At 70.2% G+C, this 230,067-nt stretch carries 199 protein-coding genes, 5 tRNA genes, 5 pseudogenes and 2 riboswitches (2 of these 211 cut by a window edge); of the genes and pseudogenes, 133 read left to right on the top strand and 76 right to left on the bottom strand.

The window, feature by feature from the left end; genetic code table 11:
• Positions 1–1,446, bottom strand: partial view of a phosphate acetyltransferase gene (gene pta / locus OOK07_RS30150; protein WP_266799586.1) — the 5' portion only. 645 nt of this gene lie to the left of the window's left edge; 1,446 of the gene's 2,091 nt are visible here — the first part of the coding sequence; its start codon is at positions 1,444–1,446; the stop codon falls past the left edge of the window.
• Positions 1,447–1,703: 257 nt separating this feature from the next.
• Between pta and OOK07_RS30155 the strand changes: the two genes are divergently transcribed.
• Positions 1,704–2,729 carry an ATP-dependent 6-phosphofructokinase gene (locus tag OOK07_RS30155; RefSeq protein ID WP_266684919.1) on the top strand — a complete coding sequence of 342 codons (1,026 nt, stop codon included), beginning with the start codon at positions 1,704–1,706 and terminating at the stop codon, positions 2,727–2,729.
• 50 nt (positions 2,730–2,779) lie between these two features.
• Here the strand turns inward: OOK07_RS30155 and OOK07_RS30160 are convergent, their stop codons facing one another.
• Positions 2,780–3,502: a helix-turn-helix domain-containing protein gene (locus OOK07_RS30160; RefSeq protein ID WP_266684921.1), complete on the bottom strand. Its 723-nt coding sequence runs from the start codon at positions 3,500–3,502 to the stop codon at positions 2,780–2,782.
• Between the two features lie 177 nt (positions 3,503–3,679).
• Here OOK07_RS30160 and OOK07_RS30165 point away from each other — a divergent pair, with 177 nt between their 5' ends.
• Positions 3,680–4,135 (top strand): PPOX class F420-dependent oxidoreductase, encoded by a 456-nt coding sequence (locus OOK07_RS30165; RefSeq protein WP_266799587.1) that lies wholly within the window; start codon positions 3,680–3,682, stop codon positions 4,133–4,135.
• Between the two features lie 6 nt (positions 4,136–4,141).
• Here the strand turns inward: OOK07_RS30165 and OOK07_RS30170 are convergent.
• The 3 genes and pseudogenes from OOK07_RS30170 to OOK07_RS30180 form a co-directional block, all read right to left on the bottom strand.
• Positions 4,142–4,258: pseudogene (locus OOK07_RS30170) on the bottom strand (carbohydrate ABC transporter permease); the annotation flags it as partial.
• A gap of 5 nt (positions 4,259–4,263) precedes the next feature.
• Positions 4,264–4,956, bottom strand: coding sequence for a response regulator (locus OOK07_RS30175; protein WP_266799589.1), 693 nt, complete (start codon positions 4,954–4,956; stop codon positions 4,264–4,266).
• Entirely contained in the window at positions 4,953–6,602 is a 1,650-nt protein-coding gene (locus OOK07_RS30180) for an ATP-binding protein (RefSeq protein ID WP_266799591.1), read from the bottom strand. The genes OOK07_RS30175 and OOK07_RS30180 overlap by 4 nt, the downstream gene beginning before the upstream one ends.
• Positions 6,603–6,721: 119 nt before the next feature.
• On the opposite strand from OOK07_RS30180, the gene OOK07_RS30185 reads away from it, so the two are divergent.
• The 5 genes from OOK07_RS30185 to OOK07_RS30205 all read left to right on the top strand — a co-directional run bounded on the left by OOK07_RS30185 (position 6,722) and on the right by OOK07_RS30205 (position 12,353).
• Positions 6,722–8,134: a cation:dicarboxylate symporter family transporter gene (locus OOK07_RS30185; protein WP_405670695.1), complete on the top strand. Its 1,413-nt coding sequence runs from the start codon at positions 6,722–6,724 to the stop codon at positions 8,132–8,134.
• A gap of 189 nt (positions 8,135–8,323) precedes the next feature.
• Positions 8,324–9,100, top strand: a complete 777-nt coding sequence (locus OOK07_RS30190; RefSeq protein WP_266799593.1) for a DUF2127 domain-containing protein — start codon at positions 8,324–8,326, stop codon at positions 9,098–9,100.
• Between the two features lie 159 nt (positions 9,101–9,259).
• A complete protein-coding gene (locus OOK07_RS30195; RefSeq protein WP_266684930.1) occupies positions 9,260–9,646 on the top strand; it encodes a MerR family transcriptional regulator in 387 nt (128 codons plus the stop codon).
• 14 nt (positions 9,647–9,660) lie between these two features.
• A complete protein-coding gene (locus tag OOK07_RS30200) occupies positions 9,661–9,975 on the top strand; it encodes a thioredoxin family protein (protein ID WP_266684932.1) in 315 nt (104 codons plus the stop codon).
• Positions 9,976–10,130: 155 nt separating this feature from the next.
• Positions 10,131–12,353 carry a HelD family protein gene (locus OOK07_RS30205; protein ID WP_266802076.1) on the top strand — a complete coding sequence of 741 codons (2,223 nt, stop codon included), beginning with the start codon at positions 10,131–10,133 and terminating at the stop codon, positions 12,351–12,353.
• A 194-nt stretch (positions 12,354–12,547) separates the two neighbouring features.
• On the opposite strand, the gene glgB is transcribed toward OOK07_RS30205, so the two are convergent.
• From glgB to OOK07_RS30230, 5 genes are all read right to left on the bottom strand, one after another.
• Positions 12,548–15,148: a 1,4-alpha-glucan branching enzyme gene (gene glgB / locus OOK07_RS30210; protein WP_266799595.1), complete on the bottom strand. Its 2,601-nt coding sequence runs from the start codon at positions 15,146–15,148 to the stop codon at positions 12,548–12,550.
• Positions 15,149–15,171: 23 nt separating this feature from the next.
• Entirely contained in the window at positions 15,172–16,560 is a 1,389-nt protein-coding gene (locus tag OOK07_RS30215) for a maltokinase N-terminal cap-like domain-containing protein (RefSeq protein WP_266799596.1), read from the bottom strand.
• A 95-nt stretch (positions 16,561–16,655) separates the two neighbouring features.
• Entirely contained in the window at positions 16,656–18,356 is a 1,701-nt protein-coding gene (gene treS / locus OOK07_RS30220; protein ID WP_266684939.1) for a maltose alpha-D-glucosyltransferase, read from the bottom strand.
• Complete coding sequence (locus OOK07_RS30225; RefSeq protein WP_266684941.1) at positions 18,353–20,491, bottom strand: alpha-1,4-glucan--maltose-1-phosphate maltosyltransferase; 2,139 nt, start codon at positions 20,489–20,491, stop codon at positions 18,353–18,355. The genes treS and OOK07_RS30225 overlap by 4 nt, the downstream gene beginning before the upstream one ends.
• A gap of 239 nt (positions 20,492–20,730) precedes the next feature.
• Positions 20,731–21,933, bottom strand: a complete 1,203-nt coding sequence (locus OOK07_RS30230) for a S8 family peptidase (protein WP_266799598.1) — start codon at positions 21,931–21,933, stop codon at positions 20,731–20,733.
• Between the two features lie 314 nt (positions 21,934–22,247).
• On the opposite strand from OOK07_RS30230, the gene OOK07_RS30235 reads away from it, so the two are divergent.
• Positions 22,248–24,875 (top strand): glycosyltransferase family 1 protein, encoded by a 2,628-nt coding sequence (locus OOK07_RS30235; RefSeq protein WP_266799600.1) that lies wholly within the window; start codon positions 22,248–22,250, stop codon positions 24,873–24,875.
• A 7-nt stretch (positions 24,876–24,882) separates the two neighbouring features.
• On the opposite strand, the gene OOK07_RS30240 is transcribed toward OOK07_RS30235, so the two are convergent.
• The 7 genes from OOK07_RS30240 to OOK07_RS30270 form a co-directional block, all read right to left on the bottom strand.
• Positions 24,883–25,401 (bottom strand): DUF1990 domain-containing protein, encoded by a 519-nt coding sequence (locus OOK07_RS30240; protein ID WP_266684946.1) that lies wholly within the window; start codon positions 25,399–25,401, stop codon positions 24,883–24,885.
• Between the two features lie 69 nt (positions 25,402–25,470).
• Entirely contained in the window at positions 25,471–27,138 is a 1,668-nt protein-coding gene (locus OOK07_RS30245; protein WP_266684948.1) for a M4 family metallopeptidase, read from the bottom strand.
• A 293-nt stretch (positions 27,139–27,431) separates the two neighbouring features.
• Positions 27,432–29,444, bottom strand: coding sequence for a M4 family metallopeptidase (locus OOK07_RS30250; RefSeq protein ID WP_266684949.1), 2,013 nt, complete (start codon positions 29,442–29,444; stop codon positions 27,432–27,434).
• 271 nt (positions 29,445–29,715) lie between these two features.
• Positions 29,716–31,353: an ABC transporter ATP-binding protein gene (locus OOK07_RS30255; RefSeq protein ID WP_406312586.1), complete on the bottom strand. Its 1,638-nt coding sequence runs from the start codon at positions 31,351–31,353 to the stop codon at positions 29,716–29,718.
• Between the two features lie 115 nt (positions 31,354–31,468).
• On the bottom strand, positions 31,469–33,286 hold the full coding sequence (locus tag OOK07_RS30260; RefSeq protein ID WP_266799603.1) for an ABC transporter ATP-binding protein: 1,818 nt from the start codon (positions 33,284–33,286) through the stop codon (positions 31,469–31,471).
• A gap of 81 nt (positions 33,287–33,367) precedes the next feature.
• A complete protein-coding gene (locus OOK07_RS30265; protein ID WP_266799605.1) occupies positions 33,368–35,227 on the bottom strand; it encodes an ABC transporter ATP-binding protein in 1,860 nt (619 codons plus the stop codon).
• Positions 35,224–37,083 (bottom strand): ABC transporter ATP-binding protein, encoded by a 1,860-nt coding sequence (locus OOK07_RS30270; RefSeq protein WP_266799607.1) that lies wholly within the window; start codon positions 37,081–37,083, stop codon positions 35,224–35,226. The genes OOK07_RS30265 and OOK07_RS30270 overlap by 4 nt, the downstream gene beginning before the upstream one ends.
• A gap of 183 nt (positions 37,084–37,266) precedes the next feature.
• Between OOK07_RS30270 and OOK07_RS30275 the strand changes: the two genes are divergently transcribed.
• From OOK07_RS30275 to OOK07_RS30290, 4 genes are read left to right on the top strand one after another with little or no spacing between them, the layout of a single operon-like run.
• Positions 37,267–38,172, top strand: a complete 906-nt coding sequence (locus OOK07_RS30275) for an ABC transporter ATP-binding protein (protein ID WP_266684955.1) — start codon at positions 37,267–37,269, stop codon at positions 38,170–38,172.
• 26 nt (positions 38,173–38,198) lie between these two features.
• Entirely contained in the window at positions 38,199–38,933 is a 735-nt protein-coding gene (locus OOK07_RS30280) for an ABC transporter permease (RefSeq protein WP_266802077.1), read from the top strand.
• A gap of 25 nt (positions 38,934–38,958) precedes the next feature.
• Positions 38,959–40,224, top strand: coding sequence for a sensor histidine kinase (locus OOK07_RS30285; protein ID WP_266684956.1), 1,266 nt, complete (start codon positions 38,959–38,961; stop codon positions 40,222–40,224).
• A complete protein-coding gene (locus tag OOK07_RS30290; RefSeq protein WP_323178136.1) occupies positions 40,214–40,870 on the top strand; it encodes a response regulator in 657 nt (218 codons plus the stop codon). Before OOK07_RS30285 ends, OOK07_RS30290 begins: the two co-directional genes overlap by 11 nt.
• A gap of 30 nt (positions 40,871–40,900) precedes the next feature.
• Here OOK07_RS30290 and glgX read toward each other — a convergent pair whose 3' ends face one another.
• Positions 40,901–43,147 (bottom strand): glycogen debranching protein GlgX, encoded by a 2,247-nt coding sequence (gene glgX / locus OOK07_RS30295; protein ID WP_266684957.1) that lies wholly within the window; start codon positions 43,145–43,147, stop codon positions 40,901–40,903.
• 251 nt (positions 43,148–43,398) lie between these two features.
• Between glgX and OOK07_RS30300 the strand changes: the two genes are divergently transcribed.
• From OOK07_RS30300 to OOK07_RS30330, 7 genes are all read left to right on the top strand, one after another.
• Entirely contained in the window at positions 43,399–44,646 is a 1,248-nt protein-coding gene (locus OOK07_RS30300) for a L,D-transpeptidase (protein WP_266799608.1), read from the top strand.
• A gap of 164 nt (positions 44,647–44,810) precedes the next feature.
• Positions 44,811–46,073 (top strand): L,D-transpeptidase, encoded by a 1,263-nt coding sequence (locus OOK07_RS30305; RefSeq protein WP_266799610.1) that lies wholly within the window; start codon positions 44,811–44,813, stop codon positions 46,071–46,073.
• Positions 46,074–46,395: 322 nt separating this feature from the next.
• Entirely contained in the window at positions 46,396–47,163 is a 768-nt protein-coding gene (locus OOK07_RS30310; protein WP_266799612.1) for an enoyl-CoA hydratase/isomerase family protein, read from the top strand.
• 176 nt (positions 47,164–47,339) lie between these two features.
• On the top strand, positions 47,340–47,948 hold the full coding sequence (locus tag OOK07_RS30315) for an ATP-binding protein (protein WP_266802079.1): 609 nt from the start codon (positions 47,340–47,342) through the stop codon (positions 47,946–47,948).
• A gap of 79 nt (positions 47,949–48,027) precedes the next feature.
• On the top strand, positions 48,028–48,804 hold the full coding sequence (locus tag OOK07_RS30320) for a polysaccharide deacetylase family protein (RefSeq protein ID WP_266684961.1): 777 nt from the start codon (positions 48,028–48,030) through the stop codon (positions 48,802–48,804).
• On the top strand, positions 48,804–49,988 hold the full coding sequence (locus tag OOK07_RS30325; protein ID WP_266684962.1) for a YVTN family beta-propeller repeat protein: 1,185 nt from the start codon (positions 48,804–48,806) through the stop codon (positions 49,986–49,988). Before OOK07_RS30320 ends, OOK07_RS30325 begins: the two co-directional genes overlap by 1 nt.
• 99 nt (positions 49,989–50,087) lie before the next feature.
• On the top strand, positions 50,088–50,687 hold the full coding sequence (locus tag OOK07_RS30330; protein WP_266521806.1) for an ADP-ribosyltransferase: 600 nt from the start codon (positions 50,088–50,090) through the stop codon (positions 50,685–50,687).
• Here OOK07_RS30330 and OOK07_RS30335 read toward each other — a convergent pair.
• Positions 50,641–51,333 carry a GNAT family N-acetyltransferase gene (locus OOK07_RS30335; RefSeq protein ID WP_266799613.1) on the bottom strand — a complete coding sequence of 231 codons (693 nt, stop codon included), beginning with the start codon at positions 51,331–51,333 and terminating at the stop codon, positions 50,641–50,643. The genes OOK07_RS30330 and OOK07_RS30335 overlap by 47 nt on opposite strands.
• Positions 51,334–51,642: 309 nt before the next feature.
• Between OOK07_RS30335 and OOK07_RS30340 the strand changes: the two genes are divergently transcribed.
• A complete protein-coding gene (locus OOK07_RS30340) occupies positions 51,643–51,855 on the top strand; it encodes an EF-hand domain-containing protein (RefSeq protein ID WP_266684964.1) in 213 nt (70 codons plus the stop codon).
• A 289-nt stretch (positions 51,856–52,144) separates the two neighbouring features.
• A complete protein-coding gene (locus OOK07_RS30345) occupies positions 52,145–52,822 on the top strand; it encodes an NADPH-dependent F420 reductase (protein WP_266684965.1) in 678 nt (225 codons plus the stop codon).
• 69 nt (positions 52,823–52,891) lie between these two features.
• Here the strand turns inward: OOK07_RS30345 and OOK07_RS30350 are convergent, their stop codons facing one another.
• Together OOK07_RS30350 and OOK07_RS30355 are read right to left on the bottom strand one after the other, a co-directional pair.
• Positions 52,892–53,434, bottom strand: coding sequence for an MOSC domain-containing protein (locus OOK07_RS30350; protein WP_266799615.1), 543 nt, complete (start codon positions 53,432–53,434; stop codon positions 52,892–52,894).
• A gap of 295 nt (positions 53,435–53,729) precedes the next feature.
• Positions 53,730–54,287 (bottom strand): glycoside hydrolase family 25 protein, encoded by a 558-nt coding sequence (locus OOK07_RS30355; RefSeq protein ID WP_266799616.1) that lies wholly within the window; start codon positions 54,285–54,287, stop codon positions 53,730–53,732.
• Between the two features lie 209 nt (positions 54,288–54,496).
• Here OOK07_RS30355 and OOK07_RS30360 point away from each other — a divergent pair, with 209 nt between their 5' ends.
• A complete protein-coding gene (locus tag OOK07_RS30360) occupies positions 54,497–54,886 on the top strand; it encodes a glycosyl hydrolase 53 family protein (RefSeq protein WP_266799618.1) in 390 nt (129 codons plus the stop codon).
• Positions 54,887–55,200: 314 nt separating this feature from the next.
• Here the strand turns inward: OOK07_RS30360 and OOK07_RS30365 are convergent, their stop codons facing one another.
• The 7 genes from OOK07_RS30365 to OOK07_RS30395 form a co-directional block, all read right to left on the bottom strand.
• Positions 55,201–55,455 (bottom strand): hypothetical protein, encoded by a 255-nt coding sequence (locus OOK07_RS30365; RefSeq protein WP_266799619.1) that lies wholly within the window; start codon positions 55,453–55,455, stop codon positions 55,201–55,203.
• A gap of 523 nt (positions 55,456–55,978) precedes the next feature.
• Positions 55,979–56,278: a hypothetical protein gene (locus OOK07_RS30370; protein ID WP_266799621.1), complete on the bottom strand. Its 300-nt coding sequence runs from the start codon at positions 56,276–56,278 to the stop codon at positions 55,979–55,981.
• Positions 56,278–56,928 (bottom strand): vWA domain-containing protein, encoded by a 651-nt coding sequence (locus OOK07_RS30375; RefSeq protein WP_266799622.1) that lies wholly within the window; start codon positions 56,926–56,928, stop codon positions 56,278–56,280. Before OOK07_RS30375 ends, OOK07_RS30370 begins: the two co-directional genes overlap by 1 nt.
• 14 nt (positions 56,929–56,942) lie before the next feature.
• Positions 56,943–58,079 carry a hypothetical protein gene (locus OOK07_RS30380; RefSeq protein WP_266799624.1) on the bottom strand — a complete coding sequence of 379 codons (1,137 nt, stop codon included), beginning with the start codon at positions 58,077–58,079 and terminating at the stop codon, positions 56,943–56,945.
• Positions 58,076–59,248, bottom strand: coding sequence for a protein phosphatase 2C domain-containing protein (locus OOK07_RS30385; RefSeq protein ID WP_266799625.1), 1,173 nt, complete (start codon positions 59,246–59,248; stop codon positions 58,076–58,078). The genes OOK07_RS30380 and OOK07_RS30385 overlap by 4 nt, the downstream gene beginning before the upstream one ends.
• Before the next feature lie 29 nt (positions 59,249–59,277).
• A complete protein-coding gene (locus tag OOK07_RS30390) occupies positions 59,278–59,700 on the bottom strand; it encodes a hypothetical protein (RefSeq protein ID WP_266799626.1) in 423 nt (140 codons plus the stop codon).
• Between the two features lie 3 nt (positions 59,701–59,703).
• Positions 59,704–60,471, bottom strand: coding sequence for a hypothetical protein (locus OOK07_RS30395; RefSeq protein WP_266799628.1), 768 nt, complete (start codon positions 60,469–60,471; stop codon positions 59,704–59,706).
• A 173-nt stretch (positions 60,472–60,644) separates the two neighbouring features.
• Between OOK07_RS30395 and OOK07_RS30400 the strand changes: the two genes are divergently transcribed.
• The 3 genes from OOK07_RS30400 (at position 60,645) to OOK07_RS30410 (ending at position 64,134) form a co-directional block, all read left to right on the top strand.
• Positions 60,645–61,379 carry a Crp/Fnr family transcriptional regulator gene (locus OOK07_RS30400; protein ID WP_266799630.1) on the top strand — a complete coding sequence of 245 codons (735 nt, stop codon included), beginning with the start codon at positions 60,645–60,647 and terminating at the stop codon, positions 61,377–61,379.
• Positions 61,380–61,459: 80 nt separating this feature from the next.
• Positions 61,460–63,865 (top strand): ATP-binding protein, encoded by a 2,406-nt coding sequence (locus OOK07_RS30405; RefSeq protein ID WP_266799631.1) that lies wholly within the window; start codon positions 61,460–61,462, stop codon positions 63,863–63,865.
• A gap of 35 nt (positions 63,866–63,900) precedes the next feature.
• On the top strand, positions 63,901–64,134 hold the full coding sequence (locus OOK07_RS30410) for a hypothetical protein (RefSeq protein ID WP_266799633.1): 234 nt from the start codon (positions 63,901–63,903) through the stop codon (positions 64,132–64,134).
• Positions 64,135–64,189: 55 nt separating this feature from the next.
• Here the strand turns inward: OOK07_RS30410 and OOK07_RS30415 are convergent, their stop codons facing one another.
• Positions 64,190–64,984 (bottom strand): FHA domain-containing protein, encoded by a 795-nt coding sequence (locus OOK07_RS30415; protein WP_266799635.1) that lies wholly within the window; start codon positions 64,982–64,984, stop codon positions 64,190–64,192.
• A gap of 171 nt (positions 64,985–65,155) precedes the next feature.
• Here OOK07_RS30415 and OOK07_RS30420 point away from each other — a divergent pair, with 171 nt between their 5' ends.
• Positions 65,156–66,781, top strand: coding sequence for a serine/threonine protein kinase (locus OOK07_RS30420; RefSeq protein WP_266799637.1), 1,626 nt, complete (start codon positions 65,156–65,158; stop codon positions 66,779–66,781).
• 275 nt (positions 66,782–67,056) lie between these two features.
• Here the strand turns inward: OOK07_RS30420 and OOK07_RS30425 are convergent, their stop codons facing one another.
• From OOK07_RS30425 to gcvT, 6 genes are all read right to left on the bottom strand, one after another.
• Entirely contained in the window at positions 67,057–67,479 is a 423-nt protein-coding gene (locus OOK07_RS30425; protein WP_266799638.1) for a type II toxin-antitoxin system VapC family toxin, read from the bottom strand.
• Positions 67,476–67,706 (bottom strand): FitA-like ribbon-helix-helix domain-containing protein, encoded by a 231-nt coding sequence (locus OOK07_RS30430; RefSeq protein WP_266799640.1) that lies wholly within the window; start codon positions 67,704–67,706, stop codon positions 67,476–67,478. The genes OOK07_RS30425 and OOK07_RS30430 overlap by 4 nt, the downstream gene beginning before the upstream one ends.
• A 200-nt stretch (positions 67,707–67,906) precedes the next feature.
• Positions 67,907–69,274 carry an L-serine ammonia-lyase gene (locus tag OOK07_RS30435; protein ID WP_266799642.1) on the bottom strand — a complete coding sequence of 456 codons (1,368 nt, stop codon included), beginning with the start codon at positions 69,272–69,274 and terminating at the stop codon, positions 67,907–67,909.
• Positions 69,275–69,331: 57 nt separating this feature from the next.
• Positions 69,332–70,609, bottom strand: coding sequence for a serine hydroxymethyltransferase (gene glyA / locus OOK07_RS30440; protein ID WP_266799644.1), 1,278 nt, complete (start codon positions 70,607–70,609; stop codon positions 69,332–69,334).
• A gap of 14 nt (positions 70,610–70,623) precedes the next feature.
• Positions 70,624–71,001 (bottom strand): glycine cleavage system protein GcvH, encoded by a 378-nt coding sequence (gcvH, locus tag OOK07_RS30445; protein WP_266684972.1) that lies wholly within the window; start codon positions 70,999–71,001, stop codon positions 70,624–70,626.
• Between the two features lie 120 nt (positions 71,002–71,121).
• Entirely contained in the window at positions 71,122–72,240 is a 1,119-nt protein-coding gene (gene gcvT, locus OOK07_RS30450) for a glycine cleavage system aminomethyltransferase GcvT (RefSeq protein WP_266799646.1), read from the bottom strand.
• Positions 72,241–72,283: 43 nt separating this feature from the next.
• Positions 72,284–72,391, bottom strand: a riboswitch (glycine riboswitch).
• A riboswitch (glycine riboswitch) is annotated at positions 72,392–72,490 on the bottom strand.
• 173 nt (positions 72,491–72,663) lie between these two features.
• Between gcvT and OOK07_RS30455 the strand changes: the two genes are divergently transcribed.
• The 10 genes from OOK07_RS30455 to OOK07_RS30500 all read left to right on the top strand — a co-directional run bounded on the left by OOK07_RS30455 (position 72,664) and on the right by OOK07_RS30500 (position 83,983).
• The gene (locus OOK07_RS30455; protein WP_266802080.1) at positions 72,664–73,338 is read left to right on the top strand and encodes an AAA family ATPase; all 675 of its coding nucleotides are present in this window, start codon (positions 72,664–72,666) and stop codon (positions 73,336–73,338) included.
• Positions 73,339–73,425: 87 nt separating this feature from the next.
• A complete protein-coding gene (locus OOK07_RS30460) occupies positions 73,426–74,220 on the top strand; it encodes an enhanced serine sensitivity protein SseB (protein WP_266684974.1) in 795 nt (264 codons plus the stop codon).
• 92 nt (positions 74,221–74,312) lie between these two features.
• Positions 74,313–75,110: an enhanced serine sensitivity protein SseB C-terminal domain-containing protein gene (locus OOK07_RS30465; RefSeq protein ID WP_266684975.1), complete on the top strand. Its 798-nt coding sequence runs from the start codon at positions 74,313–74,315 to the stop codon at positions 75,108–75,110.
• A gap of 308 nt (positions 75,111–75,418) precedes the next feature.
• Entirely contained in the window at positions 75,419–76,426 is a 1,008-nt protein-coding gene (locus OOK07_RS30470; RefSeq protein ID WP_266684976.1) for an ABC transporter permease, read from the top strand.
• 70 nt (positions 76,427–76,496) lie between these two features.
• Positions 76,497–78,293 carry an ABC transporter substrate-binding protein gene (locus OOK07_RS30475; RefSeq protein ID WP_266684977.1) on the top strand — a complete coding sequence of 599 codons (1,797 nt, stop codon included), beginning with the start codon at positions 76,497–76,499 and terminating at the stop codon, positions 78,291–78,293.
• Between the two features lie 110 nt (positions 78,294–78,403).
• Positions 78,404–79,402 carry an ABC transporter permease gene (locus OOK07_RS30480; protein ID WP_266684978.1) on the top strand — a complete coding sequence of 333 codons (999 nt, stop codon included), beginning with the start codon at positions 78,404–78,406 and terminating at the stop codon, positions 79,400–79,402.
• Positions 79,399–80,496, top strand: a complete 1,098-nt coding sequence (locus tag OOK07_RS30485) for an ABC transporter ATP-binding protein (RefSeq protein ID WP_266684979.1) — start codon at positions 79,399–79,401, stop codon at positions 80,494–80,496. Before OOK07_RS30480 ends, OOK07_RS30485 begins: the two co-directional genes overlap by 4 nt.
• Positions 80,493–81,815 (top strand): ABC transporter ATP-binding protein, encoded by a 1,323-nt coding sequence (locus OOK07_RS30490; protein ID WP_266799650.1) that lies wholly within the window; start codon positions 80,493–80,495, stop codon positions 81,813–81,815. Before OOK07_RS30485 ends, OOK07_RS30490 begins: the two co-directional genes overlap by 4 nt.
• 97 nt (positions 81,816–81,912) lie before the next feature.
• The gene (locus OOK07_RS30495) at positions 81,913–83,304 is read left to right on the top strand and encodes a M1 family metallopeptidase (protein WP_266684981.1); all 1,392 of its coding nucleotides are present in this window, start codon (positions 81,913–81,915) and stop codon (positions 83,302–83,304) included.
• A gap of 22 nt (positions 83,305–83,326) precedes the next feature.
• Positions 83,327–83,983 carry a trimeric intracellular cation channel family protein gene (locus OOK07_RS30500; RefSeq protein ID WP_266799651.1) on the top strand — a complete coding sequence of 219 codons (657 nt, stop codon included), beginning with the start codon at positions 83,327–83,329 and terminating at the stop codon, positions 83,981–83,983.
• Here OOK07_RS30500 and OOK07_RS30505 read toward each other — a convergent pair.
• Positions 83,892–85,115, bottom strand: a complete 1,224-nt coding sequence (locus tag OOK07_RS30505; protein ID WP_266684983.1) for an alpha/beta hydrolase — start codon at positions 85,113–85,115, stop codon at positions 83,892–83,894. The genes OOK07_RS30500 and OOK07_RS30505 overlap by 92 nt on opposite strands.
• A gap of 164 nt (positions 85,116–85,279) precedes the next feature.
• On the opposite strand from OOK07_RS30505, the gene OOK07_RS30510 reads away from it, so the two are divergent.
• Positions 85,280–86,140 (top strand): thioesterase family protein, encoded by an 861-nt coding sequence (locus OOK07_RS30510; RefSeq protein ID WP_266684984.1) that lies wholly within the window; start codon positions 85,280–85,282, stop codon positions 86,138–86,140.
• A gap of 64 nt (positions 86,141–86,204) precedes the next feature.
• Here OOK07_RS30510 and OOK07_RS30515 read toward each other — a convergent pair.
• Positions 86,205–86,585: pseudogene (locus OOK07_RS30515) on the bottom strand (RNA-guided endonuclease TnpB family protein); the annotation flags it as partial.
• 59 nt (positions 86,586–86,644) lie between these two features.
• Here OOK07_RS30515 and OOK07_RS30520 point away from each other — a divergent pair.
• A complete protein-coding gene (locus OOK07_RS30520) occupies positions 86,645–86,842 on the top strand; it encodes a WCX domain-containing protein (protein WP_406312602.1) in 198 nt (65 codons plus the stop codon).
• A 171-nt stretch (positions 86,843–87,013) separates the two neighbouring features.
• Positions 87,014–87,415, top strand: coding sequence for a hypothetical protein (locus OOK07_RS30525; RefSeq protein WP_266799653.1), 402 nt, complete (start codon positions 87,014–87,016; stop codon positions 87,413–87,415).
• Positions 87,416–87,498: 83 nt separating this feature from the next.
• Here OOK07_RS30525 and OOK07_RS30530 read toward each other — a convergent pair whose 3' ends face one another.
• A complete protein-coding gene (locus tag OOK07_RS30530) occupies positions 87,499–88,125 on the bottom strand; it encodes a TetR family transcriptional regulator (protein ID WP_266684986.1) in 627 nt (208 codons plus the stop codon).
• 145 nt (positions 88,126–88,270) lie between these two features.
• Here OOK07_RS30530 and OOK07_RS30535 point away from each other — a divergent pair, with 145 nt between their 5' ends.
• The 3 genes from OOK07_RS30535 to OOK07_RS30545 all read left to right on the top strand — a co-directional run bounded on the left by OOK07_RS30535 (position 88,271) and on the right by OOK07_RS30545 (position 90,050).
• Positions 88,271–88,432, top strand: coding sequence for a hypothetical protein (locus OOK07_RS30535; RefSeq protein ID WP_266799655.1), 162 nt, complete (start codon positions 88,271–88,273; stop codon positions 88,430–88,432).
• Between the two features lie 53 nt (positions 88,433–88,485).
• Complete coding sequence (locus OOK07_RS30540) at positions 88,486–88,767, top strand: DUF4190 domain-containing protein (RefSeq protein ID WP_266684987.1); 282 nt, start codon at positions 88,486–88,488, stop codon at positions 88,765–88,767.
• Positions 88,768–88,886: 119 nt separating this feature from the next.
• Entirely contained in the window at positions 88,887–90,050 is a 1,164-nt protein-coding gene (locus OOK07_RS30545) for a cysteine desulfurase family protein (protein ID WP_266684988.1), read from the top strand.
• An 88-nt stretch (positions 90,051–90,138) separates the two neighbouring features.
• Here OOK07_RS30545 and OOK07_RS30550 read toward each other — a convergent pair whose 3' ends face one another.
• Positions 90,139–90,798, bottom strand: coding sequence for an N-acetylmuramoyl-L-alanine amidase (locus OOK07_RS30550; RefSeq protein ID WP_266799657.1), 660 nt, complete (start codon positions 90,796–90,798; stop codon positions 90,139–90,141).
• Between the two features lie 60 nt (positions 90,799–90,858).
• On the opposite strand from OOK07_RS30550, the gene mnmA reads away from it, so the two are divergent.
• Complete coding sequence (gene mnmA / locus OOK07_RS30555) at positions 90,859–91,989, top strand: tRNA 2-thiouridine(34) synthase MnmA (protein WP_266684990.1); 1,131 nt, start codon at positions 90,859–90,861, stop codon at positions 91,987–91,989.
• On the opposite strand, the gene OOK07_RS30560 is transcribed toward mnmA, so the two are convergent.
• Both OOK07_RS30560 and OOK07_RS30565 read right to left on the bottom strand, forming a co-directional pair.
• Positions 91,986–92,771 carry an alpha/beta fold hydrolase gene (locus OOK07_RS30560; protein WP_266799659.1) on the bottom strand — a complete coding sequence of 262 codons (786 nt, stop codon included), beginning with the start codon at positions 92,769–92,771 and terminating at the stop codon, positions 91,986–91,988. The genes mnmA and OOK07_RS30560 overlap by 4 nt on opposite strands.
• Before the next feature lie 47 nt (positions 92,772–92,818).
• On the bottom strand, positions 92,819–93,142 hold the full coding sequence (locus OOK07_RS30565) for a DUF427 domain-containing protein (protein ID WP_266684992.1): 324 nt from the start codon (positions 93,140–93,142) through the stop codon (positions 92,819–92,821).
• A gap of 50 nt (positions 93,143–93,192) precedes the next feature.
• Here OOK07_RS30565 and OOK07_RS30570 point away from each other — a divergent pair, with 50 nt between their 5' ends.
• The 5 genes from OOK07_RS30570 (at position 93,193) to OOK07_RS30590 (ending at position 100,149) form a co-directional block, all read left to right on the top strand.
• A complete protein-coding gene (locus OOK07_RS30570) occupies positions 93,193–93,732 on the top strand; it encodes an LOG family protein (RefSeq protein WP_266684993.1) in 540 nt (179 codons plus the stop codon).
• Between the two features lie 18 nt (positions 93,733–93,750).
• Positions 93,751–94,449 (top strand): SDR family oxidoreductase, encoded by a 699-nt coding sequence (locus tag OOK07_RS30575; RefSeq protein WP_266684994.1) that lies wholly within the window; start codon positions 93,751–93,753, stop codon positions 94,447–94,449.
• On the top strand, positions 94,446–95,444 hold the full coding sequence (locus tag OOK07_RS30580; protein ID WP_266684995.1) for a methionine synthase: 999 nt from the start codon (positions 94,446–94,448) through the stop codon (positions 95,442–95,444). The genes OOK07_RS30575 and OOK07_RS30580 overlap by 4 nt, the downstream gene beginning before the upstream one ends.
• A gap of 15 nt (positions 95,445–95,459) precedes the next feature.
• A complete protein-coding gene (gene ligA, locus OOK07_RS30585; RefSeq protein ID WP_266799661.1) occupies positions 95,460–97,652 on the top strand; it encodes an NAD-dependent DNA ligase LigA in 2,193 nt (730 codons plus the stop codon).
• Positions 97,653–97,911: 259 nt separating this feature from the next.
• The gene (locus OOK07_RS30590; protein WP_266799662.1) at positions 97,912–100,149 is read left to right on the top strand and encodes a putative bifunctional diguanylate cyclase/phosphodiesterase; all 2,238 of its coding nucleotides are present in this window, start codon (positions 97,912–97,914) and stop codon (positions 100,147–100,149) included.
• A 39-nt stretch (positions 100,150–100,188) separates the two neighbouring features.
• Here the strand turns inward: OOK07_RS30590 and OOK07_RS30595 are convergent, their stop codons facing one another.
• Entirely contained in the window at positions 100,189–100,773 is a 585-nt protein-coding gene (locus OOK07_RS30595) for a TetR/AcrR family transcriptional regulator (RefSeq protein ID WP_266799664.1), read from the bottom strand.
• A 97-nt stretch (positions 100,774–100,870) separates the two neighbouring features.
• On the opposite strand from OOK07_RS30595, the gene OOK07_RS30600 reads away from it, so the two are divergent.
• The 12 genes from OOK07_RS30600 to OOK07_RS30655 all read left to right on the top strand — a co-directional run bounded on the left by OOK07_RS30600 (position 100,871) and on the right by OOK07_RS30655 (position 113,259).
• The gene (locus OOK07_RS30600) at positions 100,871–101,242 is read left to right on the top strand and encodes a DUF4267 domain-containing protein (RefSeq protein ID WP_266799665.1); all 372 of its coding nucleotides are present in this window, start codon (positions 100,871–100,873) and stop codon (positions 101,240–101,242) included.
• Between the two features lie 31 nt (positions 101,243–101,273).
• The gene (locus OOK07_RS30605) at positions 101,274–101,768 is read left to right on the top strand and encodes a cupin domain-containing protein (RefSeq protein ID WP_266799667.1); all 495 of its coding nucleotides are present in this window, start codon (positions 101,274–101,276) and stop codon (positions 101,766–101,768) included.
• Between the two features lie 94 nt (positions 101,769–101,862).
• On the top strand, positions 101,863–102,159 hold the full coding sequence (gatC, locus tag OOK07_RS30610) for an Asp-tRNA(Asn)/Glu-tRNA(Gln) amidotransferase subunit GatC (protein WP_030231941.1): 297 nt from the start codon (positions 101,863–101,865) through the stop codon (positions 102,157–102,159).
• A gap of 5 nt (positions 102,160–102,164) precedes the next feature.
• Entirely contained in the window at positions 102,165–103,676 is a 1,512-nt protein-coding gene (gene gatA, locus OOK07_RS30615) for an Asp-tRNA(Asn)/Glu-tRNA(Gln) amidotransferase subunit GatA (protein WP_266685001.1), read from the top strand.
• Positions 103,677–103,723: 47 nt separating this feature from the next.
• On the top strand, positions 103,724–103,915 hold the full coding sequence (locus tag OOK07_RS30620; RefSeq protein ID WP_405673761.1) for a hypothetical protein: 192 nt from the start codon (positions 103,724–103,726) through the stop codon (positions 103,913–103,915).
• Between the two features lie 15 nt (positions 103,916–103,930).
• Complete coding sequence (gene gatB, locus OOK07_RS30625) at positions 103,931–105,445, top strand: Asp-tRNA(Asn)/Glu-tRNA(Gln) amidotransferase subunit GatB (protein WP_266685003.1); 1,515 nt, start codon at positions 103,931–103,933, stop codon at positions 105,443–105,445.
• Positions 105,446–105,997: 552 nt separating this feature from the next.
• Positions 105,998–108,241, top strand: a complete 2,244-nt coding sequence (locus OOK07_RS30630) for an MMPL family transporter (RefSeq protein WP_266799670.1) — start codon at positions 105,998–106,000, stop codon at positions 108,239–108,241.
• Complete coding sequence (locus OOK07_RS30635) at positions 108,219–108,791, top strand: GNAT family N-acetyltransferase (protein ID WP_266799671.1); 573 nt, start codon at positions 108,219–108,221, stop codon at positions 108,789–108,791. The genes OOK07_RS30630 and OOK07_RS30635 overlap by 23 nt, the downstream gene beginning before the upstream one ends.
• Positions 108,792–108,826: 35 nt before the next feature.
• Entirely contained in the window at positions 108,827–109,405 is a 579-nt protein-coding gene (locus tag OOK07_RS30640) for a hypothetical protein (RefSeq protein WP_266685006.1), read from the top strand.
• A 131-nt stretch (positions 109,406–109,536) separates the two neighbouring features.
• On the top strand, positions 109,537–109,788 hold the full coding sequence (locus tag OOK07_RS30645) for a hypothetical protein (RefSeq protein WP_406312610.1): 252 nt from the start codon (positions 109,537–109,539) through the stop codon (positions 109,786–109,788).
• Positions 109,789–109,976: 188 nt separating this feature from the next.
• Complete coding sequence (locus OOK07_RS30650; protein WP_266802082.1) at positions 109,977–113,015, top strand: helix-turn-helix transcriptional regulator; 3,039 nt, start codon at positions 109,977–109,979, stop codon at positions 113,013–113,015.
• 13 nt (positions 113,016–113,028) lie between these two features.
• Positions 113,029–113,259, top strand: a complete 231-nt coding sequence (locus OOK07_RS30655; RefSeq protein ID WP_266799673.1) for a DUF6191 domain-containing protein — start codon at positions 113,029–113,031, stop codon at positions 113,257–113,259.
• 28 nt (positions 113,260–113,287) lie between these two features.
• Here OOK07_RS30655 and OOK07_RS30660 read toward each other — a convergent pair whose 3' ends face one another.
• Together OOK07_RS30660 and OOK07_RS30665 are read right to left on the bottom strand one after the other, a co-directional pair.
• Positions 113,288–114,451, bottom strand: coding sequence for a PQQ-dependent sugar dehydrogenase (locus OOK07_RS30660; protein ID WP_266802083.1), 1,164 nt, complete (start codon positions 114,449–114,451; stop codon positions 113,288–113,290).
• 242 nt (positions 114,452–114,693) lie between these two features.
• The gene (locus OOK07_RS30665; protein WP_266685009.1) at positions 114,694–115,692 is read right to left on the bottom strand and encodes an aldo/keto reductase; all 999 of its coding nucleotides are present in this window, start codon (positions 115,690–115,692) and stop codon (positions 114,694–114,696) included.
• An 87-nt stretch (positions 115,693–115,779) separates the two neighbouring features.
• On the opposite strand from OOK07_RS30665, the gene OOK07_RS30670 reads away from it, so the two are divergent.
• The 6 genes from OOK07_RS30670 (at position 115,780) to serA (ending at position 125,788) form a co-directional block, all read left to right on the top strand.
• Positions 115,780–116,730: a 2-hydroxyacid dehydrogenase gene (locus OOK07_RS30670; RefSeq protein ID WP_266802084.1), complete on the top strand. Its 951-nt coding sequence runs from the start codon at positions 115,780–115,782 to the stop codon at positions 116,728–116,730.
• A 441-nt stretch (positions 116,731–117,171) separates the two neighbouring features.
• Positions 117,172–120,183, top strand: coding sequence for a putative bifunctional diguanylate cyclase/phosphodiesterase (locus OOK07_RS30675; RefSeq protein ID WP_266799676.1), 3,012 nt, complete (start codon positions 117,172–117,174; stop codon positions 120,181–120,183).
• Between the two features lie 236 nt (positions 120,184–120,419).
• On the top strand, positions 120,420–122,285 hold the full coding sequence (locus OOK07_RS30680) for an acetolactate synthase large subunit (RefSeq protein WP_266802085.1): 1,866 nt from the start codon (positions 120,420–120,422) through the stop codon (positions 122,283–122,285).
• A gap of 20 nt (positions 122,286–122,305) precedes the next feature.
• The gene (gene ilvN, locus OOK07_RS30685) at positions 122,306–122,830 is read left to right on the top strand and encodes an acetolactate synthase small subunit (RefSeq protein ID WP_171152553.1); all 525 of its coding nucleotides are present in this window, start codon (positions 122,306–122,308) and stop codon (positions 122,828–122,830) included.
• A 117-nt stretch (positions 122,831–122,947) separates the two neighbouring features.
• Positions 122,948–123,946 carry a ketol-acid reductoisomerase gene (gene ilvC, locus OOK07_RS30690; RefSeq protein ID WP_266799678.1) on the top strand — a complete coding sequence of 333 codons (999 nt, stop codon included), beginning with the start codon at positions 122,948–122,950 and terminating at the stop codon, positions 123,944–123,946.
• Between the two features lie 252 nt (positions 123,947–124,198).
• Positions 124,199–125,788, top strand: a complete 1,590-nt coding sequence (gene serA / locus OOK07_RS30695) for a phosphoglycerate dehydrogenase (RefSeq protein ID WP_266685012.1) — start codon at positions 124,199–124,201, stop codon at positions 125,786–125,788.
• A gap of 159 nt (positions 125,789–125,947) precedes the next feature.
• Here serA and OOK07_RS30700 read toward each other — a convergent pair whose 3' ends face one another.
• Positions 125,948–127,462: an MFS transporter gene (locus OOK07_RS30700; RefSeq protein ID WP_266799680.1), complete on the bottom strand. Its 1,515-nt coding sequence runs from the start codon at positions 127,460–127,462 to the stop codon at positions 125,948–125,950.
• 97 nt (positions 127,463–127,559) lie between these two features.
• On the opposite strand from OOK07_RS30700, the gene OOK07_RS30705 reads away from it, so the two are divergent.
• Complete coding sequence (locus OOK07_RS30705) at positions 127,560–128,147, top strand: TetR/AcrR family transcriptional regulator (RefSeq protein WP_266799681.1); 588 nt, start codon at positions 127,560–127,562, stop codon at positions 128,145–128,147.
• Positions 128,148–128,306: 159 nt separating this feature from the next.
• Here OOK07_RS30705 and OOK07_RS30710 read toward each other — a convergent pair whose 3' ends face one another.
• The gene (locus OOK07_RS30710; protein ID WP_266685013.1) at positions 128,307–129,524 is read right to left on the bottom strand and encodes a PucR family transcriptional regulator; all 1,218 of its coding nucleotides are present in this window, start codon (positions 129,522–129,524) and stop codon (positions 128,307–128,309) included.
• Positions 129,525–129,644: 120 nt separating this feature from the next.
• Here OOK07_RS30710 and OOK07_RS30715 point away from each other — a divergent pair, with 120 nt between their 5' ends.
• The 4 genes from OOK07_RS30715 to OOK07_RS30730 all read left to right on the top strand — a co-directional run bounded on the left by OOK07_RS30715 (position 129,645) and on the right by OOK07_RS30730 (position 133,660).
• Entirely contained in the window at positions 129,645–130,571 is a 927-nt protein-coding gene (locus OOK07_RS30715; protein ID WP_266799683.1) for a proline dehydrogenase family protein, read from the top strand.
• A gap of 39 nt (positions 130,572–130,610) precedes the next feature.
• A complete protein-coding gene (gene pruA, locus OOK07_RS30720) occupies positions 130,611–132,242 on the top strand; it encodes an L-glutamate gamma-semialdehyde dehydrogenase (protein WP_266799685.1) in 1,632 nt (543 codons plus the stop codon).
• Between the two features lie 94 nt (positions 132,243–132,336).
• The gene (locus OOK07_RS30725; protein ID WP_266799687.1) at positions 132,337–133,218 is read left to right on the top strand and encodes an alpha/beta fold hydrolase; all 882 of its coding nucleotides are present in this window, start codon (positions 132,337–132,339) and stop codon (positions 133,216–133,218) included.
• A 310-nt stretch (positions 133,219–133,528) separates the two neighbouring features.
• Positions 133,529–133,660: a hypothetical protein gene (locus OOK07_RS30730; RefSeq protein ID WP_107056436.1), complete on the top strand. Its 132-nt coding sequence runs from the start codon at positions 133,529–133,531 to the stop codon at positions 133,658–133,660.
• Between the two features lie 69 nt (positions 133,661–133,729).
• On the opposite strand, the gene OOK07_RS30735 is transcribed toward OOK07_RS30730, so the two are convergent.
• Positions 133,730–135,292, bottom strand: a complete 1,563-nt coding sequence (locus OOK07_RS30735; protein WP_266799689.1) for a purple acid phosphatase family protein — start codon at positions 135,290–135,292, stop codon at positions 133,730–133,732.
• 143 nt (positions 135,293–135,435) lie between these two features.
• Here OOK07_RS30735 and OOK07_RS30740 point away from each other — a divergent pair, with 143 nt between their 5' ends.
• The 11 genes from OOK07_RS30740 to cimA all read left to right on the top strand — a co-directional run bounded on the left by OOK07_RS30740 (position 135,436) and on the right by cimA (position 147,129).
• A complete protein-coding gene (locus OOK07_RS30740) occupies positions 135,436–136,488 on the top strand; it encodes a 3-isopropylmalate dehydrogenase (RefSeq protein ID WP_266685018.1) in 1,053 nt (350 codons plus the stop codon).
• A 253-nt stretch (positions 136,489–136,741) separates the two neighbouring features.
• Positions 136,742–137,848: a branched-chain amino acid aminotransferase gene (locus tag OOK07_RS30745; protein ID WP_266799690.1), complete on the top strand. Its 1,107-nt coding sequence runs from the start codon at positions 136,742–136,744 to the stop codon at positions 137,846–137,848.
• Between the two features lie 154 nt (positions 137,849–138,002).
• Positions 138,003–138,560 carry a hypothetical protein gene (locus tag OOK07_RS30750; RefSeq protein ID WP_266799692.1) on the top strand — a complete coding sequence of 186 codons (558 nt, stop codon included), beginning with the start codon at positions 138,003–138,005 and terminating at the stop codon, positions 138,558–138,560.
• 28 nt (positions 138,561–138,588) lie between these two features.
• The gene (ureA, locus tag OOK07_RS30755) at positions 138,589–139,269 is read left to right on the top strand and encodes an urease subunit gamma (protein ID WP_266799693.1); all 681 of its coding nucleotides are present in this window, start codon (positions 138,589–138,591) and stop codon (positions 139,267–139,269) included.
• Complete coding sequence (locus OOK07_RS30760; protein ID WP_266799695.1) at positions 139,266–140,960, top strand: urease subunit alpha; 1,695 nt, start codon at positions 139,266–139,268, stop codon at positions 140,958–140,960. Before ureA ends, OOK07_RS30760 begins: the two co-directional genes overlap by 4 nt.
• Before the next feature lie 9 nt (positions 140,961–140,969).
• Entirely contained in the window at positions 140,970–142,046 is a 1,077-nt protein-coding gene (locus tag OOK07_RS30765) for an agmatine deiminase family protein (RefSeq protein ID WP_266799696.1), read from the top strand.
• A 9-nt stretch (positions 142,047–142,055) separates the two neighbouring features.
• A complete protein-coding gene (locus OOK07_RS30770; protein WP_266799698.1) occupies positions 142,056–142,553 on the top strand; it encodes a hypothetical protein in 498 nt (165 codons plus the stop codon).
• On the top strand, positions 142,550–143,167 hold the full coding sequence (locus OOK07_RS30775; protein WP_266799700.1) for a TetR/AcrR family transcriptional regulator: 618 nt from the start codon (positions 142,550–142,552) through the stop codon (positions 143,165–143,167). Before OOK07_RS30770 ends, OOK07_RS30775 begins: the two co-directional genes overlap by 4 nt.
• A gap of 239 nt (positions 143,168–143,406) precedes the next feature.
• Positions 143,407–144,633 (top strand): IS110 family RNA-guided transposase, encoded by a 1,227-nt coding sequence (locus tag OOK07_RS30780; protein WP_266802086.1) that lies wholly within the window; start codon positions 143,407–143,409, stop codon positions 144,631–144,633.
• A 300-nt stretch (positions 144,634–144,933) separates the two neighbouring features.
• Entirely contained in the window at positions 144,934–145,209 is a 276-nt protein-coding gene (locus OOK07_RS30785; protein WP_266799702.1) for a hypothetical protein, read from the top strand.
• Between the two features lie 315 nt (positions 145,210–145,524).
• Positions 145,525–147,129, top strand: coding sequence for a citramalate synthase (gene cimA, locus OOK07_RS30790; protein WP_266799704.1), 1,605 nt, complete (start codon positions 145,525–145,527; stop codon positions 147,127–147,129).
• Positions 147,130–147,209: 80 nt separating this feature from the next.
• On the opposite strand, the gene OOK07_RS30795 is transcribed toward cimA, so the two are convergent.
• The 3 genes from OOK07_RS30795 to OOK07_RS30805 are packed head-to-tail and all read right to left on the bottom strand — an operon-like array spanning position 147,210 to position 148,835.
• The gene (locus OOK07_RS30795) at positions 147,210–147,782 is read right to left on the bottom strand and encodes a hypothetical protein (protein ID WP_266799706.1); all 573 of its coding nucleotides are present in this window, start codon (positions 147,780–147,782) and stop codon (positions 147,210–147,212) included.
• On the bottom strand, positions 147,754–148,017 hold the full coding sequence (locus OOK07_RS30800) for a DUF397 domain-containing protein (protein ID WP_266685029.1): 264 nt from the start codon (positions 148,015–148,017) through the stop codon (positions 147,754–147,756). Before OOK07_RS30800 ends, OOK07_RS30795 begins: the two co-directional genes overlap by 29 nt.
• The gene (locus OOK07_RS30805; protein WP_266685030.1) at positions 148,014–148,835 is read right to left on the bottom strand and encodes a helix-turn-helix domain-containing protein; all 822 of its coding nucleotides are present in this window, start codon (positions 148,833–148,835) and stop codon (positions 148,014–148,016) included. Before OOK07_RS30805 ends, OOK07_RS30800 begins: the two co-directional genes overlap by 4 nt.
• Before the next feature lie 112 nt (positions 148,836–148,947).
• On the opposite strand from OOK07_RS30805, the gene OOK07_RS30810 reads away from it, so the two are divergent.
• From OOK07_RS30810 to OOK07_RS30820, 3 genes are all read left to right on the top strand, one after another.
• Positions 148,948–149,361 (top strand): ATP-binding protein, encoded by a 414-nt coding sequence (locus OOK07_RS30810; RefSeq protein ID WP_266799708.1) that lies wholly within the window; start codon positions 148,948–148,950, stop codon positions 149,359–149,361.
• 74 nt (positions 149,362–149,435) lie between these two features.
• Positions 149,436–152,444 (top strand): glycoside hydrolase family 3 protein, encoded by a 3,009-nt coding sequence (locus OOK07_RS30815; protein ID WP_266799710.1) that lies wholly within the window; start codon positions 149,436–149,438, stop codon positions 152,442–152,444.
• 60 nt (positions 152,445–152,504) lie between these two features.
• Positions 152,505–153,860, top strand: a complete 1,356-nt coding sequence (locus OOK07_RS30820) for a hypothetical protein (protein WP_266685033.1) — start codon at positions 152,505–152,507, stop codon at positions 153,858–153,860.
• Between the two features lie 182 nt (positions 153,861–154,042).
• On the opposite strand, the gene OOK07_RS30825 is transcribed toward OOK07_RS30820, so the two are convergent.
• On the bottom strand, positions 154,043–154,597 hold the full coding sequence (locus tag OOK07_RS30825; protein ID WP_266685034.1) for a YceI family protein: 555 nt from the start codon (positions 154,595–154,597) through the stop codon (positions 154,043–154,045).
• A 156-nt stretch (positions 154,598–154,753) separates the two neighbouring features.
• Here OOK07_RS30825 and OOK07_RS30830 point away from each other — a divergent pair, with 156 nt between their 5' ends.
• The 3 genes from OOK07_RS30830 (at position 154,754) to OOK07_RS30840 (ending at position 159,110) form a co-directional block, all read left to right on the top strand.
• Positions 154,754–157,114 carry a polysaccharide lyase 8 family protein gene (locus tag OOK07_RS30830; protein WP_266799712.1) on the top strand — a complete coding sequence of 787 codons (2,361 nt, stop codon included), beginning with the start codon at positions 154,754–154,756 and terminating at the stop codon, positions 157,112–157,114.
• A gap of 154 nt (positions 157,115–157,268) precedes the next feature.
• On the top strand, positions 157,269–158,861 hold the full coding sequence (locus OOK07_RS30835) for an acyl-CoA carboxylase subunit beta (RefSeq protein WP_266685036.1): 1,593 nt from the start codon (positions 157,269–157,271) through the stop codon (positions 158,859–158,861).
• Positions 158,862–158,918: 57 nt separating this feature from the next.
• Entirely contained in the window at positions 158,919–159,110 is a 192-nt protein-coding gene (locus OOK07_RS30840; RefSeq protein ID WP_266799715.1) for an acyl-CoA carboxylase subunit epsilon, read from the top strand.
• 144 nt (positions 159,111–159,254) lie between these two features.
• Here the strand turns inward: OOK07_RS30840 and OOK07_RS30845 are convergent, their stop codons facing one another.
• From OOK07_RS30845 to OOK07_RS30880, 8 genes are all read right to left on the bottom strand, one after another.
• Positions 159,255–159,836 carry a GTP-binding protein gene (locus OOK07_RS30845; RefSeq protein ID WP_026248371.1) on the bottom strand — a complete coding sequence of 194 codons (582 nt, stop codon included), beginning with the start codon at positions 159,834–159,836 and terminating at the stop codon, positions 159,255–159,257.
• Positions 159,817–160,410: a DUF742 domain-containing protein gene (locus OOK07_RS30850; RefSeq protein WP_266685038.1), complete on the bottom strand. Its 594-nt coding sequence runs from the start codon at positions 160,408–160,410 to the stop codon at positions 159,817–159,819. The genes OOK07_RS30845 and OOK07_RS30850 overlap by 20 nt, the downstream gene beginning before the upstream one ends.
• Before the next feature lie 96 nt (positions 160,411–160,506).
• A complete protein-coding gene (locus tag OOK07_RS30855) occupies positions 160,507–160,920 on the bottom strand; it encodes a roadblock/LC7 domain-containing protein (RefSeq protein WP_037781109.1) in 414 nt (137 codons plus the stop codon).
• A gap of 10 nt (positions 160,921–160,930) precedes the next feature.
• Positions 160,931–164,269 carry a sensor histidine kinase gene (locus OOK07_RS30860; protein WP_266685039.1) on the bottom strand — a complete coding sequence of 1,113 codons (3,339 nt, stop codon included), beginning with the start codon at positions 164,267–164,269 and terminating at the stop codon, positions 160,931–160,933.
• Between the two features lie 391 nt (positions 164,270–164,660).
• Positions 164,661–165,236 carry a GTP-binding protein gene (locus OOK07_RS30865; RefSeq protein WP_266522034.1) on the bottom strand — a complete coding sequence of 192 codons (576 nt, stop codon included), beginning with the start codon at positions 165,234–165,236 and terminating at the stop codon, positions 164,661–164,663.
• Positions 165,217–165,612 (bottom strand): DUF742 domain-containing protein, encoded by a 396-nt coding sequence (locus OOK07_RS30870; protein WP_016432454.1) that lies wholly within the window; start codon positions 165,610–165,612, stop codon positions 165,217–165,219. Before OOK07_RS30870 ends, OOK07_RS30865 begins: the two co-directional genes overlap by 20 nt.
• A 109-nt stretch (positions 165,613–165,721) precedes the next feature.
• Positions 165,722–166,135: a roadblock/LC7 domain-containing protein gene (locus OOK07_RS30875; RefSeq protein WP_003993189.1), complete on the bottom strand. Its 414-nt coding sequence runs from the start codon at positions 166,133–166,135 to the stop codon at positions 165,722–165,724.
• 9 nt (positions 166,136–166,144) lie between these two features.
• Positions 166,145–170,068 (bottom strand): sensor histidine kinase, encoded by a 3,924-nt coding sequence (locus OOK07_RS30880; protein WP_266799718.1) that lies wholly within the window; start codon positions 170,066–170,068, stop codon positions 166,145–166,147.
• Positions 170,069–170,672: 604 nt separating this feature from the next.
• On the opposite strand from OOK07_RS30880, the gene OOK07_RS30885 reads away from it, so the two are divergent.
• Positions 170,673–170,870, top strand: a complete 198-nt coding sequence (locus OOK07_RS30885; protein WP_266685041.1) for a hypothetical protein — start codon at positions 170,673–170,675, stop codon at positions 170,868–170,870.
• Between the two features lie 14 nt (positions 170,871–170,884).
• Here OOK07_RS30885 and OOK07_RS30890 read toward each other — a convergent pair whose 3' ends face one another.
• Together OOK07_RS30890 and OOK07_RS30895 are read right to left on the bottom strand one after the other, a co-directional pair.
• A complete protein-coding gene (locus OOK07_RS30890) occupies positions 170,885–171,808 on the bottom strand; it encodes a hypothetical protein (RefSeq protein ID WP_266799719.1) in 924 nt (307 codons plus the stop codon).
• A 114-nt stretch (positions 171,809–171,922) separates the two neighbouring features.
• Positions 171,923–172,363, bottom strand: a complete 441-nt coding sequence (locus OOK07_RS30895; RefSeq protein ID WP_266685043.1) for a hypothetical protein — start codon at positions 172,361–172,363, stop codon at positions 171,923–171,925.
• A 291-nt stretch (positions 172,364–172,654) separates the two neighbouring features.
• Between OOK07_RS30895 and OOK07_RS30900 the strand changes: the two genes are divergently transcribed.
• The 8 genes from OOK07_RS30900 (at position 172,655) to OOK07_RS30935 (ending at position 176,256) form a co-directional block, all read left to right on the top strand.
• Positions 172,655–173,440, top strand: a complete 786-nt coding sequence (locus OOK07_RS30900; RefSeq protein WP_266685044.1) for a fumarylacetoacetate hydrolase family protein — start codon at positions 172,655–172,657, stop codon at positions 173,438–173,440.
• The gene (gltX, locus tag OOK07_RS30905) at positions 173,433–174,917 is read left to right on the top strand and encodes a glutamate--tRNA ligase (protein WP_266799720.1); all 1,485 of its coding nucleotides are present in this window, start codon (positions 173,433–173,435) and stop codon (positions 174,915–174,917) included. Before OOK07_RS30900 ends, gltX begins: the two co-directional genes overlap by 8 nt.
• Positions 174,918–174,933: 16 nt before the next feature.
• Positions 174,934–175,683: an HAD family hydrolase gene (locus OOK07_RS30910; protein WP_266799722.1), complete on the top strand. Its 750-nt coding sequence runs from the start codon at positions 174,934–174,936 to the stop codon at positions 175,681–175,683.
• Positions 175,684–175,774: 91 nt separating this feature from the next.
• A tRNA-Gln gene (locus OOK07_RS30915) sits at positions 175,775–175,846 on the top strand.
• Positions 175,847–175,888: 42 nt separating this feature from the next.
• A tRNA-Glu gene (locus tag OOK07_RS30920) sits at positions 175,889–175,961 on the top strand.
• A 29-nt stretch (positions 175,962–175,990) separates the two neighbouring features.
• A tRNA-Glu gene (locus tag OOK07_RS30925) sits at positions 175,991–176,063 on the top strand.
• A 20-nt stretch (positions 176,064–176,083) separates the two neighbouring features.
• Positions 176,084–176,155: transfer RNA gene (locus OOK07_RS30930), tRNA-Gln, on the top strand.
• Between the two features lie 28 nt (positions 176,156–176,183).
• Positions 176,184–176,256 (top strand) — tRNA-Glu (locus tag OOK07_RS30935).
• 53 nt (positions 176,257–176,309) lie between these two features.
• On the opposite strand, the pseudogene OOK07_RS30940 reads toward OOK07_RS30935, so the two are convergent.
• A pseudogene (locus tag OOK07_RS30940) lies at positions 176,310–176,582 on the bottom strand (MerR family transcriptional regulator); the annotation flags it as partial.
• A 77-nt stretch (positions 176,583–176,659) separates the two neighbouring features.
• On the opposite strand from OOK07_RS30940, the pseudogene OOK07_RS30945 reads away from it, so the two are divergent.
• Positions 176,660–177,163: pseudogene (locus OOK07_RS30945) on the top strand (monooxygenase family protein); the annotation flags it as partial.
• 93 nt (positions 177,164–177,256) lie between these two features.
• Here OOK07_RS30945 and ndgR read toward each other — a convergent pair.
• Complete coding sequence (gene ndgR / locus OOK07_RS30950; protein ID WP_028806673.1) at positions 177,257–177,973, bottom strand: IclR family transcriptional regulator NdgR; 717 nt, start codon at positions 177,971–177,973, stop codon at positions 177,257–177,259.
• Between the two features lie 188 nt (positions 177,974–178,161).
• Here ndgR and leuC point away from each other — a divergent pair, with 188 nt between their 5' ends.
• The 4 genes from leuC (at position 178,162) to OOK07_RS30970 (ending at position 181,489) form a co-directional block, all read left to right on the top strand.
• On the top strand, positions 178,162–179,592 hold the full coding sequence (gene leuC / locus OOK07_RS30955) for a 3-isopropylmalate dehydratase large subunit (RefSeq protein ID WP_266799723.1): 1,431 nt from the start codon (positions 178,162–178,164) through the stop codon (positions 179,590–179,592).
• Positions 179,593–179,597: 5 nt separating this feature from the next.
• A complete protein-coding gene (leuD, locus tag OOK07_RS30960; protein WP_266685048.1) occupies positions 179,598–180,191 on the top strand; it encodes a 3-isopropylmalate dehydratase small subunit in 594 nt (197 codons plus the stop codon).
• Between the two features lie 276 nt (positions 180,192–180,467).
• Positions 180,468–180,698, top strand: coding sequence for an SCO5555 family protein (locus OOK07_RS30965; protein WP_266522065.1), 231 nt, complete (start codon positions 180,468–180,470; stop codon positions 180,696–180,698).
• A 137-nt stretch (positions 180,699–180,835) separates the two neighbouring features.
• Positions 180,836–181,489, top strand: a complete 654-nt coding sequence (locus OOK07_RS30970) for an HU family DNA-binding protein (RefSeq protein ID WP_266685049.1) — start codon at positions 180,836–180,838, stop codon at positions 181,487–181,489.
• An 84-nt stretch (positions 181,490–181,573) separates the two neighbouring features.
• On the opposite strand, the gene OOK07_RS30975 is transcribed toward OOK07_RS30970, so the two are convergent.
• Positions 181,574–181,777 (bottom strand): hypothetical protein, encoded by a 204-nt coding sequence (locus tag OOK07_RS30975; protein WP_266685050.1) that lies wholly within the window; start codon positions 181,775–181,777, stop codon positions 181,574–181,576.
• A 9-nt stretch (positions 181,778–181,786) separates the two neighbouring features.
• Positions 181,787–182,422 carry a 2-phospho-L-lactate guanylyltransferase gene (cofC, locus tag OOK07_RS30980; RefSeq protein ID WP_266799726.1) on the bottom strand — a complete coding sequence of 212 codons (636 nt, stop codon included), beginning with the start codon at positions 182,420–182,422 and terminating at the stop codon, positions 181,787–181,789.
• Positions 182,423–182,579: 157 nt separating this feature from the next.
• Here cofC and OOK07_RS30985 point away from each other — a divergent pair, with 157 nt between their 5' ends.
• The 3 genes from OOK07_RS30985 to OOK07_RS30995 are packed head-to-tail and all read left to right on the top strand — an operon-like array spanning position 182,580 to position 185,604.
• Positions 182,580–183,362 (top strand): lysophospholipid acyltransferase family protein, encoded by a 783-nt coding sequence (locus OOK07_RS30985; protein ID WP_266799727.1) that lies wholly within the window; start codon positions 182,580–182,582, stop codon positions 183,360–183,362.
• Positions 183,359–184,369, top strand: a complete 1,011-nt coding sequence (locus OOK07_RS30990; RefSeq protein WP_266685053.1) for an NAD(P)H-dependent glycerol-3-phosphate dehydrogenase — start codon at positions 183,359–183,361, stop codon at positions 184,367–184,369. The genes OOK07_RS30985 and OOK07_RS30990 overlap by 4 nt, the downstream gene beginning before the upstream one ends.
• 59 nt (positions 184,370–184,428) lie before the next feature.
• On the top strand, positions 184,429–185,604 hold the full coding sequence (locus tag OOK07_RS30995; protein WP_266799729.1) for a D-alanine--D-alanine ligase family protein: 1,176 nt from the start codon (positions 184,429–184,431) through the stop codon (positions 185,602–185,604).
• A gap of 34 nt (positions 185,605–185,638) precedes the next feature.
• Here OOK07_RS30995 and OOK07_RS31000 read toward each other — a convergent pair whose 3' ends face one another.
• Positions 185,639–186,133: a DUF3515 domain-containing protein gene (locus tag OOK07_RS31000; RefSeq protein WP_266685055.1), complete on the bottom strand. Its 495-nt coding sequence runs from the start codon at positions 186,131–186,133 to the stop codon at positions 185,639–185,641.
• Between the two features lie 20 nt (positions 186,134–186,153).
• Positions 186,154–186,387, bottom strand: a complete 234-nt coding sequence (locus tag OOK07_RS31005; RefSeq protein WP_020121007.1) for an Lrp/AsnC family transcriptional regulator — start codon at positions 186,385–186,387, stop codon at positions 186,154–186,156.
• Positions 186,388–186,593: 206 nt separating this feature from the next.
• Between OOK07_RS31005 and OOK07_RS31010 the strand changes: the two genes are divergently transcribed.
• Positions 186,594–187,559: a thiamine-phosphate kinase gene (locus OOK07_RS31010; protein WP_266522089.1), complete on the top strand. Its 966-nt coding sequence runs from the start codon at positions 186,594–186,596 to the stop codon at positions 187,557–187,559.
• Positions 187,556–188,374, top strand: a complete 819-nt coding sequence (gene thiD, locus OOK07_RS31015; protein ID WP_266799732.1) for a bifunctional hydroxymethylpyrimidine kinase/phosphomethylpyrimidine kinase — start codon at positions 187,556–187,558, stop codon at positions 188,372–188,374. The genes OOK07_RS31010 and thiD overlap by 4 nt, the downstream gene beginning before the upstream one ends.
• On the opposite strand, the pseudogene OOK07_RS31020 reads toward thiD, so the two are convergent.
• Both OOK07_RS31020 and rpmB read right to left on the bottom strand, forming a co-directional pair.
• Positions 188,337–188,570 (bottom strand): annotated as a pseudogene (locus OOK07_RS31020) (FAD-dependent oxidoreductase); the annotation flags it as partial. The gene thiD and the pseudogene OOK07_RS31020 overlap by 38 nt on opposite strands.
• A gap of 117 nt (positions 188,571–188,687) precedes the next feature.
• Complete coding sequence (rpmB, locus tag OOK07_RS31025) at positions 188,688–188,873, bottom strand: 50S ribosomal protein L28 (RefSeq protein ID WP_266685057.1); 186 nt, start codon at positions 188,871–188,873, stop codon at positions 188,688–188,690.
• Between the two features lie 254 nt (positions 188,874–189,127).
• Here rpmB and fakA point away from each other — a divergent pair, with 254 nt between their 5' ends.
• Positions 189,128–190,882 (top strand): fatty acid kinase ATP-binding subunit FakA, encoded by a 1,755-nt coding sequence (gene fakA, locus OOK07_RS31030; protein WP_266799734.1) that lies wholly within the window; start codon positions 189,128–189,130, stop codon positions 190,880–190,882.
• Positions 190,883–191,188: 306 nt separating this feature from the next.
• Here the strand turns inward: fakA and OOK07_RS31035 are convergent, their stop codons facing one another.
• Together OOK07_RS31035 and OOK07_RS31040 are read right to left on the bottom strand one after the other, a co-directional pair.
• Complete coding sequence (locus OOK07_RS31035) at positions 191,189–194,143, bottom strand: tetratricopeptide repeat protein (protein ID WP_266799736.1); 2,955 nt, start codon at positions 194,141–194,143, stop codon at positions 191,189–191,191.
• Positions 194,143–196,023 carry an HSP90 family protein gene (locus OOK07_RS31040; RefSeq protein ID WP_266799737.1) on the bottom strand — a complete coding sequence of 627 codons (1,881 nt, stop codon included), beginning with the start codon at positions 196,021–196,023 and terminating at the stop codon, positions 194,143–194,145. The genes OOK07_RS31035 and OOK07_RS31040 overlap by 1 nt, the downstream gene beginning before the upstream one ends.
• 166 nt (positions 196,024–196,189) lie before the next feature.
• On the opposite strand from OOK07_RS31040, the gene OOK07_RS31045 reads away from it, so the two are divergent.
• The 8 genes from OOK07_RS31045 to mutM all read left to right on the top strand — a co-directional run bounded on the left by OOK07_RS31045 (position 196,190) and on the right by mutM (position 204,420).
• Positions 196,190–199,222: a helicase-related protein gene (locus OOK07_RS31045; protein ID WP_266799739.1), complete on the top strand. Its 3,033-nt coding sequence runs from the start codon at positions 196,190–196,192 to the stop codon at positions 199,220–199,222.
• 172 nt (positions 199,223–199,394) lie between these two features.
• Complete coding sequence (gene rsmD, locus OOK07_RS31050) at positions 199,395–199,982, top strand: 16S rRNA (guanine(966)-N(2))-methyltransferase RsmD (protein ID WP_266685062.1); 588 nt, start codon at positions 199,395–199,397, stop codon at positions 199,980–199,982.
• A 26-nt stretch (positions 199,983–200,008) separates the two neighbouring features.
• Positions 200,009–200,488 carry a pantetheine-phosphate adenylyltransferase gene (gene coaD / locus OOK07_RS31055; protein ID WP_266802087.1) on the top strand — a complete coding sequence of 160 codons (480 nt, stop codon included), beginning with the start codon at positions 200,009–200,011 and terminating at the stop codon, positions 200,486–200,488.
• A 75-nt stretch (positions 200,489–200,563) separates the two neighbouring features.
• Positions 200,564–201,637, top strand: a complete 1,074-nt coding sequence (locus OOK07_RS31060; protein ID WP_266799741.1) for a DivIVA domain-containing protein — start codon at positions 200,564–200,566, stop codon at positions 201,635–201,637.
• Between the two features lie 131 nt (positions 201,638–201,768).
• Positions 201,769–202,428, top strand: a complete 660-nt coding sequence (locus tag OOK07_RS31065) for a YceD family protein (protein ID WP_266685064.1) — start codon at positions 201,769–201,771, stop codon at positions 202,426–202,428.
• Positions 202,429–202,430: 2 nt separating this feature from the next.
• Positions 202,431–202,604, top strand: a complete 174-nt coding sequence (gene rpmF / locus OOK07_RS31070) for a 50S ribosomal protein L32 (RefSeq protein WP_007493396.1) — start codon at positions 202,431–202,433, stop codon at positions 202,602–202,604.
• Between the two features lie 7 nt (positions 202,605–202,611).
• The gene (rnc, locus tag OOK07_RS31075) at positions 202,612–203,451 is read left to right on the top strand and encodes a ribonuclease III (RefSeq protein ID WP_266522110.1); all 840 of its coding nucleotides are present in this window, start codon (positions 202,612–202,614) and stop codon (positions 203,449–203,451) included.
• An 84-nt stretch (positions 203,452–203,535) separates the two neighbouring features.
• Entirely contained in the window at positions 203,536–204,420 is an 885-nt protein-coding gene (gene mutM / locus OOK07_RS31080; protein WP_266685065.1) for a bifunctional DNA-formamidopyrimidine glycosylase/DNA-(apurinic or apyrimidinic site) lyase, read from the top strand.
• Here mutM and OOK07_RS31085 read toward each other — a convergent pair.
• A complete protein-coding gene (locus OOK07_RS31085) occupies positions 204,393–204,794 on the bottom strand; it encodes a winged helix-turn-helix transcriptional regulator (protein WP_266802088.1) in 402 nt (133 codons plus the stop codon). The genes mutM and OOK07_RS31085 overlap by 28 nt on opposite strands.
• Before the next feature lie 120 nt (positions 204,795–204,914).
• Between OOK07_RS31085 and OOK07_RS31090 the strand changes: the two genes are divergently transcribed.
• Complete coding sequence (locus OOK07_RS31090; RefSeq protein ID WP_266799743.1) at positions 204,915–205,496, top strand: flavodoxin family protein; 582 nt, start codon at positions 204,915–204,917, stop codon at positions 205,494–205,496.
• A gap of 123 nt (positions 205,497–205,619) precedes the next feature.
• Here OOK07_RS31090 and OOK07_RS31095 read toward each other — a convergent pair whose 3' ends face one another.
• Positions 205,620–206,732, bottom strand: a complete 1,113-nt coding sequence (locus OOK07_RS31095) for a CAP domain-containing protein (protein WP_266799744.1) — start codon at positions 206,730–206,732, stop codon at positions 205,620–205,622.
• Positions 206,733–206,901: 169 nt separating this feature from the next.
• On the opposite strand from OOK07_RS31095, the gene OOK07_RS31100 reads away from it, so the two are divergent.
• The 4 genes from OOK07_RS31100 to OOK07_RS31115 all read left to right on the top strand — a co-directional run bounded on the left by OOK07_RS31100 (position 206,902) and on the right by OOK07_RS31115 (position 213,237).
• Entirely contained in the window at positions 206,902–207,183 is a 282-nt protein-coding gene (locus tag OOK07_RS31100) for an acylphosphatase (protein ID WP_266522118.1), read from the top strand.
• A gap of 382 nt (positions 207,184–207,565) precedes the next feature.
• Positions 207,566–207,775, top strand: coding sequence for a hypothetical protein (locus OOK07_RS31105; protein WP_266522119.1), 210 nt, complete (start codon positions 207,566–207,568; stop codon positions 207,773–207,775).
• A gap of 232 nt (positions 207,776–208,007) precedes the next feature.
• Positions 208,008–211,631 (top strand): chromosome segregation protein SMC, encoded by a 3,624-nt coding sequence (smc, locus tag OOK07_RS31110; RefSeq protein ID WP_266799746.1) that lies wholly within the window; start codon positions 208,008–208,010, stop codon positions 211,629–211,631.
• Positions 211,632–211,818: 187 nt separating this feature from the next.
• On the top strand, positions 211,819–213,237 hold the full coding sequence (locus OOK07_RS31115; RefSeq protein WP_266685069.1) for a sugar porter family MFS transporter: 1,419 nt from the start codon (positions 211,819–211,821) through the stop codon (positions 213,235–213,237).
• A gap of 75 nt (positions 213,238–213,312) precedes the next feature.
• Here OOK07_RS31115 and OOK07_RS31120 read toward each other — a convergent pair whose 3' ends face one another.
• Positions 213,313–214,341 (bottom strand): LLM class flavin-dependent oxidoreductase, encoded by a 1,029-nt coding sequence (locus tag OOK07_RS31120; RefSeq protein ID WP_266799748.1) that lies wholly within the window; start codon positions 214,339–214,341, stop codon positions 213,313–213,315.
• Positions 214,342–214,439: 98 nt separating this feature from the next.
• Between OOK07_RS31120 and OOK07_RS31125 the strand changes: the two genes are divergently transcribed.
• Both OOK07_RS31125 and ftsY read left to right on the top strand, forming a co-directional pair.
• Positions 214,440–214,634 (top strand): hypothetical protein, encoded by a 195-nt coding sequence (locus OOK07_RS31125; RefSeq protein ID WP_266799749.1) that lies wholly within the window; start codon positions 214,440–214,442, stop codon positions 214,632–214,634.
• 129 nt (positions 214,635–214,763) lie between these two features.
• Positions 214,764–215,966, top strand: coding sequence for a signal recognition particle-docking protein FtsY (gene ftsY / locus OOK07_RS31130; protein ID WP_266799751.1), 1,203 nt, complete (start codon positions 214,764–214,766; stop codon positions 215,964–215,966).
• A 91-nt stretch (positions 215,967–216,057) separates the two neighbouring features.
• Here ftsY and OOK07_RS31135 read toward each other — a convergent pair whose 3' ends face one another.
• On the bottom strand, positions 216,058–216,714 hold the full coding sequence (locus tag OOK07_RS31135; RefSeq protein ID WP_266799753.1) for a bifunctional DNA primase/polymerase: 657 nt from the start codon (positions 216,712–216,714) through the stop codon (positions 216,058–216,060).
• 446 nt (positions 216,715–217,160) lie between these two features.
• On the opposite strand from OOK07_RS31135, the gene nsdA reads away from it, so the two are divergent.
• The 6 genes from nsdA (at position 217,161) to ftsH (ending at position 226,759) form a co-directional block, all read left to right on the top strand.
• On the top strand, positions 217,161–218,645 hold the full coding sequence (gene nsdA, locus OOK07_RS31140) for a transcriptional repressor NsdA (protein WP_266799755.1): 1,485 nt from the start codon (positions 217,161–217,163) through the stop codon (positions 218,643–218,645).
• A gap of 326 nt (positions 218,646–218,971) precedes the next feature.
• Positions 218,972–220,312 carry an ammonium transporter gene (locus tag OOK07_RS31145; protein WP_266685075.1) on the top strand — a complete coding sequence of 447 codons (1,341 nt, stop codon included), beginning with the start codon at positions 218,972–218,974 and terminating at the stop codon, positions 220,310–220,312.
• A complete protein-coding gene (locus OOK07_RS31150) occupies positions 220,309–220,647 on the top strand; it encodes a P-II family nitrogen regulator (protein WP_266685076.1) in 339 nt (112 codons plus the stop codon). Before OOK07_RS31145 ends, OOK07_RS31150 begins: the two co-directional genes overlap by 4 nt.
• Before the next feature lie 26 nt (positions 220,648–220,673).
• Positions 220,674–223,121 (top strand): [protein-PII] uridylyltransferase, encoded by a 2,448-nt coding sequence (locus OOK07_RS31155; RefSeq protein WP_266799757.1) that lies wholly within the window; start codon positions 220,674–220,676, stop codon positions 223,119–223,121.
• 93 nt (positions 223,122–223,214) lie between these two features.
• Entirely contained in the window at positions 223,215–224,768 is a 1,554-nt protein-coding gene (gene ffh / locus OOK07_RS31160; protein WP_266799759.1) for a signal recognition particle protein, read from the top strand.
• 50 nt (positions 224,769–224,818) lie between these two features.
• Positions 224,819–226,759, top strand: a complete 1,941-nt coding sequence (gene ftsH, locus OOK07_RS31165; RefSeq protein ID WP_266685079.1) for an ATP-dependent zinc metalloprotease FtsH — start codon at positions 224,819–224,821, stop codon at positions 226,757–226,759.
• On the opposite strand, the gene OOK07_RS31170 is transcribed toward ftsH, so the two are convergent.
• Positions 226,756–227,622, bottom strand: a complete 867-nt coding sequence (locus tag OOK07_RS31170; RefSeq protein WP_266799761.1) for a class I SAM-dependent methyltransferase — start codon at positions 227,620–227,622, stop codon at positions 226,756–226,758. The two genes, ftsH and OOK07_RS31170, sit on opposite strands and share 4 nt — an antisense overlap.
• A gap of 572 nt (positions 227,623–228,194) precedes the next feature.
• Here OOK07_RS31170 and OOK07_RS31175 point away from each other — a divergent pair.
• From OOK07_RS31175 to rimM, 4 genes are all read left to right on the top strand, one after another.
• Entirely contained in the window at positions 228,195–228,797 is a 603-nt protein-coding gene (locus OOK07_RS31175) for a hypothetical protein (RefSeq protein WP_266522148.1), read from the top strand.
• A 275-nt stretch (positions 228,798–229,072) separates the two neighbouring features.
• Complete coding sequence (rpsP, locus tag OOK07_RS31180; protein WP_266685081.1) at positions 229,073–229,501, top strand: 30S ribosomal protein S16; 429 nt, start codon at positions 229,073–229,075, stop codon at positions 229,499–229,501.
• Between the two features lie 2 nt (positions 229,502–229,503).
• Positions 229,504–229,743, top strand: coding sequence for an RNA-binding protein (locus OOK07_RS31185; RefSeq protein WP_005479813.1), 240 nt, complete (start codon positions 229,504–229,506; stop codon positions 229,741–229,743).
• Positions 229,744–229,838: 95 nt separating this feature from the next.
• Positions 229,839–230,067, top strand: partial view of a ribosome maturation factor RimM gene (gene rimM / locus OOK07_RS31190; RefSeq protein WP_266799763.1) — the start only. The gene runs 338 nt beyond the window's last position; 229 of the gene's 567 nt are visible here — the first part of the coding sequence; it begins with the start codon at positions 229,839–229,841; its stop codon lies off the right edge, out of view.

Consider the following 230,067-nt stretch of genomic DNA (forward strand, 5'->3'; position numbering starts at 1 on the left):
GGCCAGCCCCTCCTCGACCATCAGCGTGCCGAAGTAGTTCACGTCCGAGACGACGTCGTACGCCAGCTCGACGGTGACGCCCTTGTGGGCGCGCAGGACGGCGTACTTCTCGGCGAAGGAGTCGCGCAGCTCGCTGGTGGCGGGGTCGATGAGCTGGCAGCCCTCCAGGTCGATGCCCAGGTCGGCGGCCTTCTTGCGGATCTGGTCGACCGGCCCGAGGAGGGTGAGATCGCAGACGCCGCGGCGCAGCAGGACCTCGGCGGCGTGCAGGACGCGGGGTTCGGTGCCCTCGGGCAGGACGACGCGGCGCCGGTCGGAGCGGGCCTGTTCGAGCAGCTTGTGCTCGAACATCATCGGGGTGAGGCGATCGCTGCTGGGGGCCGAGACCCGCCGGGTGAGGTCGCCGGTGTCGACGTACCGCTCGAAGAGCCCGAGTGCGGTCTCCGCCTTCCTCGGGGTGGCCGCGTTCAACTTCCCTTCCAGGGAGAAGAGTTCGGCTGCGGTGGGGAAGCTGGTGGTGGCCACCGAGAGCACCGGGGTGCCGGGGGCGAGGCGGGCGGCGAGGGTGAGGATCCCGTCGCTGGGCACCTCGTTCAGGGTGAGAAGCACGCCGGCTATCGGCGGGGTGCCGGCGCTGTGCGCGGCCAGCGAGCCGACGACCAGGTCGGCGCGGTCGCCGGGGGTGACGACCAGGCATCCGGGGGTGAGAGCGGCGAGGAAGTTCGGCAGCATCGCACCGCCGAACACGAAGTCGAGCGCGTCCCGGGCGAGTCCCGAGTCGTCGCCCAGCAGCACCCTGGCGCCGAGGGCCTGGGAGATCTGGGCCACCGTGGGTGCGGCGAGCGCGGGCTCGTCGGGCACGATGTAACAGGGCACGGGCAGGCGGGAGTCGAGCCTGCGCGCAATGTCCTCCCGGTCCTCCCGGGCCACCCGGTTGGTCACCATCGCCAGCACGTCGCAGCCCAGCGACTCGTACGCCCGGTAGGCGTTGCGGGTCTCGGCGAGCACCGACTCCGCGAGCTGCCCCCGACCGCCCACCACCGGGATCACGGACGCGCCGAACTCGTTGGCGAGGCGGGCGTTGAGGGACAGCTCGTCGGGGAGCTGGGTGTCGGCGAAGTCGGTGCCGAGGACCAGCACCACTTCGTAGTCGCGCGCGACCACGTGGAAGCGTTCGACGAGGGTCGACACCAACTCGTCCGTGCCCTGCTCGGCCTGGAGGGCGGACGCCTCGTGGTAGTCCATGCCGTAGACCGTGGCCGGGTCCTGGGAGAGCCGGTAGCGGGCGCGCAGCAGCTCGAACAGGCGGTCGGGGCTGTGGTGGACGAGCGGCCGGAACACGCCGACCCGGTCGACCTGCCGGGTCAGGAGCTCCATGACCCCCAGCTCGACGACCTGCCGGCCGTCGCCGCGGTCGATACCCGTCACGTACACGCTGCGCGTCACGCGTGCTCTCCGTTTCGTCTGTCGCTGCTTCGTCTGTCGCTGGGGCGTCGCCGGTGCAAAAATCGCCCACCGGGGTGAGCAGAACCCTCTTGACAATACCCTCGCCGGTGGTTAAGGCGCCCGCCAGGATCGAGGGCCGGCCCGATGGTCCGACAGGGTGAACCAGGCCAAAGGAGACAGAGGGGACATCGTCCTCCGGGCCGTGAAACAATCGGATCGGCTCACCGGTACCGACAGCGAGCAGGAGACACAGCACGATGCGCATCGGAGTTCTCACCGCCGGCGGCGACTGCCCTGGTCTGAACGCAGTGATCCGGTCGGTCGTGCACCGAGCGGTCGACCACTACGGCGATGAGGTCATCGGCTTCGAGGACGGCTACGCCGGCCTGCTGACCAGCCGCTACCGCAGCCTCGACCTGAACGCGGTCAGCGGCATCCTGGCCCGCGGCGGCACCATCCTCGGCTCCTCCCGCCTGGAGCGCGACCGGCTGCGCGAGGCCTGCGAGCGGGCCGAGGACATGGTCGAGGCGTTCGGTATCGACGCACTGATCCCCATCGGCGGCGAGGGCACGCTGACGGCGGCACGCATGCTGTCCGACGCCGGACTGCCGGTGGTCGGCGTCCCCAAGACGATCGACAACGACATCTCCTCCACGGACCGCACCTTCGGCTTCGACACCGCGGTCGGTGTCGCCACGGAGGCGATGGACCGCCTCAAGACCACCGCCGAGTCCCATCAGCGCGTGATGGTCGTCGAGGTGATGGGCCGGCACGCGGGCTGGATCGCCCTGGAGTCCGGCATGGCCGCCGGCGCCCACGGCATCTGCCTGCCCGAGCGGCCCTTCGACCCGGCCGACCTCGTCAAGATGGTCGAGGAGCGCTTCGCCCGCGGCAAGAAGTTCGCCGTCGTGTGCGTGGCGGAGGGCGCCCACCCCGCCGAGGGCAGCATGGACTACGGCCACGGCGAGATCGACCAGTTCGGTCACGAGCGTTTCCAGGGCATCGGCACGGCCCTGGCCTACGAGCTGGAGCGCCGGCTCGGCAAGGAGGCCAAGCCGGTCATTCTCGGCCATGTCCAGCGCGGTGGTGTCCCGACGGCGTACGACCGCGTCCTCGCCACCCGCTTCGGCTGGCACGCGGTGGAGGCGGCGCACCGGGGCGGGTTCGGCAGGATGACCGCGCTCAAGGGCACCGACATCGTGATGGTGCCGCTCGCGCAGGCGGTGACCGAGCTGAAGACGGTGCCGAAGGACCGGATGGACGAGGCGGAGTCGGTCTTCTAGTTCCGGGGCACTAGCGGGGCACCAGTACCGGTCGGGGTACTGGCAGAGCCTCACTCGGTGTTGTCCTGGACCGCGGCCCAGAAGTGGTCGACGATCCGGTCCAGGAAGTCCCGCCCCAGGTCGCTCGAGTTGTTGGCGGCCATCCCGTCGCCCCAGCTCAGCGAGGCGACCATCTGCCCCTGGTAGTCCTGGTGCAGCTGCTGGAGGGTGTCCTCCAGCAGCCGCCGGTCCAGGGGCACCACTTTGCCGACCGGGCGGACGTAGGCCTGCCAGCGCGTACTCGCGGCACTGCGGAGCAGTTCGGTGAGCTTTTCCTCGCGCCCGGTGACGGTGATGAAGTCGGGGAGCGAGAGCTGGAGCAGCTCGGCGAGCGCGGCCGACTGGCGTTCGTTGCCGTGCCAGCTGTTGTGCTCCTCCATGTGGAGATAGGCGAGGAGTTCGAGGCCGGCGGTACGGGCGATGTCCTCGGGGGCCAGCCCGCGGGCGATGCGGTGTTCGCGCAGGGTGCGCGGCTTTCCGATGAGTTCACCGGGGGAGCACCACAACACGCCCGCGAGGGCGGCGAGTTCGGAGTCGGAGGGGCTGAGCTGCTCCCGCTCCCAGGCGACGACGAGGTCGGGGGTGATGTAGGGGAGTCCGTAGGAGACGCGCAGGCCGTAGGCGACGTGTTCGGGTCCCATGCCGAGGGCCGTACGCAGGCGGCGGGCGGACAGGGCGTTGAAGGGCGGCGGTGGCTGGGCGGGCTGATTCGGGCGGGTAGGACGTTGGCGCACGGGCCACAAGTTAGGCGCACCGTGACGCACTGACTACGGTCTGTTCGGCCAGGATCGCGGATTGTAGGAACGTACGGCTGGGGCGGTGCGGAGCGGCTGGCCGGAGATCGTCTGTCGAACAGGCCGGGACGATCGCGAGGATGGGCGCGGGCCGCCCGGGCGGGCGGCGGAGAGGACGTGATCTTCGTGTACGAAGTGAAGGGCAAGGTGGAGGGGCATATTCGCGAGCGCCTGCTGGCGCCGAACTTCTGGCACCTCGCGACGGTCGGCGCCGACGGTGCGCCGCAGGTCTCGCCCATGTGGGCGGACCTCGAAGGTGAGTACGTCATGGTCAACACGGCGATGGGACGGGTGAAGGAGCAGAACCTGCGGCTCAATCCCAACGTTTCGCTGTCCCACCACGACCCCGGCAATCCCTACGACCGGGTGGAGATCCGGGGCCGGGTCGTGCGGTTCGTGGAGGGGGAGGAGGCGGAGCGCTCGATGGACCGGCTGACGAAGAAGTACATCGGCGAGGACAGGTATCCGTGGCTGCTGCCCGGGGAGCGGCGGGTGATGCTGCTGATCGAGCCGGTGCGGGTGCGCAGGGTGGTGGGCGTGGAGCCGTTCCGCCCGGGAGTGCTCAACCCCTGACCGCCCCGCCCCGCCCGGCGCGAAGCCACCCAGCCGCCGGGCGATCAGCAGGTACAGCGGGACCGCCGGCGTCGAGTGGGCGACCGAGAACGCGGCCGGCTGCCCGTACGCCACCATCCCCCTCCCTGTCAGCCCCGCTCCCCACGAACCCACCGGTACTGCAGCTCCGGGCGCCCCACGGTCCCGTACTGCGGATTGCGGGCCGCGCGTCCCGCGTCCACCAGATGCTCCAGATACCGCCGGGCCGTGATCCTGGAGATTCCCACCGCCTCCGCCAGCGCCGCGGCCGTCAAGCCCGCCCCGCAGTCCCGCAGCGCCACGGTCACCCGTTCCAGCGTCGGCGAACTCAGTCCCTTGGGCAGCGCCGCGGGCGACGGCGCCCGCAGTGAGGCGAGCGCCCGGTCCACCTCGTCCTGCCCGCTCGCCTCACCCACCGCCGCGTGGAACTGCGCGTACCGCACCAGCCGGTCCCGCAGCGTCGCGAAGGTGAACGGCTTCAGCACGTACTGCACCACCCCCAGCGACACCCCCTCCCGGACCACGGTCAGATCCCGCGCCGACGTCACCGCGATCACGTCCGCGTGATGCCCGGCCGCCCTCAGCGAGCGCGCGAACTGCAGCCCGTGCACATCCGGCAGATGCAGGTCCAGCAACAGCAGATCCACCGGCGTACGGTCCAGCAGGCGCCGCGCCTCCGCCCCCGTGTGCGCCTTGCCCACGGCCACGAACCCCGGCACCCGGCCGACGTACATGAGATGCGCGTCCGCGGCCACCGGATCGTCCTCCACCACCAGGACGCGAATGGGCTGCTCGGTCGTCATACGTCACCTCTCACCGTGGTACGCGCGGTCGGCCCGGCCGGGACGGTGGCCGCACTCAGGGGCAGCCGGGCCTCGAAGACCGCGCCGCCCTCCTGTCCCTCCGCCACGGTCAGCGTGCCCTCCTGCCGGGCCACCGCCTGTCGTACCAGGGCCAGGCCCAGACCGCGCCCGCCGGGGCCGGCCGGCTTCGTCGAGAACCCCCGCTGGAACACCAGTTCCGCATGGGCGGGATCCACCCCCGCGCCGCTGTCCGCGACCCGCATCACCAGCTCGGCGTCCTCCGCGTACGCCGTCACCGTCACCCGCGCGCCGACGCTGCCCTGGGCCGCGTCCACCGCATTGTCGATCAGGTTGCCGAGGATCGTCACCAGGTCGCGGGCCGGCAGGGTCGGCGGGAGCAGGCCGTCGTCGAGGCGGCTGTCCTCCGACACCACCAGCTCCACGCCCCGCTCGTTGGCCTGCGCGGTCTTGCCGAGCAGCAACGCCGCCAGCACCGGTTCGCTCACCGCCGCCACCACCTGGTCGGTCAGCGCCTGGGCGAGCTCCAGCTCGGCCGTCGCGAAGTCCACGGCCTCCTCCGCCCGGCCGAGCTCGATCAGGGACACCACCGTGTGCAGCCGGTTCGCCGCCTCGTGCGCCTGCGAGCGCAGAGCCTGCGTGAAGCCCCGCTCGGAGTCCAACTCACCCATCAGCGACTGGAGTTCGGTGACATCGCGCAGCGTCACCACCGTCCCGCGCCGCTCCCCGCCGGACACCGGCGACGTGTTCACCACCAGCACCCGGTCCGCCGTCAGATGCACCTCGTCCACCCGCGGCTCCGAGGCCAGCAGGGCACCCGTCAGCGGGCCGGGCAGACCGAGTTCCGCGACCGACCTGCCCACCACGTCCTCCTCGGACGGCACACCCAGCAGCTCCTGCGCCCCGTCGTTGACCAACGCCACCCGGAACTGTCCGTCGAGCATCAGCAGCCCCTCGCGCACGGCGTGCAGTGCGGCCTCGTGGTAGTCGTGCATGTGGCTGAGCTCGGCCGCGTTCATGCCGTGGGTGTGCCGGCGCAGGCGGGCGTTGACCACGTACGTGCCGACCGCGCCCAGCGCGAGGGCGCCGACCGCCACCCCGAGCAGCGCCGACACCTGGCCCTGCGCCTGCTTGCTGATCGCCTGCACCTTGATGCCGGCGCTGACGAGGCCGACGATCCGCGTGCCGTCGTAGACGGGCGTGACCGCCCGGACCGACGCCCCGAGCGTGCCGGTGTAGGTCTCGGTGAAGGACCTGCCGTGCAGCGCCGGCCCGATGGTGCCGACGAAGTGCTTGCCGATCTCGTCCTTGTTCGGGTGGGTCCAGCGGATGCCCTTCGGGTTCATGATCGTCACGAAGTCGACGTCCGCGTCGCGCATCACCTTCAGCGCGTACGGCTGGAGCTGCGCCGTGGGGTCCGGGGTCTTGATCGCCGCCACCACGGACGGGGCGTCCGCGATCGAGCGGGACACCGCCATGGCCTGGCGGGCGGCCGCGTCCTCGGCCTGCTCCCGGTCGCTGAAGTAGCTGAACAGTGCGTATCCGGCCACGAGCACCGCTATCAGCACGGCCTGCATGGCGAAGAGCTGGCCTGCCAGGCTGCGGGGTCTCGGGACGGGGATGCGCATGTCGTCAGTGTGCCTCTCAGGCCAAGTGTGAACTAAATGAACGGAAGGGTGACCGCCCTCACAGGGCGGGAGATAGTCACGGCATTCCCCTATATCCCCGGACGTGAGCCGCACGCCGGATGATGCCGACGACGTCGTCAAGGAGGGCAGCCGTGGCCAGCACCCGCGCTACCGCACCTGCCGCACCCGCCAAGCGGGACCGCACCCACTACCTCTACATCGCGGTGATCATCGCGGTGGTTCTCGGCATCGGCGTCGGGTTCGCCGCGCCCGATTTCGCCAAGGAGCTCAAGCCGATCGGCGCGGGCTTCGTGAACCTGATCAAGATGATGATCTCGCCGATCATCTTCTGCACGATCGTGCTCGGTGTCGGTTCCGTACGCAAGGCCGCCAAGGTCGGCAAGGTCGGCGGGCTCGCCCTCGGCTACTTCATCGCCATGTCCTTCGTGGCGCTGGCCATCGGCCTCGTCGTCGGCAACATCATCCACCCGGGCAGCGGGATGCACCTGACCGAGGCCGTGAAGGGCGTCGGGCACGAGCAGGCGAAGGCCGCCGCCGAGGGGCCCGTCGACTTCCTGCTCGGGATCATTCCCGGTACGTTCGCCTCCGCCTTCACCGAGGGCGTGGTGCTGCAGACCCTCCTGGTGGCGCTGCTCACCGGGTTCGCCCTGCAGGCCATGGGGCGCTCCGGTGAGCCGATCCTGCGCGGGGTCGAGCACATCCAGAAGCTGGTCTTCCGCATCCTCGGCATGATCATGTGGGCCGCGCCCGTCGGTGCCTTCGGTGCGATGGCCGCCGTGGTCGGCGAGACCGGAGTGGACGCGCTCAAGGCGCTGGGCACGATCATGGCCGGCTTCTACATCACCTGTCTGCTGTTCGTCGTCATCGTGCTCGGCACGCTGACGAAGCTCGTGGCGAAGGTGAACCTCTTCCACCTGCTGAGGTACCTCGGCCGGGAGTTCCTGCTGATCGTCTCCACCTCGTCGTCCGAGTCCGCGCTACCGCGGCTCATCGCGAAGATGGAGCACCTGGGTGTCGGCCGTCCGGTCGTCGGTATCACCGTGCCGACCGGCTACTCCTTCAACCTCGACGGCACGATGATCTACCTGACCATGGCCTCGCTGTTCATCGCGGACGCCATGGACCAGCCGATGAGCATCGGCCAGCAGATCGGTCTGCTGCTGTTCATGATGGTCGCCTCGAAGGGCGCGGCCGGTGTCTCCGGTTCCGGTATCGCGGTCCTCGCCAGCGGTCTGCAGTCGCACAAGCCCGCCCTCGTCGACGGCGTCGGCCTGATCATCGGTATCGACCGCTTCATGAGCGAGGCCCGCGCCGTCACCAACTTCGCCGGCAACGCCGTCGCGACCCTGCTCATCGGTACCTGGACCGGCGAGGTCGACAAGGAGCGGGTGGACCGCGTCCTGGCCGGCGAGCTGCCCTTCGACGAGAAGACGCTGCTGGACGACGCCGAGCCGGACGTCCCGGTGCAGGTGCCCGAGCAGGGCGGCGAGAAGGAACTCGCCAAAGCCTGAACCCCGAGTCTCCCGGGCGGCTGACACTCCCCCCGTCGATCGGTCGCCCGGTCGAGTACGCCGAGCGGCCGGGTCCCTCCCCGTGGACCCGGCCGCTCGGCGGCGTTGATCCTCACCAACCTCTTACCCGCGTCCACTAGCGTGCCGCGCCGATCGTCATGCGCAGCAAGCTGGTTGGAGGCACGGGGGATGAAGATCGACTGGGACCGGCGCACATGTGCCCGAAAGGGGCATGTCACTTACGCGCCGGACGACCCCCGGCTGCGGGTGCGGCTGCACGCGGAGACCGCTCTCGGGGACGTGTGGCGCTGTCTGCGCTGCGGCGACTTCGCGCTGGGTGAGCCGCACGGGTCGGGACCGGCGAGCGAGGCGCCTCTCGTGCCGCGCGGGAAGGTGCTGCGCGACCTGTTCATCCTGCGCTTCCTGGCGATCGAGCGGGCCGTGCGCGGCGTGTTCATCGTGCTGGTGGCGGCGGCGGTGTGGAAGTTCAGCAACAGTCAGGACGCGGTACGCAGCCTCTTCGACGAGTACCTGAACGTCTTGAGGCCCGTCTTCAGGCACTTCCACTACGACCTCGACCACTCACCGGTCGTCGGCAGCATCCAGAAGACCTTCGGCTACAAGCACTCCACGCTGCTTCTGGTGGCCGTACTGCTCCTCGCCTACGCCCTGATCGAACTCGTCGAGGCCGTGGGCCTCTGGTACGCCAAACGCTGGGCGGAGTACCTCACGGTGGTCGCCACCGCCGCCTTCCTCCCGCTGGAGATCTACGAACTCACCGAGCACATCAGCTGGTTGAAGATCGGCACCCTGGTCCTCAACGTCCTCGCCGTCCTCTACATCGCCCTCGCCAAGCGGCTGTTCGGGCTCAGGGGCGGCCGCCGGGCCTTCGACGAGGAGCGGCAGAGCGCGTCCCTGCTGGAGGTCGAGGAGTCGGCCGGAATACCCGCCGCCCAGGGCGCCTAGACCCCGGGGTGGCGGCCCGCCCTCGGGGGAGTGGCTGCTGGGCCCGCGTCCCGGCCGTGCGCCCCGCTGACGTTCGCGCCGGCCCTGACGCAGATCCTGGTCCGTCTGTCGTCGAGCACGGTTGCCTTGACGTCGGCGTCAAGGATTACGTTCGTAGGTATGCGAATCGGCGAGCTGGCCGCACGGGCCGGGACCACGACGCGGACGCTGCGTTACTACGAGTCGCGCGGGCTGCTGCCCGCGCGGCGGGGCGACAACGGCTACCGGACCTATGACGAGAGCGACCTGAAGCTGCTCCTGCAGGTCAGGACGCTCCAGGACTTCGGGTTCGACCTGGAGGAGACGCGGCCGTTCGTGGAGTGTCTGCGTGCCGGGCACCCGGAAGGCGACTCCTGCCCCGCGTCGCTCGCGGTCTACCGCCGCAAGCTGGACGAACTCGACGCACTGATCGGGGAGTTGCAGGCGGTGCGGGCGAAGATCGGCGTGCGGCTGGCCACGGCCGCGGGAGAGTCGCCGTTGTGTGAACTGGGAGGACGGGAACTGTGATCAGAGCAGCGGGTGTGGCAGCAGTGACGGACGCGGACTTCGAGGCGGAGGTGATGCACAGTGATCTGCCGGTGCTCGTGGAGTTCACGGCCGACTGGTGTCCGCCGTGCCGGCAGATGGGACCGGTGCTCAGCGCCCTCGCCGCGGAGGAGGGGGAGCGGCTGAAGGTGGTCCAGCTCGATGTGGACACCAACCCGGAGACCACCAACGCGTACAGGGTCCTGTCGATGCCGACCTTCATGGTCTTCCGTGGTGGCCGGCCGGTGAAGTCGATGGTGGGCGCCAGGCCCAAACGGCGGCTGCTGGAGGAGCTGGCGGACGTAGTGTGACCTGACGCAATACAAAGAAATCCCCCGAGCAATTGCGCTCCGGGGATTTCTTTGCGTATATTCAATGGTTCGCGACTTCACGGAAATTGAGTCACGAAGAAGTTCAGTGAGCACATTCTATATGCGCGGGAGTGGAATTGTCAAACAGCGATGAAATTCGTGGTGAGCAGGAATTCATCGACCGGCTGTACGCGCGCGTGGACGCCCTGCGCGGGGACACCGAGGCCGGCGTCACGGACGCGCTGGCCCAGGGCAACACGCCCATGCAGGCCCGGCTGGAGCGGGATATCCTGGTCGCCGAGCGCTCGGGACTGCTCGCGGCACTGAACGCCGTGGACGGCTCGCTCTGCTTCGGCCGTATCGACCTCACCTCGGGCACGAGCCATCACATCGGCCGTATCGGACTGCGCACGGACGACGAAGAGCGCACACCGATCCTGATCGACTGGCGTGCCGAGGTCGCCCGCCCCTTCTACCTGGCCACCGGGCACACCCCGATGGGACTGCGCCGGCGCCGGCACCTCACCACCAGCGACCGTACGGTCACCGCCCTGCACGACGAGATCCTCGACCTGGGGGACCAGGAGAGGACCGGTCACGAGGACCCGACCGGCGACGCCGTGCTGCTGGCCGCGCTGGGCTCCGCGCGCACCGGCCGCATGAGCGACATCGTGCAGACCATCCAGGCCGAGCAGGACGAGATCATCCGGGCACCGCACCGCGGGGTGCTCGTGGTCGAGGGCGGCCCCGGCACGGGCAAGACGGCCGTGGCACTGCACCGGGCCGCGTATCTGCTGTACGAACACCGGGAGCTGCTCGCCAAGCGGGCCGTCCTCATCGTCGGCCCCAACCCCGCGTTCCTCGGCTACATCGCCGAGGTGCTGCCCTCGCTCGGCGAGACGGGCGTGCTGCTCGCGACGGTCGGGGAGCTGTTCCCCGGCGTGAAGGCGAGGGCGAGCGACACCCGTGCGGCGGCCGCGGTGAAGGGCCGTGCCGACATGGCTGACGCGCTCGCCGAGGCCGTACGCGGCTGGCAGGCCCTGCCCGACCCGGTGATCGCGATCGAGCACGACCGCGAGATCCTGATGCTCGACGACGGCCTGGTGAAGATGGCCCGCGAGCGCACCCGCGCCGCGGACCTGCCGCACAACGTGGCCCGCGAGCACTTCGAGGGCCACATCCTCAACACGCTCACCGACATGGTCGCCGAACGCATCGGCACGGACCCCTTCGACGGTACGAACCTGCTGGACCCGAGCGACATCACGCAGATCCGCGACGAGCTCGCCGAGAACCCCGAGGTGTGGGCGGCCATCGACCAGTTGTGGCCGCGGCTGACCCCGCAGCGGCTGGTCGCGGACTTCCTCGCCGATCCCGTCGGCTACCTCCCCGACGAGGACGCGGCCGCCATCCGCCGCCCGGTGACACGGGCCTGGACGGTGGCGGACGTACCGCTGCTGGACGAGGCCGCCGAACTGCTCGGTGTCGACGACCGGGTGCGGCGGGCGCGGGTGGAGCGCGAGCGGGAGACGCAGGTCGCCTATGCGCAGGGCGTGCTCGACGTCTCGTACGCCTCGCGCACCTACGAGTTCGAGGACATCGACCAGGAGGACTCTGAGGTCCTGTCCGCGCACGACATCATCGACGCCGAGCGGTTCGCCGAACGCCAGGAGCAGGACGACCACCGCAGTGCCGCCGAGCGCGCGGCGGCCGACCGGACCTGGGCGTTCGGGCACATCATCGTCGACGAGGCGCAGGAGCTGTCGCCGATGGCGTGGCGGCTGCTCATGCGGCGCAGCCCGACCCGCTCCATGACCCTGGTCGGCGATCCCGCGCAGACCGCGGAGGCGGCGGGTGTCGGCTCCTGGGCGCGGATCCTCCAGCCGTACGTCGAGGACCGCTGGGAGCACACCCGGCTCGGCGTCAACTACCGCACCCCGGCCGAGATCATGGAGGTCGCTGCGGCGGTGGTGCGGGCCGAGCAGCCCGACTTCGAGCCGCCGAGTTCGGTGCGGTCCACCGGGGTCCGGCCATGGGCGCGTGCGACCGACGATCTGGCCGGCGCGGTCGCCAAGGCGGTGGAGGAGCTGACGCCCGCGGAGGGGCGGCTCGCGGTCATCGCGCCACGGCATCTGCACCGGCGGCTGGCCGCGCGCCTGGACGGGGTGACGGCGGGGGCCGAACCCGATCTGACGCGTACCGTCGTGCTTCTCGATCCGCGTCAGTCGAAGGGGCTGGAGTTCGACTCGGTGCTGGTCGTGGAGCCGGGGCTGTACGCGACGAGTGATCTGTACGTGGCGCTGACCCGGGCCACTCAGCGGTTGGGGGTGTTGCACAGTCGGGCGTTGCCTGCGGCGCTGGCGGCTGCTTTTGCGTGACCGGGGGCCCGCGGGCGCGGACCCCCGCTCCGCCAACGCCGGAGGGGCTGGACACCAGCCCCGGGTGCGGGCCCTTGTACTGGACGTACTTGGGTCTGTGCCAGGTGCGGCGAGTGGGGGCACCTCCCACGCCCTTGAGGCAGTGGGGGAGCGTGCCGGGCGTCGCGACGGGGCGAACGTGGCTTGTCGGGGCACTAGGCCGGGCGTAGCCAGAGCGTCGTGAGCGGTGGCAGCGTCAGCCTGATGCTGGCCGGGCGGCCGTGCCAGCCCTGGGGTTCGGGCTTGATGACGTCCGGGTTGGTGACGTCGCTGCCGCCGTACTTGGCGAGGTCGGTGTTGAGGGTCTCGTGCCAGGCCGGGACGTCGTCGGGGGCGCCGAGGCGGTAGTCCGGGCGGACGACGGGGGAGAGGTTGGAGACGGCCAGGAGCGGGGTGCCGTCGGCGGCCAGTCGCAGGAACGCGAAGACGTTGTCGTCGGCCGCGTCGCCGACGATCCACTGGAAGCCGGCCGGGTCGATGTCCCGCTGCCACAGCGCCGGCGTGTGGCGGTAGACGACGTTGAGGTCGCGGACCAGGTCGCGCACCCCGCGGTGGTCGGCCTCGGCGCCGTAGGCCGGGTCGAGGAGCCACCAGTCCGGGCCGTGGGCCTCCGACCACTCCGCACCCTGCGCGAACTCCTGGCCCATGAACAGGAGTTGCTTGCCCGGGTGGGCCCACATGAAGGCAAGATAGGCGCGCAGGTTGGCCCGCTGCTGCCACCAGTCCCCCGGCATCTTCGACACCAGTGACCGTTTGCCGTGGACCACTTCGTCGTGCGAGATGGGCAGGACGTAGTTCTCGCTGTAGGCGTACACCATCGAGAACGTCATCTCGTTGTGGTGGTACTTGCGGTGCACCGGCTCGTGGCTCATGTAGTCGAGGGAGTCGTGCATCCAGCCCATGTTCCACTTCAGGCCGAAGCCGAGGCCTCCGAAGCCGCCCGGCCCCCGGTGGTGGGTGGCCCGGGTGACGCCGTCCCAGGCCGTCGACTCCTCCGCGATCGTCACGACACCCGGCACCTGCCGGTACACCGTCGCGTTCATCTCCTGGAGGAACGCCACCGCGTCCAGGTTCTCCCGGCCGCCGTGCTCGTTCGGCACCCACTGACCCGGTTCGCGCGAGTAGTCGAGATAGAGCATGGAGGCGACCGCGTCGACCCGCAGGCCGTCGATGTGGAACTCCCTGCACCAGTACACGGCGTTGGCGACAAGGAAGTTGCGCACTTCGCGGCGGCCGTAGTCGAACTCCAGCGTTCCCCAGTCGGGGTGCGCGGAGCGCAGCGGGTCCTCGTGCTCGTACAGGGGGCGGCCGTCGAACTCCGCCAGCGCCCAGTCGTCGCGCGGGAAGTGCGCCGGCACCCAGTCCATCAGGACGCCGACGCCCGCCTGGTGCAGCGCGTCGACCAGGCACTTGAAGTCGTCGGGGGTGCCGAGCCGGGCCGTGGGGGCGTAGAAGCCGGTGACCTGGTAGCCCCAGGAGCCGCCGAAGGGGTGTTCCGCGACGGGCATCAGCTCGACGTGGGTGAAGCCCAGGTCCTTGACGTACGCGGGTAGCTGGTCAGCGAGTTGACGGTACGTCAGACCCGGGCGCCAGGACGGCAGATGGATCTCGTAGACGGAGAACGGCGCCTCGTGCGCGGGCAGGTCCGCCCGCCGCTCCAGCCACTGCGCGTCGTGCCACTCGTGGTGGGAGGCGGTGATCACGGACGACGTCTTCGGCGGGGTCTCCGTGCGCCGGGCCAGCGGGTCGGCGCGCAGGGTCTTCGAGCCGTCGGGCCGGGTGATCTCGAACTTGTACAGCTCGCCCTCGCCGATCCCGGGCACGAACAGCTCCCAGACACCGGAGGAGCCGAGCGAGCGCATGGGGTGACCGGCGCCGTCCCAGAAGTTGAAGGTGCCGGCCACATGGACGCCGCGTGCGTTCGGCGCCCACACGGAGAAGCGGGTGCCGGTCACGCCCTGGTGCGTCATCGGGTGCGCGCCGAGCACCGTCCACAGTTCCTCGTGCCGGCCCTCGCCGATCAGGTGCAGATCGAGGTCGCCCAGCGTGGGCAGGAAGCCGTACGCGTCCTCGGTGTCCTGGACCGAGCCCTCGTACGCCACCAGGATCCTGTACCCGGGGACCTCGGACAGCGGCAGCAGGCCGGAGAAGAACCCGTCCCCGTCGTCGTGCAGCTCCGCCCGCAGGTCCCCGGCGACTACGGTCACGGACAGCGCGTACGGCCTGAAGACCCGGAAGGCGACCCCGCCGGGCACCTGGTGGGCGCCCAGCACCGTGTGCGGATCGTGGTGCGTACCGGCGAGCAGCCGCCCACGGTCACCGGCGTCGACGGCGGGGGAGACCGGCGCGTCCCCGACGGGCGCCGCGCTGGGCGTGAGCCGCTCCGGAACGGGTGCCTTCACCGTGGCCCTGGTGACGGGCTTCTTCGCCGCTGACTTCGCGGGGGCCTTCTTCGCGATGGCCGTCTTCTTCGTGGCGGCCTTGGTCGTCACCGCCTTCTTGGCGACGGCCTTCTCAGCAGTGGTCTTCTCTGCCGCCGTCTTCTTCACCGCGGTCTTCTCCGGCGGCGTCTTCTTCGCGGCCGCCTTCTTGACCGTGGGCTTCCCGGCCGGCGTCTTCTTCGCCGCCTTCGCGGGCGCGGTCGTCTTCTCCGCGGCCTTCTTCACCGCCTTCTTCACACTCTGCGCGGCTTTGGCGGCCTTCTCCTCGGCCTTCTTCTTCGGATCCGAACCGCTGGGCGTGGGGCGGGGGGTCACGGGCGGCGCCTCCTCGGCAAAGATCAGGTCAGGTCGGACACGGCGTAACGCTCTATCGCCGCCATCGGGACGGGGAGCCAGTCGGGGCGGTGGCGGGCCTCGTAGACGACCTCGTAGATCGCCTTGTCGGTCTCGTAGGCGCGCATCAGAACCGGGTCGGTGCGCGGATCGCGGCCGCTGACCTCCGCGTACCCGGAACAGTAAGCGGCCCGGCACGCATCGGCCCAGCCCTGTGCGTGCGATCCCGCCGAGTGGGCCGCGTAGTCGAAGGACCTGAGCATCCCCGCGACGTCCCGCACCGGCGGATGGGGCATCCGTCGCTCGGCGAGTGGCCTGGACGGCTCGCCCTCGAAGTCGATCAGCCACCACTGCCCGGCCGGCGAGCGCAGACACTGCCCGAGGTGCAGGTCGCCGTGGATGCGCTGCGCGGTCCAGGTACGGCCCGTTGCGGCCAGGTCGGCCAGCGCCGTGAACGCGGAGTGCAGCGCGGGCGCGTGCGGCCGCAGCGCGGGCACCGCCTGAGCGGCCACTTCAAGGCGTTCGATCATGCCGTCGGCCAGCATCTGCACCTGGGTGTGGCCCATGGTCACGGTCGGCAGCGCGCGGGCGAGTGTGGTGTGCACCTCGGCCGTGGCGCGCCCCAGCGCCCGCGCCTCGGCGCCGAAGTCCTCGCCCTTGGCCAGCTCGCGCAGCGCCAGCTCCCAGCCGTCCGAGGCGCCCTGCAGGAACGGCTGGAGCACGCCGAGCATACACGACTCCCCGGCCGGCTCCGCGGTGATCCACGCCGTCGGCGCGGGCACCCGTGGACAGCCCTCGCGGGCCAGCGCCAGCGGCAGTTCCAGGTCCGGGTTGACGCCGGGCACGATCCGGCGCAGCAGCTTCAGGATGAACGTATCTCCGTAGACGACCGACGAATTCGACTGCTCGGCGGTCACCACCCGCGGCACCAGTCCGGCGCGGATCTCCTGGCCGGGCTCCCGCTCGAAGCGCAGCCCGCCGATGCGGGCCTGGGAGCGCAGCGCCTCCAGGAGCATCTCGGCGGGCCGGGGGTCGTACAGGGCGTCGTACACCGTGCGTCCGGCGAGCGGGCCCTCTTCCACATGTCCGATCAGCGCGGGCGCCAGCCGGGGCGGCAGGGCCTCGCGCGCGCCTATCAACAGCTGGTAGCAGTCGCCGGGGTGGGTCTCGGCACCGAGCGTGAGCGGCTGATGGGCGCGCACCAGCAGATGGTGGAACCCCAGCCTGGCGTCGGCCGGCAGCAGCTCGGTGGCCATGACCAGCGAGAACCCGGTGACCGGGCGCCCCTTGCCCGCGAACCAGCGCTGCCGTGGCAGCCACTCGCGCAGAAGTGGATCCAGGGAAGCGAGCAGGCCAGGACTTGTCGTACCGGAAAGTGTGACAGTTTCCGCCATGGTGTCACATTCCTTTCCCCGGGTGGGCGGGGTGTTACTGATGCGTGCCCCGGGTGGGGCGGGGGAAACCGCCCCACCCCGGGTTCTGCGAGGTCCTACGAGGGGTCCTTGCGCAGCCGGAACCAGTAGAAGCCGTGGCCCGCCAGGGTCAGCAGGTACGGCAGCTCACCGACGGCCGGAAAGCGCACCCCGCCGAACAGCTCGACCGGATGCCGTCCGTGGAAGGCGCTCAGGTCCAGCTCCGTCGGCTGCGCGAACCGCGAGAAGTTGTGCACGCACAGCACGAGATCGTCCTCGTACTCCCGCAGGAACGCGATCACCGCCGGATTCGACGACGGGAGTTCCGTGTAGGACCCGAGTCCGAACGCCGGGTTCTGCTTGCGGATCTCGATCATCCGGCGGGTCCAGTGCAGCAGCGACGAGGGCGACGACATCGACGCCTCGACGTTGGTGACCTGGTACCCGTAGACCGGGTCCATGATGGTCGGCAGGAACAGCCGCCCGGGGTCACAGGACGAAAAACCTGCGTTGCGGTCCGGTGTCCACTGCATCGGGGTGCGTACGGCGTCGCGGTCGCCGAGCCAGATGTTGTCGCCCATGCCGATCTCGTCGCCGTAGTAGAGGATCGGCGAGCCGGGCAGGGACAGCAGCAGGGCGGTGAACAGCTCGATCTGGTTGCGGTCGTTGTCGAGCAGGGTGGCGAGCCGCCGCCTGATCCCGATGTTGGCGCGCATACGCGGGTCCTTCGCGTACTCCGCCCACATGTAGTCGCGTTCCTCGTCGGTGACCATTTCGAGGGTCAGCTCGTCGTGGTTGCGCAGGAAGATGCCCCACTGGCAGCCCGAGGGAATCGCCGGGGTCTTGGCGAGGATCTCCGAGACGGGGTAGCGGGATTCCCGTCGTACGGCCATGAAGATGCGCGGCATGACCGGGAAGTGGAACGCCATATGGCACTCGTCTCCGCCGCTCTCGTAGTCGCCGAAGTAGTCGACGACGTCCTCCGGCCACTGGTTCGCCTCCGCCAGCACCACCGTGTCCGGGTAGGAGGCGTCGATCTCCTTCCGCACCCGCTTCAGGAACTCGTGGGTGGCGGGCAGGTTCTCGCAGTTGGTGCCCTCCTCCTGGTAGAGGTACGGCACGGCGTCCAGGCGGAATCCGTCGATGCCCAGGTCCAGCCAGAAGCGCAGGGCGGAGATCATCTCGTCCTGGACGGCCGGGTTCTCGTAGTTGAGGTCCGGCTGGTGGGAGAAGAAGCGGTGCCAGTAGTACTGCTTGCGGACCGGGTCGAAGGTCCAGTTGGAGGCCTCGGTGTCGACGAAGATGATCCGCGCGTCCGGGAACTGCTTGTCGTCGTCCGCCCACACGTAATAGTCGCCGTAGGGCCCGTCGGGGTCCTTCCTCGACTCCTGGAACCACGGGTGCTGGTCGCTGGTGTGGTTCATGACGAAGTCGATGATGACGCGCATGCCGCGCTGGTGGGCGGCGTCGACGAACTCCACGAAGTCGGCGAGGTCGCCGAACTCCGGCAGGACGGCCGTGTAGTCCGAGACGTCGTAACCGCCGTCCCTGAGGGGCGACTTGAAGAAGGGAGGCAGCCACAGGCAGTCGACGCCCAGCCACTGCAGGTAGTCGAGCTTGGCGGTGATGCCCTTGAGGTCGCCGACGCCGTCGCCGTTGCTGTCCTGGAAGGAACGGACCAGGACCTCGTAGAAGACCGCACGCTTGAACCAATCCGGGTCCCGGTCCCTGGCGGGAGTGTCCTCGAAGGTGTCCGGAACGGGTTCGTTGACGATCATATTGTGGGTGACCCTCCGATCTGCGGGGTGGACGGTCGCAGGACGGTGCTGTGCTCATCCGGGGGGTAATCCCCGGTCCCCCAGCCGACAACGAGTACGTGTGCCCCGCCGGGCTGAAGGCGAACGTAATTCGCCCTGCCCCAGTGATAGGTCTCGCCGGTGAGCTCGTCGCGCACCGGCACCGACTCGTGCCATTCCAGGCCGAGTTGCGGCATGTCCAACGAGACCGTGGCCTCCTGGGTGTGGTGAGGGTCGAGGTTGGCGACCACCAGAACCGTGTTCGAGCCGCTCCGCTTCGAGTACGCGATCACCGCGTCCTGGTCCGCGTGGTGGAAGTGGAGGTCGCGCAGCTGCTGCAGGGCGGGGTTCGAGCGCCGGACGGTGTTGAGTTTGGTGATCAGGGGGGTGATGGTGCGGCCCTCGCGTTCGGCCGTCTCCCAGTCGCGGGGTTTGAGCTGGTACTTCTCGGAGTCGAGGTATTCCTCGCTGCCCTCGCGCAGGGGGGTGTTCTCGCACAGTTCGTAGCCGGAGTAGATGCCCCAGGTGGGGGAGAGGGTGGCGGCCAGCACGGCGCGCAGTTCGAAGGCGGGCCGGCCGCCGTGCTGCAGGAACTCGTGCAGGATGTCGGGGGTGTTGACGAAGAAGTTGGGCCGCATGTAGGCGGCCGTCTCGCCGGACAGCTCGGTCAGGTAGTCGGTCAGTTCCTGCTTGCCGGTGCGCCAGGTGTAGTAGGTGTAGGACTGCTGGAAGCCGGTCTGGGCCAGGGTGCGCATCATGGCGGGGCGGGTGAACGCCTCGGCCAGGAAGATCACGTCGGGGTCGGTGGCGTTGATCTGCGCGATCACCCGCTGCCAGAAGACGACCGGTTTGGTGTGGGGGTTGTCGACCCGGAAGATCCGCACGCCGAGGTCCATCCACAGCCGCAGGATGCGCAGGGTTTCGGTGATCAGCCCGTCGAGGTCGGCGTCGAAGGCGATCGGGTAGATGTCCTGGTACTTCTTGGGCGGGTTCTCGGCGTAGGCGATGGTGCCGTCGGGGCGGTGGTGGAACCACTCGGGGTGTTTGGCCACCCAGGGGTGGTCCGGGGAGCACTGCAGGGCGAAGTCGAGGGCGATCTCCAGGCCGTGTCCGGCGGCCTGGCGCACGAACCAGGCGAAGTCGTCGAGGGTGCCCAGCTGGGGGTGGACGCTGTCGTGGCCGCCCTCGGGGGAGCCGATGGCCCAGGGCACGCCGACGTCGTCGGGGCCGGCGGACAGGGTGTTGTTGCGGCCCTTGCGGAAGGTGGTGCCGATGGGGTGGACGGGGGGCAGGTAGAGCACGTCGAAGCCCATCGCGGCGATGGCCGGCAGCCGGCGGGCGGCGGTGCGGAAGGTGCCGTGCGGTGTCTGGGGGGTGCCCTCGGAGCGGGGGAAGAACTCGTACCAGGCGCCGTACAGGGCGCGCTCGCGTTCCACCAGCAGCGGCAGGGTCTGCGAGGCGGTGACGAACTCGCGCAGCGGGTGCCGGGCCAGCACCGCGTCCACCTCCGGCGTCAACGCCGCCGCCAGACGCGAGGCGGCGGGACGGCTCTCGTCCCGCAGGGAGCGGACGGCGGCGAGGAGCACCTCACGGCTGCCGCCGCCGGCCGGAACCCCGGAGGCCGCACGCTCGTACAGCCGCGCCCCCTCCTCCAGCACCAGATCCGTGTCCATCCCCGCCGGGATCTTGATCTGCGCGTGGTGCCGCCAGGTGGTGACCGGGTCGCCCCAGGCCTCCACGGTGTAGGTCCAGTGGCCGGGCGCGCCCGCGGTGACGGTGGCGCCCCAGCGGTCGGTGCCCGGGGCCAGCTCCCGCATCGGGGTCCAGGGGCCGGGGCGGCCTTCCGGGTCCTTCAGGACGACGTTGGCGGCGACCGCGTCGTGCCCCTCACGGAACACGGTGGCCGAGATCTCGAACGACTCGCCGGTCACGGCCTTGGCGGGCCGGCGCCCGTGCTGGACGACCGGGCCGACGTCGAGGACGGGTATGCGCCCGATGTCGGCCTCGTCGCCCGCGGAGACCGGCTCCGGGGCCGGCGGTCCGGCGTCGGCGGGGCGCACGGGACGTGCTTCGGGCCCCCGGGTCGGGGGTGCTGACGAGTGGTGCGTGGCGGGCATGACCGCTCCTGTCCGCGTCAACGTGGGTGGGCGGATGGCTGTGGGGAGGTGGGTCCTGCGGGGAGTTCCTGTGGAGTACCTGAGGGGTGTACCGAGGGGGAGCCTTCCCACCCTATTCGGGTGGGCAATCCGGCACTTTGTTAACTACTCACGCGTATGTCTACACACAAGACCGGCCCCGTTCGTGAACGAACGGGGCCGGTGGCCGGATTCCTCGATGACGAGCCCGGGCCTCGCGGCTACGAGGGCGGCACCTGCAGAAGCTCGTCGGGCGAGCCGAGACCCCGTCCGGAGACCTTCCCGGACGCCGCAAGTTTGACCAGGGCTTTGGAAACCTGGGCCGGCGTCGCCTTCGGATGGTCGGCCAGATACAGCGCCGCCGCCCCCGCCGCATGCGGCGAAGCCATCGACGTACCGGAGAAGGTCGCCCTGCCGGTGTTGCTCGCGTAGGACGCCGAGGTGATCGACACGCCCGGGGCGAACAGATCGACGGCCGGGCCGAAGTTGGAGAAGCCCGCCCGCGCGTCGTTCCTGTCGGTCGCGCCGACCGTGATGGCCTCCTTCACGTCCGCCGGTGAGTAGAGCGCGGCCGGCAGGCCGTCGTTGCCCGCGGCAACGGCGTAGGTGACGCCCGACGCGATCGAGTTGCGTACGGCGGCGTCCAGCTGGGCGTTGTGGTAGCCGCCCAGGCTGAGGTTGGCGACCGCGGGCTTCCTCGCGTGCTTGGTCACCCAGTCGATGCCCGCGATGACCTGCGCCGTCGTACCGGAGCCGTCGTCGCCGAGGACGCGCACGGCGACGACCCTGGCCTGCTTGGCGACGCCGTACGTCGTACCGGCGATGGTGCCGGCGACGTGGGTGCCGTGGCCGTTGCCGTCGGATGCGGTCCTGTCGTTTCCGGCGAAGTCCCATCCGTAGCTCGCCCGGCCGCCGAAGTCCTTGTGCGTGATGCGGATGCCGGTGTCGATCACGTACGCCGTCACCCCGCGGCCCGCGGACTCTGGCCAGGTGTAGCTCCTGTCCAGCGGCAGGCTCGGCTGGTCGATCCGGTCCAGGCCCCAGGACGGCGGGTTGTGCTGGGTGTGGTCGAGCGCCACCCGCGTGTCCTGGACGACCGAGGCGACCCGGGAGTCGGCCGCGAGCCGCTTGGCCTGTCTCTCGTTCGCCCTGATCGCGTAGCCGTTGAGGACCGTGCCGTAGGTGTGGCTTATTTTCGCCCCGTACTTCTCGGCGACGCCTTTTCCGGCCGCCGACGGAGCCTTCGTTCCCCCCGCAAGTGTCACCAGGTAACTTCCGCTGACGGAGCCGGGCTCGCCGGCGCCCAGTATCCGCCCCTCCGGTGCGGCGTGCGCGGGCAGGGTGATGGCCGAAAGTGCCGCGGTACAGGTCACCGCGGTCAGGCCCCCCGCCCAGCGCAGACGCCGTGTTCGCGTCCGTGCCATCGTCCGAGTTCCCCTCCTCGACTCGGCGTACGGCAGCCTCAGGTCCCCGGGTGCACCCGGCGGTCGGCCGGTACGCCACATGCAGCCTCTCGTGCGGCGCAGAAGACCCACAAGAGGGCCTACAGGGGCGGAATCGGCCATGTCGGCCATGGCGGATGCGTGAAGGTTGCGCTGTTTTCCGGACTGTGTACGAGTGTGTGCTGCTCTTGGACGTGCCGTGGTTGCGGAGCCCTCGGCACCGATACCGTCGAGGGTGACGACGAGGCGCACAGCGTTGTGCGTCCGCACAGCGACACGCGTCGAGGTGGAAAGTGATGAAGGCGATCCGTCGATTCACCGTCCGACCCGTTCTCCCCGAACCCCTCCGGCCGCTCAGTGACCTGGCCCGCAATCTGCGCTGGTCCTGGCATACGGAGACCCGCGACCTGTTCCAGTCCGTCGACCCCGAGCGCTGGGCCGCCTCGGAAGGCGATCCCGTACGGCTCCTGGGGAGCGTGTCGCCCGCGCGGCTCGCGGAGCTGGCCGGGGACCATCGGTTCCTGCGCCGTCTGGCGGCGGTCACCGACGACCTGGCCGACTATGTGACCGGCGACCGCTGGTACCAGACCCACACCGGCGAACTGCCCGCCGCCATCGCCTACTTCTCGCCCGAGTTCGGCATCACGGCCGCCCTGCCGCAGTACTCCGGCGGCCTCGGCATCCTCGCCGGCGACCATCTGAAGGCGGCCAGTGACCTCGGCGTACCCCTGATCGGCGTAGGCCTCCTGTACCGGCACGGCTACTTCCGCCAGTCCCTGTCCCGGGACGGCTGGCAGCAGGAGCACTATCCGGTCCTCGACCCCAACGAGCTGCCTGTCACCCTCCTGGAGGAACCGGACGGCGCGCCCGGCACCCCCGCCCACGTATCCCTCGCCCTGCCCGGCGGCAAGCAGCTGCACGCCCGCATCTGGCTCGCCCAGGTCGGCCGCGTCCCGCTGCTGATGCTCGACTCGGACGTCGAGGAGAACGACCTCGGCGAACGCGGGGTCACCGACCGGCTCTACGGCGGCGGCAGCGAGCACCGGCTGCTGCAGGAGATGCTGCTCGGGATCGGCGGGGTCCGTGCGGTGCGGACGTACTGCCGGCTGACCGGCCATCCCGCGCCCGAGGTGTTCCACACCAACGAGGGCCACGCCGGCTTCCTGGGCCTGGAGCGCATCGCCGAGCTGTGCGACGGCGGGCTGGACTTCGACTCCGCGCTGGAGGCGGTCCGCGCCGGGACCGTCTTCACCACCCACACACCCGTACCGGCCGGCATCGACCGCTTCGACCGCGAGCTGGTCGCCCGCCACTTCGGCTCCGACGCCGAACTCCCGCGCATCGACGTCGAGCGCATCCTGCGGCTGGGCATGGAGACCTATCCCGGCGGCGAACCGAACCTCTTCAACATGGCCGTGATGGGCCTGCGCCTCGGGCAGCGCGCCAACGGCGTCTCCCTGCTGCACGGCCATGTCAGCCGCGAGATGTTCTCCGGCCTGTGGCCGGGATTCGACCCCGACGAGGTGCCGATCACGTCCGTGACCAACGGGGTGCACGCGCCCACCTGGGTGGCGCCCGAGGTCTTCCGGCTCGGCGCCCGGCAGATCGGCGCCCAGCGCACCGAGGACGCGCTGACCGTGGGCGGCTCGGACCGCTGGGACGCGGTGGGGGACATCCCCGACCAGGACATCTGGGAGCTGAGGCGGGTCCTGCGCGAGCAACTGGTGGACGAGGTGCGCCGGCGGCTGCGGGCGTCCTGGCGCGGGCGCGGGGCCGGGACGGCCGAGCTGGGCTGGATCGACGGAGTGCTCGACCCGGACGTCCTCACCATCGGCTTCGCACGGCGCGTCCCCTCGTACAAGCGCCTGACGCTGATGCTGCGCGACCGCGACCGGCTGATGGACCTCCTGCTGCACCCCGAACACCCGGTCCAGATCGTCGTCGCGGGCAAGGCGCACCCGGCGGACGACGGCGGGAAGCGGCTGGTGCAGGAGCTGGTGCGGTTCGCCGACGACCCGCGCGTGCGCCACCGCATCGTCTTCCTGCCCGACTACGGCATGGCGATGGCGCAGAAGCTGTACCCGGGCTGCGACATCTGGCTCAACAACCCCCTGCGCCCACTGGAGGCCTGCGGCACCTCCGGCATGAAGGCCGCCCTCAACGGCTGCCTCAACCTCTCCGTCCTGGACGGCTGGTGGGACGAGTGGTTCCAGCCCGACTTCGGCTGGGCGATCCCCACGGCGGACGGCACCGGAACCGATCCCGAGCGCCGCGACGACGTAGAGGCCGAAGCCCTCTACGACCTGCTGGAACAGCGCGTCGCCCCGCGTTTCTACGAGCGCGGGCAGCAGGGACTGCCCGACCGGTGGATCGAGATGGTGCGCCAGACCCTCACCCTGCTCGGGCCGAAGGTGCTGGCCGGCCGCATGGTCCGCGAGTACGTCGAGCGTCTCTACGCGCCGGCCGCCCATGCCCATCGCTCGATGGACCCCGGCTCCGCGCGCGAACTCGCCGCCTGGAAGGCACGGGTGCGGGCCGCCTGGCACGGGGTCACCGTCGACCACGTGGAGACGTCCGCCGCCACCGCCACCGCGGAACTCGGCACGACGCTCGCCCTGCGGGTGCGGGTGGGCCTCGGCGAGCTGGGGCCTGACGACGTGGAGGTGCAGGCCGTCTCCGGGCGCGTCGACCCGGAGGACCGCATCGCGGACGCGGCGACGGTCCCGCTGAAACCGGCGGGCGGCCCAGACCCGGAGGGCCGATGGGTGTACGAGGGCCCGCTCTCCCTGGACCGCACCGGGCCCTACGGCTACACGGTCCGCATCCTGCCCGCACACCGGCTGCTGGCGTCCGGGGCGGAGTTGGGGCTGGTGGCGGTGCCCTCGGAGGAGACGGGGGAGGGCGCCGGGGTGCTGATGAGGTGAGGCGGTCTCACGCCTCCGAGTAGGGGGCGCACATACGCTTCAGGGTGTTCCCGCACTTTCGTGCGTAGGCGTGCTGAAGGCCGCGCGTCGCAGGTCCGCCCGCCCGGGCGTACCACTTCGCCGCGCGGCTGAACGCGTGCACGGTCAGCCACACCGTGCCGTCACCGGTACGGTCCACGACGAACGACTCCTCGCCGCACTCCGGGTGGCCGGCCAGCGTGCCGTACGCCCAGCCCGTGCGGCGGGGCTCCTCGACCGTGTAGACGATGCGGCACGGAGCCTTGATCATCCCGGCGAGGGTGATGGTGACGTCGACGCCCTCGGTCGCCCGGTCCGCGCTCGCCTCGACCCCCACACCGAGTTCGCGGTGCATCTCCCAGGTCAGGACCGCCTCGGAGGCCCTTTGGAAGGCTTTCTCGCCCTCGCCGATGCGCGTGCGCACCTGCATCGGGTGGAAACCCGGCGGGCAGAAACCGCCGCGGCGGGTGCCGCCGACGTCGTCGTAGGTGAAGTCCTCCAGGCGCATGGGACACAAGAGTAGGGCGGTACCCGGGACAGCCTTCGTCCCGGGTACCGCCCGCCGACCCCCCTCGGGTCAGCTCACGTTGACAGCGGCCCAGGCCGCGGCCACCGTCTTGTACTCCGTGCTGCTGGAGCCGTACAGGGCGGAGGCCGCCGACAGCGTGCCCGCACGGGCCGACTTGTAGTTCGTCGTCGACGTGAAGTACGTGGTCAGCGCCTTGTACCAGATCTGCAGCGCCTTGTCGCGGCCGATGCCGGTGACCGTGGAGCCGTTGGACGTCGGCGAGTTGTAGCTCACGCCGTTGATCGTCTTCGCGCCGCTGCCCTCGGACAGCAGGTAGAAGAAGTGGTTGGCGACACCGGACGAGTAGTGGACGTCCTTGTTGCCGACGGACGAGGACCAGGAGTCGGCGGAGCCGCCGTCCTTGCTGGGCTTGTCCATGTAGCGCAGCGGGGTGCCGTCGCCGTTGATGTCGATCTTCTCGCCGATGAGGTAGTCACCCTTGTCGGACGAGTTGTTGGCGAAGAACTCGACACCGGTGCCGAAGATGTCCGAGGTGGCCTCGTTGAGGCCGCCGGACTCACCGCTGTAGTCGAGCCCTGCCGTGTTCGCGGTGACGCCGTGGCTCATCTCGTGGCCGGCCACGTCCAGCGAGGTCAGCGGATCCGTGTTGCCCTCGCCGTCGCCGTACGTCATGCAGAAGCAGCCGTCGTCCCAGAACGCGTTCACGTACGAGCTGCCGTAGTGGACGCGGGAGTAGGCGCCGACGCCGTTGTTCTTGATGCCGCTGCGGCCGAAGACGGACTTGTAGAAGTCCCAGGTCTCCTGCGCGCCGTAGGCGGCGTCCGCGGCGGCGGTCTGGTCCGTGCTGGAGCTGGAGGCGGTGCCGGTGCCCCAGACGTTGTCCGCGTCGGTGAACAGGGTGCCGGTGCCCGAGCTCGTGCCGTGCTTCAGGTTGTACGTCTTGTGGCCGCCGCGGGAGGCGTCGGTCAGCGAGTACGAGGAGCCCGACCCGCTCGTGGTGAGGCTGACCGTGCCCGAGTACAGCGTCTTGCCGGTGCCGGTCGCGTTCTCGATGCCCTGGTACTCGAAGAGCTTCTTGCCGGTGGCCGCGTCGGTGATGACGTGCAGCTGGTTCGGGGTGCCGTCGTCCTGGAGGCCGCCGACGACGGTCTCGTAGGCGAGGACGGGCTTGCCGGAGCCGGCCCAGACGACCTTGCGGGCGCCGTCGGCCGCGGTCTTGGCGGAGCCGAGCGTCTTGGCGGCGCTCACCGCCTGCTTCTCGGCCTTGGCCGGGGTGACCTGCGCCTTGAGCGAGGCGACCTTGATGGTGGCCTTCGTCGCTCTGGTGACGCCCTCCGCCTTGCCGGACTTGGCGGTGTGCACGACGAGGTCGCCGCCGAGGACCGGCAGGCCCGCGTAGGTGCGCTCGTAGCGGGTGTGGACGGTGCCGTCGGCGTCCTTGACGACGTCCTTGACGACGAGCTTCTCCTTGGCGCCGAGGCCTATCTGCTGGGCGGTCTCGGCGACGTCGGTCTGTGCCTTGTGGATCAGCGTGGTGCGGGCCGCGTTCGACAGCGCGGCGGGCGCGGCGGCGAGCGTGGCCTTGGCCGGGGTGTCCGCCGGGGTCTGGGCGGCGGCCGAACCGGTGGTCAGACCGGTGGTGAGCAGGGCTCCGGCCGCGACTGCGGTGGCTATGGCCAGAGTCGAGCGCTTGTGACGCGCGTAGAGGGGGGTCACACAAGCTCCTTGTGGTGGGGGAGTCCGGCACGGCGTGGGGCGCCTCACCGGAGTTGCTGTGAAGTTGTGCGGCGGTTGTGAGGAAGAGTGACACCGGGGGCGCGTACATGTCAGGACCCCCCTGTGATGTTGGCCGAAAATTGACCTTCGGGTGAACATTGCAGGCATGTAAACGGAGTTGACCGCGGCAAAGGCCCAACCGGTGATGGGTAAGGGCGTGGCAAAAGGAGGGCGCCGCCCCGGGGAGTCGAACCACCGGGGCGGCGCCCTGAACCGAGGGCCTCAGGGCCGGTCTACGGGAAGGTGAGCTTCCAGCTGTTGATGTAGCCCGTGTCCTGGGCTGCCTGGTCCTGGACCTTCAACTTCCAGGTGCCGTTGGCGACTTCGGAGGAGGCGTTGACCGTGTAGGTGGTCTGGACGTTGTCCGCCGAGTCGGAGGAGCTGAAGTTCTTCAGGCGGTACGTCGAGCCGTCCGGGGCCACCAGGTCGATCACCAGGTCGCCGCGCCACGTGTGGACGATGTCGACCGAAACCTGAAGGTTCGAGGGGGCGTTGCCCGTCCGGCCGGACACGGTGACGGACGACGTCACGGCCGGCCCGTTGTCCGGAATCGACACGTCGGTCGTGTTCTCGAAGGACGTGCCGCCACCGCCGCCGCCACCGGAGCGCGAGCCGACCGCGACGCCCGCCCAGGCGTCCTGCACGGCCTTGTACTCGGTGGACGTGGTGCCGTACAGCTCACCCGCCGCCGCGAGCGTGCCCGTGCGCGCGGAGGCGTAGTTGGTGGTGGACGTGAACTTCGTGGTCAGCGCCCGGTACCAGATCTGCAGCGCCTTGTCCCGGCCGATGCCGGTGACCGGAAGCCCGTCCGAGGTCGGCGAGTTGTAGCTGACGCCGTTGATGACCTTGGCGCCGCTGCCCTCGCTCAGCAGGTAGAAGAAGTGGTTGGCGACGCCCGAGGAGTAGTGGACGTCGAGGTTGCCCACGCCCGAGTACCAGGAGTCGGCGGAGCCGCCGTCCTTGCTGGGCTTGTCCATGTAGCGCAGCGGGGTGCCGTCGCCGTTGATGTCGATCTTCTCGCCGATGAGGTAGTCACCCACGTCGGTCGAGTTGGCTGCGTAGAACTCGACACCGGTGCCGAAGATGTCGGAGGTGGCCTCGTTGAGGCCGCCGGACTCGCCGCTGTAGTTGAGCCCTGCCGTGTTCGAGGTGACGCCGTGGCTCATCTCGTGGCCGGCCACGTCGAGGGCGGTCAGCGGGTCGGCGTTGCCGGAGCCGTCGCCGTACGTCATGCAGAAGCAGCCGTCGTCCCAGAACGCGTTCACGTACGAGTTGCCGTAGTGGACGCGGGAGTAGGCGCCGACGCCGTTGTTCTTGATGCCGCTGCGCCCGAAGGTGTTCTTGTAGAAGTCCCAGGTCTCCGCGGCGCCGTAGTGTGCGTCGGCGCCCGCGGTGGCGGCGTTCGACGTGGTGCTGTTGCCCCAGGTGTTGCTGGTCTGCGAGAACAGCGTGCCGGTGCCCGAGGTGCCGTGGTTGAGGTTGTACGTCTTGTGCCCGCCGCGGTCGCCGTCGGTCAGTGTGTAGTTCGAGCCCGACTGGGTCGTCGTCAGCGGGACCGAACCGCTGTACTGGGTGTTGCCGGTGCCGGTCGCGTTCTCGATGCCCTGGTACTCGTAGAGCTTCTTGCCGGTGGTCGCGTCCGTGATGACGTGCAGCTGGTTCGGGGTGCCGTCGTCCTGGAGGCCGCCGACGACCGTCTCGTACGCCAGGACCGGCTTGCCGCTCGCCGCCCAGATCACCTTGCGCGGGGCCACGTCGGCGCCGGCCCTGGTCGAGCCGAGGGCCTTCGCACGCTTGACGGCCTGCTGCTCGGCGGCCGCCCTGGTGATGTCCGGGGTGACGTCGGAGACCTTGATGGCGGCGTTCGTCGCCTTGATGACGCGCTGGGTGGCGCCGGACTTGGCGGTGTCGACGATCAGGTCGCCGCCGAGGACCGGGAGACCGTCGTAGGTGCGCTCGTAGCGGGTGTGGAGAGTGCCGTCCGCGTCCTTGACGACGTCACGGGCGACGAGCTTCTCCTTGGCGGCGAGGCCGATGTCCTTGGCGGTCTGCGCGCGGGCCGTGTCGGCGTCGCGTATCAGTTCGGCGCGCTGGGAGGGGCTGAGCTTGACGGCGGCGTGGGCCTTGCCCGCCTGGGCCGGGGCGGCGGACGCGGCGCCCGACTGGACGGCCGCGGCGAGCAGGGCGGTGACACCGGCGACGGCGACGATGTGGGAGGTGCGTCTGCGAGAGGAATTGCTTCTCAACACTGACTCCTTCTGCGCGGCCGCGGGTCGCGCGGCCAGGGGGAGATCCGGACGATGGGTCGACCGTCCGGGGCAGAACTGGCAGAGCTGCGAAACCAGGTGCGGGTGGCCTTGTGACGACACAGCGGTGTATCTGTGGGGTTGCTGTGAAGCGGCCGTGGGAAGCCTGGCACCGGATGGCGCTTTCTGTCAGGGGCGCGTCAGGAAGTTGGCCGGAATTGGTTCGTTGTCCGGATGTTCATGTCCGGTATGCGGAGAGGGGGGCGGATGGTCACGCGGGGTCCCCGTGCCACGTCCGCCACAGCGCCGCGTACGCGCCGCCGGCGGCCACCAGCTCCTCGTGCGTGCCGAGTTCGGTCAGGCGGCCGCCCTCCATCACGGCCACCCGGTCCGCGTCGTGGGCGGTGTGCAGACGGTGCGCGATGGCGATGACCGTACGGCCTTGGAGGACGGCGGCCAGGGCGCGCTCGGTGTGGCGGGCCGTCGCCGGGTCCAGCAACGCCGTGGCCTCGTCGAGGATCAGCGTGTGCGGGTCGGCCAGGACGACGCGGGCCAGGGCGAGCTGCTGGGCCTGGGAACCGTCCGTAGGGCAACCCCCCTCGCCGAGCCGGGTGCCGAGACCGTCCGGCAGCTCCCGAATCCAGTCCTCGGCGCCGACCGCGGTGAGGGCGGCCCACAGCTGCTCGTCCGTGGCGGCCGGCTCGGCGATCAGCAGGTTGTCGCGGACCGTGCCGAGGAACACGTGGTGTTCCTGGGTGACCAGGACGACCTGACGGCGCAGTTGGTCGGGGCCGAGGTCGACGACGGGCACACCGCCGACGGTCACCGTGCCCTCCCCCGGGGCGTCGACACCGGCGAGAAGCCGGCTGAGCGTCGTCTTTCCGGCGCCGGAGGGGCCGACGACCGCCAGCCGTTCGCCCGGCCGCACGGTCAGGTCGACGCCGCGTAGCACCTCGCCGCCGCGGTCGTAGGCGTAGCGCACACCGGTGACGTCGATGCGGTCGTCGGCGGGGGCGGGGGAGCCGGCCGGCACGGTCTGCGGGGCCCGGGCGAGGCCCTCGACGCGGGCGAAGGAGGCGCCGCTGCTCTGCAGTTGCTCGATCCGCATCAGGATCTCGTCGAGCGGCCCGTTCAGCCGCTGCAGATAGAGGGCCGCCGAGACGACCGCACCCAGGCTCAGCGTGCCGTGGTCGAGCAGGACTCCGCCGACCAGGAGGACGGCGGCCACCGGCACGAGGTAGGAGACCTCCACCGCCGGAAAGAACACGGTCCGCAGGAACAGCGTGTACAGCCGGGTCCGCCGCGACGTCTCCAGCGCGTCCCGGCTCGCCGTGACGCGGCGCCGCTGCAGCCGCAGCGCCTCGACGGTCCGGGCGCCGGACGCGGTCGCCGCGAGGATCTCCGCGACGTCCGAGGTGGCGGCGCCCTCGGCGAGATAGCCGTCGCGGGCCCGCTTCAGATACCAGCGCAGCGCGCACCAGATGCCGGTCAGCCCGACCAGACCGCACGCGCCGAGCAGCGGGTTCAGGGCGAAGACGGCGCCGAGCAGGAACAGCGCCTGCACGCTGTTGACGAGCAGGTCGGGTCCGACATCGCGCAGGGTGGTGCCGACCAGGGCGACGTCGGCCGTGCCGCGCGCCGTCAGATCACCGGTGCCGGCCCGCTCCAGGACCCCCGCGGGCAGGGCCAGCGCCCGCTCGACGAACTCCTCCCGCACTCGGGCGAGCGTCCGCTCCCCGAACCGGTGCCCCACATACCGGGCCCACCGGGCCAGCAGCAACTGCGCGAGCGAACACACCAGGATCCACAGCGCCAGGCGGTCGACGGCCCCGACACCGCCCCCGCCCCGCACCTCGTCGATGATCCGCCCGACCAGCCAGGGCCCGGCCAGACCGGCTCCGGCGGCCATCCCGTTCAGCGCCAGCCGGCGGCGAAGGCCCGCGCGTCGGCCCGCAGCAGCCGCAGCATCGCCCGCCGCACGTCGGCCGGTTCGGCGACGGGGAGCCGGCCCGAGGAGACCGCCGTCATCTGATCGCCTCCTCGGCCGCGGACTCTTCGGCGTCCCGTGCCACCAGGGCGCGGTACGCCGGTTCGCTCTCCAGCAGTTCGCGATGGCTTCCCACGGCCGCGGCCCTGCCCTCCTGCAGGAAGTACACGGTGTCCGCCCGGTCCAGCACGAGCGGTGACGTGGTCGTGACGACGGTGGTACGGCCCTGGCGTGCCGTGCGCAGCCGCTGGGCGATGCGTGCCTCGGTGTGGGCGTCCAGGGCGGAGGTCGGTTCGACGGCGAGCAGTACCTCGGGGTCGGCCAGCAGGGCGCGCACCAGCCGTATCCGTTGTCGTTGGCCGCCGGAGAGGTTGCGGGCCTGGGCGTCGATCGGTGAGTCGAGGCCGTCCGGCAGGCCCTGGACGATGTCGTCCGCGACGGCCGCGTGCAGCGCCTCGGACAGGGGCGCCTTCGCGGATGCCCCGGTGCGCGGTCCGGCGTCCGCGGGTGTGTTGTGGCTGGTCGCGCCCCGCGACGGAGCCGCGTCCTGACGCAGTCCGGCGCCCCCCGGCGGCGTTACGGAGCCGTCCACCACCTCGTGCAGGGTGCCTGCGAAGAGGTCCGCCTCGTGGTCCGCCACCAGGATGCGCTCCCGGATCTGCGGCAGCGTGATCTCGTCGAGGGGTATGCCGCCCCAGGTCGCGTTCGACGGCACATACCGCCCGAGCCGGTCGACGACCGCCGCCGCGTCGGCCGGGTGGCCGCAGGCCAGCGCGGTCAGCTGTCCCGGCCGCACCCGCACTCCGGACTCCGGGTCGTGCAGCACCGCCGGCTGTGCGGGCGCGTCCCGGGTGCCGATGTCGGCCGGCGGCTCCAGCCGCAGGAACCGTACGAGCCGCCGTGCCGACACCAGCCCGCGGCTGATCTGGTAGCCGCACTCGACCCAGAACGCCACCGGTCCCACCAGCACGGCCACATAGCCGTACACCGACACCAACTCGCCGATGCTGATGGCCCCTTGGGCGGCGAGCCGGGCCGCCATCCAGGTGACCACCGCGAGGAACAGGGTCGGCAGTCCGACGCCGAGCGCCTGGACCCAGCTGGTCACCGCCCCGACCCGGTAGCCCTGCCGGCGCAGCCGCTGCGAGTCACGGTGGAAGGCGTCGGCGAACAGCCCTTTGCCGCCGAGGCCGTTGAGGACCCGCAGGCCGCCGGCGAGGTCGGCGATGCGGGCGGTGAGCACGCCCTGCCGCTCCCGGTACTCGGTCTCCGTGCCCTGCAGCCGGGCGAGGAGAGGCCCGACGAGGACGACGATCAGCGGCATCCCGAGGAGGACGACGGCGGCGATGAGCGGCGAGATGGCCACCAGCAGCCCGGCGACCGCCAGATAGGCGACGACCGTGCCGACCCCGGGCCCGACGACCGTCAGCGACTGGCTGATCGTCTGCACATCGCCCACCCCGATGGTGACGACCTCCCCGGCCCCGACCCGGCGCGGCAGCGCGGCGCCCAGCCGGACCGCCTGTCCCACGACGACCTTGACCGTGCGGAAGTTGGCGTCCATCCGCACCCGGGTCATCGTGCGGTGCCGCATGATGCTCAGCCAGGCGTTGAACGCTCCCACCGCGAACAGCGCGGCGGTCCAGCCCGCCAGCGCCGGATAGTCACCGGGCTCCAGCCCGTCGTCGATCGCCCGGGACAGCAGATACGGCGTCGCCGCGAGCAGCGCCATCCACACACTGCCCAGCACCGCTCCGGCGAGTGACCTGCCGGGCTGGCAGCGGACCAGCCACCACAGGTAACGCCCGCCGCCGCGACAGTCCGGCGTCCCGGGATCCCCGTACGCGTCGATCATCCGTCCCCCGATCCCTGCGCCCGGCCGACGTCCACACCCACCGGTGTCCACGTCGGACCGATGTCCACCTCAGACCGGCGTCTACGCCAGGCTGTCCCGCCATGCCCGGTGCAGATCCGCGAACCGCCCGGTGCCCGCCACGAGTTCGGCCGGACTGCCGTCCTCCACGATCTTCCCGTGCTCCATGACCAGTACCCGGTCCGCGATCTCGACGGTCGACAGCCGGTGCGCGATGACGACCGCCGTGCGCCCGTGCAGCACCGTCGACATCGCCCGCTGCACGGCCCGTTCACCCGGGATGTCGAGCGAGCTGGTCGCCTCGTCGAGGATGAGTACCGCGGGGTCTGCGAGCAACGCCCGCGCGAAGGCCACGAGCTGGCGCTGGCCGGCCGAGATACGGCCGCCCCGCTTGCGTACGTCCGTGTCGTACCCGTCGGGCAGCGCCTCGATGAAGTCGTGCGCGCCGATCGACTTCGCGGCGCGCTCGATCTGCTCGCGGGTCGCGTCCGGGCGGCCGATGGCGATGTTCTCGGCGACCGTCCCGGAGAACAGGAACGCCTCCTGCGTCACCATCACCACCCCGCGCCGCAGTTCGGGCACGGACAGCTCGCGCAGGTCCACGCCGTCCAGCAGGACCCGGCCCTCGGAGGGGTCGTAGAAGCGGGCGAGCAGCTTGGCCAGGGTCGACTTGCCGGCGCCGGTCGAGCCGACGACCGCGACCGTCTGCCCGGCCGGGACGGTGAGGCCGAAGCGGGGCAGGACCTCGCCGCCGGTGCGGTAGCCGAAGGCGACCTCGTCGAAGACGACCTCGCGACCGGGGTGCTCGCTCTTGAGTGCGGGCAGTTCCACGGGACTCGACGGCTCCGGGACGGTCGGTGTCTGCGCCAGCAGTCCGGCGATCTTCTCCAGGGAGGCCGCCGCCGACTGGTACGAGTTCAGGAACATGCCGAGCCGGTCGATGGGGTCGTACAGGCGGCGGAGGTAGAGCACGGCGGCGGCCAGGACGCCCAGCTCCAGCGAGCCGCCCGCCACCCGGTAGGCGCCCCACAGCACGATGCCCGCGACGGCCGTGTTGGCGACCAGCCGGGAGCCGACGACATAGCGGGCCATCTCCAGCAACGCGTCGCCGTTGACCCGCTCGTGCCGCCGGTTCAGCGTCCGGAAGGCGGCGTCGTTGGCGGCCTCGCGGCGGAAGGCGCGCACCGGGCGGATGCCGTTCATCGTCTCGACGAACTTGACGATCACGGCGGCGATGGCGGTGGAGCGCAGGCGGTACACCCGGACCGCGCGCCGCTGGTAGATCCGTACGAGGAGGTACAGCGGCACGAAGGACGCCACCGCGACCGCCCCGAGGGCGAGATCCAGCCAGAGCAGCATCGCCGAGATGTAGACGAAGGAGAGGATGACCATGACGAGTTCCTGCAGGCCCTCGCTGAGCAGTTCGCGCAGGGACTCGACATCGGTCGTCGACCGGGAGATGAGCCGGCCCGAGGTGTAGCGCTCGTGGAAGTCGAGGCTGAGTGCCTGCGCGTGGCGGAAGATACGGCCGCGCAGGTCGAGCAGCACGTCCTGGTTGACGCGGGCGGCGGCGATGACGAACGCGTACTGGAGCCCGCCGGAGACCAGCGCGCACAGCAGATAGACCCCGGCCACCGCGATCAGCGGGCCGTGACGCCGGTCCCGGAAGGCCGGGACGGCGGTGTCGATCGCGTAGGCCACCAGCAGCGGGCCCGCCTGGACGGCCGCCTGCTGGAGCAGCAGCAGGAGGGTGGTGAAGGCGACGCGGGCCTTCATCGGGGCGAGCAGGGTTCGCAGCAGGGCGGCGGTGGCGCCCGGGGGAGTGGGCAGCACATCCCGGTCGAAGGGGTCGGTGGCGTCCTTGGGGCGGGGGAGGTCCGGCTCGTCGTCCGCCGTGGGGACAGACGTGCTGGTGGCCGTCATCGGTGGTCCTCCGCTTCTCCGGTCCCGGACATGAGATGGGCGTATTCGGCGTTCGTGCGCAGCAGTTCGTGATGCGTGCCGACGGCGGTGATCCGGCCGCCGGAGAGCAGGGCGACCCGGTCGGCGAGCAGGACCGTGGACGGGCGGTGCGCCACGATGAGGGCGGTGGTGTCGGCGAGCACGTCCCGCAGGGCGGCCTCCACGGCGGCCTCGGTGTGCACGTCGAGGGCGGACAGGGGGTCGTCGAGGACGAGGAACCGCGGTCTGCCCACGACCGCTCGCGCCAGCGCCAGCCGCTGCCGCTGGCCGCCGGAGAGGCTGAGCCCCTGCTCGCCGACCCGGGTGTTGGTCCCCTGGGGCAGCGCGTGCGCGAAGCCGGCCTGGGCGACGGACAGCGCCCGGTCCAACTCGGCTGTCCCCGCGCCGGCTTCGGCCCCCATGAGGACGTTGTCCCCGACGCTCGCCGAGAAGAGGGTCGGCTCCTCGAAGGCGACCGCGACCATGGAGCGCAGCTCCTCGCGGGAGAGGGCGGCGATGTCCTCGCCGTCCAGCGTGATCCGCCCGGACGTCACCTCGTGCAGACGCGGGACGAGGGCGGTCAGGGTCGTCTTGCCGCTGCCGGTGGCGCCCACCAGGGCCAAGGACTCGCCGGGGCGGACATGGAGGTCGATGCGGTCGAGGACGGGCGGGGAGTCCTCGGGGGCGTCGGGATAGCGGAACCGCACGTCGAGGAAGCGCAGGCCGTCCCTGCCGGCTGCCGGCCGGTGGGAGCCGTCCGCGTCCCCCGGCCCGGTCTCGCCCCCTTGCCCGGCCGCGCGATGACCCGGCCCGGCGACCGTTTCCGTCTCCGGCGGTTCGTCCATCACCTCGAAGTACCGCTCCGTGGCCGTCGCCGCCTCCTGGCTCATCGCGAGCAGGAAGCCGATGGAGTCCACCGGCCACCGCAGGGCGAGGGCCGTCGACAGGAACGCCACCAGCGTCCCCGCGGACAGGTTCCCGTCGGCCACCTGCACCGTGCCGAGCACCAGCGCCGCCCCGATCGCGACCTCCGGCAGCGTGACGATGACACCCCAGATCGTGGCGAGCAGCCCCGCCTTGCGCAGTTCCGTCCCCCGCAGGGTCCGCGACAGCTCCCGGAACGCGCGCGCCTGGCTGCGGTGCCGCCCGAACCCCTTGATGATCCGGATGCCGAGCACGCTCTCCTCGACGACCGTCGTCAGATCGCCGACCTGGTCCTGGGAGAGCCGCGCCACCTCGGCGTACCGCTGCTCGAAGACCAGGCATGTGACCATCACGGGGACGGCCGGCCCCAGGATGACCAGCCCGAGCGTCCAGTCCTGCAGCAGCATGATCACCACGCCGACGAGGATCGTCACGCCGTTGACCAGAAGGAACGTCAGGGGAAAGGCGAGGAACTGGCGCAGCAGCATCAGGTCCGTGGTGCCGCGCGACAGCAGCTGCCCCGAGGACCACCGGTCGTGGAAGGAGACCGGCAGCCGCTGCAGATGCCCGTACAGATCTGCCCGCATCCCCGCCTCGACGCTCGACAGCGGCCGCGCCACCAGCCACCGGCGCAGCCCGAACAGCACCGCCTCCGTGAGCCCGAGCAGCAGCAGGTACAGCGCCCCGAGCCAGACGCCCGCCGGATCTCGGTCGGCGACCGGCCCGTCGACCATCCACTTCAGTACGAGCGGGATCACGAGCCCCGTGCAGGAGGCGACGACGGCGACGGACGCGGCGCTGAAGAGCCGCGCCCGCACGGGCCGCACGTACGGCCACAGGCGCAGCAGCGTCCGCACGGCGGATCGGTCGGTGGTCTTCCCCGGTTCCTCGGTGGTTGCACGTGTCGTCGCCATCAGCAGTGAGCCTACGGATCGGCACTGACAACGCCCACCGGGTTTTGGCCGGATCCGGGTCGGCCATCGGACCTACGACCTGCGCGTTCGAGGGGTCGTACGCGCGCATCAACCGATCGGTTGATGCGCCTTCGAGCGCGACGGCCGATGTGGCGGGCACCCGCTTCCCGCGACGCTGATGCCATGCCTGTCATCGAAGTCACCGACCTGCGCAAGTCCTACGGCGGCCGACCCGTCGTCGACGGTGTCTCCTTCGCCGTCGAGGAGGGCGAGATCTTCGGGATCCTCGGCCCGAACGGCGCCGGCAAGACCACCACCGTCGAGTGTGTCGAGGGACTGCGCGTCCCCGACGCGGGCCGTGTCCGCGTCACCGGCCTCGACCCCGTCGCCGACCACGCACGCGTGGCCGGCGTCCTGGGCGCGCAGCTCCAGCAGAGCGAGCTGCAGCCCAAGCTGACCGTCCGCGAGGCACTGGAGCTGTACGCCTCCTTCTACCCGGCGCCGCTCGACTGGGCGCCGCTCGCCGAGCGCCTCGGACTGACCTCCAAGCTGACCACCCGGTTCGGCAAGCTGTCCGGCGGCCAGAAACAGCGCCTGTTCATCGCGCTCGCACTGATCGGCAACCCGCGGATCGTCGTACTGGACGAGCTGACCACCGGCCTGGACCCGCGGGCCCGCCGGGACACCTGGCAGCTCATCGAGGACGTGCGGGCAGGCGGTGTGACGGTCCTGCTGGTCACCCACTTCATGGAGGAGGCCCAGCGGTTGTGCGACCGGATCGCGGTGATCGACAAGGGCCGGGTGGCCGCCCTGGACACCCCGGCGGGTCTCATCCAGCGCTCCGCGGGCGCCACCGTCATCAGCTTCACCCCGTCCGCGCCACTGGACGACCGTGACCTGAACGCGCTCCCGGCGCTCGCGTCCATCGGGCACAAGGACGGCCGTATCACGCTCGCCGGCACGGACGAGACCGTCAACGCCGTCATCACCCTCCTCGCCCGCCACCGCATCACGGCCCATCAGCTCCGCGTCGTGGACGCCACGCTCGACGACGCCTTCCTCGACCTGACGAAGGAGGCAGCGGTATGAGCACCGCCGCCGCAGTGAAGACCGGTATGAGCACCGCCGTCCTGAAGACCGAGGTCCGCCTCTTCCGCCGGGAACCGGGCGCCCTCTTCTGGATCCTGCTGTTCCCGACCCTGCTACTGGTGATCCTCGGTTCCATCCCGTCCTTCCGGACGCACAACGCCGACCTCGGCGGCCTGCGCACCATCGACGTCTACGTCCCGGTGGCCGTGCTGCTCGGCATGATCGTCGGCGGCCTGCAGTCGATGCCGCAGACCCTCACCGGCTACCGCGAGCGCGGCATCCTGCGCCGCATGGCCACCACACCGGTCCGCCCGAGCGCCCTGCTGTCCGCGCAGATGCTGGTGTACGGCGGGGCCGCCCTCGCATCGGCCCTGCTCTCCCTCGCGGTCGGACGGCTCGGCTTCGGCGTACGACTGCCGAAGCAGCCCTTCGGATACGTCCTCGCCCTGCTCCTGGCCGTTCTGGTCGCGCTCGCTCTCGGATCGGTGGTGTCGGCGCTGTCCCGTACGACGAAGATCGCCGGTGCGATCGGTTCCGCGGTGTTCTTCCCGGCGATGTTCTGCGCGGGCGTGTGGCTGCCGGTGCAGGCCATGCCCGACACCCTCGCCCGGATCGTCGGCTACACCCCCTTCGGGGCGGCGGCGCAGGCGCTCAACCAGGCGGCGGCGGGGCACTGGCCGGGCTGGACCCACCTGGGCGTGCTGGCGGTGTGGATCCTGTTGCTGACGGGTGCCGCGTCCCGCTGGTTCCGCTGGGAGTAGGCGAGGGGCCGTGCAGACTGGGGACATGACCGCGCTGGACACACAGATCGAGCGGCGCTGGGAGCAGTTCCACACCTGGGGGCCCTACGGGCTGCTCGGCGTCAGCGTCGTCCTCGCCATCGCCGCCGCCGACCCGCACGCCGGCCCGGGCAAGTGGTACGCCGCCCTGGGCCTGGTCGGCGCCGCGCTCGCGCTCCAGCTGTGGTGGCACGGCACCCGTCCCCGGCCCGTCCGCAGCCGTACGCCCTCCCGGGCCGGGACGGCGTACTACGCCGTCCGCTGGGCCCTCGCATTCGCCCTCACCTGGCTCAGCCCGTTCTTCGCGTTCTACGCCGCCGCCGGCTACATGGACGCCGACGAGACGATCCGGGGCACCGGATGGCAGCGGCTCGGAATGTTCGCGAGCGCGGTCACCGTGGCCGCCTCCCAGGCCGGCGGGCTGCCGTTCGGCAGCCCGGTCCAGTGGCTCGTCTTCGCCGGGCTCCTGGCCGCCAACTCCGGCCTGCAGCTGGTCGTCGCGCACCTCACCCAGCAGGAGGCGATGCGGGCCCGCGAGCGCACCGAGACCATCACCGAACTCGAACGCACCAACGCGGCGCTGCAGCAGGCCCTGGACGAGAACGCCGCCCTGCACGCCCAACTCCTCGTCCAGGCGCGGGAAGCCGGTGTCGCCGACGAGCGCCGGCGCCTGGCCGCCGAGATCCACGACACCATCGCCCAGGGCCTGACCGGCATCATCGCCCAGCTCCAGGTCGTCGCGAACGCCCCCGACCTCGACATCGCCCGCACCCACCTGGGGCGCGCCTCCGACCTGGCCCGCCACAGCCTCGGCGAGGCCCGCCGCTCCGTGCACAACCTGGCCCCGGTGGCGCTGGAGAACGACGGACTGCCCGAAGCGCTGAAGAAGACGGTCGCCGAATGGGGCGAACGGACCGGTGTACGCGCCGAGTTCACGGTCACCGGCACCACGGAACAGCTCCACGAGGAGGTCGCCGCCACCCTCCTGCGCATCGTCCAGGAGGCCCTGTCGAACGCGGCCCGGCACGCCCGGGCCGCCCGCCTGGGCGTCACCCTCTCCTTCCTGGGCGACGAGGTGATCCTCGACATCCGCGACGACGGCACCGGCTTCGACCCCCTCGCGCTGCCCGCCCGCACCCACGCGGGCGGCTTCGGCCTCGACGGCATGCGGGCCCGCGCCGAACGCATCGCGGGCTCACTGACCGTGGAGTCCGAGCCCGGGCACGGCACGGCCCTGTCGGCTCGCGTACCGTTGGTCCGCCATGACAGCTGATGTGACCGGAGACGCCCTGATCTCCCTGCTGATCGTCGACGACCATCCCGTCGTACGCGACGGCCTGCGCGGCATGTTCGAGTCGGCCCCCGGATTCACGGTCCTCGGCGAGGCCTCGGGCGGCATCGAGGCGCTCGAACGGGCCGCCGCCCTCGACCCCGACGTGATCCTCATGGACCTGCGCATGCCGGGCGGCGGCGGAGTCGACGCGATCGCCGAGCTGACCCGCCGCGGCGCCCGCGCCAAGGTCCTCGTCCTCACCACGTACGACACCGACACGGACACGCTGCCCGCGATCGAGGCGGGCGCGACGGGCTACCTCCTCAAGGACGCGCCACGCGACGAGCTGTTCATGGCCGTCCGCGCCGCCGCCGAGGGCCGCACCGTCCTCTCCCCGGCCGTCGCCTCCCGCCTGGTCTCCGCGGTCCGCACCCCCCGGACGCCCGCCAACGAACCCCTCTCCGCACGCGAACGCGAGGTGCTGGCCCTGGTCGCCAAGGGCACCTCCAACCGTGAGATCGCCCGCGAGCTGTTCATCAGCGAGGCGACGGTGAAGACCCATCTCACCCATCTGTACGGCAAGTTGGGCGTCAAAGACCGCGCGGCGGCGGTCGCGACGGCGTACGAGCGAGGGATCCTCGGCTAGCCGGGCAGGGGCGGCGACGGTGGGTCCGCCTCACTCCGCGACGCGCAGCAGCAGCACCGCACGGGCCGGAACCGTGATCACCGCCCCCGCCCGGTGCTCCACCCCCGGCTCCTCCGCCTGCGTCTCCCTCGACGTGTCGACGACCACCTCGTAGCGCTCCGCCCAGGGCGGCCCCGGCAGCACGAAGCCGGCCGGACGGTCCCCGGCGTGCAGGACGGCGAGAAAGCTGTCGTCGAGGATCGGGTCGCCGTGCTCGTCGCGGCCCGGTATGTCCCGCCCGGACAGATACATGCCGAGCGTGGCGGCGGGCGCGTACCAGTCCCGTTCCGTCATCTCCGCGCCGCGCGCGGTGAACCAGGCCAGGTCGCGCAGACCGTCGGCGGAGTGCGCACGCCCCGAGAAGAAGGCCCGGCGACGCAGCACGGGGTGGCGGTGCCGCAGCTCGATGAGCCGGGCCGTGAGGTCGAACAGGGCCTTCCAGCCGGGCTCCTGAAGCAGCCCCCAGTCCAGCCAGCTGATCTCGTTGTCCTGGCAGTACGCGTTGTTGCTGCCGCGCTGGGTGCGCCCCAGTTCGTCGCCCGCGACCAGCATCGGTACGCCCGTCGACAGCAGGAGCGTGGTCACCAGGTTCCTGAGCTGCCGCCGCCGCAGACCCCGTACGCGCTCGTCGGCCGTCTCGCCCTCGGCGCCGCAGTTCCACGACCGGTTGTCGTTCGTGCCGTCGCGGTTGCCCTCGCCGTTGGCCTCGTTGTGCTTGCGTTCGTACGACACCAGGTCGCGCAGGGTGAAACCGTCGTGCGCGGTGATGAAGTTGACGGACGCGTAGGGCCTGCGGCCTCCCCACGCGTACAGGTCGCTCGACCCCGACAGCCGGTACCCGAGATCCCGTACGTCCGGCAGCGCTCCCCGCCAGAAGTCCCGTACGGCATTGCGGTAGCGGTCGTTCCACTCCGTCCACAGGGGTGGGAAGGACCCCACCTGATAGCCGCCGGAGCCCACGTCCCAGGGCTCGGCGATCAGCTTCACCCGGCGCAGCACCGGGTCCTGCGCGATGACCGCGAGAAACGGCGACAGCATGTCCACGTCGTGCATGGAGCGGGCGAGGGCGGCGGCCAGGTCGAAGCGGAAGCCGTCCACGCCCATCTCCGTCACCCAGTAGCGCAGCGAGTCGGTGATGAGGCGCAGCACGTGCGGCTGGACCACGTGCAGGGTGTTGCCGCAGCCCGTGTAGTCGGCGTATCGACGCGCGTCCGACTGCAGCCGGTAGTAGCCCCGGTTGTCGATGCCCTTCAACGACAGCGTCGGGCCCAGCTCGCCCGCCTCCGCCGTGTGGTTGTAGACCACGTCGAGGATGACCTCGATGCCGGCCGCGTGCAGCGCGCGCACCATGCGCTTGAACTCGCCGACCTGCTGGCCCGTCGTACCGGACGCGGCGTACGGGGCGTGCGGGGCGAAGTAGCCGATGGAGTTGTAGCCCCAGTAGTTCTTCAGGCCCCGGCGCAGCAGGTGGTCCTCGTGCGCGAACTGGTGGACCGGCAGCAGCTCCACGGCCGTGACGCCCAGCTTGACGAGGTGCTCGATCGCCGCCGGGTGCGCCAGTCCCGCGTAGGTGCCCCGGAGCTCCTCCGGGATCCCCGGGTGCAGCCGGGTGAAGCCGCGCACATGCAGCTCGTAGATGACCGAGTCCGCCCACGGTGTCTTCGGCCGGCGGTCGTCCGCCCAGTCGTCGTCATCGTGGACCACGACGCCCTTGGGGACGTACGGCGCCGAGTCCCGGTCGTCGCGCACGGTGTCCGCGACCTGCTGCTGCGGCCAGTCCCGCACATGCCCGTACACCTCGGGCGGCAGGCTGAAGTCGCCGTCCACCGCGCGCGCGTACGGGTCGAGGAGCAGCTTCGCCGGGTTCCAGCGGCCGCCGGTCCACGGATCCCAGCGGCCGTGCACCCGGTAGCCGTAGCGCTGCCCCGGCATCACACCCGGCACGAAGCCGTGCCAGATCTCGTGCGTCAGCTCGGTGAGCCGCCCCCGCGTCTCCTTGCCGTCCTGGTCGAACAGGCACAGCTCCACCGACTCCGCCCCGCCCGCCCACAACGCGAAGTTGGTGCCCGCCACGCCGTCCGGGCCGACCCGGAACCTGGCTCCGAGCGGCGTCGGCGCACCCGGCCGCACGGGCACGCCCGGCACCTTGCGGGGCGCGCCGTTGACCACGGCGGCCGGGCGTTCGCCCTCGTCGGCGCGCTCCTCGGCGACCGCCTCCTGCTCGGCTGCGCTGGACACCTGTCAGCCTCCCACGGCTCATGCAACGACCTTGAAGGAGCGCATGGCGTCCCGGCCGAGGCTCCTCGTCGCGTCGTCCTCCCCACTGTTCTGCCCAGCACGTGGCCGAACGATCCCGGACGCCGGGCAGGTCGGCCGAAGCCTCCTCCCGTCCGGCGCCGCCCGGTTGCGCAGGGCTCCTCCGTCATAGCGCTCCGCACTCACGTTTCCCCAGGGCGTACCGCGGGGCGTACCGCGTCGTTGGGCAGGCCGTGAGGCATGCACAAGGGCGCGCACGGCGCGCGGGGGCCGCGCTGGCCGCCGTACTGACATGGGCAGGGCTCCTGGGCGGAGCCGCCGGCTGCACTTCCAACGCCACGGACAGGAGCGACATCGGCGAGGCACTCGGCAAGGCCCCGGCACCCGAGGACGTCATCCGGATCTCCCCGGACGACCAGAGCAAGGGCGTCAGACCCGACAGGACGCTGCGGGTACGGGTGCCCAGCGGGCGCCTGGAGAAGGTGAAGGTGGTGAAGTCCCAGGACGCACAGGAGTCCGAGGTGCGCGGCCGCATCTCCGAGGACGGCCTGCGCTGGGAACCCGACGAGCCCAGGCTGGCCCTCTCGGCCAAGTACACGGTCGACGTGGTCGCTCTGGACGGCCACGGACGGAGGTCCGCCCGGCACACGACGTTCACCACCTACGTCCCCGACGAGCGCTTCATCGGATACGTCACCCCCGAGAACCGCTCCACGGTCGGCACCGGGATGATCGTCTCCCTGGAGTTCAACCGGGAGATCGAGCACCGTGCCGCCGTCGAGCGCGCCATCCGCGTCACGGCGAAACCGGCGGTCGAGGTCCGCCCGCACTGGTTCGGCAAGGACCGCCTCGACTTCCGTCCCGAGCAGTACTGGAAGCCCGGCACCCAGGTCACCGTCTCCCTCAGGCTCCGCGACGTCGAGGGGGCGCACGGCGTCTACGGGCTGCAGTACAAGACGTTCTCCTTCACCGTCGGCCGCAGCCAGGTCTCCCTGGTCGACGCGGCCGCGCACACCATGCAGGTACGGCGCGACGGCGCGCTCCTCGCCACCGTGCCGATCACGGCCGGCGCACCCAAGCACACCACCTACAACGGGAAGATGGTGGTGATGGAGATGCTCGAACTGACCCGGATGAACGGCGCCACGGTCGGCTTCAAGAAGCAGAGCGGCAAGGGCGAGTACGACATCCCGGACGTCCCGCACGCGCTCCGCCTGACCGATTCCGGCACCTTCCTGCACGGCAACTACTGGGCGCCGGACGCCCCCGGGCATGTCAACGTCAGCCACGGATGCGTGGGACTGACGGACGTCAAGGGCGGCAGCTCCGACACCCCGGCCGGCTGGTTCTTCGACCGCAGCCTCGTCGGGGACGTCGTCCAGGTCGTGCACAGCAATGACAAAAAGGTCGCTCCCGACAATGGCCTCGGAGGGTGGAACATGGGTTGGAAGGAGTGGAAGGCGGGCGGCGCGGTCAAGTAACCGGAGGGGAGGCGGGGATTGAGTCAGGCACGTGATCGATGTTGCGACTGAACAGTGACATTCACCTGACACGATCCCCGAAACCTTCTGGTTAATATGCGCCAATGCGCGCGTGGGACGCGCGCCGGGGCGGGCCTGGCCAGGCCCGGCGAGGGGAGAACAACTTGAACGTGCGGCCGATATCGGGGGCGTCGGTTGACGCACGAACGACCCGGGCGGAACGTCGTGGGGGCCGGGGACTGCTGGCACTGATACTCGGGGTGCTGGTGCTCGCCGTCACCGCGTGCGGCGGGGGCGGTTCGGGTTCCGGGTCATCCGGTTCCGGGGACGGCAAGGGCAAGGGTTCGGGCGCGGCGCAGAGCAAGCAGTCGGAGGCCGTCGTCACGATCGCCCCGAAGAACGGCGCGAAGTCCGTCGACACCACCGGCGCCCTCAAGGTCAGCGCCGCCAAGGGCAGGCTGACGGCGGTCGTGGTGAAGGACTCCAAAGGTGCGGAGGTCGCCGGGAGGATCACCGGCGGCGGCACCGGCTGGGCGCCGGCCACACATCTCGCGGCGTCCACCACGTACACGGTGCACGCGGTCGCGAAGGACACCGAGGGGCGTGAGGCGGCGGAGGACTCCCGTTTCACCACCCTCACCCCGCAGAACACCTTCGTCGGCAACTTCACGCCCGAGGACGGCACCACGGTCGGCGTCGGAATGCCGTTCTCCGTCCGCTTCACCCGGGGTATCACGCACCCGGAGGACGTCGAGAAGGCCATCAGCATCAAGACCGAGCCGGCCGTCGACGTCGAGGGCCACTGGTTCGGCAACGACCGCCTCGACTTCCGTCCGGAGAAGTACTGGAAGTCCGGCACCAAGGTCACGGTCAAGCTGAACCTCGACGGCGTCGAGGGCCGGCAGGGCGTCTACGGCAAGCAGACCAAGACGATGGAGTTCACCATCGGCCGCAACCAGGTCTCCGTGGTCGACGCCAAGAAGCACACCATGAAGGTCATGCACGACGGCAAGGTCGTCAAGACCCTGCCCGTCACCACCGGCAAGCCCGGCTACGACACCTGGAACGGCCAGATGGTCATCAGCGAGCGGCTCCGGGTAACCCGTATGAACGGCGAAACGGTCGGCTACGGCGGCGAGTACGACATCAAGGACGTCCCGGACGCCATGCGCCTGACCGACTCCGGCACCTTCATCCACGGCAACTACTGGGGCGGCGGCGCCTTCGGCAACTACAACGCCAGCCACGGCTGCATAGGCCTGCAGGACACCCGCGGCGGCTACGACCGGGGGCTGCCGGGCGGCTGGTTCTTCGACCACTCGATCATCGGCGACGTCGTCGTCGTGAAGCACTCCAACGACCGCACCGTCGACCCCGACAACGGCCTCAACGGCTGGAACATGCCGTGGGAGAAGTGGAAGTCGTAGAGGTCTGAGTCGAGCGGGCCCGGTGCTGTGACCGACAGCACCGGGCCCGTCCCGTTGGTCCCCGTGCTGTGCCAGCCTGGGGGCACCCCCCAGACCCCCGGCCGAGTGTGAGCGACCGCACCCGGCCCACACCCGTTAGTCCCCGTGCTGTGCCAGCCTGGGGGGCACCCCCCAGACCCCCGGCCGGGTGTGAGCGACCGCACCCGGCCCACACCCGTTGGTCCCCGTGCTGTGTCTGCCTGGGGGGCACCCCCCAGACCCCCGGCCGGGTGTGAGCGACCGCACCCGGCCCACACCCGTTAGTCCCCGTTAACCTGCCTGCATGACCGTGAATCTCGAAGTCGCCGAAGGCGTCGGCACCATCCGTCTCGACCGTCCGCCGATGAACGCGCTGGACGTCGCCACGCAGGACCGGCTGAAGGAACTCGCCGAGGAGGCGACCCGTCGTGACGACGTACGGGCCGTGATCGTGTACGGCGGGGAAAAGGTGTTCGCGGCGGGAGCGGACATCAAGGAGATGCAGAACATGGACCACGCGGCGATGATCCTGCGGGCCCGCGCCCTGCAGGACTCGTTCACGGCGGTGGCCCGCATCCCCAAGCCGGTGGTCGCGGCGATCACCGGCTACGCGCTCGGCGGCGGCTGCGAGTTGGCGCTGTGCGCCGACTACCGGATCGCGGCCGAGAACGCCAAGCTGGGCCAGCCGGAGATCCTGCTGGGCCTGATCCCGGGCGCGGGCGGCACGCAGCGGCTGTCCCGTCTGGTCGGCCCGTCCAAGGCGAAGGACCTGATCTTCACGGGCCGCATGGTCAAGGCGGACGAGGCGCTGACCCTGGGGCTGGTGGACCGCGTGGTGCCGGCCGAGGACGTCTACACCGCAGCGCACGGGTGGGCGGCGAAGCTGGCGCAGGGACCTGCGATCGCCCTCCGGGCCGCGAAGGAGTCGATCGACACGGGTCTGGAGACGGACATCGAGACGGGCCTCGCGGTCGAACGGAACTGGTTCGCGGGCCTGTTCGCCACGGAGGACCGCGAGCGCGGGATGCGGAGCTTCGTGGACGAGGGCCCGGGCAAGGCCAAGTTCCTCTGAAGTGCTGAAGTACTGCTGCACCCCTTGCAATTGACGCGATGTCTGATCTCGTTCCCTCGATGGGGCGGTTTATGGGAGCCTTAACTCATCCTTAAGTCTGCCTTGTCGAGGGAGACCGTCGATTGCCCCCAGCAGAGCCTTCACCACAGGTCAGCCACCCTGTTGACGCCGTCGAACTGCCTTTGGCATATGCCGATCGGCCTATTCGGAACGACGTATTCCGGGGGGCGTATTCCTCCGGAACGGCCACGGAGCGCGCTCGTGGCGGCCATGATGGGGGCATGGCGGGGCTGGAGGGCATCGAACAGCCGCGGGGACAGGGCCGTGCGACCGCGGCGCGCTGGTCGCCCGCGGTCGAGGATGAACAGGCGCTCAAGGCGCTTGAGTTGTTCGGAAATCCGACCGAGGCGGAAGTCCCGCTGCCGTCCCGCCCGGAGTCCGCCGCCACCGCCCGCCGTCTCACCCAGGTCGTGGTCCTGCGTCATTGGGGCCTCACGCCCAAGATGACGGAGGACGCAGTCCTGCTCGTCTCCGAACTCGTCGGCAACGCGGTCCGCCACACCGGTGCCCGCGTCTTCGGTCTCCGCATGCGCCGCCGCCGGGGCTGGATCCGTATCGAGGTCCGCGATCCCTCCCGGGGGCTGCCCTGCATGATGCCGGTCCAGGAGACGGACATCAGCGGGCGGGGCCTGTTCCTCGTCGACAAGCTCTCCGACCGCTGGGGAGTCGATCTCCTGCCGCGCGGCAAGACCACCTGGTTCGAGATGAGGGTGGCCGACCGCTAGCGGCTGACCGCGACCCGCACCATGTCCCCCGATCGGGGCAATCGGCGGTTTTCTCCCCCATCACCCCTTAAATGGTGCGGTGACCTCGACCGACCGCCGGACGGCGCTGCGCACGGGCGCCGGCCTTCTCACCGCAGGCGCCCTCGCCGCAGGGTGCGCCACCAACGGTGCCGTCGCCCACTCCACCACCTCGGCGCACCCTCCCACCGATCCCCCCACCGCATCGGCCGCACCCACCCCGCGCGACTACCCCGGCCGGCCCGCCCAGCTCACCCACGGCCCCCGCACCCACCCCCGGGTGGCCCTCACCTTCCACGGACAGGGCGACCCCGCTGTCGCCCACTCCCTGCTCACCGCGGCGGAGAAGCGCGACGCCCGCCTCACCGTCCTGGCCGTCGGCACCTGGCTCGACGAGCACCCGGACGTCGCCCGCCGCATCCTCGACGGCGGCCACGACCTCGGCAACCACACCCAGCGCCACCTGGCCGTCAACACCATGTCCGAGGCCGACGCCCGTACCGAGATCACCGCCTGCGCCGACCGGCTCCGACGGCTCACCGGCTCGATCGGCACCTGGTTCCGCCCCTCCCGCGCCCCCCTCGCGTCCCCGTTGGTCGTACGTCTGGCCCGCAGCGCCGGCTATCCGCACGTCCTCTCGTACGACGTCGACTCCCTCGACTACACCAGGCCCGGTGCCGACGCCGTCGTACGCACGGTCCTCGGTGAGGTCCGGGCCGGGTCCGTGGTGAGCCTGCACTTCGGCTACCCGGACACGGTCGCCGCCCTCCCCGTCGTACTGGAAGAACTCGCCCACCGCGGCCTGGCCGCCGTGACCACCACGGAGCTGTTCAGCTGATGACCCCCACCCGGCTCACCCGCGCCCTGATCGCGACCGCCGCCCTCGCCGCGCTCGCTCCCCTCGCCGCCTGCACCGGTGCCCACAACCACCAGGACGAGGCCCTCAGCAGCAAGGCGGCCCTCGCACCGGTGAAGAGGAAGACGGCCGTGCAGCGCCTGCCCGGCATGCCGCCGCTCCTCGACCCGAACGACGTGTACGCGGCCGACCGCCCGGGGCGACTCTCCCCGGTGGTGAAGGACTTCCCGTCCCGGGTCTACGTGCCCAACACCAACTCCAACACCGTCTCGGTCATCGACCCGAAGACGTACCGGGTCATCGACACGATCCCGGTCGGCGCCCAGCCCCAGCACGTCGTCCCCTCCTGGGACCTGAAGACGCTGTGGGTCAACAACGACAAGGGGAACACCCTCACCCCCATCGACCCCAGGACGGGCAAGGCCGGCAAGACCGTCGACGTGCACGACCCGTACAACCTCTACTTCACGCCCAACGGCAAGTACGCGATCGTCATGGCCTCCCTCGACCGCGAACTCGTCTTCCGCGACGCGCACACCATGAAGCGCGAGAAGACCGTCCCGGTCAGCTGCTACGGCGTCAACCACGCCGACTTCTCGCCGGACGGCCGCTACTTCATCGTCTCCTGCGAGTTCAGCGGCGAACTGCTGAAGGTCGACACGGAGAAGATGAAGGTGATCGGCCAGGAGAAGCTGCCGTTCGACGGGGCGATGCCGCAGGACGTCAAGATCTCGCCCGACGGCAGGAAGTACTACATCGCCGACATGGTGGCCGACGGCGTGTGGATCCTGGACGGCGACAAGTTCACCAAGCCCACCCTCCTGCCCACCGGCAAGGGCGCTCACGGCCTCTACGTCAGCCGTGACTCGCGCGTCATGTACATCTCCAACCGCGGCGAAGGCACCGTCTCGCTCTTCGACTTCGCCAAGAACAGGCTCACCGCGAAGTGGCACCTGCCCGACGGCGGCAGTCCCGACATGGGCGGCGTCTCGGCCGACGGCAAGGTGCTGTGGCTGTCGGGACGCTACAACTCCGAGGTCTACGCCATCGACACCCGCACCGGCACCCAGCTGGCCCGCATCAAGGTCGGCAGCGGCCCCCACGGCCTCGCGGTGTACCCGCAGCCCGGTCGCTACTCGCTCGGTCACACGGGCATCTTCCGCTGAATCACCCTTGAAACACCGTGAGTTGAGAAAGGACGGGACACGCCGACGAACGAGTGATGATCCGCAGTCCGCCGCCGCGGAACCGGAATCGTGCCGCACATGATCACAACTCGCCTGCGGCGGCGGGCCGCTGCCGCCGTCCTGTCCCTCGCGGCCGTCCTCGCCACGACGGCCGCGACCGTCCCCACCGTCACCCCCGCGAAGGCCGCCGCGCCTGCCTGTCCCCAGTTCGCCGACCCGGTCGAGGCGGCGGCCGACCACCGCGTCGACGTCGACCGCATCACCCCCGAACCGGTCTGGCGCAAGACCTGCGGCACGCTCTACCGCAGCGACAACCGCGGCCCGGGAGTCGTCTTCGAGCAGGGTTTCCAGCCCAAGGACGTCATCGGCGGCCAGTACGACATCGAGCAGTACGTCCTCGTCAACCAGCCCTCGCCGTACGTCTCGACGACGTACGACCACGACCTGTACAAGACCTGGTACAAGTCGGGCTACAACTACTACATCGACGCTCCCGGCGGCGTCGACGTCAACAAGACCATCGGAGACACCCACAAGTGGGCCGACCAGGTCGAGGTCGCCTTCCCCGGCGGCATCGCGCGGCAGTACATCATCGGCGTCTGCCCGGTCGACAAGAAGACCAAGACCGAGATCATGAACGACTGCGAGAGCAATCCGTACTACGCGCCCTGGCACTGAGTCCCGACACGGCCCGGCGGGCGAGGAGCAGCGCCTCCGCGCCCACCGGCCGATAGCCGGCCGCCTGGAACGTCCGCATGCTGCGGGCGTTCCCCGGCGCGACCTGCGCCCACAGCGGCTCGGTGACGAGGTGCCGGGCGGCGGTCACGAGCAGCCGGCCCAGCCCCCGGTGCCGTACGGGCCCGTCCACCTCCACCGAGACCTCAAGCCGCCCGCCGATCCCGCGCCCCGTCACGAGCACACCGCCCTTGGCCGTCCACGCGCGCACCTCGTCGCGCCGACCGCGCGCGTAGACGACGCGGGAATGGCCGGCGTCCTCGATCTCCCGCAGCGCGAGCGGCGGTTCACCCGGCAGCGGGGAGCCGACCAGCATGGCGTCGACGGTCTCGGCCCCGCGTCCCGTCCGCTCCATGAACGCCGCCAGGAACCGCGGATGCAGGGGCGCCGCGAGCTCGTCGCAGTCCACGGCGCGCAGCGTCTCGTGGATCCACCGCGGATCCTCGTCCGTGAACACGACGGCGTGCGCGGTGAACGCGAGGACACCCGCGTCCCGGTCGCAGGCCTGCGGGACCACTGTCGTACGGCCGTCCTCCGGCGGGAAGACACCGCGGGCGGCCGCGTCGAGAATGTCCCGCAGAGTCTCCATCGGCCGCGCTCCTTGAGTCTCCACCCACTGGAGGGTCCAGACTCCCAGACGTGATCGACGACGGTACCGGCCTCTTCAGCACCGGCGAGCCGGCCCCGGGCCACCGGGCTGACGGGCCGTCAGGTCGCGGCGGCCCCTGTGGTGGCGCCGGACGCGCAGATCCGCTCGCTGCGGGTGACCCGTGCGGTGCAGGAGGAGTTCGCCCGGGTGGTCGCCGCACGGGTGGCTCGCACGGCCAGCTAATCTGACCTGCGTCAGCAAGACGGCAAGACGGCAAGACACGCGGTTGCGGAGAAAAGGGGCGGATCGGTGGCGGACATCGAAGAGGCGCGCAAGGATTTCCAGCGGATCGACACTGACGGTGACGGATTCATCACCGCCGCCGAGTTCAAGAGCGCCCTCGCCCAGGGGGGCGACTGGAACGTCACCGAGTCGGTCGCCGAGGCGATCATCAAGTCGCGTGACCTGAACGGCGACAAGGTGCTGTCGTTCGACGAGTTCTGGGCGTACCTGAACAAGTAGTACGCACAGGAGGGGGTGCCCGTCCGTGAGCCGGACGGGCACCCCCTTCCGGCATGCCGGGCGCCGGTTCCGAGCCGGTCGCCGGTGAGGACGTCGGCCACCGGCCCCGGGCGAGGTCCTCGACGGGCTCGACCGCATCCGGGACGCCCGTCGCCTGATGGAGTCCAACGGGCACACGGGCGAGATCGTCGTACCGATCTGAGCGCGGTCACCCGTTCGCCGCGGCCGGCGGAATAGTCCGGGAACTTCCAGGGTTGACGCCGCCCAGACGCATGCGTGTGCATCGACCTTGGAAGGGTCTGTCATGAAGATCGGCATCATCGGCGCGGGCAACATCGGCGGCAACCTCACCAGGCGGCTCACCGCCCTCGGCCACGACGTCTCCGTCGCCAACTCCCGCGGGCCCGAGACGCTCAGCGCGCTGGCCGAGGAGACCGGCGCGAGGGCGGTACGGGTGGAGGAGGCGGCGCGCGGTGCGGAGGTCGTGGTGATCACGATCCCCGTCAAGGCGATCCCGGACCTGCCGAAGGGCGTCCTCGACGGCGCCGCGGAGAACGCCGTGGTGATCGACACCGGTAACTACTACCCGCAGCAGCGCGACGGCAGGATCGCGGCGATCGAGGACGAGGGCCTCACGGAGAGCGCCTGGACGGCGGACCGCATCGGCCACACCGTGATCAAGGCGTTCAACGGCACCTACGCCCAGGACCTCCTGGAACGCCCGCGTCCGGCCGGCGACCCCGACCGCATGGCGCTCCCGGTCGCGGGCGACGACGAGGCGGCCAAGCGAACCGTACGGGCCCTGATCGACGATCTCGGCTTCGACACCGTAGACGCCGGCGGCCTCCAGGACTCCTGGCGCCAGCAGCCCGGCACACCGGTGTACGGGCTGCGCGCGGGTGTCGACGGGGTCACCAGGGCCCTGGCGGAGGCGCCACAGGAGCGTCCGGCGGACTTCCGGGGGTAAGGGCCGGGCCGGCTGTACGCCATCCAGTCGCGTGGCCGTGTGGCTGTGCGACCGGAATGGCCGTGTCGCTCAGACGATCTCCAGTGGCCGGTGCGGTCCGTCCGGCAGCTCGATCTTCACCGGATCCCCGGGGCGCACCGTCCCACCGCTGACCACGACGCTCATGATCCCGGCCTTGAGCCGGGGCGTGCCGTCGCTGTCCCGCCCGACGACCCGCTTCAGCAGCCCGTGCTGGAACCCGTCGATCTGCAGACAGGGGTTGCGCAGCCCCGTGACCTCGACGACGGCCTCCGTCCCCAGCCGCAGCAGCGTTCCGACGGGCAGGGCGAGGAGATCGATCCCGCGCGTGGTGACGTTCTCCCCGAGCTGCCCGGCCAGTACCTCGAACCCGGCCTCCCGCACCTCCTCGAACAACTCCTCGTGCATGAGGTGCACCTGCCGAAGGTTCGGCTGCGAGGGGTCTCTCGCCACCCGGGACCGGTGCTTCACCGTCGTACCGGCGTGCACGTCCCCCTCCACCCCGAGTCCCGCGAGCAAATTGATGCTCTGCCGGTTCGGCTTGGTGAACGAGTACACGCCGTTGCTGCTGACCGCACTGACCGCCCCACCCATCGCGAGCAGCTCCCCTCTTCCGTGTTGCCCCCACCGTACGGCGACTGCTGCGCCGCAGGTCGGGACTCATACGGCCGCCCGCCGCGCCGGCACGAGCCCTTGTGCGTCCCCGGCCGTCATGGTGACGTGCGCTGCCCCGAGAGCGAAGGCACCCGGCGCCGAGCGGCTCCACCAGCAGCCGCGTCTCGGCGACCCCGGGATACAGCTCCGACAGCACCTTGACGACGCCGTCCCGCTGCAGTCGGGCAGCAGTGGGCTCCTCCACGGGCCCCACCCCCTCGGCCGAGGACAGCCGTCACGCGTTGCCGGCCCACTCCTTCAGCGCGGGCTTGTCGGCGAAGTCCGCGACGTTCTTGTCGTGCGGCTCGCTGGTGTACTGGTGGAAGCGCCATTTGGCCTTGATGCGGGGCTTGCCCGCCGTGACGTAGTCGGCGATCCAGAGGCCGTCGCCGGCGTATGACGTGGTGTCGATGTTCAGCCAGAAGTCCCGGTTCGCATAGAGGACCACCCGGTTGTTCGGCCGCAGTTCCTTCACCTTGCGGATGAACAGGTCCTTCTCCGCGTTGCTCGCGTGCGTGCCGGCGCTGTTGCGCTCCCAGTCGACGGCGAGGATGTCGCCCGCCTTCTCGGGGGCGTGTCTGACGAAGTACTCCGCCTGGGCCTGCAGGTTGCCCGGCCACAGGAAGTGGTAGAAGCCGACGACGAGACCGGCGTCGCGGCCGTGCTTCGTCTGGGCGGTGAGTCTCGGGTTGACGTACGAACGGCCCTCCGTCGCCTTGATGAAGACGAAGGAGAGACCGTCCGTGCCGTACGAGGAGGACTGGTATGCGCTTACGTCGATGCCGCGCAGCATGGAGGGACTCCCTGAATGGCCGGTGGGGGGACAGGGGTTGATGTGTCTCCACCTTGACACGGGTGATCCGTTCCGGATGTGGAAACCAGGTGGAAACGTCAACTCCTGGCGTCACCGAGGCGCTTCACACGTAGGGCGGCAACCTGGTCGGCGCGGCCGGCGACCTAGAGGCGAACATCCGGATGGCGGAACCCTGAAGGGAACCCACGATGACCGACAACGGACAGACCGGGCCTGCCGGATTACGGCGACGCAGCGTGCTGCTGGGCGCGGACGCCGGCGCAGGTGCGAAAGCGCTCGGGGCCGGCCCCCTCGCGACCCCGGCGCAGGCGGCGTCCTTCGTCAAGGGCGCGGACGTCAGCCGGCTGCCGCAGACGGAGGCGAAGGGCTACTACTGGAACAACGGCTCCGGGGTACGGCAGGACCTGTTCACCGTCCTCAAGGGGTACGGCATCACCGCGGTCAGCCTGCGGACCTGGGTGAACCCGTCCAGTGATCCGGCCAACGGCCACTGCGGCATCGAGGAGACCGCCCCAGCTGGCGCAGCGGGCCAAGAACGCCGGTGGACTCGAAGGGCGCCTCGCCGAGATCGGGCTTGATCCGGCCGGGAGTGACACGGTGACGTCGGGGCAGGAAGTGCGGGACGAGGCCCTGACGGTCGGCGACCGGCTGCTGGTGGTCAACAGCTGGCCGAGCGTGCGCCGTTCGGTGAGGACGACCTGTCGCTTTCGCGGACCGTGGCCCGCTCCGCGTCCGTCATGTCGGTCGGATACCTCGGATACCAGTGCCCGCCGCTAGACACCCTCCTGTGCTACTGGGAGGGCCCTGCCCTCATGCCCCGGCAGGGCCGCAATCACCTGAACAGCACACCCGTACGGCCCCCCAGCCCCGCGCCCGGTTTCGGGAAGCCCTTTCAGCCCGCTCGGACGAACTCCATATTGATCGAGTACATGAACTGGCCGACGCCCACGCACTCCCAGCCGACGGCTTCCACGGATCGCACGACCAGATCGATCTCCTTGCGGATCTTCTTCATGGGGTTTCTGACCCGGGCCATGCCCCGGGGGTCGATGTCGATGGACGCTTCGAAGGTGCTGTCCCCTTGCGCGTGTGCGCTCCTGGCATCTGCGACGAGCTTCTGCATCCGGATCGCGTGCAGTATTCCCACGTGAGCCTCCCGCTCTGGGCTGCCGCGGGCCCGTTTGACTTCCCAATTGCCCTACGAGCCCGTGTAATTTATGACTGAATGTGCCATTTGTATGGTTGCATGACGGAATCGCCGAGCAGTGTGCGTGCTCCGCAAACGTCAGCTGCCCGTGCCGCGCGCTCGATGCCACCGCGTGCAAGGGCGCGGGCCAGGTTCGGTGCAGCCGCCGGACCAGCGATATCCTGCTCAACGGCTCGAACTCGTCGGCCACTCTCCCCGAATGCGCAGTAGCTTCATCAGGAGGGTCCCGCGCCCTATGGCTCCGGCCGGCAGGCCGGAAATGATCAGTTCACAGGTAGATACGTGATCAGTGACGGTCAGCTCCAGGAGGCGCCGGGCCGACCGTCACAGGATTGACGTCGGGTTGATGCCTGTCGTCCTTCCCTCCCAGGCGTACACCGGGGCGAGCCCGGACGGACAAGGACCCGACCTTCGAGCTCCATGCCCTGCTCGACGCGGTCACCACTGGACGCGGTCTTGACCTCTACCGCCCGTTTGACGAACTCCCGGTGGCCGTGGCCGTGGGTCTGGGCAGGTGGGCGGGTGAGGTCGGGGGCGGGTGGTCCGGCGACGGCGCCTCGGTGGCGCGGGAGCGGGGGTGGGACGGCTGCACAGTCGGCGCCGGGTGCGAGCCGCTTCCGCCCCCATTCGCCGAGGAGCCGACGAGATTGCCCGTCACCTGGACCGCGGCGCCGCAGACGAGCAGCACTGCAGCCAGCCTGGTCAGTCCGACGGAGGCGCGCAGTGGCCTGGAGGCCGTGGAACGTGGGTCGACGTCCATCATCAGTCCACGTACTCCTGGGCGACCTCGACGTACTTGAAGCCCTTGACGTCGGTGGCGATCTGCATCTGACCGGTCTTCGACGAGGCGATCAGGGTGTTGAGCAGACCGGTGATCGCTGCGCTCAGCGCCGACTCGGTGTCCGAACCGTCGGCGATGAACAGCGCCTTGGTCGCCACCTGTTCCAGCACGTCGCGCCTCGCGCCGCCGAAGCCGTACGCGATCACGTGAGGGTACCGCGGCCAGTCCCTGTCCACGAGCCTGCGGAAGGGGTCCTGCCAGTGCGCGTCGGTCGGAGCGCCGTCGGTCAGGAAGAAGATCGTCGGCCGTAGTACGTCGAGGTTCTGTGTCCGCAGGTTGCTGACATCCTGTTCGATGCACTCCCGCACCCGGTCGAAGGTCTTGCCGTACTCCGTGCGCCCGCCGCAGATCACCTCCGGCATGGCCGGCACCTGTTCCATGTCCGACATCGGGATCACCACGTGCACATCGGTGGAGAAGGCGACCACGGAGACCCGGGCGAACTCCGAGACGCGGGGATTTGTCGCCAGGTTGTAGTGCAGACGGGAGAGGGTCGCGTTGAGCACTGCCTCGTGCGGCTTCATCGACGAGGACGCGTCGATCACCACGTAGGTGGGCAAGCAGAGTGACATGGTGCACCTCTGAGCTAGTGGTTGGCGGCGATGACGAACAGCAGGATCACGGCTAAGGCGAGTACGAGAATCCAGCCGGTCTGCGGGTCGGACTTGGGCGGTACGGGGGGCGTCGGTTCGGGTTTCTTCCCGGGCTGAGGGACGCCGGCGGTGGACTGCGAGGTCGGCTGCGGCTGAGGGATCGGCTGCGGGGGCAACGGGGGCAGCGCGGTGCGTGCCGGACGTGGTGTGGTCCTGAGATAGGGACCGCCGTCCAGCGCCAGATTCAACTGAGCGGCCGAGGGCCGTCGTTCGCGGTCGGCCGCGAGCAGCATGTCCAGCAGGACTTCGGATACGGCGGGCTGGTTCGGCCAGGGTGATTCGGCGACGGCGTGGAAGGTGTCCGCGTCGCGCCGGCCCGTCATGCATTTGGCGACGAGCAGCCCGAGCCGGTAGCGGTCGGTGTACTCGTCCGCGTCGGTGCCCGGCGGTGTGAGCGGGTCGGCCCAGTTCGGCTGGTGGATGTCAGGCATCTTCTGCGGCTGACAGCCGTCGACGTCGATGAGGTAGACGGAGCGCTGATCCGGGCTCCAGAAGGCGTTGGAGAACGACCAGTCCGAGTAGACCAGGCCCAGACTCTCCAAGATCGTGGCGAGCTCCGTCAGTTGGAGACAGGCGGCCAGCCTTCCCGCAAAGCCGGGGGGCGGCAGTCCGACGCCCCGGATCGACTCCTCGGACTTCGCCAGCCAGTCGATCTCCACGAAGCGGCGGTCGCTGAACGCGCCGCGCCGCAGCTCGGCACGGTACTGCTCGGGCGCCATCGGGATCACACAGCCGACGGCCGGGTTGCCGGGCTCGTGGATCCGGGCTGCGGGCCAGCATGTGCCGGCGTACAGGAGCGCACGATCCGCGTCCGGCAGCGTGCCCGGAGCCGAGATCAGCAGGTCGATCCTGTCGGCGTCCTCCGGGTGCTGGTCCGGCCGGTAGAGCTTGGCCAGCCAGCCCGGATGGTTCGTCAGCGGCTGTACGGCGACGGCCTGGCCGTTGTGTTCGGAGATCGGCGCGGCCAATGGTCCGAGATCGCTGACGCTCACGGTCCGTGGCAACACCCAGCCCCGCGGATCGGCCGCCGGGACGGCGCCGGCGCCGTCGACGAGATGGGGTTCTGTCATGCCCGGCCACCGTTCCACATCACGACAGCGGTGCGGTCGTCGAGGCACTGCGGTGCGTCGAAGCCGACGTCGGCGGTGAACCGCGTGGCCGGGACCGGCGAGCGCCAGGCGTTCGCGAAGTACTCGTTGACGTTGCCTGCCGGGTCAGCCCACGCGTCGCCGATCCCGTCCGTGACCAGGGCGAGCGCGGCGCCGGGAGCCAGCGTGACGTACTGGCCCATGGCCAGTTGCGGTGTGTCCGGCAGCCGCCCGGCGACCTCGTTCGAGACCACCGCGGCCGTACGGTCCTTCGCCTCGCCGGCGGAGCACTGCCACAGCGGGGCGTGCGGGTCGAGCGTCCAGGCCGTACTGTCGCCGAGCCACGTGATCCAGGCCCTGGCAACGCCGTTCGTGTCCGGCTCGGCGAGCACCGCTGTGATCAGTACGGTGGCCACGTCCGAGGTGTCGACGCGGCGTCCGGCCGCGTGCGCGGCGACCGATTCCGCGATCCGCCCGTACAGATCTTTGAAATCCAGCCGGTTGAAGCCCACGGTCTCGATCTGCTCGCGCAGCAGGGTGACGGCCTGGCTGGAGGCAGTGGTGGCCCCGGCGTCGGACCAGGCCGCGCTGGACAGGCCGTCGGCCACGGCCATGATCGCGTACCGGCTGTCCCGGCTTCGCCCGATCCGGTACGAGTCCTGCCGCGGCTGTGCGGGTTGGCTGCAGCGGTGGCCGGGCCCGATGACGGAGGCTGCGCGGACGGTGAAGGCACCGACCGTGGCCTCGTCGGCAGCGATCCCGTTCTGGACCGTGCGCTCGGGCAGCTGCCAGGGGTAGCCCTGGGCACGGGCGCCGTCGCCGAAGAGGGGAACGCTCAGGTCGGTCGGCCGCTCGCGCAGGAACGGCCGGGGTCCCGGGGGCCGGGGCTGGGGCGCTGCCGCCGGTCCGGTGACGTAGCGGCAGACCGGGACAGTCGGGCTGAGCCGGGGTTCCGGTTCGCGCCGATCCTGCTGCCGGGCGGGCGTCGCGGCGGACTCCGACCTCAGCACGGCCGCCGCGCCGACGACACCCACGGCCGCGAGGGCGAACCCGTCGACGAGCAGGCCGTACCGCCGATGTTCCGTGCCGACCTCGATGAAGGCCCCGATGACGACGGCCACGAGCAGCACTGCCCGCGCACGTCCGTTCATGAGGCCGCCTCGGTGGCTGGTGTACTCGCTCACGGCCGTTCCCCGGAATTGCGGGAATTCGGCCCGGAGGCAAAGTGCTGATTGCCGTGTTGCACCGCGAATACCTCACCTGAATGGTTGGCGGAATTGACCTGGATCACGATTTCCGGCCTTTCTGGAGTCCGCAGCGAAGCCAGGGGCATGACGTCCTGGGCGAGATCCGGGTTCCGGGTGAGCAGCTGGGACAGGGCCTCGGTCCAGTAGTCCACTGCCCCGGCGTCGACCGCTCCCCTCGCGGCGGTCGACTGCCGGTTCAGCGCGGCGGACAGCTCGTTGTGGCGACCGCCGTGAACGTGTGCGAGGACGCTGCTCATCAGCCTCTTCGCCTCCTGCCAGAGATCGGTGCCCATTGCGGAGACCAGAGCGGTGGCGCCGCTCGCGGCCAGCCCGGCGAGTTCCTCGTTCATCGGCACGTATCAACCCCGGTCGTTGAGGCGGATGTACTGATCGCCCCGGTGTACGGCGAAGGCCGTACCGTTTCCCGTGGCCTGGACGAGTTGCTCCACGGTCCGCGGCTCGGGCTCGGGCTTGGGCTCGGGATCGGGCTGCACAGGCTGCTCGCCGGAGCCGGAAGCCCGGCCGGAACCGAGGCGTGGACCGACGGGGCTGCCCGGGTACCAGAGCCAGGCCCGCGCTGCGTACTCCTTGACCCGGACGGGGGCTTCGGTGAAGGCGTCGGCTTCGAGCCCCTCGTAGCCGTGCCCGACCGTTTCGTCGTAGAAGTGGTGCGAAAGGATCGCGGCCACCGGGGTGCCGTCGGTGCCGGCCAGGGTCGCGTCCCGGAGCGGGGCCGAGTCGAGCAGCCGGGCCAGCGCCTCGAACGGGGCGCCGGAGACGGTGCCGTCCCGATCGAGCCGGATCTCCCCGGCGTGCAGTGCGGCCCGTACCCGCAGCCTGGTGTCCGCGCCGGCGTGCTCGTTGTGTTCGCGGATCCGTGAGCTCAGCTCCGGGAGCAGCGGGAACAGCAGTCCGGCCTTGGGCAGCGCGGCCGGGGCGACGAGTTGGCAGCCGTCGCCGGTGTCGACGTACAAGAGGTCCTGCGCGTTCAGATTCGCGATGCCCAGGGCGTCGAACAGCGTGGAACGCAGAACCCTTCGGATTTCTTGCAGCCGTTGTTCGCCGCGTCCCGCGGAGCCCGCGATGTCGCACGCCAGCAGGGCTCGGTATTCGTACCTCGGATTCACAATCCCTCCGCAATTACGACGGGGGCCGGCAATTCGAAGATCGAATTGCTGTCGTCCCTGTTGTCCGGTGCAGACAAGATGATTGACGGGATCGTAGAGGAGGGGTCCCCGGGTAGAACGGCTACTAATACGGCTTGTGCGGCTTCGGCCGTACGACGAGAGGGGTGTGGCCGATGAGCAACACACGTGTTCGCGGGGCAGCGGCCTACTGGCCGCCGGCCGGGCTGCTCGGCCGGGTCGACGAGGCCGACCGCGCCATCCTGCTGAGACTCGGCCACAGCGTGACCTACCCGGCCGGTCAGATCGCCATCCGCGAGGCCGACACCTCGGACTTCGCGCTGCTCCTGCTCGGCGGCATGATGAAAGTCACCGCGCTCGCGCAGGACGGCCGCGAGGCGCTGGTGGCCGTACGGATGGCCGGGGACCTGGTCGGGGAGTTCGCCGGGATCGACGGCCAGCTGCGCACGGGCACCGTGACCGCCTGCGGCAGGGTGCTGGCCCGCTACATACTCCGCTCCGAACTGCTGGAGTGCACAAAACAGCACCCCTCCATAGGACTTGCACTCAGCGCGAGCGTGGTGGCCAAGCTGCGCACGGCGACCGGCCGGATCGTCGACTTCACCGGATGCGACGTGCTCGGGCGGCTGGCCAGGATCCTCCACCACCTGGCCGTCATCTACGGGCCTCCCGACCGCAACGAAGCTCAACTCCCGCTGTCGCAGCCGGAGATGGCCACCCTGGCCGGCGCGGCGGAGTCGTCGATCCACAAGGCCCTGCGGGCGTTGCGGGAGTCGGGCGCGGTCGTGACCGGCTACCGGAGGATCACGATCCTCGATCTGGACCACCTCGCCCGGATCGCCGCCGCGGCCGGGCCCGACGGATCGCCGGCGATCTCGCCGAACACGTAAAAGCACCGGGTTCGCACGAAAGGTCGGCGTCAGCCTGACCGAGTGCCGGGACCCGGCGTTGGAGAGGACGGGGGAAGCAGATGTCAGAGAACAACGGTGCGCCGGACGATTCCAGGCGGATCCGGGCAGGCGACGTGTCCGGAACGGTGGTCATAGGCAGCGGCAACACCGTGAGCAACCTGAGGATCACCGCCGAGTCCGGTTCGACCGTCACCGTGCACGGGGGACCGCTGCCGGATCCGGTCCAACGCCCGTCGATCTCCCAGCTGCCGCGATCCGCCGCCGAGCCGCTGTTCGGACGAGCGCGGGACCTGCGCGTACTGCGAGAGGCGATCGAGACACGTCAGTTGGTGCAGGTCTGGGGCGCGCCCGGGGTCGGCAAGAGTGCGTTGCTGCGCCACCTCGCGTGCACGATGGCGCGCGGGCCCGAAGGCGCGGCCTACATCGAAGCCGGCGGACGTACGGCTGATGACATCGCGCAGGCGATATTCGACATCGGTTTCGACGCGCCGAACTACAAGCCGTCGCTGGAGGTGCTGAAGGAGCATCTGAAGACCCTGCGGCTGCGGATCTACCTGGACGACGCGGGACTCGGCGAGAAGGACCTGCGCCGACTCTTCGACATGGCCGGGCAGTCCACGTTCGTCTTCACCTCGCAGCAGCGGTCCGCGGTCGACGGTGTGCACGCGATCCGACTCGAAGGGCTGACGGCCTCGGCGGCGGCGGAACTGGTGGAGACGCTGCTCTCCCGCGAACTGCGGCCCGACGAGGTGCCGATCGTGGACGCGCTGTGCGACGCGGTGGACGGCAACCCGCTCCGGCTGCGGCGCATCGCCTTGTCGGCCGCGACCGGCAAGGGCCTGCCGGGCATCGCCGATCTTCCCGAACTCCTTCCCGCACTGCTGAACAGGCTCCTGCCGCAGGAGCGCGACCTGCTGTACCTGCTCGGCTCGCTGTCCGGCGCCGAGTTGGCCGCCCGGCATCTCAATGATCTGCTCGGCCGGCCGGACACCGATGCGCTCGCCGACGGTCTGGCGCGACACGGCCTGCTGTTCGCCTCGGAGACCGGCTACAGCTGTCCGCCGGACGTCGCCGAGTGCGTGCTGAACAGTCGGAAGACGGGGTTTCCCGTCGATCGGCTCTGCCGGGCGCTCACCGCGTGGGTCGAGGCGAGGGACACCACCCCCGACGACGTCGCGGCCCACTTTCAGGCCCTGGATGTCGCGGTGCTGCGAGCGGAGCAGAGCGGACACGCACAGCTCGGAGCGGCGCTGGCCCGTGCCGCCTCGCCGAAACTGGCGCTGTCCCGGCAGTTCGACGCGTGGGGCAGCCTGCTCGGAGTCGGCTGGGCAGCGGCGAAGAGTGCGGGGGACAAGGAGGGCGAGGAGTTCTTCCTGCACGAGGCTCGCACCCGACGGAGGGCGCTCGGCCGGGGTGCGCTGACGGCAGCCCTGGTGCTCGAGGCGGACGTGCTGTGGCGGGAACTCACCGCCCTGCACACGCATTCGGCGGCCCACCAGGTCGCCAACGCGGCGTCGACCAGCACACCGCTGACCAGCACACCGACGGTCCACCCGGGCACCCCGGCGCACGGCGCGGGCAGCACACACGCCGTCACCCACTCGACCGTCCACACATCCGCGGCTTCGGCTCCCGCGCACACAGCCTTGACCGCCCACGGGGCGAGGCCGGTTGTCGACCTGTCCCATGCCTCCGCGCAGCCGCACGTCGCGGTCCACGCGGCTGGTGCACACTCAGCGGTACCGATACCTCCGCGGATCGACCTCTCGGCGGCGCACTCTTCCGTCACCCCGTCGAGGCACGCCGTGAGCACCACGACGACTGCGGCGAATGCAGGCCAAACGGGGGTCGCCGCCGGCGGTGCGGCGGGTGCCACGGGCGGAATATCGGCACTCGCCCTCGCCTGCGTGATCGGCGCCGTAGCCGTGCTGGGCGTGGGTGCCACGGTCTACGCGAACGACCAGGCGGACCAGTCTCCGGTCGTCTCGTCGAGTTCCGTCAGTACGCCGGACCTGAGCGATGACACCTTGCCCACCGACGACACCACGTCCAGCGTCGACCCCGTGTGCGCGACCGTGATTACCGAACTGTCGTCAGCGACCCAGCAGTTCAACACCGACGCCGCCATCGCGTCCGACGCGGTCGACTCGTACAACAGCGACATGAACGCCTACAACTCGGGCGAGTCGTCCACCGCTCCCGACGACAGCACGTTGCTCTCGCAGGTCAGTACCGTCATCAGCGACCTGAACTCCGTCGAGTCCACGTTGCGGGGGGCGATCTCGCAAGCCCAGGACAGCTCCGTGGAATCAGACCTCGACGACATGCTGACCGCCACTCAGCAGATCCAGAGCCTGTACCAGTCGTACGAGAACGATCCGGGAGCTTCCGGCGTCGACACGTCGAGTCAGACCTCGGCGATGAACTCGGCGTCAGACAGCCTGCAGACCGACTGCGGCGAGTGACCTTCCTCTCCGAGACCCACCAAGAAAGGCCGGCCATGCCCGCAGAATCCACACACGGAGACATCCACACCGGGGACGTCTCAGGCACTGTCGTCGTAGGGGACAACAACCGGGTGACGAACACGACGAGTCCCCCCGAGCAGCCGGAGCCCGATCCGCAGCCTCAGCAGCAGAGTTCGGCGGAGGATCAGGCAGCCGTCTTCGCAGTCCAGCACGGCCCCATGTACGTCACGTACAACGCCGCAGCCGAGCGCGAGGCGGAAGGCTGAGAAACGCCGCGTGCCCCGGCCGACGATCGGCCGGGGCACGCGGCGTGCGGTCCGCTCAGTTCTTGTCGGCCAGCAACTCCAGGTCCTGAGCACTCAGCGTCGCCGTCTTCAGCAGTTCCCTGATCAGGTTGACACTGAGTGTCGAGCCGACCGGCTCGCCGACCTCGTCGCGCAGCAGTCCGCGCACGCCCCGGCGGTGCAGCCGTTCGCGCACGTCCTCGACCGTGTTCGCGACCGACTTGTGGGTCCAGGACTTGGTCACGTAGGGGGAGGCGTTGACCTGACGGGCCGTGTCCTCCCAGGCCAGCGGGAGCGGGAAGGCGTCGTGGCCCTCCAGGTAGCGCCGGGCGAGTGCGGTGAGCACCAGCCGCTCCTGCGGGGAGAGTTCGTAGACCGTCTCGGGATCCACGGTCTCCGCACCGCTCGTGGAGCGGGGGTTCCGGTCGTCCTCGTCCACGACGCGGACCTCCACCAGGTGGGAACGCCGCTTGGACGAATTGATCACCAGCGGGGTGTACCCGGACTCGATGACGCGCTTGTGGCCGGCGAGCATGAGCACGCCGTCGGGCAGTTCGATCGGCAGATTGCCGGTGTTGACCAGCCACCAGTCGCCGTCCGCGGCCGTGCAGGTGAACACGCCGTGCCGACGGCTGACGCTCGGGTCGTCGACACCGACCGGCACATGCACGTCCTCGCGGTCGCGCCCGAACAGCAGCGTGTACCGGCGCGGCGGCACGGCGTACCCGCCCTCCGGACCCAGTACGAAGATCGTCCCCGGCGGCGCCGAGGGCACCCTGTCGGAGGGACTGCCCGGCGGCAGCATCTGGGGTGGGAAGTTTCCGTACTCCATATCACATACCTCCGGCTCAGCTCGCGTCAGTGTATGAGCGCACTGCGAGGACCGGTCCTCCCACCAGATGCGTACGCTGGGCAAGGCGCGTTCGCCGCCAACTTGTTTTGCCTTGCCCTGAGTTGCTCGATAGCCTGCCCGCCGTGAGCGCGAGCGGCCGGGGAACTGCTGATGATGGATAGCACGATCGCCGAACCACTCGGCGCGGACGATCCACAGGAGATCGGCAGCTTCAACATCATCGGTCTGCTCGGCGTCGGCGGTATGGGTGAGGTCTACCTCGGGGTGTCCGACAAGGGCTACGCCGCCGTCAAGCGCGTCCGGTCACGGTTGGTCTCCAGCGAGCGCTTCGAACGTGAGGTCGGCATCCTCTACCGTGTGCCGGCCGGGGTCGGGCCGCGGGTGCTGGCGAGCGACGGCACCGCGGAACGTCCCTGGTTCGCCACCGAGTACGTGCCCGGACTCACCGTGGACGAGGCGGTCCGGCTGCGCGGCCCGCTGCCTGCCGAGGCGCTGTGGCTGCTGTTGGCCGAGGCGGCCACTCACCTGTCGGCCGTGCACGCGCTCGAGATCGTGCACCGTGACGTCAAGCCCGGCAACGTCATGCTGGTGCGGGACGGCGTGAAGCTGATCGACTTCGGCATCGCGCGCGCCGCGGACCAGGCGAGGCTCACCAAGAGCGGTGGCAGCTACGGCACTCAGGGATTCTCGGCACCGGAACAGCAGGCCGGGGGCGGGGGCGAGGACGTGGACGCGCCCGCGGACGTCTACTCGCTCGGGGCGCTCGTGCTCTACGCGGCTTCGGGCCGTACGCCCGGTGTCGTCGCCGACGTCGAGCCGCTGCGTGCCGTGGATGCCGACCTCGCCGCCGTCATCGGGTCCTGTCTCGCGACCGGACCCGGAGCACGCCCCACCGCCCGGGAGTTGGTGGAGGCGGCCCGCGCACACCTGTCCGTTCCTCCTCCCTCCTGGCCTTCCGAGGTCATGTCACGCATCGCCTCGCGACGTGCCTTCGCCGCGACGCCGGTCGGCAAGCTGGAGACCGTCCCGCCGCCGGACCTGGATGCGGATCCGACGCCTGAGACCGCGCCCCCGTCCGCCGCGTCACCTCGCCATCCACGCAAACGCCTGCTCCTGCTCCCGAGCGCCGCAGTGATCGCCCTCGGCGCCGTCGCAGCGTTCCTACTCGTCCCGTCCGCCTCCCGGCACAACGGCGCTGCGCATACGTCCGACAGCGCGTCGGTCAGCGTCGAGCCCGTGGCCGGGACGACACGGACGTCCTCCGCGAGCCCAAGCCGTTCGACCCCGCCCACCGCGGGGTCGGGGCTCCCGACCCCGGCCGGCACGGACACGACCGTCCCGCCGAGTGCGTCCAGCGCGCGTTCGCCCTCTGGCCCCGCCGCGACTGCCGCGTCCTCAGCAGCCGCCACCCGCGTCACCTCGTCGTCGATCAGTGGTATCAACGGCAGCGACGACCCGGCACAGGTCAAGGGCTCCGAGGCGGACACCTCCTGGGTCGGCAACGACGCCGCCTGCTCCGCCTGGCTGGACGACAACGGCTCCGGCGAACTCGCAGGCGTGCTCAACACCTCCCTGCGCCAAAGCTGTGGCGCCGAACTCCACCGAAGCGACGGCATCGCGTACACGTTCCAGGCCGACTGGGGCGCCGCGAAAACAAACTTCATCTCAGACGTCGGCCGCACGATGTGGATCTGCGTCTGGAATGCGAGCGACCGATCCGACGAACAGTGCTCCGCCCGCTTCGCCATGAACGGCGACACCCCGGTCAAGGAGTGAAACAAACGGCACGACCCGTGGGCCTCCCGAGCCGGAAGGGAGGCCGGCGCGGCTCACGTGCGCGGGCCGTTTGAGCACGCGGTCGAGCGTGTGGGACCACTGCCACGGGGCTTGACCCCCCGGAGGATCCGCTCCGCTCCGGCTCACGGCAAGGGGAGCGCCCGAATCTGATCGGGGCGCGGCGGAAGCCAAGGCCAGACCCAGTGCGGCGACAACTATGGAACCCGACAGGCCGTGCATGGGTTGTGGAGCCGCGCGCGGTGGTGCCGCTGGGGTCAGGTGCTGGGTGCCTCGAAGATCTCGATCGTGCAGCGTGCTGCCCCGCTGCGCTCGATCCTGGCGTCGCTGGTGATCAGCGGAACGCCGAAGCTCTCGGCGAGGGCCACGTAATGCGCGTCGTAGACGGAGAGGTTGTTCGACAGCTCGCGTACGCGCTGCCAGAGGACCAGCGTCGGGTGCAGGTCGAGAGCGAGGGTCTGGTAGTCGGTGATCGCCTTCAGTGCCTCCTTTTCCGTGATCTTGGGCTTGTCCCCTCGCCGGCCGCGGGCCAGCCCGAAGACGGCCGAGGTGATCTCGTAGTCCAGCAGTCCCGGCGCTGCGAGAGCATCGGCGCGGCCCACCCGCTCACGGATCGCGGTTCCGGTTGTGCCGTGGTCGAGGAGGAAGTGGACGAGGCTGGAGCAGTCAATGACGATCAACGTCGGTCTCGCCCGTCCTCGATGGCGTCGAGGATGTCGGTCGTGCCGAGCTCGGTGCGGGTTTCACGCTCCAGGCGTGTGGCCATCTCCGCGAGGGTGGGCTTGGCGGCTTCACGGGAGAGAAGGTCCAGGGCGTACGCCTGGAGCGACTTGCCCGCCTGTGCGGCGCGGACCTTCAGGGCGTTGACTGTGTCGTCCGGGACATCTCGGATCGTGATCGCGGTCATGCCTTCATTTTAGTGGCAATGCAGGCATTATGAAGGTGCTGAGTGCCCGCAGGTCAGATGCCCGACCCGTGAGGTTTCCCGGGGACCCTTCGGGGACTTTCCTGCCTGTCCCAGGGACATTCCGGGGACTTCCCGCCACGTGAGCAGGGAAGGCCCGACAGCGCTGAAAGACACGAATGCGCAGGTCAGGACCCGTCCCCTCAGCACTCGATGATGTTCACCGCGAGCCCGCCCCGAGCCGTCTCCTTGTACTTGACGCTCATGTCCGCGCCCGTGTCCTTCATCGTCTTGATGACCTTGTCCAGGGACACCTTGTGCGAGCCGTCGCCGCGCATCGCCATCCGGGCGGCCGTGACCGCCTTCACCGCGGCCATGCCGTTGCGTTCGATGCACGGGATCTGGACCAGTCCGCCGACCGGGTCGCAGGTCAGGCCGAGGTTGTGCTCCATGCCGATCTCGGCCGCGTTCTCGACCTGTTCGGGAGATCCGCCGAGCACCTCCGCGAGCGCGCCCGCCGCCATCGAGCAGGCGGAGCCGACCTCGCCCTGGCAGCCGACCTCGGCGCCGGAGATGGAGGCGTTCTCCTTGAAGAGCATGCCGATCGCGCCGGCCGCGAGCATGAAGCGGACCACGCCCTCCTCGTCGGCACCCGGGACGAAGTTGATGTAGTAGTGCAGGACGGCCGGGATGATGCCCGCGGCGCCGTTCGTCGGGGCGGTGACCACGCGGCCGCCCGCGGCGTTCTCCTCGTTCACCGCCATCGCGTAGAGCGTGATCCACTCCATCGCGTGCGCCAACGGGTCACCCTCGGCGCGGAGTTGGCGGGCGGTCACGGCGGCCCGGCGGCGTACCTTCAGACCGCCGGGGAGGATGCCCTCGCGGGACATGCCGCGCGCCACGCACGCCTGCATGACCTGCCAGATCTCCAGCAGCCCGGTGCGGATCTCGTCCTCGGTGCGCCAGGCCCGCTCGTTCTCCAGCATCAGGGCGGAGATCGACAGGCCCGTCTCCTTGGTCTGGCGCAGCAGTTCGTCGCCGGTGCGGAAGGGGTACTTCAGCACGGTGTCGTCCAGCTTGATGCGGTCCGCGCCGACCGCGTCCTCGTCGACGACGAAGCCGCCGCCCACCGAGTAGTACGTCTTCGACATCAGCTCCGTACCGGCCGCGTCGTGCGCCCACAGCGTCATGCCGTTCGCGTGGTACGGGAGGGTCTTGCGGCGGTGCAGCTTCAGGTCGTCGTCGAAGGAGAACGGGATCTCGTGCTCGCCCAGCAGCCGGATCCGGCCCGCCTGCTTGATCTGCTCCACCCGCTCGTCTGCACCCTCCACGTCGACCGTCCGCGGGGAGGCGCCCTCCAGGCCGAGCAGCACCGCCTTGGGCGTTCCGTGGCCGTGCCCCGTCGCGCCGAGCGAGCCGTACAGCTCGGCCCGTACCGACGCGACGGAGTCCAGCACCTCCTCGTTGCGCAGCCGGCGGGCGAACATACGGGCCGCGCGCATCGGGCCGACCGTGTGGGAGCTGGACGGGCCGATGCCGATCGAGAACAGGTCGAAGACCGAGATGGCCACGGGGACTCCTCAACTATGGGGTGGCGGGGGTGCCCCGAGAGGCACCCCCGCCGGGAACTACTTGGTCAGGCCGGGGTACAGCGGGTGCTTGTCGGCAAGGGCCTTGACCCGCGCCTTCAGCGATTCCACGTCGGCCTCCCCGAAGGGGGAAGCCGCCTTGAGCGTCTCGGCGATCACGTCCGCGACCTCGGCGAAGTCCTCGGCCGTGAAGCCGCGGGTGGCCAGGGCGGGCGTGCCCACCCGCAGCCCCGACGTCACCATCGGCGGGCGCGGGTCGTTCGGGACGGCGTTGCGGTTGACCGTGATGCCGACCTCGTGGAGACGGTCCTCGGCCTGCTGCCCGTCCAGTTCGGACTCGCGCAGGTCGACGAGGATGAGGTGGACGTCGGTGCCGCCGGAGAGCACGTTGATCCCGGCCTCCCGGGCGTCGTCGGCCGTCAGACGGTCGGCGAGGATGCGCGCACCCTCCACCGTACGCCGCTGGCGCTCCTTGAACTCCTCGCCGGCGGCGACCTTGAAGGAGACCGCCTTCGCCGCGATCACGTGCTCCAGGGGACCGCCCTGGAAGCCCGGGAAGACGGAGGAGTTCAGCTTCTTCGCGAACTCCTTCCTCGCGAGGATGATCCCGCCGCGCGGACCGCCCAGCGTCTTGTGGGTGGTGGAGGTGACCACGTCCGCGTACTCGACGGGGTTCGGGTGCAGGCCCGCGGCCACCAGGCCCGCGAAGTGCGCCATGTCGACCCACAGGTACGCCTCGACCTCGTCGGCGATCCGGCGGAACTCCGCGAAGTCCAGCTGCCGCGGGTACGCCGACCACCCGGCGATGATCACCTTGGGGCGGTGCTCCTTGGCCAGCCGCTCAAGCTCCGCCATGTCGACGAGACCGGCGTCGTCGACGTGGTAGGCGACGACGTTGAACTGCTTGCCGGAGAAGTTCAGCCGCATCCCGTGGGTCAGATGCCCGCCGTGCGCCAGGTCCAGGCCGAGGATCGTGTCGCCGGGCTGGGCCAGCGCGAACAGGGCCGCCTGGTTGGCGGAGGCGCCGGAGTGGGGCTGGACGTTGGCGTACTCGGCGCCGAACAGGTCCTTGACCCGGTCGATGGCGATCTGCTCGGCGACGTCGACGTGCTCGCAGCCGCCGTAGTAGCGGCGGCCGGGGTAGCCCTCGGCGTACTTGTTGGTGAGGACCGAGCCCTGGGCCTCCATGACCGCGACCGGGGCGAAGTTCTCCGAGGCGATCATCTCGAGGGTGGACTGCTGCCGGTGCAGCTCGGCGTCGACCGCGGCGGCGATCTCCGGGTCGAGCTCGTGCAGGGGAGTGTTCAGTGCGGACATGCGTCTACGGCTCCTCAGCCGGCGTTCTGGGCGGTGTACTCGTCGGCGGAGAGCAGGTCGCCCGGCTCGTCCGTGACGCGGATCTTGAAAAGCCAACCGCCCTCGAAGGGGGCCGAGTTCACCAGGGACGGGTCGTTCACCACGTCCTCGTTGATCTCGGTGATCTCACCGGTGACGGGGGAGTACAGGTCGCTGACCGACTTGGTCGACTCCAGTTCGCCGCAGGTCTCGCCCGCGGTCACGGCGGAGCCCACCTCGGGAAGCTGGGCGTAGACGACATCGCCGAGCGCGTTGGCCGCGAACTCCGTGATGCCGACCGTCGAGACGCCGTCCTCGGCGGCCGACAGCCACTCGTGCTCCTTGCTGTAGCGCAGCTGCTGGGGGTTGCTCATGGCCTGAATTCTCCTGTACGCGAGGGAGTGCTGATGAATGGGTGACTGCTGGATACGCGTGTGAGCAGGGAAGATGTGCGCGGGGTCACGTCCGTGGACGGGCCGCCCGCCGCCCAGTTTCTACTTCTGGCGCTTGTAGAACGGCAACGCCACGACCTCGTACGGTTCGTGACTGCCCCGGATGTCCACGCCCACGCCGGGCGCCCCAGGGGCCGCGTGCGCCGCGTCGACGTACGCCATCGCGATCGGCCTGCCCAGCGTGGGGGAGGGCGCACCGGAGGTGACCTCGCCGATCACCTCACCGCCGGCCACGACCGGGTAACCGGCGCGCGGGACCCGGCGGCCCTCGGCGACCAGGCCGACCAGGACGCGCGGCGGGTTCGACTCGGCGCGCGCGGCGGCCTCCCGCAGGGCCTCGCGGCCCACGAAGTCGCCCTCCTTGTCGAACTTCACCACCCGTCCGAGCCCGGCGTCGAAGGGCGTGAGCGAGGTGGACAGCTCGTGCCCGTACAGCGGCATGCCCGCCTCCAGGCGCAGGGTGTCCCGGCAGGACAGTCCGCAGGGGACCAGCCCGGCGGACGCGCCGGCCTCGGTCAGCGCCTGCCACAGCTTCTCCGCGTCGCCGGGGGCGACGAACAGCTCGAAGCCGTCCTCGCCGGTGTAGCCGGTGCGCGCGACGAGGGCCGGGACGCCGGCGACGGTGCCGGGCAGGCCGGCGTAGTACTTCAGGGCGTCGAGGCCGGCGTCGGTGAGGGAGGCGAGGATGCCCGCGGCCTCCGGGCCCTGCACGGCGATGAGCGCGTACGCGTCCCGGTCATCGCGCACCTCGGCGTCGAAGCCGGCGGCCCGCTCGGTGAGCGCGTCCAGCACCACCTGGGCGTTGGAGGCGTTGGCGACGACCAGGTACTCGCTCTCGCCGAGCCGGTAGACGATCAGGTCGTCGAGGATGCCGCCGTCGGCCCGGCAGATCATGGTGTAGCGGGCGCGGCCGACGCCGACGGAGGCGATGTTGCCGACCAGGGCGAAGTTCAGGAGCTGGGCGGCCTGCGGGCCGGTCACGGCGATCTCGCCCATGTGGGAGAGATCGAAGAGTCCGGCCTTCGTCCGTACGGCGAGATGCTCGTCGCGCTCGGAGCCGTAGCGCAGGGGCATGTCCCAGCCGGCGAAGTCGGTCATCGTCGCACCGAGGGAACGATGCAGGGCGTCGAGCGCGGTACGACGGATGTGGGTACTGCTCATCGGACGGTCGTCTCCCAGGGCATAGCGGGACAGGCGAGGGCATTCCTCCCCATCTGTCATCGGAACCTGAGAGGTTCGCCATGACCGCTCGCGGCATGGCTTGCACCGTGGGTGGGACCACCGGGAACGGCGGCCCGCTTTTCAGATGTGCCTCGCCCGCGCGGTAACGGGGCCTGAGAGATTCAAGGGAGGGACTTGCTCCTTCGGCGCCCCAGCGATCTGGTGCTGGGGACTCTCCCGCGCGGATTCAAACGGCCGGTATGCAGTTGGCGCGCACATCATCGCACGCCGGGTCCGAGGGTGGCAGGCCCGGTCTGTAACCGGCTTGTGGCAAGGCGATCACGAAAACACGAGACACCGCGCATTACCTTCTCTTTACACTCGGAGGGCAGGGGACTCCGAACCCGGCCCCAGGGGAGGACGATCACGGTGGACAGGACCACGGCGTACGCCACGAGCCCGGCCGTCGCGCTGCCCGAGCAGCCCGCGGCCCCGGCCCAGGAGGCGTGTGGCGTCCGGCCGGAACCCGTGGTCCGCGATCTGCGCGACCGTTCGGGGCGCAGCCCGCACGCCCTGCTCTTCGGCCCCCGCGATCTCGTGGTGGTCACCGGCCTGCCCGGCAGCGGCAAGTCCACGCTGATGGAGCGCGCGGTGCGTGGCGTCCGTATCGACTCGCAGGACGCCCGCGACCGGTGGGACGCCCGCGCGTCCCGCTTCCTGCCGTACGCGGTCTACCGCCCCCTCGTCCGGCTCGCCCACTACGCCGGGCTGCATCGCGCCCTGCGCGGCGGCGAGGGCGTCGTCGTGCACGACTGCGGCACCCAGGCCTGGGTGCGGGGCTGGCTGGCCCGCGAGGCCCGGCGCCGCGGCGGCACCCTGCACCTCGTGCTGCTCGACGTCCCGCCCGGCGCGGCGCTTCTGGGCCAGCGCGAGCGCGGCCGCGGCGTCTCCCGCTACGCGTTCCTGCGTCACCGCACGGCGGCCGGCCGGCTGATCCGTGCGGTGGAGCGGGGCGATCTGCCCGAGGGGGTCGGCTCGGCGGTGCTGCTGGACCGGGACGCGGCGGACGTACTGCGCAGGATCGGCTTCACGGGCTGACCCCTTTGTCCGTCCCACCCGTTAGCCTTTCCGGGCACAGCAGTGGTTCTCAGCAGGCAGTGGTTCTCAGCAGGCGGTCGGACACAGATGGACTTCCCAGCGGATCTTCCCGCGGACTTTCCCGTACAGGCACACCCCCATCCGCACGGCGGATGGCCAGGCAACGAACTGGAGGAGGTGCTGTCGGCCTCCCTCGGCATGCCCTCGGCGGGCGGCCGGATCATCGAGGTGCTCGGACGCAGCTTCGTCTGGGTCCCGCTGCCCAGCGGCGGCGGCCCGAACAGCGGCCCGCTCGACCTGCCGACGCTGGAGATCGAGGGCCAGGCCTATGTCCCGGTCTTCAGCTCCGAGGAGCAGTTCCGCCAGGTCGTCGGCTCGCACATGTCGTACACGATCGCCCCGGCCGTCGAGTTCGCCCGCGGGCTGCCCCCGCAGGTGGGTCTCGCGCTCAACCCCGACGGCGTGGTCGGCGTCCCCCTTCCGCCGGCCGCGGTCGCCGAGCTGTGCCGGGTGGGCCGCACCCCGCTGGACGGCCCGGCCGCCGGCGCCCGCGTCAAGCTCTTCGAACCGGACTGGCAGGACGACCCGGTCGACTTCCTGGCCGCGGCCTGTGCCGAGTTCGCGCAGACGGGCGTGGTCGTCACGGCCCGCCGCTGCCTCGCCCTCGTCGAGACGGCGGCCCCGGTGATGTTCGTGGGCGTCGAACTCTCCCAGCGGGAGGGCGACCTGCGGGCGCTTCCCCTGGCCGCCCTGGAGCGGGCGGCGACCGCGGTTCCCACCCCGTGGCCGGTCAACCTGGTCCTCCTGGACGTGACGGACGACCCGGTGGCGAACTGGATGCGAGAACAGGTGCGCCCGTTCTATACGGGTGATCACGTGTGAGCGCCGCCAGGGGCGAAGGCACAACAAGTCCGGCACTCCCGGGCGCTTAAGCTGTTGGCAGAAGTGGGCAACTTCCAGAAGGGGCGGTACACGTGAGCGCCAGCGGCACCACGACCGGGACGGTCGAGCACATGCTGCGCCAGGTGACGCCGGGGCGCTACGACGCCTACGAGGCACTCCTCCGCGCACTGGCGGCCCCCGGCGCCGGCCAGATCTGGATGCTCCTGTGGCACGGCCAGGCGGGCTCCCCGGACGCCCAGTACGGAAACATGGAGGTCGAGGGCTACGGCTACGCGCCGTGCGTCACCTCCGCCCAGGAACTCTCGGCCAGCGGCTGGAACAGGTCCTACGAGGTGGTCGACGGCCTGGACGTGGCCCGGACCCTGTACCCCGACCACTTCGGCCTCTGGCTCAACCCGCACGCCCCGGGCGGCGGCCTGGGCATCCCCTGGCTCGACCTGCGCCGTATCGCCACCGGCCTGGAGCGCCAGGCCGCCGGCCCGCTGCGCCTGTCGGATCCCGCGATCGAGATCCCGCAGTTCTACGCCCTGCTCACGCAGAACGCCCACCGCACCCCGTCCGTCCGCTCGCTGCGCCGGGCCTGGGTGCAGCCGGCGCTCGGGGCGCCGTATCTCGCCATCGGCCTGGACGTGTACGACACGAGCCCGCCCGCGGTGGACTCGGTGCGGGCGATGATGCAGCAGTCCATCGGCGCCGTCCCGGACGGACTGCCGGTGTCGACGGTGGCGATGTCCGACGAGTACGACCCCGTCGCCCTGTGGATGCGCGCGAGCGCCCGCCCCTTCTACGACCGCGAGGCCCACGCGGCGGCCCCGGCGCAGGCTCCGGTATCCGGGTACGGCTACCCGCCGGTGCACGGCGGATACTGAGACGGTCGGCTTGGTCCGTACCGGGTCAGGGCTGATCTGCGCGCGTAGATAGCGCCAGAAGATCCTTCTATGTTCTGGATGTCCGCAATGAACCCCGTCCGACCGCCGTTACCCGCTGTCCGGATAACGGAACACACCAGCCTGCATCACGTTTACGCATCCTTTCCCCGTCAAGTCTGGCAACAGATCGCCAAAGCGTTGAAGACTCCCGCTCCAGGGGGGTTCGCCCCCGTGTATTACGGACTGATCACGCCGCTACAGCGGCAAGTGCGGGCCGGCTACCGCCGGTTGAGAGGGGTCCCTGCCAGATGACGGCACCATTGCACGAGCCGACCGCGGAAGCGGCCCCGAGCGCGGCCGAAGAAGCGGCGGTCGCCACTGCCGGTGAAAAGGCAGTTCAGGGGCGTTCCCTGGGCCGGATCGCCTGGGAGCGCCTCAAGCGGGACAAGCTCGCCCTCACGGGCGGCATCGTCGTGCTCGTCCTCATCCTGGTCGCCCTGCTCGCTCCACTGCTCACGGACCTGATCGGACAGGACCCCGACGCCTACCACGAGAGCCTGATCGACCCGCTCTTCGGTACGCCCAAGGGATCCCTGGGCGGCATCAGCGGTGATCACCTGCTGGGCGTCGAGCCCGTCAACGGCCGCGACATCTTCGCCCGTGTCCTCTACGGTGCCCGGATCTCGCTGCTGGTCGGCTTCCTGTCCGCGATCGTCGCCGTCGTGCTCGGTACGGTCCTGGGCGTTCTGGCCGGTTTCTTCGGCGGCTGGGTCGACTCGGCCATCAGCCGTGTCATGGACGGTCTGCTCGCCTTCCCGCAGCTGCTCTTCATCATCGCCCTGGTCTCCGTGATGCCGAACGAGATGCTCGGTCTGACCGGATCCAGCGTGCGTGTGTTCGTGATGATCCTGGTCATCGGCTTCTTCGGCTGGCCCTACATCGGACGCGTGGTTCGCGGCCAGACGCTCTCGCTGCGTGAGCGCGAGTACGTCGAGGCCGCCCGGTCGCTGGGCGGCGGGCGCTTCTACATCCTGTTCAAGGAACTGCTGCCCAACCTCGTCGCCCCCATCATCGTGTACACGACGATGATGATCCCCACCAACATCCTGACCGAGGCGGCACTCAGCTTCCTGGGCGTCGGCGTCAAGCCGCCCACGTCCTCGTGGGGGCAGATGCTCTCGACCGCGATCGACTACTACGACTCGGACCCCATGTTCATGGTGGTGCCCGGCGTGGCGATCTTCATCACCGTTCTGGCCTTCAACCTCTTCGGCGACGGCGTGCGGGACGCGCTCGACCCGAAGGGTTCCCGCTGAACTGCCGTACCCCAAGCGTCCCGTGAGCACCTCCACGGGGTCTCTCATCAAATCCGGAGGATCCGAGATCGTGACTACCCAACGCACCTCAGGGCGGCGTAAGCAGGCTTTGGCCGCTGCTGCCGCGGTCGCCGGCATGCTGACCATGGCAGCGTGCGGCGGCGGCAACGACAACGGCGGTTCGAAGAACGGAGCGGCCGGCTTCGACGCGGCGAACAACAAGGTCGCCCAGGCCTCGCAGGTCAAGAAGGGCGGCGAGCTGAAGTTCGTCACCACCCAGGACGCCGACTCGTGGGACACCACGCGCGGTTACTACGGCTTCATGTGGGACTTCTCCCGCTACTACAGCCGTCAGCTGCTCACCTACAAGACCGAGCCGGGCGCCAAGGGCGCCGAGGTCACGCCGGACCTCGCCGCGGACGAGGGCCAGGTCTCGGCCGACGGCAAGACGTACACGTTCCACCTGCGTGACGGAATCACGTGGGAGGACGGCAAGGCGATCACGTCCCAGGACATCAAGTACGGCATCGAGCGCTCCTGGGCGCAGGACGTCCTGTCCGGCGGTCCGGTCTACCTGCAGCAGATGCTCGACCCCAAGAAGACCTACAAGGGGCCGTACAAGGACACGTCCAAGGACCACCTCGGCCTGAAGGCGATCGACACGCCCGACGCCAAGACGATCGTCTTCCACCTGCCGTCGGCGAACTCCGACTTCAAGCAGGTGCTGGCGATGACCTCGGCCTCGCCGGTCCGCCAGGACAAGGACACCAAGTCCAAGTACGGTCTGAAGCCGTTCTCCTCCGGCCCGTACAAGTTCCAGTCGTACAGCCCGGGCAAGTCGCTGATCCTGGTCCGCAACACCAGCTGGAAGGCGTCCTCGGACCCGGTCCGCAAGGCCTACCCGGACAAGATCTCGCTCACCATCTCGTCCAACCAGAGCGACTCCGACCAGCGTCTGATCAACGGCGACTACGACATCGACGCCAGCCAGACGGGTCTTGGCCCGCAGGGCCGCACCATCGCCCTGAAGCAGCACAAGGCCAACCTGGACAACCCGGTCTCCGGCTTCATCCGCTACGCGGTCTTCCCGCAGACGGTCAAGCCGTTCGACAACATCGAGTGCCGCAAGGCCGTGATCTACGCCGCCGACCACGTCTCCCTGCAGACGGCGCGCGGTGGCCCCGTCGCCGGTGGCCTCATCGGCACCAACATGCTCCCGCCGTCGGTCCCGGGCGCCGAGGGTCAGAAGTACGACCCGTACAAGATCGCCGGTGCCAACAAGAACGGCAACACCTCCCTGGCCAAGCAGGCGCTGAAGGCCTGCGGTCAGCCGAACGGCTTCAAGACCACCATCGCGGTCCGCAACAACAAGCAGCAGGAGGTGGCCACGGCCACGTCCCTGCAGGCGGCGCTGAAGAAGGTCGGCATCCAGGCCGACATCTACCAGTACGACGGCTCGCAGAGCGCCGGCATCATCGGTGCCCCGGCCAACGTCGAGAAGAAGAAGCTCGGCATCATCATCATGGGCTGGGGTCCGGACTTCCCGTCGGTCCAGGGCTATGGCATCCCGCTGTGGAGCAGCAAGTACATCCTCCAGAGCGGTAACAACAACTTCGCCATGATCAAGGACAAGACGATCGACGGCCTCTTCGACCAGTACAACGCGACGAAGGCCACGGACGACGCGAAGAAGACCGAGATCGCCATGCAGATCAACCACAAGGTCAGTGAGGGCGCGTACTACCTGCCCTTCACCTTCGAGCGGCTGCTCAACTTCCGCGGCTCGAACCTGGCCAACGTGTACACGACGAACGCGTACAGCGGTTACTACGACTTCGTCAACCTCGGCCTGAAGTCCACGAAGTAAACCCGGCACACCCGCCGTACGGCACGAAAGGCAGGTGAAGGCCGGCGCGGCGTGACCGCGGGCCACCGGACAACCTCCGGAGGCCCGCGGTCCGCAGCGGGCCGTAAGCTGTGCTCGCTTACCTCCTCAGGCGGCTGTTCGCCGCCGCAGTGATGCTCGTGGTCATCATCCTGGTGGTCTTCAGCATCTTCTTCCTCGTCCCCAAGTGGGCGGGCGTGGACATCGCCACGAGCTTCGTGGGCAAGCAGGCCGACCCCGCGGCGGTCGAAGCCGTGCGGACGAAGCTGGGTCTGAGCGACCCGATCTTCATCCAGGTCTGGCACTTCTTCAAGGGCATCTTCGTCGGCCGTACCTACGCGGCCGGCGGCGACATCACCCACTGCTCCGCGCCGTGCTTCGGCTACTCCTTCCGCAGCGAGCAGGCCGTCTGGCCGGTGCTCACCGACCGCTTCCCGGTGACCCTGGGTCTGGCGCTCGGTGCCGCCGTGCTGTGGCTGGTCTTCGGTGTGGCCGCAGGTGTGCTCTCCGCGCTCAAGCGGGGCAGCCTCTGGGACCGCAGCGCAATGGTCATCGCCCTCAGCGGTGTCTCGCTGCCCATCTACTTCACCGGCCTGCTGTCGCTGGCGATCTTCAGCTACGGACTGGGCTGGATCGACGGCCAGTACGTGCCCCTCAGCCAGAGCTTCACCGGCTGGCTCGGCGGCATGATCCTGCCGTGGGTCACCCTCGCGTTCCTCTACGCGGCGATGTACGCCCGGATCACCCGCGCCACCATGCTGGAGATCCTCGGCGAGGACTACATCCGCACCGCACGCGCCAAGGGCCTCACCGAACCCGTCGTCATCGGCAAGCACGCCATGCGCTCCACGATGACGCCCATCCTGACCATGCTCGGCATGGACCTCGGTGCGCTCATCGGCGGCGCGATCCTCACCGAGACCACGTTCAGCCTGCCGGGCCTCGGCCAGGCCGTCCTGAACGGCATCAAGAACCAGGACCTGCCCATCATCCTGGGCGTCACCCTGATCACCTCCCTCGCCGTGCTCATCGCCAACCTCGTGGTGGACGTCCTGTACGCCGTGATCGACCCCCGAGTGAGGCTCGCATGACCGAACTCAGCAAGACCGGAGCAGCCGTGGGCGAACCCACCTCGGCCTCGCCGGCCCCGACCTCCTTCCTGGAAGTGCGCGACCTGAAGGTGCACTTCCCGACCGACGACGGCCTGGTCAAGTCCGTCGACGGGCTCTCCTTCAAGCTGGAGAAGGGCAAGACCCTCGGCATCGTGGGCGAGTCCGGATCCGGCAAGTCGGTGACCTCGCTCGGCATCATGGGCCTGCACACCGCCGGCCAGTACGGCAAGCGCAAGGCGCAGATCTCCGGCGAGATATGGCTGGACGGCACCGAGCTGCTGACCGCCGACCCGGACGACGTACGCAAGCTGCGCGGCCGTCAGATGGCGATGATCTTCCAGGACCCGCTGTCGGCGCTGCACCCGTACTACACGATCGGCCAGCAGATCGTGGAGGCGTACCGCATCCACCACAACGTCGACAAGAAGACCGCCAAGCGGCGCGCGGTCGAGATGCTCGACAGGGTGGGCATCCCGCAGCCGGACAAGCGGGTGGACAGCTACCCGCACGAGTTCTCCGGCGGTATGCGCCAGCGCGCGATGATCGCGATGTCGCTGGTCAACAATCCCGAACTGCTCATCGCGGACGAGCCGACCACCGCCCTGGACGTGACCGTCCAGGCGCAGATCCTCGACCTGATCCGGGATCTGCAGAAGGAGTTCGGCTCCGCGGTCATCGTCATCACCCACGACCTGGGCGTCGTCGCCGAACTGGCCGACGACATCCTGGTGATGTACGGCGGCCGCTGCGTCGAGCGCGGTCCTGCCGACAAGGTGTTCTACGAGCCCCGCCACCCCTACACCTGGGGTCTGCTCGGCTCGATGCCGCGCCTCGACCGCGAGCAGCAGGAGCGCCTGATCCCGGTCAAGGGCTCCCCGCCCTCGCTGATCAACGTGCCGTCCGGGTGCGCCTTCAACCCGCGCTGCCCGTACGCCGACATCCCGAAGGACAACGTCACCCGCACGGTCCGCCCCGAGCTGACCGAGGTCGGCAGCCAGCACTGGGCCGCCTGCCACATGACGCATGAGCAGCGGGAGCGTATCTGGATCGAAGAGATTGCGCCGAAGCTGTGAGCGAGAACCCTAAGGACGCGGCAGTGGGCATCCCTGCGCAGAGCGAAGGCAGTGTGGTCACCAGGGACGGGGCCGCTCCCGGCGAGACCCTGCTGAAGGTGACCGGGCTCCAGAAACACTTCCCGATCAGGAAGGGCCTGCTCCAGCGGCAGGTCGGCGCCGTGCACGCGGTCGACGGCATCGACTTCGAGGTCAGGTCCGGCGAGACGCTGGGCGTCGTGGGCGAGTCGGGCTGCGGCAAGTCGACGATGGGCCGGCTGATCACCCGGCTGCTGGAACCGACCGGCGGCAAGGTCGAGTTCGAGGGCAAGGACATCACGCACCTCGGGGTGAGCGGCATGCGTCCGCTGCGCCGCGACGTACAGATGATCTTCCAGGACCCGTACTCCTCGCTGAACCCGCGCCACACCATCGGCACGATCGTCGGCGCCCCCTTCAAGCTGCAGGGCGTCGAGCCCCAGGGCGGCATCAGGAAGGAGGTCCAGCGGCTGCTGTCGGTGGTCGGCCTCAACCCCGAGCACTACAACCGCTACCCGCACGAGTTCTCCGGCGGTCAGCGCCAGCGCATCGGCATCGCCCGCGCGCTCGCCCTGAACCCGAAGCTGGTCGTGGCGGACGAGCCGGTCTCCGCGCTGGACGTGTCGATCCAGGCCCAGGTCGTCAACCTGCTCGACGACCTCCAGCAGGAGCTGGGCCTGACTTACGTGATCATCGCGCACGACCTCTCCGTCGTCCGGCACGTCTCGGACCGGATCGCGGTGATGTACCTCGGCAAGATCGTCGAACTGGCCGACCGTGAGGCGCTGTACAAGGCGCCGATGCACCCGTACACCAAGGCGCTGATGTCGGCGGTGCCGATCCCGGACCCGCGGCGCAGGAACGCCAAGAGCGAGCGCATCCTGCTCAAGGGGGACGTGCCCTCGCCGATCTCCCCGCCCAGCGGCTGCCGCTTCCACACCCGGTGCTGGAAGGCGACGGAGATCTGCAAGACGACCGAGCCGAAGCTCGTGGAGCTCAAGCCCGGCCAGCAGGTCGCCTGCCACCACCCGGAGAACTTCGAGGACCAGGCCCCGCAGGAGACGGTGCTGCTGACCGTGGCCAAGGAGGCGGCCGAACTGGTCTCCGACGAGGTGCTTGCGGAGTCGGCGGAGACGTCGGCTGCCGTGGCGGCGGAGGTCGCGGAGACCACCGATGGCGCGAAGGCCACCGATGCCGCGGAGGCGACCGAAACCACCGCTGCCGCGACGGCCACCGACGCCGACTCCACCGAGTCCGCCGTGACCCCGGAGGCCGAAAGCCAGGAGTCAACCGACAAGTAACGCATGACAAGTTGGCAAAGTCATGCACATGACCGAACGGGAGAGTTCAGAGTCGTCCGTGTCCGGCTTATCGGCACACGCTCGGATAGGACGACTCATGAAACTCTCCCGTTCGGCACGCTTAGGAGCCGTCGCTACCGCGGCGGCTTCCTTCTTTGTCATCGCCGCCTCCGCGGCTCCAGCCCCGGGCGCCCCCGGAATAGGTGACACCTACTTCCCGAACCTGGGCAACGGCGGCTTCGACGCCCGGCACTACGCCCTGGACGTGGCGTACAACCCGGACACCGACCGCCTCGACGGCCGTACGACCCTCACCGCGCGCGCCACCCAGAATCTCTCCTCCTTCGACCTCGACCTGCAGAAACTCGAGGTCACCAGAGTCGAAGTGAACGGCAGACGCGCCCAGTTCACCCGTGACGGCGACGAACTGCACATCACGCCGCGCGGCTCCCTGCACAAGGGCCATGACTTCACGGTCACCGTCACCTACGGCGGCGTCCCCGAAGCCCTCAGCGGCCCCATCGTCTTCGGCTCCGACTACGGGTGGATGAAGACCGCGGACGGCGTCTTCGTCGCCTGCGAACCCAACGCCGCCTCCACCTGGTTCCCCTCCAGCGACCACCCCTCCGACAAGGCCACGTACGACATCCGCATCAAGGCCCCCAAGGGCCTGACCGGTGTCTCCAACGGCCGGCTGGTCTCGACGTACGACAAGGGAGCCTCGACGTACGCCCACTGGCGCGAGAGCCGGCCCATGGCGACCTACCTCGCGACCGCCACCATCGGGAAGTTCGACGTGAAGACCGGCAGGACGCCCTCCGGGATCCCGATCTACGTCGCCATCGACCCGGTGCTCGCGAACAGCAACAGCGTCGACGTGTACGCCGTGACCGCCGCGGCCACCGACTACTGGTCGCAGGTCTTCGGGCCTTATCCCTTCGAGGAGACCGGCGCGATCGTCGACGACATGCCGCAGGCCGGGTTCTCTCTGGAGGTGCAGAGCAAGCCCGCCTACTCGGCCGTGCGCAACGAGACGACGATCGTGCACGAACTGGCCCACCAGTGGTTCGGCGACTCGGTCTCGGTGGCGCACTGGAAGGACATCTGGCTGAACGAGGGCTTCGCCACCTACGCGCAGTGGCTGTGGGCCGAGCACCAGGGCACCCGCAGTGCCCACGACTCGTTCCTGGCCGGCTACAACTCCCGCCCCGCCGCCGACGCCTTCTGGCAGACCGTCGTCGCCGACCCGCAGCGCGACACCATGTTCGCGTCCGCGGTCTACCAGCGCGGCGCGATGACCCTGCAGGCGCTGCGCGAGCGCATCGGGGACAAGGCGTTCTTCAAGCTGCTGCCGGCCTGGACGAAGCTCCACCGCTACGGCAACGCCAACACCGCCGAGTTCATCAAGCTCGCCGAGAAGGTCTCCGGGCAGAAGCTCGACGACCTCTTCCAGAAGTGGCTCTTCACGACGGGCAAGCCGGCCCTGTAGTGACCCCTGAGTAGAATGTGGGGTGCTCCAGCAACTGTTCAGCCCCTCCGTCCAGCACACGCTCGACCTCGTCGGCATCTTCGTGTTCGCCATCTCCGGCGCGCTGCTGGCCGTCCGCAAGAACTTCGACGTCTTCGGCATCGCCGTGCTCGCCGAGGTCACCGCGCTGGGCGGAGGGCTGTTCCGTGACCTGATCATCGGCGCCGTACCGCCTGCCGCCTTCACGGACTTCGGCTACTTCGTCACCCCCCTGCTGGCCGCTGTCCTGGTGTTCTTCCTCCACCCGCACGTGGAGCGCATCCAGGTCGGGGTGAACGTCTTCGACGCGGCCGGCCTCGGCCTGTTCTGCGTCGCCGGGACGACGAAGGCGTACGAGTACGGGCTCGGCCTCACTCAGTCGGCGACGCTCGGCCTCGCCACCGCCGTCGGCGGCGGTGTCCTGCGCGACGTGCTCGCCAACGAGGTGCCCTCGCTGCTGCGTTGGGACCGCGACCTGTACGCGGTCCCGGCGATCGTCGGTGCCACCATGGCAGTCCTGTGCATCCGCTACGACGCCCTCACTCCGCTCACCGGCGGGCTCGCGGCCCTCACCGCCTTCGTCCTGCGCCTGCTCGCGATGAAGTACCACTGGCGAGCGCCTCGTGCGTGGAACCGGCGCTCGACGGTACGGGAGGAGTAGCGCTGCGGGTCCGGGCGTGATGCTGGCCCATCTCCACCGAGAGCCAGCGGAACGACGGGACCACCTGCGGCCGCCACAGCGCCATGTTGTGCCCGCCCGCGTTCTTCGGGATGAAGATGACGTGCACGGTCGTCGGTGCCTTCGCGCTCTGTTCGAGGGCGACGCCGGCCTCGTAGCCGTCGTGCGGCTGTCCGGAGACGTACAGGGCGATCCGGGGCGGGGTGGGGGACTTCCTCATCAGCAGGTAGGGGTTGTTGTCGGCCCTGACCGTCGGGTTCTGCGCGGCGAGCGAGTTGCGTTCGCCGATCGGGTCGTTGTAGCCGGACATGCTGATCGCGGCCATGTAGCGGTTCGGGTGCGCCACCGCCAGCTTGACCGCGCAGTGCGCCCCGGCCGAGTACCCGGCGACCGCCCAGCCCCTGGGGGCGGGTTCGGCGCGGAAGTTGTCCATGACCATCTTCGGTACGTCTATGCTCAGCCAGCTGTCCGCGTTGACCTGGCCCGGGATGTTCGCGCAGCCCGTGTCGACGCCGGCCAGCAGGTTGGTGCGCGGGGCGACCAGGATGAACGGCGCGACCTGACCGCTCTGCATCAGCGGGGCCAGCTGCCGGGTCGCCCGCATCGAACCGAACCATGCCTTCGCCGAGCCCGGGTAGCCCGGCAGCAGCTCGACCACGGGGAACTTGTGGTGACGGTAGGCGGGCTGGTCGTACTGGGGCGGCAGCCAGACGTAGACCTCGGCGTTCACGCCGGAGACGCGGCCCTTGAGCTGGGTCTCGCGGACGCCGTTCATTCCCGGCCCGGTCGCCGGCGCGAAGTCCTGCTTGACCTTGGGCAGGCGCTTGAGAGCTATGCCGCCGGTGCCGTCGGCGCCCAGATTGGCCGCCTGCTGCACATGGTTGCCCGTGCCGAGCAGGTCGGCCCAGTTGTCGTACAGGCTGTTGGCGTTGTTGACGAGCACGAAGACCAACGCGACCGCCGTCCCCTGGGCGAACAGCAGCATCAGCATCCGGCCCGCCGTACGCAGGGCCTTCGGCCCGTGGATCCGTGACCACAGGACGAGCGGCAGTATCAGTGCGATCGCGAAGAGCACGATCAGCGTGTAGAGGAACGGAGTCCCGGTGAGGCTCATGTCCCCATAGAGGGGGACACGGGCGCCCGGGTTGAGGACGAGTGGGGACACTTACCAAGAAATTGCCGGAACCTCACCCGGGAGGACGGGCGGGACGGTCATGTGTCACACGGCCTTAACGCCGAAAGCTACCGCTTAGTAATTTCCCATTGTACTGTTCAGGCATGCCAGAAGCAGCTTCCGCACCGGCCGTCCGGGCCGGCATCGGCGACAGCGAGTTCGACCGGGACACCGCGCTCACCCCGCGCGCGCCCGGTGTGTACGACATCGACCTGTCGGCCGGCTGGACCATCATCAACGCCGTGAACGGCGGTTATCTGCTGGCCGTCCTGGGCCGTGCGCTCGCTGACGCCCTGCCGCACTCCGACCCCTTCACGATCTCCGCGCACTACCTCACCGCGTCCCAGCCGGGCCCGGCGGTCGTCCGCACCGACGTCGTCCGCACCGGCCGCACCCTGTCGACCGGCCAGGCCTCGCTCTTCCAGTACGACGAGCGGGGCCACGAGGTGGAACGCATCCGCGTCCTCGCCTCCTACGGCGACCTGGACTCCCTGCCCGACGACGTCCGTACGACGGCGCAGCCGCCCGCGATCCCGCCGCCGGACCAGTGCTTCGGTCCCCAGGACGGCCCGGCGCCGGTGTCCGGCAGCTCGGCCATCGCCGACCGCCTGATGATCAAGCTCGACCCGTCGACCCTGGGATGGGCGCTCGGGGCGCCGTCGGGCAAGGGCGAGATGCGTGCCTGGTTCGGCCTCGCCGACGGCCGTGACGCCGACCCCTTCTCGCTCCTCCTGGCGGTGGACGCGCTTCCGCCCACCGCCTTCGAGATCGGCCTGAAGGGCTGGGTGCCCACGGTGGAGCTCACGGTCCATGTCCGCTGCCGCCCGGCCCCGGGCCCCCTGCGCGTCTCGATCACCACCCGCAACCTCGCCGGCGGCTTCCTGGAGGAGGACGCCGAGGTCTGGGACAGCGCCGACCGGCTGGTGGCGCAGTCGCGTCAGCTGGCCCGGGTCAGGCTGGGCTGAGCACCGCACACGCCAACGGGACGCCAGCTGTTCCTGGCTGTCTCTGACCCTGGACCGCCAGGTGGAGGAGCGCCCCGGCGCCGTCTCGGCAGACGAGATCGGACTCGCCCTTGCGGTACAAAGCCAGGGTGGCCAGCTGCTCCGGGCTGGCGGTGAACGCCACGTCCTTGACCCGCCCGGCAGTTGTCCAGATCGACACCCGCCGTTCGGCAATGTGCCAGGACGGCATCCGGTCGTCAAAGGGCTGCGCCCCGTCAGAGCGGAAGACAATCGGCTTCTCGGTGGCCCGGCGGTAGCGCTTGGAACCGGGGCTGCCGAGGTTCCCGGCCTTCAGGTTGGCCTTGAGCGTGGCGTACGCGTCGCAGGTCTTCTTCACGACGTGCTGGGCGGCCTGCGCTCCCAGCCCCCACCGTGCCTTGATCTCGCCGTAGGTGTGCTCGCGCAGCGCTGAGATTCCTCCCATGGCGAAGCTCTGGGGTTCCTCGGAAGATCAGGCCGAATGCCTTGCAGCTGGCTGGACTCCCCGACGGTGACGGCGACGACGGCGAGAGCGAGTGGGTGACCGCGCGACTGTCGTACGGATTCGTCCGTGAGTCACGCCAACTCCTCGCGTTCACCGACGGGGTCGAGGTCTGCTCGCCGCCCGAGGTACGCGCGGAGCTGGTCGCCGCGGCCGCTTCTGTCACGGACCTGTACCAGTGAGTAGGCGAGGACAGTTTGTGAAGTCGCAGGTCAGCGCGTTCTCTTGAGATCCTCTTTAGCTGAATCACAGGCAGGGGACAGACCGACCCCAAGGAAGCCCTAAGCGCCGTTGATTGAGTTCCCGCACTCAAGGCTCCCCCATCTTCCTTCACCTTCCTTGGAGTTGTTCTCATGAAGCGTGTGCGTCTCTTCCCCGCAGTGGCCCTGCTGGCGCTCTCGCCTCTGGCCCTGGCGGCCTGCGGCTCGGGCGACTCGTCGCCGTCCTCGAACAGCGGCAACTCCAGGCAGCAGCAGGCCTGTCAGGCACCGACCGGCAATGCCTCGGGGCGCCCGAGAGGCGTCCCCTCGGGTGTTCCTTCGGGCGCCCCCACCGGCGGTACGACCGCCATGCCGTCCGGCGCCCCCTCGGGCATGCCGAGCGGTGCGCCCAGCGCGGGTGCCGCGGCGGGCGGTGGACAGGGCGGCCCCGGCGGCTGCGGCGGCTGCGGCGGCTGCGGCGGCGGTCAGGGCGGTCCCGGCGGGGGCGGTGCCGCACCCAGCGGCGCCCCCACCGCGCAGGCGACCAAGAACTGACCTCGGACGTCGTACGACAGGGGCGGCACTCCCGGTGAACGGGGGTGCCGCCCCTGCGCGTTGACCTGCGCCGGGTGTCCGGCTCAGCCGGGCCAGTGGTGCCGTCCGATGCTGATCAGCCGCATCTGCCGGGTCGCGACATGCGCGACCCGCGCGCGTTCCTCCTCCGTGCCCTCCAGCGCCTCCAGGAACAGGGACGCCGTGATCAGCATCTGGTCCACATACAGATGGGCCAGCATGAGCAGGTCGTCGTCGTCCCAGCCCGCGGACTCGGCGTCCTTGGCCAGCTCGCTGCGCACTTCCTCGGCGAACCGGGCCAGTTGGTCCCGGATGGCCTCCCGCACCGGCTGGACCCCGCTGTGCCGCTCACGGGCGATGAAACGGACGTGAGCGGGGTACGCGTCGACATGGCCGGCGATCAACTCGACGGCGCGCACGATGCGTTCCTCGCTGGAGTCGGCCGTGGTCACCGTCGTCCGGATCATGGGGTGCAGACTGCCCAGCGCCTCCTCGACCAGGGCCACGCCCAGGTCCGCCGTGGAGCGGAAGTGGCGGTAGAAGGCGGTGGGGGCGACGCCGACGGCGCGGGTGACCTCGCGCAGGCCCAGGCTGCTCAGGCTCTGCTCCTCCAGCAGACCCAACGCGGCGTCCAGGAGCGCCTGTCGGGTCTTCTGCTTCTGGACCTGCCGGATACCGAGGGTGTGACTCATGTCATCCAGTTAACAACTGTTCTCTGGAATTGAAAAGTCCTCAGACGCGCTAGACTCATAAGTCAGTGAACAAGTGTTACTACAAGCGTTCACCGAAACGTCACTAGAGGTGTCCTGCGGGACGCCCGGAGGGGGATCGAATCCCATGCTGTTCCTCGTCGCCGCACTCATGCTGCTCGGCGTCGTCCTGGGCACCGTGGCCCACGCGCCGCTGACCGTCACCGCCCTCGTCGCCGTCGGCATCGCCGTCTGGCTCGGCGTCTTCGCCGCCCGCGAGCGCCACAGCCGCCGCACTTCGGCCAACTGACCCACCGCACACCGCCACCGACCGCCCGACCCGACACCCTGGAGCTGAGCACGATGCAACTCACCGCCCCGGCCACGAGCAGCACCGACACCACCCGCACTCCCGCCCGCGACGCCGACGGCATGGCCGTCGCCTCCTTCATCCTCGGCCTCCTCGGCCTCCTCGTGCTGAACGTCTTCCTCGGCCCCGTCGCGATCATCCTGGCCTCCGTCGCCCTCTGGCGCGGCACCACCCGTCGCGGCCGCGCGTTCCTGGGCATGGGGCTGGGCGTGGCCGACCTGGTGGTCCTGGTGGTCTCCATGCAGATGGCCGACACGGTCTCCTGGAACCTGTGATCCCGAGGCGCACACCATGAACGACGGCCGGCCTCCCCGAGGACGACGGGGTTCGGCCGCCGAGCCGCCCGGCCTCGGCGCACTGCCGGTGGCGGCGGCCCCGTAGAATCGGCCCCACCATGGCTTACCTCGACCACGCCGCGACAACTCCGATGCTCCCCGAGGCGGTCGAGGCGATGACCGCCCAGCTGAGCGTCACGGGCAACGCCTCCTCCCTCCACGCCTCCGGCCGGCAGGCCCGCCGCACCGTCGAGGAGTCCCGCGAGACCCTCGCCGAAGCGCTCGGCGCCCGCCCCAGCGAGGTCGTTCTCACCTCCGGCGGCACCGAAGCCGACAACCTCGCGGTGAAGGGCCTGTACTGGTCCCGCCGCGACGCCGACCCGGCCCGCACCCGCGTTCTCGCCAGCCCCGTCGAGCACCACGCCGTCCTCGACGCCGTCCACTGGCTCGGCGAACACGAGGGCGCCACCGTCGAGTACCTCCCGGTCGACCCGTACGGACGCGTCCACCCCGAAGCGTTGCGCGAGGCTGTCGCCCGCAACCCCGACGACGTGGCCCTCGCGACCGTGATGTGGGCGAACAACGAGATCGGCACCCTCACGCCGGTACGCGAACTCGCCGACGTGGCACGGGAGTTCGACGTCCCGCTGCATGCCGACGCGGTCCAGGCCTTCGGCCAGGTCCCCGTCGACTTCGCCGCCTCCGGCCTCGCCGCGATGACGGTCTCGGGCCACAAGATCGGCGGCCCGTACGGCATCGGAGCGCTGGTCCTGGGCCGCGAGTACACCCCCGTGCCCGTCCTGCACGGTGGCGGCCAGGAGCGCCATGTCCGCTCCGGCACCCTCGACGTCCCCGCCGTCGCCTCCTTCGCGGTGGCCGGCCGACTGGCCGCGGAGCAGCGCGAGTGGTTCGAGCGGGAGATCGGCGCCCTGCGCGACGCCCTGGTCGAGGCGGTCCGTACGGCCGTCCCCGACGCGATCCTCGGCGGCGACCCCGTGGAGCGCCTCCCGGCCAACGCCCACTTCACGTTCCCGGGCTGCGAGGGCGACTCCCTGCTGCTGCTCCTGGACGCCCAGGGCATCGAGTGCTCCACCGGCTCCGCCTGCACCGCGGGCGTCGCGCAGCCCAGCCATGTGCTGCTGGCCACCGGTACCGACCCCGACCTGGCCCGCGGCACCCTGCGCTTCTCCCTCGGCCACACCTCCACGGAGGCGGACGTCGAGGCCCTGGCGAAGGCGATCGGACCCGCGGTCGAGCGTGCGCGCGCCGCTGGGCTGACCTGAGGGGCAGCCACAGTCCCGGCGCGTCGACGATGCCGTGATCGTGTGAGGGGTGCGGGACGCGCCGGACACCCGGTGTCCGGCGCACGGCTCACGACTTGGTCGACGAAGCCCGGTGTACGAGCTTCATGTACCGGTCCCAGTTCCAGTGCGGCCCCGGGTCGGTGTGGTCCGTGCCCGGCACCTCCACATGCCCGATGATGTGCTCCCGGTCGACGGGTATGGCGTAGCGCCCGCATATCCCGGCCGTCAGCCGCGCGGAACGCTCGTACATCGCGTCCGTGAACGACGACGCGCGCTCCACGAAGCCCTCGTGCTCGATGCCGACACTGCGTTCGTTGTACTCCCGGTTGCCCGTGTGGAACGCCACGTCCAGCTCGCGGATCATCTGCGTGATGTGCCCGTCCCTGCGGACGATGTAGTGGGCCGCGGCCCGGTGGCCCGGATCCTGGAAGACCTTGACGGCGCTCGCGAAGCTGCCCTGGGTGACATGGATGACCACCCGGTCTATCGAGTAGTCGTCCGGCCGGTCGGCCCGCCGGTAGTTCGCCGAGGAGGCCGCCACCCACCGGGCGTCCCGGAAGTCGACCGCCCCCGGCACCCGCGGCTTCTCCACCCCCGGCAGCCGCCACCACAGGTGCGACAGCTCCTCGCGCGCCAGCACGGCGGTGCCGACGGCGGCCGCCGCCCCGCCAAGCAGCAGCGCACGGCGCCCGATGCGCCGGTCCGAGTCGCTCTTCTTCGCCCCCATGTGATCACCAACGGATACTCGTGGGCTTCGGTTCCCGCGCCCCCTTACTCTTGAAGGGCTATGACTGACACCTCGCAGCCCTTCCGCCCTCTTCGTGTACTCGCCGCCATGTCCGGCGGAGTGGATTCCGCCGTCGCCGCAGCCCGGGCCGCGGAAGCCGGCCACGACGTGACCGGTGTCCACCTGGCGCTCTCCGCGAACCCGCAGTCGTTCCGCACGGGCGCGCGTGGCTGTTGCACCATCGAGGACTCGCGTGACGCCCGCCGCGCCGCGGACGTCATCGGCATCCCGTTCTACGTCTGGGACCTCGCCGACCGCTTCCGCGAGGACGTGGTCGAGGACTTCGTCGCCGAGTACGAGGCCGGGCGCACCCCGAACCCCTGCCTGCGCTGCAACGAGAAGATCAAGTTCGCCGCGCTGCTGGACAAGGCCCTGGCCCTCGGCTTCGACGCCGTCTGCACCGGCCACTACGCCCAGGTCGTCGTGAACCCGGACGGCACGCGCGAACTTCACCGTGCCTCCGACATGGCCAAGGACCAGTCGTACGTCCTCGGCGTCCTGGACGAGAAGCAGCTGGCGCACGCGCTCTTCCCGCTGGGCGACACGGTGACCACCAAGGGCGAGATCCGCGCGGAGGCCGAGCGCCGCGGTCTCGCGGTCGCCAAGAAGCCCGACTCGCACGACATCTGCTTCATCGCCGACGGCGACACCCAGGGCTTCCTGGCGAACCGGCTGGGCAAGGCCGAGGGCGACATCGTCGACGAGTCCGGCGCCAGGCTGGGCACGCACGAGGGCGCGTACGGCTTCACCATCGGGCAGCGCAAGGGCCTGCGCATCGGCACCCCGGCACCCGACGGCAAGCCGCGCTACGTCCTCGACATCTCGCCCGTGAACAACACGGTGACGGTCGGCCCGGCCGCCGCCCTGGACGTGACCGGGCTGACCGCGATCAAGCCCCGCTGGTGCGGCACCGCCCCGTCCGGCCCGGGCACGTACACGGCACAGCTGCGGGCGCACGGCGGCGAGACCGAGGTCACCGCCGAACTGGTCGGCACCACCCTGGAGGTGTCGTTCACGGAGCCGGTCCGAGGCGTCGCCCCCGGCCAGGCGATCGTGCTGTACGACGGCACGCGCGTGGTGGGTTCGGCGACGATCGCCTCGACCACGCGCGCGACGGCGGCCGTCGGCTAGGGCGCCGAGGAGAAGAACTCCGCCAGCACGGGCGCGAGTACGTTCGGATCGACCATGTGGGTCTGGCCCTCCAGGGTCCGGTACGTCCCCCGGGGTGCCGACTCGGCCACGGCCCGGGCGGCCTCGCGCATCCAGGCGGGGCTCGCGGAACCCGCGGCCGACAGGACGGGCACACCGATCGAGGCCAGCCGCGCCCGCGGCACCAGACCGTCGCCCATCACGGCGTTGTCGTACGCGAGACTCGGCGCGATGGCCTCCATGCCCGCCCACATGGGCGACCGGCGGGCACCCTGGATCATCTCCTCGGCCAGGCCCGTCAGCCGGAGGAACAGCTCGACCGCGTCCCCGCGCCGGCCGTCCCCGAGCGCCTCGGTGAGGTGCTCGGTGTACTCGGCGAGCTGCTCCGCGCCACCTTCGTAGACGACGAACGGCACCTCGTACACCGCGACCTGACGGACCGGCAGCCCGCTCGCCGCCGCCTCCAGGGCGAGCGCGCCGCCCGACGAGATGCCGTAGAGCGACGCCTCCCCGCCCGCCACGTCGATGAGCGCGGCCAGGTCCTCGACCTCGCGGGCCACCGAGTAGGGCGCCGTGTCGCCGCTGCCACCGCGGCCGCGGCGGTCGTAGGCGATGACGCTGAAGCGGTCCGAGAGGGGCCCGGCGAGGGGCGCCACCGTGGCGCCCGTCGACATCGCTCCGCTCACCAGGATGACCGCCGGGCCCTGTCCGGTCCGTTCATACGCGACGGAGGTGCCGTCGAGTGAAGTGGTCTTCTTGTCCATGCCTGTGGAGACTGCCCCACCACAGAGGAATAATCGCGCTCAATCGCTCACGACACTTCCACTTCGTAGAAGCAGAAGTGGTCCTTGATCCCGGCGACGTCGGGCTTGGGATCCGGGTAGCCCCAGACGAGGTCTGCCGCGTCCGGGGTCGACCAGTAGGAGGCGGTGCCCTTGAACGGGCAGTACGTGTGCGTGTCGGACGGCGTCAGCAGGTCGAGGCGGACGTCCTCGGCCGGGATGTAGTACCGCACCGGACAGCCCGTCTCGCGCAGGAGGAGGGCCCGGTCGCTCTCCGCCAGAACCTGGTCGCCGTGCACCACGCGCACGTGCTGGTCGTCTTGCTCGATGGTGATCGTGTGTCCTTCGGCCATATCCGCAAAGCGCTCGCGGGCGCCCGGTTCTTCCCGCGTACGGTGACCTCATGCGAATCTGCGTGTTTCTTTCCGCCGCCGACCTCGACGACCGGTACACGCGCCCTGCGCGCGACTTCGCGAAACTGCTGGGCAAGGGCGGGCACACGCTCGTCTGGGGCGGTTCGGACGTCGGTCTGATGAAAGTGGTCGCCGACGGCGTGCAGGAGGCGGGAGGGCGGCTGTGCGGGGTCTCCGTGGACTTCCTCGCGGCCAAGGCGCGGCAGGGCGCGGACGAGATGGTGATCGCCCGTGATCTCGCAGAGCGCAAAAGGCTGCTCCTGGAGAAGGCCGACGCGGTAGTGATCATGGTGGGCGGCACGGGAACGCTCGACGAGGCCACCGAGATCCTCGAACTGAAGAAGCACGGGCACACCGACAAGCCGGTCGTCCTGCTCAACACCGCGGGCTTCTACGACGGCCTCAAGGAGCAGTTCCGGCGCATGGACGACGAGGGGTTCCTGCCCCGTCCGCTCACCGACCTGGTGTTCTTCGCGGAGGAGCCGGTGGGGGCGCTGGCCTACCTGGAGGAGAGCCAGGGCGTCGCATGACCCCGGCGTGATGCGAGCATGGCGGACATGGCTACACATGTGATCACCGGAGCGGGCTCCGGCATCGGCGCGGCCGTCGCCCGCCGCCTCCACGCGCGCGGGGACGAACTAGTGCTGCACGCGCGCGACGCGGGCCGCGCGAAGGAGCTGGCCGCCGAGTTCCCCGGGGCGAGGACGCTGGTGGGCGATCTGGCCGACCCGGACAAACTGAGCTGGGCCTTCTCCCACCAGTCCCTGCCCGACCGCGTGGACTCGTTGCTGCACATCGCGGGGGTGGTCGACCTGGGCCCGGTGGGCGAACTGACCCCCAAGTCCTGGCGTCACCAGCTCAACGTCAACCTCATCGCCCCGGCCGAGCTGACCCGTCACTTCCTGCCCCAACTGCGGGCGGCGCGCGGCCATGTGGTGTTCGTGAACTCGGGAGCGGGCCTGCGGGCGAGCGCCGACTGGTCGGCGTACGCGGCGTCGAAACACGGCCTGAAGGCGCTCGCGGACTCGCTGCGAGCCGAGGAGCACGACAGCGGCGTCCGCGTCACCTCGGTCTACCCGGGCCGCACGGCGAGCCCCATGCAGGCCAAGGTCCACCAGCAGGAGGGCAAGGAGTACGACGCCTCGGAGTGGATCGACCCCGAGTCGGTGGCGACGACGATCGTGATGGCCCTCGACCTGCCCAAAGACGCCGAGGTCAACGACCTGACGGTGAGGCCGGGACGGTGACCGGCTTCAGTTACGGTGCCGCCACCGGTGTCGGCTCCATGCCCGGGGGCGACGCCCGCGAGGCCGCCAAGACGGTCACCGGCAGCTTCGAGGACTTCCCGTTCCTGCCCGAGCTGCCCGCCCGCGGCCCCGGCGCCGACATGATCGGACGGACCGCCGGCCTGCTCGTCGAGCTGTACGCGCGCGTGGAGCCCAGCGGCTGGCGGATCGGGGACCGGCCGGGGCGGGACACCAAGCGCGCCAGGTCCTGGCTCGGCGAGGACCTCGACGCGCTGGAGGAGTTCACGCAGGGGTACGAGGGCCCGCTGAAGGTGCAGGCCGTGGGGCCCTGGACGCTGGCCGCCGCACTGGAGCTGAGGAACGGCGAGTCGGCCCTGTCCGACACCGGCGCCTGCCGCGACCTCGCCGGCTCCCTCGCCGAGGGCCTGCGCCTGCACCTGGAGGAGATGCGGCGACGCGTCCCCGGAGCTCAGCTCGTCCTCCAGCTCGACGAACCCTCCCTCACCTCCGTACTCCGCGGCCATGTGAAGACCGCCAGCGGCTACCGCACCCACCGCGCCGTCGACCGCCAGCTCGTCGAGGCCACGCTCCGCGACGTCATCGGGGTTCACAGCGACGGCCCGGCCGTGGTCCACTCCTGCGCACCGGACGTCCCGTTCGCCCTGCTGCGCCGGGCGGGCGCGACAGCGATCTCCTTCGACTTCTCGCTCCTCACCGAGCGTGACGACGACACGATCGGCGAGGCGGTGGAAGGGGGGACCCGGCTCTTCGCCGGTGTCGTGCCGGGGACGGACGGCCCGTTGTCGGACCCTGCCGGTAGCGTCATGGGTGTCAGGACGCTGTGGCGCAGGCTGGGGCTGCAACCGGGGCTTCTCGCGGAGGCGGTCACGATCACGCCGTCGTGCGGACTCGCGGGGGCCTCCCCGGATTACGCACGCAGGGCACTCGCCCACTGCGCCCGGGCGGCGAGATCCCTCGCGGACAACCCAGAGTAACGGGAGGACACAACGGTGGCCGGCGACAAGCAAGCGGAGACGACGGTGCCCGCCGAGGCACGGGAGAAGCACGCCAAGCTCGCTGAGCAGATCGAGGAGCACCGCTTCCGGTACTACGTGAACGACGCCCCGGTCGTCAGCGACGCGGACTTCGACAAACTACTGCGCTCCCTGGAGGCGCTGGAGGAGGAGCACCCGGAGCTGCGCACGCCGGACTCACCGACCCAGAAGGTCGCGGGTGCCTACGAGACGGAGTTCACCTCCGTTCAGCACCGCTCCCGGATGCTCTCCCTCGACAACGCCTTCAGCGACGAGGAGCTGGCCGCCTGGGCCGAGCGCGTCGCCAGGGACGTCGGCGGGCCCGGCTACCACCTGCTGTGCGAGCTCAAAGTCGACGGCCTCGCCGTCAACCTCACCTACGAGCACGGCCGCCTCACGCGTGCGGCGACCCGCGGCGACGGCCGCACCGGTGAGGACATCACGCCCAATGTCCGGACGATCGCGGAGATTCCGGACCGGCTGAAGGGCGACAAGGTTCCCGGCCTCGTCGAGATCCGCGGCGAGGTCTACTTCCCGATGGAGAAGTTCGAGGAGCTCAACGCCCGGCTGGTGGCAGCCGGCGACAAGCCCTTCGCCAACCCGCGCAACGCGGCGGCCGGTTCACTGCGCCAGAAGGACCCCCGGGTCACCGCCACCCGCCCGCTGCACATGGTCGTCCACGGCATCGGCGTCCTGGAGGGCTTCGAGGGCCTCACCCGCCTGTCCCAGGGCTACGACCTGCTGAAGACCTGGGGCCTGCCCACCTCCCGGCACAACAAGGTGGTCGACGGCCTCGACGGTGTACGGGAGTTCATCGCGTACTACGGCGAGAACCGCCACTCCGTGGAACACGAGATCGACGGGGTCGTCGTCAAGCTCGACGAGATCCCCCTCCAGGGACGCCTCGGTTCCACCTCCCGCGCACCGCGCTGGGCGATCGCCTACAAGTACGCGCCCGAGGAGGTCAACACCAAGCTCATCAACATCCGCGTCGGCGTGGGCCGCACGGGCCGGGTCACCCCGTACGCCCAGGTCGAGCCGGTCACGGTGGCCGGCTCGGAGGTCGAGTTCGCCACCCTGCACAACCAGGACGTCGTCAGGGCGAAGGGCGTCCTCATCGGCGACACGGTGGTGCTGCGCAAGGCCGGTGACGTCATTCCGGAGATCCTCGGTCCGGTCGCCGACCTGCGCGACGGCAGCGAGCGTGAGTTCGTGATGCCGGCCGAATGCCCCGAATGCGGTACGGCGCTCAGGCCGATGAAGGAGGCCGATGTCGACCTGCGCTGCCCGAACGCCCGTGCCTGCCCGGCCCAGTTGCGCGAGCGGCTGTTCTACCTCGCGGGCCGCAAGGCGCTGGACATCGAGCACTTCGGATACGTCGCCGCGGCCGCCCTGACCAAGCCGCTGGAGCCGGCCGACCCGCCTCTGCACGACGAGGGCGACCTCTTCGACCTCACCATCGAGCAGCTGCTGCCCATCCGGGCCTACGTCCTCGACCAGGACAGCGGGCTGCCCAAGCGCGACCCGAAGACCGGCGAGGAGAAGATCGCCACGGTCTTCGCCAACCAGCAGGGCGAGCCGAAGAAGAACGCGGTCGCCATGCTGGAGAACGTCGCCGCCGCCAAGGACCGCCCGCTCGCCCGCGTCCTCACCGGTCTGTCGATCCGTCACGTCGGACCGGTCGCCGCCGAGGCGCTCGCTCGCGAGTTCCGTTCGATCGAGCGCATCGAGCAGGCCACGGAGGAGGAGCTGGCGGACACGGACGGCGTCGGCGGGATCATCGCCGCCTCCCTCAAGGAATGGTTCGCCGAGGAGTGGCACCAGGAGATCCTCCGCAAGTGGCGGACGGCAGGTGTCCGCATGGAGGAGGAGGGTTCGGGAGAGGACGAGGGGCCGCGGCCGCTCGAAGGACTGACCCTCGTGGTCACCGGCACCCTTGAGCACTTCACCCGCGACGGCGCCAAGGAGGCCCTGCAGAGTCGCGGAGCAAAAGTGACCGGTTCTGTTTCGAAGAAGACGTCTTTCGTGGTCGTGGGTGACAATCCGGGTTCGAAATTTGACAAGGCTATGCAGCTCAAGGTGCCTGTTCTCAACGAGGAGGGCTTCACCGTCCTGCTGGAACAGGGGCCGGACGCGGCGGCCGAAGTGGCACTTCCCACTGAGGAGTAGCGGTTGAAGGCCACCCGATCGGCGCATACCAGATGCATAAGGGTGGCCGGGGCGCATTCGGGCAACCGTCTACGACCGCTGCCCGTAGAAGCCTTCTGCGGCCTACTGTTGAGGTGTGCACCTGCCGTGCCCAGCTGCGGTCGGGGCATCCCCTTGCTCTTGGCGAGCAAGGGGATGGGTTTTCCAACGCGGTGCCGTTGAGGGTTGTCGGGCATCGGGCCGCGTGGCGTGGGCACCGCCGGCTGTGAGAGGGACGGGAATGGAACCGACCGAGAGCGCCGCCCCTGACTCATGGCTGCGCCGGGCCACCGGCGCATGGCGGGCGAGCCGGGGGGCCGGGCGGCCTTCGGAGCGTCCGGGCGCGGAGGGGCGCGCCACCGGACAGTACACGGTGACCGACGGGCACGCCCCGCATCTCACAGCCGACGCTTCCTCAGGTCTGCCGGGCGCCGAACACGGCCGGCACCTGTCCTGGCCCGCGCTGCCGGCGACGGTCGTCGGGGCGGCGGCCTTCGTCCTCGGCGCCGGTTTCTACCGGGCCTTCACCGGGACCCACGCGCTCTTTCCGGCCGGCACCGTCGGCTGGTCGCTGGCCGTGCTGAGCGGCATCATCGTCGGCCACCTGGTGATGCTCGGCCGCTCCCGCTGGTGGGGCGGCACCGGCTCCGGCGCCGCACTCACCCTCGCCGTCCTGATGCTGTACGGCTGGGTGCCGGCCGGAATGGTGAGCGTCACCGTCGTCGTGCTGGTCGGCGTCGCCCGCCGCAACCGCTGGCGCCAGGGCGTGCTGCACGGCTCGGTGGACATCCTCGGCATCGGTGCCGGGGCCCTGGTGCTGGGCGGCTTCGGACGCGTGCCGTCCGTGGAGATGCCCTGGAACCCCGACACCTGGACCCTCTACACGGCCCCCGAGGTGGTGCTGGTCGCCACCGCGTACCTCCTGGTCACCCGCACCCTGCTCTGGTATCTGCACGCGCCGCGCGGCGGTGTGCCCACCGTCGCCCGCACCGCCCTGGTCAGACAGGGTCTGGTCGCGGTCGCTCTGCTCGGCATCGCCCCCCTGGTCTGCGTGGTCGCCGTCGCCCAGCCGGTGCTCCTGCCGCTGTTCTCCATCCCGCTGATCGCCCTCGACTCCACCCTGTGGATCGCCCGCGCCCGCGCCGAGGAGCAGCTGCGCGACCCGCTGACCGGGCTGCCCAACCGGCAGTGGCTGCTGGAGCGCATCTGGACCGCACTGGACGACGCCGAGCGGATCGGTGCCCGGTCCGCCCTGATGCTCATCGACCTGGACCGCTTCCGCTCGGTCAACGACACACTGGGGCATCTCGCCGGTGACCGGCTGCTGTTGCAGATAGCCGACCGGCTGCGCGTCGCGCTGCCGCGCGGAGCTGAGGCCGCGCGGCTCGGTGGTGACGAGTTCGCCGTCTTACTGCCGGTCGCCGACTCCACGACGTCCGCGACCCGGGTGGCCCGCGCGCTGGTGGCCGAACTCAGCTCCCCGCTCGACCTCGACGGGCTCACCCTCGTACTGGAGGCCAGCGCGGGCGTCGCCGTCTTCCCGGACCACGCACTGGACGCCGAGGGGCTGCTGCGGCGCGCGGACGTGGCGATGTACCAGGCGAAGCGGGACCGTACGGGCGTCGAGGTGTACGAGTCCAAGCGGGACTCCAACACCCCGGACCGGCTGGGCCTGCTGGGCGATCTGCGCCGGGCGCTCGACGCGCACGAGGTGCAGTTGCACTACCAGCCCAAGGTCCGCTTCGACGGACAGGTGGCCGGCCTCGAGGCCCTCGTCCGCTGGGTGCATCCGGAGCGCGGGAAGGTGCCGCCGGACGAGTTCATAGCGATCGCCGAGTCGTCGGGGCTCATGCCCCATCTCACGGAGTACGTGCTGGAGACGGCGCTCGGGCAGGTCGCCGAGTGGCGGGCGCAGGGCCTGTTCGTGCCCGTCGCGGTCAATGTCTCACCGCGTGACGTCCACACCCCCGGTTTCGCGGGCTCCGTCGCCGCGCGGCTGGCCCGGCACGGGGTCCCTGCGGGAGCGCTCCAACTGGAGATAACGGAACACGTCCTGCTGGAGGACCCGCAGCGGGCCGCGGACACGCTGGCCGGCCTGACCGGGCACGGCGTGAAGATGTCGCTGGACGACTTCGGCACGGGCTACTCGTCCCTGGTGCATCTGCGGCGGCTCCCGGTGAGCGAGCTGAAGATCGACCGTTCCTTCGTGGCCCGGCTGGCCGTCGACACGGAGGACGCGGAGATCGTCCGCTGCACGGTCGACCTCGCCCATTCGCTCGGCCTGCTCGTCGTCGCCGAGGGAGTCGAGGACGACGAGACCTGGGAGCGCCTGCGCGACATGGGCTGCGACGCCGTACAGGGGTGGCTGGTGGCCGCGGCGATGCCGCCCGAGGAGGCGACGGCGTGGCTGCTGGCGCGCGGATCACGCGGGTGGCAGCGGCCCCGGGCAGCGCTGCCCGCCGCGGCGACCGACGAGTAGTCCGCCCACTCGCCCTCCTTATCGCACCGGTTCAGGCGCTCACCCGACCCCCGCCGTGAAATGCCCGATCAGCAGGGCCAGCCGGTCCTCGTGTGCCCTCTCGGGCAGACGGCCGCTGCGCATCAGGGTCACCAGACCGTGCAGTCCCGCCCAGTACGTCTCCGTCAGCAGACCCACGTCTTCGCCCTCCGCCGCGATCGGCTCGACCGCCTGGGCCAGTTCTCCGAAGGCCTGCTTCAAGGGCGCCGGAGCCTCGTCCGTGGCGAACGGCAGGTCCACGGCGTGCGTGAACACCACGTCGTAGAGCGCGGGCCGCCGTCGTCCGAAGGCCGCGTACGCCTCGCCCACGGCCCTCAGGGCCTCGCGCGTGCCCTTGGCCGCCGTGCGCGCCGTGCGCAGTTCCTCCGCCAGTTCCACGCAGCCCTGTACCGCGACCGCGGCCATGATCGCGTCCTTGCCCTTGAAGTGGCTGTAGAGAACCGGCTGGCTGTACTCGATCTCCGCCGCCAGCCGGCGGGTCGTCACCGCGTCCCAGCCCTCGGCCTCCGCCAGTTCCCGCGCGGCCGTGACGATCAGCCGTTCGCGCTCCGCTCGTTCGCGCTCCCGGCGCGTCTGGATCGACATGCCAGGGATTCTAGCAGCGCTAGCCAATCTGTCGATGTTCTGGTAGCTTCGCTCTCATTGCTAGCGCCGCTAGCAAGAAGGGATGGGGAGAAGAGTCGTGACCGTCACCGCCTACACCCTGGCCGTCGTGCTCAACCTGTTCTGCCTGTTCCTCGGCTACCGGTTCCTGTTCCAGCCGGCCTCCGCCGCCGCAGGATACGGCGCGCCCGCCGACCCCGCGGGCGACGCCGGCGCCTACCTCACGATCAAGGGCCTCAGGGACGGCGCCATCGGCCTGGTCGGCCTCGCGCTGCTCGCCTTCGCCGGTGCGCACGCCGAGGCCTGGATGATGCTCTGCGTGGCACTCGTGCCGCTCGGCGACACACTGATAGTCCAGCGCAACGGCGGCACGAAAGCCGTGGCGTTCGGGATCCACTTCGCCACGGCGGTCGTTGTACTGATCAGTGCCGTCCTGCTGTTCCTCGTCTGAGCGCGTCAACACCAGCACCGGGGGTCCGAAGATGTCGCTGTTCGTTCCGAAGTTCGACGAGTCCGTGATCGTCCGCGAGGCAGAGGCCGAAGTCGTCGGCCGCGCGCCCGTCACCGTCCGCCTGCTGGCCGACAGCAGCCGGACCGGCGGTGCGCTGTCCACCCAGCGCGTCACCCTCACGGACGGCGCCGACGGCGCGAAACCGCACTGGCACGACAACTCCGCCGAGATGTTCTTCCTGCTCGAAGGCGCCGCCGAGATCCTGTCCGGCGAGGACGTCGTCACCGCGGGCCCGGGCGACCTCGTGGTCGTCCCGCCCGGCAAACCGCACGCCTTCTCCGCCGTACCGGGCGCCGACGCCGACCTGCTCATCGTCCTCACCCCCGGCGTCGAACGCTTCGAGTACTTCCGCCACCTCCGGCGCATCGCCCTCGGCGAAGTCACCCCGGAGAGCCTGCTGGAGGTGCAGGAGCTGTACGACAACCACTTCATGAAGAGCCAGGCCTGGGAGGGACGGCGAGGCTGACGAGCGCGGGGCCGGCAAACCGTTTAACGGCGACCGGCCCTCGCCCCATAGGATTGGCCCCAAACCACACTCACTCACCCCAGAGGAACGCTGCATGCCTGGCATTACGCGCGAGGAGGTCGCCCACCTCGCCCGGCTGGCGCGTCTGGAGCTGAAGCCCGAAGAGCTCGAACACTTCGCGGGCCAGCTGGACGACATCATCGGCGCGGTCGCCCGCGTCAGCGAGGTCGCCGACCAAGACGTACCGCCGACCTCGCACCCGCTCCCGCTGACGAACGTCATGCGGCCGGACGAGGTCCGTCCGTCGCTCACCCCCGAGCAGGCGCTCTCCGGCGCCCCGGCCCAGGAGCAGCAGCGTTTCAAGGTGCCGCAGATCCTGGGGGAGGACTAACCGCCATGACGGACAACGTCACCATCATCAAGCTCACCGCCGCCGAGACCGCCGCGAAGATCGCCTCCGGCGAGCTCACGGCCGTCCAGGTCACCGAGGCCCACCTGGCCCGGATCGAGGCCGTCGACGAGAAGGTGCACGCCTTCCTGTACGTCGACCGTGAGGGCGCCCTGGCCCAGGCCCGCGCCGTCGACGAGAAGCGGGAGCGGGGCGAGACGCTCGGCCCTCTCGCCGGCGTCCCGCTCGCGCTCAAGGACATCTTCACCACCGAGGGCATCCCGACGACCGTCGGTTCGAAGATTCTCGAGGGCTGGATCCCGCCGTACGACGCGACGCTCACCAAGCGTCTGAAGGCCGCCGACGTCGTCATCCTCGGCAAGACCAACATGGACGAGTTCGCCATGGGGTCCTCCACCGAGAACAGCGCCTACGGCCCGACCGGCAACCCCTGGGACCTCACCAAGATCCCCGGCGGTTCCGGCGGCGGCTCCTCCGCCGCCCTCGCCTCCTTCCAGGCCCCCCTCGCCATCGGCACCGACACCGGCGGTTCCATCCGCCAGCCGGCCGCCGTCACCGGCACGGTGGGCGTGAAGCCGACGTACGGCGCCGTCTCGCGGTTCGGCATGGTCGCCTTCTCCAGCTCCCTCGACCAGGGCGGCCCGTGCGCCCGTACGGTCCTGGACGCGGCCCTGCTCCACGAGGTCATCGCCGGGCACGACCCGCTCGACTCGACCTCCATCGACGCACCCGTCCCGCCGGTCGTCGAGGCCGCCCGCAACGGCAGTGTCGAGGGCATGCGCATCGGCGTCGTCAAGCAGTTCCGCGGCGAGGGCTACCAGGCCGGCGTCATCCAGCGGTTCGACGAGGCCGTGGCCCTGCTCAAGGACCTGGGCGCCGAAATCGTCGAGCTGGACTGTCCGTCCTTCGACCTCGCGCTGTCGGCGTACTACCTGATCGCGCCGTCCGAGTGCTCGTCCAACCTCGCCCGCTTCGACGGCCTGCGCTACGGCCTGCGGACCGGCGACGACGGCAGCCACTCGGCCGAGGAGGTCACCTCCCTCACCCGTGAGGCGGGCTTCGGGCCCGAGGTCAAGCGCCGCATCATGCTCGGCACGTACGCCCTGTCGAGCGGCTACTACGACGCCTACTACGGCTCCGCCCAGAAGGTCCGCACGCTCATCACGCGCGACTTCGAGAAGGCCTTCGAGCAGGGCAGCGGAGTCGATGTGATCGTCTCGCCGACGACCCCGACCACCGCCTTCGCGATCGGCGAGCGTGCCGACGACCCGATGGCGATGTACCTGGCCGACCTCTGCACCATCCCCACGAACCTCGCGGGCAACGCGGCCATGTCGCTGCCCTGCGGCCTGGCCCCGGAGGACAACCTCCCGGTCGGTCTGCAGATCATCGCCCCGGCGCTGAAGGACGACCGTCTTTACAAGGTCGGCGCCGCCGTCGAGGCCGCCTTCGTGGAAAGGTGGGGCCACCCGCTCCTGGAGGAGGCTCCGTCGCTGTGACCAAGACACTCACCAAGGCTCAGGACTTCAAGAAGTCCAAGTCCGGTATGTACGTGTCCATCGCCACCACCGCCTTCGGCGCGATCGGTGTCGCCAAGCGAATCAAAAAGGCACGTTCCGAACAGGATTCGCTGCGACTGCTCGACGCGACGGTGGCCGCCGTCGGAATCGTCACCGGCCTCGCCGTCCTGTACCGCGAGCTGAAGCGGCTGGGCGACGACGACGTCCTGCTGGGCTGAGAGGGAAGTTTCACCGTGACCACCACGACCGACCTGGAGTCGTACGAGGACGCGCTGGCGTCGTACGACCCCGTCATGGGCCTTGAGGTCCATGTCGAACTGGGCACCAAGACCAAGATGTTCTGCGGCTGTTCGACCGAACTCGGCCAGGACGCCAACACGCAGACCTGTCCCACCTGCCTCGGCCTGCCCGGCGCGCTCCCGGTCGTCAACGCGATCGGCATCGAGTCGGCGATCAGGATCGGTCTCGCGCTGAACTGCGAGATCGCCGAGTGGTGCCGCTTCGCCCGGAAGAACTACTTCTATCCGGACATGCCGAAGAACTTCCAGACCTCCCAGTACGACGAGCCGATCGCCTTCAACGGCTACCTCGACGTGCAGATGGAGGACGGCGAGACCTTCCGCGTGGAGATCGAGCGCGCCCACATGGAGGAGGACACCGGCAAGTCGACCCACGTGGGCGGCGCCACCGGCCGAATCCATGGCGCCTCGCACTCGCTGCTGGACTACAACCGCGCCGGCATCCCGCTCATCGAGATCGTCACCAAGCCGATCGAGGGTGCGGGCGCGCGCGCTCCCGAGGTCGCCCGGGCGTACGTGCGTGAGCTGCGCGAGGTCATCAAGGCGCTCGGTGTGTCGGAAGCCCGCATGGAGATGGGGCAGATGCGCTGCGACGTGAACCTGTCGCTGCGCCCGCACGGCCGGGAGAAGTTCGGCACGCGGAGTGAGACCAAGAACGTCAACTCCCTTCGCTCCGTGGAGCGTGCGGCCCGTTTCGAGATCCAGCGGCACGCGGCCGTACTGAACAGCGGCGGCACGATCATCCAGGAGACCCGCCACTTCCACGAGGACACGGGGTCGACGACCTCGGGCCGGGTGAAGGAGGAGGCCGAGGACTACCGGTACTTCCCCGAGCCGGACCTGGTGCCGGTGGCCCCTTCGCGCGAGTGGGTCGAGGAGATCCGGGCGGGGCTGCCCGAGATGCCGCTGGCCCGCCGCAACCGGCTTGTCGCCGAGTGGGGCATCACGGCCCTCGACATGCAGGCGATCCTCAACGCCGGTGCGCTGGACCTGATCGTCGCCACGATCGACGCCGGTGCCGACGCCGCCTCCGCCCGCAAGTGGTGGATGGGCGAACTGGCCCGCAGCGCCAACGAGTCGGGCCTCCCGCTCGACGAGCTGGCGATCACGCCGGAGCAGGTCGCCCGGGTCACCGCGCTGGTCAACTCCGGTGAGCTGAACGACAAGCTGGCCCGCCAGGTCATCGAAGGCGTCCTCGCCGGCGAAGGCACCCCGGACGAGGTCGTCGAGAAGCGCGGCCTGAAGGTCGTCTCCGACGAGGGCGCCCTGGGCACCGCCGTCGACGAGGCCATCGCCGGCAACCCGGGCATCGCCGACAAGATCCGCGGCGGCAAGGTGGCCGCGGCCGGCGCCCTGGTCGGCGCGGTCATGAAGGCGACCCGCGGTCAGGCCGACGCGGCCCGCGTCAAGGAGCTGATCCTGGAGAAGCTGGGCGTCAGCGAGGGCTGAGGCCAGGCGTTGTACGGCCCCGGAGGCATCCCCTCCGGGGCCGTCCCCTTGCTCGGCGCACGGCGTCCCGCAACGACTTACGCGGACTGGTGACGACGGCACCACGGCTGCTTACGGCGCCCCACGACGCGGACGAATCCGAGCGTGCGGCGTGGGCCCATCCGGCCGCCGGGCCGGCCGGCCGCCGCGGTGCTTCGCGCGTACGGGCGCCGCGCCGGCGCTGGTACCGGCCGCCTATGCCCTCGGCATCGCCGTCCGCGCACGGGCCGCTTTCCTCGGGGCACGCGGGCGCACCCGGCGGGCGCTGTGGCTGCTGATCGTCGGGCGATGTGGATGGCTCTGGGAGACCGGTTCGACTGAGGTGACAGAGTCACCGTTACTGTCCTGTGATCTGCCTCCCATTCCTGTGAATAAAGCCACGAATGGAATGAACGATCACTTCTGCCTGCAAGAGTGGTCCTCGCATCACTCATGCGTTCTTTGCGGGCTGTTCATGGACTGAACGACTGTTCCCGGCCAAAGATCAACAAACCGTCCCCTGGGAGCACGTTCGTGGCAGCCCTTGCGCGTTGGTGTGTTCGGCACCGCCTCGTCGCGGTCCTCCTGTGGCTCCTCGCCTTCGGCGGGGTGAGCGCGGCCGCCGCCGTCACAGGCTCGGCGTACTCGAACGACTACGAGGCTCCCGGCACCGAGTCGGGCCGGGCCATGCAACTGCTGCAGGACGGATTCCCGGGGTTCGGCGGCGACAGCGACACCGTCGTCTGGCACACCACGCCCGGCTCCGTCCGGGCCGCCGACGTCGAGCAGACGATGACCGAGTCCCTGGACAGGATCGCGGACCTGCCCGGGGTGGCCTCGGTGAGCAGTCCCTACGACGGCCAGGGAACCGGCCGGATCAGCTCCGACGGGCACACCGCGTACGCCACCGTCACCTTCGACGACCGCGCCGAGGACATCAAGAAGTCCGAGGCTGAGGCTGTCGTGCACACCGCCAAGGCCGCTGAGGCCGACGGCCTCCAGGTGGAACTCGGCGGCAGCGCCATCGCGCTCACCGAGTCGTCGGGCGGGCACGTGGCCGAGATCGTCGGCGTGGTCGTCGCCGCCGTCGTGCTCTTCCTCGCCTTCGGCTCGTTCGCCGCGTCGGTACTGCCCATCGCGACCGCGCTGGTGAGCGTCGGCACCGCGTACGCCGCGATCGTGCTGCTCGGGCACGCCATGACCGTCGCCGACTTCGCGCCCATGCTCGGCATGCTGATCGGGCTCGGCGTGGGCATCGACTACGCGCTGTTCATCGTGACCAGACACCGGCGCGGACTGAAACGCGGGCTGTCCGCCACCGAGGCGGTCACGAGCGCAGTGGCGACCACGGGCCGTGCGGTGGTCTTCGCGGGTGCCACCGTTTGCATAGCCCTGCTGGGGATGCTGATCCTCAGGCTGAGCTTCCTCAACGGCGTCGCGATCGCCGCCTCCCTGACCGTCGTCCTGACGGTCGCGGCCTCTGTCACCCTGCTGCCCGCCCTGCTGTCCTTCATCGGCCCGCGCGCCCTGAGCCGGCGCGAGCGGCGCCATCTGGTGGAGCACGGGCCCCAGCCGGAGCTGCCGACCGGGTTCGCCGCCCGCTGGTCGGCGTTCGTGGAGCGCCACCCCAAGGTCCTCGGCATCGTCGCGCTGGCCGTCATGGCCGTCCTCGCGCTGCCCACGTTCTCCCTCCACCTGGGCACCTCCGACCAGGGCAACGACCCCAGGCCGTCCACCACACGCCAGGCCTACGACCTCCTCGGGCACGGCTTCGGGCCCGGCGTCAACGGTCCGCTGACGGTGGCGACGCGCGTCAACGGCGGCGAGGACAGGCTCACCCTCGACAACCTCGACGCCACCCTCCGCACCACCGAGGGTGTCGCCTCGGTGACACCGGTGACGTACAACACCGGCGGCACCACCGCGTACTTCACCGTCGTCCCGAGTTCCGAACCCCAGTCGCAGAAGACCAGTGACCTCGTGGACCGGCTGCGCACCGAGGTACTGCCGCGCGCCGAGACCGGCACCTCGCTCGACCTGCGCGTCGGCGGAGTGACGGCCAGCTACGACGACTTCGCCGACGTCATCGTAGGCAAGCTGCCCCTGTTCGTCGGCGTCGTCATCGGCCTCGGCTGCCTCCTGCTGCTGCTCGCCTTCCGCTCGATCGGCATCCCGGCGAAGGCCGCCGCGATGAACGTCGCCGCGGTCGCCGCCGCCTTCGGCGTCGTAGTCGTGATCTTCCAGTGGGGCTGGGGCAGCGAGCTGCTGGGCCTCGGCCGCGCGGGCCCGATCGAGCCCTTCCTGCCCGTGATCATGGTGTCCGTCCTCTTCGGACTCTCCATGGACTACCAGGTCTTCCTGGTCAGCCGGATGTACGAGGAGTGGCTGGAGACCGGCGACAACCGGCGCGCCGTCCGCGTCGGGCTCGCCGAGACCAGCCGGGTGATCAACTCCGCCGCGGTCATCATGATCTCGGTCTTCCTCGCCTTCGTCCTCAGCGGCGACCGTGTGATCGCCATGTTCGGCATCGCGCTCGCCTCGGCCGTCGCCCTCGACGCCTTCGTGCTCCGCACGCTGCTGGTGCCCGCCCTCATGCACCTGCTCGGCGGCGCCAACTGGTGGCTGCCCCGCTGGCTCGACCAGCGCCTGCCCCGTATCAGCATCGAACCGCCGGAGTGCCGCGCCGCCCATGAAAGGCTGGCCGCCGCGACGGACGCCGAGGTGGCGGACGTACTGGCGAAGGGGCGGGAAGCGGATGTACGCGATATCTCTGGGTGACGATGCCGAACTCCGGGCGCTGGAGCCCTGGCACGCCGAGGAGTTTTTGGCGCACCTGGAGCGCGGGCGGGAGTTCATCGGGCAGTTCATCCCGTTCGGCTCCAAGGCCGTCGACGTGCCCTCCGCGCGCGCGGCGCTCCAGCGCTACGCCGACATGCGCGCCGCCGACACCGGCTCGCTGCACGGCCTGTGGCTGGAGGGCAAGCTCGTGGGCGGCGTGCTCTTCCTGAATTTCGACGCGGACAACGGCAACTGCGAGGTCGGCTGCTGGCTGGAGCCCGCCGGCACCGGACGCGGCCTCGTCACGCGCGCGATGCGGGTGCTGATCGACTTCGCGGTCGATCAGCGCGGCATCCATCGTGTGGAATGGGTCGCCGCCGCGGGCAACGAGCCCAGCCTGAACGTCGCCCGCCGTCTGGGTATGACCCGCGATGGGGTACGCCGGGAGGCGCACCCCTATCGTGGCGTACGGCACGACCTGGAGGTGTGGTCGATCCTCGCCCCGAAATGGCGTGAAGTACGCGCGCGTGCCGCGCACAACGATCATTAAGAAGTCTCTCAGACAGGATCCGTACGGTGCCGGACATGGGAACGAAGACAGTTGACGAGACCGGAGCCGAAACGGGCGCCGAGACCACGACCGACGAGGAGAAGGTGGACGTCACCAAGGCCGACGAGGTGACCGAGACCGAGGCCCCGGCCGAGGCGGACAACGCCGACGTCGAGGCCGCCGAGGGCGTGGTCGAGGACGAAGCGACGGCCCCGGCCGGCGTCGGCCAGGGCGCGGGAGCCGTCGTCTCCGCCGCGCTCGGCATCGTCTCGCTGACCGGCAGCTGGGTCGGGACCGTGGCGTCCGCGCGCCAGTCGCTCATCGGCCAGATGCACGCACAGACCTCGTCGGCCTCCGGCGTCGCCAAGCTCCTCAAGGATGGTTACGGCGACGCCTGGCAGGCCACCGCCCTGTGGGGCGGCGTGTTCGCGCTGCTCGCGCTGGTCGTGGGCGTCGTGGTTCTCGCGCGGCCCGCGTTCGGTGCTCCCGGCAGGCCGCAGCCGGCCTGGATCAAGTCGGTCGCCTGGGGTGGTGTCGCCCTCGGCGTCATCGGCCTGCTCCTGGCCGTCCTCAAGTACACCGACATCCTGCTCGGGCTGCCCTCCGCAGGCTGAATCACCGCAGTTCCTGAGGGGTCTTAGGGCATCCGTAAGCACCTTACGGATGCCCCTGAGGCCCCTGAGGCACGTCTAAGGCCCCGGGCGCCGCCGAAGATGCGGAACTCTCCCGATGTGGCGGACCCCCCTTGGAGACGAAGGTTGAGGCATCGCAGAAAGCGAAGCCGAAAACCGCCGCTCACAAGGGACACACCATGTACGAGTACGAGATCTCCCAGCTCCGCTCCGCCGAACTGATCCGCCAGGCCGAGCAGGAGCGGCTGGCCCGCGAGGTCGTCCGCGGCCGCCGTGCCGCCCGCCACGAGGACGCCCGCCATGCCGCCGAGGACGAAAGCCATAGTCCGCGCCTTCACCGGCTCCGCTCCGCCCGCGCGGCGTGAGCGCGGGACTTGTCCAGGAGGACGGCGGCGGAATCTCAGCCCGTCCGGCGATTGAGGACGAGGCACCTTCAGGACCGAAGCGGGCGTCCGGGGGCGGCAGCCCCCGGCAGACGGCAACACCGACGCCGGGCAACGTGCACCACACCGGCTCAGTGAAAACCGGTGCCGTGTCGCCGGACACCCGTGCGATGCTCGGGCTCGTGGAGACCAGGTCCGTCAGTCCGGTGTTCGTCGGTCGCGCCCAAGAACTGGACACGCTGAACGATGCGCTCGCCCGCGCCGCCGCGGGCGAGCCGCAGGCGTTGCTGATCGGCGGCGAGGCCGGGGTCGGCAAGACCCGGCTGGTCGAGGAGTTCGCCACCGCCGCCTGCCGGGCGGGCGCCGTCGTGGCACTCGGCGGGTGCGTGGAGATCGGCGCCGACGGACTGCCGTTCGCCCCGTTCTCCACGGCCCTGCGTGCCCTGCGCCGCGAACTGCCCGATCAGCTCGCCGCCGCGGCCGCCGGGCAGGAGGAGGAACTGACCCGCCTGCTGCCCGAGTTGGGCGAGTCCAGCGGAGGTCGCCACGACGAGGAGTGCATGGCCCGCCTCTTCGAACTCACCGCCCGACTCCTGGAGCGCGTCGCCGCCGACCGCACCGTCGTCGTCGCCCTGGAGGACCTTCACTGGGCCGACGCCTCCACCCGCCACCTCCTCGCCTATCTCTTCCGCACCCTGCGCACCGGCCGCCTCGTCGTCCTCGCCACCTACCGCGCCGACGACATCCATCGCCGCCACCCGCTGCGCCCCCTGCTCGCCGAACTCGACCGGCTGCGCACCGTCCGCCGCATCGAGCTGGCCCGCTTCAACCGGGAGGAGGTCGGCCGTCAGATCGCCGGCATCCTCGCCGCCGAACCCGACCCGACTCAGGTCGACGAGATCTTCGAACGCTCCGACGGCAACGCCTTCTTCGTCGAGGAACTCGCCGTCTGCGCCCACGAGGGCTGCCGCACCGGACTCACCGACTCCCTCCGCGACCTGCTCCTGGTCCGCGTCGAAGGCCTGCCGGAGAGCGCCCAGCGGGTCGCCAGGATCGTCGCCGAAGGCGGCTCCACCGTGGAGTACCGGCTGCTCGCCGCTGTCGCCCGGCTCACCGAGGACGACCTCATCGACGCGCTGCGGGCCGCGGTGAACGCCAACATCCTGCTGGCCACGTCCGCAGGCGACGGCTACCGCTTCCGCCACTCCCTGGTCCGCGAGGCCGTCAGCGACGATCTGCTGCCCGGCGAGCGCTCCCGCCTCAACCGCCGCTACGCCGAAGCCCTGGAGGCCGACCCCACGCTCGTCCCCGCGGGCGAGCGCGTCATGCGCCTGGCCAGCTACTGGTACCACGCCCACCACGTGGCCAAGGCCCTCCCCGCCGTCCTGGACGCCTCCGTCGTGGCCCGCTCCCGCCATGCCTACAGCGAACAACTGCGGCTCCTGGAGCGGGCGATGGAGCTGTGGGACACCGCCCCCGAGGAGACACGGGACCGGCTGCGCCCCATCGACTACACCGAGGTCTACCCTCCCTGCGGCTGCGACCCCGCCACCACGCCCCTGCGCTACCTCGACCTCATGGCCGAGGCCGCTGTCGCCGGTCGGCTCTCCGGGCAACGGGAACGCGCCCTGAAGATCACCAAGCGCGCACTGCATCTGCTGGGGGACGAGGGCGACCCGCTGCGCGCCGCCTGGTTCTGGGTCCAGCGCTCCCGGCTGGTGCAGGCCCTGGCCCGAGGTGACGGCTGGCAGGAACTCGGCACCGCCCAGCAGCTCATGCGCGGCCTGCCGCCCTCCGAGGTGCACGCCGAGGTGCTCGCCACCGCCGCCAACTGGTCGATGCTCCACGAACCCGGCCCCGACGCCCTCTCGGCCGCCGAGCGTGCCGTCGAGTACGCGCGCATGGTTGGCGCCCGCGAGATCGAACTCAACGCCCGCCTCACCCTCGGCGGCCTCATGGTCGACGCGGGCTCCGCCGAGCAGGGCCTCGCGGAGATGTACGAGGTCAGGGACCGCGCTCTGGCCGAAGGCGTCTCGTACGTCGCCGGCCGGGCCTACGTCAATCTGCCCTCCGAACTCGACGCGGTCGGCCGCACCCGGGAAGCCGTGCCCCTCCTGCAGGAGGGCCTCGTCTACACCCGCAAGTTCGGTCAGTTGGACTCCGAGGCCTGGGTGTGGGCCAACCTCTCGGAGGCGCTGTACTCCCTGGGCCGCTGGGACGAGGCCGCCGACGCCGCCGCGGGCGCCCTGCGCGTGGGGCTCAGCGCCAAACCCCAGGGCGGTGGCGCCGTGTGTCTGGCGCACGTCGCCCTCGGCCGCGGCGACCTGCCTGAGGCGGCCCGCCAACTGGCCTCCGCCCGCGCCTACTTGGGCACGCACGACCCCATGCCTCAGCACACGTTCCTCCTGTCCCGCATCGAGATCGGCGTGGCCGCCGGCGAGGGCCGGCTCCTCGACGCCCGAGCCGAACTGGCCCGCGCCCTGGTCCCCGACATTGCGCCCGGCACCCAGCGCTACGGCTGGCCCCTGCTCCTCGCCGCCGCGACCGCCGAGGCCGACGCCCGCACCCTGCCCGTCGCGGCGGCGGGCCGCGCCGAGGTTCTCGAACGGCTCCGCGAGGCCGCCAGGAAGACCACGACCGACGCCCCCGTCTGGCTCGCCCACGAGCGGTGGGTGCGCGCCGAACTCACCCGGGCCGAGGGCCACGACAGCGCCGACACCTGGTCGGAGGTGGTGACCGCCTTCGAACGCCTGGACCGGCCCTACGACCTCGCCCGCGTCCGCCACCGCCTGGCCGAGGCACTCCTCACGGCCGGCGGCGAGGACGAGCGCGATCGTGCTGCCGAGCTGCTGCGACTGGCCCACGCCGTCGCCGACCACCTCGGTGCCCGCCCGCTCGCCGACGCCGTGGCGCTGCTCGCGCAGCGCGCCCGACTGGCCCTGGGCCGCGTCCCGGCCCAGCGGCCCGCCGACCCCGCCGAGGCCCTCGGCCTCACCAGCCGGGAACGCGACGTCCTGCGCCTGGTGGCCGCCGGCCGCACCAACCGCCAGATAGCCGAGGAACTCTTCATCTCCCCGAAGACGGCCAGCGTCCACGTCTCGAACATTCTGGCCAAGCTCGGCGTCTCAGGAAGAGGAGAGGCCGCCGCCGTGGCCCATCGGCTGGAGCTGTTCGCGACGGGGGACGGAGACCGGCTGGTCGCCGGATGAGAGAGGGGACACCGTGTTCAACGCCTTCGAGGAACTGTTCGCCCCCGGCCGCAAGCACACCCACGACGAAGAGAAGCGGCTGGAGCTGACCCGGGAGGACGTGGGGGACGCGGACCCAGGGCGCGGCCCGATAGATCTCTCGTCCGGCAAGGTCGTCGTACGACGGCCGAGCCCCGAGACGTCGCAGACGCCGGAGGTGCCGGAGGAGCGGGACGAGCCGGACGGGTCGAAGCCCACCGAATAGCCGCGGCCGGCCAAAGAGCGGCAGCCTCCTACTTCACCTGCAGTTCCAGGATCCGGTCGTCCCCGCTCTTCGGGTTCCCCCGGCCGTCCGTGTTGCTGGTCGTCAGCCACAGCTTGTCGCCGCCCGCCGACACCACCGTGCGCAGTCGGCCGTACGTGCCGGTGAGGAAGGCCTGCGGGTCGGCCGAGGCCTTCGTGCCCTTCAGGGGTATCCGCCACAGGCGCTGGCCCTTCAGTCCCGCCATCCAGACGGAACCCTCGGCGTACGCGATGCCGCTGGGGGAAGCGTCGTCCGTGTGCCACTGGGCTATCGGGTTGTGGTACTTGGAGTCGGACGACCTGCCCTCGGCGTCCGGCCAGCCGTAGTCGTCACCCGGCTTGATCGCGTTCAGCTCGTCCCAGGTGTCCTGGCCGAACTCCGAGGCGAACAGGCGTTGTTTGGAATCCCAGGCGAGGCCCTGCACATTGCGGTGGCCATAGGTGTAGACGGGGGAGTCCGGGAACGGGTTGCCGGGAGCCGGTTCGCCCTCCGGGGTCAGACGCAGGATCTTGCCGCCCAGGGACTTCTTGTCCTGGGCCAGGCCACGGTCACCGCTCTCGCCCGTGCCCGCGTACAGCATCCTGTCCGGGCCGAAGGCGATGCGGCCGCCGTTGTGGATGTAGCCCTTGGGTATGCCCTTGAAGATCGTGTCGGGCGCGCCCAGCTGTTCACCCGAGGGCTTCTTCGCGTCGTACAGCATCCGGACGATGCGGTTGTCCGAAGGCGAGGTGAAGTACGCGTAGATCATGTGGTCCGAGGCGTAGTCCGGGGAGAGGGCGATGCCGAGCAGACCGCCCTCGCCGGCCGGGGAGACGCCGGACACGGCGCCGAGTTCGGTCTTCTTGCCCGTCTTCTCGTCGACCTTCGTGATCGTCCCCTTGTCGCGGGATGCGACCAGCAGGCCGCCGTCGGGCAGCGGGGTGAGGCCCCAGGGGGTGTTCAGGCCCGTGGCGACCGTCCGCAGCACCTTGACCGACCCCTTGGCGGGCGGGGCCTGCTCGGCCGACTGTTGCGAGGGGGACGAGTTCGCCGTCGTACTCCCCGGCGTCCTGCCGTCACCGGCACCGGCGGACCCCCCGCCTCCTCCTCCTCCTCCTCCGGAAGAGCAGCCGGCCGTCAGCAGGAGCGCGGTCGCGGCCAGCACGGCCGGCACAGCTCGTCGTAGCACGATCTTGGTCCCTTCGGGCGGCGGTCCATCGGCAGGTTCTACTTGTCTTACACCGCTCGCGCCCCGCAGGTTCCCGATCAACCGATCCAGAATCCGAGGCGCCGCAGCCACCCCGTCCGTTTGCGGTCTCGCGACCGTGGTTTCCGCTTCCCGGGATCCCTGCGGGCCAGGATCCCGGCTCGGTCACGATCTCCCTCCCGGCGGCTCCGGGGATGTGGCTGCTGCGGTCAGTCCCAGGATCCCCGTGCGGCGGGCAGCGCCGCCACCTCGGTCAGGTCCTGGGGTGTCAGGCTCAGCGCCGTGGATGCCGCGTTCTCCGTGGCCCAGCGTTCCCGCTTGGTGCCCGGGACCGGGATCACATGCCGCCCCTGCGTGAGCACCCAGGCCAGGGCCACCTGAGCGGGCGTGACCCCGTCGCCGTGGCGGGCCGCGACGCGGCGCAGGCCCGCCACGATCGGCTGGTTCGCGGCCATCATCTCCGCGGTGAAACGGGGGTGGCGGGCGCGGACGTCGTCCGGTTCGAATCCCTCACCGGGTGTGAGCGTGCCGGTCAGGAAGCCGTTGCCGAGCGGCATCGCGGCCAGGAAGCCGACGCCGCGCGCCTCGCACCACGGCAGCAGCGCCTCCAGCGCCTCCGGCGACCACACCGACAGCTCGGCCTCCACCGCGCTCACCGGGAACACCTGCTGCACCCGCTGAAGCTGCCTGATCGTCGCGTCGTGCAACCGCCCGCCGGGCCTGCGGCCGCCCCGCGCACCGACCGCGCACAGCCCCAACGCCCTCACCTTTCCCGCCCGGACGAGCTCCGCCATCGCACCCCACGTCTCCTCGACGGGCACCTCGGGGTCCGCGCGATGCAGCTGGTAGAGGTCGATGACGTCCGTCTGCAGGCGCCGCAGCGACGCGTCACAGGCGCGCTTCACATAGCCGGGGCGGCCATTGGCCACGATGTGCTGCTCGCCCACCAGCAGCCCCACCTTCGTCGACACGAAGGCGTCCTCGCGCCGCTCCTTCAGCACCCGCCCCACCAGCAGCTCATTGGTGAACGGGCCGTACATGTCGGCCGTGTCCAGGAGCGTCGAGCCCGCGTCCAGCGCGCGCTGCACGGCCCTGACCGACTCGTCGCCCCGCTGCCGCGACCCGCTGTACGCCCAGCTCATCGGCATGCACCCAAGGCCGACGGCCCCCACCTCGAGCGCCCCCGCGCCGATCGTCCTGCGCTCCACCTGCTCGTGACCCTCCCTCTCCAGGCCCCCCAACCTAACCTCTGCACTCCTACGGGCCTGACATAGCCTCCTGACATGACTGCTGACCTGACTCCTGACGTGTGGCTTCCCCTCCCGCCGGACACCGTCGAAGGGCTTCCCGAGGGCCCCAACTACCGCTTCTGGGACGGCGCCGACGAGTTCCCCGCAGACCCGGCCGACTGCGCCTACTACGTCGTTCCCTACATGAAGCCCAGTGAGGTGGCCGTACGTCCCCTGCCCGAGTTGCACGGTGTGCAGGTCGTGCAGACGCTGTCGGCCGGCATCGACAACGTCGTACCGGGCCTGAAGCACCTGCGTCCCGGCGTTCAGGTGTGCAACGCGCGCGGGGTGCACGAGGCGAGCACCGCCGAGCTCGCGCTCACCCTGATCCTCGCCTCGCTGCGCGGCGTCCCCGACTTCGTGCGCGCCCAGGGCCGCGGAGAGTGGCTCGGCGGGTTCCGGCCCGCGCTGGCCGACCGGAACGTCCTCATCGTGGGATACGGGTCGATCGGATCCGCGATCGAGGACCGGCTCGTTCCGTTCGAGGTCGCGCGGGTGGCGCGCGTCGCGCGCTCGGCGCGCACCACGGTGCGCGGTCCGGTGCATCCGCTCTCCGACCTGCCCGCCCTGCTCCCCGAGGCGGACGTCGTCGTCCTCGTCACGCCCCTCAACGAGTCCACGCGCGGCCTGGCGGGCGCCGACTTCCTGGCGCGTATGAAGGACGGCGCGCTCCTGGTGAACGTCTCCCGCGGCCCCGTGGTCGACACCAAGGCGCTGCTCGCGGAGGTGGAGACCGGTCGTATCACGGCCGCCCTCGACGTCACCGACCCCGAACCGCTGCCGCGTGAGCACCCCCTGTGGCGCGCGCCCGGCGTTCTCATCAGCCCCCACGTCGGCGGGCCCACGTCCGCGTTCCTGCCCCGCGCCAAGCGGCTGCTCGTGGACCAGTTGACCCGATTCATGAACCGGGAGCCGCTGCGCAACGTGATCCTTACGACAGGCGCAACCGGCGCGTGACCCCATGGAGTTGAGCGTCCCGCGTGTGACCCGCGCGAAGGGCGCAACAGGCGCGTAATCCGTTTCCGGTACCCTCCGCAACCTTGCGGACGCGGTCCGTGCTCGCGTTTCCACTGGTCGTCACGGAGCGTAGAGGAACTATGTCCCTGAGTGACGAGACTGGTGTATCGTCCGAGCAGGGGCTGCGCCGCGCACCTACGGCGCCGGGGATGGACATTTCAGACTGTGAGGGGGGCGACGGACTATGCACGGCCCATGGACGAGCGATCCGACGCGACGGGGCCGCCGACGGCGACCCTGGCGTACGGCCGCGTGCAGACGCGGTCACCACGGCAATCACGGCTGCCGTCACGGCCATCACCACCGAATTCACGGCAGCCGCCGCAGGCATGCGCACCCAGCGCACCGGGACCCGGGAGCGACGCGGACCTGGAGGGCCCGGTGAGCTCGCCCCCGCCTCCCACGACCACCCTCGACGGAGCGCTGCGGGCACAGCCCTCGTCAGGGGCGCTGCGGCCCCGTCCGCCGGTCGTCGGCGGGCGGCCCTGCATGGTCCACCAACTCGTCCTGGCTCTGGTCTGCGCGGGATACGCCGTCGGTTCCGCGTTCGACTGGGGTTCGGACTATGTCGCGCTGGTCATGGGTGATTTCGGACTGAGCGCCGCAGCGGCCGCCGCCGCCGTGTCGCTCTTCCTGTACGCGCGCAGCCGCCGTATCCGCTTTCGGCCCGCCTGGCTGCTGTTCTCCCTCTCCTCGGTGATGGCCGCCCTCGGCAACGCGGTCTGGGGATGGTACGAGGTCGTGCTGGGGGAGCCGGTGCCCACTCCCAGCTATGCCGACCTGTTCTTCCTGTGCTTCGCGCCGCCCGCGATCGTAGGCCTCCTCGTGCTCGCCAAAAGGCCGGTCACCAAAGCCGGTTGGGTCTGCCTCGCGCTGGACGCCTGGCTGATCGGCGGCTCGCTGCTCACGCTGTCGTGGAGCCTCGCGCTCGCCCAGGCGGCCAAGTTCGACGGGCCGAGCGTCGCGCACACCGCGCTGTCGCTCGCGTATCCGCTGCTGGACATCGCCCTGGTCAGCATGGTGCTCGCGCTGCACTTCAGGCGCTCGGCGGTGAACCGCACCGCGGTCAACACCGCCATCGGCGCGCTGGCACTCACGGTGATGTGCGACGCCCTGTTCACCTCACCGCTGCTGCACAACAACTACCACTCGGGCCAGTTGCTCGACGCCGGCTGGTTCGCCGGCTCCCTGCTCCTCGCGTACGCGCCCTGGGCCGCGCGCCCGAGCGGACGGGCGGAGGCCGACGGCCGCGAGTCCGACGGGTACACCCGCGTGGTGCACGAACACCTGCCGGGCCAGCGGGGCGGCGCCCACCAGCACCATCCGGCCCCCCAGGGAGGTGATCACAGCCGGTATCCCGCCTCCCGGCCCATCGCCGGCTCCCTGGCCGCCCTCACGCCCTACCTCGCCGCCGCCGTCTGCACGCTGGGGATCCTCTACAACGTCCTCAACGGCCGCAGCGTAGACCGCGTGGTGCTCCTGACCGGCGGCACGGTCGTGCTCGCCCTCGTGGTGCGCCAGGGCATCATGCTGCTCGACAACATCACCCTCACCCAGGAACTGGCGCAGAAGGAGAACCACTTCCGCTCCCTGGTGCTCGGCTCCAGCGACGTCATCATGATCGCCGCACCCAACGGCATCCTGCGGTATGTCTCCCCGGCCGCGGCCGGGGTCTACGGACGCCCCGCCGAGGATCTGGTGGGAACGGAACTGGCCAATCTCATCCACCCGGAGGACCTCGGCTGCGTGGTGCACGAGGCGCGCCGCTTCCTCGCAGCGAGCCCGCTGGAGGAATCCACCACGCGCATCGAGTGCCGCTTCCGGTCCGGCGACGGCGGCTGGCTGAACGTCGAGTCGACCGTCAACCGCCACCACGGCGGCCTCATCTTCAACAGCCGGGACGTGACCGAAAGGGTGCGCCTCCAGGCGCAGTTGCAGCACAACGCCGAGCACGACCCGCTCACCGACCTGCCCAACCGCGCCCTGTTCACCCGGCGCGTCCAGCAGGCCCTGTCGGGGCGCCGCTCCACGGACCGGGGCGCCGCGCTGTGCCAGACGGCGGTCCTCTTCATCGACCTCGACGGCTTCAAGGCCGTCAACGACACGATCGGGCACCAGGCCGGGGACGAGCTGCTCGTCCAGGCCGCCCGCAGACTCCAGGAAGCGGTCCGGCACGGGGACACCGCCTCCCGGCTCGGTGGCGACGAGTTCGCGGCCCTGATCGTGGGGGACGGCACCCGTGACCGCTCCGCGCGCGAGCGTCACATCCTGGAGCTCGCCGACCGCCTCAGGCTCACGCTCTCGCAGCCGTATCTCATCGACGGCAACGATGTCCGGGTGGCCGCGTCCATCGGTGTCGCCTTCGCCGAACCCGGCCTCGGCGCAGGAGAGTTGCTGCGCAACGCCGACCTCGCCATGTACCGGGCCAAGGCGGGCGGCAAGGGCCGCGTCGAGCTGTACGCCCCCCAGATGCAGCAGGACGTCGTGCGGAAGGCGGAAATCGCCACGCGCCTGCGTGCCGCGCTGCACGACGGCGAGTTCTCGCTGCTGCACCAGCCCGTCGTCTGCCTGGAGGACGGCCGGATCACCTCGGTCGAGGCGCAGGCGCGCTGGAGGTCCTCGCAGGGGGTGCTGTTCACCCCGGCCGAGTTCCTGCGCGTCGCGGAGGACAGCGACCGCACCGCCGAGCTGGGCCGCTGGATGCTGGAGGAGGCCGTGGAGCAGGCCGCCGAGCGGACCGCGACGGGGCTCGCCGTGCCCGTGGCCGTCCGGGTCGGCGCCCGGCGGCTGCTGGACCGGTCGATGCCGCTCGGCTCGATCGAGGCCCTGCTGACCCGGCACGGGCTGCCGTCCGGATCGCTGGTGATCGAGCTGTCCGACACCGACCCACGGGTCTCCCTGGACGAGCTGGAGCGGAGACTGGGCGCTCTGCGACGGCTCGGTGTCCGGATCGCCCTGGACGGTTTCGGCGGCGGCTTCGCGGCGATCACGGCACTGCGCAGACTCCCCGTCGACGTGCTGAAGCTCGACCGCAGCCTGGTCGAGGGCGTCGTCGAATCCGCGCGGCTGCACAAGATCACCAGTGGGCTGCTCCGGATCGCCGGAGACCTCGGGCTGCAGTCCGTGGCCGACGGTGTGGACCTGCCCGAGCAGGTGGTCGCGCTGCGCGCGATGGGCTGCACCCACGGGCAGGGCATGGCGTTCTCCGGTCCGCTGGACGAGTACCGGCTGTGCCGGGCGCTCGGTTCCGGCCAATATCCGGTGCCGCACGGACCGATCGAGCCGGCGTTCGCGGGCGGCGGCGCGGGGGTGTACACAGGGAGTGTGCCCGCCGTTCTGGGAGGCGGAAGTGGTCTGCGCTCACATAATGAGACTCCCGTCCCACCTACTTGACACATGGTGCGTGCCGGGGGGAGGGTCTGTGCCATGCGCACCCGAATTCTCGTACTTGGAAAGCGCGTCGGCTGAGCTGGTGATGTCCGGACAGAACCGGAACTCCCAGCGACCACACCCGGCGCGCTCCCCTCGCTTGCCTTTTGGCACGAGGGGTTTTTTGTTGCACAGGCACCAGTCGTGCAGCGCTTGAACACCGCAGAAACCTCGCAAAAACCCTCAGCATCGAGAAGAGACTGACGATGACCGAGCAGGCCACCGGGGCCCATCCGCAGCCGCGGCCCCGATCCGGAGGACAGCAGTCCGCACCCGAGTACGTCACGGGTGCGAAGTCCCTCATCCGCTCTCTCGAGGAGGTCGGGGCCGACACCGTATTCGGCATTCCCGGCGGTGCGATCCTTCCCGCGTACGACCCGATGATGGATTCCACCCGGGTGCGCCACGTCCTGGTCCGCCACGAGCAGGGCGCAGGCCACGCGGCCACGGGCTACGCGCAGGCCACCGGCAAGGTCGGCGTGTGCATGGCGACCTCCGGCCCCGGTGCCACCAACCTGGTCACCCCGATCGCGGACGCGCACATGGACTCGGTGCCGCTCGTGGCGATCACCGGCCAGGTCGCCTCCAAGGCGATCGGCACGGACGCCTTCCAGGAAGCGGACATCGTCGGCATCACCATGCCGATCACCAAGCACAACTTCCTGGTCACCAAGGCCGAGGACATCCCGCGGGTGATCGCGCAGGCCTTCCACATCGCCTCCACCGGGCGTCCCGGCCCGGTCCTGGTCGACATCGCGAAGGACGCGCTGCAGGCGCAGACGACCTTCTCCTGGCCGCCGGTCATGGACCTGCCCGGCTACCGCCCGGTGACCAAGCCGCACGCCAAGCAGATCCGCGAGGCCGCCAAGCTGATCACCGCCGCCAAGCGGCCCGTCCTCTACGTCGGCGGCGGTGTCATCAAGGCACACGCCACCGCCGAGCTCAAGGTCCTCGCCGAGCTCACCGGAGCGCCCGTCACCACCACCCTGATGGCGCTCGGCGCATTCCCCGACAGCCACCCGCTGCACGTGGGGATGCCGGGCATGCACGGTGCGGTCACCGCCGTCACCGCGCTGCAGAAGGCCGACCTGATCGTCGCCCTCGGAGCCCGCTTCGACGACCGCGTCACCGGCAAGCTGGACAGCTTCGCCCCGTACGCCAAGATCGTCCACGCCGACATCGACCCGGCCGAGATCGGCAAGAACCGCGCCGCGGACGTGCCGATCGTCGGTGACGCGCGCGAGGTCATCGCCGACCTGGTCCAGGCCGTGCAGAAGGAGCACAGCGAGGGCCAGCAGGGCGAGGCCGCCAGGTCGAAGTACGCGGCCTGGTGGAAGGACCTGAGCCGCTGGCGCGACACCTACCCGCTCGGCTACGACCAGCCCGAGGACGGCTCCCTGTCCCCGCAGCATGTCATCGAGCGCATCGGCCAGCTCGCCCCGGAGGGCACGATCTTCGCGGCGGGCGTCGGCCAGCACCAGATGTGGGCCGCGCACTTCGTCCAGTACGAGAAGCCCGCGACCTGGCTGAACTCCGGCGGCGCCGGAACGATGGGCTATGCGGTCCCGGCCGCGATGGGCGCCAAGGCCGGTGTGCCGGACCGGGCGGTCTGGGCGATCGACGGCGACGGCTGCTTCCAGATGACCAATCAGGAACTCACCACCTGCGCCCTGAACAACATCCCGATCAAGGTCGCCATCATCAACAACGGCGCCCTCGGGATGGTCCGCCAGTGGCAGACCCTCTTCTACAACCAGCGGTACTCCAACACCGTGCTCCACAGCGGCCCGAACGACGTCAACCCCGACGCCAGGGGCACCCGCGTCCCCGACTTCGTGAAGCTGTCGGAGGCCATGGGCTGCTACGCGATCCGCTGTGAGTCCCCGGAGGACCTCGACAAGGTCATCGAAGAGGCGAACTCCGTCAACGACCGCCCGGTCGTCGTCGACTTCGTCGTCCACGAGGACGCCATGGTGTGGCCGATGGTCGCCGCAGGCACCTCCAACGACGAGGTCATGTTCGCCCGGGACGTCCGCCCCGACTTCGGCGACAACGAAGACGACTGAGCGAGAGAGACGAAAGAGAAATGTCCAAGCACACGCTCTCCGTCCTGGTGGAGAACACCCCGGGCATCCTGGCCCGGATCGCGGCCCTGTTCTCCCGCCGCGGCTTCAACATCGACTCGCTCGCGGTCGGCGTCACCGAGCACCCCGACATCTCCCGCATCACCATCGTGGTGGGCGTGGAGGAACTGCCGCTGGAGCAGGTGACCAAGCAGCTCAACAAGCTCGTCAACGTGCTGAAGATCGTCGAGCTGGAGCCCGGGCAGGCCGTTCAGCGCGAACTCGTTCTGGTGAAGGTGCGCGCCGACAACGAGACGCGCTCCCAGATCGTCGAGATCGTCCAGCTGTTCCGCGCCAAGACCGTCGACGTCTCCCCGGAGGCCGTGACGATCGAGGCCACCGGCAGCGGTGAGAAGCTGTCGGCCATGCTCAAGATGCTCGAACCGTACGGCATCAAGGAACTGGTGCAGTCCGGCACGATCGCGATCGGCCGTGGTGCCCGCTCGATCACGGACCGCTCGCTGCGCGCTCTCGACCGGTCGGCATAACGGCGCAGTCGGGCGGCCGGGTGACTCGGCCGCCCGTATACCGAGACCCCGAAACTTCCCTTCCGCCCGCCGTCATACGGTGGGACGCAACGCCTGCACACAAGGAGAGAACCCAAAGTGGCCGAGCTGTTCTACGACGCCGACGCCGACCTGTCCATCATCCAGGGCCGCAAGGTCGCGGTCATCGGTTACGGCAGCCAGGGCCACGCCCACGCGCTGTCGCTCCGTGACTCGGGTGTCGACGTCCGTGTCGGTCTGCACGAGGGCTCCAAGTCCAAGGCCAAGGCCGAGGAGCAGGGCCTGCGCGTGGTCACGCCGTCGGAGGCCGCCGCCGAGGCCGACGTCATCATGATCCTGGTGCCGGACCCGATCCAGGCCCAGGTCTACGAGGAGTCCATCAAGGACAACCTCAATGACGGCGACGCCCTGTTCTTCGGCCACGGCCTGAACATCCGCTTCGACTTCATCAAGCCCCCGGCGAACGTCGACGTCTGCATGGTCGCCCCCAAGGGCCCGGGCCACCTGGTGCGCCGCCAGTACGAGGAGGGCCGCGGCGTTCCCTGCATCGTGGCCGTCGAGCAGGACGCGACCGGAGGCGGCTTCGCGCTCGCGCTGTCGTACGCCAAGGGCATCGGCGGCACCCGCGCCGGCGTCATCAAGACGACCTTCACCGAGGAGACCGAGACCGACCTGTTCGGTGAGCAGGCCGTTCTCTGCGGTGGTACGGCCGCGCTGGTCAAGGCGGGCTTCGAGACGCTGACCGAGGCCGGCTACCAGCCGGAGATCGCGTACTTCGAGTGCCTGCACGAGCTGAAGCTGATCGTCGACCTCATGTACGAGGGCGGCCTGGAGAAGATGCGCTGGTCGATCTCCGAGACCGCCGAGTGGGGCGACTACGTCACCGGCCCGCGCATCATCACCGACGCCACCAAGGCCGAGATGAAGAAGGTCCTCGCCGAGATCCAGGACGGCACCTTCGCCCGTGAGTGGATGGCCGAGTACCACGGCGGCCTGAAGAAGTACAACGAGTACAAGACCGCCGACTCCGAGCACCTGCTGGAGACCACCGGCAAGCAGCTGCGCAAGCTCATGTCGTGGGTGGACGAGGAGGCGTGACCTCGGTGTCCCGTCGCGGCGCCCTCTGCGGGGGGCGCCGCCACGGGGCCTCACCCCGGACCCTGTACACAATGGAGTTTCACGTCCGGGTGATCCTTCCGCGGAGGCGCAGGACGGCCTCCACCGCGCCACTACACTGGCGCACAACATACGCGTCAGGCCCACAGCGTCGTGCGTCTTCCACGCGGCCAGTACCCTCCACCGCCTGCGGCCGTCGGGACGGCCGTCCGCATTGGACTTGTGAGGACTCACGTGAGCTCGAAACCCGTCGTACTCATCGCTGAAGAACTGTCGCCCGCGACCGTGGACGCACTCGGCCCGGACTTCGAGATCCGGCACTGCAACGGAGCGGACCGAGCCGAACTGCTCCCGGCCATCGCCGACGTCGACGCGATCCTGATCCGCTCAGCGACCAAGGTCGACGCCGAGGCCGTCGCCGCCGCGAACAAGCTGAAGGTCGTCGCACGAGCCGGCGTCGGCCTGGACAACGTCGACGTCTCCGCCGCCACCAAGGCCGGCGTGATGGTCGTCAACGCCCCCACCTCGAACATCGTGACCGCCGCCGAGCTGGCGTGCGGTCTCCTCGTCGCCACCGCCCGCCACATCCCGCAGGCCAACGCCGCGCTGAAGAACGGCGAGTGGAAGCGCAGCAAGTACACGGGTGTGGAGCTGGCCGAGAAGACCCTGGGTGTCGTGGGTCTCGGCCGTATCGGCGCGCTGGTCGCCCAGCGCATGTCCGGCTTCGGGATGAAGGTCGTCGCCTACGACCCCTACATCCAGCCCGCGCGGGCCGCGCAGATGGGCGTCAAGGTGCTGTCCCTCGACGAGCTGCTCGAGGTCTCCGACTTCATCACCGTCCACCTGCCCAAGACGCCCGAGACCGTCGGCCTCATCGGCGACGAGGCCCTGCGCAAGGTCAAGCCGAGCGTGCGGATCGTCAACGCCGCGCGCGGCGGGATCGTCGACGAGGAGGCGCTGTACTCGGCGCTGAAGGAGGGGCGCGTCGCGGGCGCCGGTCTCGACGTGTACGCGAAGGAGCCCTGCACGGACTCCCCGCTCTTCGAGTTCGACCAGGTCGTCGCCACCCCGCACCTCGGTGCCTCCACCGACGAGGCGCAGGAGAAGGCCGGTATCGCCGTCGCCCGCTCGGTGCGGCTCGCCCTCGCCGGTGAGCTCGTGCCCGACGCGGTGAACGTCCAGGGCGGTGTCATCGCCGAGGACGTCAAGCCGGGCCTGCCGCTCGCCGAGCGCCTCGGCCGCATCTTCACCGCGCTCGCCGGCGAGGTCGCGGTCCGCCTCGACGTCGAGGTGTACGGCGAGATCACCCAGCACGACGTGAAGGTGCTGGAGCTCAGCGCGCTCAAGGGTGTCTTCGAGGACGTCGTCGACGAGACGGTCTCGTACGTGAACGCCCCGCTGTTCGCCCAGGAGCGAGGCGTGGAGGTGCGGCTGACGACCAGCTCGGAGTCCGCCGACCACCGCAACGTGGTCACCGTGCGCGGCACGCTCACGGACGGCGAGGAGGTGTCGGTGTCCGGCACGCTGGCCGGCCCGAAGCACCTGCAGAAGATCGTGGCCGTCGGCGAGTACGACGTCGACCTCGCGCTCGCCGACCACATGGTGGTGCTGCGGTACGAGGACCGTCCCGGTGTCGTCGGCACGGTGGGCCGGATCTTCGGCGAGGCCGGGATCAACATCGCCGGTATGCAGGTCGCTCGTGCGGCGGCGGGTGGCGAGGCGCTGGCCGTGCTGACCGTCGACGACACGGTGGCCTCCGGTGTGCTGGCCGAGGTCGCCGAGGAGATCGGGGCGACGTTCGCCCGCTCGGTGAACCTGGTCTGAGGTGGCCGTCGCCTGGGGGCTGCCGCCCCCGGGCCCCCGCTTCGGCCTGAACGGCCTCGTCCTCAAACGCCGGACGGGCTGAGATGGCTGAACTGGTCTTGTCGTGTGAGGCCGGACGGGCTGAGGGATCTCAGTCCGTCCGGCTTTTTGTGTGCCTTGCTACTCCTTGACGTTGATCCCCCGGAGCGCCCGCGCCGCCAGCATCGCCGCCCCCGCCAGGAGTACCGTCCCGGCGATCGCCGCCCCCTGCATTCCGCTCGTGAACGCCTCCCGGGCCGCCGTCGCCAGGGCGTCTCCCGTGCGCCCGGGGAGTTGGCCGGCGACCGCCAGCGCGCCGCCCAGGGTCTCGTGGGCCGCGTCCGGGGCCGAGGCCGGGATGTCGTGGCGGTAGACCGCCGTACCGATGGAGCCGAGCACCGCCATGCCCAGCGCGCCGCCGAACTCCGCGCCGGTCTCCATCAGGGCGGACGCCGAGCCCGCCCGCTCCACCGGGGCGCTGCTCATCGCGAGGTCCATGATCTGCGAGATGACCATGACGATGCCGGAGGCGAGCACGCCGCACGCGGTCAGCACCAGCCACAGCGAGTCCGTGCCGGCGAGGGCCAGCAAGGCGTAGCCGCAGGCGCCGATGGCGAAGCCGGCGGTGACCACGTAGGCGCGGTTGACGCCCTTCTGGACCAGGGCGGTCGCCAGCGGGGCCGCCATGCCGATCGGCACCGAGGGGAGCAGCGCCCACAGGGCCGCCTCCATCGCGCTCTTGTCGAGCACCGACTGCAGGTACTGCGTGGTGAAGAACGCCGAGCCCAGCATTCCGAACGAGGCGACGAGGTTGAGGGCGACCGAGGGGGCGAAACCGCGGCTGCGGAACAGGGCCGGGTCGATCATCGGTGAAGCCGCGGTGCGCTGGCGGTGGACGAAGAGCGCCGCGAAGACCAGGCCGACGGTGATGGAGACGACGTACCGCGCGTGCCAGCCCTCGGACGTGATCTCCTTCAGGCCGTAGATGACGGGGAGCACGGCGGCCATCGACAGCGGGACGCTCAGCCAGTCGAAGCGGCCGGGGGCGGGGTCACGCGACTCCGGCAGCAGGACCGGGCCGAGGACCAGCAGCAGTGCCATCGCGGGCAGGTTGACCAGGAAGACCGAGCCCCACCAGAAGTACTGGACCAGGACACCGCTCATCACCGAGCCGAGGGCGATGCCGGCCGTCATGACGCCGGACCACAGGCCGATCGCCTTCGCACGCTGCCCCGGGTCGGTGAACATCGTGCGGATCAGCGCCATCGTCGACGGCATCAGGGTCGCGCCGCCGATGCCGAGCACCGCGCGGGCCGCGATGAGGGTCTCGGCGCTGCTGGCGTAGGCCGCGATCAGGGAGGCGGTGCCGAAGGCCGCGGCGCCGATCAGGAGGAGCTTGCGGCGGCCTATGCGGTCGCCCAGGGAGCCCATCGTCATCAGCAGGCCGGCCAGGACGAAGGCGTAGATGTCGAAGATCCACAGCTGCTGGGTGCCGCTCGGCTCCAGGTCCGCGCTGATCGCGGGGATGGCGAAGTAGAGGACCGAGACGTCCATCGAGACCAGCAGCAGCGGGAGCATCAGCACGCCCAGTGCGGTCCATTCGCGGCGGCCGGCGAGACGGCCGGCCGGGGTGGTGGTGCACGTCGAGTTCGTCATGCCACGAACTGTACGAGCGTCTTAAACGCTTGTCTAGAACGAGTGTATAATTCATCTGTCTAGGACAGTTGTATGGATCGGGGGTATGGTGGCGGGCATGGGACATCGTGAGGATCTGCTCGAAGGCGCCAAGCGCTGCCTGCTGGGGAAGGGGTTCGTGCGCACGACCGCGCGCGACATCGTCAAGGAGTCGGGGACGAACCTGGCCTCGATCGGCTACCACTACGGGTCGAAGGACGCGCTGCTGGTGCAGGCGTACGTCTCGTTGATCGAGGGCCTCGGCGAGACGTTCGACCCCGGCTGGGGTGCCGGGGAAGTGACGACGCCCGCCGGGTCGCTGGAGCGCTTCCAGGAGGTGTGGGCGAACATCATCCGCTCGCTGCCCGAGTCCCGTTCGGTCTGGATGCTGAGCCTGGAGATCATCGTCAACGGCGACCGCCTGCAGGAGGTGCGCAAGCTGCTCGCCGAGGCGCAGGAGCAGGGCCGGTCGGGGATCGTGCCCCTGTTCAACGGCATCCCCGAAGACCAGCTCGACAAGGAGACCGTCGACACGGAGGGCCGTTTCTACCAGACCCTCCTCAACGGCCTCATGGTCCAGTGGCTCTTCGACCCGGACTCCGCGACCGGCGCCGAGCAGCTCACCGAGGGGCTGCGGCGCGTGTTCGCAGGAGTCGAGAAGCGCTGACACGCCCGCCCCGCATCTCGTCGGGGAGCCCGGCGACGTGGCGGTCTCAGCATGGGAGCAGGCGTTTCGGCGACCCGGGTGGCGTAGGTCGCGCGTGGCCGGAGCCAGGGCGCCCAGCATCAGTGCGTCCGTCACGCGAAGGCCCAGGGGTAGCAGCCCCTACAACCGCGCCCCCTTCAAAGCCATGTGCAGCAGCAGCCGGTCCTCGCCGTCGTCCAGGTCGAGGCCCGTGAGCTGTTCCACCCGGGACAGACGGTAGTAGAGGGTCTGGCGGTGGATGCCCAGTTCGGCCGCGGTGCGGCCGGCCTGGCCCGCGCAGTCGAGGTAGGTCTCGGCGGTGCGGGCCAGTTCGTGGTGGGCGGGGGAGAGGAGGGCGCCGACCACCGGATCGTGGGCCACCTCCGGCGGCAGCGAGGTCAGCAGGCGGAACGGCCCGATGTGCGCCCACTCGGCGACGGGACCGAGCCGGGGCTCCGCCAGTGCGGCCCGCGCCGCAGCGGAGGCCTCCCGCCAGGCCGTGGCGAGTTCCGCGAGACCGGTGCGCGCGGCGGCGACCCCGGACGCCGCCGCGGCGCCGCCCTCCAGCCGCCGCGCCCGCTCCAGCAGCCGCCCCGCCGCCGAGGTCGCAGGTGTCAGGGCGTCCGCCGAGCGCAGCCGCACCAGCAGGGCGAGGGACTGGGACGCGTCGCCCCACGGCACCGTGCACAACGCCGTCGCACCCGGCACCGTACGGACCGAAGGCGCGTCGTCCGGGTCGGCCGACGGCCAGGGGGTCACGCAGACCACGGTGTGCGGGCCGTCAGCCCGCGCCCCTAGCGCCGTGCGCAGCTCGGCCACCGCCATCTCCTGCGGCCAGCCGCGTTCGGCGGTGAGCACGGCCCGCAGTTCCCGGGTGAGGTCGGCGCCGTGCTGCGCCTCGTCCGCGAGCAGGGCGCCGATGCGGACCGTCACGTCCATGGCCGCGGTCAGCTGCCGTTCGGTGGGGCCGGGGTCGGAGTCCAGCAGCCAGACATAGCCCAGGACGACCCCCCGATGGCGTACGGGCAGGCAGACGCGCCCCCGGTGCACGCCCGCCTCGGGCGTCGGCGGGATGCGGACCGGGCCCGTCGCCCGGGTGATGCCGAAGCCCTCGAACCAGGAGCGGACGGTGGACGTCGAGCGCCGCGTCAGGATCGAGCGGGTGCGCACCGGGTCCAGGGCGGAGGCGTCGAGGTCGCCCTCACTGTCGTACGCACCGAAGGCGATCAGCTCGAAGTCCCGGTTCTCCAGGGTCGCGGGGGCGCCGAGGAGCTCCGAGATCTCGTCGACCAGCTCCTGGTAGTCACCCGCGCGGTGGGAAGATGCAGCGTCGCCCGTCACTCGGGCATTCTCCCGCATTTCCACGCCCCTTCATACATCTGTCTGAGATCTGCGGCACGGATGCGTGACAGCTGTCGATGGTCGAAGGGATCCCTAGGTTTCACGGTGGTCCTGTCTGCTGGTCTGTGGAGGTGCCCCGTGCTGGGTCCCGTGATTCTTGCCGCGTCGCGCAGCGACCGGATGCGACGCCTGATCTCGGCGGCCCCGGTGACCAAGCAGGTCGTCGACCGCTTCATCCCCGGTGAGACCGTGGACACCATCGTGCCGATCATCGAGGACCTCACCGGCCGCGGTCTGGAGCTGACGATGGACGTCGTCGGCGAGGACATCACCACCCCCGAGCAGGCGGCCGTGGCACGTGATGCCTATCTGGCGCTGATCGGGCGGCTGAGTGACCTCGGCCTGGGCGAGCGGGTCGAGATGTCCGTCAAGCTGTCCATGTTCGGACAGGCGCTCCCCGGCGGTCACGAGCTGGCCCTCGCCAACGTCCGGCCCGTCGTGGAGGCCGCCGCCGCCATCGGCACGACGGTCACGCTCGACGCGGAGGACCACACCACCCTCGACTCGATGTTCGCCATCCACGAGGTGCTGCGGAAGGACTTCCCGCAGACCGGCTGCGTCATCCAGGCCTACCTCTTCCGCACCGAGTCCGACGCCCGCCGCCTCGCCGCGAGCGGCAGCCGGGTACGGCTCGTGAAGGGCGCGTACAAGGAGCCCGCCGAGGTCGCCCACCAGCAGAAGCACGAGATCGACAAGGCGTACGTCCGGGTCCTGAGGACTCTGATGGAGGGCGAGGGGTATCCGATGATCGGGTCCCACGACCCGCGTCTCATCTCCATCGCGCAGGAACTCGCCCGCAAGGCCGGGCGCAAGCCCGACGAGTACGAGTTCCAGATGCTGTACGGGATCAGGAGCGACGAGCACCTGCGGCTGGCCGCCGAGGGTCACCGCATGCGCGTCTACACCGCCTACGGCACCGACTGGTACGGCTACTTCATGCGGCGCCTGGCGGAGAAGCCGGCCAACCTGCGCTTCTTCGTCCGCAGCATGATCAGCAAGGGCTGAACCCGAACACCCGCTCACGTACAAGGAGTTACGGATCTCATGGACGCTGTGACCCAGGTCCCCACCCCCGTCAACGAGCCGGTGCACGGCTATGCCCCCGGCTCGCCCGAGCGCGCCCGGCTGGAGGCCAGGCTGAAGGAGCTGGCCGAGAACCCGGTCGACCTGCCGATGACGATCGGCGGCGAGAAGCGGATGGGCGGCGGCGAGCGCTTCGACGTCGTGCAGCCGCACAATCACAAGGCCCGTCTGGGCACCTACGCCAACGCGACCCAGCAGGACGCCCAGGACGCCATCGACGCGGCCCTCGCCGCCGCGCCCGCCTGGCGTGCGATGGCCTTCGACGACCGCGCCGCGATCATCCTGCGCGCGGCCGAGCTGCTGTCCGGCCCGTGGCGCGAGACCCTCGCCGCGTCCACCATGCTCGGTCAGTCGAAGACCGCCCAGCAGGCCGAGATCGACTGTCCCTGCGAGCTCATCGACTTCTGGCGCTTCAACGTCGCCTACGCCCGCGGGATCCTGGCCGACCAGCCCCCGGCCAACTCCACGGGCGTCTGGAACCGCCTGGACCACCGCCCGCTGGAGGGCTTCGTCTACGCGATCACGCCGTTCAACTTCAGCGCGATCGCCGGCAATCTGCCCACCGCCCCCGCCCTCATGGGCAATGTCGTGGTCTGGAAGCCCTCCCCGACCCAGACCCACGCGGCCGTCCTGTTGATGCAGCTGCTGGAGGAGGCGGGCCTGCCCAAGGGCGTCATCAACCTCGTCACCGGCGACGGCATCGAGGTCTCCAAGGTGGCTTTGGAGCACCGCGACCTCGCCGGCATCCACTTCACCGGCTCGACCAAGACCTTCCAGTACCTGTGGAAGACGGTCGGCAACAACATCGAGAAGTACCGCACCTACCCGCGGATGGTCGGCGAGACCGGCGGCAAGGACTTCCTGGTCGCCCACCCGAGCGCCGACCGTGCGGTCCTCAAGACCGCCCTGACCCGCGGTGCCTTCGAGTACCAGGGCCAGAAGTGCAGTGCGACCTCCCGCGCCTACATCCCGGCGTCCATCTGGAACTCCGGCTTCAAGGAGGAGTTCGCGGCCGAGGTCGACGGCCTGACCATGGGCGATGTCACGGACCTCGCCAACTTCATCGGCGCCGTCATCGACGACCGCTCCTTCGCCAAGAACAAGGCCGCGATCGACCGGGCCGAGCAGGACCCCTCCTGCACGATCGTCGCGGGCGGCTCCTACGACGACTCGGTCGGCTACTTCGTCCGTCCGACCGTCGTCGAGTGCGCCGACCCGGAGAACGAGGTCTTCCGCACCGAGTACTTCGGTCCCTTCCTCGCCGTGCACGTCTACGAGGACGAGAAGTACGAGGAGATGCTGACCCAGATGGAGTCGGTGTCCGACTACGCGCTGACCGGCTCGGTGGTCTCGGGCGACCGTGCCGCCGCCGCGTACACGATGGAGAAGCTGCGTTACGCGGCCGGCAACTTCTACATCAACGACAAGTCGACCGGCGCCGTCGTCGGTCAGCAGCCCTTCGGCGGCGGACGCGCCTCCGGTACCAACGACAAGGCCGGCGCCCCGCAGAACCTGCAGCGCTGGACCCTGACCCGCGCCATCAAGGAGACGCTGGTCCCGCCGACCGACTACACGTACCCGCACATGGGCTGACGTCCGGTCGTCCTGTTCCCGCGGTGACGGGCCGGGAAGCCGATCTTCGGGTTCCCGGCCCGTCGGCCTGTCCGCTCGCATCACACTGGACGCCATGGACGACATGGACGACATGGACCGCAGGGACGACATGGAGACCGTCACGGCCGACGACGGCGTACGGCTGTGGGCCGTGCGGTCGGGGCAGGGCGAGCCGTTGGTGCTGTGCCACGGCGGGCCGGGGCTGTGGGACATGTTCGCGGACGTGGCCGGGCTGCTGGACGGCGTGATCCCGGTCGTCCGCTGGGACCAGCGCGGGTCGGGGCGGTCGCAGCGGAGCGCCGGACCGTGGACGACCGACCGTTTCGTGGCCGACCTGGACGCCGTACGACGGCACTTCCGGCTGGAGCGGATGGCGCTGCTCGGTCACTCCTGGGGCGCGCAACTAGCGTTGAGCTACGCGTTGGCGCATCCGGAGCGGGTGCGGGCGCTGGTGTACGTGTCCGGTACGGGCATCGGCCCCCTCACCGACTGGCACGACGCCTTCCAGAGGAATTTCCTCGCCCGGCTCGGCGACCACCCCGAACGGCTCGCCCGATGGCGGGAGTTGACGGACCGTGCGCGCCGCTCGGAGGACGCGGAGCGCGAGCGGGCGGTGCTTCAGTGGTCGGTCGAGTTCGAGGACCGGGAAGGGGCGCTGAAGCCGGCCGGACGCATGGCCGACCCCTGGTTCGGGATCAACCACGCATGCAACAGGGCCCTCAACGACGAGACCCAACGCACATGGGGCACACCCGAGTTGTACGCGGCCTGCGCGGTCCTCGACGTGCCCGTACTGATCGTCGACGGTGCCCGGGACATCCGTCCGCGCTCGGCGGTGGACTCGCTGGAGCGGGCGCTGCCGCGGGTGCGGCGAGTGGTGCTTCCCCGGGCCGGTCACCTGCCGTGGGCCGAGGATCCCGAGGGCTTTCGCGACGCGGTGGGGGAGGCGCTGTGAACGCAGCCCGCGAACCCGGCCGCGGGCCCGGCCGGCGCCGGACGGGGAGCCGCCGGTCGAGGAAATCACCCCAGGTCAGGGCGGTGTGACCCCACCCGCCGTCTCAGATAGTAGGAAGTCCGAGTAATTGTGGAGACAGACTCGGGTCGCTCCCTTACTTTTGTAGGAGCCGAACGTCTCGCTCGACCAAGCGAATGGCGGTCGTGAGCCGGGCCCCGTGCAGGCAACCCCTGCGGCACCGCTCTCCCGCCCCATCCGGCGTCTCGTAACCCCTTTCCGCACTCCAGGATGTCGAAGGAGTCGATTTCCCATGGCCGAGACGACCGCCCGCCGCCGAGTCCGTCACATTTCCCGCACGAGCGAGTCCGACCGAAAGAACGCCGCGGCCGCCCTCCAGCGCGCCCTGGACCGCAGGGACAACGGCGGTTCGACCGGCCACTGAGCCGGGAACCGCCCACAGACCGGGACCCCACGGGCCGGGAGCCGCACCCGCCCGAGGTGCGGCGCGGGCTCATGCTCCGCGCCGCACCTCGAAGTGGTCGATGCGCCTGCCGTCGTCCGTCAGCGCCGACACCTTGAGGGCCGGCCGAGGGCCGCTCTGCGCCTCCACCGAGAGCAGCGAGAAACCCCGGTAGCGCACCCGCGACCACTCCACGGTCTCCGTGACGGAGGCCTTCGCCTTCGTCCACCGGAACGTGGCGACGGAGTCGTGGTGCGTGACGTGTCCCTCATAGCTCTCCTTCACGCCCGCCGGAAAGCCGTACAGGTCACGGCCGCCGCCGCCCGCCGTGACGTACACGGTTCCGTCGCGCGTCGGATCGGTCGACGCACCGATGGGTACGGGCCTGCCGACCCCGCCGTCCTTGACTGCGTCGGTCCGCTCGTAGACATGGTTGTGGCCGTTGATCACCAGGTCCACCTGGTGCTTGGCGAAGAGCGGCAGCCACTCGGCGCGCACCCCTCCGTCGGAGGCGTGCGTGGAGGTCGAGTAGGCGCAGTGGTGGAAGAAGACGACGACGAAGTCGACGTCCTTCGCCGCCCGCAGCCCGGCCAGCTTCCGGTCCAGCCACTTCGTCTGCCGGCCGCCCGAGTAGCCGAGGTTGGCGGGGATCTCGTACGACACGTCGTTCGCGTCCAGTGCCACGAAGCCGACGTTGCCGTACGTGAACGCGTACACCCCCGGCGCCGTCCGTGCGTCGAAGCCGCTGTCCGGGAGGGACCAGCGGGCCAGCTGGCCGCCATAGCCCTCCGGGGAGTACCAGGCCTCCATGTCGTGGTTGCCGGTCGTCACCATCCATGGCACGGACCTCGCCACCGGCTCGTTCTGCTTGAGGAACAGGTCCCAGAACGCCGGGTCGTAGCCGTCCGACTTCCTGCCCTGGCCGTTGGTGTCGGCGTAGCAGATGTCGCCCGCGTGCAGGTGGAAGGCGGGCTTCTGGCGCAGGATCACATGGTCGTTGGCGGCCGCGGCCTGGCTGACGCCCTGGTCGCCGAAGGCCGTGAACACGAAGGAGCGCGGGGCCGTGGGCGCCGTGCGGAAGGAGCTGATGGTCGAGCGGTGGGCCGGGGACGCCGGGTCGAAGCCCTCGTGGCCGACGCCGTAGTAGTACGTCGTGCCGGGGCGCAGCCCGTCCAGGGCCGCGTGCAGGTAGTACTGCTCCAGCGCCGAGCGCACGCCCGTCACACCCGGTGTGTGCAGGTCGCGGACCTCCGCCTCGATCTTCCGGCTCAGCTCGTCGGGCTTCGTGCCGATCCGGACGTACGGCTTCCGCACCGCGAGCGGCACCTGCCAGGAGAGGCGCATCTGCGTCTTCGGGTCGGCGCCGAAGGAGAGATGGCGCCCGAAGGGGGAGACCACCGAACCGTGGACCTCCGAGGCCGCGGGGGAGGGGGTCTTCCTGCTCGACGGTCCCGCGCCGCCGCCGCACCCCGTCAGCAGCCCGCCCGTCGCCACCGCGCCCGCCGTCACCAGCGTGCGGCGCCGGGTCAGCTTCGTGCGCAGGTAGTCGTGCTGCTCGGCCATGCTCATCCGGCGCGCGAGCTGCGGAGGGATGCCGAAGTCGGGGAGGTCCATGGAAGGGAAGTTCCCAGCGAATCCCAACGCCCGCCATACACAGGGGTGAACGGGTGGCGACTTATTGACTTCGCCACGCGCCCGGATGTCCGAATCGCGGACACCTCGTGTCATCCCATGGGACGGGGAGTAGGGTGCAGCGCATGTCGGCAAGCTCTCGCACCCTCAATCTCGCAGTGATTCCCGGTGACGGCATCGGCCAGGAGGTCGTGGCCGAAGGTCTCAAGGTCCTCTCCGCCGTCCTCCCGCAGGATGTGAAGCTGGAGACCAAGGAGTACGACTTCGGCGCCCAGCGCTACCACGCCACCGGTGAGACCCTCACCGAGGCCGACCTCGACGCCCTGAAGAAGCACGACGCCATTCTGCTCGGCGCGATCGGCGACCCGTCGGTTCCGTCCGGTGTCCTGGAGCGCGGCTTCCTGCTCAAGCTCCGCTTCGCCTTCGACCACCACGTCAACCTGCGTCCGTCGAAGCTGCTCCCCGGCGTGGCCACCCCGCTCGCCGGTGAGCCGAGCATCGACTTCGTCGTGGTCCGTGAGGGCACCGAGGGCCCGTACACGGGCAACGGCGGCACCATCCGCAAGGGCACCGAGCACGAGGTCGCCACCGAGGTCTCCGTGAACACGGCCTTCGGTGTGGAGCGCGTGGTCCGTGACGCCTTCGCCCGTGCCCAGGCCCGCCCGCGCAAGAAGCTCGCCCTGATCCACAAGAACAACGTGCTGACCTTCGCGGGTCACCTGTGGACCAACATCTTCAACAAGGTGGCCGCGGAGTTCCCCGAGGTCACCACCGAGTACATGCACGTGGACGCGGCGACCATCTACCTGGTCACGCAGCCCGAGCGGTTCGACGTGATCGTCACCGACAACCTCTTCGGCGACATCATCACCGACCTCGCCGCGGCCGTCTCCGGCGGCATCGGCGTCGCGGCGAGCGGGAACATCAACCCGTCCGGCGAGTTCCCGTCGATGTTCGAGCCCGTGCACGGCTCGGCCCCCGACATCGCGGGCCAGGGCAAGGCCGACCCCTCCGCCACGGTCCTGTCCGTCGCCCTGCTCCTGCGCCACCTCGGCTACGAGACCGAGGCCGCCCGCATCGACGAGGCGGTCTCCGCCGACCTCGCGGAGCGCACGGGCAAGCCGGCCCGCAGCACCGCCGAGATCGGCGACGCGCTGGCCGTACGAGTAGCCGGCTGACCTGCCGCGCCACTCGAACCTCTCGAAGCCGCCGGGTCACTCCGCACCCGGCGGCTTTCGCTATGTCCCCGCTGGGTGCCACCATCATCCCCTGGGCCGTATTCACGCCATTTCGTCCACGGACTCCCGCTTGCGATAATCGAACGCGGAGCCGCCGAATGAGGGAATGCTCGGACGCCCTAGCACTGGCCACTGACAGTAGCGAGGCGTGAGCGCGGCCCGTCACTACACAACCGGTGAAGGACAACCACTCATGACGACGCCCACGATCGAGCTCAAGCCCTCGGCCTCGCCACTCTCCGACGCGGAGCGCGAGGCGATCCTGGCGAACCCCGGGTTCGGCCGCCACTTCACCGACCACATGGTGACGATCAAGTGGACCGAGGGCCGCGGCTGGCACGACGGCCAGCTCGTCCCGTACGCCCCGCTCTCCCTCGACCCCGCCACGATGGTCCTGCACTACGCGCAGGAGATCTTCGAGGGCCTCAAGGCCTACCGTCAGCCCGACGGCACCGTCGCCACCTTCCGCCCCGAGAAGAACGCCGAGCGCTTCCAGCGTTCCGCGCACCGCCTGGGCATGCCCGAGCTGCCGGTCGAGACGTTCATCGAGGCCTGCGACGTCCTGGTCCAGCAGGACAGGGCCTGGGTCCCGGCGCACGGTGGCGAGGAGTCCCTCTACCTCCGCCCCTTCATGATCGCGACCGAGGTCGGCCTGGGTGTGAAGCCCGCCAACGAGTACCTCTTCCTCGTCATCGCGTCCCCCGCCGGCGCCTACTTCCCCGGCGGCGTCAAGCCGGTCTCCATCTGGCTCTCCGAGGACCGCGTCCGCGCCGTCCCCGGCGGCATGGGCGACGCCAAGACCGGCGGCAACTACGCCGCCTCCCTCCTCGCCCAGGCCGAGGCCGCCGCCAAGGGCTGCGACCAGGTCTGCTACCTCGACGCGGTCGAGCACAAGTGGGTCGAGGAGCTGGGCGGCATGAACCTGTACTTCGTGTACGGCGCCGCGTCCAATGAGAAGCCGGTGATCATCACGCCGGGCCTGACCGGCTCCATCCTCGAAGGCGTCACCCGCGACAGCCTCCTCACCGTGGCCCGCGACCTCGGCTACGCCTCCCAGGAGGGCCGCGTCTCCATCGAGCAGTGGCAGCGCGACGCCGAGAACGGCACCCTCACCGAGGTCTTCGCCTGCGGCACGGCGGCGGTCATCACCCCCGTCGGCACGGTGAAGCGCGCGAACACCGAGTGGCAGCAGTCGGGCGGCGAGCCGGGCGAGGTCACGCTGAGGCTCCGCGACGCACTCCTGGACATCCAGCGGGGCACGGCCGAGGACAAGCACGGCTGGATGCACCAGCTGGGCTGACTCCAACCTCCGTCCTGCGGCCGGTAGTTCGTTCGACGCGTAGCGCCTCCCCCGCGCGGGTATCCACTGAATCCGCGGGGGGAGCGTGCTCTCCGGTGCGCGGATTCGGCCGGGGACGGAGCGCGGGTGAGCGGGCGGACGCCACCTCGCCCTGATGGCCCACTTCACGCACCCGCAAAAGCTGCGCCCGCCGGTCGTGCGGGACGCGATGCGCCGGATGCGCGGCACCGGCGCCGTGATCCGCTGCCAGGGCCCGCTGGTGGCCGGCATCAACGACAGCGCCGACGCCTGGGCAGAGCTCTGGGACGAGACGACGACGCGGCGTGTCCCTGATGGCAGCGAGACGTACGAGCCGACCCGCTTCACCGTGGCCTCCGACGAGTTGCACGCCCTCACCTCGCGGGTGCCCGCCGCCGTCCTCGCCTCCTCCGCGCGGGTCCGGCGGAGCGTGACTCCGCAGGAGCGGCCGGTCCAGTGGCTCGGCCGGCCGCTCTTCGGCGCGCTCTGCCCGGCAGCGGCCGGGCATTGCCGGCCGCTGCCGGGACGCGTCACCGTGCCGTACAGGAGGAGTCCCGACCGCGCGTGCTCCGGTGTGGCAGTCCGGCAGCATTTGAGTGACGCTCAATGTGATCCCCGTCAGACGTGCTCGCCAGTGCGTGCATTCCGTCGCTGCTTCTGTTTCTCGGAACTCTCACTTAGAGTGGCGCTCTAAAGTCGGCAAGGCAGGGAGGTGTCGTGGCGTGAGACTGACCCCCACGGAACGTGATCGGCTGCTGCTGTTCGGAGCCGCCGAGCTGGCCCGCGCCCGCCGGGCCCGCGGTCTGAGGCTGAACGTGCCGGAGGCCACCGCGCTGATCGCCGACACCGTCTGCGAGGCCGCCCGGGACGGCGCCCGGCTTTCCGAGGCGATCGAGCGCGCCCGGTCCGTCCTGGGCCCGGACGACGTGCTGCCTGGCGTCGCGGATGTCGTCACCGAGGTCCATGTGGAGGCCGTCTTCGATGACGGTTCCCGCCTCGCGGTGGTGAGCGGTCCCCTCACGGGCGGGCTCGGGGAGCGGGCGCCGGGCGCGCTGCTTCCTGGCCCCGCGCACACCGAACCCGAGGCGGTCCTGCGGCTCACGGTCACCAACACCGCCACCGTGCCCGTCTCCGTCACCTCCCACTTCCATTTCTTCGAGGCCAACCCGCGCCTGGACTTCGTACGGGCCACGGCCTACGGGATGCGGCTCGCCGTGCCCGCCGGGTCGTCGGTCCGCTTCGGGCCGGGGGAGAGCGTCGAGGTCGGGCTCCTGCCGATCGGGGGCGAGCGCGTCGCGATCGGATTCGCGGGGCTCGTCGACGGGGCGCTGGACGCGCCGGGGGCAAGGGAAGAGGCCCTGCGCAGGGCTGCCGCCTGCGGATATCTGGGAGCAGACCGATGAGCACCGACCGCCCTGGGGACATCGATCCTTACGCGTACGCCGCCACCCATGGTCCCCGCGCCGGCGACCGCGTCCGTCTCGGCGACTCCGGGCTGACGATCCAAGTCGAGTCCGACTCCCAGCGCTACGGCGACGAGTTCCTCGCCGGGTTCGGGAAGACCGCCCGCGACGGGCTGCACCTGAAGGCCGCGGCCGTGCGGGAGACCTGTGATGTCGTCATCAGCAATGTCGTCGTGATCGACGCCTTGCAGGGGATCCGGAAGGTGTCGATCGGGATCCGGGAGGGGCGGATCTGCTCGATCGGGCGCGCCGGGAACCCGGACACGCTCGACGGGGTCGACGTCGTGGTCGGCACCGGCACGTCCATCGTGTCCGGCGAGGGGCTCATCGCCACCGCCGGTGCGGTCGACACACACGTCCATCTGCTCTCGCCGCGGATCATGGAGGCCTCGCTGGCGTCCGGCGTGACCACGATCGTCGGGCAGGAGTTCGGGCCGGTGTGGGGCGTCGGCGTCAACTCGCCCTGGGCGCTGCGGCACGCGTTCAGCGCGTTCGACGCCTGGCCCGTCAACATCGGCTTCCTGGGCCGGGGCTCGTCCTCCGACAGCGCTCCTCTGGTGGAGGCCCTCGCCGAGGGCGGTGCCTCCGGTTTCAAGGTGCACGAGGACATGGGCGCCCATACCCGGGCGTTGGACACGGCTCTTCGGGTCGCCGAGGAGCATGACGTCCAGGTCGCCCTGCACAGCGACGGGTTGAACGAGTGTCTGTCGGTCGAGGACACACTGCGGGTGCTGGAGGGCCGCACCATCCATGCCTTCCACATCGAGGGCTGCGGTGGCGGTCACGTGCCGAACGTCCTGAAAATGGCGGGAGTCGCGAACGTCATCGGCTCCTCCACCAACCCCACTCTGCCCTTCGGCCGGGACGCAGTCGCCGAGCACTACGGCATGATCGTCTCCGTCCACGACCTGAAGACCGACCTGCCCGGCGACGCGGCCATGGCCCGGGACCGTATCCGCGCCGGGACCATGGGCGCCGAGGACGTGCTGCACGACCTGGGCGCGATCGGCATCACCTCGTCCGACGCGCAGGGCATGGGGCGGGCCGGTGAGACGGTCCGCCGTACCTTCGCCATGGCCGGGAAGATGAAGGCCGAGTTCGGCGCCCCGGACGACCACGACAACGAGCGCGTTCTGCGCTACATGGCGAAGCTGACCATCAACCCGGCCATCGCACACGGACTCTCGCACGAGGTGGGTTCGATCGAGGCCGGCAAGCTGGCCGACATCGTGCTGTGGCGGCCGGAGTACTTCGGGGCCAAGCCGCAGCTGGTGCTGAAGTCCGGATTCCCCGCGTACGGCGTGGTCGGCGACCCGAACGCGGCCACCGACACCTGCGAACCCCTCGTCCTGGGACCGCAGTTCGGCGCGCACGGCGCCACGCCGGCCGAGATTTCGGTGGCCTTCGTCGCGCAGGCGGCCCTCGACCAGGGCAACGACCTGATGCCCACCCGGCGTCGCAGGGTCGCCGTCCGCGGCACCCGCGGCATCGGCCCCGCCGACCTGCGCCTCAACTCCCGTACCGGAGCGGTCGACGTGGACCGGCGCACCGGTCTCGTGACGCTGGACGGAGAGCCGATCCGCTCGAAGCCGGCCGAGTCCGTCTCCCTCAACCGTCTGTACTTCCTCTGAGGACCACTGATGTCTGCTGCCGCCGACGGCTTCCGTATGCCCGCCGAATGGGCCCCGCACGAGCGCACCTGGATGGCGTGGCCGGGCCACAATCCCACCTTCGAGCACCCGGACGATCTCGCTGCCTCCCGGGCCGCCTGGGCCGCGGTCGCCCGCGCGGTCCTGCGCTTCGAGCCGGTGACCGTGGTGTGCGGTCCGGGGCAGTCGGCCGAGGCGCGGGCGCTGCTGGGTGAGGGCGTCGGCACCGTCGAACGCGACCTCGACGACGCCTGGATGCGCGACATCGGACCGACCTTCCTGACCGACGGAAAGGGTGAACTCGCCGCCGTGGACTGGACGTTCAACGGCTGGGGTGCCCAGGGCTGGGCCCACTGGGAGCACGACGCGAAGATCGCCGCGTACGTCTCGGACCTCGCCGGGGCGAGGACGTACGCCTCGAAACTGGTGAACGAGGGCGGCGCGATCCATGTCGACGGCGAGGGGACGGTGCTGCTGACCGAGACGGTCCAGCTCGGACCCGAGCGCAACCCGGGCTGGACGAAGGAAGAGGTGGAGGCGGAGATCCACGCCCAGCTCGGCACCCGCAAGGCGATCTGGCTGCCGCGCGGCCTCACCGGCGACTACCCTCCCCCACTGGCTGAAGGGCGTGGGGGGACCCCCCACGGCTTCGGCACCCTCGGCCACGTGGACATCGTCGCCGCCTTCGCCCGCCCGGGGGTCGTGGTGGCCCACTCCCAGCCGGACCCGGCGCACCCCGACCACGAGGTGACGAAGGAGGTCATCGGTCTGCTCAGGGCGCAGACGGACGCGCGGGGCCGCAGCCTGGAGGTCGTCGAGGTCCCGGCGCCCACCGTCCTGGAGGCCGACGGCCACTGGGCCGACTACTCCTACATCAACCACTACCTGTGCAACGGCGGCGTCGTGCTCTGCGGATTCGACGACCCTCGCGACGAGATCGCGGCCGGGCTCTTCCGCCGGCTGTTCCCCGAGCGGACGGTGACGCTCGTGGACGCCCGGACGATCTTCGCGGGCGGCGGCGGCATCCACTGCATCACCCAGCAGCAGCCGAGGGCGACGGTCAGGTAGAACGTACGGGTGAATCTGCTGATGTGCGCCGCCTGCGGAGCACGGCTGACCGAGCCGTTGCGCCTCCTGCCCGAGGTACCGCCCCGCCCGGAGTACGACGGGCGAAAGAACCCCGACGGGTCCCGACGGGCCCCGTCGGCCGTGCCGCGCGGGGCGTACGCGGTGGACCCGGAGCCGTGCGGGGCGCCGTATGTGCCGCATCCCGATCCCGAGTGGTGCGACGTCGCCCACCCGGGCAACGCCTGTATGGGGGACCCCGACGGGCAGGGCTACCTGATGTCCGCCGGGCCGCGCGACACCCTGGTGGTCCACCCCGAGGACACCCGCGGCCGGCTGTCCGCCAACCCCGCCCTGCAGGAGATCGGGTGCTGCGGTGCGCCCGGGCGCGAGGGGCCCAACGAGGTGTGCGCGGGGTGCGGCGCGGTGGTGGCGACGCTGTTCGCCGACTGCACGGGCCCGTACGAGACGCACTTCCTGCCCGACGCGGTGCGGGTGGCCGCGGCATGAGCCCGACGCCCTCCCGCCGCCGCACCCCGGCCCCACCCCGCGAGGACGTCCTCGCCGCCGCCATGGAGATGATCGCCGAGCGCGGTCTGGAGAAGCTGACCATGGCGGCGCTCGGCCGCGAGGTCGGTATGAGCAGCGGCCACCTGCTCTACTACTTCCACTCCAAGGACGAGCTGCTGCTGCAGGTCCTGGAGTGGAGCGAGGGCCGGCTGGGCGCCCAGCGCGGGCTGCTCCTGGGCCGCACGGGCACGGCCCGCGAGCGACTCGACGCGTACATCGACCTGTACCTCCCCGACGGCCACCGCGACCCGCACTGGACCCTCTGGCTGGAGGTCTGGAACCGCTCGCAGAACGCCGCCTTCGACGCGGGCGCCCGCGACCGGCAGGCCGCGATCGAGGGCGTCTGGCACCGCGACCTGGTGGCGCTGATCGCCGAGGGGGTCTCGCGGGGGGAGTTCCGCCGCGTCGACCCCGACCGGAGCGCGACCCGTCTGCGGGCCCTGCTGGACGGCTTCTCCCTGCACGTGGCTGTCGGACTGCGGGGGTGGGACCGGGCGCAAGTTCTCGGCCATGTACGGGAGTTCGTGGAGGAGAGACTCCTCGCGGACGCCTAATGGGAGCTACGGAGCCGGGGAATGCTCGGGTCCGTAGCCGCCAGCAGGTGAGCACTACCGACGCCGGAAGCATTCGACTTCTGAGGTCAGACCGTGCCCCTGCTGGTCGGCCGGGAGGCCAGACCGTTGATGGGGTGGCGTGCCCGCCGGGCAGTGGGGCGTGAGCACTGGATCCATTAGGCCGCGTGCCGTGCCTTCCGCAGGCTGCATGGAGCAAAGCACCTGACCAGGAGGACGAGTTGCTGCTGATCGGCGATGACTGGGCCGAAGACCACCACGACGTCGAGGTCCAGGACGAGGCAGGCCGAAAACTCGCCGCGGCGAGGCTGCCCGAGGGCGTGGAGGGAATCGCGAAGCTGCACGAGCTCCTGGCCAAGCACGGCGGCGAGGGCCTGGATGCCGCCGACGTGGTGGTGGGGATCGAGACCGACCGCGGCTCCTGGGTGCAGGCCCTGATCGCCTCCGGCTACCAGGTCTATGCCATCAACCCGCGGCAGGTCGCCCGGTTCAAGGAACGCTATGCCTCCTCCGGCGCCAAGAGCGACAGGGGCGACGCGCACGCGCTGGCGGACATGGTCCGCATCGACCGGGCCCAGCTGCGGCCGGTGGCCGGGGACAGCGAGCAGGCGCAGGCCGTCAAGGTCGTCGCCCGCGCTCACCAGACCCTGATCTGGGAACGCACCCGCACCTTCCAGCGGCTGCGCAGCACGCTGCGCGAGTACTTTCCCGCCGCGCTGAACGCCTACGCGGACCTCACCCTGACCAGCACGGACGCCCTGGAACTGCTGATCAAGGCCCCTACCCCGGCGGCCGGGGCGAAGTTGACCCGTGCCCAGATCACCGCCGTTCTGGCCCGTGCCCGCCGGCGCAACCGGGACGCGAAAGCGGCCACGATCCAGGCCGCGCTGCGCGAACGGCAGCTGGGCCTGCCCGAGCCGGTCACGACCGCCTACGCGGCCACCGTCACCGCTCACGCGAAGCTGCTGATCGCCCTGAACGAGCAGATAGCCGACCTGGAAGGGCAGGTGAGGGCCCATTTTCTCAAGCACCCAGACGCTGAGATCTACCTCTCGATGCCCGGCATCGCGGAGATCACCGGCGCCCGGGTGCTCGCCGAGTTCGGGGACGACCCCACCCGCTACGCGTCCGCCAAAGCCCGCAAGAACTACGCCGGCACCAGCCCCATCACCCGGGCCTCCGGCAAGAGCCATACCGTCCAGGCCCGCTACGTCCGCAACAACCGGCTCGCCGATGCGTTGCAGACCCAGGCGTTCTCCGCCCTGCGCGCCTCGCCCGGCGCCCGCCACTACTACGACAAACAACGCGCCCGCGAGGCCGGTTACAACCCGGCCCTGCGGCAGCTCGGCAACCGCCTCGTCGGCATCCTCCACGGATGCCTCAAGACCCGAACCCTCTACGACGAAGCGACCGCCTGGTCGCACCACGCCCACACCCCTGCCGCTTGACACCAAACGACATGGGGTGTCTGACCTCCCGCCCGCGTTGTGCGCAACAAGGCCGATTGACCCTGTGGTCGGGGGTGCGTTTGTCTCGAAGGGAGCCCCGGCGCGGGGCCGGGGGAAGTGCGTCATCGGGGACCTCGGGACCTCGGGACCTCGGGATCTCGGGATCTCGGGGCCTCGGGGCCTCGGGGCCTCGGGGGGGAGAACATGTCCAGAGCCGTCTTACGCCTGCCGGGCGCGGTCTTGCCGGTCGCGTGTACCGGCACGACCGCGTGGAGGACACGCTGATGCCCCGCGCCTCAAGTGCCGCGCTGGCACGGAAGTTGTCGTCGCCCTCGCCCGGACGTCCACGACCGCGGCGCGGGCCGGCCCCGGGCAGCCGGACACCGGGCGCGTGAGCACGGCCGCGGGTGCCGCGCGCGTGAGCACGGCCGCCGACGGCACCCTGGCACCGACGACGCCGTCCACGTCACCTCGTCCGGCGGTGACCAGCTGCTCGGCCTCGGCGCCGACGCCGCCCGGCTGGTCCCCGGCGACACCAACGGCGTGAGCGACGGCTTCGTACGCCACCTGCGATGAACAGCACCGTGCTCGCATCCTGAGACGGACGGTGAGCACGGAGGCGGTCTGTGCCAGACTTCCTCCGTGCTCTCGTTCGCCATGATTATCGGCAGCAGGCGCGCCGGTCCGCAGTGACCGCCACGTACGACCAGGTACGGGCGGACACCGTCGTCCTCGACCCGCGCGCAGACCTCTCGCACCCGCGAGGGGTTTTTCGCTTTTCTGGCCCACCTTCAGCCGGGAGTAAAGCGCGAGGGACCATTGGGGGACGGTGGAGCCGGTCATTCCGGTACAGCCGCATCCACTGGGATCCAACACAGGAGCCTTGACACCATGACCGAAACCAGCGAGCTCGACGATTCGTTCCACGTCTTCGACACCACCCTGCGCGACGGCGCGCAGCGCGAGGGCATCAACCTCACCGTCGCGGACAAGCTGGCCATCGCACGGCACCTGGACGACTTCGGCGTGGGCTTCATCGAAGGCGGCTGGCCCGGCGCCAACCCGCGGGACACCGAGTTCTTCGCCCGCGCCCGGCAGGAGATCGACTTCAGGCACGCCCAGCTCGTCGCCTTCGGCGCGACCCGCCGCGCGAACGCCAAGGCGAGCGAGGACCCGCAGGTCAAGGCGCTCCTGGACTCGGGCGCCGAGGTCATCACGCTGGTCGCCAAGTCCCATGACCGGCATGTCGAACTCGCGCTGCGCACCACCTTGGACGAGAACCTGGAGATGGTCCGCGACACCGTCTCCCACCTGCGCGAGCAGGGCCGGCGCGTCTTCGTCGACTGCGAGCACTTCTTCGACGGCTACCGCGCCAACCCGGAGTACGCGAAGGCCGTCGTACGGGCCGCCACGGAGGCGGGCGCCTCCGTCGTGATCCTCTGCGACACCAACGGAGGCATGCTCCCCGCGCAGATCCAGGCGGTCGTCGCGACGGTCCTCGCCGACACCGGCGCCCGACTCGGCATCCACGCCCAGGACGACACGGGCTGCGCGGTCGCCAACACGCTGGCCGCGGTGGACGCGGGCGCGACCCACGTCCAGTGCACGGCGAACGGCTACGGCGAGCGCGTCGGCAACGCCAACCTCTTCCCGGTCGTCGCGGCACTGGAGCTCAAGTACGGCAAGAAGGTCCTCCCCGAGGGCGCGCTGCGCGAGATGACCCGTATCTCGCACGCCATCGCCGAGGTCGTGAACCTCACGCCCTCCACCCACCAGCCGTACGTCGGCGTCTCCGCCTTCGCGCACAAGGCCGGCCTGCACGCCTCCGCGATCAAGGTCGACCCGGACCTGTACCAGCACATCGACCCCGAACGGGTCGGCAACGCCATGCGGATGCTGGTCTCCGACATGGCGGGCCGCGCCTCCATCGAGCTGAAGGGCAAGGAGCTCGGCGTCGACCTGGGAGGCGACCGTGAGCTGGTCGGCCGGGTCGTCGAGCGGGTCAAGGAGCGCGAGCTCAAGGGCTACACGTACGAGGCGGCGGACGCGAGCTTCGAGCTGCTGCTGCGCGGCGAGGTCGAGGGCAAGCCCCTGAAGTACTTCGAGGTCGAGTCCTGGCGCGCCATCGTCGAGGACCGCCCCGACGGCATCCACGCCAACGAGGCCACGGTCAAGCTCTTCGCCAAGGGCGAGCGCATCGTCGCCACGGCCGAGGGCAACGGCCCGGTCAACGCCCTGGACCGGACGCTGAGGGTCGCCCTGGAGAAGATCTACCCCCAGCTGGCCCAGCTCGACCTCGTCGACTACAAGGTCCGCATCCTGGAGGGCGTCCACGGCACCCAGTCCACGACCCGCGTCCTGATCTCCACGTCCGACGGTGCGGGGGAGTGGTCGACGGTGGGAGTCGCGGAGAACGTCATCGCCGCCTCCTGGCAGGCGCTGGAGGACGCGTACACGTACGGTCTGCTGCGGGCCGGGGTGCAGCCCGCCGAGTAGGCCGAGGCGGTCGTATGTCCCACCGAACGGGCCGTGCACATCGGCCCGTTCGGCATTCCCGGACCCTTGCCGACCGAGTCCTACCTGCGCCGGAGCCACTGCCCGAACGTCCGACGCGGGGGTCGCACCACCACGCGGCCGTGGGCCTTCAGACCGACCAGCTCCACGCGCAAAGCGACCGGCGTATCAGGATCAGTCGGAGCCTGACGGTACTTGATCCGGCTGTGCACCAGCTGCAGACCATCGGTGTCGACCACGATCCCCGGCCGCGTGACCAGCGTCAGGGTCTTCCCCGTCATGGCCACGTCGATCCGCAAGGTGTCGTGCGTGATCACGGCGTCGGTGAAGTCGAGCGTCACCTCGCAGTACGTCACCGCGAGCTCCAGCCTCCGCGGTACCACCCAGCGCCCCGCGCGCTCGACCGCGCCGCTGTGGACCTGTTCGATCCGAACCACGTCCTTGACCTCTGCCGCGGTCAAGGCACCCGTGGCCGATACGGGCGGCAGGTCGCCGGTGAGCGCGGCCAGTTCGCTCAGAGTCCGCGCCGACAGGGCTATGCCGCTCGCCGCGAGGGCGGCGACCCGGTCTGCCGCCTGCTCGGCCTGGCGAAAGCTTCCCTCCTGGTCAGGGAGTTCGAGTCCAGACGTGCGCATCGCGCCGGGCGAGCCCGAGGAAGGCGGCCCAAGTGCCGGGTGCGACGGTGAGGTTGGGGCCGGTGTTCTTGGAGTCGCGGATGTGGATGGCAGAGGGTTGGGTGGCGACCTCGATGCAGTCGCCGCCCTCGTTGCTGCTGTAGCTGGACTTGCGCCAGTCGTGGGCGACCTCGATGCAGTCGCCGCCCTCGCTGCCGCTGTAGCTGGACTTGAACCACTGGAGTGCGGTGCTCATCGGTCTCCTAGCAATCCGTGCAGGAAGCGCACGCTCTCATCCGGTGAGAGGGCCTGTGACCGCAGCATTCCATACTTGTAGTGATAGTCGCTGACCTCGTCGGGGTCCTCGATGAGGAAGCTGGCACGCTGGACCTCCAGGTAGGTCAGGAGCTCGTGTTCGGGTGTCTCCAGCAACACCATCGGCCCGTCGAGACCGGCGTGCGGTGCCCGGTCCATCGGCATGATCTGAAGGCTCATGTGTACGGGTTCGGTGTACTCCAGAATGTGGCGGTACTGCTGCCGCATCACCTCCGAGCCGCCGACCTGCCGTCGCAGGATGCTCTCCTCCATGATGAAGTGGCACACGGGAGGCCGCTTCCGTTCGAAGACCAACTGCCGCTCCATACGGGCGCTTACCCACTGCTCGGCCGTTTCGCTGCCGATGGCCGGGTACCGATAGCCGAAGACGGCTCGGCAGTAGTCCCGGGTCTGAAGCAGCCCCGGAACCGCCAGGCTCTGGTACGACAGGATCCCCACCGCCTCCTGCTCATGGTCCACCAGCGACTGCGCGAACTGCACCACTTTCTCCCGCACCGGCATCTGTTCCACCAGCACCGCCAACACCCCACCCGTACCCATCAGTTCGTCGAACTGCTCCGCCCTGTCCGGCTGCAGTGCCAGCCTCCCCTGCTCGATCGACCCCACCGTGTCCACGCTCATGCTGGCCTGTTCGGCGAGCTGTTCCTGGGTGAGTCGGGCCCGCTTCCGGCAGTGCGCCACCAGCGCCCCGACCGCACGCCACGAACTGACCTTCCTGGGCTTCTTGGCCGTGTGCATGGCTGTCCCTTTCCCCCGCGACGGCACGAACTCCTCGTAGCGAGGTCGTAGTTATCAGGACTACGACCTCACCCACTGCCCCACAGTAGTGACTCCCTGTGACAGTCGCCCCATGAACGCCCATCCCCAACTCCTCCACGCCCGCACCGCCCTCTACCCCCGAGACCGCAGGTCGGTGGCCGTAGCCCGGGATCTCACGCGCGTCACCTTCGCCGACTGGGGTCTGACCCGGCGGAGCGACGACGTACTGCTCTGCGTGAGCGAACTCGCCACCAACGCCCTCCTGCACGGCGTCCCGCCGGGCCGCTGCTTCCGGCTGGATCTGAGTCTCGACACCGCCGAAGTCCTTCGTGTCGAGGTTCAGGACAGCGGCCCCGGCGAGATCCGTACTCCGGACGTCATGCCGGAGTCGGAGCGCGGCCGGGGGCTCCTGCTGGTCGCCGCGCTGTCCGACGACTGGGGAGTGCGGCACCGGGAGCCGGGCAAAGTGGTCTGGTGTGAGTTCCGGGGCTGTCGGCCGTCTTGACGGTTCCCTGCGCCACTCGTTAACTCACGAGGTGAACTAAGTCATTTGAGACGCAAGAGAGTTGAGGGAAGGTCATGCGAAGAACCGCCCTGCTCGTCTCCACCGCCTTGCTCACCGCCCTGTTGCCCCTCGCCGTCGCCCGGGCGGTCGACGAGCCCGCCCCGGTGCCCGTCGACCGCTTCGAGGGCGAGGTCCCCTTCGCCTCCCAGCCCGCCGAGGGGATCTTCACCTGGGGCGGCGACAGCGACGACCCGCCCGCGCTCCAGCTGACCGCAAGACCCGACGCCCCCGAGGGCGAAAAGGTACTCGCCGGCACCTACGACATCAGCGGTTACGGCGGTTTCACCCACGACTTCGCCGCGAACGAACCCGCCCACGACTGGTCCGCCCACCAGGGCATCCGCTTCTGGTGGGACGGCCGGGACAGCGGCAAGAAGATCGCCTTCGAGATCAAGGACGGCGGTGCGAACGGCGAGGCCTCCGAACTCTGGACGACCTCCTTCACCGACGACTTCACCGGCTGGAAACAGGTCGAGATCCCCTTCACCGACTTCGTCTACCGGACCGACTACCAGCCCGTCGGCGGCATCGACCACGTCCTCGGGCTCACTCGGATGTGGGGCTATTCCGTCACCCTCCCGGCCGGGGCCAAGGGCCAGTTCGCCATGGACGACGTGGAGTTGTACGGCAGGGCCGACCAGTCCCTGCGCGCCTCCGTCACCACGGACGCCGCCGTGTACCCCGTCAAGGAGGGCGGTTCGGCCACAGTCGAGGTCACCCTCGCCACCACCGGCTCCGCCCCTGTCGACGACCCGGTGACCGTCACGTACGAGACCACGGGCGGTACCGCGGACCCCGGCAGGGACTACACACCGGTCACCGGAACCCTCACCTTCCCGGCCGGTACGGCGTCCGGCGCGACTCGGACCATCCACGTGCCGACCCTGCGCGACAGGTCCGCCGAATCCGCCGAGGCGATCCCGCTCAAGCTCACGGTCACCGGCGCCAAGACCCCGGCCGAGACCCCGCAGGTCGTGATAGACGCCCACGGACTGCCGTACCTGGACAGCAAGTTGCCGGTGAAGAAGCGCGTGGCCGATCTCCTCTCCCGTATGTCCCTGGAGGAGAAGGCCGGCCAGATGACTCAGGCCGAACGCGGAGCCGTGGGGAACGGCGGGGACATCGCCGCCTACGACCTCGGCTCACTCCTGTCCGGCGGCGGCTCCACGCCCACGCCCAACACTCCCGGTGCATGGGCCGACATGATCGACGGCTTCCAACTCCGGGCGCAGGCAACGCGGTTCCAGATCCCGTTGATCTACGGCGTCGACGCCGTGCACGGCCACAACAACCTGGTCGGCGCCACGATCATGCCGCACAACATCGGCATCGGAGCCACCAGGGATCCCCAACTCGCCGAGAAGGCGGGCGCGGTGACCGCGTCCGAGGTGCGTGCCACCGGCGTCCCCTGGGACTTCGCCCCCTGCCTCTGCGTCACCCGCGACGAACGCTGGGGCCGTTCCTACGAGTCCTTCGGCGAGGACCCGGCCCTCGTCCAGTCCATGGAGACGGTCATCCAGGGCCTCCAGGGCGCCGCGAACGGCAAGGACCTCAAGGACGACGACAAGGTCCTCGCCACCGCCAAACACTTCGTCGGCGACGGCGGCACCGCGTACGGCTCCTCCACCACCGGCACGTACACCATCGACCAGGGCGTCACCAAGGTCACCCGGCAGCAGCTGGAGGCCGTCCACCTGGCGCCGTACGAGACCGCCGTCGACCGCGGCATCGGCACCGTCATGCCGTCGTACTCCTCGCTCGACGTCCTCGGCGACGGACAGGGCCCGGTGAAGATGCACGCCCGCGCCGACATGATCAACGGCGTGCTCAAGGGCCGGATGGGCTTCGACGGCTTCGTCATCAGCGACTGGAACGCCATCGACCAACTCCCCGGCGACTACGCGTCCCAGGTCACCACGGCGGTCAACGCCGGCGTCGACATGATGATGGTTCCGTACAGCTACCAGGACTTCAGCTCGACCCTGATCGCCGAGGTGAAGGCGGGCCGCGTCAGCGAGAAGCGGGTCGACGACGCCGTGTCGCGCATCCTCACGCAGAAGTTCCGGCTGGGGCTGTTCGAGCACCCCTACGCCGACACGAGCAACGCCTCGCGGATCGGTTCCGCCGCACACCGGGCCGTCGCCCGCCGGGCGGCCGCCGAGTCGCAGGTCCTGCTGAAGAACGCGAACGGCGTCCTGCCCCTGAAGGCGTCGCAGAAGGTGTACGTCGCCGGGTCCAACGCCGACGACCTGGGCAACCAGACCGGTGGCTGGACCGTCACCTGGCAGGGCGAGTCCGGCACCCACACCCGGGGCACGACCATCCTCGACGGGATGCGCAAGGACGGTGACGTCACCTACTCCAAGGACGCCTCCGCGCCCATGGCCGGCCACGACGTCGGTGTGGTCGTCGTCGGCGAGACCCCCTATGCCGAGGGCGTCGGCGACGTCGGCAACGGCAACGACCTGGAGCTGACCCCCGCCGACAAGGCCGCCGTCGACAAGGTGTGCGCGGCCATGAAGTGCGCGGTGCTGATCGTCTCCGGGCGCCCCCAGCTGATCGGCGACCGGCTAGGCGGGATCGACGGTCTGGTCGCGTCCTGGCTGCCGGGCACCGAGGGCGACGGGGTGGCCGACGTCCTGTACGGCAAACGCGCCTTCACCGGCCGGCTCCCGGTCACCTGGCCCCGGTCCGAGGCCCAGTTGCCGATCAACGTCGGTGACTCGGCGTACGACCCGCAGTTCCCGTACGGCTGGGGTCTGACCACACTGGCCAAGGTGCCGGAGGGGGGCGCGGTGACACTGAAGGCACTCGCGGTGGCCGCCGCCGTGGCCGAGAGGGCCGGGGCCGACGAGGCCGGCCGCGCACTCGTCACCAGGGCCCGGCTGATCGTTCAGCAGAAGGCGGGCGCCGCGATCACGGCGGGGGTCGCGAAGCCCTTCGCGGACGCGGACCACCTCACCCTCACACGGCACTACGGGGCGGCCGTGGAGAAGCTGACGGAGGCCTGGCGGGCCGCCTGAGGCGATACCCGCCACCTGCAAGAACGACCGGTTTTGGGAGGCTTCGGGTAGCTTCGAACCATGAAGGCCGTCGCATGGACCCGAAGTCTCCCGGGGCTGCTCCTGGCCCTGCTGCTCGCCGCCCTGACCGTCCTGTCCGCGGGCGCCCCGCCGGCCTCCGCCGCCACCAGCGTCTCGACGGTCGCCCAGGCCCTGCGCAAGAGCCCCGTCTACGTCGACCCGGCGGCGCGGGCCCAACTGTCGTCCGCCGACGCCGACGCCCTGGCCAAACAGATCAAGGACGCCGACAAACCGCTGTTCGTGGCGGTCCTCCCCGCCGGTTACCCGACGGCGAACCTCTTCCAGAACCTCCGCACCGCCACCGGCATCACCGGCCTCTACGCGATCCGCCTCGGCGACCGCTTCGACGCGCGCGCCGACGCCTCCGTGCTGCCGCACACCGCCGTGCAGAACCTCGTCACCGGCGTCCAGGGCGAGAAGGACGCCAGGGCCCAGCTGACCGACTTCACGAACAGCGCGCTCACCAACATCGGCGGTTCGGCCCCGTCGAGCTGGGGGTCCTCCTCCTCCGGCGGCGGGGTGTCGGCCACCGCGTTGATCACCGCGGGCGCGGTGCTGGTGGCCGGCGGAGCGGGCGCCCTCACACTCGTACGACGCAGCCGGCGCCGCAGGGCCGAGGAGCAGCGGGCCGCGCTGGAGCGGCTGAGGGTGGTGGTCGACGAGGACATCACCGCCTTCGGCGAGGAACTGGACCGCCTCGACTTCCACCCGGCGGAAGCGGGCGCCGACGACGCGATGCGTGCCGACTACGAACGCGCGCTGGACGCCTACGAGCGGGCGAAGTCCCTCATGGCCGGCGCCACGAAACCCGAGGACGTCCGCGCGGTCACCCAGGCCCTGGAGGACGGCCGCTTCTCCCTCAGCCAGCTCGCCGCCCGCCGCGAGGGCCGCCCGCTGCCCGAGCGCCGTCCGCCCTGCTTCTTCGACCCGCGCCACGGCCCCTCCGTCGCCGACGCCACCTGGACGCCCCCGGCCGGCGCCCCGCGCGAGGTGCCCGTCTGCGCGGCCGACGCCACCCGTCTCGCCGACGGCCGCGACCCCGTCGTCCGCGAGGTCGACACCGACCAGGGCCGCCGCCCGTACTGGGACGCGGGCCCCGCCTACGGCCCCTGGGCGGGTGGTTACTTCGGCGGCGGCCTCCTCCCCGGGCTCCTGGTCGGCACCCTGTTGGGCAGCATGATGGCCGCCCCGTCCTACGCGGCCGACTACGGCTCCGGATACGGCGACTTCGGCGGCGGTTACGGCGGCGGCGACATGTCCGGCGCGGACTTCGACCCCGGCGACTTCAGCGGCGGCTTCGGCGACGGCGGGGGAGGGGACTTCGGGGGCGGCGGGGACTTCGGCGGAGGGTTCTGACCCACCGAGCGGTGGTTGATCCTCGGGCTGCTCAGGACGCGCCCGCGGGAAGACCGGGCGGCCGGCCGGCGGCGGAGGTCGCGCGGCTCGGGACGGGGAGTCCGGCCTCGGTTCGACCTGCTGACGGCCGGCCCCGAAACGCGGAGCGCCCGCCTCCCGGTGCCGGGGGCGGGCGCGCTCGGTCACGCGTTCTTGATCGCGGAGATGTCGAAGTTGAGCTTGATCTTGTCGGAGACCAGGACGCCGCCCGTCTCCAGCGCCGCGTTCCACGTCAGGCCCCACTCGGAACGCAGGATCTCCGCCTTGCCTTCAAAGCCGACGCGCTCGTTGCCGAAGGGGTCCTTCGCGGCGCCGTTGAACTCGAGGTCGATGGTGATCGGCCTGGTGGTGCCGAGGATCTCCAGGTCACCGGTGATGCGGTAGTCGTCGCCGCCGAGGGACTCGGCCGAGGTGGAGCGGAAGGTCATCGTCGGGAACTCCTCCGTCTTGAAGAAGTCCGCGCTCTTGAGGTGCCCGTCGCGGTCCGCGGACCCTGTGTCGATGCTCTCCATCTTGACGTCGAGGGAGGCCTTGGAGGCGGCCGGGGCGCTCCCGTCCAGGTGCAGCGACCCGCTGAAGTCGAGGAACTTGCCCTTGACGTTGGTGACCATGGCGTGCCGGACGGTGAAGCCGATCGTGGAGTGCGCCGCGTCGATCGAGTAGTCGCCGGTCAGTGCGGTCAGGTCGGTGTTCCCCATGACATGCTCCTTCGAATTGATGTTGAATCTTGAACTACTCAACAGGGATGACCGTAGACCTATTCCTTTCGGGCATCAACGTCATCCGCGAAGTGTTGGCGTGATGCCCCTGAGGTGGTAGATGCCCAGGGCATGAACCCACACCGCGGCGGCTCCATGAGACCCACCCGTCGAGCGGTCCTACTCGCGGCGGCGCTCCTGGCCGCGGCCGCGCCCCCCGCCCGGGCCGTCGGCCCCGGCCTCGCCTCCGACCCCTACGACGTCCTCCGCCGCCGCTGGCTCGACATCGCCCTCGGCACCGACTACGACCCCACGGCGGAGCCGTACGCCTCCCGCCTCGCCGAAACCGGTGCACTGGCCCGCACCGCCCGGGCCACCATGGCGCCCACCCCCACCTCCCTCTGGCCCGGCTACCCCTACGACCCGCCGGCCGGCATCACCCAGAGCTACGGCCGGCTGTGGACGATGACCCAGGCCCATGTCCAGCAGGGCACCGGCTCGACCGGCGACCCGGCGCTCCTCGCGGACGTCCTGCGCGGCCTCGACCACCTCTCCGCCACGATCTACAGCCCCGCAACCACCCGCTACGGCAACTGGTGGGAATGGCAGATCGGCAGCCCCCGGCTCCTCATGGACATCGTGGCCGCGCTCCACGACCACCTCACCGAAACGCAGACCGACGCGGCCTGCGCCGCCGTGGACCACTTCATCCCCGACACGATGCTGACCGACTACTCCGGCACCTCCACCGGCGCCAACCGTGTCGACCTGTGCCGTTCGGTGGTTCTGCGCGGCATCCTGGGACGCGCGGACGACAGGATCGCCCTCGCCCGCGACGCGCTCTCGCCGGTCTTCCCGTACGTCACGAAGGGGGACGGGCTCTACGCGGACGGCTCGTTCGTCCAGCACACCCAGGTCGCGTACTCGGGGACGTACGGACAGGTGATGCTGGACGGCCTCGGCCGCCTGTTCACGCTCCTCGCGGGATCCGCGTGGGAGGTGACCGACCCGAACCGGCAGATCGTCCTCGACAGCGTCGAGCACGCCTACGCGCCCCTGGTCCACGACGGGCTGGTGATGGACGGTGTCAACGGCCGTGCCATCAGCCGGGGTTACCTCAAGAGCGACGACCTCCACGTCATGCGCAGCGACCACTTCCACGGGCAGGGCATCATCGCGGCCGTCGCCCTGCTGGCCGGCGGCGCGAGTGCCGCGGAGCGCGAGCGCTGGTACGCGGCCGTCAAGGGCTGGATCGAACGGGACACGGTGACACCGGTCCTGACGGCCCCTCAGTTCGGTGTCGCCGACCTGGCCCGGCTGCACGCCGTCGCCGGCTCGCCGGTTCCGGCAGCCCCGGAACCCGCCGGGCACCGCCTCTTCCCGGCCATGGACCGTGCCGTCCACCGCGGCTCCGGCTTCACGGCACACATCGCGATGTGCAGCGACCGCATCACGTACTACGAGTGCGGCAACGGCGAGAACCCGCGCGGCTGGCACACCGGCGCCGGAATGGTCTCCTGGTGGCCGCAGGGGCGGGGCGCCCGGTCCGATCGGTCCGACCGGTCGGACCGATCGGACCGGTCCGACCAGTACACAGACTGGTTCTGGCCGACCGTCGACTGGTACCGCCTCCCCGGCACCACCGTCTCCACCAGGCGCCTCGCCGACAACGCGGGCGGCGAGTGGGGCGCCCCCAAGCCGGATGTGCGCTGGGTCGGCGGTACGACGGACGGCGAGTACGCGGCCGTCGGCCAGCACCTCAAGGGCCTCGGCTCGACGCTCCGGGCCCGCAAGTCGTGGTTCTGCGTCGCGGACGCGGTGATCTGCCTGGGCGCCGGGATCACCTGCGCCGACGGGGTCCCCGTCGAGACGGTCGTCGACAACCGCAACCTGGGGGAGGGCGGTACCCAGGGGTTCGTACGGGGCCGGGGCTGGGCGCACCTGGAGGGCCACGGTGGCTGGCTCGTGCCCGACGGTGACCTGCACACCCTGCGCGAGGACCGCACCGGCGCCTGGTCCGACATCAACACCTCCAGTACGGCGGAGCGGGCCACCCGGCGCTGGCAGACCCTCTGGCTCGATCACGGCACGGACCCGACGGACGCCGCATACGTCTACGTCCTCATGCCCGGCGCCGCCCGCCGGACCGTCGTCTCCCGAGCCGCCGACCGCCACTGGCTGTCCCTGCTCGCCAACGACGACGCCTGCCAGGCCGTCCTGGTCCCCTCCCTGGGTCTCACGGCCGCCAACTTCTGGCAGCGGGGAACGGCGGGCCCGCTGACCACCTCGGCGCCCGCGAGCATCCTCGTACGCCGCCATGGCCGTACCGCTACTCTCTGCGTGAGCGAACCGCCCCGAACGGGCGAACCGATCGAGATCACCTGGGACCGTCCTGTGCGCGGGGTGAGCCGGGCGGACGACGCGGTCGAAGTCCTCTGCACGGGCCACCGCCTCACCGTGAGGGTTGCCCCAGGCGTGTCATGTTCGACTCACCGATGTGAGCTGACTCTCAGCTGACCGCTTTGTGCGACCCCTACAAGCCGCATGCCCCCTGAGCAGTCGGAACGCCTGCATGCCGTTGAGGTTCTGTTCAGGGGCACCAGGAAAACGGGCCGGAGACTGTACGGAGTCGACGGCTCGCATTCCTTGCTGGGCTTCGTATGGTCACTACATGACCGTTTTGGATGAGGCGCCGGGTGAGTCGACTGAGCCGACGGACGCGCGCGGCCGGGTGGCCGAGCTGCACGAGATCCGTGTGCAGGCGCTGGCCGGGCCGAGCGAGAAGGCGACCGAGGCGCAGCACGCCAAGGGCAAGCTGACCGGCCGGGAGCGCATCGAGCTGCTCCTGGACCCGGGTTCCTTCCAGGAGGTCGAGCAGCTGCGCCGGCACCGGGCGGTCGGGTTCGGCCTGGAGGCCAAGAAGCCGTACACGGACGGTGTGATCACCGGCTGGGGCACGGTGGAGGGCCGTACGGTCTTCGTCTACGCCCATGACTTCCGCATCTTCGGCGGCGCGCTGGGCGAGGCCCACGCCACGAAGATCCACAAGATCATGGACATGGCCATCGCGGCCGGCGCGCCGCTGGTCTCGCTGAACGACGGCGCGGGCGCCCGCATCCAGGAGGGCGTGTCCGCGCTCGCCGGCTACGGCGGCATCTTCCAGCGCAACACCAAGGCTTCCGGGGTCATCCCGCAGATCAGTGTGATGCTCGGCCCGTGCGCCGGCGGTGCGGCCTACAGCCCTGCGCTGACGGACTTCGTCTTCATGGTCCGCGAGACCTCGCAGATGTTCATCACCGGCCCGGACGTGGTCAAGGCGGTGACCGGCGAGGAGATCACGCAGAACGGCCTCGGCGGCGCCGACGTCCACGCGGAGACCTCCGGCGTCTGCCACTTCGCCTACGACGACGAAGAGACCTGCATCGGCGAGGTCCGCTACCTGCTGTCGCTGCTGCCGCAGAACAACCGTGAGAACCCGCCGCGGGTGGAGTCCACGGACGCGGCGGACCGCCGCAGCGAGGTGCTCCTGGACCTGGTCCCGGCGGACGGCAACCGGCCGTACGACATGACGAAGGTGATCGAGGAGATCGTCGACGACGGCGAGTTCCTCGAGGTCCACGAGCGCTGGGCCCGCAACATCATCTGCGCGCTGGGCCGTCTGGACGGCCAGGTCGTCGGCATCGTCGCCAACCAGCCGCAGACGCTCGCGGGCGTCCTGGACATCGAAGCGAGCGAAAAAGCTGCGCGCTTTGTCCAGATGTGTGACGCTTTCAATATCCCGATCGTCACCTTCCTGGATGTCCCAGGCTTCCTTCCCGGTGTCGACCAGGAGCACGGCGGCATCATCCGCCACGGCGCGAAGCTCCTCTACGCCTACTGCAACGCGACCGTGCCGCGGATCTCACTGATCCTTCGCAAGGCGTACGGAGGTGCGTACATCGTCATGGACAGCCAGTCCATCGGTGCGGACCTGACGTATGCCTGGCCGACGAACGAGATCGCCGTGATGGGCGCCGAAGGTGCCGCCAACGTCATCTTCCGCCGGCAGATCGCCGACGCCGAGGACCCCGAGGCCATGCGGGCCCGCATGGTCAAGGAGTACAAGTCCGAACTCATGCATCCGTACTACGCGGCCGAGCGCGGCCTGGTCGACGACGTCATCGACCCGACCGAGACCCGCGAGATCCTCATCCGCTCCCTGGCGATGCTGCAGACCAAGCACGCCGACCTGCCGTCGCGCAAGCACGGCAACCCCCCGCAGTAACCCGGCGGACCCTCCGCGACACCCTCGCGGAAACCTCATTCACGGAGACTGAGACCTATGAACACCCCTGACATTCGCGTCGAGAAGGGCCACGCCGAGCCCGAGGAGGTCGCCGCCATCACGGCCATCCTCCTGGCTCGCGCCGCGGCCGCCCCGTCGGACGTCCAGAGCCACCGAGGCCGCGCAAAAGCCGGCTGGCGCCGCCTGGAGCGCGAGGGCGGATTCCGCGCCCCGCACAGCTGGCACTGAGCCGCACGGCACCACAAAGAAGGGCCCCTCAAGAGAGGGGCCCTTCTGCATGCTTCCTGGCTTTGAGTGGGGGACGCACGCGGCCACGGACGGCCCCCGGACGGCACACAACCGTCCGGGGCAGCCCAGTGGCCGCGGGCACAACTACCGAAGCCGCGCCATGAGCGCATGCTCAACGAGAGTGATCAGCGCAGACTTGGCGTCAGCACGATGCCGCGCGTCGGTCGTGATGATCGGCGTGTCCGGGCCGATCTGCAGAGCCTCCCGCACCTCGTCCGGGTTGTACGGCTGGTTGCCGTCGAAGCCGTTGAGGGCGATCACGAAGGGGAGGCCCGAGTTCTCGAAGTAGTCGACCGCGGGGAAGCAGTCGGCCAGGCGCCGGGTGTCCACGAGTACGATCGCGCCGATCGCGCCGCGGACCAGGTCGTCCCACATGAACCAGAAGCGGTCCTGGCCGGGCGTACCGAAGAGGTACAGGATCAGGTCCTGGTCCAGGGTGATGCGTCCGAAGTCCATGGCGACCGTGGTGGTCGTCTTGTCTCCGGTGTGCGTGAGGTCGTCGATGCCTGCCGAGGCAGACGTCATGACGGCCTCGGTACGCAGCGGGTTGATCTCCGAGACGGCCCCTACGAACGTGGTCTTGCCCACGCCGAAGCCACCCGCCACCACAATCTTCGCTGAAGTGGTGGAGCGGGAAGGACCGCCGCTAGAGCTTGCGAAGTCCACTGAGCACCCTTTCGAGCAGTGTCACGTCTGGCTGGCCGCCGGCGTTCTCGTCGCCGCCGGGCTGATGGATCGCGACCAGTCCCGCCTCCGCCAAGTCGGCGACGAGGATCCTGGCCACGCCGAGAGGGATCGTCAGGAGTGCCGAGATCTCGGCAACCGACTTGATCTCCCGGCAGAGGTTGCAGATCCGCTGATGCTCGGGCAGCTGGCCCTGCATCTGGTGCGGCTGCGCGGTGGTGTGCACCAGCGCCTCGATGGCGAGCTGGTAGCGGGGCCTGGTGCGGCCGCCCGTCATGGCGTACGGGCGCACCAGGGGGTTGCTCGACGACCCTGCGGGCGCCGGCTCAGGGGCACGTCGCTGCGGCTGCACGGGCTGGATGCGCGGCGCCGGCGGCTGGTCGTACGGCGACGGACCGGGGCCCTGCGGACCCTGGGGCGCGTACGGCTGCTGACGCCGGTGGCTCGGGGCGGAGGGGAAGTTGTAACGGTTCGGGTTCTGGGAACCGTCGCCCTGGCCCTGGGCAGGGCCGTACGACCAGTTGCCCGAGGACGAACCGCCTGGGGGTGTTGCCACTTTCTCCTCCTCCGACCGTGCCGGGGCACCCAATCACTGTGGAGCCGCGTCCCGAAACCTTACGGCCCCGGGACGCCAATACGCACCGTCTGTCTGTCAGTTGAGCAGGCTGCCCTGGAGCTCCGCACGGAGATCCGGCGTCAGGACCGAACCGGCACGGTCCACCAGAAGAGCCATCTCGTACCCAATGAGACCGATGTCCGCCTCCGGATGCGCAAGGACCGCGAGCGAGGAACCGTCGGATACGGACATGATGAAGAGGAATCCCCGCTCCATCTCCACAACCGTCTGGTTCACGCTGCCGCCCTCGAAGATGCGCGAGGCACCGGCGGTGAGTGAGGTCAGACCCGACGCGACGGCCGCCAGCTGGTCGGCACGGTCGCGCGGGAACCCTTCGGACATCGCCAGAAGGAGTCCGTCGGCGGAGACCACCACGGTGTGGGACACCCCCGGGGTGTTGTCCACGAAGTTGGTGATCAACCAGTTCAGGTTCTGTGCCGCCTGGCTCATCGGGCTCACACTAACGCTCCTGGTTGTAGGTGCTGTCAGGCCCACTGTGGTGATTCCTAGTGGCCTGGCCGTTCGTTTCACTGCCTGCGCTGGCGTCGCGCCCGCGCTGGACACCCCGCCGCAGGTTGCTCAGCCTGCCCCGCACGTCCTCCGGGGCCCGGGAGATCTGGGGACCTCCCTGAGGGGTGGTCTCGGCGGCTCCCTCGACCAGGTTGGCCTTGGGCACGCGCCGCGGCAGGCCGGAGGCGGTGACCCCGCCTGCCTTCGGCTTCCGGAGCTGCGAGGCCTGCTGCCAGCGGTCGTCGTTCGTGGAACGCCAGTCGCCGGTGCCCTTGCCCGTACCAGTGCCGTTGCCGTTGCCGTTGCTCTCCGGTGTGGGGGCCGGCGCTTCCTGGTTCACCTGCCGGGCGCCGTTCGAACCGTTCGCAGCGGCCCCGAAGGCTCCGCGGCGGGGCAGTCCGGCGTCGGTCAGTGAGCGGCCGGCGGAAGGGGCCGGTCCCGGCTGGTCGAAGCCTACGCGGTCGTGCTCGCTCACGTCAGCGGCCTGCGCGGATTCCGTTTCCGCAGCGTACTCGGAGGAGTATCCGTTCCGGTAGCCGTCCTGCTGTGGCCAGTCGTCCTGGTAGCGCCGCTCCTCGAAGGCCGCGAAGGGCTCCGGGGCGGGGGCGTGGGAGGCGGCGGGCTCCTCGCGGACGGGCTCCGCATACGACGGCTCGGGGTAGCCGCCGTTGGACGAGAACGTGTCGTTCCGCGGCAGGCCGCCGTTCTGCGCGAAGTACGGATCTTCGTACGACGGGCGGGGAGCCGGCTCGTCGTACGCGGGGCGCTGCTGCTCCTCGTACGGAGTCTGCTGCGGCTCGTCGTAGGCGGGGCGCGGGTCGTAGCCGCCCGGCTGCTGCTCCTGGAATCCGGCGGGAGCGTTGTCGTAGGACGACTGCCTGCCGTAGGGGTCGGCGTAGGACGACTCGGCGGACTCCTGGCCCGGCTGGTCGCCGTGCGACTGGGCCTCCAGGGCCGCACGGCGCTCCTCGCGCATCAGCGAGCGGCCGACCGGGTCCAGCTCCCGGATGTCGTCCGGGACCTCGGTGTAGCGGGTGTCGTCGAAGCCGAGCTCCGCGGCCGTGCGCATCGGCAGGCCGTTGTTGAAGTCCTCGCCCCGGTAGCTCTGCTCCGGGATGATCTGCGAGACCGTGAACTCGTCGCGCGGCTGCTGCTCGCCGCCGCCACCGCCATGGGTGATCGCGTCGGGCAGCATGACCAGCGAGGTGGTGCCGGCCTGCTCGCCGGAGGGGCGCAGCTGGACGCGGATGCCGTGCCGGTCGGACAGCCGGCCGACCACGAACAGGCCCATGCGCTGGGAGATCGCGGCGTCCACGGTCGGCGGGTTGGCCAGCTTGTGGTTGATGTCCGCGAAGTCCTCGGCGGTGAGGCCGATGCCCTTGTCGTGGATCTCGATCATGATGCGGCCGTCGGGCAGACGGGTCGCGGTGACGCGGACCTTGGTCTGCGGGGAGGAGAACGTCGTCGCGTTCTCCAGGAGCTCGGCGAGCAGGTGCACGAGGTCGGTGACGGCGCGGCCGTGGATCTCGGCCTCGGGGACGCCCGACAGCTCGACCCGCTCGTACTGCTCCACCTCGGAGGAGGCGGCGCGCAGCACGTCGACCAGCGGGACCGGCTGGTCCCAACGGCGGCCGGGCTCCTCGCCGGCGAGGACCAGGAGGTTCTCGCCGTTGCGGCGCATACGGGTGGCGAGGTGGTCCAGCCGGAAGAGGTTCTCCAGCTGGTCCGGGTCGGCCTCGTTGTTCTCCAGGTCGGTGATGAGGGTCAGCTGGCCCTCGATCAGTGACTGGTTGCGCCGGGACAGGTTGGTGAAGATCGCGTTGATGTTGCCACGGAGCAGGGCCTGCTCGGAGGCGAGTCGCACGGCCTCGCGGTGGACCTGGTCGAAGGCGCGGGCGACCTCGCCTATCTCGTCCTTGGTGTTGATCGGGATCGGGGCGACCCGGGTGTCGACGCGGCCGGGGTCGGTGCGCGAGAGCTGGTCGACCAGCATCGGCAGGCGCTGCTCGGCGATACCGAAGGCGGCGTTGCGCAGCTGGCGCATCGAGCGGGACATCTGGCGGGCGACGGCACCGGCCAGGATGAACGCCAGGAGCAGGGCGACGACGACGGCGGCACCCGTGATGAGGGCGTCACGCTTGGCGTTGTCGGCGATGTCCGAGGCCTCGTTCACGGCCTTGTCGGCCATGTCCGACTGGATCCGCCGGTAGACGTCGGCCCGGAGGGTGGTGACCCCCCACCAGTTCTCGGCCGTGATGCCCCGCTGGGCGAGCAGGGCACGGGCGCTCGGGTCGGTGGTCTGCAGCGCCGAGAGCGCCGTGACCATCTCCGTCGGGTCGGACGGCGGCGGCACGTAGACCTGGTTGGCGGCCGCTGCCTTCGCGGCGGCCTGCTTGGCCTGGGCCGTGCCCTCCGCCTTCGCCTTGGCCTCGAGGTCGACGAGCTTCTTCGCGTCCGCCTCGGTACCGCCCGCCTTGTACTCCTCGATGGCTATGCCCTCGAGGTAGGCGTAGGAGGAGAGGGCGACGCGCTGCTTGGCGAGGTCGTCCTTCTTGGGGCCGGGGCTGACCAGCACGTGCATGCCGATCGACCGCTCCAGCGACAGAGCGGCCTGGGTCAGCGAGATCGCGTAGACGGTACGGCCGTAGCTGGTGATGTTGCCGGTGCCCAGACCGAGCTCGTTGGCGAACTCCATCAGGGGGTGGGCGACGGCGACGTACCCCTCTTCGGTCTCCACTCCGTGGACCTTGGAGGAGTAGGCGATCGCACGCAGGGTGGCCAGCTGCGGCTCGGCCTGCCGGAAAAGCTTGAGGCGGCGCAGCAGGCCGGCTTTCTTCGGCATGTTCTGCGCCGCCTCGTCGAAGGCGTCGGCCGCGTTGTCGGTCGTCTTGCGGGCCGCGTCGACCGTCCTCTTGTCCTCGGCGGTCTCGCCCTTGCCCTTGAGCAGCGGCGCGGCGGTGATGTCACGCTCGTTGTTGACCGCGTTGGCGTAGGTCAGGGAGGCCCGCACCAGACGTGCGGTGCTCTCGGCGTCCTGGGCCTCCTGCCAGGTGTCGATCGAGCTCTTCACCTGGAAGCCGCCCATGACCAGGCCGACCGTCACGGGTATGAGCAGGATCGCGTTCAGCCGGGTCGGCACCCGCCAGTTACGGGGGGAGAAACGGCCGCCGCTCGGAGCGGGGACAGCCGTCGGCTCGGAACCGGGCACAGGGGCGGGCGCCGCACCGCGCGGCGGCGGGGTGAAGTTGCCCCGGGCCGACGGCTCGGGACCGTTCTTGCTTCGCCTCACTCGACCAACAACCTCTCGGCGGCGGGCACCAACGTTGTGCCGCAGTGTCTCAGAGCCCAGTACGTCACTGAGTACGCAGTACTACTGAGTACGTCTTTGACTATTGGGCAGTTCACGCATTCCAGCACGACGACCTGCGCTCTTCCAAACAGTGGAAAGCGAAGATTCCGTGTGATGTAAGCCCCAGATAAAACGGTCATAAAGAACGAGCCCCGTCAAATGACGGGGCTTTCGTGTGCGCAGTGGCACCAGGTGGCAACCACCCGTGGCCGTACCACGCGATTCCACTGTCAAAACGTTATGAACACCGGGGCCGACCGTGTCAAAGGCCACAGCCGGCTCCGGTGCTCCTACGACAACTGCCGTACGGCCTTGCCGACTTCCCGATGATCTACCGCAGCCGTGCCATGAGAGCGTGCTCGACCAGCGTGATCAGCGCACTCTTGGCATCTGCCCGGTGACGGGCGTCGGTCGTGATGATCGGGGTGTCGGGGCCGATCTGCAGGGCCTCGCGCACCTCCTCGGGCGCGTACGGCTGGTGCCCCTCGAAGCCGTTGAGCGCGACGACGAAGGGGAGGCCCGAGTTCTCGAAGTAGTCGACCGCGGGGAAGCAGTCGGCCAGGCGCCGGGTGTCCACGAGTACGATCGCGCCGATCGCGCCGCGGACCAGGTCGTCCCACATGAACCAGAAGCGGTCCTGGCCGGGCGTACCGAAGAGGTACAGGATCAGGTCCTGGTCCAGGGTGATGCGTCCGAAGTCCATGGCGACCGTGGTGGTCGTCTTGCCGCCGGTGTGCGTGAGGTCGTCGATGCCTGCCGAGGCAGACGTCATGACGGCCTCGGTGCGCAGCGGGTTGATCTCCGAGACGGCGCCGACGAACGTGGTCTTGCCCACGCCGAAGCCACCCGCCACCACGATCTTCGCGGAGGTGGTCGCCCGCCCTCCGTCAGAGCTTGCGAAGTCCACTGAGCACCCTTTCGAGCAGGGTCACGTCCGGCGCACCGGTCGTCTCGTCGCCACCAGGCTGGTGGATGGCGACGAGCCCGGCCTCGGCCAGGTCCGCGACAAGAATCCGGGCCACGCCCAGTGGCATGGCCAGGAGCGCCGACACCTCGGCGACCGACTTCACCTCACGGCACAGGTGGCAGATGCGCTGGTGCTCCGGGAGCAGCCCCATGAGCGCTGCCGGGTCGGCCGTCGTGCTGATCAGCGCCTCGATGGCGAGCTGATAGCGCGGCCGGGTCCGGCCACCGGTCATCGCGTACGGACGTACCAGCGGCTGGTCGCCCTCATCCTCGTACGGCTCCGCGTACGGATCATGAGAGGCGGTGGGCGGGGTCATGAATCCTCCGGGCGGGACAGCATGTCGGTCAGTCGTGCCGTCGGAATGGCCGATGGGGGGATTTTGACGGCCGGACGGTGATTTGGTGAGACGGGTGGTGCCGTGAGGGTCAGTGGAGCAGACTGCCTTGCAGTTCGGCACGGAGGTCGGGTGTGAGGACCGCGCCCGCCCGGTCGACCAGCAGCGCCATCTCGTAGCCCACCAGGCCGATGTCGCACTCGGGGTGCGCGAGTACGGCGAGGGACGAGCCGTCCGAGACGGACATGAGGAAGAGAAAGCCGCGTTCCATTTCGACGACCGTCTGCGCCACGCTGCCCCCCTCGAAGATCCGGGAGGCCCCGGCCGTCAACGAGGTGAGTCCGGACGCGACGGCCGCCAGTTGATCGGCACGGTCACGGGGGAAGCCTTCCGACATCGCCAGAAGGAGACCGTCCGCGGACACGACGACGGTGTGGGACACCCCGGGGGTGTTGTCCACAAAGTTGGTGATCAACCAGTTGAGGTTCTGTGCCGCCTGGCTCATCTGGCTCAACTAACGCTCCTGCTGGTGAGTGGGGCTCGGGAAGCTGCCGGTCTGGCCGGTACCGGCCTGGCGACCCTGCGCGATGCCCCGACGGAGATTGGTCAGCCGGCCGCGTACGTCGTCAGGCGAACGCGAGACAGCCGGACCGGGTTGGTGCTGTTGCTGCTGAGCCGTGCCCGGGACGAGGTTCGCCCGGGGCACCCGGCGCGGCAGGCCGGAGGTGGTGACGCCGCCCGCCGCCGGCTGCCTGACGCGTTCCGCCTGCCGGACGAGGTCGTCGTTCGGTGAGGCGCGCCAGGAAGAGGTGACGGGACGCTGTGCGGAGGTGGAGTGCTCCGGCGCGGGGGCGGAGGACGGAGCCGACGGCTGCTGTGCCGCGGAGCCGTTGCCCTGCTGCCCGGAGCCGTCGCCCTGCTCGCTGCCGTGGAACCAGTTGGTCTCCAGCGTGTCGTACAGCGGTGTACGACCGTCGCCCGGGCCGGTCGCCGGAGGCAGCGCCTCGGGCTCCTGGCGGGCGGGCCGCTGCTGCGGACGCGACGGGGCCGGCGGCCGCGGAGCACCGAAGTCGCCCTGGTTGCCGCCCGCCTGCGAGCGCTCGAACTGCCCGGTGCCGGAGGGGTCGGGGCGACCGGGCAGCGAGTGCTGCCCGGTGGAGCCGCCGTCGTAGCCCGGCGCGGCGAACTGGCCCGTGGAGCTGCCGTCGTACCCGTACGCCTGGGGGCTCGCGAACTGGCCCGTGTTGGCCGGGTTGCTCGGGTTGTTCTGGCCGCCCTGGCCGCCCTGGCCGCCCTGGCCGCCCTGGCCGTTCGGAGTGCCGAAGACGTCCGAGCGGACGAACTGGCCCGTGTTCTGCGAACCGTTCGAGCCCGGCTGAAGCGCACCGAAGTCCTGCTGGGCGTACTGGCCGGTGTTCTGCGGCGAGTCCGCTCCGGGACGGCCGTACTGGCCCGTGTGCTGCGGGTTGCCCGGCGCCGGTGCACCGAAGTCGGGGCGCGGGAAGTCCGAGGCGGAGCCCTGGGCGAACTCGGTCGGGGAGCCGGGACCCTGAAGGTCGCCGGTCCGCGCGATCGCCGGCATCTCCGACGTCGAGCCCGGGCCCTGACGGTCGTCGACACGCGGCATCCGGGAGGTCTCGTCGTGACCGCGCGGGGTGTCGAGCGAGGCACGCGGCACTGGCGGCTGCGCGTTCTCGTCGCTCCAGCTCGGCGTACGGGGCTGCGGGTTGCCGCCCGGCAGCTCGGCTCGCGGACCACCGCGGCCGGGCAGCTGCGGCTGACGGCCACGCCGGCCGCCGGAACGCCCGCCCTGCTCGTTGCCGGCGTTGCCGGGAGCCGGGGACTGCGGCGGTACGGCGCCACGAGCGCCGCCGAAGCTGTCCTGGCCCGTGCCAGCGGGCTGCAGACCCTGCGGCGCGCCCGGCGCCTGACCGAAGCCGGCGCCCGCACCCGCGGGAGACGGCCGGCCCTGCTGCGGGGCTGCCGGGGACTGCGGTCCACGGTGTCCGCCCGGCGCGCCCGGACGGCCGCCGCCGTTGCCACCGGCACCCGGCAGCGCGGCACGCGGACCCTGAGCGGCACCCAGCCGGCCTCCACCGGAGGGGGCACCGGCACCGAGGGCACCGCCCGGAGCACCACCGCCCAGCGCACCTGCGCCGAGGGGGCCACCGGGGGCACCGGCCTGGCGTCGTGCCGCGGCCACACCGGCGGCGGCCTGAGCGGCGGCCGGACCGCCGCTCACAGGGGCGCCCTGACCGGTCTTGGGCTGCGGCTTCTTGCCGCCCTGGGCGACATCGACGGGCAGCATGACCAGCGCGGTCGTACCACCGGAGTCGGAGGGGCGCAGCTGGATGCGGATGCCATGGCGCTGCGACAGGCGACCGACCACGAACAGACCCATGCGGCGGGAGACGGAGACGTCCACGGTGGGCGGCGAGGCGAGCCGCTCGTTGATCGCCGCGAGGTCCTCCGGGGAGAGGCCGATGCCGGTGTCGTGGATCTCGATCAGGACGCGGCCGTCGGGCAGCGCGTGACCGGTGACCTTGACCTTGGTCTGCGGCGAGGAGAACGAGGTCGCGTTCTCGAGCAGCTCGGCGAGCAGGTGCACGAGGTCGTTGACGACCCGGCCGGCCACTTCGGTGGTCGGCACGGAGGAAAGCTCGATGCGCTCGTACTGCTCCACCTCGGACGCGGCGGCACGGAGCACGTCGACCAGCGGGACCGGGCGGGTCCAGCGGCGGCCGGGCTCTTCACCCGCGAGGACGAGGAGGTTCTCACCGTTACGGCGCATGCGCGTCGCGAGGTGGTCGAGCTTGAACAGCGAGGACAGCTGGTCCGGGTCGGCCTCGCGGGACTCCAGTTCGGAGATGAGCGAGAGCTGACGCTGGATGAGGCCCTGGGAGCGGCGCGAGAGGTTGGTGAACATCGCGTTGACGTTGCCCCGCAGCAGGGCCTGCTCGGCGGCGAGCCGGACCGCCTCGCGGTGCACGTCGTCGAAGGCCGCGGCCACCTGGCCGATCTCGTCCTTGGAGTGCACACCGACCGACTCGACGGAGGTGTCGACGTCCTGCGGGTCCGACTCGGACAACTGCTTGACCAGCTCGGGCAGCCGGTCCTGGGCGACCTTGGTGGCGGTCTCCTGCAGCCGGCGCAGCGAGCGGATCATCGACCGGGCCACCACGAAGGCGCCGACGAGCGAGACACCGAGGACGAGCAGGATCAGCGCACCGGAGATGATCGCCTCGCGCTCGGAGGCGGAGCGCAGCTCGCGGGCCTTCTGCTCCATGTCCTCGAGCAGCGTGTGCTCGATCTTCTTCATCTGCTCGATCTTGGTCGAGCTGTCGTCCACCCAGTCCTGGTACGACCGCTTCGGCAGGTCGGACAGGCCGTCCGTGGAGGCGAGCGCGCGGCCGGCGTACTTGTCGGTGGCCGTGATCGTCGCGTTGTTCTCCTCGATGGGCTTGAGGAGGGCGACCGCCGAGTCCGTGCCGTAGATGCTCTTGAAGCTGCGCAGTTCGGAGCCCTGGCTCTGCAGTGCCGACTCCGCGTACAGCCGGTCGTTCTCCGAGAGCTTGCCGACGGAGGTGTTGTTCGCGGGAAGCGCCGCCGCGAGGACCGCGCGCTGCACGGACGCGTACTCCTTGGCGGAGGAGAACGCGGCCAGCGAGCGGGTGCGCTGGATCATCTCGGGGTTGCTGGTGGCCTCCGCCATGTCCTGCGAGAGGTCCAGCAGGTGCGTGATGAGGCGGTGGTAGGACTCGACGGTCTGGGACGAGTTGAGCTGCGTCTCGTAGGCGCCGGCCCGGACCTTCTCCAGCGAGCCCAGGTCGCTGACGACGCTGACGAGGCTCTCGCGCACACCCTGGAGGTGGGTGTCCTCGCCGGAGACGTCGACCTGTTCGGCGGCGTCCTTGAAGTTCTGCTCGGCCCGGTCCGTCTTGTCGCGGTAGCCCTTGACCGTGTAGGCGCTGCCGTTCGAGCCGTGCGCCAGCGGGCCGGCGGACTGGTCGCGCTCCTCCTGGAGCGCGGCGGCCAGCTCGGTGGCCTGCTTGGTCATGTCCGTCAGCAGCTTCATGTTGTCGAGCTGCTGGATGTCATTCATGTTGTCGCTGATGCGCAGGGCGCCCAGCGAGGTCGCCGCCACCACGGGGAGCGCGAGCAGCGACACCAGGCGCGTGGAGATGCGCCAGTTGCGCAGCGCGACGCGCGATCCGGGGCCGCCCGGGCCCTTCGGCGGCTTGACCGGCGGGGGAGTGGTGCCGGAGGACCCGGAAGGTCCGGACGCGCCGGGGCGCCCGGAGCGCTCACCGCCGTCGCCGGACGCCAGGCCCTGGTTCTGGGCGTGCTGGGGCGAGGAACTGCCGGCATTGGGGCCAGTCCCGCCGTGCGGCTCCGGCTCCGCCGAAGCACTGCCATCCCTCTTGAAACGTCCCTGCACTAGCGTCGCAACCTCTGGACCAGGCGCCCCTCCGCGTGAACGGAAAGACACGGTGTCGGCGTTTTGGAGAGCGCCCTGAACGCGCCCCCCAGTTGGTCGTGAGTGACCGGAGCTGGCTCCCCCTTCTTGCCGTCACGCGGCGCTCGTCGCGCCCCCTGTGCGCCGGCTCGATCCCGCGGCGGTCCGTGGCATTCCAGCACAGAGCAGGATCTCCAACAAGGTTCGAGGGTCATGCCGTGACGTACGTGACAGCACGTGAGTACCGAGTCACCAGCCGTAGAAGGAGATCACCCGCATAACGGACGTATGCCCGCGAGTTGCACGGGATCGGACGTTGTCCCAGTCGACATGATCAGGAGCGGAATGATGGCTTCAGGGGGCCAATGTCCGTTTCGTTGGGGTGGATTGTGGGCCTGAATTGACCGATTTGCCCGCCACTCCGTGAGCAAACTCACATGCTGATCAAGGGGTCTCCCCGTCTCCGGATGGGAATTGCATGTTTAGTCTGGCGCTTTACAAGACGTAACGTTTTGACAACCGCGCTCGCGCCGAGGGCCCTTTCGGTCTGGCCGGACGCCCCTAGACGACAAGGTCACGTTCAACAGTGAAGACGACGATGATGTTCCGCAACATAGCCAACCCGCAGCGCACCACGCTGGCGCACCTCGAGGACGCCGACGCACTGCAGGCCCCGCAGCAGCCGGAGCACTCCGTCGACCTCCCGGCCCAGACGGCCAACCCGCGACGCACCATTCTGATGGATCTGCCGGCGGGTGCAGCGGCGGCCTCTGCGGCCGAGTAGCACGGCCGGGGCGGTCATGCTCCGCCTGTCAACTTCCTGGCCGCCTCCACCTTTTCCCGGTGCAGCTCCTTCAGCCGCTGCAGCACCTTGGTGTGCTTCCGGATCATTCCCTTCTGGATCCGTGTCTCGGTATCCAGCCAGGACTCCAGGAGATTCGTACTCCGCTTGCACGTCACATCGGCAGCGGCCGTCTTCCTCTCCTTCTCCGTCACTTCCCCCTGGGTGAACGCGGGCGTGCGGAACGGGTCCATCGGAGAGGCGTAGTCGTACCCCTTCTCCTTCATGCAGGCGGACCAGCGGGTGAAGAGGGACTTGATGTCGGAGTCCCGCATGGAATCCTTGTAGCTGTCGGTGGAGATGTTGCTGGCCGCCGTCACTCCCGCCGGGTACGCGTAGGGTTCGGCGAACTTCTTGATGGACGACCCCAGGCAGCCCGTGTCCGGCACTGCCTTTCCCCGGTACTCCAGTCTGCCGTTCTTCTCTCCCGGGATTTCCCTGCTTCGCGATCCGTAGAGGACTTTCTTCTGGTCCGCGGTGAGTTTCGGCTCCGGCTCGGGCGGCTGCGGTGGAAGCCGGTATCCGTAGCGGTTCGCGTCGTCCATGTCCGACAGTCCGTAGCGCCGGTCGGAGATGGCTGCCGGTGCCGATTTCCCGGGCGGCCGGTAGGGAAGTCCGAAGTTCCTCATGCAGTCCCGCGCCATCACCTGCTGGGCGCTTTCGATGACCTCGTATTCGGCGTCGCTGTAGCTGTACGCCGCGATCGGCAACCGGTAGGTGTAGTCGGCCCGTCCGGGCGTCGCGCCGCCGGTGGGCGGCTCCGGTGCCCCGGAGGCGGTGACCGGGCCCCGTCCCGTGGAGTCGTGGGAGGCGCAGCCCGTCAGCAGGGCAAGGCAGAAGGGGAGGGCGAGGGACAGGGCGGGGATCGCCGAACGCTTCATGATTCCAAACGCCTCTGGGATGCCTCTGAGGGATAACTCCGGGGGAGCCCCGCGCGGGGCCGGGCGCCCTGCGCGGGGTGGATGCCGTTCGTCAGTGGCGCCGTTGCCGTAGCCCTAGTTCCACTTGTAACAGTTGGTGCCGCTCCGGGCGAAGCCCATGGAAGCGTTCTCGTTGTAGGTGTTGTGCAGTCGGTCGGCGGCCGTGAGCGGGGCGAATGTGTCGCAGGCGCCGGAATAACCGCTGTTGAAGAAGACCGTTGCGATGTTGTCGATGCTCTGGTTGCTGAACGAAGCCGCGTTGTTCTTCACAGCCACGCCCTTACCGGCTCCCGAAGTCAGAAAGGTGTAGCCGGCGAGATTGGACACGCTGGTGCCTCTGAACGCGGTGAACGAACCTGACAGTCCACTGTTGTAGAAGAAGACTCCGCAGTTCTTCTGCGAGTCAAGGCAGTACGGTCCTGCGTCGGCGTGTGCCAGGGGTGCCATGCCCAATACAGCGGCGGCCGTGGCGGGAATCGCCACAGCCAGGGCACGGAACTTTCGAGATACCTTCATGGGGTCCTCCCCGTTGCGAACTCGGTGGTTTTAGCGGCGATCAGCCTATGGCGCGCCCATGCCCGAATCAATAGATTTCACAGTCGCGAGATCATTCTCTGCTGAAATGCCCCGTTGTAGGCATTTTCCGGAATTCGATATTCCGTTAAGGCGGCTTCTCCGGCCGAAAGGGATTGCCTTTCTGGCCGGAAAGGGGCTGCACAGTGCGCGGGGCCAGCCGAACGGCACACGGCCCGACCGGTTAACCTGGGGCGTCAGTACGCCGGTTCTCAGTGAGGGGCGCAGGATCCCGTGCGCATCGCCAGATTCTCCATCGACGGGAACGTCGCCTTCGGCGCGGTCGAGGGCGACAAGCCGGACGAGCTCGTCCTCGACATCATCAAGGGCATCCCGTTCGCGGACTTCGAGCTCTCCGGTACGAAGGTTCCGCTGAGCAAGGTCCGGCTGCTGCCGCCGGTGCTCCCCAACAAGGTCGTGGCCTTCGGCCGCAACTACGCGGAGCACGCGCGCGAGCTGGGCCACGAGGTGCCCGACGCCCCGTTCGCCTTCTTCAAGCCCTCCACCTCGGTGATCGGCCCCGGCGACGAGATCCAGTACCCGCCCTTCACCGAGGACCTGCACCACGAGGCCGAGCTGGCCGTGGTCATCGGCCGCATGTGCCGAGAGGTCCCGCGCGAGCGCGTCAAGGACGTCGTCCTCGGCTACACCTGCGCCAACGACATCACCGCGCGCGACGTCCAGAAGCGCGAGAAGCAGTGGGCGCGGGCCAAGGGCTTCGACACCTCCTGCCCCCTGGGCCCGTGGGTGGAGACAGGCCTCGACATCGCTGCCGCGAGCGACCTGACCATCCAGCTCACGGTCAACGGCGAGCAACGCCAGCTCGGCCGCACCAGCGAGATGATCCACTCGATCGAGGACCTGATCGTCAACATCTCCGAGGCCATGACGCTGCTCCCCGGCGACGTGATCCTCACGGGCACCCCGGCAGGCGTCGGACCGCTCACCGTCGGCGACGAGGTCGCCGTCACCATCGAAGGCATCGGCACTCTCACCAACAAGGTTGTCAAGCGTGGCTAGCGCACCCGGCTCCCCAGTTCGCGTCCGTTTCTGTCCGTCGCCCACCGGTAACCCCCACGTGGGCCTGGTGCGCACCGCCCTGTTCAACTGGGCGTTCGCCCGGCACCACCAGGGCACGCTCGTCTTCCGCATCGAGGACACCGACGCGGCCCGCGACTCCGAGGAGTCGTACGGCCAGCTGCTCGACGCGATGCGCTGGCTGGGCTTCGACTGGGACGAGGGCCCCGAGGTGGGCGGCCCGCACGCGCCGTACCGTCAGTCGCAGCGCATGGACCTGTACAAGGGCATCGCGGGCAAGCTCCTGGAAGCGGGTCACGCGTACCACTGCTACTGCTCCCAGGAGGAGCTGGACACCCGCCGCGAGGCCGCCCGCGCCGCAGGCAAGCCGTCCGGCTACGACGGCCACTGCCGTGACCTGAGCGCCGGGCAGACCGAGGAGTACAAGGCCCAGGGCCGTACCCCGATCGTCCGCTTCCGCATGCCCGACGAGACGATCACCTTCACCGACCTGGTCCGCGGCGAGCTGACGTTCACCCCGGAGAACGTGCCGGACTACGGCATCGTCCGCGCGAACGGCGCCCCGCTGTACACCCTCGTCAACCCGGTCGACGACGCCCTGATGGAGATCACCCACGTCCTGCGCGGCGAGGACCTGCTCTCCTCCACCCCGCGCCAGATCGCGCTCTACAAGGCGCTGACCGAGCTGGGAATCGCCAAGAGCACCCCTCGCTTCGGCCACCTGCCGTACGTGATGGGCGAGGGCAACAAGAAGCTCTCCAAGCGTGACCCGCAGTCGTCGCTGAACCTCTACCGCGAGCGCGGCTTCCTCCCCGAGGGCCTGCTCAACTACCTCTCGCTGCTTGGCTGGTCGCTCTCGGCGGACCAGGACATCTTCGCGATGGACGAGATGGTGGCGGCCTTCGACATCGCGGACGTCAACCCCAACCCGGCCCGCTTCGACCTCAAGAAGTGCGAGGCGATCAACGCCGACCACATCCGTCTGCTGGATGTGAAGGACTTCACCGAGCGCTGCGCACCGTGGCTGCGGGCGCCGTTCGCCCCCTGGGCGCCGGAGGACTTCGACGAGGCCAAGTGGCAGGCGGTCGCCCCGCACGCCCAGACCCGTCTGAAGGTCCTGTCGGAGATCACGGACAACGTCGACTTCCTGTTCCTGCCGGAGCCGGTCGAGGACGAGGCGAGCTGGCAGAAGGCGATGAAGGAGGGCTCGGACGACCTGCTCCGTACGGCCCGCGAGAAGCTCGATTCGGCCGACTGGACCTCCGCCGAGTCACTGAAGGAGGCCGTCCTGGCCGCCGGCGAGGCCCACGGCCTCAAGCTCGGCAAGGCCCAGGCCCCGGTCCGTGTCGCCGTCACCGGCCGCACGGTCGGCCTGCCCCTCTTCGAGTCCCTGGAGATCCTGGGCAAGGAGAAGACCCTGTCCCGTATCGACGGGGCACTGGCGAAGCTCACAGCCTGACACCTACGGTCGGATCATGAGCATTCGCGCCGTGGTCTGGGACGTCGACGACACCCTGTTCGACTACACGACCGCGGACCGGGTGGGCATGCGGGGCCATCTCGCCGCCGAGGGCCTGCTGGACGGTTACGACACCGTGGAGCAGGCCCTCGCACGGTGGCGGGCGATCACCGACCGGCAGTGGGCGCGCTTCTCGGCGGGCGAGGTGACCTTCGACGGCCAGCGCCGCGACCGCGTACGGGTGTTCCTGGGCGAGCAGCTGAGCGACGACGAGGCCGACGCGTGGTTCGCGCGCTACCGGACGCACTACGAGGCCGCCTGGGCCCTCTTCCCGGACGTCCTGCCCGCTCTGGACGCCCTCGCGGTCAGCCACCGCCACGCCGTCCTGTCCAATTCCAGCATCCACGTCCAGGACCACAAGCTGCGCTCGCTCGGCGTGCACCACCGTTTCGAGGTCGTCCTGTGCGCCGCCGAACTCGGCGTCTCCAAGCCCGAGGCCGGTGCCTTCCTGGCCGTCTGCGAGGCCCTGGAACTCGCCCCGCACCACGTGGCGTACGTAGGCGACCACCCGGAGATCGACGGGCGCGGTGCCGCCGAAGCAGGGCTGCTGTCGGTCTGGATCGACCGCGGCGGCGCGCACACCGGCGGTGGCCGGCGCACCGGCGGCGGCGCGCTCGGGCGCCCGCACCGGATCGCCTCCCTCGCCGAACTTCCCACCGTCCTCGGCGCCGATACCCGTTTTGGAGCCCCGTCCACCTTCAGGTAATGTTCTTCCTGCGCCGCCGGAGAGCGGGCCGAGAGGCCGGGAACCGGAGGAGCGAACTAGAACAAGATCCCCACAGGGGCTTGCGTTCCAGTGGCCTATGGTGTAATTGGCAGCACGACTGATTCTGGTTCAGTTAGTCTTGGTTCGAGTCCAGGTAGGCCAGCTCGCAGAGCTCATCTGCAAAGGCGGAGGTCAACTCCGCGAAGCCCCCGTTGTGTAGCGGCCTAGCACGCTGCCCTCTCACGGCAGTAGCGCCGGTTCGAATCCGGTCGGGGGTACTGATCTCGATCAACTCGGGATCGCTGGGGCCCCCGTTGTGTAGCGGCCTAGCACGCCGCCCTCTCAAGGCGGTAGCGCCGGTTCGAATCCGGTCGGGGGTACGCAAAACTCAATACCATATTGGTCTATGGTGTAATTGGCAACACTACGGTTTCTGGTACCGTCATTCTTGGTTCGAGTCCAGGTAGACCAGCTCGGATCTGCGGAAACGTCAGATCCTCGCCCCCGTTGTGTAGCGGCCTAGCACGCCGCCCTCTCAAGGCGGTAGCGCCGGTTCGAATCCGGTCGGGGGTACAACAGGAAGGCCCTTCGCTTCGGCGGGGGGCCTTCTTCGTGTCCGGCGGCGGCTAACCGAAGCCGTACCGCCGCGTCGTCTCCTCCTCCTGGGCCAGCCGCCGCAGCGCCTGCAGCATCGGCTCGGTGAGTACGGCACCGAGCACAGCCGTCTCCACCCTCTCCGCCTCGGACGGGTGTGTCTTCACGAAGTCCAGGTCGAGTTTCGCGGTCTCGTGCATCAACGTCCCGTACGACATGAGGAGTTCGGCGCCCCATTCGTAGCCGAGCCGGCGGAACGCGGCCACCGCCACCACCAGTGAGCGGTAGGCGGGGGAGATGGTCGCCCCTCCTTGGGAAGCGCCACTATCCAAGCACCGTCCAAGGGGATAGTGCTGCTATCCCATACGGAAGAGGGGTCACCATGTTCGCGAAACCGGTACCGGGCCGTACGACCGCGGATGCCGAAGGCGATGTGGTGGTCCTGCTCATCGGGATACGGGTCAACCACTTCTGGGCGGTGCACCAGTGGCTGCCGGTCATGCTGTCGATGTTCCGCATGCTGGGGGTGCTTGCGCGGGACGCTGACCGGGGGCTGCTGGCGCGCGTCGTGCTGACGGCCTCGCCGCGGACGTACTACCTCGTGCAGTACTGGGAGAGCAAGGAGGAGCTCTACGCGTACGCCGCCTCGCCGGACATGTTCCACCACCGCGTGTGGGGGATCGTCAACCGCAAGGAGCGGGCGGGGAAGGTGCGCGGACGCGTGGGGGTGTGGCACGAGGCGTACGTGGTGCCCGAGGGATCGTACGAGTCGATCTACTTCGACATGCCGGCCGTCGGCCTCGCGGGCGCGCACGGGCAGGTGCCACTGGAGAAGCGCGGGAGGTATGCCGAGGACCGGTTCGCGCACCGGTCGGCAGGGGCGGCCCGGAAGGCCGGCCGACCAGGGGGACCGGGGAGGGTCTGCCGCGGCGTCGGGGGCGGGCCCTCCTCGGATGTGCCCGAAGGGATCCGGCGCCGGTCAGCCGGTGCGGCGCAGGGCCTCGGAGAGGCGGCCCGCGGCGTCGATGACGGCCTGGGCGTGCATACGGCCAGGGTGGCGCGTCAGGCGCTCGATGGGTCCGGAGACCGAGACGGCGGCCACCACGCGGTTGGAGGGGCCCCGGACGGGCGCGGAGACGGAGGCGACGCCCGGCTCCCGCTCGCCGATGGACTGGGCCCAGCCGCGGCGTCGTACGCCCGAGAGTGCGGTGGCGGTGAAGCGGGCGCCCTGCAGGCCCCGGTGCAGGCGCTCCGGCTCTTCCCAGGCCATCAGGATCTGCGCCGAGGAGCCGGCCTTCATCGTGAGCGTCGAGCCGACCGGGACCGTGTCCCGAAGGCCGGACAGGCGCTCCGCCGCGGCGACGCAGATGCGCATGTCTCCCTGGCGGCGGTAGAGCTGTGCGCTCTCGCCCGTGATGTCCCGCAGGTGCGTCAGCACCGGGCCCGCGGTCGCGAGGAGGCGGTCCTCGCCCGCCGCCGCTGCCAGCTCTGCCAGCCGGGGGCCGAGGATGAAACGGCCCTGCATGTCACGTGCCACCATACGGTGGTGCTCCAGGGCCACGGCCAGTCTGTGGGCCGTCGGTCGTGCCAGTCCGGTGGCCGCCACCAGTCCCGCGAGGGTGGCCGGCCCGGACTCCAGGGCGCTGAGGACAAGGGCTGCCTTGTCCAGAACGCCCACGCCGCTGCTGTTGTCCATGAAACGATACTCACGTCTCACTCTGTGAAACGCAAGTTCCTTTTTCCGTGAGACGCGCAACCCTTGTATGCACGGCGGCCCGCAGACCGAACGGGCCGGATGACGGATGCCCGTGAACAGGGGCCGGGTGCCGTCTCCTCAAGATCTCTAGTTGGGCCGGTGGACGTTTGCCGGCCGGAGGGAAAGCGATGGGTAGGACACTCGCGGAGAAGGTCTGGGACGACCACGTCGTCCGGCGCGCCGAGGGCGAGCCCGACCTCCTCTTCATCGATCTCCACCTCCTGCACGAGGTGACCAGCCCGCAGGCCTTCGACGGTCTCCGTCAGGCGGGGCGTCCCGTGCGGCGTCTCGACCTCACCATCGCCACCGAGGATCACAACACCCCGACCCTCGACATCGACAAGCCGATCGCGGACCCGGTCTCCCGGGTCCAGCTGGAGACGCTGCGCAAGAACGCCGCCGAGTTCGGTGTGCGCCTGCACTCGCTCGGCGATGTCGAGCAGGGCGTCGTGCACGTGGTCGGCCCGCAGCTGGGCCTGACCCAGCCCGGTACGACGGTCGTGTGCGGTGACTCCCACACCTCCACGCACGGTGCCTTCGGCGCGCTGGCGTTCGGCATCGGCACCTCGCAGGTCGAGCACGTGCTGGCCACCCAGACGCTGCCGCTGGCCCGCCCCAAGACCATGGCGATCACGGTCGACGGCGAGCTGCCCGAGGGCGTCACGGCCAAGGACCTGATCCTGGCGATCATCGCCAAGATCGGTACGGGCGGCGGCCAGGGCTACATCCTGGAATACCGCGGCTCCGCCATCGCGAAGCTCTCGATGGAAGCCCGGATGACCATCTGCAACATGTCGATCGAGGCCGGCGCCCGCGCGGGCATGATCGCCCCCGACGAGACGACCTTCGAGTACATCAAGGGCCGTGCCCACGCTCCCGAGGGCGAGGACTGGGACGCCGCCGTCGAGTACTGGAAGACGCTGAAGACGGACGAGGGCGCAGAGTTCGACGCCGAGGTCGTCATCGACGCCGCGTCGCTGTCGCCGTTCGTCACCTGGGGCACCAACCCCGGTCAGGGCGCGCCGCTTTCGGCCCACGTCCCCGACCCTGCTTCGTACGAAGACGCTTCGGAGCGCCACGCCGCCGAAAAGGCCCTGGAATACATGGGGTTGGAGGCCGGACAGGCACTGCGCTCCATCAAGGTGGACACCGTCTTCGTAGGTTCCTGCACCAATGGCCGTATCGAGGACCTGCGCGCCGCAGCCGAGCTCGTGAAGGGCCGCAAAGTCGCCGACGGCGTACGGATGCTGGTCGTCCCGGGCTCCGCCCGGGTGGGTCTGCAGGCCGTCTCCGAGGGCCTGGACGTCGTCTTCAAGGAGGCCGGCGCCGAATGGCGGCACGCGGGCTGCTCGATGTGCCTGGGCATGAACCCGGACCAGCTGGCCCCGGGTGAGCGCTCCGCGTCCACCTCCAACCGCAACTTCGAGGGCAGGCAGGGCAAGGGCGGCCGTACGCACCTGGTCTCGCCGCAGGTCGCCGCCGCGACGGCGGTCCTGGGCCACCTGGCCTCCCCGGCCGACCTGTCCGACGCCGAGACCCGTACGCCCGCTGGAGTCTGAGAGACATGGAAGCATTCACCACGCACACCGGGCGGGCCGTCCCGCTGCGCCGCTCCAACGTCGACACCGACCAGATCATCCCTGCTCACTGGCTCAAGAAGGTCACGCGGGACGGTTTCGAGGACGGGCTGTTCGAGGCCTGGCGCAAGGACGAGAACTTCATCCTCAACCGCCCCGAGCGGCAGGGCGCCACGGTTTTGGTCGCCGGCCCCGACTTCGGCACCGGCTCCTCCCGTGAGCACGCCGTCTGGGCGCTGCAGAACTACGGCTTCAAAACCGTGATCTCCTCTCGCTTCGCCGACATCTTCCGCGGCAACTCGTTGAAGAACGGCCTGCTCACGGTGGTCCTGGACCAGAAGATCGTGGACGCGCTGCAGGAACTCACCGAGAAGGACCCGCAGGCCGAGATCACCGTCGACCTTCAGGCCCGCGAGGTGCGCGCCGAGGGCATCACCGCCTCCTTCGAGCTGGACGAGAACTCCCGCTGGCGGCTGCTGAACGGGCTGGACGACATCTCCATCACCCTCCAGAACGAGGCGGACATCGCGACGTACGAGGCCAAGCGCCCCTCGTACAAGCCGCGGACGCTCAAGGTCTGACCCGGACCCGGCCAGGAGAGCCGGGACGCGACGGGTTTCGGCCACCGGAAGACCCCCTCTGTACCCCCGATCAGCCCGATCGGGGGTACAGCTGTGTCTGGGTCCGAGCAGCCTCGTGAGCCTGCGCGGCTGTCGCCAACTTCCCACGTTAGGGCGGTTGTTGCCGGGGTAGCCGGGTCCTGTAGGCGCGACTTCCGCCGGATCCCGGAAGGCCGTTTGAGGCAACAGTTGCGACCCCCGCAGGCGACAACTCGCCCCAGATGGCACAATCTGTGCATGGAACACGACGGCCAACTCGAGCTCTATGCGGCAGTCGCGGACCAACTGAAGGAAGCGCACACAACGGTGCGCGCACTGCAAGTCCCGGAGGGCGTACGGATGGCGCTGACCCGGAAGCTGCTGGTCATTACGGCCGCGGCCAAGCACGATCTCGCCGACGCGGCAAGGCGCCTGGAGGCGTTCACCGCGGACCTCGAGGAGGGGCGATTCCCCGAAGAGGACCGCTGAACACGTCCGGGGCAGCCGAGTTCGTTGCGGCGCACGGGTGATTAGCCCGTTTCGTGTTTGATTTGCGGTATATATCTGCCTAACGTGCGAAAAAGCTTGAACACTTTCGTTCTGGCAATGTCTCCGAAGGGGAAGACGTGAACAAGGCGCAGCTCGTAGAAGCGATTGCCGACAAGGTCGGTGGCCGTCAGCAGGCCGCCGAGGCTGTCGACGCGGTCCTGGACGCCATCGTCCGCGCGACCGTCGCGGGGGACCGGGTTTCGGTCACCGGCTTCGGTTCGTTCGAGAAGGTCGACCGTCCGGCCCGCTACGCCCGCAACCCCCAGACGGGCGAGCGGGTTCGGGTCAAGAAGACCTCCGTTCCGCGCTTCCGCGCGGGCCAGGGCTTCAAGGACCTGGTGAGCGGCTCGAAGAAGCTCCCGCGCGGCGGCGAGGTCGCCGTCAAGAAGGCGCCCAAGGGCAGCCTGACCGGCGGGGCTTCCGCGACCGTCAAGAAGGCCGCGGCGAAGAAGACGACCGCCAAGAAGGCGACCGGCGCCGTGAAGAAGACGACGGCCAGGAAGACGACGGCCAAGAAGACCACGGCCACCGCCAAGAAGGCGACCGCGAAGAAGACGACGGCCAAGAAGACCACGGGCGCCGCCAAGACCTCCGCGGCGAAGAAGACCACCGCCAAGAAGGCGACGGCCAAGAAGGCCCCCGCGAAGAAGGCGACGGCCAAGAAGGCCCCCGCCAAGAAGTCCGCGGCTCGCACGACCACCGCCAAGAAGGCCACGGCCCGCAAGAGGTAAGGGCACAGGGGCACTCACGCGCCGGGCCGGACTCCGCATCGGAGTCCGGCCCGCGGCGTTGCCGCGGGCGGTCTGGAACGGCCCTCAGAAGGTCTGCAGCGTCACGAGCGTGATCCGGGGGCTGTCCTTGGCGCCCTCGACCTCGATACGCACCCGCTGCCCGGGCCGCAGCATCCTCAGGCCGCCCGCGTCGAACGCGTCGGCCTCGAAGGGGACGGGGGTGCCGTCGTCGAGCAGCACACTGCCGCTGCGCGTCCCGGCGTCGTACGTGTATGCGGTCGCGTGCATGGCCGCAGCCTACTGCCCGGGGATCAGCAACTGGGCGGCCGCAGCCGTACGGGGGCCCACTCCGAGAGCCAGCGCGGCGCGCAGGTCGTCGCCGGTGTCCACGTCCTGGCGTACGGAATCCACCGCGTCGAGGGCCAGTTCCATGGCGCCGGACGCACGGTGGCGGGCCCGGGAATCGGGGCCGAATGCCGGGAGCAATTCCTGGGCCGGTGTTGCGGCCAGCAAGGTCGTGCCGATTACGGCCGCGTCGGCGAGGAAAGCGCGGGGGAATTCCGCGGCCGCGTCCAGGACCCGGAGCAATTCCCGGGGGCGTAGCGCCGGAAGGTCGGCGTTCAGAGCCGCGACGGGACTTTCGGGGCGTGCGGTGCGTACCGCGGCGACGCCGTGCGCCAGTGCCGCGTTGAGGCCGCCGCGGGGTTCGCCGGAGACGATCCGGGCGCCCAGCGCGCCCAGCTCACGGCCTGCCAGGGAGTCGTTGGTGACGACCGCCACATCCCTGACAGCAGGGCAGGCCAGGGCCGCCGCCACGGTGTCCTGGGCGAACGCGAGGGCGAGGCCCGGGCGCAGCCCGTCGGCGGCGGTGTCCGAGAGCCTGCTCTTGGCCCGCGTCAGGGCTTTCAGGGGTATGACCAAGGTCCACTGCACCGCTGTAACCGTCCCTCTCTTCTCGCGGCCATTGTCACTCAGCCGTCACCTGGGCCATATGGCGGTCGCGGCGCCGGGGCGTACGGTGTTCTCGACAGACCGGCGGCCTGGGGCGACACTTGTGCGGCCCCCCAAGGCCCTAGAGGAAGGTGTCCGCGTGCCCCGCCGCAGAATCGGCTTCTGGTACCGCTTCGCAGCGGTCCTCTGCAAACCGCCACTGGTGGTTCTGATCAAGCGGGACTGGCGCGGAATGGAGAACATCCCGGCCGACGGCGGATTTATCACCGCGGTGAACCACAATTCCCACGTGGACCCCTTCGCATACGCGCACTATCAGTACAACACCGGGCGGGTTCCGCGATTCCTGGCGAAGAGCGGCCTTTTCAGGAAGGGATTCGTCGGCGCCGCGATGCGCGGTACCGGACAGATCCCCGTCTACCGCGAGACCACCGACGCACTCAGTGCCTTCCGGGCCGCGATCGCCGCCGTGGAGCGCGGTGAATGCGTCGCGTTCTATCCCGAGGGCACCATCACCCGGGATCCCGGACAGTGGCCCATGGTCGGCAAGACGGGTGCCGCGCGCGTCGCCCTGACCACCAAGTGCCCGGTGATTCCGGTCGCCCAGTGGGGCGCCAACGAACTGCTGCCGCCCTACGCGAAGAAGCCCAACCTTCGCCCGCGCAAGACCCATCACGTGCTCGCGGGCCCGCCCGTCGACCTCTCGCGCTTCTACGACCAGGAGATGACCCCGGAACTCCTGAAGGAGGCGACCGCGGTCATCATGGCCGCCGTCACCCGCCAGCTGGAGGACATCCGCGGCGAGGAGGCGCCCGAGAGGCCCTACGACCCGCGCCGTGAGCGGATCGAGCAGCGGCGCAGGACGCAGGCGCAGACGCAGGTCCAGGAGAAGGCCGAGCAGGAAGAGGGGCAGGGTACGTGAGCAAGCCCGTCAAGGCGGCCGTCTTCGGCACCGGTTCGTGGGGCACCGCGTTCGCCATGGTGCTCGCCGACGCGGGGTGCGAGGTCACCCTGTGGGGGCGCCGCGCCGAACTCGCGGATGCGGTCAACTCCACGCGTACGAACCCCGACTACCTTCCCGGCGTCGAACTCCCGGACGGCGTACGGGCGACGACGGACGCCGCCGAGGCCGCGCGCGGCGCCGACTTCGCCGTCCTCGCGATCCCCTCGCAGACCCTGCGCGGCAACCTCGCCGAATGGGCGCCGCTGCTCGCGCCCGACTCGGTCCTCGTCTCCCTCATGAAGGGCATCGAGCTCGGTTCCGCCATGCGGATGAGCGAGGTGATCGAGGACGTCGCCAAGATCGGCGCGGACCGGATCGCGGTCGTCACCGGGCCCAACCTCGCGCGTGAGATCGCCGCCCGGATGCCGGCCGCCGCCGTGGTCGCCTGCACCGACGAGGCGGTCGCCCAGCGGCTCCAGGCCGCCTGCCACACGCCGTACTTCCGGCCGTACACCAACACGGACGTGGTCGGCTGCGAGCTGGGCGGTGCCGTGAAGAACGTCATCGGGCTCGCCGTGGGCATCGCGGACGGCATGGGCCTCGGCGACAACGCCAAGGGCTCGCTCATCACGCGCGGCCTGGCCGAGACCACCCGGCTCGGTGTCGCGCTGGGCGCCGACCCGCTGACCTTCTCCGGACTCGCGGGCCTGGGCGACCTGGTGGCGACCTGCTCCTCGCCGCTGTCGCGCAACCACACCTTCGGCACCAACCTCGGCAAGGGCATGACTCTGCAGGAGACCATCGCGGTCACCAGGCAGACCGCCGAGGGCGTCAAGTCCTGTGAGTCGGTGGCGGATCTGGCCCGCCGGCACGGCGTCGACATGCCGATCACCGAGACGGTCGTCGACATCGTGCACGAGGGCAAGCCTCCCGTGGTCGCTCTCAAGGAGCTGATGTCGCGCAGCGCGAAGCCCGAACGACGCTGAGCGACGCCACGGGTGGCACGCTGTCTCAGGCCCTTACCAACGGGTACTCTCAACGCGATATGAGCACCGAGAACCTCCCCCAGAGCCCTGAGCAGCCGCCTCGCAAACCGCGTGTGGCCGTCGTGTTCGGCGGACGCAGTTCCGAACACGGGATCTCCGTGGTCACCGCCGGCGCCGTTCTGCGGGCCGTCGACCGGACCAAGTACGACGTCCTGCCGATCGGCATCACCCGGGACGGCCGTTGGGCCCTCACCGCCGACGAACCGGAACGCATGGCGATCACCGAGCGCCGTACGCCCGACGTCGAGGAGCTCGCCGAGTCGAGCGAGGGCGGCGTGGTGCTCCCCGTCGACCCCGGCAACCGCGAAGTCGTCTACAGCGAGCCCGGATCGGTGCCCAAGGCGCTCGGTGAGGTCGACGTCGTCTTCCCCGTCCTGCACGGCCCGTACGGCGAGGACGGCACCCTGCAGGGCCTGCTGGAGCTCTCCGGCGTCCCGTACGTCGGTTCCGGCGTGCTCGCCTCGGCCGTCGGCCAGGACAAGGACTACATGAAGCGGGTGTTCACCTCCTTCGGGCTCAAGGTCGGCCCGTACGTGGTGATCCGGCCGCGCGAGTGGGAGCAGACCGCCCCGAACGGGGACAGGGGTGCGGCCGCCCGCAAGAAGATCGTGGACTTCGCCGGCGAGCACGGCTGGCCGCTCTTCGTGAAGCCCGCGCGCGCGGGCTCGTCGATCGGTATCACCAAGGTCGACGACCTCTCCGGCCTCGACGAGGCGATCGCCGAGGCCCGGCGGCACGACCCGAAGATCCTGGTGGAGGCCGCACTGCGCGGCCGTGAGATCGAGTGCGGGGTGCTGGAGTTCGAGGACGGCCCGCGGGCGAGCGTGCCCTCGGAGATCCCGCCGCCGGACGCGCACGCGTACTACGACTTCGAGGCCAAGTACATCGACTCGACCCCGGGGATCGTGCCGGCGCCGCTGACGCCGGAGGAGACCGCCGAGGTGCAGCGGCTGGCGGTGGACGCCTTCGAGGCCGCGTCCTGCGAGGGCCTGGTGCGCGCGGACTTCTTCCTCACCGAGGACGGCGAGTTCGTGATCAACGAGATCAACACGATGCCCGGCATGACGCCGATCTCGATGTACCCGCAGATGTGGCAGGCGAGCGGGATCGGCTATCCGGAACTGGTGGAACGGCTCATCCAGGCGGCGTTGCGCAGGTCCACGGGACTTCGCTGACGCAGCAGCGGTTCCAGCACCTGCCGGGACACCACTAGTCGGCGATCCCCTCGGGGATCGCCTTCTTTGTCGAGGGCGCCAGGTCGACCAGCGGTGCCATGCCGTCTCCCGTACGGTCCTTGGGGATGGTGACCTCCACGTACGCCGTGCGCAGTGTCGTGGTGAAGCGGAACGAACCGTCGTCCTGCTTCTGCAGCAGCCAGCCGACCCCGTCGACCTCGACCCCGTCGGATTCGGGGTCGTTCATCTCCGCGGGCCGCTCGACACCGCAGCGCAGTATGATCGCCGGGTCGCCCCAGCCCGCGGTCAGCGCGGAGGCCGGTTCGGGATCCCTGCGATCCTGGCCGTCGACCTTGGACGGCAGCATCGTGTCCAGGTTCTGGCACAGCTTGGTGACCTTCGCGCCCGGGCCGGGAACCGAGGCCCGGGCGCTGTCGTCTGCTGAGGAGCAGCCCGTGGCCGTGATCAGCGTCGCGACCAGAGCGGGCAGCCCGAAAACAGTTCGCTGCCGGTGACGGTAGGAGTTCACCGGCCAAGGGTAGACGGGGGCTACAGATGGACGACCGGGCAGGTCAGGGTGCGGGTGATGCCGTCCACCTGCTGGACTTTGGCGACCACCAGGCGGCCGAGGTCGTCCACGGTGTCGGCCTGGGCCCGCACGATCACGTCATAAGGTCCTGTCACGTCCTCGGCCTGGATGACTCCAGGAATCTTGCTGATCGTCTCGGCGACGGTCGACGCTTTGCCGACCTCCGTCTGGATCAGGATGTACGCCTGTACCACGGAACCTCCAGGGCGGCCACGAGGATCATGTGGGGAAAAGGAACGCCACGGTATCGCGTCGTCACCGGCCGCGGGGAGACCTGCGCGGGCCCGGGACGCCGCGGCCGGGTGCGGGAACGACAGAAGCCGACGGTCACCTCGACCGTAGCGAGGACACTGATGACGCGCGACCGGGCACGGCAAGGGACAGAAGGGGAGCAAGGGAAATGAAGGGCACTGTTGGTGAGCTCGGGGAGTTCGGGCTCATCAGGGAGCTCACCTCCCGTCTCACCACCACCCCGGCGGTCCGGGTGGGCCCCGGCGACGACGCCGCTGTGGTCGCCGCGCCCGACCGCAGGGTCGTGGCCAGCACCGACATCCTGCTGGAGGGCCGGCACTTCCGCCGCGACTGGTCCACCGCCTACGACGTCGGGCGCAAGGCGGCCGCACAGAACCTCGCGGACATCGCCGCCATGGGCGCCGTGCCGACCGCGCTGCTGCTCGGCCTGGTCGTACCCGCCGAACTCCCGGTGACCTGGGCGAGCGAGCTGATGGACGGGCTGCGCGACGAGTGCCAGGTGGCCGGCGCGTCGGTGGTCGGCGGGGATGTCGTACGAGGCGACACGATCATGGTGTCGATCACCGCGCTCGGCGATCTGCGCAACCAGGAGCCGATCACCCGGGGCGGCGCCCAGCCCGGCGACCTGGTCGCCGTCACCGGCTGGCTGGGCTGGTCCGCCGCCGGTTACGCGGTGCTCTCCCGGGGCTTCCGCTCACCGCGCGCGTTCGTGGAGGCGCACCGGCGCCCCGAGCCGCCGTATCACGCGGGCCCGGCCGCCGCCGGACTCGGCGCGACCGCGATGTGCGATGTCAGCGACGGTCTGATCGCCGATCTCGGGCACATCGCCGAGGCCAGCAAGGTCCGTATCGACATCCGTTCCGGTGCGATCGACATCCCGTCCCAGATGAACGACATCGGGCAGGCCGTCGGCGTCGACCCCATGCAGTGGGTGCTCACCGGGGGAGAGGACCACGCGATCGTGGCCACCTTCCCGCCGGACGTGAAGCTGCCGGCCCGCTGGAAGGTGATCGGCGAGGTGCTCAACCCCTCGGCGCTGCCCCAGGTGACGGTCGACGGGGCCCCGTGGACCAGCAAGGGCGGCTGGGACCACTTCGGGGACATCGAGTCATGACCGCCCCTCCCAGGGTCCTCACGGTGGCCGGCTCCGACTGCGGCGGCGGGGCCGGAATCCAGGCCGACCTGAAGACGATGCTCGCGCTCGGCGTGCACGGCATGAGCGTCGTCACGGCGGTCACGGCCCAGAACTCGCTCGGCGTGCAGGGGACTTGGGAGCTGCCGGTGGAGGCCGTGCGGGCCCAGTACCGGAGCGTCGTGGACGACATCGGCGTACAGGCCGTGAAGACCGGAATGCTCGCTTCGGCCGAACTCGTCGAGGCCGTGGCCGAGTTGATCGGCGGCACCGGCGCTCCGGCGGTCGTCGACCCGGTGGGCGTCTCGAAGCACGGCGACTCACTGCTGGCCGCCTCGGCGCTGGAGTCCGTACGGCACAGGCTCCTGCCCCTCGCGACCGTCGCGACGCCGAACCTCGACGAGGTGGCCCAACTCGCCGGTGTGCGGGTCGAGTCGGAGTCTGACCTGCGCGAGGCGGCGGCCGCCGTCCTGTCGTACGGGCCGACGTGGGTGCTCATCAAGGGCGGTCATCTCCCGGGTGAGGCCGTGGACCTGCTCACCGACGGCTCCGAGGAGCACTGGCTGCGCGCCCCTCGCCACGACAACCGGCACACGCACGGCACGGGCTGCACCCTCGCGTCCGCGATCGCGTCGCAGCTCGCGAAGGGACAGTCCGTGCCGCAGGCGGTGGCGGTGGCCAAGGAGTACGTCACCGGGGCGATCTCGGCCGGATTCGCACTCGGCGGCGGGATCGGGCCCGTGGACCACGGGTGGGCCCTCAGGCCCCGGACAGGGCCGGGTACTCCCTCAGCTTGATGTCGGTCGCCGCCTTCTCGGTCAGCTTCTTGAAGAAGCGGGCCAGGGGGCGGGAGCCGAGGACCCGGTACATGCGATCCCGGTTGCGGATGCGCCGCTCGGTCGCCGGGGCGAAGAACGGGCCCGCGTTGCCGGAGATCTTCTGGCAGCCCTTGGCGAAGTCCCGGATCCGGGTCTCGTACTCGGCGGATGCCGAAGCGCATTCGCACGATCCTTGCAGCACACCCGCGGGCGGGCACAGCAAAAAGCCGATCCACCGAGGTGGACCGGCTTCTTACAGCGAACCGGCAGTGGCCGCGCGCTCAGCTGAGCGTCAGCGCGAGACCTTGCCGGCCTTGATGCACGAGGTGCAAGCGTTCAGGCGCTTCGGCGTCCCGCCCACCACGGTACGCACACGCTGGATGTTCGGGTTCCAGCGACGGGACGTACGGCGGTGCGAAAACGAGATGTTGTTGCCGAAGCCCGGCCCCTTGCCGCAGACGTCGCAGTTGGCAGCCACGGGTCACTCCAAAGACTTCAGATGCACTTACGGTTGGATCCCGGCATGCCGGGATCAAGATCGCAGGATCAGAGATCTGAGTGGCGGTGCCAGGGGTATGGCCCGATCAGGATCGGGCAACCGGAGCAGCATACAACGACTGCGCCGGTGCCACGAAACTACCATGGCTGATCAGGGCTCCTCCCGGCCCTCTTCCGGCTGGCACCGGCCCTGGGTCTACGCTGCGTCCAGTCCAGCAGCTCAAGGAGGCGCAGGTGGCGCAGGTGCCGCAGACATTCTTCGATGCTCTCGCGGTGCGTACCTGGTGCGGCCTCGCGCTGGAGAAGCTCGGCCGCGCGCGCGAGGAGATCGACGCGATCAACGTCTACCCCGTGGCCGACGGCGACACGGGCACCAACCTGTATCTGACAGTGGAGTCCGCGGTGGCGGCCGTGGAGGCCGTTTTCGCAGCTCACGCGGTCGGTGCCGGTGCTCTGCCGACCGGTGCAGGGGGCCCGGGGGAGCCCGGGAAGCCGACACTCGCCGACGCGGTGCGCGCGATGGCGCACGGTGCGCTGATAGGCGCCCAGGGGAACTCCGGGACGATCCTGGCGCAGCTGCTGCGCGGCATGGCCCAGGTGTTCGCCGCCGATGGTGGGACACCTCACACCGACAGCTCGGGCCTCCGGCTCGCGCTGCGGCACGCGGCGGACTCCGCCCGCCAGGCCGTCGCCCACCCCGTCGAGGGCACGGTCCTGTCGGTCGCCTCGGCCGCCGCCGACGCGGCCGGGAGAGCCGGGGGCGACTGCGGGACGGTCGCACGGGCGGCCTACGAGGGAGCGTGCACGGCGCTGGCCGAGACTACGGGACAGCTGGCCGTGCTGGGGCGCGCCGGGGTGGTCGATGCCGGCGGGCGCGGGCTGGTGGCGGTGCTCGCGGCGCTGGTGGAGACGTTCACGGGGGAGGCGCCGGGGGCGGTTGTTTCCGGCGGGCACGCGCGCGTGGGGACGGTGGTGGCGGGCGGCGGCCCGGAGACTGGACCGGCCGTGGACGAAGGAGCGTCTCCGGCCGACGCCGGAGACTGCGCCGACGCCCCGCAGGAGGACGGTCCCGCCTTCGAGGTGATCTACCTGCTGGAGGCCGAGGACGCGGCCATGACGAGGCTGCGGACCCGGCTCGACGCCCTCGGGGACTCTCTGGTCGTGGTCGGCGGCGACGGGCTGTGGAACGTCCACGTGCACGTGGACGACGCGGGCGCCGCCGTGGAGGCGGGCGTCGAGGCCGGACGGCCGTACCGGATCCGGATCACCCACTTCGGGCTCGGCGACGTACACACGCGCGGGGGCGCACGTCCGCCCAGGGAGCCGGTCCAGCGGGCGGTCGTGGCCGTGGTGCCGGGCGAGGGGCTGGCCGGGCTGTACACCGAGGCCGGTGCGACCACCGTGCTCGCGCGCCCCGGGGAGCCGCCCGTGAGCGGCGAGCTGGTCGACGCCGTACGGCGGGCACACGCGCGCGAGGTCGTGCTGCTGCCCAACGACGCCGACCTGCGCCACACCGCGGCCGCGGCGGCCGAACAGGCACGCACCGAGGGGATCCGCGTGGCCCTGATCCCGACCCGCTCCGCGGTCCAGGGGATCGCGGCGCTCGCCGTGCACGAGCCCGGGCGCCGTTTCGACGAGGACGTCGTGTCGATGACGTCGGCGGCGGGCGCGACCCGTTACGCCGAGGTCGCCGTCGCCGAGCGGCAGTCCTGGACCATGGCGGGCATCTGCCAGGCCGGTGACGTGCTCGGTCTCATCGAGGGCGACGTGGCCGTGATCGGCTCGGACGTCACCGGCACCGCCGAGACCGTCCTGGACCGCATGCTCCAGGCCGGCGGTGAGCTGGTCACCCTCGTCCTCGGCGACGAGGCCCCGGAGTCCGTCGCCGACCAGCTGGAGGCACGCGTGCGGGAGTCCTATCTCGCCGTCGACACGGTGGTGTACCGGGGCGGACGACAGGGGGCGCTCCTGCTGATCGGCGTCGAGTAGCGCGTCGGCAGGCTTTCTGCTTCCGGGCCTGCGAGGCCTGCTGCGCAAGCCCGGTCTCCTGCTCCTGGGTTTCCAGAGTCTGCTGCGCGTCAGCCGGATTCCTGTTCCCGGGCCTTCAGGGGGTGCGTGCTGGGGGTGGGCCGGGCTCCTGCTTCCGGATCTTCAGGGTCTGCGCCGCGTCAGTTGGCCCCTTGCTTCCGGGGCTACAGCAGTTGCTCCGTCTCAGCCGGCCCCTTGGTTCGGGGTCTTCAGCGGCTGCGCCGCGTCAGTTGGCCCCTGCTCCCGGCCTGCAGCAGCTGCTCCGCGTCAGCCGGCCTCCTGCTCCCGGATCTCCAGCAGCTGCTCCGCCTCCGCCCGTCGTTCCTGCGCCGTCTCGTCCTCGTCGTCGGGGCCGTCGTATGCCGCGAGGACCGCACGCGCGTGTGCCACCGCGCGGGCGGGGCGGCCGAGGTCGGCCTCCAGCCAGCCTGCGGCTAGCTCGGCGCCGGTACGGCTGTCCAGGGCGTCGTCCCCCAGGGCGGCGAACACCGCGATCGCCTCGGTGACCTGGGACAGGGCGTCTTCGAGGGCGGCCCGGATCGAGTCGTCGTCGGCGTCCTCCGAGGCGGAACGGGAGAGCAGGTCACCGAACTGGCGGTGGGTGTGCCCGAGTTCCGCGACGAGCCGCCCCCGCGCCTCCTCGTCGGTCCCGGCGGCGCCCAGCGCGGCCTCGCACTCCCGGACCGCGCCCGCCATCAACTCCCGTGCCGCACCAGTCCCGTCCTGCGTGCCCGCACGCAGCTCCAGCCACGCGCGGGCGCGCAGTGAGCGGACCAGGCCGTGGACGTTGCCGAGCGAGCGCCACAGGTCGCCCGCGCGCGCGTAGGCCCGGTCCGCCTCGGCGGGCAGACCCGCCGCCCCGAGCGACTCGCCGGCGAGATGGGCGAGCGTCGCGTGGTCGTGCTGCTCGGGCCAGTGGCGGGCGATCTCGGCTGCCTGCAGCCGCCGTTCGGCCGCCTCACGGTGCTCGCCCAGTTCGCTCAGACAGTCGCCGAGCCACCACAGCGTCTGGACCACCGCTCCGTCGCCGTGCGTCTCGGCCCTCAGGTCGGGCAGCGCCGACTCCAGCATCTCCGCGGCCTCGGCCCACCGTTCCCGGCGCAGCAGGAACCCGCCGAGCTGCTGCCGGGCCCAGGCACCGTAGGTCTGGCCCTCGCCCGCCTCGTCGGCCCAGTGCGCCGCCTCCAGGGCGTGCTCCGAGGCCTCCACGAACAGCCCCCGGCCGCCGAGCACCTCGGCGAGCTGAAGGTGCAGCTGAGCCCTCCCGACCGCCTCCAGATGGGCTCCGCCGTGGTCCAGGGCCGCCCGCAAAGCCCGCTCCGCGCCCGAGATGTCGCCCAGGTGATGGGCCAGCCCCGCCAGTTGCGCCTCGTACTCCACCGCGAACCACGGCAGTCCGGCCTCCACGAAGCCGGCCGTCGCCCGCCCGAAGAGGTCCACGGCCCCCTCCAGGTCCCCACGGCGCATCGCCAGCTCCGCGAGCATGGACTGCCCCTCGGCGCCCCGCGCGGCGATCCGCACGTCGTCACCGGCGTACCCGCCGACCAGGGTGAGAAGCTCGCGCACGGACGTCTCGGCGTCGGCGAGAGCCGTTTCGCCAACCGTCCCATCCGCCGGTTCGCCGGCGTCCTGGACCCGCCGCATCAGGATCCGCGCCCGCCCCATCAGCACGGACGCCGTCTGCCGTACGCCGGTCGCGTCCTCGGCATAGAGCGCCAGCACCCGGTCGTACGGCTCGGCGACCGCCGCGAGCGCCTCGTCCACCCGGCCCGTCAGAGCGCGTACGTACGCCGCACGCGTGTGTGCCGCCAGTGCCTCGCCAAGGTCGCCCGCCTCCTCGTACAGCCCGGCGGCCCGTTCGAACAGTTCGGCACCCTCCGGGCCCCGGTCCATCGCCTCGTGGTCGACGATCTCCGCGCGGTCGCGGGCGCCCAGCTCGACGCCCTCGGCGGCGCGCGCGACCGCCGCCCAGGCCTCCATGGCGTTCGGCTGCAGGGTGTCCGACATCCGGCGTGCCTCGGTCAGCAGGTCCGGCAGGTCCGGCAGGTCCGGCGCGTTCGCTGTCACGGCGGCCGGCACCGGCACCGTGGGCGCGGAGAGCGGGCGGACCGTCGTACGCACCCCGAGCGGCAGCCGGTCCACCAGGGGGCGCTGCGCCATACGCGCGCGTGCCCGGTCGCTGACGTACGAGGTGCCGTTTCGCTCGTCGAAACGGGCGGCCAGGGCGAGGGCCTCCGCACGCGTGTGTGCGGCGAGTTCGCGTGCCGTCCACGTCCGGCCGGCCGGTCCGGGCACCTGCCGGTCGCCGGGGCCTGTCTCGCCGAGGCGCTCCATGAGCAGTGTCACCACGCTGAGGAAGTCCAGCCTGCTGCGCGGCTGCCCGGTGTCCGTGAAGTACGCCGGTCGCTCCGCGAGCAGCTCCAGGCCCCGCGCCTCGTTGCCCGTCAACGCGCAGAACTCCACGTGGTCCGCGTACGCGCCGCGCATGCTCTCCATGCCCCGCACCAGCCTGAAGCCCCGCAGATGGTGCGCCCGTGCCTCGTCCGTGCGGCCCAGCCGCAGGAGGGGCGTCAGGGAGGACGCGAGGACGGTGTGCGGCTCGTGGGCGCAGGTGAACTCGCCCTCCAGGACCGGCGCCCACAGCCGAAGCGCCTCGGCGTCCCGTCCCCGCTCCACCTGCCACCAGCCCTGCCCGTGCAACTCGCACGCATGGCAGTCGGCCATGTCGTCCCGGTCGGCGGCCAGCCACGCGGCGTACGCACGCTCCGCGCGCGCGAGGTCCCCGAGGTGTGCGGCCACGCTGAACTCGGCGCTGCGCACGGCCCGTTCGGAGTGCCCGGCGAGCCGGTAGCGGTGCTCCATCTCGCCGAGCCACTTCTCGATGGAGGCGAGCGGCACGTGCGGCTGGTCGAGCATGCCGGACGACATCCACTTGAAGACCCAGTGCAGCGAGTGCACCTCGTACGCGTCGAAGTCCTCGGGCCGTTCGTCCCACATGCGCAGCAGACGCGCGAAGGGGACGAACATCTTGTCCTTCTCGGAGCTGTAGTTGTAGACCTTCAGCTGGTGTCCGAGCGCCTCGATCACGGCGAGCGGGAGGCCCAGCCGCTCGGCCTCGACGAGCAGCTGCTCCGCGCGCGCGTTGCGTGCGGGGCCCTCCGGGCGCCCGGCGTTCTCCGTCATCGCCCGGCGCAGGGAGTCGAAGTCCGTGATCTCACCCATCAGTGACCGCCCCCCGGGGAGTCGCCCGTCGCGTCGGAATCGCCATGGGTCGCCCATTCCAGCAGGCCGATGAACGACCGGTACAGCAGCGCCGTGTCCGCCGGCCGCAACGGTCGCTGCGCCATCAGCAGCGCCTGGCCGTACAGGGACTCCGTGGCGGTGCCGATCAGTTCCGGGTCGCCGAGCGCACTGATCCGCCGGATCAGCGGGTTGAGGTGGTTGAGCACCAGACGCGCGCGGGGAGTGCTGCCCCGCAGCGACCCGAGAATCCCCGCCCACAGGTCGTCGGCCTGCTCCTCGGCCTCCGCGCGGGCCTGTTCGTGCCGGACCGCCCGGTCGTCGAGGTGCAGCGCGGGAACGGAGAGGGGGTGGAAGGCCCGCAGCACCACGTCACACGCCAGAGGGTCGAGCTTGGCCCGCGCGGCCGCCAGGAATCCCGACAGTGCCAGTTCCTCCGCCGGATCCACGGCATCCAGATGTGCCGTCACGGTGTCCGCGTCCAGCTCGGCGACCACCGTCCCGGGCCGCACCGACGGCAGCGCCTCGACCAGCTCGCTGTCGTACGTGTAGCCGCCGTTGATCACCCCGACGCCCTGCGCGGACGCGATCGGCGCGACCTGCCGGTACTCCTCTACGGTCCGCGTGAAGTGCACCACCGGGTGCCGCTGCGCGAACTCCTCCAGGGACAGCCGCCCGTCGGTGGTCTCGAAGGGCAGCCAGGGCAGCATCGTGCGCAGCATCTCCGTGTCGTGCCGCGCCAGGGACTTCACCCCCAGGTGGTGCACCGACAGGAAGTCCGCCAGCCGCTCAGGATCGCCGGCCGCGAGCCCCGTCAGCCAGGACCGGATCCTTTCGCCGAGCGCCTCCCGCACGGCGGCCAGCGTCTCGTCCTCGTACAGCGACTCGCGCGAGGCCGTGGGCCGCAGGCTGTCCGTGTCCAGCACACAGCGCACGAAGAACGCCCAGTCGGGCAGCAGCTGTTCGGCCCGCTCGGTCAGCAGCATGCCCTTGAGGTGCACGCGATGCGTCGCCCGCTGGGCCGGGCTGACCGCCAACGGCAGGACGTACGCCACCCCGCGGATCCCGGCGAGCGGCACGTTCAGCTCGATCGAGTCCAGCGGGGTGAAGCCGAACAGCTCGTGACAGTGCCGCGCCAGGGCCACACGGCGGTTGGCGGGGGAGGGGTAGGGCCGGTCCCAGGGCGCGGGCAGATCAGTGACCGCCTCGTCGCCGACCCGGACGTCGTAGGGCAGCAGGGAACCGAAGTCCCGCGCCAGCGTGAGCACCCGCTCGGGCGTGAGCCACTCCCCGGCCCCCGCCCGCGCCACCAGATGCACGGTGGTGCCCGGTTCGGGCCGCGCCGCGTGCGGCAGCGTCCGCACGGTGTACGAACCGTCGTCGCTCGCCGTCCACTCCACGGGCGCCGCGTCCGGCGTACGGGCGCTGCGGCTGACGACCCGGATCCGCTCGGCGACCACGAAACAGGCCAGCAGACCGATGCCGAACTGCCCGAGGAAGTCGGAGCGCACCTGCCGGATGCCGTCGGCGATCTCCTCGGCACGCTTGGAGCTGCGCCCGATGGTCGCGAGCAGGCTGTGCACGTCCGACTCGGTGAGCCCGACCCCCGTGTCCTCGACACGCAGGGTCCCCGCCTGGGCGTACAGCCGCACCAGCCCCGGCGCGTCGGGCTGCTCCGCACGCCGGGCGGTGATGGCGTCCACGGCGTTCTGCAGCAGCTCCCGCAGATAGACCCTGGGGCTGGAGTAGAGGTGATGGGAGAGCAGGTCCACCAGACCACGCAGGTCCACCTGGAACGTGTGCGGTGACTGGGGTGACGGTGACTGGGACGGCTGGGATGACTTCGAGGTCTGGGAGTCCATCGTCGCAGCGCCGGTGGGGGGAGTTCGCGACGGCGCGGGGTCGGGCGGTCCCTGATGGGGCGGTGACCGCGGGGGAGGCCGGAGCGCGTCATCCTACGGCCGGAACGAGCCGTCTGACCAGGGGTTTCGGGAGACGTATACGGCAATGTCAGTGGTGTGGTGTGCAATGGATCTCGTGCCCGCACTGGAAGAACCGCTGAAGAAGGTGCTCGGACCACCCACCGCGAAGGTGATGGCCGAGAACCTCGGCCTGCACACCGTCGGCGACCTCCTGCACCACTACCCGCGCAGATACGAGGAGCGTGGCCAGCTCACCCACCTCGCCGACCTCCCCATGGACGAGCACGTCACGGTGGTCGCCATGGTCGCCGACGCCCGCCTGCACACCTTCGCCTCCTCCAAGGCCCCCCGCGGCAAGGGTCAGCGCCTGGAGGTCACCATCACCGACGGCAGCGGCCGTCTCCAACTGGTCTTCTTCGGCAGCGGTGTTCACAAGCCCCACAAGGAACTCCTGCCGGGCACACGCGCGATGTTCGCGGGCAAGGCCTCCGTCTTCAACCGTCGCCTGCAACTGGCCCATCCGGCCTACGAGTTGCTGCGAGGCGACAGCGAGGAGACGGTCGAGACCTGGGCAGGCGCCCTCATCCCCATCTACCCGGCCACCGCCAAACTGGAGTCCTGGAAGATCGGCAAGGCCCTCCAGACGGTCCTGCCCAGTGCGCAGGACGCCGTCGACCCCCTTCCGCCCACGCTCCGCGAGGGCCGAGGCCTGGTCCCCCTCCCCGAGGCCCTCCTCAAGATCCACCGCCCGCACACCAAGGCCGACATCGAGGACGCCCGCGCCCGCCTCAAGTGGGACGAGGCCTTCGTCCTCCAGGTGGCCCTCGCCCGGCGCCGCCACGCCGACGCCCAACTCCCGGCGGTCGCCCGCAAACCCAAGCCCGACGGCCTCCTGGCGGCATTCGACGACCGCCTCCCCTTCACCCTCACCGAAGGTCAGCAGAAGGTCTCCAAGGAGATCTTCGACGACCTGGCGACCGAGCATCCGATGCACCGGCTGCTGCAGGGCGAGGTGGGTTCCGGCAAGGCACAGCCCCTTGACTCTCTCGTGCTCACTCCTGCCGGTTTCCGCCGCATGGGCGACATGGCGGTGGGGGACGAGGTCGTCGTTCCGGACGGCGGCCTCGCGCTCATCGACGGCGTGTTCCCGCAAGGGGAGCGTGAGGTCTGGCGCTTGGTCCTCTGCGATGGAAGCTCCGTCGAGTGTGACGACGAGCACCTCTGGATCGTCGGCACGAAGGGTGGATGGCAGCGAGGCCGGACCCCCGAGGTCATGAAGACTCGAGAGCTCCGGCGGGACATGTTCACAGCCGACGGATCCCCGAAGTGGTACATCCCGGCAGCCGCGCCGGTCGATCTCGGAGGCGACTTCGCGCTGCCGCTCGATCCGTATCGGTCGGGGCTCCGGCTGGGAGAGGGGTCATCACCCGGGGAATCCGTCCCGGACCCCTTCAAGAACACTTCGGTCAAGAACCGTCACGCCCTGCTGCAAGGCCTTCTGGACGCCGACGGCACCGTCGGCGAGGACGGCTTGAGCATCTCCCTGTGCTCGGCCTCGCGCAGCCTCGCCGACGACGTCGCCTGGCTGGTCCGATCGCTGGGCGGCCGGGCCCAGGTGCTGTCGAAGAACGCCGCCTTCGAGGTCTCGGTGGCCCTGCCTGACGAGTACGCACCGTTCCGGCTCACCCGCAAAGCCGGGCGAGTGCGCCCGGGTCCAGGGCACGAGACGTTCCGTACGTTCCATCGAGGCATCCGTGCCGTCGAGTACGTGGGACGAAAACCCGTGCAGTGCATCAGCGTCGCTCACCCGAGCCACGCCTACGTCACCGACAACTTCACGGTCACCCACAACACGATGGTGGCTCTGCGCGCCATGCTCGCCACGGTCGACGCCGGTGGTCAGGCCGCCATGCTCGCGCCGACCGAGGTCCTCGCCCAGCAGCATCACCGCTCGATCACCGAGATGATGGGCGACCTGGCCGAGGGCGGCATGCTCGGCGGAGTCGAGCACGCCACCAAGGTGGTGCTGCTCACCGGCTCGATGGGGACGGCCGCGCGCCGCCAGGCCATGCTGGACCTCGTCACCGGTGAGGCCGGAATCGTGATCGGCACGCATGCGCTGATCGAGGACAAGGTCCAGTTCCACGACCTGGGCCTCGTCGTCGTCGACGAACAGCACCGCTTCGGCGTCGAACAGCGCGACGCCCTGCGTGGCAAGGGCAAGCAGCCTCCGCACCTCCTCGTCATGACAGCCACCCCCATCCCCCGCACGGTCGCCATGACCGTCTTCGGCGACCTGGAGACCTCGGTCCTCGACCAGCTCCCCGCCGGCCGCTCCCCGATCGCCAGCCATGTCGTCCCCGCCGCCGACAAGCCCCACTTCCTGGCCCGCGCCTGGGAGCGTGTCCGCGAGGAGGCCGGCAACGGCCACCAGGCGTACGTCGTCTGCCCCCGCATCGGCGACGAGGAGGACGACCCGAAGAAGTCCGGCAAGAAGAAGTCCCCCGAGGACGAGGCCGAGAAGCGCCCCCCGCTCGCCGTCCTCGACGTGGCCGGCCAACTCGCCAAGGGCCCCCTTCAGGGCCTTCGCGTCGAGGTGCTGCACGGCCGCATGCACCCCGACGACAAGGACGCGGTCATGCGCCGCTTCGCGGCCGGCGACACGGACGTCCTGGTGGCCACCACGGTCATCGAGGTGGGAGTCAACGTCCCGAACGCCACCGCCATGGTGATCATGGACGCCGACCGCTTCGGCGTCTCCCAGCTCCACCAGCTGCGGGGGCGGGTGGGCCGGGGTTCGGCGGCCGGCCTCTGCCTCCTGGTCACCGAGATGCCGGAGGCGAGCGCCGCCCGCCAGCGCCTCAACGCCGTCGCCGCCACTCTGGACGGCTTCGAACTCTCCCGTATCGACCTGGAACAGCGCCGCGAGGGCGACGTCCTGGGCCAGGCCCAGTCCGGCGCCCGCACCTCCCTGAAGGTCCTCGCCGTCATCGAGGACGAGGAGGTCATCGCGGAGGCACGGGAAGAAGCGGCGGCGGTCGTGGCCGCGGACCCGGAGCTGACCGCTCTCCCAGGCCTGCGGACGGCTCTGGACGCTCTCCTGGACGACGAAAGGGAGCAGTACTTGGAGAAGGGGTGAAAGGGGTGAGGTGTGGCGCCCCGAAAGGGGCCGGGTGCTGTTTCGCCATGCGGCTCCGCGGCACGGGCGAGAACAGCCACGACGGACCGCCTGCCAGACTGGATCCGTAACCACCCCGAGAAACACCCCCCCGAGAACCACCCCCGAAAACCACCCCGAACAAGGACCCGAGATGACTCGCGTGATCGCCGGAAAAGCCGGGGGACGCCGCCTGACCGTTCCGCCGGGGAACGGCACCCGCCCCACCTCCGACCGCGCGCGCGAAGGCCTCTTCTCCACCTGGCAGTCCCTCCTCGGCGGCCCCCTGCACGGCGAACGGGTCCTCGACCTGTACGCCGGCTCGGGCGCAGTGGGCCTTGAGGCCCTCTCCCGCGGCGCCGGCCACACCCTCCTGGTCGAGGCGGACGCCAGAGCTGCCCGCACGGTCCGGGACAACGTCAAGAGCATCGGCCTTCCCGGCGCCGAGGTGCGGGCCGGCAAAGCGGAACAGATCGTCCAGACCCCGGCGCCGGCGGAGCCGTACGACATCGTCTTCCTCGACCCTCCGTACGCCGTCACGGACGACGATCTTCGCGAGATCCTCCTCACACTCCGCTCTGGGGGCTGGCTCGCGCCGGAAGCCCTCGTCACCGTGGAGCGCAGCACCAGAGGCGGCGAATTCAGGTGGCCGGACGATTTCGAAGCGATCAGGGCCCGTCGTTACGGCGAGGGAACGTTTTGGTACGGTCGCGCCGCCTCTACGTGCGAAGACGCACGATGACCGGACCGGAGAGCGAGGGATCACTAGTGCGCCGCGCCGTCTGTCCCGGGTCGTTCGACCCGATCACCAACGGACATCTCGACATCATTTCCCGCGCCTCCCGTCTGTACGACGAGGTCTACGTCGCGGTCATGATCAACCAGTCGAAGAAGGGCCTGTTCGAGATCGAGGAGCGGATCGACCTGATCGGCCAGGTCACCGCCGAATACGGAAACGTGAGGGTCGAGGCCTTCCACGGTCTCCTCGTCGACTTCTGCAAGCAGCGCGACATCCCCGCCATCGTCAAGGGCCTGCGCGCCGTCAGCGACTTCGACTACGAGCTGCAGATGGCCCAGATGAACAACGGGCTCTCCGGCGTGGAGACCCTCTTCGTGCCCACCAACCCGACCTACAGCTTCCTGTCCTCCTCGCTCGTCAAGGAGGTCGCGACCTGGGGCGGAGACGTCTCCCACCTGGTCCCGCCGCTGGTCCTCCAGGCCCTCAACAAGCGCCTGCGCAAGGACTGATGGGGCCAAGGGGCTGATGGGGCTACAGTCGTCCCGTCCGTCTCCAACACATCGGTAGAGAGTGGCGAGCACACGGTGGACGTGCAGAAGAAGCTCGACGAGATCGTCGCGGCGGTCTCCAGTGCCCGGGCCATGCCCATGTCGGCCTCGTGCGTGATCAACCGCGCCGATCTGCTCGCCCTGCTGGAAGAGGTGCGCGCGGCCATGCCCGACTCCCTGGCCCAGGCGCAGGAGCTGATCGGCGGCCGCGAGGAGATGGTCGAGCAGGCCCGCCAGGAGGCCGACCGGATCATCGGCCAGGCGCACGCCGAGCGCGGCTCGCTGATCTCCGACACCGAGGTCGCCCGCCGCTCCCAGGCCGAGGCCGACCGCATCCTCACCGAGGCCCGCCAGGAGGCCGAGGAGATCCGCGCCGAGGCCGACGACTACGTCGACTCCAAGCTCGCCAACTTCGAGGTCGTCCTCACCAAGACGCTCGGCTCCGTCGGCCGCGGCCGCGAGAAGCTGCTCGGCACCGGTCCGGGTGTCGACGAACAGGGCTACGAGGACGAGGACGCCCCCGAGCGCAGCCACGACCCGGAGACCCTGCGCAAGGACGCCGATGCCTACGTCGACGTCAAGCTCGGCGCCTTCGAGGCGGTCCTCGCCAAGACCCTGGAGGCCGTCGGCCGCGGCCGCCAGAAGCTGCACGGCCGGATCGCCACCGACGACCTCGGTGCCCTCGCCGACGATGCCGCCGCCCTGCAGCACTCCAGCGACGCCGACTACCTGACCGACCTCGCCGCCCTCACGCAGCAGGAGACCACCCAGGCCGAGCAGTCCGCCCAGCAGCGGGCGTACGCGGAGCCACAGCCGGCATACGGCTACCAGCAGCAGACCGAGCCCTACGCCGGCGGCTACCAGCAGCAGGGCTACGGCGGACAGGACGCCTACGGCTACCAGCAGGCCGATCCGTACGCGTACCAGGGCTACGACGCCCAGCAGGCGGCGTACGACCCGAACCAGGGGCAGCAGGCACACCAGGTGCAGCAGGGCCACCAGGCGCATCAGGACCACCAGGCGTACGCCCTCGACGAGACCAGCCTCTTCGACACCGGCATGATCACGCCCGAGCAGCTCAGGGCGTACGAGCAGGGCCGAGGCCAGTAAGGAACCACCGGATTGGGCCGTGAGGGAAAGGTCCAGTATCCTGGCTCTTCGGTCGCGTGTACGTCCGCGATCTGCGCTGCCCGGCAACACCGAGGGCAGCGTCCCTCTGAGCTCGAAGATCGAAAGCAGGAATGGCTCTGAACGCCCGCCTCGACCACCGCAAGCCTCTCGTGTTCGACACACACGAGCTGGGGCGGCGGCCCGGTGCGCTGCAGCGCCTGACCCGCCAGATCGACGCTCCCAAGGATCTCGGGATCGCGGGAGTCATCGGAGTGCCGGAAGGCGCCCCGCTGGAGCTCGCACTCCGGCTCGAGTCGGTCATGGAAGGGGTGCTTGTCACAGGCACCGCCCGTGCACAGGCCGAGGGGGAGTGCGTAAGGTGTCTGGAGCCGCTAGAGCTGGTGCTCGAAGCGGAATTCCAGGAGATGTTCTCGTACCATGACGCCGACGATCGGGGCCGCCCCAGGGCGGAGCCGACCGACGACGCCGAGGGATCCGCAGAAAACGAGGACAGGCTCTTCATCGAGGACGGACTGTTCGACCTCGAACCCGTGCTGCGGGATGCGGTGGTGCTCGCACTGCCGATGCAGCCGGTGTGCCAGGACGACTGCCTGGGCCTGTGCTCCGAGTGCGGAGCGCGACTCACGGACGACCCGGACCACCACCACGATGCCGTCGACATCCGTTGGGCGGCACTGCAGGGACTCGCCGGTTCACTCGAAGATGGCGAGAAGGACGAGATGAGCGGCGCTGACGCGGAAGCGGGCGTCGACGAGAAGCAGGAGAAGTAGCCGTGGCTGTTCCGAAGCGGAAGATGTCGCGCAGCAACACGCGCCACCGCCGGTCGCAGTGGAAGGCTGCGGTCCCCACCCTGGTTGCGTGCGAGCGCTGCCACGAGCCCAAGCTGCAGCACATTGCGTGCCCGTCTTGCGGCACTTATAACAAGCGCCAGGTCCTCGAGGTCTGAGCGGCTGGTGAGAGGCACCGTGTCCACTGCCAAGAAGGCGGATGACGCCAAGGCGGACCCATCCGCCAAGAAGAAAGCGGACAACACGGCCTCGTCCCACACGCTTCTGGAAGGGCGGCTCGGGTACAAGCTCGAGTCCGCCCTTCTGGTGCGTGCGCTGACCCACCGTTCGTACGCATACGAGAACGGCGGTCTGCCGACCAACGAGCGGCTGGAGTTCCTCGGGGACTCCGTGCTGGGCCTCGTGGTCACGGACACGCTGTACACCACCCACCCCGACCTGCCCGAAGGCCAGCTGGCCAAGTTGCGGGCCGCGGTGGTCAACTCACGTGCGTTGGCGGAGGTCGGTCGTGGTCTCGACCTGGGCTCATTCATCCGGCTCGGCCGGGGTGAAGAAGGCACAGGCGGCCGGGACAAGGCGTCCATCCTCGCCGACACCCTTGAAGCGGTGATCGGCGCGGTCTATCTCGACCAGGGCCTCGACGCGGCCTCCGAACTGGTGCATCGCCTGTTCGACCCGCTGATCGAGAAGTCCTCGAACCTCGGGGCCGGCCTGGACTGGAAGACCAGCCTCCAGGAGCTCACCGCGACCGAGAGCCTCGGCGTGCCCGAGTACCTGGTCACGGAGACCGGCCCCGATCACGAGAAGACCTTCACTGCTGCCGCCCGCGTCGGAGGCGTCTCGTACGGCACCGGCACCGGCCGCAGCAAGAAGGAGGCGGAGCAGCAGGCCGCCGAGTCCGCATGGCGGTCCATCCGGGCCGCAGCGGACGAGCGCGCCGAGAAGGCGGCAGCCGAGAAGGCCGCCCTGGACGGCGACGAAGGCCCGACGTCCGTCTCTGCCTGACGAACAGCGCCTCCTGAGCAGCGCCCGTCCCCGCCGCGGGGCGGGCGCTGCGTTCATCCACAGTGTTTTGGTACGGGGGTTGTGATGCCCGAGTTGCCCGAGGTCGAGGTCGTCCGGCGCGGCCTGGAGCGGTGGGTCGCCCACCGTGTCGTCGCCGACGCCGAGGTGCTGCACCCGCGTGCCGTACGCCGTCACATCGCCGGCGCCGACGACTTCGCGCACCGCCTCAAGGGGCATCGCGTCGGTGTCCCGAGCCGCCGCGGCAAATACCTGTGGCTCCCCCTGGAGGACACCCACCAGTCGGTCCTGGCGCACCTCGGCATGAGCGGGCAGCTCCTGGTCCAGCCGGCCGCGGCTCCCGACGAGAAGCACCTCAGAGTCCGCGTGAGGTTCGCGGACACGCTGACATCAGCCGCTGCCGCGGCGGGTGCCACCGAGCTCCGCTTCGTGGACCAGCGCACCTTCGGCGGGCTGTCGTTGCACGACAACACCCCTGACGGCCTGCCCGACGTCATCGCGCACATCGCGCGCGACCCCCTGGACCCGCTGTTCGACGACGAGGCCTTCCACCAGGCCCTGCGCCGCAAGCGCACCACCATCAAACGGGCCCTGCTGGACCAGTCGTTGATCAGCGGAGTCGGCAACATCTATGCGGACGAGGCGCTTTGGCGCGCCCGTGTCCACTACGAGCGCCCGACGGCCGGCTTCACCCGCCCGCGCACGGCCGAACTCCTCGGCCACGTAAGGGATGTGATGAACGCTGCGCTCTCCGTCGGCGGCACCAGCTTCGACAGCCTCTACGTCAACGTCAACGGGGAGTCGGGTTACTTCGACCGCTCGCTCGACGCGTACGGCCGTGAAGGTCTGCCGTGCAAGAGGTGCGGTACGCCGATGCGCAGGCGTCCCTGGATGAACCGGTCCAGCTACTTCTGCCCGAAGTGTCAGAGGCCGCCGCGGGCCGAGTCGTAACGCTCCCGCGAGGCGAGGACGTCGTCCATGCGGCCCTCCACCAGGTGGATGAGGCCCAGCAATCGCTCGGTGACGTCATGGCCGAGCGGGGTCAGTTCGTAGTCCACGCGGGGCGGGTTCGTCGGCTGCGCCTCGCGGTGCACCAGGCCGTCGCGCTCCAGTGCGTGCAGGGTCTGGGACAGCATCTTCTCGCTCACGCCGTCGACGCGTCGGCGCAGTTCGTTGAAGCGCAGCCTGCCCTCGTACAGAGCGCCGAGCGTGAGCCCGCCCCAGCGGCCCGTCACATGCTCCAGGGTGCCGCGCGAGGGACAGGCCTTGGCGAACACGTTGTACGGGAGGTCGTCCGCCTCCGTGCGCTCCTGCGGGGTGTCCATCCCAGTGTCCATCCCTCAAGCGTACTCGAACGCAGCGCTAACCCGCAGGTTGCACTAACCAAAAGTTAGTGCTTTCCTTTGGTTGCCGCCAGTGAAGTGTCTATTTCAGGAGTGCGCATCGTGACCAACCCCGTTGTCTCCATCGCCTACCACTCCGGCTACGGCCACACCGCTGTCCTTGCCGAGGCCGTCCGCTCCGGTGCCGTCGAGGCGGGTGCCGAGGTGCACCTGATCAAGGTCGACGAGATCACCGACGAGCAGTGGGCGCTCCTGGACGGCTCGGACGCAGTCGTCTTCGGCTCGCCGACCTACATGGGCACGGCGTCCGGCGCCTTCCACGTCTTCGCGGAGGCGTCCTCGAAGCGCTGGTTCGGGCAGGACTGGAAGGACAAGCTGGCGGCCGGCTTCACCAACTCCGGGTCCAAGAGCGGCGACAAGCTCAGCACGCTGCAGTTCTTCCAGGTCCTCGCCGGGCAGCACGGAATGCACTGGGTCAACCTCGGCCTGCTGCCGGGCTGGAACAACAGCGAGGGCTCCGAGCACGACCTCAACCGCCTCGGATTCTTCGCCGGTGCCGCCGCCTCGACCAACGTCGACGAGGGCCCGGACGCCGTCCACAAGGCGGACATCCAGACCGCGCAGCACCTGGGCCGCCGGGTGACGGAGACGGCGCGGGTGTTCCTGCTGGGCCGGGCCGCCTGACCGGCCTCCGGTCGGGCAACGTTCGCCGGGCACGGGCCCGGCACTCCCCCCGGCCTCCGGCCGGGGCCCCAGATCACGCACCGGACGCCGCTCCTTTGCGGGCAAACCGTGCCCGCCGGGGCGCTAGTAGCCGAAGTCCTGCGTCCACCAAGGACCGCCGGTCCCGAAGTGCACACCGACCCCGAGGGTCTTGAAGTCGCAGTTCAGGATGTTGGCGCGGTGGCCGGGGCTGTTCATCCAGGCCTCCATCACCGCGGCCGCGTCCGCCTGGCCCCGGGCTATGTTCTCGCCGCCGAGGTTGGATATGCCGAGCTTCGACGCCCGGTCCCAGGGCGTGGCGCCGCTGGGGTCGGTGTGGTCGAAGAAGTCGTCGGCGGCCATGGCCTTGCTGAAGGTCTCGGCCAGGTCCGACAGGGTGCTGTTGGCGGCCACCGCGCTGCAGCCGACCTTGGCCCGCTGTTCGTTGACCAGCTTGAGCACCTCCGCCTCGGCGGCGGCCTCCGCGGAGACCGTCACCGGGGCGGTGGTCTCCTTCGGCGGCTTGGTCTCCTTCTTCGAAGGCGTCGTCTTCGGCTTCTTGGAGGGCGTCGCCGTCGGCTTCTTCGTCGGCGCCTCGGTCGGCGCCGCCGTGGACGTGGACGTGGACGGGCTCGGCGACGGCGATGCCGAACGGTCCGCGTCGCGGCTCGTCGAGGACCCGCCGTCCCGGCCCCGGACGCTGCCGGACGTGCCGCCCTGCTCGCTCGCCGAGTTGGTCGGCGTGCTCGCGGCCTGCACCTTGTCGCCGCCACCGCCGCCGAGCTTGTAGTTGTCGAGGCCGGGCATCGAACCCGTGGCGACCGCGACCGTGCCGATGGCGACGGCGGCGGAGACGCCGAGCAGACCGGTCTTCACCGGCGTCGCGGCCCTCTTCTTGCGGCGACGCGACCCGCCGCGCCCGGAGCCCCCTCCGGACGCCGGCCCGTGCTCCGGGAAGACCGTGGCGTAGTCGTCCTCCGTGGCGAACAGGTACGCGGCACTCCTCGCGGAGGACTCGGCGTACTCCTCGGAGTTCAGATAAGGGGCGATCCCCAGGACAGGCCGCTCGTCACCCGCCGCCTGGGCCTCCGGCGGGTCGTAGCTGTACGAGTACTGCCGGGGGTCGTAGCTGCTCGTGTGCGAGCCGTCCCTTCCTGTGACCCCCGTGGCGCGGCCGGTGGCGGCGCGGCCGGCGGCTGAGCGTCGGTGGCGTCCCATGTTCTGGCCTTCCTCGTCCTGGCGGCCAAACCGCCCGATATGATCTTGCGGGGTGACCCAACTCACTCGATCGAGTGAGTTTCATATGAGATTCATTGGGTGGGGACGGTACCGCATGGCGCCAGAGGAGGAAGTGTCCCGAGAGACATCGGCCCGTTAGGTTGCACTCATGAGCGAGGATGTGCGACTGGTCGCCTGGGTGCGGGGACGCGTCCAAGGTGTGGGTTTCCGCTGGTTCACACGGGCCAAGGCCCTTGAGCTCGGTGCCCTGAGTGGTTTTGCTCTCAATTTGGGGGACGGGCGGGTCCAGGTGGTCGCCGAGGGCCCGCGCGAGCGGTGCGACGGGCTCCTCGACTGGCTCCGGGGCGACGACACGCCCGGCCGGGTCGACGGTGTCACCGAGATCTGGGACACACCCCGCGGTGGGTACGACGGCTTCGCCATCCGCTGAGCACATTCTCCGAAGAGGCCCGGGCGGAGGCGGACGGACGTGCCACCGGAGGCCGCCCGGAGCAGAAATTGCCTGGTGGTTGTCAAGAACCGCTTGTCGTGGCAGGCTCCGCACCTAAGAATGATCGCCACGCCCTGAGGGCCCCGTATCAGTCGCAGCGCCGCCGGTTCAGGCCGCGCGCCCCGGGGTTGCCCGCCAATACGGGGCGTGATCGTGTTGACCGTCAAACTTTTTGGTGAGACGCTGAAAGCACCCCGCGCACCTTAGCTGTTTGGCATGGATGAACAGCAGCAAGAACTCAAGAGTGTCAAGCACCGCGGGTGCGATTCCCTCACGACCCACACCGCTTCGGTCGGTCACTCAGTGTGGAGGACCATCCATCATGGCAAAGGCGCTTCTCGGTTACGTCGGCGGCTCCGACCCTCGACTCCTCGCCGAGATGCGACGGCTCCAGCAGCGCGTCCAGGACCTGGAATCCGAGCTCGGACGAATCCAGGCGGAGAACGACGCGCTCGCGGCTGCCGCTTCTCACGACAGGATCATGGAGAGCATGAGCATCGACGCACACCAGGCGGAGCCTGCGCTCACCTGATCACTGCATCGCACCACGACAGCAGTGGTTGGGCCGCCCGTATCAACCGCTAAGTTGTCAGAGTTTCAGAGTTCAGAGTTTGCAAGGGACGTTTCGGCGTCCCTTCTTTCTTTCCCCCGCGCATCCTTTCACCCTCTTCAACGTCTGATGTGCCCTTCATGTTCACGCGTGAAACCGCGGGGTTGCGAGGGTTCATGGAGTGAGATAGCGGCGGAAGGTAGAGTCCAGCGGCGTGCACCTCAAGGCCCTGACCCTCCGCGGGTTCAAGTCGTTCGCCTCGGCGACGACACTCCGGTTCGAACCGGGCATCACGTGTGTCGTGGGACCGAACGGCTCGGGCAAGTCCAACGTCGTGGACGCCCTGAGCTGGGTCATGGGCGAGCAGGGTGCCAAGTCGCTGCGCGGCGGCAAGATGGAGGACGTCATCTTCGCCGGCACCACCGGCCGTCCGCCACTTGGCCGTGCCGAGGTCTCGCTGACCATCGACAACTCCGACGGCGCTCTGCCCATCGAGTACGCCGAGGTAACCATCACGCGGATCATGTTCCGCAACGGCGGCAGCGAGTACCAGATCAACGGGGACACCTGTCGGCTGCTCGACATCCAGGACCTCCTGTCCGACTCCGGCATCGGCCGCGAGATGCACGTCATCGTCGGCCAGGGCCAGCTCGACTCCGTCCTGCACGCCGATCCCATGGGCCGCCGCGCCTTCATCGAAGAGGCCGCGGGCGTCCTCAAGCACCGCAAGCGCAAGGAGAAGGCGCTCAGGAAACTCGACGCGATGCAGGCCAACCTCGCGCGGGTGCAGGACCTGACGGACGAACTGCGCAGACAGCTGAAGCCACTGGGCCGGCAGGCGGCGGTGGCCCGGCGGGCGGCCGTGATCCAGGCGGATCTGCGGGACGCGCGCCTGAGGCTGCTGGCCGACGATCTCGTACGGCTGCGGGAGGCGCTGAAGGCCGAAGTCGCGGACGAGGCGGCGCTCAAGGACCGCAAGGAGAACGCCGAGCGGGAGCTGAAGAAGGCCCTGCAGCGCGAGTCGCTCCTGGAGGACGAGGTTCGGCAGCTCACCCCGCGGCTCCAGCGTGCCCAGCAGACCTGGTACGAGCTCTCGCAGCTCGCCGAGCGGGTGCGCGGCACGATCTCGTTGGCCGACGCCCGCGTGAAGAGCGCGACCTCCGCGCCGCCGGAGGAGCGGCGGGGCCGCGACCCCGAGGACATGGAGCGCGAAGCCGCCCGCATCCGGGAGCAGGAGGCCGAGCTCGAAGCGGCGCTGGAGGCGGCCGAGCGGGCCCTTGAGGACACCGTCGCGCACCGCGCCGAGCTGGAGCGCGAACTCACCCAGGAGGAACGGCGCCTGAAGGATGTCGCGCGCGCGATCGCCGACCGCCGCGAGGGCCTCGCCCGGCTGAACGGCCAGGTCAACGCGGCCCGTTCGCGCGCCGCCTCCGCCCAGGCCGAGATCGACCGGCTGGCCGCCGCCCGCGACGAGGCCCAGGAGCGCGCCGTCGTCGCGCAGGAGGAGTACGAGGCCCTCAAGGCCGAGGTCGACGGACTCGACGCGGGCGACGCGGAACTCGGTGAGCAGCACGAGGCGGCGAAACAGCGGCTGTCCGACGCCGAGAGCGCACTGACGGCGGCCCGAGAGGCGGCCACCGCGGCGGAACGCAAGCGGGCCGCGACCCAGGCCCGGCACGAGGCACTGTCCCTGGGCCTTCGCCGCAAGGACGGGACGGGCGCGCTGCTGGGGGCGAAGGATCGTCTCACCGGTCTGCTGGGCCCGGCGGCCGAGCTGCTGACGGTGACACCGGGCTACGAGGTCCCGCTGGCGGCGGCCTTCGGCGCGGCGGCCGACGCCCTCGCGGTCACCTCACCGTCCGCCGCGGCCGACGCGATCCGCCTGCTGCGCAAGCAGGACGCCGGCCGCGCGGCCCTGCTGCTGGCGGGAGTACCGGAGGACACCGGTACGGCGGCCGACCTCAGGGGGGTAGGGCAGCATCCATGCGCGGCTGAGCCGCGGGGCGCGACAAGCGGCAGCGGACCCGCAGCAACCCGGCAAACCCACGCGGCAGATTTTGTCCGCGGTCCCTCGGACCTCATGCCGGCCGTCCACCGCCTCCTGCGCGGCGTCGTCGTAGTCGGCACTCTCGAAGACGCCGAGGACCTCGTCTACTCCCGCCCCGACCTCACCGCCGTAACCGCCGAAGGCGACCTGCTGGGCGCCCACTTCGCGCACGGCGGTTCCGCCGGGGCGCCCAGCCTGCTGGAAGTGCAGGCGTCCGTGGACGAGGCCGCCGCCGAGCTGGAAGAGCTGGCCGTACGGTGCGAGGCGCTGACCGAGGCGCAGCACGCGGCAGGGGAGCGACGCAGGGAATGCGCGGCGTCGGTCGAGGAGCTGGGGGAGCGACGGCGCGCCGCCGACCGGGAGAAGTCGACCGTCGCCCAGCAGCTCGGACGGCTCGCCGGGCAGGCGCGGGGCGCGGCGGGCGAGGCGGAGCGTTCCCTCGCCGCCGCCGCACGGGCGCAGGAGGCACTCGACCGGGCGCTGGAGGAGGCCGAGGAACTCGCCGAACGGCTCGTCGTCGCCGAGGAGATGCCGGTCGAGGAGGAGCCCGACACATCCGTACGGGATCGTCTCGCCGCCGACGGTGCCAACGCACGCCAGACCGAGATGGAGGCCCGGCTTCAGGTCCGTACGCACGAGGAACGGGTCAAAGGCCTTGCCGGGCGCGCCGATTCACTGGACCGGGCCGCCCGCGCGGAACGCGAGGCACGCGCGCGTGCCGAGCAGCGCAGGGCGCGGCTGCGGCACGAGGCGTCCGTGGCGGAGGCCGTCGCCTCCGGAGCCCGGCAGCTGCTTGCGCACGTCGAGGTCTCCCTGGCCCGCGCCGAAGAGGAGCGCACGGCGGCCGACGCAGCCAAGGCCCGGCGCGAGCAGGAGCTGGCCGCCGCCCGGAGCGAGGGCCGCGACCTCAAGGGCGAGCTCGACAAGCTGACCGACTCCGTCCACCGCGGAGAGGTGCTCGGCGCCGAGAAGCGCATGCGGATCGAGCAGCTGGAGACCAAGGCGCTGGAGGAGCTGGGCGTGGAGCCGGCCGGGCTCGTGTCCGAGTACGGCCCCCACCAGCTCGTGCCGCCGTCCCCGCCCGCCGAGGGCGAGGAGCTGCCCCAGGACCCCGAGCACCCGCGCAACCTGCCGAAGCAGTTCCACCGGGCCGAGCAGGAGAAGCGGCTCAAGGCCGCCGAGCGGGCCTATCAGCAGCTCGGCAAGGTCAACCCGCTCGCTCTGGAGGAGTTCGCCGCGCTGGAGGAACGTCACAAGTTCCTCAGCGAGCAGCTCGAGGACCTGAAGAAGACCCGCGTCGATCTGCTCCAGGTCGTCAAGGAGGTCGACGAGCGCGTCGAGCAGGTCTTCACCGAGGCCTACCGGGACACGGCCCGGGAGTTCGAGGGCGTCTTCAGCCGGCTCTTCCCCGGTGGCGACGGGCGTCTGATCCTGACGGATCCCGACAACATGCTCACCACGGGCGTCGACGTCGAGGCACGGCCGCCGGGCAAGAAGGTCAAGCGGCTGTCGCTGCTCTCGGGTGGTGAGCGCTCCCTCACGGCCGTGGCTCTACTGGTGTCGATCTTCAAGGCCCGTCCGAGCCCGTTCTACGTGATGGACGAGGTCGAGGCCGCGCTCGACGACACCAACCTGCAGCGGCTGATCCGGATCATGCAGGAACTGCAGGAAGCGTCACAGCTCATCGTGATCACGCACCAGAAGCGGACGATGGAGGTCGCCGACGCCCTGTACGGCGTCTCCATGCAGGGCGACGGGGTGTCGAAGGTCATCAGCCAACGGCTTCGATAGACCTCACCTGACCCTTCAAGACTTGAACACATTCCCCTCACTTGTGCATTGAGACGTCACAGTCGGACCCTATTGACTTCGAAACTTGAAGGCATAGTCTCGGTAATGTTGCTTTTACCTTCAGGTACCACCTACCTGGAAGGGTCCCCCGCCCGGCAGCGACGCCGGTGGCCCGAGGAGTTCGAACGTGACCAGCACTGCACAGGAACCGAAGCCAGGAGCCCTGAAGGCTCATCCCGAGCATCTCGGGCATGTCATCTTCATCGCGGCTGCGGCCGCGATGGGTGGTTTCCTCTTCGGCTACGACAGTTCCGTCATCAACGGCGCCGTCGAGGCGATCCGCGGCCGTTACGACATCGGCTCCGCGGCCCTGGCCCAGGTCATCGCTGTCGCCCTGATCGGCTGTGCCATCGGTGCCGCGACCGCCGGCCGGATAGCCGACCGCATCGGCCGCATCCGGTGCATGCAGATCTCGGCCGTGCTGTTCACCGTCAGCGCCGTCGGTTCCGCGCTGCCCTTCGCCCTCTGGGACCTCGCCCTCTGGCGCGTCGTCGGCGGCTTCGCCATCGGTATGGCCTCGGTCATCGGCCCGGCCTACATCGCAGAGGTCGCCCCACCGGCGTATCGCGGCCGTCTCGGCTCCTTCCAGCAGGCCGCGATCGTCATCGGCATCGCGATCTCGCAGCTGGTCAACTGGGGTCTGCTCAACGCCGCCGGCGGCGACCAGCGCGGCAAGCTGATGGGCCTGGAGGCCTGGCAGGTCATGCTCGGCGTCATGGTGGTCCCGGCCGTCCTCTACGGCCTGCTCTCCTTCGCCATCCCCGAGTCCCCCCGCTTCCTCATCTCGGTCGGCAGGCGCGAGCGTGCCCGCGAGATCCTCGCCGAGGTCGAGGGCGAGCACATCGACCTGGACGCCCGCGTCGACGAGATCGAGCACGCCATGAAGAGCGAGCACAGGTCCACGTTCAAGGACCTGCTCGGCGGCGGCTTCTTCTTCAAGCCCATCGTCTGGGTCGGTATCGGTCTGTCGGTCTTCCAGCAGTTCGTCGGCATCAACGTCGCGTTCTACTACTCCTCGACGCTGTGGCAGTCGGTCGGCGTGGACCCGTCGGACTCGTTCTTCTACTCCTTCACGACGTCGATCATCAACATCCTCGGCACCGTGATCGCCATGATCTTCGTGGACCGCGTCGGCCGTAAGCCGCTGGCCCTGATCGGCTCGATCGGCATGGCCGTCGGCCTCGCACTGGAGGCCTGGGCGTTCTCCTTCGACCTGGTCGACGGCAAGCTGCCGGCCGCGCAGGGCTGGACCGCCCTGATCGCAGCCCACGTCTTCGTCCTCTTCTTCGCCCTGTCCTGGGGTGTGGTCGTCTGGGTCATGCTCGGCGAGATGTTCCCGAACAGGATCCGCGCCGCGGCCCTGGGCGTGGCCGCCTCCGCGCAGTGGATCGCCAACTGGGCCATCACCGCGAGCTTCCCGTCGCTGGCCGACTGGAACCTCTCCGTGACGTACGTGATCTACACGGTCTTCGCGGCGCTCTCCATCCCGTTCGTCCTGAAGTTCGTGAAGGAGACGAAGGGCAAGGCGCTGGAGGAGATGGGCTGAGGCCCCCTGGCTCGGGGAGACGGGCCAAGTCCCCGCCGCCCTTCTCCCCGTACCCGTAAGACGTGCTGCCCCGGCTCACTCACCGAGCCGGGGCAGCACGTCTTCGCAGAACAACCGCAGGCTGCGCCATCCCTCGTCCACCGGCATGCCACCCGCCAGCGGATGCAGCACGAAGGTGTCGAGTCCCTGCGCCACGCACTCCTGGGGCGTCAGGATCCGGTACACGCCCTCGGCGCGCAGCTCGTCCACGGTCGTGGCCGCCGACTTCACGGCGGACCGAACGTCCCCGGACTGCCAGGACGCGTAGGTCCGGGCCTCGTGCAGGAAGTGCCTGCCATGCTCGGCCCACGCCCGGTCCGGGTCCTCGGCGATGTGCAGCAGAGCGGTCTCGGCGGTGGGCATCATCGTCCAGCCCTCGGTGCCGTACTCCGTCAGTTTCTCCTTGTAGTACGCCTCCAGCTCCGGCAGATGCGCGCTGGGGAAGAACGGCAGGCCCAGGCGGGCGGCACGGCGGGCAGCGGCCTTCGAGGAGCCCCCCACCAGGAGCAGGGGGTGCGGGTCGGAGCACGGCCGCGGAGTGACCCGTACCGTGCGGCCCCGGTACTCGAACTCCTCGCCGGTCCAGGCCTTGAGCACCGTCTCCAGCAACTCGTCCTGGAGCCTCCCGCGCCGCTTCCAGTCGACGTCGAACTGGGCGTACTCCTCGGGCCGGTACCCGATCCCGACGACGGTCACCAGCCGGCCGCCGCTCAGCAGATCCAGTACGGCGATGTCCTCGGCCAGCCGCAGCGGGTCATGCAGAGGGCCGATGGCCGCCGAGACGGTGACCGTGATCCGGCCGCCCGTCGCCCGGCCACCACCCCTCAACGAGGCGCTGCGTGCCGCAGAATTTCCTTGTGTCGCCCCGAAGACCGCGCCCGCGAAGGCGAACGGCGACGGCAGCCAGTTGTTGTCGACGCCGTGGTGCTCCTCCGTCTGGACGGTGGTGATCCCATGGTCGTCGGCGTACGCGGCCATCTCCAGGGCGGCCCTGTAGCGGGCGCCGAGCGAGGCGGGGGTGGCACCGGGTTCGACGAGGTTGAAACGAACGACCGTGACGGGCATGGGGGTCCCTTCGCCGGGCGGCTGGTGCGGGGGCACGTTAGCTGACGAAGCGTCAGATCGCCATGGCGGCGGCGCGAGTGGGCCGTAGGGTGCATGCCATGGCTGATCCCGTACCCACCGGTCCGCAGGCGGAGGCCGCACAGGGGCGTGTCGCTCTCTGGCTCGACCCGGAGGACCTGCGGTGGCTCGCTCGCCACTGCTGCTGTGCCGAGGACGCGCCGCAGGAGGTCAAGGATCGCTGCGGACGTCTCCGCTTCCGGGCGGGCGCCGCTCTGCACAAGGACGGTCACTGAGCCGGTTCGGACCGCGACGGCGACGGGTGCCGGTGCGGGCCGTGTGCTCGCCGTGACCGGGTGGACACGACTTCGGCGCACAACCATGTCTGGGTGACGCCGAGACCCATGGCCGATACTGGACGAGTTATGGAAACCGTCATCCTTGCTGTAGTCATCGCCGTGGTCGTGCTCGGTGTGCTCGGCGGGCTCGTGGTCGGCAGCCGGCGCAAGAAGCCGCTGCCCCCGCCGCCCCCCTCCGCACCCGACATCACCGCCCCTCCGGCCGAGCCGCACGTCGGCGACGAGGCCGAGACGCCCCACGACGAACCCCGCCGGACGATAGAGGAGGTGGATCTTCCGGACGGCTCGACCCCGGTCGCCGTCGAGGAGCCGCCCGTCCTCGAAGTCCCCGAGATCGAGGTCCCCGAGCCGACGGCCGGACGTCTCGTCCGCCTCCGCGCCCGCCTCTCCCGTTCCCAGAACGCGCTCGGCCAGGGGCTGCTCACGCTCCTGTCGCGCGAGCACCTCGACGACGACACCTGGGAGGAGATCGAGGAGACGCTGCTCATCGCCGACGTCGGCGTGGTCCCCACCCAGGAACTGGTCGCGGGCCTGCGCGAGCGGGTGAAGGTCCTCGGCACCCGCACCCCCGCCGAGCTGCGCACCCTGCTGCGTGAGGAACTCCTCAAGCTGGTCGGCACCGAATTCGACCGCACCGTGAAGACCGAGCCCGAGAACAGCAAGCCCGGCATCGTGATGGTCGTCGGTGTCAACGGCACCGGCAAGACCACCACCACCGGCAAGCTCGCCCGGGTCCTGGTGGCCGACGGCCGCACCGTCGTCCTCGGCGCGGCCGACACCTTCCGTGCCGCCGCCGCGGACCAGCTCCAGACCTGGGGCGAGCGGGTCGGCGCCCACACCGTGCGCGGACCGGAGGGCGGCGACCCCGCCTCCGTCGCCTTCGACGCGGTGAAGGAGGGCAAGGAGATGGGCTCCGACGTCGTCCTCATCGACACCGCCGGGCGCCTGCACACCAAGACCGGGCTCATGGACGAGCTCGGCAAGGTCAAGCGCGTCGTCGAGAAGCACGCCCCGCTGGACGAGATCCTGCTCGTCCTGGACGCCACGACCGGGCAGAACGGCCTGGTGCAGGCCCGCGTGTTCGCCGAGGTCGTCGACATCACCGGCATCGTGCTGACCAAGCTGGACGGCACGGCGAAGGGCGGCATCGTGGTCGCGGTCCAGCGCGAACTGGGCGTACCGGTCAAGCTGGTGGGTCTCGGCGAGGGCGCGGACGACCTGGCGCCGTTCGAGCCGGAGGCGTTCGTTGACGCCCTTATCGGGGAGTGACACCGCCTGCCGACATCGGTACGTGGCCGAAGAAGCGCCCGCCCCCGAGGTGCAGTTGGGGTCGGGCGCTTCGCTGTGTACGCCGCAGTGCCTACGCCCGCGACCGATGCGCCACGTAGGCCAGCGTCCCCAGCAGCAGGCGGGCCGCGGGTGGCTTCGTGGCGGAATCGAGGGCGGGGGGACGCAGCCACCGTGCCGGGCCCAGGCCGCCGCGATCCGACGGTGGAGCCGTGATGTGACTGCCTGAGCCGAGGCCGCGGAGGTCCAGGGAGGCCGGATCGTCCCAGCCCATGCGGTAGAGCAGCTCGGGGAGTTCGGCGGCGGCGCCTGGGGCGACGAAGAACTGGGCGCGGCCCTCCGGGGCCGCGGCGACCGGGCCGAGGGGGAGACCCATGCGCTCCAGGCGGATCAGGGCGCGGCGGCCCGCGGGCTCGGCCACCTCGATGACGTCGAACGCCCGGCCGGCCGGGAGCATGACCGACGCGCCGGGGAACTCGCCCCACGTCTTGGTCACTTCGTCGAGCGTGGCGCCGGCCGGAACCTGGGGCGCGAACTCCAGGGGATGCGCCCCGGGCGCGCTGCAGTCCGCCCGGCCGCAGGAGCAGGCACCCGCCGCGGCCCGCGCTCCCGGCACCACGTCCCAGCCCCAGAGCCCCGTGAACTCGGCGACGGCGGTGCACTCCGAGGAGCGGCCGCGCCTACGCGAGCCGGAGCGGATCTCCCGGATGCCGCCGATCGTGAAGCCCATGCCCCCTCCAACGGGTCCGACGCGTGGTGGTTACGGCGCGGAATCGGATCGTGACCCTGCGTGCCTCCGGGTGTGCCGGCTTCGCGCGGTCCAAGCGGCGCTCAAGGTGCCCCGGGTGGTGAACTCGACGGCACGCGCCCCTGAGTGCTTCGCTCCGCCTACTCCCGATCGGTCTATGTCAAGTGAATCGTGTGGAGGCAACCGTGAGTTCATTCGAAGGGGTGGCGAATGGTGGCGTTTCCGGGATCGCCATGGCTGGACCAGTGATCGTAGGATTACTTTGAGTGCACGAGTCCTGGGGGCACATGCACTCGTGGGTATGCCGGAGGCAACTCGGCTTCCCGTTCGAAGGGTGACAACCGGCGGACGGGCGGCCGTATTTACCGGCATTCTGATAGGGCTTGGCGCACTCAGCGACAAGTGGTCTCAGGGATGGGGGCGTTCCAGTGAGCGGCAACGACGGAAGCGGGACGACCGCGGCCAGCCCGGACAAGCGCCCCAACGAGCTGCTCACTTCCTGGTTCGTGCGCAGCGGCTGGTCGAAGGGCGAACTCGCCCGCCAAGTCAACCGCAGGGCACGCCAGTTGGGGGCCAACCACATCTCCACGGACACCTCCCGGGTGCGCCGCTGGCTGGACGGCGAGAATCCCCGCGAGCCCATCCCCAGGATCCTGTCCGAGCTGTTCTCCGAGCGCTTCGGCTGCGTGGTCTCCGTCGAGGACCTCGGCCTGCGCGCCGCACGCCAGTCACCGTCCGTGTCCGGCGTGGACCTGCCCTGGACGGGTCCGCAGACAGTGGCGCTGCTCAGCGAGTTCTCGCGCAGCGACCTGATGCTGGCGCGGCGCGGCTTCCTCGGGACGTCGCTGGTCCTGTCCGCGGGCCCGTCCCTCATCGAGCCGATGCAGCGCTGGCTGGTGCCCTCGCTCCAGGCGCCGCAGCCGGAGCCCGAGCCGGCGGCCTCGTCCCGCCGTGTCGGCCGGCTCTCCAAGCCCGAGCTGGACCTGCTGGAGTCCACGACGGTGATGTTCCGGCAGTGGGACGCCCAGTGCGGCGGCGGTCTGCGCCGCAAGGCGGTCGTCGGCCAGCTGCACGAGGTGACGGACCTGCTCCAGGAGCCCCAGCCCGAGGCCACCACCCGGAAGCTGTTCAAGGTCGCCGCCGAGCTGGCCGAACTCGCGGGCTGGATGTCGTACGACGTGGGGCTGCAGCCGACCGCGCAGAAGTACTTCGTCCTCGCCCTGCACGCCGCCAAGGAGGCCGGCGACAAGCCGCTCGGCTCCTACGTCCTCTCCAGCATGAGCCGCCAGATGATCCACCTCGGCCGGCCCGACGACGCCCTGGAGCTGGTCCACCTCGCGCAGTACGGCAGCCGGGACTGCGCCGGCCCCCGCACCCAGTCGATGCTGTATGCGATGGAGGCCCGCGCCTACGCCAACATGGGGCAGCCCGGCAAGTGCAAGCGCGCGGTCCGGATGGCCGAGGACACCTTCGCCGACGTGGACGAGTGGGACGACCCGGACCCCGACTGGATCCGCTTCTTCTCCGAGGCCGAGCTGCACGGCGAGAACTCCCACTCCTTCCGCGACCTCGCCTATGTCGCGGGCCGCAGCCCCGCCTACGCCTCCCTGGCCGAGCCGGTGATGCAGCGGGCCGTCGACCTGTTCTCCCAGGACGCCGAGCACCAGCGTTCGTACGCACTGAACCTGATCGGCATGGCCACGGTGCACCTGCTGCAGCGCGAGCCCGAGCGGAGCACGGTGCTTGCCGGGCAGGCCATGCGCATCGCCAAGAAGGTCCGCTCCGAGCGCGTGAACACTCGTATTCGAAAGACGGTCGACACGGCCGTACGCGACTTCGGGGATCTGGCCGCAGTCGTGGACCTCACCGAGAAGCTCGCGGCGGAGCTCCCGGAGACCGCCGAGGCGGTCTGAATCCCTTGACTCCGGCCGTGGGCCGGCCTTCCCGAACCACCCGACTCGGCTCCCCCGTGCCAGGTCATCGGAAGGCCGCCCGCGGCCGGATCTCCACCTTCGAAGAAGGTTGCGCCACGATAACGATCGCCTCGGCCGACATCCGGCAGTTCATCGAGGCGTAACACGCACGGTGCCTTCGTCACGGCGGCGAAACAACGAGGGGCTTCCAACGAAACGGCGCTGCGCCAATCTCATGGCGCATAACCGGCCCACCCCCCGCTTCACCGGACCGCTCACGCTCCGCGAACCCGCACGGGGCCGTACGAATCGACGAGGAGACGCCGATGGCATCAGCCGCCATCACGCTTGCCGCGGAGGCACCCAAGTTGTCATCCGCGAACACAGGCTTCATGCTCATCTGTTCCGCCCTGGTGTTGCTCATGACGCCGGGACTCGCGTTCTTCTACGGCGGCATGGTCCGCGTCAAGAGCACGCTGAACATGCTGATGATGAGCTTCATCAGCATCGGGATCGTCACGATCCTCTGGGTGCTCTACGGCTTCTCCCTTGCCTTCGGCTCCAGCAACGGCTTCATCGGCTTCAACTCCGACTGGCTGGGCCTGAGCAACATCGGGCTGACGGAGCTCTGGGACGGCTACACCATCCCGATCTTCGTCTTCATGATCTTCCAGATGATGTTCGCGGTCATCACGCCGGCCCTGATAAGCGGCGCCATCGCGGACCGCGTCAAGTTCTCGGCGTGGGCGCTCTTCGTCGCCCTGTGGCTCACGATCGTCTACGTCCCGGTGGCCCACTGGGTGTGGGGTGCCGACGGCTGGGCCTTCAAGCTCGGCGTGATCGACTTCGCCGGTGGTACCGCGGTCCACATCAACGCCGGTGCGGGCGCCCTCGGTGTGATCCTGGTCATCGGCAAGCGCGTCGGCTTCAAGAAGGACCCGATGCGCCCGCACAGCCTCCCGCTGGTCATGCTCGGCGCCGGTCTGCTGTGGTTCGGCTGGTTCGGCTTCAACGCCGGTTCGTGGCTCGGCAACGACGACGGCGTCGGCGCGCTGATGTTCGTCAACACGCAGGTCGCCACCGCCGCCGCCATGCTCGCCTGGCTCGCCTACGAGAAGATCCGCCACGGCGCGTTCACCACGCTGGGCGCCGCCTCCGGCGCGGTGGCCGGTCTGGTCGCGATCACCCCGTCCGGCGGCGCCGTCTCCCCGCTCGGCGCGATCGCCGTCGGCGCCATCGCCGGTGTCGCCTGTGCCGCGGCCGTCGGACTGAAGTTCAGGTTCGGCTTCGACGACTCCCTCGACGTGGTCGGCGTCCACATGGTCGGCGGCATCATCGGCTCGCTGCTCATCGGCTTCTTCGCCACCGGCAAGGGCCAGTCCACCGCGACGGGCGTCTTCTACGGCGACCACTCCTTCACCCAGCTGTGGAAGCAGTGCGCCGGTGTCGGCGCGGTCCTCGCCTACTCCCTGATCGCCTCCGCGGTCCTCGCCTTCCTCCTCGACAAGACCATCGGTATGCGGGTCAGCGAGGACGAGGAGGTTGCCGGAATCGACCAGGCCGAGCACGCCGAGACCGCATACGACTTCAGCGGCGCCGGTGGTGGAATCGCCGGAACGGTCTCCGCGGCCCTTTCCGGTTCGAGCAGCAAGAAGGTGGACGCATGAGGCTCATCACCGCGGTCGTCAAGCCGCACCGGCTCGACGAGATCAAGGAAGCCCTCCAGGCCTTCGGGGTACACGGTCTGACGGTCACCGAGGCGAGCGGCTACGGTCGTCAGCGGGGCCACACCGAGGTCTACCGCGGCGCCGAGTACACGGTCGACCTGGTTCCCAAGATCCGTATCGAGGTGCTGGCCGAGGACGACGACGCCGAGCAGCTGATCGACGTCATCGTCAAGGCGGCCCGTACCGGCAAGATCGGTGACGGCAAGGTCTGGTCCCTCCCGGTGGAGACGGCCGTCCGGGTCCGCACCGGCGAGCGCGGTCCCGACGCGCTCTGACAGAAGAAAGAACTAGGAGCTGCTGGGTGTCGAGCACGGACGTGCACAAAGAAGCGGAAGACTCCGGACCCAGCGGCTATGCGGCGGCCCGGCTGCGTCTCCTCACCGAGGGGGCGCAGTCCGGGCCGCCGCGCCGTAAGGCCCTCTCGGCGTTGACGGACGACTGGCTGTCGGGGCTCTTCGGCGCCGGAGCCGAGGGGCTGGCCGGGATCTCGCTGATCGCCGTCGGCGGCTACGGCCGCGGTGAGCTCTCCCCGCGCAGCGACCTGGACCTGCTCCTGCTCCACGACGGCGGCGACTCCCACGCCGTCGCCGCCCTGGCCGACCGCATCTGGTACCCCGTCTGGGACCTCGGCCTCGCCCTCGACCACTCCGTGCGCACCCCGGCGGAGGCTCGCAAGACCGCCGGAGAGGACCTGAAGGTCCAGCTCGGCCTCCTGGACGCCCGCCACATCGCCGGCGACCTGGGCCTGACGGCCGGACTCCGTACCGCCGTCCTCGCCGACTGGCGCAACCAGGCGCCGAAACGTCTCCCCGAACTCCAGGAACTGTGCACCGAGCGCGCCGAGCGCCAGGGCGAGCTGCAGTACCTGCTGGAGCCGGACCTGAAGGAGGCCCGCGGCGGTCTGCGGGACGCCACCACCCTGCGCGCCGTCGCCGCCTCCTGGCTGGCCGACGCCCCGCGCGAGGGCCTTGACGACGCCAGGCGCCGGCTGCTCGACGTCCGCGACGCCCTGCACCTGACGACAGGGCGGGCGACCGACAGGCTCGCCCTCCAGGAGCAGGACCAGGTCGCCGCCGAACTGGGCCTGCTGGACGCCGACACCCTGCTGCGCCAGGTGTACGAGTCGGCGCGGGTCATCTCGTACGCCAGTGACGTCACCTGGCGCGAAGTCGGGCGCGTGCTCAGGTCGCGAGCCGTGCGGCCTCGGCTGCGCGCCATGCTCGGCGGCGGCAAGCCGGTCCCCGACCGCTCCCCGCTGGCCGAGGGCGTGGTCGAGCAGGACGGCGAGGTGGTGCTCGCCCGTGCCGCCCGCCCCGAGCGCGACCCCGTGCTGCCGCTGCGCGCCGCGGCCGCCGCCGCCCAGGCCGGCCTCCCGCTCTCCCTGCACGCCGTACGGCGCCTGGCAGCCGTCGCGCGCCCCCTGCCCACGCCCTGGCCCGCCGAGGCCCGCGAACAGCTCGTGACCCTGCTCGGCTCGGGCCGCCCGACCGTCGACGTCTGGGAGGCCCTGGAGGCGGAGGGCCTGATCACCCGGCTGCTCCCGGACTGGGAGCGGGTGCGCTGCCGCCCGCAGCGCAACGCCGTCCACATCTGGACCGTCGACCGGCACCTGATCGAGACGGCCGTACGCGCCTCCGAGTTCACCCGTCGCGTCCACCGCCCCGACCTGCTCCTGGTCGCCGCGCTCCTGCACGACATCGGCAAGGGCTGGCCCGGCGACCACTCGGTGGCCGGCGAGATCATCGCCAAGGACGTGGCCGCCCGTATCGGCTTCGACCGCGACGAGGTGGCCGTCCTCTCCACGCTCGTACGCCACCATCTGCTGCTCGTCGACACAGCCACCCGCCGCGACCTGGAGGATCCGGCCACGGTCCGTGCGGTCGCCGAGGCGGTCGGCTCGCAGTCCACCCTGGAGCTGCTGCACGCGCTGACCGAGGCGGACGCCCTGGCCACCGGTCCGGCGGCCTGGTCGTCCTGGCGTGGCTCCCTGGTCGCCGACCTGGTGAAGCGGGTCGCGGCCGTCCTCGCCGGGGACGTCCTCGACGAGCCCGAGGCCGCGGCGCCCACCGCCGAGCAGGAGCGGCTCGCGATCGAGGCGATCGCCACGGGCAGCCCGGTGCTGTCCCTGCGCGCGCAGACCGAGCCGCCGGCCGGGGAACAGCCGTCCGGTGAACCGGAGCCGCTCGGCGTCGAGCTGCTCATCGCCGTACCGGACCAGCCGGGCGTACTGCCCGCCGTGGCCGGTGTCCTCGCCATGCACCGGCTGACCGTGCGGACCGCGGAACTGCGCGCCCTGGACCTGCCGGACGGCGTCGAGGGCGCGGTCCTGCTGCTGGACTGGCGGGTCGCCGCCGAGTACGGCTCACTGCCGCAGGCCGCCCGCCTGCGCGCGGATCTCGTACGGGCGCTGGACGGCTCCCTGGACATCGCCGGCCGTCTCGCCGAACGCGACGCCGCGTATCCACGCCGCCGGGGTGTCGTGGCGCCGCCGCCCCGGGTGGCCGTCGCCTCGGCCGCGTCGCGACTGGCCACCGTGATCGAGGTGCGCTCCCAGGACGCCCCTGGCCTGCTGTTCCGGATCGGGCGGGCGCTGGAGGACGCCGACGTACGGGTGCGCAGCGCACACGTCTCCACGCTGGGCGCGAACGCCGTGGACGCCTTCTACGTGACCGGGCCCGAGGGCGCACCGCTGCCGGGTGAGGAGGCGGCGTCGCTGGCGCGGAAGCTGGAGGAGACATTGCGGGGCTGACCGGTTGTGGAACGGGCGGGGACGATTGTCTTGCGCGGCCCGATACCCTGGAAGACGCTCACACTGCCCCCGACTCCGAGGACCGACGCCGCCGTGTTCGACACTCTCTCCGATCGCCTCTCAGCGACCTTCAAGAATCTGCGCGGCAAGGGGCGTCTGAGCGAGGCGGACGTCGACGCCACCGCGCGCGAGATCCGCATCGCGCTGCTCGAAGCGGACGTGGCCCTGCCCGTCGTGCGGTCGTTCATCAAGAACGTCAAGGAACGTGCCCTCAGCGCCGAGGTCTCCGGTTCGCGGTACCCCGCCAAGCGCGTCCTCGACATCGTCAACGAAGAGCTGGTCACCATCCTGGGCGGCCAGACCCGCCGCCTCCGCTTCGCCAAGCAGCCCCCGACCGTGATCATGCTCGCGGGTCTGCAGGGCGCCGGTAAGACCACCCTCGCGGGCAAGCTCGCCAAGCACCTCAAGGAAGCGGGCCACTCGCCGCTGCTGGTCGCCGCAGACCTCCAGCGCCCGAACGCGGTCACCCAGCTGAGCGTCGTCGCCGAGCGCGCGGGCGTCGCCGTCTTCGCCCCGGAACCGGGCAACGGCGTGGGTGACCCGGTCAAGGTCGCCGAGGACTCCATCCAGCACGCCAGGACCAAGGTCCACGACATCGTCATCGTGGACACCGCCGGCCGCCTCGGCATCGACCAGGACATGATGCAGCAGGCCGCTGACATCCGGGACGCGGTCTCGCCGGACGAGATCCTCTTCGTCGTCGACGCCATGATCGGCCAGGACGCCGTCAACACGGCGGAGGCCTTCCGCGACGGCGTCGGCTTCGACGGCGTGGTCCTCTCCAAGCTCGACGGCGACGCCCGCGGTGGTGCGGCCCTGTCGATCGCCTCGGTCACCGGCAAGCCGATCATGTTCGCGTCGAACGGCGAGAAGCTGGAGGACTTCGACGTCTTCCACCCGGACCGGATGGCCTCCCGCATCCTCGACATGGGTGACCTGGCCACCCTGTTCGAGATTGCGCAGAAGGAGTTCAGCGAGGAAGAGGCCGCCAAGGTCGCCTCCAAGCTCGCCTCCAAGAAGGGCCAGGACTTCACCCTCGACGACTTCCTGGCTCAGATGGAGCAGGTCAGGAAGATGGGCAGCATCAGCAAGCTGCTCGGCATGATGCCCGGCATGGGCCAGATCAAGGAACAGATCAACAACATCGACGAGCGGGACGTCGACCGCACGGCCGCCATCATCAAGTCGATGACCCCGGCCGAGCGCCAGGACGCGACGATCATCAACGGCTCCCGCCGCGCCCGTATCGCCAAGGGCTCCGGTGTCGAGGTCAGCGCCGTCAAGAACCTCGTCGAGCGGTTCTTCGAGGCCCGCAAGATGATGTCCCGCATGGCCCAGGGCGGCGGCATGCCGGGGATGCCCGGGCTGCCGGGCATGGGCGGCGGTCCCGGCCGCACCAAGAAGCAGCCGAAGAAGGCCAAGGGCAAGCAGCGCTCGGGCAACCCGATGAAGCGCAGGCAGCAGGAGCAGGAGGACGCCCAGCGGCGGGCCGCGGCGGCTCAGGGCGGCGGCGCCTTCGAGGTGCCGGGCCAGCAGGCACCGCAGGACTTCGAGCTGCCGGACGAGTTCAAGAAGTTCATGGGCTGAGTTCACCCACTGCGCGTGCCGGGGGTTGGTCGTTGTCGTAACGTCCGGATATGACCAACCCCGCCCCGCCACGCAAGTCGCCCGACCAGCCCTGGCGTACCGAGGGCACCCCCGAGGAGCCGCAGAAGCCGTCCCCGGGTGGTCGGAAGATGCGCGGCGGCTGGTGGAGCCTGGTCCTGACCGCGCTGGTCGTGTATCTGATCGCCAACCTGGTGCTGTCGTTCTTCAACGAGGGCGACGAACCGACGATCTCGTACACCGAGTTCAGCAAGCAGGTCGACGCCGGGAACGTCAGCAAGATCTACTCCAAGGGCGACGCGATCCAGGGCCAGCTCAAGAAGGAGCGGGAACGGCCCGGCGGAGGCGGTAAGTACACCAAGTTCAACACCCAGCGCCCGTCCTTCGCCGACGACCAGCTCTGGGAGGACCTGACCAAGCACGACGTCACCGTCACGGCCGAGCCCGTCGTCCAGCACCGTAGTTTTCTGGCCAATCTGCTGATCTCGCTGGCGCCGATGCTGCTGCTGGTCGTGCTGTGGATCTTCATCGCGCGGCGGATGAGCGCGGGAATGGGCGGCGCTGGCGGCATGCTCGGCCGCAAGGCGCCGCCCAAGCCGGTCGAGCTGGAGCCGGGCCAGCAGCGCACGACGTTCGAGGACGTGGCCGGCATCGACGAGGTCGAGGGCGAACTCAACGACGTCGTCGACTTCCTGAAGAACCCCGACGCCTACCGCAGGATGGGCGCCAAGATGCCGCGGGGCGTTCTGCTGGCAGGCCCACCCGGAACCGGCAAGACGCTGCTCGCGCGCGCCGTCGCCGGCGAGGCGGGCGTGCCCTTCTTCTCCGCGTCCGCCTCCGAGTTCATCGAGATGATCGTCGGCGTGGGTGCCTCACGCGTGCGTGAGCTGTTCGCGGAGGCCCGCAAGGTCGCCCCGTCGATCATCTTCATCGACGAGATCGACACCATCGGCCGGGCCCGCGCCGGCGGCTCCGGCATGGGCGGCCACGACGAGCGCGAGCAGACGCTGAACCAGATCCTGACCGAGATGGACGGCTTCTCGGGCTCGGAGGGCGTCATCGTCATCGCGGCCACCAACCGCGCCGACGTCCTGGACCCGGCCCTCACCCGCCCCGGCCGCTTCGACCGGGTGGTCATGGTCTCGCCCCCGGACCGCGGCGGCCGCGAGGCCATCCTGGCCATCCACACCCGCGAGATCCCGCTCGCCAAGGGCGTCGACCTCGGCCACGTGGCCCGTACGACCCCCGGCATGACCGGTGCGGAACTGGCCAACCTCGCCAACGAGGCAGCCCTGCTCGCGGTCAAGCGCAAGCAGGAGCGTGTGACGCAGGCCGACCTCTCCGAGGCCCTGGAGAAGGTCCAACTGGGCGCCGAACGGCCGCTGGTGATGCCCGAGGAGGAGCGCCGGCGCACCGCGTACCACGAGAGCGGACACGCCCTGCTCGGCATGCTCCAGCCGGGCGCCGACCCCGTCCGCAAGATCACCATCGTCCCGCGCGGCCGCGCCCTCGGCGTCACGCTCTCCACACCGGAGTCCGACAAGTACGCGTACACCGAGGAGTATCTGCGCGGCCGCATCATCGGCGCGCTCGGCGGCATGGCGGCGGAACAGGTCGTCTACGGCGTCGTCACGACCGGTGCGGAGAACGACCTGGAACAGGTCACCAACATCGCGCGCGGGATGGTCGCCCGGTGGGGGATGAGCGAGCGGGTCGGCAGACTGTCCGCGCTGCCCGGCGACGCCCAGCAGGCCTACGGCCTCTCGGCGGCCCCCCAGACCCTGGACGTGATCGAGCACGAGATGCGCCGCATCGTCGACGAGTGCTACGACGAGGCGTGCCGCAAACTGCGCGACCACCGCTCCCGGCTGGACGCGCTCGCCCGGGCGTTGCTGGAGAACGAGACCCTGGAGGAGGCGGACGCGTACCGGGTCGCGGGGGTCACGCGAGCGACGAGGGATCCGGGCGCCTAGGGCGTACGGGCGACCAGGTACCGGAACACGTTCGGCATCCACACCGTCCCGTCCGTGCGCAGATACGGATGCAGGGCCTCCGTCAGTTCCTTGTCCACCTGTGCCTGGTCCGTCGCGGAGATCGCCGCGTCGAACAGGCCCGTCGACAGCAGCCCTCGTACCGCACTGTCCATGCCGGCGTACCCGAAGGGACACGCGACCCGTCCGGATCCGTCGGGCTTCAGCCCCGCCCGCCGGGCCACCTCCTCCAGGTCGTCGCGGAGAGCGGGGCGCCAACTCGCCGTGCTGCGCAGCGGATCCGCCAGCCTGGTCGCCACCCGCAGCACGGACGAGGTGGCGCAGCGTTCCGGCGGACCCCAGCCGGCCAGCACCACGGGCGCCCCGCGCTCGACGAGCGGTGTCGCTGCCTGCAGCAGCCCGCCGAGCCCCTCCGAGTCGCCCGCCAGACACCCGATGGGCTCGAAAGCGGTCACCAGGCTGTACGCGGGCGTCTCTGCGCCGCCCGAGGCCCCGGCGTCCTCGGGCGAACCGTCCACGAGCCGGGCGTCCGCACGCACGCGCGTGCCCCACGCGTCCGGCAGCAGCCGCTCCCGCGCGAGGGCGAGCCGCTCGGGCGAGGAGCGGTCGACACCGGTGACCGCGGCCCCCCTGGACACCGCCATGAGGAGGGCCAGTCCGCTGCCGCAGCCGAGGCCCAGCAGCCGGGTGCCGGGGCCCACCTCGAGTCGCTCGTAGACGGCCTCGTAGAGCGGGACCAGCATCCGCTCCTGGATCTCCGACCAGTCACGCGCGCGTGTACACAGGTCCACGCGGGGTGCCTCGTCCGCGTGAGTCAGGTGCTGCCGCACGAGCGTAGGTGTCATCAAAGCGCCCCAATCCGCCGAGAGTTGCCGCTGTGTGCGTTTTCCGTGGCCCCGTGACGTGCGCTCGCACTCCCCCCGTATGTCAGGTAACTCCGCACTCGACCGCGCGTCCAGGGGTTGTCGGGCCCGGCTTGCGGGTTCGCGGCGGGAGTGGCGAGATTTCACGTCCCGGCAACCTGGGCCCGTACGATCACCTGGGTCGGACCGGCCCGACACGGGGCAGCCGTACCGCGTCTGGCCGTCGAGGACGGGCCGGTCGCCGGGGATGGCGAAGCTCCCGGTAACGTCTCGGCGGCCGTCGGCGCTGACTGAAGTGACGCCCTCCGCCGCGAGAGCGGCCGAAACGCCTCTTGCGCACCTGCGGATCACAACCGCACCGGGCTGTGGACATCGGCTACGTGCCGGGTCGTAGGACGGACTACGTACCACCTTGGTACGAGCTGTGAGGTTTCTCCGCAGATCAGCGCACCCGCCCTCGTCAGGACGCATCAGCGGCAACTGACTGGTACGTGCAAATTATTTGGGATGGCCCGGAATAGGAACACAGCGGCACCCCCGCTCGTTGTCATTACGTGAGCACGACACAGACACCACCTGTTCTCGCCGCAGAGCTGGCACAGGCGTGGGCCGACATTCAGCGGTACCACCCCGAGCTGCCCGATCTGGCCGCGCCCGAGTCCCTGATCGGAGAGTCGTCGTCCGCGTGCGGTCACGAACTCTCCTTCGAGCGACTGCTCCATGAGGCAGTCCACGGCATCGCCGCCGCACGCGGCGTGCGCGACACGTCCCGCGCCGGCCGCTACCACAACCGCAGATTCCTCGCGATCGCCGAGGAGCTGGGACTGGACCACCCCGAGGAACCGCACCCCAGCAGCGGCTTCTCGCTGGTCACGCTCAACCCCGAGGCCAAGCGCCGCTACCGCCCGACGATGGAGCGGCTCCAGCGCGCCCTCAAGGCCCACACGGCCGCCACCTCCGCCGACACCCCGAAGAGCTTCCGGGGCCCGGCCGCCCGCCACGGCTCGTCCGGGGGAGGGGTGCGAGTGAAGGCGGTGTGCGACTGCGGTCGTAACGTACGCGTCGTTCCGTCCGTCCTGGCCCAGGCGCCGATCGTGTGCGGGGGCTGCGGGAAGCCGTTCCGGATTCCGGAGGTCGTCGGGGCGGCGGCAGGCTGAGGCTGCGGCTGCTCGTGGCAGTCGCGGTCCGCATGTCGTAGCCGGCAGACGTCGGCCCGTGGGCACCTGGGGCGCCGGGTGCCCCACAGGCATGCCCCGCCGTAGCCGGGGCGGAGCCGGCCCGCAGGGTGTGGCACAATGGCTAGCTGTACTCGACAGCCGCACAGGAACCCTCTCGCCTCCGGCTGACGCGTCCATCGGGCACTCGGGTACCGCAACCCCACGCGGCAATCTCGCCGTGCCCAACCACGTCAAAACCAGGAGAACCCACTCCCGTGGCAGTCAAGATCAAGCTGAAGCGTCTGGGCAAGATCCGTTCGCCTCACTACCGCATCGTCGTCGCCGACTCCCGCACCCGCCGTGACGGCCGTGCGATCGAGGAGATCGGTCTGTACCACCCGGTGCAGAACCCCTCGCGCATCGAGGTCGACTCGGAGCGCGCGCAGTACTGGCTGGGTGTCGGCGCGCAGCCGACCGAGCCCGTTCTCGCCATCCTGAAGCTGACCGGCGACTGGCAGAAGTACAAGGGCGAGCCCGCCCCGGCTCCCCTGCTGCAGCCGGCCGAGAAGGCCGCGCGTCCGTCGTTCGAGGCCCTTGGTGGCGACGACGACGGCAAGGGTGAGGCGATCACCCAGAAGAAGAAGGCCGAGAAGAAGGACGAGGCTCCCGCTGAGTCGTCCTCGTCTGCGTCGACCGAGGCCTGAGCATGCTCGAGGAGGCTCTCGAGCACCTCGTGAAGGGCATCGTCGACAACCCTGACGATGTGCAGGTCGCCTCGCGCGATCTGCGCCGCGGGCGCGTTCTCGAGGTCCGGGTCCACCCCGACGACCTCGGCAAGGTGATCGGCCGCAACGGCCGCACCGCGCGCGCTCTGCGCACCGTCGTGGGCGCCATCGGCGGCCGCGGTGTCCGCGTCGACCTCGTCGACGTGGACCACGTGCGCTGACGCCAAACGCAGCACCGGCTCGGGCCGGGGAGGGCCACTGTGCCGTCCCCGGCCCGCAGTCATTACGAGTCGTTCACGACAGGAGATCTTCGGAAGTGCAGCTCGTAGTCGCGCGGATCGGCCGCGCCCACGGCATCAAGGGCGAGGTCACCGTCGAGGTCCGTACCGACGAGCCCGAACTGCGGCTCGCACCCGGTGCCGTACTGGCCACCGAGCCCGCCGCTGCGGGCCCCCTCACCATCGAGACGGGCCGCGTCCACAGCGGCCGCCTGCTCCTGCGCTTCGCGGGCGTCGCCGACCGCACCGCCGCCGAGGCACTGCGCA

This window comes from Streptomyces sp. NBC_00078 (assembly GCF_026343335.1).
Lineage (GTDB): Bacteria > Actinomycetota > Actinomycetes > Streptomycetales > Streptomycetaceae > Streptomyces.

What these genes read in the sequence shown, in the direction of transcription:
- cimA (WP_266799704.1), top strand. Translation starts at nt 145,525, where the DNA reads ATGACCGAAACCAGCGAGCTCGACGATTCGTTCCACGTCTTCGACACC.
- OOK07_RS30375 (WP_266799622.1), bottom strand. Translation starts at nt 56,928, where the DNA reads ATGTCACTCTGCTTGCCCACCTACGTGGTGATCGACGCGTCCTCGTCG.
- OOK07_RS30525 (WP_266799653.1), top strand. Translation starts at nt 87,014, where the DNA reads ATGAAGCGTGTGCGTCTCTTCCCCGCAGTGGCCCTGCTGGCGCTCTCG.
- OOK07_RS30640 (WP_266685006.1), top strand. Translation starts at nt 108,827, where the DNA reads ATGGGAACGAAGACAGTTGACGAGACCGGAGCCGAAACGGGCGCCGAG.
- OOK07_RS30775 (WP_266799700.1), top strand. Translation starts at nt 142,550, where the DNA reads ATGAGCCCGACGCCCTCCCGCCGCCGCACCCCGGCCCCACCCCGCGAG.
- OOK07_RS30895 (WP_266685043.1), bottom strand. Translation starts at nt 172,363, where the DNA reads ATGAAGGTATCTCGAAAGTTCCGTGCCCTGGCTGTGGCGATTCCCGCC.
- OOK07_RS30740 (WP_266685018.1), top strand. Translation starts at nt 135,436, where the DNA reads ATGTCGGCAAGCTCTCGCACCCTCAATCTCGCAGTGATTCCCGGTGAC.
- OOK07_RS31105 (WP_266522119.1), top strand. Translation starts at nt 207,566, where the DNA reads ATGGCAAAGGCGCTTCTCGGTTACGTCGGCGGCTCCGACCCTCGACTC.
- OOK07_RS30805 (WP_266685030.1), bottom strand. Translation starts at nt 148,835, where the DNA reads ATGCACACGGCCAAGAAGCCCAGGAAGGTCAGTTCGTGGCGTGCGGTC.
- OOK07_RS30530 (WP_266684986.1), bottom strand. Translation starts at nt 88,125, where the DNA reads ATGAGTCACACCCTCGGTATCCGGCAGGTCCAGAAGCAGAAGACCCGA.
- OOK07_RS30330 (WP_266521806.1), top strand. Translation starts at nt 50,088, where the DNA reads ATGATCACAACTCGCCTGCGGCGGCGGGCCGCTGCCGCCGTCCTGTCC.
- OOK07_RS30800 (WP_266685029.1), bottom strand. Translation starts at nt 148,017, where the DNA reads ATGAGCACCGCACTCCAGTGGTTCAAGTCCAGCTACAGCGGCAGCGAG.
- OOK07_RS31065 (WP_266685064.1), top strand. Translation starts at nt 201,769, where the DNA reads ATGGCTCTGAACGCCCGCCTCGACCACCGCAAGCCTCTCGTGTTCGAC.
- gcvT (WP_266799646.1), bottom strand. Translation starts at nt 72,240, where the DNA reads ATGAGCAGTACCCACATCCGTCGTACCGCGCTCGACGCCCTGCATCGT.
- OOK07_RS30285 (WP_266684956.1), top strand. Translation starts at nt 38,959, where the DNA reads ATGACCGCGCTGGACACACAGATCGAGCGGCGCTGGGAGCAGTTCCAC.
- OOK07_RS30290 (WP_323178136.1), top strand. Translation starts at nt 40,214, where the DNA reads ATGACAGCTGATGTGACCGGAGACGCCCTGATCTCCCTGCTGATCGTC.
- OOK07_RS30230 (WP_266799598.1), bottom strand. Translation starts at nt 21,933, where the DNA reads ATGGCACGGACGCGAACACGGCGTCTGCGCTGGGCGGGGGGCCTGACC.
- OOK07_RS30710 (WP_266685013.1), bottom strand. Translation starts at nt 129,524, where the DNA reads ATGCGGGAGAATGCCCGAGTGACGGGCGACGCTGCATCTTCCCACCGC.
- mutM (WP_266685065.1), top strand. Translation starts at nt 203,536, where the DNA reads ATGCCCGAGTTGCCCGAGGTCGAGGTCGTCCGGCGCGGCCTGGAGCGG.
- OOK07_RS30485 (WP_266684979.1), top strand. Translation starts at nt 79,399, where the DNA reads ATGACCGAACTCAGCAAGACCGGAGCAGCCGTGGGCGAACCCACCTCG.
- OOK07_RS30195 (WP_266684930.1), top strand. Translation starts at nt 9,260, where the DNA reads ATGCGAATCGGCGAGCTGGCCGCACGGGCCGGGACCACGACGCGGACG.
- OOK07_RS30360 (WP_266799618.1), top strand. Translation starts at nt 54,497, where the DNA reads ATGACCGACAACGGACAGACCGGGCCTGCCGGATTACGGCGACGCAGC.
- OOK07_RS30255 (WP_406312586.1), bottom strand. Translation starts at nt 31,353, where the DNA reads ATGGCCGCCGGAGCCGGTCTGGCCGGGCCCTGGCTGGTCGGGCGGATC.
- OOK07_RS30370 (WP_266799621.1), bottom strand. Translation starts at nt 56,278, where the DNA reads ATGATGGACGTCGACCCACGTTCCACGGCCTCCAGGCCACTGCGCGCC.
- OOK07_RS30650 (WP_266802082.1), top strand. Translation starts at nt 109,977, where the DNA reads ATGCTCGGGCTCGTGGAGACCAGGTCCGTCAGTCCGGTGTTCGTCGGT.
- OOK07_RS30185 (WP_405670695.1), top strand. Translation starts at nt 6,722, where the DNA reads ATGATGCCGACGACGTCGTCAAGGAGGGCAGCCGTGGCCAGCACCCGC.
- gatC (WP_030231941.1), top strand. Translation starts at nt 101,863, where the DNA reads ATGCCTGGCATTACGCGCGAGGAGGTCGCCCACCTCGCCCGGCTGGCG.
- OOK07_RS30385 (WP_266799625.1), bottom strand. Translation starts at nt 59,248, where the DNA reads ATGAACGGACGTGCGCGGGCAGTGCTGCTCGTGGCCGTCGTCATCGGG.
- OOK07_RS30560 (WP_266799659.1), bottom strand. Translation starts at nt 92,771, where the DNA reads ATGGACAAGAAGACCACTTCACTCGACGGCACCTCCGTCGCGTATGAA.
- ftsH (WP_266685079.1), top strand. Translation starts at nt 224,819, where the DNA reads ATGACCAACCCCGCCCCGCCACGCAAGTCGCCCGACCAGCCCTGGCGT.
- OOK07_RS30540 (WP_266684987.1), top strand. Translation starts at nt 88,486, where the DNA reads ATGCAACTCACCGCCCCGGCCACGAGCAGCACCGACACCACCCGCACT.
- OOK07_RS30750 (WP_266799692.1), top strand. Translation starts at nt 138,003, where the DNA reads ATGGCCCACTTCACGCACCCGCAAAAGCTGCGCCCGCCGGTCGTGCGG.
- OOK07_RS31010 (WP_266522089.1), top strand. Translation starts at nt 186,594, where the DNA reads ATGAAGGGCACTGTTGGTGAGCTCGGGGAGTTCGGGCTCATCAGGGAG.
- OOK07_RS30190 (WP_266799593.1), top strand. Translation starts at nt 8,324, where the DNA reads ATGAAGATCGACTGGGACCGGCGCACATGTGCCCGAAAGGGGCATGTC.
- leuC (WP_266799723.1), top strand. Translation starts at nt 178,162, where the DNA reads ATGGGTAGGACACTCGCGGAGAAGGTCTGGGACGACCACGTCGTCCGG.
- OOK07_RS30410 (WP_266799633.1), top strand. Translation starts at nt 63,901, where the DNA reads ATGCCCGCAGAATCCACACACGGAGACATCCACACCGGGGACGTCTCA.
- OOK07_RS30705 (WP_266799681.1), top strand. Translation starts at nt 127,560, where the DNA reads ATGGGACATCGTGAGGATCTGCTCGAAGGCGCCAAGCGCTGCCTGCTG.
- OOK07_RS30510 (WP_266684984.1), top strand. Translation starts at nt 85,280, where the DNA reads ATGCCAGAAGCAGCTTCCGCACCGGCCGTCCGGGCCGGCATCGGCGAC.
- OOK07_RS30820 (WP_266685033.1), top strand. Translation starts at nt 152,505, where the DNA reads ATGAAGGCCGTCGCATGGACCCGAAGTCTCCCGGGGCTGCTCCTGGCC.
- OOK07_RS30890 (WP_266799719.1), bottom strand. Translation starts at nt 171,808, where the DNA reads ATGAAGCGTTCGGCGATCCCCGCCCTGTCCCTCGCCCTCCCCTTCTGC.
- ndgR (WP_028806673.1), bottom strand. Translation starts at nt 177,973, where the DNA reads ATGGACAACAGCAGCGGCGTGGGCGTTCTGGACAAGGCAGCCCTTGTC.
- OOK07_RS31125 (WP_266799749.1), top strand. Translation starts at nt 214,440, where the DNA reads ATGGCTGATCCCGTACCCACCGGTCCGCAGGCGGAGGCCGCACAGGGG.
- OOK07_RS31095 (WP_266799744.1), bottom strand. Translation starts at nt 206,732, where the DNA reads ATGGGACGCCACCGACGCTCAGCCGCCGGCCGCGCCGCCACCGGCCGC.
- OOK07_RS30405 (WP_266799631.1), top strand. Translation starts at nt 61,460, where the DNA reads ATGTCAGAGAACAACGGTGCGCCGGACGATTCCAGGCGGATCCGGGCA.
- OOK07_RS30325 (WP_266684962.1), top strand. Translation starts at nt 48,804, where the DNA reads ATGACCCCCACCCGGCTCACCCGCGCCCTGATCGCGACCGCCGCCCTC.
- OOK07_RS30795 (WP_266799706.1), bottom strand. Translation starts at nt 147,782, where the DNA reads ATGCGCACGTCTGGACTCGAACTCCCTGACCAGGAGGGAAGCTTTCGC.
- OOK07_RS30840 (WP_266799715.1), top strand. Translation starts at nt 158,919, where the DNA reads ATGAACACCCCTGACATTCGCGTCGAGAAGGGCCACGCCGAGCCCGAG.
- OOK07_RS30550 (WP_266799657.1), bottom strand. Translation starts at nt 90,798, where the DNA reads ATGGGGGCGAAGAAGAGCGACTCGGACCGGCGCATCGGGCGCCGTGCG.
- OOK07_RS30495 (WP_266684981.1), top strand. Translation starts at nt 81,913, where the DNA reads ATGAAACTCTCCCGTTCGGCACGCTTAGGAGCCGTCGCTACCGCGGCG.
- OOK07_RS30855 (WP_037781109.1), bottom strand. Translation starts at nt 160,920, where the DNA reads ATGAGCCAGGCGGCACAGAACCTGAACTGGTTGATCACCAACTTCGTG.
- OOK07_RS31045 (WP_266799739.1), top strand. Translation starts at nt 196,190, where the DNA reads ATGGATCTCGTGCCCGCACTGGAAGAACCGCTGAAGAAGGTGCTCGGA.
- OOK07_RS30260 (WP_266799603.1), bottom strand. Translation starts at nt 33,286, where the DNA reads ATGATCGACGCGTACGGGGATCCCGGGACGCCGGACTGTCGCGGCGGC.
- OOK07_RS30470 (WP_266684976.1), top strand. Translation starts at nt 75,419, where the DNA reads ATGACGGCACCATTGCACGAGCCGACCGCGGAAGCGGCCCCGAGCGCG.
- OOK07_RS30975 (WP_266685050.1), bottom strand. Translation starts at nt 181,777, where the DNA reads ATGCACGCGACCGCATACACGTACGACGCCGGGACGCGCAGCGGCAGT.
- OOK07_RS30505 (WP_266684983.1), bottom strand. Translation starts at nt 85,115, where the DNA reads ATGAGCCTCACCGGGACTCCGTTCCTCTACACGCTGATCGTGCTCTTC.
- OOK07_RS30415 (WP_266799635.1), bottom strand. Translation starts at nt 64,984, where the DNA reads ATGGAGTACGGAAACTTCCCACCCCAGATGCTGCCGCCGGGCAGTCCC.
- OOK07_RS31100 (WP_266522118.1), top strand. Translation starts at nt 206,902, where the DNA reads ATGAGCGAGGATGTGCGACTGGTCGCCTGGGTGCGGGGACGCGTCCAA.
- pruA (WP_266799685.1), top strand. Translation starts at nt 130,611, where the DNA reads ATGGACGCTGTGACCCAGGTCCCCACCCCCGTCAACGAGCCGGTGCAC.
- OOK07_RS30275 (WP_266684955.1), top strand. Translation starts at nt 37,267, where the DNA reads ATGCCTGTCATCGAAGTCACCGACCTGCGCAAGTCCTACGGCGGCCGA.
- OOK07_RS30225 (WP_266684941.1), bottom strand. Translation starts at nt 20,491, where the DNA reads ATGCCCGCCACGCACCACTCGTCAGCACCCCCGACCCGGGGGCCCGAA.
- OOK07_RS30910 (WP_266799722.1), top strand. Translation starts at nt 174,934, where the DNA reads ATGAGCATTCGCGCCGTGGTCTGGGACGTCGACGACACCCTGTTCGAC.
- OOK07_RS31170 (WP_266799761.1), bottom strand. Translation starts at nt 227,622, where the DNA reads ATGACACCTACGCTCGTGCGGCAGCACCTGACTCACGCGGACGAGGCA.
- OOK07_RS30355 (WP_266799616.1), bottom strand. Translation starts at nt 54,287, where the DNA reads ATGCTGCGCGGCATCGACGTAAGCGCATACCAGTCCTCCTCGTACGGC.
- OOK07_RS30635 (WP_266799671.1), top strand. Translation starts at nt 108,219, where the DNA reads ATGTACGCGATATCTCTGGGTGACGATGCCGAACTCCGGGCGCTGGAG.
- thiD (WP_266799732.1), top strand. Translation starts at nt 187,556, where the DNA reads ATGACCGCCCCTCCCAGGGTCCTCACGGTGGCCGGCTCCGACTGCGGC.
- OOK07_RS30420 (WP_266799637.1), top strand. Translation starts at nt 65,156, where the DNA reads ATGATGGATAGCACGATCGCCGAACCACTCGGCGCGGACGATCCACAG.
- OOK07_RS30565 (WP_266684992.1), bottom strand. Translation starts at nt 93,142, where the DNA reads ATGGCCGAAGGACACACGATCACCATCGAGCAAGACGACCAGCACGTG.
- OOK07_RS30175 (WP_266799589.1), bottom strand. Translation starts at nt 4,956, where the DNA reads ATGACGACCGAGCAGCCCATTCGCGTCCTGGTGGTGGAGGACGATCCG.
- OOK07_RS30765 (WP_266799696.1), top strand. Translation starts at nt 140,970, where the DNA reads ATGTCTGCTGCCGCCGACGGCTTCCGTATGCCCGCCGAATGGGCCCCG.
- OOK07_RS30235 (WP_266799600.1), top strand. Translation starts at nt 22,248, where the DNA reads ATGAAGGCGATCCGTCGATTCACCGTCCGACCCGTTCTCCCCGAACCC.
- OOK07_RS31120 (WP_266799748.1), bottom strand. Translation starts at nt 214,341, where the DNA reads ATGCCCGTCACGGTCGTTCGTTTCAACCTCGTCGAACCCGGTGCCACC.
- OOK07_RS31035 (WP_266799736.1), bottom strand. Translation starts at nt 194,143, where the DNA reads ATGGGTGAGATCACGGACTTCGACTCCCTGCGCCGGGCGATGACGGAG.
- OOK07_RS31185 (WP_005479813.1), top strand. Translation starts at nt 229,504, where the DNA reads ATGCTCGAGGAGGCTCTCGAGCACCTCGTGAAGGGCATCGTCGACAAC.
- OOK07_RS30310 (WP_266799612.1), top strand. Translation starts at nt 46,396, where the DNA reads ATGACCGTGAATCTCGAAGTCGCCGAAGGCGTCGGCACCATCCGTCTC.
- OOK07_RS30810 (WP_266799708.1), top strand. Translation starts at nt 148,948, where the DNA reads ATGAACGCCCATCCCCAACTCCTCCACGCCCGCACCGCCCTCTACCCC.
- OOK07_RS30350 (WP_266799615.1), bottom strand. Translation starts at nt 53,434, where the DNA reads ATGGGTGGGGCGGTCAGTGCGGTCAGCAGCAACGGCGTGTACTCGTTC.
- OOK07_RS31135 (WP_266799753.1), bottom strand. Translation starts at nt 216,714, where the DNA reads ATGGGCTTCACGATCGGCGGCATCCGGGAGATCCGCTCCGGCTCGCGT.
- OOK07_RS30180 (WP_266799591.1), bottom strand. Translation starts at nt 6,602, where the DNA reads ATGCGCATCCCCGTCCCGAGACCCCGCAGCCTGGCAGGCCAGCTCTTC.
- OOK07_RS30575 (WP_266684994.1), top strand. Translation starts at nt 93,751, where the DNA reads ATGGCGGACATGGCTACACATGTGATCACCGGAGCGGGCTCCGGCATC.
- OOK07_RS31145 (WP_266685075.1), top strand. Translation starts at nt 218,972, where the DNA reads ATGGCATCAGCCGCCATCACGCTTGCCGCGGAGGCACCCAAGTTGTCA.
- gatA (WP_266685001.1), top strand. Translation starts at nt 102,165, where the DNA reads ATGACGGACAACGTCACCATCATCAAGCTCACCGCCGCCGAGACCGCC.
- OOK07_RS30965 (WP_266522065.1), top strand. Translation starts at nt 180,468, where the DNA reads ATGGAACACGACGGCCAACTCGAGCTCTATGCGGCAGTCGCGGACCAA.
- OOK07_RS30760 (WP_266799695.1), top strand. Translation starts at nt 139,266, where the DNA reads ATGAGCACCGACCGCCCTGGGGACATCGATCCTTACGCGTACGCCGCC.
- OOK07_RS30430 (WP_266799640.1), bottom strand. Translation starts at nt 67,706, where the DNA reads ATGACCGCGATCACGATCCGAGATGTCCCGGACGACACAGTCAACGCC.
- OOK07_RS30870 (WP_016432454.1), bottom strand. Translation starts at nt 165,612, where the DNA reads ATGACCCCGCCCACCGCCTCTCATGATCCGTACGCGGAGCCGTACGAG.
- OOK07_RS30460 (WP_266684974.1), top strand. Translation starts at nt 73,426, where the DNA reads ATGGACTTCCCAGCGGATCTTCCCGCGGACTTTCCCGTACAGGCACAC.
- OOK07_RS30725 (WP_266799687.1), top strand. Translation starts at nt 132,337, where the DNA reads ATGGACGACATGGACGACATGGACCGCAGGGACGACATGGAGACCGTC.
- OOK07_RS30700 (WP_266799680.1), bottom strand. Translation starts at nt 127,462, where the DNA reads ATGACGAACTCGACGTGCACCACCACCCCGGCCGGCCGTCTCGCCGGC.
- OOK07_RS30280 (WP_266802077.1), top strand. Translation starts at nt 38,199, where the DNA reads ATGAGCACCGCCGTCCTGAAGACCGAGGTCCGCCTCTTCCGCCGGGAA.
- leuD (WP_266685048.1), top strand. Translation starts at nt 179,598, where the DNA reads ATGGAAGCATTCACCACGCACACCGGGCGGGCCGTCCCGCTGCGCCGC.
- gcvH (WP_266684972.1), bottom strand. Translation starts at nt 71,001, where the DNA reads ATGAGCAACCCCCAGCAGCTGCGCTACAGCAAGGAGCACGAGTGGCTG.
- OOK07_RS30335 (WP_266799613.1), bottom strand. Translation starts at nt 51,333, where the DNA reads ATGGAGACTCTGCGGGACATTCTCGACGCGGCCGCCCGCGGTGTCTTC.
- OOK07_RS31040 (WP_266799737.1), bottom strand. Translation starts at nt 196,023, where the DNA reads ATGGACTCCCAGACCTCGAAGTCATCCCAGCCGTCCCAGTCACCGTCA.
- OOK07_RS30590 (WP_266799662.1), top strand. Translation starts at nt 97,912, where the DNA reads ATGGAACCGACCGAGAGCGCCGCCCCTGACTCATGGCTGCGCCGGGCC.
- glyA (WP_266799644.1), bottom strand. Translation starts at nt 70,609, where the DNA reads ATGTCCGCACTGAACACTCCCCTGCACGAGCTCGACCCGGAGATCGCC.
- OOK07_RS30830 (WP_266799712.1), top strand. Translation starts at nt 154,754, where the DNA reads ATGAGACCCACCCGTCGAGCGGTCCTACTCGCGGCGGCGCTCCTGGCC.
- OOK07_RS31085 (WP_266802088.1), bottom strand. Translation starts at nt 204,794, where the DNA reads ATGGACACCCCGCAGGAGCGCACGGAGGCGGACGACCTCCCGTACAAC.
- OOK07_RS30240 (WP_266684946.1), bottom strand. Translation starts at nt 25,401, where the DNA reads ATGCGCCTGGAGGACTTCACCTACGACGACGTCGGCGGCACCCGCCGC.
- OOK07_RS30535 (WP_266799655.1), top strand. Translation starts at nt 88,271, where the DNA reads ATGCTGTTCCTCGTCGCCGCACTCATGCTGCTCGGCGTCGTCCTGGGC.
- OOK07_RS30380 (WP_266799624.1), bottom strand. Translation starts at nt 58,079, where the DNA reads ATGACAGAACCCCATCTCGTCGACGGCGCCGGCGCCGTCCCGGCGGCC.
- OOK07_RS30155 (WP_266684919.1), top strand. Translation starts at nt 1,704, where the DNA reads ATGCGCATCGGAGTTCTCACCGCCGGCGGCGACTGCCCTGGTCTGAAC.
- OOK07_RS30825 (WP_266685034.1), bottom strand. Translation starts at nt 154,597, where the DNA reads ATGGGGAACACCGACCTGACCGCACTGACCGGCGACTACTCGATCGAC.
- OOK07_RS30730 (WP_107056436.1), top strand. Translation starts at nt 133,529, where the DNA reads ATGGCCGAGACGACCGCCCGCCGCCGAGTCCGTCACATTTCCCGCACG.
- OOK07_RS30995 (WP_266799729.1), top strand. Translation starts at nt 184,429, where the DNA reads ATGAGCACCGAGAACCTCCCCCAGAGCCCTGAGCAGCCGCCTCGCAAA.
- rsmD (WP_266685062.1), top strand. Translation starts at nt 199,395, where the DNA reads ATGACTCGCGTGATCGCCGGAAAAGCCGGGGGACGCCGCCTGACCGTT.
- OOK07_RS31150 (WP_266685076.1), top strand. Translation starts at nt 220,309, where the DNA reads ATGAGGCTCATCACCGCGGTCGTCAAGCCGCACCGGCTCGACGAGATC.
- OOK07_RS30215 (WP_266799596.1), bottom strand. Translation starts at nt 16,560, where the DNA reads ATGGCGGAAACTGTCACACTTTCCGGTACGACAAGTCCTGGCCTGCTC.
- OOK07_RS30875 (WP_003993189.1), bottom strand. Translation starts at nt 166,135, where the DNA reads ATGAGCCAGGCGGCACAGAACCTCAACTGGTTGATCACCAACTTTGTG.
- OOK07_RS30595 (WP_266799664.1), bottom strand. Translation starts at nt 100,773, where the DNA reads ATGTCGATCCAGACGCGCCGGGAGCGCGAACGAGCGGAGCGCGAACGG.
- treS (WP_266684939.1), bottom strand. Translation starts at nt 18,356, where the DNA reads ATGATCGTCAACGAACCCGTTCCGGACACCTTCGAGGACACTCCCGCC.
- ftsY (WP_266799751.1), top strand. Translation starts at nt 214,764, where the DNA reads ATGGAAACCGTCATCCTTGCTGTAGTCATCGCCGTGGTCGTGCTCGGT.
- ilvN (WP_171152553.1), top strand. Translation starts at nt 122,306, where the DNA reads ATGTCCAAGCACACGCTCTCCGTCCTGGTGGAGAACACCCCGGGCATC.
- OOK07_RS30735 (WP_266799689.1), bottom strand. Translation starts at nt 135,292, where the DNA reads ATGGACCTCCCCGACTTCGGCATCCCTCCGCAGCTCGCGCGCCGGATG.
- OOK07_RS30545 (WP_266684988.1), top strand. Translation starts at nt 88,887, where the DNA reads ATGGCTTACCTCGACCACGCCGCGACAACTCCGATGCTCCCCGAGGCG.
- OOK07_RS30620 (WP_405673761.1), top strand. Translation starts at nt 103,724, where the DNA reads ATGTACGTGTCCATCGCCACCACCGCCTTCGGCGCGATCGGTGTCGCC.
- OOK07_RS30815 (WP_266799710.1), top strand. Translation starts at nt 149,436, where the DNA reads ATGCGAAGAACCGCCCTGCTCGTCTCCACCGCCTTGCTCACCGCCCTG.
- OOK07_RS30605 (WP_266799667.1), top strand. Translation starts at nt 101,274, where the DNA reads ATGTCGCTGTTCGTTCCGAAGTTCGACGAGTCCGTGATCGTCCGCGAG.
- OOK07_RS30270 (WP_266799607.1), bottom strand. Translation starts at nt 37,083, where the DNA reads ATGGCGACGACACGTGCAACCACCGAGGAACCGGGGAAGACCACCGAC.
- OOK07_RS30400 (WP_266799630.1), top strand. Translation starts at nt 60,645, where the DNA reads ATGAGCAACACACGTGTTCGCGGGGCAGCGGCCTACTGGCCGCCGGCC.
- mnmA (WP_266684990.1), top strand. Translation starts at nt 90,859, where the DNA reads ATGACTGACACCTCGCAGCCCTTCCGCCCTCTTCGTGTACTCGCCGCC.
- OOK07_RS30570 (WP_266684993.1), top strand. Translation starts at nt 93,193, where the DNA reads ATGCGAATCTGCGTGTTTCTTTCCGCCGCCGACCTCGACGACCGGTAC.
- OOK07_RS30265 (WP_266799605.1), bottom strand. Translation starts at nt 35,227, where the DNA reads ATGACGGCCACCAGCACGTCTGTCCCCACGGCGGACGACGAGCCGGAC.
- OOK07_RS30745 (WP_266799690.1), top strand. Translation starts at nt 136,742, where the DNA reads ATGACGACGCCCACGATCGAGCTCAAGCCCTCGGCCTCGCCACTCTCC.
- OOK07_RS30835 (WP_266685036.1), top strand. Translation starts at nt 157,269, where the DNA reads ATGACCGTTTTGGATGAGGCGCCGGGTGAGTCGACTGAGCCGACGGAC.